The 230,686-nt window shown below is 46.0% G+C and carries 177 protein-coding genes and 2 tRNA genes; 92 read left to right on the top strand and 87 right to left on the bottom strand.

Annotated elements, in window-relative coordinates:
- Nucleotides 1-88 precede the first annotated feature (88 nt).
- The gene (locus AC1DFM_RS22485) at nucleotides 89-1,066 is read left to right on the top strand and encodes a DUF6268 family outer membrane beta-barrel protein (RefSeq protein WP_477079007.1); all 978 of its coding nucleotides are present in this window, start codon (nucleotides 89-91) and stop codon (nucleotides 1,064-1,066) included.
- Between the two features lie 63 nt (nucleotides 1,067-1,129).
- Here AC1DFM_RS22485 and AC1DFM_RS22480 read toward each other — a convergent pair whose 3' ends face one another.
- On the bottom strand, nucleotides 1,130-4,408 hold the full coding sequence (locus AC1DFM_RS22480) for a S41 family peptidase (protein WP_477079006.1): 3,279 nt from the start codon (nucleotides 4,406-4,408) through the stop codon (nucleotides 1,130-1,132).
- A 291-nt stretch (nucleotides 4,409-4,699) separates the two neighbouring features.
- Between AC1DFM_RS22480 and AC1DFM_RS22475 the strand changes: the two genes are divergently transcribed.
- Together AC1DFM_RS22475 and AC1DFM_RS22470 are read left to right on the top strand one after the other, a co-directional pair.
- On the top strand, nucleotides 4,700-5,161 hold the full coding sequence (locus AC1DFM_RS22475; RefSeq protein ID WP_477079005.1) for a cold-shock protein: 462 nt from the start codon (nucleotides 4,700-4,702) through the stop codon (nucleotides 5,159-5,161).
- A 118-nt stretch (nucleotides 5,162-5,279) separates the two neighbouring features.
- A complete protein-coding gene (locus AC1DFM_RS22470; RefSeq protein WP_477079004.1) occupies nucleotides 5,280-6,377 on the top strand; it encodes a metallophosphoesterase family protein in 1,098 nt (365 codons plus the stop codon).
- On the opposite strand, the gene AC1DFM_RS22465 is transcribed toward AC1DFM_RS22470, so the two are convergent.
- From AC1DFM_RS22465 to AC1DFM_RS22415, 11 genes are all read right to left on the bottom strand, one after another.
- A complete protein-coding gene (locus AC1DFM_RS22465) occupies nucleotides 6,365-7,393 on the bottom strand; it encodes a sterol desaturase family protein (protein WP_477079003.1) in 1,029 nt (342 codons plus the stop codon). The two genes, AC1DFM_RS22470 and AC1DFM_RS22465, sit on opposite strands and share 13 nt — an antisense overlap.
- Before the next feature lie 227 nt (nucleotides 7,394-7,620).
- Nucleotides 7,621-8,394: a class I SAM-dependent methyltransferase gene (locus tag AC1DFM_RS22460; RefSeq protein ID WP_477079002.1), complete on the bottom strand. Its 774-nt coding sequence runs from the start codon at nucleotides 8,392-8,394 to the stop codon at nucleotides 7,621-7,623.
- Between the two features lie 66 nt (nucleotides 8,395-8,460).
- Complete coding sequence (locus AC1DFM_RS22455; RefSeq protein ID WP_477079001.1) at nucleotides 8,461-10,227, bottom strand: hypothetical protein; 1,767 nt, start codon at nucleotides 10,225-10,227, stop codon at nucleotides 8,461-8,463.
- Entirely contained in the window at nucleotides 10,169-11,167 is a 999-nt protein-coding gene (locus tag AC1DFM_RS22450) for a FecR family protein (protein WP_477079000.1), read from the bottom strand. Before AC1DFM_RS22450 ends, AC1DFM_RS22455 begins: the two co-directional genes overlap by 59 nt.
- Nucleotides 11,168-11,192: 25 nt before the next feature.
- On the bottom strand, nucleotides 11,193-11,720 hold the full coding sequence (locus AC1DFM_RS22445; protein WP_477078999.1) for an RNA polymerase sigma-70 factor: 528 nt from the start codon (nucleotides 11,718-11,720) through the stop codon (nucleotides 11,193-11,195).
- A 51-nt stretch (nucleotides 11,721-11,771) separates the two neighbouring features.
- Nucleotides 11,772-12,092: a sigma factor gene (locus AC1DFM_RS22440; protein ID WP_477078998.1), complete on the bottom strand. Its 321-nt coding sequence runs from the start codon at nucleotides 12,090-12,092 to the stop codon at nucleotides 11,772-11,774.
- A gap of 77 nt (nucleotides 12,093-12,169) precedes the next feature.
- A complete protein-coding gene (locus AC1DFM_RS22435) occupies nucleotides 12,170-13,426 on the bottom strand; it encodes an alpha/beta fold hydrolase (RefSeq protein ID WP_477078997.1) in 1,257 nt (418 codons plus the stop codon).
- A gap of 4 nt (nucleotides 13,427-13,430) precedes the next feature.
- Complete coding sequence (locus AC1DFM_RS22430) at nucleotides 13,431-14,306, bottom strand: SdpI family protein (protein ID WP_477078996.1); 876 nt, start codon at nucleotides 14,304-14,306, stop codon at nucleotides 13,431-13,433.
- A complete protein-coding gene (locus AC1DFM_RS22425; protein WP_477078995.1) occupies nucleotides 14,293-14,595 on the bottom strand; it encodes an autorepressor SdpR family transcription factor in 303 nt (100 codons plus the stop codon). Before AC1DFM_RS22425 ends, AC1DFM_RS22430 begins: the two co-directional genes overlap by 14 nt.
- Nucleotides 14,596-14,821: 226 nt before the next feature.
- The gene (locus tag AC1DFM_RS22420) at nucleotides 14,822-19,345 is read right to left on the bottom strand and encodes a TonB-dependent receptor plug domain-containing protein (protein WP_477078994.1); all 4,524 of its coding nucleotides are present in this window, start codon (nucleotides 19,343-19,345) and stop codon (nucleotides 14,822-14,824) included.
- Nucleotides 19,346-19,349: 4 nt separating this feature from the next.
- Complete coding sequence (locus tag AC1DFM_RS22415; RefSeq protein ID WP_477078993.1) at nucleotides 19,350-21,959, bottom strand: SusC/RagA family TonB-linked outer membrane protein; 2,610 nt, start codon at nucleotides 21,957-21,959, stop codon at nucleotides 19,350-19,352.
- Between the two features lie 304 nt (nucleotides 21,960-22,263).
- Here AC1DFM_RS22415 and AC1DFM_RS22410 point away from each other — a divergent pair, with 304 nt between their 5' ends.
- The 3 genes from AC1DFM_RS22410 (at nucleotide 22,264) to AC1DFM_RS22400 (ending at nucleotide 23,838) form a co-directional block, all read left to right on the top strand.
- Nucleotides 22,264-22,812, top strand: coding sequence for a hypothetical protein (locus tag AC1DFM_RS22410; RefSeq protein WP_477078992.1), 549 nt, complete (start codon nucleotides 22,264-22,266; stop codon nucleotides 22,810-22,812).
- A gap of 84 nt (nucleotides 22,813-22,896) precedes the next feature.
- Entirely contained in the window at nucleotides 22,897-23,388 is a 492-nt protein-coding gene (locus tag AC1DFM_RS22405) for a BON domain-containing protein (RefSeq protein WP_477078991.1), read from the top strand.
- 27 nt (nucleotides 23,389-23,415) lie between these two features.
- Nucleotides 23,416-23,838: an SH3 domain-containing protein gene (locus tag AC1DFM_RS22400; protein WP_477078990.1), complete on the top strand. Its 423-nt coding sequence runs from the start codon at nucleotides 23,416-23,418 to the stop codon at nucleotides 23,836-23,838.
- A gap of 113 nt (nucleotides 23,839-23,951) precedes the next feature.
- Here the strand turns inward: AC1DFM_RS22400 and AC1DFM_RS22395 are convergent, their stop codons facing one another.
- Nucleotides 23,952-24,386, bottom strand: a complete 435-nt coding sequence (locus tag AC1DFM_RS22395; protein WP_477078989.1) for a hypothetical protein — start codon at nucleotides 24,384-24,386, stop codon at nucleotides 23,952-23,954.
- Between the two features lie 246 nt (nucleotides 24,387-24,632).
- On the opposite strand from AC1DFM_RS22395, the gene AC1DFM_RS22390 reads away from it, so the two are divergent.
- Entirely contained in the window at nucleotides 24,633-25,559 is a 927-nt protein-coding gene (locus AC1DFM_RS22390) for a nuclear transport factor 2 family protein (protein ID WP_477078988.1), read from the top strand.
- A gap of 88 nt (nucleotides 25,560-25,647) precedes the next feature.
- Here AC1DFM_RS22390 and AC1DFM_RS22385 read toward each other — a convergent pair whose 3' ends face one another.
- The 4 genes from AC1DFM_RS22385 to AC1DFM_RS22370 all read right to left on the bottom strand — a co-directional run bounded on the left by AC1DFM_RS22385 (nucleotide 25,648) and on the right by AC1DFM_RS22370 (nucleotide 29,252).
- Complete coding sequence (locus AC1DFM_RS22385; protein ID WP_477078987.1) at nucleotides 25,648-26,322, bottom strand: helix-turn-helix transcriptional regulator; 675 nt, start codon at nucleotides 26,320-26,322, stop codon at nucleotides 25,648-25,650.
- Nucleotides 26,323-26,431: 109 nt separating this feature from the next.
- Complete coding sequence (locus AC1DFM_RS22380; RefSeq protein WP_477078986.1) at nucleotides 26,432-27,619, bottom strand: DUF4932 domain-containing protein; 1,188 nt, start codon at nucleotides 27,617-27,619, stop codon at nucleotides 26,432-26,434.
- A 131-nt stretch (nucleotides 27,620-27,750) separates the two neighbouring features.
- Nucleotides 27,751-28,572: a hypothetical protein gene (locus AC1DFM_RS22375; RefSeq protein ID WP_477078985.1), complete on the bottom strand. Its 822-nt coding sequence runs from the start codon at nucleotides 28,570-28,572 to the stop codon at nucleotides 27,751-27,753.
- Nucleotides 28,573-28,736: 164 nt separating this feature from the next.
- Nucleotides 28,737-29,252 (bottom strand): hypothetical protein, encoded by a 516-nt coding sequence (locus AC1DFM_RS22370; protein WP_477078984.1) that lies wholly within the window; start codon nucleotides 29,250-29,252, stop codon nucleotides 28,737-28,739.
- Nucleotides 29,253-29,361: 109 nt separating this feature from the next.
- Between AC1DFM_RS22370 and AC1DFM_RS22365 the strand changes: the two genes are divergently transcribed.
- Together AC1DFM_RS22365 and AC1DFM_RS22360 are read left to right on the top strand one after the other, a co-directional pair.
- Nucleotides 29,362-30,099 (top strand): MarR family winged helix-turn-helix transcriptional regulator, encoded by a 738-nt coding sequence (locus tag AC1DFM_RS22365; protein ID WP_477078983.1) that lies wholly within the window; start codon nucleotides 29,362-29,364, stop codon nucleotides 30,097-30,099.
- 132 nt (nucleotides 30,100-30,231) lie between these two features.
- A complete protein-coding gene (locus AC1DFM_RS22360) occupies nucleotides 30,232-30,534 on the top strand; it encodes a hypothetical protein (RefSeq protein ID WP_477078982.1) in 303 nt (100 codons plus the stop codon).
- A 49-nt stretch (nucleotides 30,535-30,583) separates the two neighbouring features.
- On the opposite strand, the gene AC1DFM_RS22355 is transcribed toward AC1DFM_RS22360, so the two are convergent.
- The gene (locus tag AC1DFM_RS22355) at nucleotides 30,584-31,375 is read right to left on the bottom strand and encodes a DoxX family protein (RefSeq protein WP_477078981.1); all 792 of its coding nucleotides are present in this window, start codon (nucleotides 31,373-31,375) and stop codon (nucleotides 30,584-30,586) included.
- A 177-nt stretch (nucleotides 31,376-31,552) separates the two neighbouring features.
- Between AC1DFM_RS22355 and AC1DFM_RS22350 the strand changes: the two genes are divergently transcribed.
- Nucleotides 31,553-31,927 (top strand): hypothetical protein, encoded by a 375-nt coding sequence (locus AC1DFM_RS22350; RefSeq protein ID WP_477078980.1) that lies wholly within the window; start codon nucleotides 31,553-31,555, stop codon nucleotides 31,925-31,927.
- 68 nt (nucleotides 31,928-31,995) lie between these two features.
- Here AC1DFM_RS22350 and AC1DFM_RS22345 read toward each other — a convergent pair whose 3' ends face one another.
- Both AC1DFM_RS22345 and AC1DFM_RS22340 read right to left on the bottom strand, forming a co-directional pair.
- Nucleotides 31,996-34,863 carry a DUF6493 family protein gene (locus AC1DFM_RS22345; RefSeq protein WP_477078979.1) on the bottom strand — a complete coding sequence of 956 codons (2,868 nt, stop codon included), beginning with the start codon at nucleotides 34,861-34,863 and terminating at the stop codon, nucleotides 31,996-31,998.
- Nucleotides 34,864-34,882: 19 nt separating this feature from the next.
- Nucleotides 34,883-36,232, bottom strand: coding sequence for an SWIM zinc finger family protein (locus AC1DFM_RS22340; protein ID WP_477078978.1), 1,350 nt, complete (start codon nucleotides 36,230-36,232; stop codon nucleotides 34,883-34,885).
- Between the two features lie 124 nt (nucleotides 36,233-36,356).
- Between AC1DFM_RS22340 and AC1DFM_RS22335 the strand changes: the two genes are divergently transcribed.
- Nucleotides 36,357-36,890 carry a hypothetical protein gene (locus AC1DFM_RS22335; RefSeq protein WP_477078977.1) on the top strand — a complete coding sequence of 178 codons (534 nt, stop codon included), beginning with the start codon at nucleotides 36,357-36,359 and terminating at the stop codon, nucleotides 36,888-36,890.
- A gap of 122 nt (nucleotides 36,891-37,012) precedes the next feature.
- On the opposite strand, the gene AC1DFM_RS22330 is transcribed toward AC1DFM_RS22335, so the two are convergent.
- The 3 genes from AC1DFM_RS22330 to AC1DFM_RS22320 form a co-directional block, all read right to left on the bottom strand.
- A complete protein-coding gene (locus AC1DFM_RS22330) occupies nucleotides 37,013-37,789 on the bottom strand; it encodes an alpha/beta hydrolase (RefSeq protein ID WP_477078976.1) in 777 nt (258 codons plus the stop codon).
- 96 nt (nucleotides 37,790-37,885) lie between these two features.
- Nucleotides 37,886-38,749 carry a helix-turn-helix domain-containing protein gene (locus AC1DFM_RS22325; RefSeq protein WP_477078975.1) on the bottom strand — a complete coding sequence of 288 codons (864 nt, stop codon included), beginning with the start codon at nucleotides 38,747-38,749 and terminating at the stop codon, nucleotides 37,886-37,888.
- 133 nt (nucleotides 38,750-38,882) lie between these two features.
- A complete protein-coding gene (locus tag AC1DFM_RS22320; protein ID WP_477078974.1) occupies nucleotides 38,883-39,596 on the bottom strand; it encodes an alpha/beta hydrolase in 714 nt (237 codons plus the stop codon).
- 321 nt (nucleotides 39,597-39,917) lie between these two features.
- Between AC1DFM_RS22320 and AC1DFM_RS22315 the strand changes: the two genes are divergently transcribed.
- Genes AC1DFM_RS22315 through AC1DFM_RS22305 form a run of 3 tightly spaced genes read left to right on the top strand, consistent with a single transcriptional unit; the run spans nucleotide 39,918 to nucleotide 43,497 of the window.
- Nucleotides 39,918-41,324 carry a TolC family protein gene (locus AC1DFM_RS22315; protein WP_477078973.1) on the top strand — a complete coding sequence of 469 codons (1,407 nt, stop codon included), beginning with the start codon at nucleotides 39,918-39,920 and terminating at the stop codon, nucleotides 41,322-41,324.
- Between the two features lie 43 nt (nucleotides 41,325-41,367).
- Entirely contained in the window at nucleotides 41,368-42,324 is a 957-nt protein-coding gene (locus tag AC1DFM_RS22310) for an HlyD family secretion protein (protein ID WP_477078972.1), read from the top strand.
- A 6-nt stretch (nucleotides 42,325-42,330) separates the two neighbouring features.
- A complete protein-coding gene (locus AC1DFM_RS22305; protein ID WP_477078971.1) occupies nucleotides 42,331-43,497 on the top strand; it encodes an ABC transporter permease in 1,167 nt (388 codons plus the stop codon).
- 62 nt (nucleotides 43,498-43,559) lie between these two features.
- Here AC1DFM_RS22305 and AC1DFM_RS22300 read toward each other — a convergent pair whose 3' ends face one another.
- The 3 genes from AC1DFM_RS22300 to AC1DFM_RS22290 form a co-directional block, all read right to left on the bottom strand.
- Nucleotides 43,560-43,925 carry a VOC family protein gene (locus AC1DFM_RS22300; protein ID WP_477078970.1) on the bottom strand — a complete coding sequence of 122 codons (366 nt, stop codon included), beginning with the start codon at nucleotides 43,923-43,925 and terminating at the stop codon, nucleotides 43,560-43,562.
- 138 nt (nucleotides 43,926-44,063) lie between these two features.
- Nucleotides 44,064-44,378 carry a hypothetical protein gene (locus AC1DFM_RS22295; protein ID WP_477078969.1) on the bottom strand — a complete coding sequence of 105 codons (315 nt, stop codon included), beginning with the start codon at nucleotides 44,376-44,378 and terminating at the stop codon, nucleotides 44,064-44,066.
- Entirely contained in the window at nucleotides 44,375-44,941 is a 567-nt protein-coding gene (locus AC1DFM_RS22290) for an RNA polymerase sigma factor (protein ID WP_477078968.1), read from the bottom strand. The genes AC1DFM_RS22295 and AC1DFM_RS22290 overlap by 4 nt, the downstream gene beginning before the upstream one ends.
- A gap of 123 nt (nucleotides 44,942-45,064) precedes the next feature.
- Here AC1DFM_RS22290 and AC1DFM_RS22285 point away from each other — a divergent pair, with 123 nt between their 5' ends.
- The 4 genes from AC1DFM_RS22285 to AC1DFM_RS22270 all read left to right on the top strand — a co-directional run bounded on the left by AC1DFM_RS22285 (nucleotide 45,065) and on the right by AC1DFM_RS22270 (nucleotide 48,256).
- Nucleotides 45,065-45,418: a DUF6249 domain-containing protein gene (locus AC1DFM_RS22285; RefSeq protein WP_477078967.1), complete on the top strand. Its 354-nt coding sequence runs from the start codon at nucleotides 45,065-45,067 to the stop codon at nucleotides 45,416-45,418.
- A 38-nt stretch (nucleotides 45,419-45,456) separates the two neighbouring features.
- Complete coding sequence (locus AC1DFM_RS22280; protein ID WP_477078966.1) at nucleotides 45,457-47,109, top strand: serine hydrolase; 1,653 nt, start codon at nucleotides 45,457-45,459, stop codon at nucleotides 47,107-47,109.
- Between the two features lie 89 nt (nucleotides 47,110-47,198).
- Nucleotides 47,199-47,663, top strand: a complete 465-nt coding sequence (locus AC1DFM_RS22275; RefSeq protein ID WP_477078965.1) for a hypothetical protein — start codon at nucleotides 47,199-47,201, stop codon at nucleotides 47,661-47,663.
- 152 nt (nucleotides 47,664-47,815) lie between these two features.
- A complete protein-coding gene (locus tag AC1DFM_RS22270; RefSeq protein WP_477078964.1) occupies nucleotides 47,816-48,256 on the top strand; it encodes a hypothetical protein in 441 nt (146 codons plus the stop codon).
- 167 nt (nucleotides 48,257-48,423) lie between these two features.
- On the opposite strand, the gene AC1DFM_RS22265 is transcribed toward AC1DFM_RS22270, so the two are convergent.
- The gene (locus tag AC1DFM_RS22265; RefSeq protein ID WP_477078963.1) at nucleotides 48,424-48,738 is read right to left on the bottom strand and encodes a hypothetical protein; all 315 of its coding nucleotides are present in this window, start codon (nucleotides 48,736-48,738) and stop codon (nucleotides 48,424-48,426) included.
- A 235-nt stretch (nucleotides 48,739-48,973) separates the two neighbouring features.
- Between AC1DFM_RS22265 and AC1DFM_RS22260 the strand changes: the two genes are divergently transcribed.
- On the top strand, nucleotides 48,974-50,350 hold the full coding sequence (locus AC1DFM_RS22260) for an aspartate kinase (RefSeq protein WP_477078962.1): 1,377 nt from the start codon (nucleotides 48,974-48,976) through the stop codon (nucleotides 50,348-50,350).
- A 110-nt stretch (nucleotides 50,351-50,460) separates the two neighbouring features.
- Here AC1DFM_RS22260 and AC1DFM_RS22255 read toward each other — a convergent pair whose 3' ends face one another.
- Complete coding sequence (locus tag AC1DFM_RS22255) at nucleotides 50,461-50,883, bottom strand: hypothetical protein (RefSeq protein WP_477078961.1); 423 nt, start codon at nucleotides 50,881-50,883, stop codon at nucleotides 50,461-50,463.
- 369 nt (nucleotides 50,884-51,252) lie between these two features.
- Between AC1DFM_RS22255 and AC1DFM_RS22250 the strand changes: the two genes are divergently transcribed.
- Nucleotides 51,253-52,584: a hypothetical protein gene (locus AC1DFM_RS22250; protein WP_477078960.1), complete on the top strand. Its 1,332-nt coding sequence runs from the start codon at nucleotides 51,253-51,255 to the stop codon at nucleotides 52,582-52,584.
- 106 nt (nucleotides 52,585-52,690) lie between these two features.
- On the top strand, nucleotides 52,691-53,101 hold the full coding sequence (locus tag AC1DFM_RS22245; protein WP_477078959.1) for a peptidase associated/transthyretin-like domain-containing protein: 411 nt from the start codon (nucleotides 52,691-52,693) through the stop codon (nucleotides 53,099-53,101).
- Between the two features lie 85 nt (nucleotides 53,102-53,186).
- Here the strand turns inward: AC1DFM_RS22245 and AC1DFM_RS22240 are convergent, their stop codons facing one another.
- A complete protein-coding gene (locus AC1DFM_RS22240) occupies nucleotides 53,187-56,642 on the bottom strand; it encodes a T9SS type B sorting domain-containing protein (protein WP_477078958.1) in 3,456 nt (1,151 codons plus the stop codon).
- Between the two features lie 362 nt (nucleotides 56,643-57,004).
- Here AC1DFM_RS22240 and AC1DFM_RS22235 point away from each other — a divergent pair, with 362 nt between their 5' ends.
- The 6 genes from AC1DFM_RS22235 to AC1DFM_RS22210 all read left to right on the top strand — a co-directional run bounded on the left by AC1DFM_RS22235 (nucleotide 57,005) and on the right by AC1DFM_RS22210 (nucleotide 64,809).
- Nucleotides 57,005-58,102 (top strand): helix-turn-helix domain-containing protein, encoded by a 1,098-nt coding sequence (locus tag AC1DFM_RS22235; protein WP_477078957.1) that lies wholly within the window; start codon nucleotides 57,005-57,007, stop codon nucleotides 58,100-58,102.
- 162 nt (nucleotides 58,103-58,264) lie between these two features.
- Nucleotides 58,265-61,576: a SusC/RagA family TonB-linked outer membrane protein gene (locus AC1DFM_RS22230; RefSeq protein ID WP_477078956.1), complete on the top strand. Its 3,312-nt coding sequence runs from the start codon at nucleotides 58,265-58,267 to the stop codon at nucleotides 61,574-61,576.
- Between the two features lie 18 nt (nucleotides 61,577-61,594).
- Nucleotides 61,595-63,181, top strand: coding sequence for a SusD/RagB family nutrient-binding outer membrane lipoprotein (locus AC1DFM_RS22225; RefSeq protein ID WP_477078955.1), 1,587 nt, complete (start codon nucleotides 61,595-61,597; stop codon nucleotides 63,179-63,181).
- A gap of 73 nt (nucleotides 63,182-63,254) precedes the next feature.
- Nucleotides 63,255-63,776: a DUF6886 family protein gene (locus AC1DFM_RS22220; RefSeq protein ID WP_477078954.1), complete on the top strand. Its 522-nt coding sequence runs from the start codon at nucleotides 63,255-63,257 to the stop codon at nucleotides 63,774-63,776.
- A gap of 77 nt (nucleotides 63,777-63,853) precedes the next feature.
- Nucleotides 63,854-64,543 (top strand): hypothetical protein, encoded by a 690-nt coding sequence (locus AC1DFM_RS22215; RefSeq protein ID WP_477078953.1) that lies wholly within the window; start codon nucleotides 63,854-63,856, stop codon nucleotides 64,541-64,543.
- 68 nt (nucleotides 64,544-64,611) lie between these two features.
- Nucleotides 64,612-64,809: a hypothetical protein gene (locus tag AC1DFM_RS22210; RefSeq protein ID WP_477078952.1), complete on the top strand. Its 198-nt coding sequence runs from the start codon at nucleotides 64,612-64,614 to the stop codon at nucleotides 64,807-64,809.
- 66 nt (nucleotides 64,810-64,875) lie between these two features.
- On the opposite strand, the gene AC1DFM_RS22205 is transcribed toward AC1DFM_RS22210, so the two are convergent.
- A complete protein-coding gene (locus AC1DFM_RS22205) occupies nucleotides 64,876-65,118 on the bottom strand; it encodes a hypothetical protein (protein WP_477078951.1) in 243 nt (80 codons plus the stop codon).
- Nucleotides 65,119-65,774: 656 nt separating this feature from the next.
- Here AC1DFM_RS22205 and AC1DFM_RS22200 point away from each other — a divergent pair.
- On the top strand, nucleotides 65,775-65,948 hold the full coding sequence (locus AC1DFM_RS22200; protein WP_477078950.1) for a hypothetical protein: 174 nt from the start codon (nucleotides 65,775-65,777) through the stop codon (nucleotides 65,946-65,948).
- 147 nt (nucleotides 65,949-66,095) lie between these two features.
- On the opposite strand, the gene AC1DFM_RS22195 is transcribed toward AC1DFM_RS22200, so the two are convergent.
- Nucleotides 66,096-66,308 carry a DUF1016 N-terminal domain-containing protein gene (locus AC1DFM_RS22195; RefSeq protein WP_477078949.1) on the bottom strand — a complete coding sequence of 71 codons (213 nt, stop codon included), beginning with the start codon at nucleotides 66,306-66,308 and terminating at the stop codon, nucleotides 66,096-66,098.
- Between the two features lie 786 nt (nucleotides 66,309-67,094).
- Here AC1DFM_RS22195 and AC1DFM_RS22190 point away from each other — a divergent pair.
- On the top strand, nucleotides 67,095-67,766 hold the full coding sequence (locus tag AC1DFM_RS22190; protein ID WP_477078948.1) for a DUF998 domain-containing protein: 672 nt from the start codon (nucleotides 67,095-67,097) through the stop codon (nucleotides 67,764-67,766).
- Between the two features lie 11 nt (nucleotides 67,767-67,777).
- On the top strand, nucleotides 67,778-68,143 hold the full coding sequence (locus AC1DFM_RS22185; RefSeq protein WP_168740113.1) for an iron chaperone: 366 nt from the start codon (nucleotides 67,778-67,780) through the stop codon (nucleotides 68,141-68,143).
- A 189-nt stretch (nucleotides 68,144-68,332) separates the two neighbouring features.
- Here AC1DFM_RS22185 and AC1DFM_RS22180 read toward each other — a convergent pair.
- Nucleotides 68,333-68,416 (bottom strand) — tRNA-Leu (locus AC1DFM_RS22180).
- A gap of 138 nt (nucleotides 68,417-68,554) precedes the next feature.
- On the opposite strand from AC1DFM_RS22180, the gene AC1DFM_RS22175 reads away from it, so the two are divergent.
- Nucleotides 68,555-69,832 carry a hemolysin family protein gene (locus AC1DFM_RS22175; RefSeq protein ID WP_477078947.1) on the top strand — a complete coding sequence of 426 codons (1,278 nt, stop codon included), beginning with the start codon at nucleotides 68,555-68,557 and terminating at the stop codon, nucleotides 69,830-69,832.
- Nucleotides 69,833-69,895: 63 nt separating this feature from the next.
- A complete protein-coding gene (locus AC1DFM_RS22170) occupies nucleotides 69,896-71,404 on the top strand; it encodes an arylsulfatase (protein WP_477078946.1) in 1,509 nt (502 codons plus the stop codon).
- Between the two features lie 56 nt (nucleotides 71,405-71,460).
- Here AC1DFM_RS22170 and AC1DFM_RS22165 read toward each other — a convergent pair whose 3' ends face one another.
- The gene (locus AC1DFM_RS22165) at nucleotides 71,461-72,210 is read right to left on the bottom strand and encodes an ABC transporter permease (protein WP_477078945.1); all 750 of its coding nucleotides are present in this window, start codon (nucleotides 72,208-72,210) and stop codon (nucleotides 71,461-71,463) included.
- Nucleotides 72,211-72,223: 13 nt separating this feature from the next.
- Nucleotides 72,224-73,012, bottom strand: coding sequence for an ABC transporter ATP-binding protein (locus AC1DFM_RS22160; protein WP_477078944.1), 789 nt, complete (start codon nucleotides 73,010-73,012; stop codon nucleotides 72,224-72,226).
- A 262-nt stretch (nucleotides 73,013-73,274) separates the two neighbouring features.
- Between AC1DFM_RS22160 and AC1DFM_RS22155 the strand changes: the two genes are divergently transcribed.
- The gene (locus AC1DFM_RS22155; RefSeq protein ID WP_477078943.1) at nucleotides 73,275-75,698 is read left to right on the top strand and encodes an ABC transporter permease; all 2,424 of its coding nucleotides are present in this window, start codon (nucleotides 73,275-73,277) and stop codon (nucleotides 75,696-75,698) included.
- An 8-nt stretch (nucleotides 75,699-75,706) separates the two neighbouring features.
- On the opposite strand, the gene AC1DFM_RS22150 is transcribed toward AC1DFM_RS22155, so the two are convergent.
- The 5 genes from AC1DFM_RS22150 to AC1DFM_RS22130 form a co-directional block, all read right to left on the bottom strand.
- Nucleotides 75,707-76,342 carry a response regulator gene (locus tag AC1DFM_RS22150; protein ID WP_477078942.1) on the bottom strand — a complete coding sequence of 212 codons (636 nt, stop codon included), beginning with the start codon at nucleotides 76,340-76,342 and terminating at the stop codon, nucleotides 75,707-75,709.
- A 5-nt stretch (nucleotides 76,343-76,347) separates the two neighbouring features.
- Nucleotides 76,348-77,127 carry a sensor histidine kinase gene (locus AC1DFM_RS22145; RefSeq protein ID WP_477078941.1) on the bottom strand — a complete coding sequence of 260 codons (780 nt, stop codon included), beginning with the start codon at nucleotides 77,125-77,127 and terminating at the stop codon, nucleotides 76,348-76,350.
- Nucleotides 77,097-77,735 (bottom strand): hypothetical protein, encoded by a 639-nt coding sequence (locus tag AC1DFM_RS22140; RefSeq protein WP_477078940.1) that lies wholly within the window; start codon nucleotides 77,733-77,735, stop codon nucleotides 77,097-77,099. Before AC1DFM_RS22140 ends, AC1DFM_RS22145 begins: the two co-directional genes overlap by 31 nt.
- Nucleotides 77,736-77,763: 28 nt before the next feature.
- Complete coding sequence (locus AC1DFM_RS22135) at nucleotides 77,764-78,306, bottom strand: hypothetical protein (RefSeq protein ID WP_477078939.1); 543 nt, start codon at nucleotides 78,304-78,306, stop codon at nucleotides 77,764-77,766.
- A gap of 175 nt (nucleotides 78,307-78,481) precedes the next feature.
- Nucleotides 78,482-80,683: a B12-binding domain-containing radical SAM protein gene (locus tag AC1DFM_RS22130; RefSeq protein ID WP_477078938.1), complete on the bottom strand. Its 2,202-nt coding sequence runs from the start codon at nucleotides 80,681-80,683 to the stop codon at nucleotides 78,482-78,484.
- A 352-nt stretch (nucleotides 80,684-81,035) separates the two neighbouring features.
- Here AC1DFM_RS22130 and AC1DFM_RS22125 point away from each other — a divergent pair, with 352 nt between their 5' ends.
- From AC1DFM_RS22125 to AC1DFM_RS22105, 5 genes are all read left to right on the top strand, one after another.
- Nucleotides 81,036-82,292, top strand: a complete 1,257-nt coding sequence (locus AC1DFM_RS22125) for a peroxiredoxin family protein (RefSeq protein ID WP_477078937.1) — start codon at nucleotides 81,036-81,038, stop codon at nucleotides 82,290-82,292.
- An 80-nt stretch (nucleotides 82,293-82,372) separates the two neighbouring features.
- Nucleotides 82,373-83,017, top strand: a complete 645-nt coding sequence (locus AC1DFM_RS22120) for a YceI family protein (protein WP_477078936.1) — start codon at nucleotides 82,373-82,375, stop codon at nucleotides 83,015-83,017.
- A gap of 190 nt (nucleotides 83,018-83,207) precedes the next feature.
- Nucleotides 83,208-84,173: a cytochrome-c peroxidase gene (locus AC1DFM_RS22115; RefSeq protein WP_477078935.1), complete on the top strand. Its 966-nt coding sequence runs from the start codon at nucleotides 83,208-83,210 to the stop codon at nucleotides 84,171-84,173.
- A gap of 20 nt (nucleotides 84,174-84,193) precedes the next feature.
- The gene (locus AC1DFM_RS22110; protein ID WP_477078934.1) at nucleotides 84,194-86,749 is read left to right on the top strand and encodes a TonB-dependent receptor plug domain-containing protein; all 2,556 of its coding nucleotides are present in this window, start codon (nucleotides 84,194-84,196) and stop codon (nucleotides 86,747-86,749) included.
- An 18-nt stretch (nucleotides 86,750-86,767) separates the two neighbouring features.
- Nucleotides 86,768-87,553 (top strand): DUF4397 domain-containing protein, encoded by a 786-nt coding sequence (locus tag AC1DFM_RS22105; protein WP_477078933.1) that lies wholly within the window; start codon nucleotides 86,768-86,770, stop codon nucleotides 87,551-87,553.
- Nucleotides 87,554-87,765: 212 nt separating this feature from the next.
- Here AC1DFM_RS22105 and AC1DFM_RS22100 read toward each other — a convergent pair whose 3' ends face one another.
- The 7 genes from AC1DFM_RS22100 to AC1DFM_RS22070 form a co-directional block, all read right to left on the bottom strand.
- A complete protein-coding gene (locus AC1DFM_RS22100) occupies nucleotides 87,766-89,670 on the bottom strand; it encodes a TonB-dependent receptor plug domain-containing protein (RefSeq protein ID WP_477078932.1) in 1,905 nt (634 codons plus the stop codon).
- Nucleotides 89,671-89,801: 131 nt separating this feature from the next.
- A complete protein-coding gene (locus tag AC1DFM_RS22095; protein WP_477078931.1) occupies nucleotides 89,802-91,040 on the bottom strand; it encodes an outer membrane protein assembly factor BamB family protein in 1,239 nt (412 codons plus the stop codon).
- A gap of 261 nt (nucleotides 91,041-91,301) precedes the next feature.
- Nucleotides 91,302-92,072 (bottom strand): isocitrate lyase/PEP mutase family protein, encoded by a 771-nt coding sequence (locus AC1DFM_RS22090; protein ID WP_477078930.1) that lies wholly within the window; start codon nucleotides 92,070-92,072, stop codon nucleotides 91,302-91,304.
- A 25-nt stretch (nucleotides 92,073-92,097) separates the two neighbouring features.
- Nucleotides 92,098-92,883 (bottom strand): PhzF family phenazine biosynthesis protein, encoded by a 786-nt coding sequence (locus AC1DFM_RS22085; RefSeq protein ID WP_477078929.1) that lies wholly within the window; start codon nucleotides 92,881-92,883, stop codon nucleotides 92,098-92,100.
- A gap of 207 nt (nucleotides 92,884-93,090) precedes the next feature.
- Nucleotides 93,091-93,309, bottom strand: coding sequence for a CDGSH iron-sulfur domain-containing protein (locus tag AC1DFM_RS22080; RefSeq protein WP_291920716.1), 219 nt, complete (start codon nucleotides 93,307-93,309; stop codon nucleotides 93,091-93,093).
- 41 nt (nucleotides 93,310-93,350) lie between these two features.
- Nucleotides 93,351-93,728 (bottom strand): VOC family protein, encoded by a 378-nt coding sequence (locus tag AC1DFM_RS22075; protein WP_477078928.1) that lies wholly within the window; start codon nucleotides 93,726-93,728, stop codon nucleotides 93,351-93,353.
- Nucleotides 93,729-93,871: 143 nt separating this feature from the next.
- Nucleotides 93,872-94,339, bottom strand: a complete 468-nt coding sequence (locus AC1DFM_RS22070; RefSeq protein ID WP_477078927.1) for a hypothetical protein — start codon at nucleotides 94,337-94,339, stop codon at nucleotides 93,872-93,874.
- A gap of 104 nt (nucleotides 94,340-94,443) precedes the next feature.
- Here AC1DFM_RS22070 and AC1DFM_RS22065 point away from each other — a divergent pair, with 104 nt between their 5' ends.
- Nucleotides 94,444-94,809: a winged helix-turn-helix transcriptional regulator gene (locus tag AC1DFM_RS22065; protein ID WP_477078926.1), complete on the top strand. Its 366-nt coding sequence runs from the start codon at nucleotides 94,444-94,446 to the stop codon at nucleotides 94,807-94,809.
- On the opposite strand, the gene AC1DFM_RS22060 is transcribed toward AC1DFM_RS22065, so the two are convergent.
- Together AC1DFM_RS22060 and AC1DFM_RS22055 are read right to left on the bottom strand one after the other, a co-directional pair.
- Nucleotides 94,806-96,146: an MBL fold metallo-hydrolase gene (locus AC1DFM_RS22060; RefSeq protein ID WP_477078925.1), complete on the bottom strand. Its 1,341-nt coding sequence runs from the start codon at nucleotides 96,144-96,146 to the stop codon at nucleotides 94,806-94,808. The two genes, AC1DFM_RS22065 and AC1DFM_RS22060, sit on opposite strands and share 4 nt — an antisense overlap.
- A gap of 132 nt (nucleotides 96,147-96,278) precedes the next feature.
- Nucleotides 96,279-97,082, bottom strand: coding sequence for a DUF3108 domain-containing protein (locus AC1DFM_RS22055; protein WP_477078924.1), 804 nt, complete (start codon nucleotides 97,080-97,082; stop codon nucleotides 96,279-96,281).
- A 246-nt stretch (nucleotides 97,083-97,328) separates the two neighbouring features.
- Between AC1DFM_RS22055 and AC1DFM_RS22050 the strand changes: the two genes are divergently transcribed.
- The 4 genes from AC1DFM_RS22050 to AC1DFM_RS22035 all read left to right on the top strand — a co-directional run bounded on the left by AC1DFM_RS22050 (nucleotide 97,329) and on the right by AC1DFM_RS22035 (nucleotide 101,457).
- The gene (locus AC1DFM_RS22050) at nucleotides 97,329-98,345 is read left to right on the top strand and encodes a sensor histidine kinase (protein ID WP_477078923.1); all 1,017 of its coding nucleotides are present in this window, start codon (nucleotides 97,329-97,331) and stop codon (nucleotides 98,343-98,345) included.
- Nucleotides 98,342-99,049, top strand: a complete 708-nt coding sequence (locus tag AC1DFM_RS22045) for a LytR/AlgR family response regulator transcription factor (protein ID WP_477078922.1) — start codon at nucleotides 98,342-98,344, stop codon at nucleotides 99,047-99,049. Before AC1DFM_RS22050 ends, AC1DFM_RS22045 begins: the two co-directional genes overlap by 4 nt.
- Before the next feature lie 618 nt (nucleotides 99,050-99,667).
- Complete coding sequence (locus tag AC1DFM_RS22040; RefSeq protein ID WP_477078921.1) at nucleotides 99,668-100,696, top strand: GlxA family transcriptional regulator; 1,029 nt, start codon at nucleotides 99,668-99,670, stop codon at nucleotides 100,694-100,696.
- Between the two features lie 95 nt (nucleotides 100,697-100,791).
- Nucleotides 100,792-101,457: an HD domain-containing protein gene (locus AC1DFM_RS22035; protein ID WP_477078920.1), complete on the top strand. Its 666-nt coding sequence runs from the start codon at nucleotides 100,792-100,794 to the stop codon at nucleotides 101,455-101,457.
- 8 nt (nucleotides 101,458-101,465) lie between these two features.
- Here AC1DFM_RS22035 and AC1DFM_RS22030 read toward each other — a convergent pair whose 3' ends face one another.
- Genes AC1DFM_RS22030 through AC1DFM_RS22020 form a run of 3 tightly spaced genes read right to left on the bottom strand, consistent with a single transcriptional unit; the run spans nucleotide 101,466 to nucleotide 104,920 of the window.
- Nucleotides 101,466-103,457, bottom strand: coding sequence for a M1 family aminopeptidase (locus AC1DFM_RS22030; protein ID WP_477078919.1), 1,992 nt, complete (start codon nucleotides 103,455-103,457; stop codon nucleotides 101,466-101,468).
- Nucleotides 103,458-103,503: 46 nt separating this feature from the next.
- Nucleotides 103,504-104,307 (bottom strand): helix-turn-helix transcriptional regulator, encoded by an 804-nt coding sequence (locus AC1DFM_RS22025; RefSeq protein WP_477078918.1) that lies wholly within the window; start codon nucleotides 104,305-104,307, stop codon nucleotides 103,504-103,506.
- A 46-nt stretch (nucleotides 104,308-104,353) separates the two neighbouring features.
- Nucleotides 104,354-104,920, bottom strand: coding sequence for an N-acetyltransferase family protein (locus tag AC1DFM_RS22020; protein ID WP_477078917.1), 567 nt, complete (start codon nucleotides 104,918-104,920; stop codon nucleotides 104,354-104,356).
- 146 nt (nucleotides 104,921-105,066) lie between these two features.
- On the opposite strand from AC1DFM_RS22020, the gene AC1DFM_RS22015 reads away from it, so the two are divergent.
- Entirely contained in the window at nucleotides 105,067-105,582 is a 516-nt protein-coding gene (locus AC1DFM_RS22015; protein WP_477078916.1) for a DinB family protein, read from the top strand.
- Nucleotides 105,583-105,660: 78 nt separating this feature from the next.
- Here AC1DFM_RS22015 and AC1DFM_RS22010 read toward each other — a convergent pair whose 3' ends face one another.
- The 8 genes from AC1DFM_RS22010 to AC1DFM_RS21975 form a co-directional block, all read right to left on the bottom strand.
- Nucleotides 105,661-106,281: a hypothetical protein gene (locus AC1DFM_RS22010; RefSeq protein WP_477078915.1), complete on the bottom strand. Its 621-nt coding sequence runs from the start codon at nucleotides 106,279-106,281 to the stop codon at nucleotides 105,661-105,663.
- A 128-nt stretch (nucleotides 106,282-106,409) separates the two neighbouring features.
- Nucleotides 106,410-108,692: an aminotransferase class III-fold pyridoxal phosphate-dependent enzyme gene (locus AC1DFM_RS22005; protein ID WP_477078914.1), complete on the bottom strand. Its 2,283-nt coding sequence runs from the start codon at nucleotides 108,690-108,692 to the stop codon at nucleotides 106,410-106,412.
- Nucleotides 108,693-108,702: 10 nt separating this feature from the next.
- Nucleotides 108,703-110,592 (bottom strand): MGH1-like glycoside hydrolase domain-containing protein, encoded by a 1,890-nt coding sequence (locus AC1DFM_RS22000; protein ID WP_477078913.1) that lies wholly within the window; start codon nucleotides 110,590-110,592, stop codon nucleotides 108,703-108,705.
- A 1-nt stretch (nucleotide 110,593) separates the two neighbouring features.
- Nucleotides 110,594-113,683, bottom strand: a complete 3,090-nt coding sequence (locus AC1DFM_RS21995) for a glycoside hydrolase family 2 TIM barrel-domain containing protein (RefSeq protein ID WP_477078912.1) — start codon at nucleotides 113,681-113,683, stop codon at nucleotides 110,594-110,596.
- A gap of 8 nt (nucleotides 113,684-113,691) precedes the next feature.
- The gene (locus AC1DFM_RS21990) at nucleotides 113,692-115,215 is read right to left on the bottom strand and encodes a RagB/SusD family nutrient uptake outer membrane protein (RefSeq protein ID WP_477078911.1); all 1,524 of its coding nucleotides are present in this window, start codon (nucleotides 115,213-115,215) and stop codon (nucleotides 113,692-113,694) included.
- A gap of 17 nt (nucleotides 115,216-115,232) precedes the next feature.
- Nucleotides 115,233-118,628 (bottom strand): SusC/RagA family TonB-linked outer membrane protein, encoded by a 3,396-nt coding sequence (locus AC1DFM_RS21985; protein ID WP_477078910.1) that lies wholly within the window; start codon nucleotides 118,626-118,628, stop codon nucleotides 115,233-115,235.
- A 51-nt stretch (nucleotides 118,629-118,679) separates the two neighbouring features.
- Entirely contained in the window at nucleotides 118,680-119,666 is a 987-nt protein-coding gene (locus AC1DFM_RS21980; RefSeq protein WP_477078909.1) for a FecR family protein, read from the bottom strand.
- 60 nt (nucleotides 119,667-119,726) lie between these two features.
- Nucleotides 119,727-120,368 carry an RNA polymerase sigma factor gene (locus AC1DFM_RS21975; protein ID WP_477078908.1) on the bottom strand — a complete coding sequence of 214 codons (642 nt, stop codon included), beginning with the start codon at nucleotides 120,366-120,368 and terminating at the stop codon, nucleotides 119,727-119,729.
- A gap of 504 nt (nucleotides 120,369-120,872) precedes the next feature.
- Here AC1DFM_RS21975 and AC1DFM_RS21970 point away from each other — a divergent pair.
- The 9 genes from AC1DFM_RS21970 to AC1DFM_RS21930 all read left to right on the top strand — a co-directional run bounded on the left by AC1DFM_RS21970 (nucleotide 120,873) and on the right by AC1DFM_RS21930 (nucleotide 150,256).
- Nucleotides 120,873-128,552 (top strand): SpvB/TcaC N-terminal domain-containing protein, encoded by a 7,680-nt coding sequence (locus AC1DFM_RS21970; protein ID WP_477078907.1) that lies wholly within the window; start codon nucleotides 120,873-120,875, stop codon nucleotides 128,550-128,552.
- A 36-nt stretch (nucleotides 128,553-128,588) separates the two neighbouring features.
- Nucleotides 128,589-138,011 carry a Tc toxin subunit A-related protein gene (locus AC1DFM_RS21965; protein ID WP_477078906.1) on the top strand — a complete coding sequence of 3,141 codons (9,423 nt, stop codon included), beginning with the start codon at nucleotides 128,589-128,591 and terminating at the stop codon, nucleotides 138,009-138,011.
- 218 nt (nucleotides 138,012-138,229) lie between these two features.
- Nucleotides 138,230-138,811: an RNA polymerase sigma factor gene (locus tag AC1DFM_RS21960; RefSeq protein ID WP_477078905.1), complete on the top strand. Its 582-nt coding sequence runs from the start codon at nucleotides 138,230-138,232 to the stop codon at nucleotides 138,809-138,811.
- 106 nt (nucleotides 138,812-138,917) lie between these two features.
- Nucleotides 138,918-140,105, top strand: a complete 1,188-nt coding sequence (locus AC1DFM_RS21955) for a FecR family protein (RefSeq protein ID WP_477078904.1) — start codon at nucleotides 138,918-138,920, stop codon at nucleotides 140,103-140,105.
- Nucleotides 140,106-140,346: 241 nt separating this feature from the next.
- Entirely contained in the window at nucleotides 140,347-143,829 is a 3,483-nt protein-coding gene (locus tag AC1DFM_RS21950; RefSeq protein ID WP_477078903.1) for a SusC/RagA family TonB-linked outer membrane protein, read from the top strand.
- A gap of 11 nt (nucleotides 143,830-143,840) precedes the next feature.
- On the top strand, nucleotides 143,841-145,274 hold the full coding sequence (locus AC1DFM_RS21945; RefSeq protein WP_477078902.1) for a RagB/SusD family nutrient uptake outer membrane protein: 1,434 nt from the start codon (nucleotides 143,841-143,843) through the stop codon (nucleotides 145,272-145,274).
- An 80-nt stretch (nucleotides 145,275-145,354) separates the two neighbouring features.
- Entirely contained in the window at nucleotides 145,355-146,299 is a 945-nt protein-coding gene (locus AC1DFM_RS21940; RefSeq protein WP_477078901.1) for an ABC transporter ATP-binding protein, read from the top strand.
- A complete protein-coding gene (locus tag AC1DFM_RS21935) occupies nucleotides 146,296-148,503 on the top strand; it encodes a Gldg family protein (protein WP_477078900.1) in 2,208 nt (735 codons plus the stop codon). Before AC1DFM_RS21940 ends, AC1DFM_RS21935 begins: the two co-directional genes overlap by 4 nt.
- Nucleotides 148,504-148,621: 118 nt before the next feature.
- Nucleotides 148,622-150,256 (top strand): acyl-CoA dehydrogenase family protein, encoded by a 1,635-nt coding sequence (locus AC1DFM_RS21930; RefSeq protein ID WP_477078899.1) that lies wholly within the window; start codon nucleotides 148,622-148,624, stop codon nucleotides 150,254-150,256.
- Between the two features lie 131 nt (nucleotides 150,257-150,387).
- Here AC1DFM_RS21930 and AC1DFM_RS21925 read toward each other — a convergent pair whose 3' ends face one another.
- The 3 genes from AC1DFM_RS21925 to AC1DFM_RS21915 form a co-directional block, all read right to left on the bottom strand.
- Complete coding sequence (locus AC1DFM_RS21925; RefSeq protein WP_477078898.1) at nucleotides 150,388-153,765, bottom strand: M43 family zinc metalloprotease; 3,378 nt, start codon at nucleotides 153,763-153,765, stop codon at nucleotides 150,388-150,390.
- A gap of 515 nt (nucleotides 153,766-154,280) precedes the next feature.
- Nucleotides 154,281-156,665 carry an ABC transporter permease gene (locus tag AC1DFM_RS21920; protein WP_477078897.1) on the bottom strand — a complete coding sequence of 795 codons (2,385 nt, stop codon included), beginning with the start codon at nucleotides 156,663-156,665 and terminating at the stop codon, nucleotides 154,281-154,283.
- 171 nt (nucleotides 156,666-156,836) lie between these two features.
- The gene (locus AC1DFM_RS21915) at nucleotides 156,837-157,304 is read right to left on the bottom strand and encodes a VOC family protein (RefSeq protein ID WP_477078896.1); all 468 of its coding nucleotides are present in this window, start codon (nucleotides 157,302-157,304) and stop codon (nucleotides 156,837-156,839) included.
- Between the two features lie 133 nt (nucleotides 157,305-157,437).
- On the opposite strand from AC1DFM_RS21915, the gene AC1DFM_RS21910 reads away from it, so the two are divergent.
- The 10 genes from AC1DFM_RS21910 to AC1DFM_RS21865 all read left to right on the top strand — a co-directional run bounded on the left by AC1DFM_RS21910 (nucleotide 157,438) and on the right by AC1DFM_RS21865 (nucleotide 167,934).
- Entirely contained in the window at nucleotides 157,438-158,649 is a 1,212-nt protein-coding gene (locus AC1DFM_RS21910; RefSeq protein ID WP_477078895.1) for a S41 family peptidase, read from the top strand.
- Nucleotides 158,650-158,724: 75 nt separating this feature from the next.
- Nucleotides 158,725-159,123, top strand: coding sequence for an HYC_CC_PP family protein (locus tag AC1DFM_RS21905; RefSeq protein ID WP_477078894.1), 399 nt, complete (start codon nucleotides 158,725-158,727; stop codon nucleotides 159,121-159,123).
- 177 nt (nucleotides 159,124-159,300) lie between these two features.
- Nucleotides 159,301-160,596, top strand: coding sequence for an efflux RND transporter permease subunit (locus tag AC1DFM_RS21900; protein WP_477078893.1), 1,296 nt, complete (start codon nucleotides 159,301-159,303; stop codon nucleotides 160,594-160,596).
- Nucleotides 160,593-162,527, top strand: coding sequence for an efflux RND transporter permease subunit (locus AC1DFM_RS21895; RefSeq protein ID WP_477078892.1), 1,935 nt, complete (start codon nucleotides 160,593-160,595; stop codon nucleotides 162,525-162,527). The genes AC1DFM_RS21900 and AC1DFM_RS21895 overlap by 4 nt, the downstream gene beginning before the upstream one ends.
- Entirely contained in the window at nucleotides 162,511-163,764 is a 1,254-nt protein-coding gene (locus AC1DFM_RS21890) for a TolC family protein (protein WP_477078891.1), read from the top strand. Before AC1DFM_RS21895 ends, AC1DFM_RS21890 begins: the two co-directional genes overlap by 17 nt.
- Nucleotides 163,742-164,947 carry a hypothetical protein gene (locus AC1DFM_RS21885; RefSeq protein ID WP_477078890.1) on the top strand — a complete coding sequence of 402 codons (1,206 nt, stop codon included), beginning with the start codon at nucleotides 163,742-163,744 and terminating at the stop codon, nucleotides 164,945-164,947. The genes AC1DFM_RS21890 and AC1DFM_RS21885 overlap by 23 nt, the downstream gene beginning before the upstream one ends.
- Before the next feature lie 4 nt (nucleotides 164,948-164,951).
- Nucleotides 164,952-166,160, top strand: coding sequence for an efflux RND transporter periplasmic adaptor subunit (locus AC1DFM_RS21880; protein ID WP_477078889.1), 1,209 nt, complete (start codon nucleotides 164,952-164,954; stop codon nucleotides 166,158-166,160).
- A 32-nt stretch (nucleotides 166,161-166,192) separates the two neighbouring features.
- Nucleotides 166,193-166,741, top strand: a complete 549-nt coding sequence (locus AC1DFM_RS21875; protein WP_477078888.1) for a DUF3347 domain-containing protein — start codon at nucleotides 166,193-166,195, stop codon at nucleotides 166,739-166,741.
- Between the two features lie 30 nt (nucleotides 166,742-166,771).
- Entirely contained in the window at nucleotides 166,772-167,404 is a 633-nt protein-coding gene (locus AC1DFM_RS21870; protein ID WP_477078887.1) for a DUF3347 domain-containing protein, read from the top strand.
- Between the two features lie 77 nt (nucleotides 167,405-167,481).
- On the top strand, nucleotides 167,482-167,934 hold the full coding sequence (locus AC1DFM_RS21865) for a heme-binding domain-containing protein (RefSeq protein WP_477078886.1): 453 nt from the start codon (nucleotides 167,482-167,484) through the stop codon (nucleotides 167,932-167,934).
- A gap of 1 nt (nucleotide 167,935) precedes the next feature.
- On the opposite strand, the gene AC1DFM_RS21860 is transcribed toward AC1DFM_RS21865, so the two are convergent.
- Both AC1DFM_RS21860 and AC1DFM_RS21855 read right to left on the bottom strand, forming a co-directional pair.
- A complete protein-coding gene (locus tag AC1DFM_RS21860; RefSeq protein ID WP_477078885.1) occupies nucleotides 167,936-169,045 on the bottom strand; it encodes an agmatine deiminase family protein in 1,110 nt (369 codons plus the stop codon).
- Nucleotides 169,046-169,136: 91 nt separating this feature from the next.
- The gene (locus AC1DFM_RS21855) at nucleotides 169,137-169,970 is read right to left on the bottom strand and encodes an AraC family transcriptional regulator (protein ID WP_477078884.1); all 834 of its coding nucleotides are present in this window, start codon (nucleotides 169,968-169,970) and stop codon (nucleotides 169,137-169,139) included.
- Between the two features lie 76 nt (nucleotides 169,971-170,046).
- Here AC1DFM_RS21855 and AC1DFM_RS21850 point away from each other — a divergent pair, with 76 nt between their 5' ends.
- Both AC1DFM_RS21850 and AC1DFM_RS21845 read left to right on the top strand, forming a co-directional pair.
- Nucleotides 170,047-170,508: a c-type cytochrome gene (locus AC1DFM_RS21850; protein WP_477078883.1), complete on the top strand. Its 462-nt coding sequence runs from the start codon at nucleotides 170,047-170,049 to the stop codon at nucleotides 170,506-170,508.
- A 33-nt stretch (nucleotides 170,509-170,541) separates the two neighbouring features.
- Complete coding sequence (locus tag AC1DFM_RS21845) at nucleotides 170,542-171,393, top strand: helix-turn-helix domain-containing protein (protein ID WP_477078882.1); 852 nt, start codon at nucleotides 170,542-170,544, stop codon at nucleotides 171,391-171,393.
- On the opposite strand, the gene AC1DFM_RS21840 is transcribed toward AC1DFM_RS21845, so the two are convergent.
- On the bottom strand, nucleotides 171,348-171,797 hold the full coding sequence (locus AC1DFM_RS21840; RefSeq protein ID WP_477078881.1) for a putative quinol monooxygenase: 450 nt from the start codon (nucleotides 171,795-171,797) through the stop codon (nucleotides 171,348-171,350). The two genes, AC1DFM_RS21845 and AC1DFM_RS21840, sit on opposite strands and share 46 nt — an antisense overlap.
- Nucleotides 171,798-172,134: 337 nt before the next feature.
- Between AC1DFM_RS21840 and asnA the strand changes: the two genes are divergently transcribed.
- The 4 genes from asnA (at nucleotide 172,135) to AC1DFM_RS21820 (ending at nucleotide 178,243) form a co-directional block, all read left to right on the top strand.
- Nucleotides 172,135-173,112, top strand: coding sequence for an aspartate--ammonia ligase (asnA, locus tag AC1DFM_RS21835; RefSeq protein WP_477078880.1), 978 nt, complete (start codon nucleotides 172,135-172,137; stop codon nucleotides 173,110-173,112).
- A 202-nt stretch (nucleotides 173,113-173,314) separates the two neighbouring features.
- Nucleotides 173,315-173,932, top strand: a complete 618-nt coding sequence (locus AC1DFM_RS21830) for a sigma-70 family RNA polymerase sigma factor (RefSeq protein WP_477078879.1) — start codon at nucleotides 173,315-173,317, stop codon at nucleotides 173,930-173,932.
- A gap of 386 nt (nucleotides 173,933-174,318) precedes the next feature.
- The gene (locus AC1DFM_RS21825) at nucleotides 174,319-176,928 is read left to right on the top strand and encodes a DUF7133 domain-containing protein (protein ID WP_477078878.1); all 2,610 of its coding nucleotides are present in this window, start codon (nucleotides 174,319-174,321) and stop codon (nucleotides 176,926-176,928) included.
- A gap of 85 nt (nucleotides 176,929-177,013) precedes the next feature.
- Complete coding sequence (locus AC1DFM_RS21820; protein WP_477078877.1) at nucleotides 177,014-178,243, top strand: glycoside hydrolase family 27 protein; 1,230 nt, start codon at nucleotides 177,014-177,016, stop codon at nucleotides 178,241-178,243.
- Between the two features lie 81 nt (nucleotides 178,244-178,324).
- On the opposite strand, the gene AC1DFM_RS21815 is transcribed toward AC1DFM_RS21820, so the two are convergent.
- The 5 genes from AC1DFM_RS21815 to AC1DFM_RS21795 all read right to left on the bottom strand — a co-directional run bounded on the left by AC1DFM_RS21815 (nucleotide 178,325) and on the right by AC1DFM_RS21795 (nucleotide 182,588).
- Nucleotides 178,325-178,969: a dihydrofolate reductase family protein gene (locus tag AC1DFM_RS21815; protein WP_477078876.1), complete on the bottom strand. Its 645-nt coding sequence runs from the start codon at nucleotides 178,967-178,969 to the stop codon at nucleotides 178,325-178,327.
- Nucleotides 178,970-179,072: 103 nt separating this feature from the next.
- Nucleotides 179,073-179,747, bottom strand: coding sequence for a hypothetical protein (locus tag AC1DFM_RS21810; protein WP_477078875.1), 675 nt, complete (start codon nucleotides 179,745-179,747; stop codon nucleotides 179,073-179,075).
- A gap of 119 nt (nucleotides 179,748-179,866) precedes the next feature.
- Nucleotides 179,867-180,604 (bottom strand): LytR/AlgR family response regulator transcription factor, encoded by a 738-nt coding sequence (locus AC1DFM_RS21805; RefSeq protein WP_477078874.1) that lies wholly within the window; start codon nucleotides 180,602-180,604, stop codon nucleotides 179,867-179,869.
- Between the two features lie 246 nt (nucleotides 180,605-180,850).
- Nucleotides 180,851-181,735, bottom strand: a complete 885-nt coding sequence (locus tag AC1DFM_RS21800) for an NmrA/HSCARG family protein (protein WP_477078873.1) — start codon at nucleotides 181,733-181,735, stop codon at nucleotides 180,851-180,853.
- 58 nt (nucleotides 181,736-181,793) lie between these two features.
- The gene (locus AC1DFM_RS21795) at nucleotides 181,794-182,588 is read right to left on the bottom strand and encodes a helix-turn-helix domain-containing protein (RefSeq protein ID WP_477078872.1); all 795 of its coding nucleotides are present in this window, start codon (nucleotides 182,586-182,588) and stop codon (nucleotides 181,794-181,796) included.
- A 332-nt stretch (nucleotides 182,589-182,920) separates the two neighbouring features.
- Between AC1DFM_RS21795 and AC1DFM_RS21790 the strand changes: the two genes are divergently transcribed.
- From AC1DFM_RS21790 to AC1DFM_RS21775, 4 genes are all read left to right on the top strand, one after another.
- Nucleotides 182,921-186,331 carry a SusC/RagA family TonB-linked outer membrane protein gene (locus tag AC1DFM_RS21790; protein ID WP_477078871.1) on the top strand — a complete coding sequence of 1,137 codons (3,411 nt, stop codon included), beginning with the start codon at nucleotides 182,921-182,923 and terminating at the stop codon, nucleotides 186,329-186,331.
- A 24-nt stretch (nucleotides 186,332-186,355) separates the two neighbouring features.
- The gene (locus AC1DFM_RS21785) at nucleotides 186,356-187,828 is read left to right on the top strand and encodes a RagB/SusD family nutrient uptake outer membrane protein (RefSeq protein WP_477078870.1); all 1,473 of its coding nucleotides are present in this window, start codon (nucleotides 186,356-186,358) and stop codon (nucleotides 187,826-187,828) included.
- A gap of 78 nt (nucleotides 187,829-187,906) precedes the next feature.
- Nucleotides 187,907-188,788, top strand: coding sequence for a substrate import-associated zinc metallohydrolase lipoprotein (locus AC1DFM_RS21780; RefSeq protein ID WP_477078869.1), 882 nt, complete (start codon nucleotides 187,907-187,909; stop codon nucleotides 188,786-188,788).
- Nucleotides 188,789-188,818: 30 nt separating this feature from the next.
- Nucleotides 188,819-189,727, top strand: coding sequence for a DUF4302 domain-containing protein (locus AC1DFM_RS21775; RefSeq protein WP_477078868.1), 909 nt, complete (start codon nucleotides 188,819-188,821; stop codon nucleotides 189,725-189,727).
- 91 nt (nucleotides 189,728-189,818) lie between these two features.
- Here the strand turns inward: AC1DFM_RS21775 and AC1DFM_RS21770 are convergent, their stop codons facing one another.
- From AC1DFM_RS21770 to AC1DFM_RS21755, 4 genes are all read right to left on the bottom strand, one after another.
- A complete protein-coding gene (locus tag AC1DFM_RS21770) occupies nucleotides 189,819-191,279 on the bottom strand; it encodes a RagB/SusD family nutrient uptake outer membrane protein (RefSeq protein ID WP_477078867.1) in 1,461 nt (486 codons plus the stop codon).
- 4 nt (nucleotides 191,280-191,283) lie between these two features.
- Nucleotides 191,284-194,871: a SusC/RagA family TonB-linked outer membrane protein gene (locus AC1DFM_RS21765; RefSeq protein ID WP_477078866.1), complete on the bottom strand. Its 3,588-nt coding sequence runs from the start codon at nucleotides 194,869-194,871 to the stop codon at nucleotides 191,284-191,286.
- 184 nt (nucleotides 194,872-195,055) lie between these two features.
- Nucleotides 195,056-196,069 carry a FecR family protein gene (locus tag AC1DFM_RS21760; protein ID WP_477078865.1) on the bottom strand — a complete coding sequence of 338 codons (1,014 nt, stop codon included), beginning with the start codon at nucleotides 196,067-196,069 and terminating at the stop codon, nucleotides 195,056-195,058.
- Nucleotides 196,069-196,653, bottom strand: coding sequence for an RNA polymerase sigma-70 factor (locus tag AC1DFM_RS21755; RefSeq protein ID WP_477078864.1), 585 nt, complete (start codon nucleotides 196,651-196,653; stop codon nucleotides 196,069-196,071). The genes AC1DFM_RS21760 and AC1DFM_RS21755 overlap by 1 nt, the downstream gene beginning before the upstream one ends.
- A 170-nt stretch (nucleotides 196,654-196,823) precedes the next feature.
- Between AC1DFM_RS21755 and AC1DFM_RS21750 the strand changes: the two genes are divergently transcribed.
- From AC1DFM_RS21750 to AC1DFM_RS21695, 12 genes are all read left to right on the top strand, one after another.
- Nucleotides 196,824-197,153 carry an ArsR/SmtB family transcription factor gene (locus AC1DFM_RS21750; protein ID WP_477078863.1) on the top strand — a complete coding sequence of 110 codons (330 nt, stop codon included), beginning with the start codon at nucleotides 196,824-196,826 and terminating at the stop codon, nucleotides 197,151-197,153.
- Between the two features lie 54 nt (nucleotides 197,154-197,207).
- A complete protein-coding gene (locus AC1DFM_RS21745; protein ID WP_477078862.1) occupies nucleotides 197,208-198,047 on the top strand; it encodes an arsenite methyltransferase in 840 nt (279 codons plus the stop codon).
- A 52-nt stretch (nucleotides 198,048-198,099) separates the two neighbouring features.
- Nucleotides 198,100-199,176, top strand: a complete 1,077-nt coding sequence (gene arsB / locus AC1DFM_RS21740; RefSeq protein ID WP_477078861.1) for an ACR3 family arsenite efflux transporter — start codon at nucleotides 198,100-198,102, stop codon at nucleotides 199,174-199,176.
- A gap of 19 nt (nucleotides 199,177-199,195) precedes the next feature.
- Nucleotides 199,196-199,609: an arsenate reductase ArsC gene (locus AC1DFM_RS21735; protein ID WP_477078860.1), complete on the top strand. Its 414-nt coding sequence runs from the start codon at nucleotides 199,196-199,198 to the stop codon at nucleotides 199,607-199,609.
- 411 nt (nucleotides 199,610-200,020) lie between these two features.
- Entirely contained in the window at nucleotides 200,021-200,614 is a 594-nt protein-coding gene (locus tag AC1DFM_RS21730) for an RNA polymerase sigma factor (protein WP_477078859.1), read from the top strand.
- 55 nt (nucleotides 200,615-200,669) lie between these two features.
- Nucleotides 200,670-201,812 (top strand): FecR family protein, encoded by a 1,143-nt coding sequence (locus AC1DFM_RS21725; RefSeq protein WP_477078858.1) that lies wholly within the window; start codon nucleotides 200,670-200,672, stop codon nucleotides 201,810-201,812.
- Between the two features lie 26 nt (nucleotides 201,813-201,838).
- A complete protein-coding gene (locus AC1DFM_RS21720) occupies nucleotides 201,839-205,150 on the top strand; it encodes a SusC/RagA family TonB-linked outer membrane protein (protein ID WP_477078857.1) in 3,312 nt (1,103 codons plus the stop codon).
- Nucleotides 205,151-205,160: 10 nt separating this feature from the next.
- Complete coding sequence (locus AC1DFM_RS21715) at nucleotides 205,161-206,594, top strand: RagB/SusD family nutrient uptake outer membrane protein (RefSeq protein ID WP_477078856.1); 1,434 nt, start codon at nucleotides 205,161-205,163, stop codon at nucleotides 206,592-206,594.
- 30 nt (nucleotides 206,595-206,624) lie between these two features.
- Complete coding sequence (locus AC1DFM_RS21710) at nucleotides 206,625-207,377, top strand: DUF4843 domain-containing protein (RefSeq protein ID WP_477078855.1); 753 nt, start codon at nucleotides 206,625-206,627, stop codon at nucleotides 207,375-207,377.
- Nucleotides 207,378-207,403: 26 nt separating this feature from the next.
- Entirely contained in the window at nucleotides 207,404-208,912 is a 1,509-nt protein-coding gene (locus AC1DFM_RS21705) for a PKD-like family lipoprotein (protein WP_477078854.1), read from the top strand.
- Nucleotides 208,913-209,064: 152 nt separating this feature from the next.
- Nucleotides 209,065-210,225 carry a FecR family protein gene (locus AC1DFM_RS21700; protein WP_477078853.1) on the top strand — a complete coding sequence of 387 codons (1,161 nt, stop codon included), beginning with the start codon at nucleotides 209,065-209,067 and terminating at the stop codon, nucleotides 210,223-210,225.
- A 596-nt stretch (nucleotides 210,226-210,821) separates the two neighbouring features.
- The gene (locus AC1DFM_RS21695; protein WP_477078852.1) at nucleotides 210,822-211,448 is read left to right on the top strand and encodes an HdeD family acid-resistance protein; all 627 of its coding nucleotides are present in this window, start codon (nucleotides 210,822-210,824) and stop codon (nucleotides 211,446-211,448) included.
- Nucleotides 211,449-211,519: 71 nt separating this feature from the next.
- Here AC1DFM_RS21695 and AC1DFM_RS21690 read toward each other — a convergent pair whose 3' ends face one another.
- Entirely contained in the window at nucleotides 211,520-211,888 is a 369-nt protein-coding gene (locus AC1DFM_RS21690) for a hypothetical protein (protein ID WP_477078851.1), read from the bottom strand.
- 123 nt (nucleotides 211,889-212,011) lie between these two features.
- Nucleotides 212,012-212,920 (bottom strand): alpha/beta fold hydrolase, encoded by a 909-nt coding sequence (locus AC1DFM_RS21685; RefSeq protein WP_477078850.1) that lies wholly within the window; start codon nucleotides 212,918-212,920, stop codon nucleotides 212,012-212,014.
- 60 nt (nucleotides 212,921-212,980) lie between these two features.
- Between AC1DFM_RS21685 and AC1DFM_RS21680 the strand changes: the two genes are divergently transcribed.
- On the top strand, nucleotides 212,981-213,574 hold the full coding sequence (locus tag AC1DFM_RS21680; RefSeq protein WP_477078849.1) for a TetR/AcrR family transcriptional regulator: 594 nt from the start codon (nucleotides 212,981-212,983) through the stop codon (nucleotides 213,572-213,574).
- Between the two features lie 130 nt (nucleotides 213,575-213,704).
- Here the strand turns inward: AC1DFM_RS21680 and AC1DFM_RS21675 are convergent.
- Nucleotides 213,705-213,777 (bottom strand) — tRNA-Thr (locus tag AC1DFM_RS21675).
- Complete coding sequence (locus AC1DFM_RS21670) at nucleotides 213,776-215,113, bottom strand: hypothetical protein (protein ID WP_477078848.1); 1,338 nt, start codon at nucleotides 215,111-215,113, stop codon at nucleotides 213,776-213,778. The genes AC1DFM_RS21675 and AC1DFM_RS21670 overlap by 2 nt, the downstream gene beginning before the upstream one ends.
- Before the next feature lie 293 nt (nucleotides 215,114-215,406).
- On the opposite strand from AC1DFM_RS21670, the gene AC1DFM_RS21665 reads away from it, so the two are divergent.
- Nucleotides 215,407-215,925 carry a hypothetical protein gene (locus tag AC1DFM_RS21665; protein WP_477078847.1) on the top strand — a complete coding sequence of 173 codons (519 nt, stop codon included), beginning with the start codon at nucleotides 215,407-215,409 and terminating at the stop codon, nucleotides 215,923-215,925.
- 354 nt (nucleotides 215,926-216,279) lie between these two features.
- Here the strand turns inward: AC1DFM_RS21665 and rsgA are convergent, their stop codons facing one another.
- The 3 genes from rsgA to AC1DFM_RS21650 form a co-directional block, all read right to left on the bottom strand.
- Nucleotides 216,280-217,341, bottom strand: coding sequence for a ribosome small subunit-dependent GTPase A (gene rsgA, locus AC1DFM_RS21660; protein WP_477078846.1), 1,062 nt, complete (start codon nucleotides 217,339-217,341; stop codon nucleotides 216,280-216,282).
- Between the two features lie 419 nt (nucleotides 217,342-217,760).
- Nucleotides 217,761-218,684, bottom strand: a complete 924-nt coding sequence (locus AC1DFM_RS21655) for a hypothetical protein (RefSeq protein WP_477078845.1) — start codon at nucleotides 218,682-218,684, stop codon at nucleotides 217,761-217,763.
- 179 nt (nucleotides 218,685-218,863) lie between these two features.
- Nucleotides 218,864-220,285, bottom strand: coding sequence for an aminotransferase-like domain-containing protein (locus AC1DFM_RS21650; RefSeq protein WP_477078844.1), 1,422 nt, complete (start codon nucleotides 220,283-220,285; stop codon nucleotides 218,864-218,866).
- An 89-nt stretch (nucleotides 220,286-220,374) separates the two neighbouring features.
- Between AC1DFM_RS21650 and AC1DFM_RS21645 the strand changes: the two genes are divergently transcribed.
- The 5 genes from AC1DFM_RS21645 to AC1DFM_RS21625 all read left to right on the top strand — a co-directional run bounded on the left by AC1DFM_RS21645 (nucleotide 220,375) and on the right by AC1DFM_RS21625 (nucleotide 225,502).
- Entirely contained in the window at nucleotides 220,375-220,884 is a 510-nt protein-coding gene (locus AC1DFM_RS21645; protein WP_477078843.1) for a GNAT family N-acetyltransferase, read from the top strand.
- A gap of 20 nt (nucleotides 220,885-220,904) precedes the next feature.
- A complete protein-coding gene (locus tag AC1DFM_RS21640; RefSeq protein WP_477078842.1) occupies nucleotides 220,905-222,254 on the top strand; it encodes an alpha/beta hydrolase family protein in 1,350 nt (449 codons plus the stop codon).
- Nucleotides 222,255-222,468: 214 nt separating this feature from the next.
- On the top strand, nucleotides 222,469-223,020 hold the full coding sequence (locus AC1DFM_RS21635; RefSeq protein WP_477078841.1) for a hypothetical protein: 552 nt from the start codon (nucleotides 222,469-222,471) through the stop codon (nucleotides 223,018-223,020).
- 654 nt (nucleotides 223,021-223,674) lie between these two features.
- A complete protein-coding gene (locus AC1DFM_RS21630; protein WP_477078840.1) occupies nucleotides 223,675-224,103 on the top strand; it encodes a vacuolar protein sorting family 37 protein in 429 nt (142 codons plus the stop codon).
- A 403-nt stretch (nucleotides 224,104-224,506) separates the two neighbouring features.
- Nucleotides 224,507-225,502, top strand: coding sequence for a toll/interleukin-1 receptor domain-containing protein (locus tag AC1DFM_RS21625; RefSeq protein ID WP_477078839.1), 996 nt, complete (start codon nucleotides 224,507-224,509; stop codon nucleotides 225,500-225,502).
- Nucleotides 225,503-225,817: 315 nt separating this feature from the next.
- Here the strand turns inward: AC1DFM_RS21625 and AC1DFM_RS21620 are convergent, their stop codons facing one another.
- The 6 genes from AC1DFM_RS21620 to AC1DFM_RS21595 form a co-directional block, all read right to left on the bottom strand.
- On the bottom strand, nucleotides 225,818-225,880 hold the full coding sequence (locus AC1DFM_RS21620; protein WP_477079067.1) for a hypothetical protein: 63 nt from the start codon (nucleotides 225,878-225,880) through the stop codon (nucleotides 225,818-225,820).
- Complete coding sequence (locus tag AC1DFM_RS21615; RefSeq protein ID WP_477078838.1) at nucleotides 225,865-226,263, bottom strand: DUF1016 N-terminal domain-containing protein; 399 nt, start codon at nucleotides 226,261-226,263, stop codon at nucleotides 225,865-225,867. The genes AC1DFM_RS21620 and AC1DFM_RS21615 overlap by 16 nt, the downstream gene beginning before the upstream one ends.
- 831 nt (nucleotides 226,264-227,094) lie before the next feature.
- Nucleotides 227,095-227,592 (bottom strand): hypothetical protein, encoded by a 498-nt coding sequence (locus AC1DFM_RS21610; protein ID WP_477078837.1) that lies wholly within the window; start codon nucleotides 227,590-227,592, stop codon nucleotides 227,095-227,097.
- 57 nt (nucleotides 227,593-227,649) lie between these two features.
- Complete coding sequence (locus AC1DFM_RS21605; protein ID WP_477078836.1) at nucleotides 227,650-229,017, bottom strand: hypothetical protein; 1,368 nt, start codon at nucleotides 229,015-229,017, stop codon at nucleotides 227,650-227,652.
- A 428-nt stretch (nucleotides 229,018-229,445) separates the two neighbouring features.
- Nucleotides 229,446-229,748, bottom strand: coding sequence for a site-specific integrase (locus tag AC1DFM_RS21600; protein WP_477079066.1), 303 nt, complete (start codon nucleotides 229,746-229,748; stop codon nucleotides 229,446-229,448).
- A 46-nt stretch (nucleotides 229,749-229,794) separates the two neighbouring features.
- Nucleotides 229,795-230,259: a hypothetical protein gene (locus AC1DFM_RS21595; RefSeq protein WP_477078835.1), complete on the bottom strand. Its 465-nt coding sequence runs from the start codon at nucleotides 230,257-230,259 to the stop codon at nucleotides 229,795-229,797.
- Between the last annotated feature and the right edge of the window lie 427 nt (nucleotides 230,260-230,686).

Raw genomic sequence — 230,686 nt, 5'->3', positions numbered from 1 at the left:
TAATTTTTTATCTCCGCGTAGGGGTAACAGGTAAGCATGCTGTCGTACTCTAAAGCAATAAAAATTCATTTTTAGAAAGTACATTATTATGAGCCGCAAGCCAACACACCTACAATCCTCGAATCAAAAGAAAGGTTACACCTGTTTATTATTCGCTTTACTCGCATTTACGCCAGCACAGCGCCTATGGGCACAGTTGGGCGCTACTTCACTCAATGCCCCCGGCATGGCAGTGAGTGTAGATTATCTGCCTTCTTCCCGCTACGTAAGGCCGGAAGACAGTGTGAAAACACATTCCACTACATCGCAGGTGCGGTATAATTTCGGTGCAATGTTTATGCTGAGCAGCCGCGTAGATACCATTACCGGTAAGGTAAGAAACTGGACCCTGGGGGCTTCTGCCAGTTACACCAAATTGTCCAACAGCAATTATGATCAAAAAATATTCCCGGAAGAATTACTTGGTACGCAACTGGCACTGCAACATTTCCGTAGTATCAACAAGAAATGGGGAATGGTAGGAATGGTGTCTGTTGGGCTTTTCACCGATATGGAAGAAATAGATCAGCACGATATTTTTGTCAACGGCGGTCTATTATTTGTGAAACAAAAAAATCGCCATTTCTCGTATGGCATAGGCGCCATGTTTACCAATACCTTTGGTACTCCCATGCTGGTACCCGCTTTCCTCGTGAGATGGCAATCCGATAATAAATACCGGCTGGATCTCAATTTCCCGGAGAAACTAAGTGTAAGTACCCGGTTGAATAAACGTACTGATTTGGCGTTGGCCTTCCGCATGCAGGGTGCGGCTTACGATGTAAAAAGAATGAACGACAAAAAACGCCTCATGGGACATTCGGAAATGAGTGTAGCGCTGGAGAATACCTGGCACCTGACGAAGCATATTGATTTCGTGGCATCAGGTGGTAGTATTTTGTTGAATGCCACCAGTTTTTCAGAGAAGACTTTGTCGGAGATGTTCAAGGACAGACCTAGTGGGCGCCTGGCTACCAACTACTTTTTCAGTGGTGGTCTGAGATRGAATTTCCAGCCCAAACGTTAGTAAACATTGCTTCCATAAATATAAGGGATGATAGTCGTTTTGTTGACTATCATCCCTCTTCATTTATCTTACTTCGTAAGGAGGTGGTGCAGGCGTTTTATATGGTTTTGTCTGCAACAGATTTTTGATTTCGATGATGGCTCTTTCAATTTGCGGATCTATTCCTTTGGCCATGTCGCCCAGGTTTTCGCCTACTGCGATGTCGGGGTCTACGCCGTGTCCTTCGCGGAACCAGGTGCTGTTGCTCTCGTACATGCGGAACGACGGAACGGTGATCATGCCACCATCAATCAGTGCGGGCGTATTGCCGATGCCTATGAGGCCGCCCCAGGTGCGGGTGCCAATAATAGGGCCCAATCCGGCTTTACGGAAGTAGTCGGGGAAGGCATCTCCGCCGGAACCACTCCATCCGTTGACGAGCATTACTTTAGGGCCGAAGTGAGCGAATGAAGGCCATGCAGAGGGTTTACCATCGCGAACCGCCCAGTAAGCCAGCGGCTTACGGTTCAGCATTTCAATGAAGCGATCGGGTACCTGGCCGCCATTATTGAAACGTTCATCAATCACCAATGCCGCTTTATCCCATTGTGCGTTAAACTGTCGGATCAGTTCATTTTGTCCGTCGAAGCCCGTGCTGGGTACAAAGATGTATCCTACCTGGTTGTTGGTGGCATCCGCAATGCGTTTGCGGTTGCTCTCTATCCAGGCCAGGTGGCGCAGGCGGTATTCACTACCCAACGTTTTCACGATGGCCGTTTTAGCACCGCTGAAAGATGGCTGGCTATTGTAGGTCAGCTCTATTACTTTGCCAGCCAGCGATTGAAAGCCGCTGAAAGGTTCCTGGGCTGTGGTCAGCGGTACGCCATTTACTGCCAGGATATAATCCCCTTCCTTGATGGTCAGACCGGGTTCGTCCAGCGGATTGCGGACTTCCGCATTCCAGGGAGCACCGCGGATAATTCTTTTAATTTTATAATAGTTGCCATCCGCCTGCCAATCTACTCCGAGGTAGCCTACATTTCCGGACTTTGCATTTTCTACGTCGCCGCCGAAATTATAGGCGTGGGATGAATTCATTTCTCCCAGCAATTCATTGATCACAAAACTTACTTCTTCGCGGGTGCGGGCGCCATCCAGCAGGTGGAGGTATTTATCTTTAATGGCATTCCAGTCTAGCCCATGCATATGCGGATCATAGAAAAAGTCTCTTTCCATGCGCCAGGTATCCATAAACAGCTGCTTCCACTCTTCTTTGGGATTCACGGTCATTTCCATTTCTTCCACGCGCATGGCGGTATCTATTTTCTGATTTTCAGCCGGCTCAATGATCCCATAGGGGCCGCTGTTGATCAGTATTTTGCTGCCATCAGCGGAGATATCGTAGTTGCCGGGATTTTTAATAACCGTTTTTACCTGTTTGGTCGCAATATCATAGTACTGCAAAGTAGCGTCGCCAACGCCTTCTTCCTCCTCAGGCGGGGCGCTGCTAACGAACAGAATTTTTCCTTTGGTGGCGCCAAGGTGGGAGTAAATACCACCGGGAATGGGCAATAGTTCCATCCGGGCCTCCATGTTATCCAGGTCGATAGCCGTACTTTTTGTTTCCGGCGCCGGCGTTTCTTTTTTATCTTTTGATGCTTTCTCTTTTTTGCCTTTTTCCTTCGCCTGAGGGGTGGCTTCTTTTTTCTCCTCTTTCACGGCTACTGCGTCGTTGCGGGTGGCCAGCAGGGAAGGCGTGGATTTTTCAAGTCCTATTACGCCCAACAGACCGGCATTGGCGTAGATGAAAGTATTATCAATGCCGCTGAAGGTAGGCTTAAAAGATTGATTGGTGAGTACATAGAGGTACTTGCCTTCTTCGTCAAATATGGGTCGGGCGCACTCATAGAATCCACTGGTGACCTGGTGGCGCTGATTGTTTTTGGTATCAAATAAAAACACGGCTTCGTGGAGATTGTCGAGGTCACGGCTATACGCAATCCAGCGGCTATCGGGGCTCCAGCTCAAGCGGAAGCCTTCCAGCGCCTCGGGGGAATAGCGGAGGGCCTGATCAATGGCGGTGGTTTTACCGGTGTTGACATCGAGCACCCATATTTTCATGGACTGGTCAATAAAAGCCAGTTGCCTGCTATCGGGCGACCAGTAGGGATGGTAGCGGTATCCGGCGCCGTAGTGGGTAATTTGCCGGGCTTCGTTTTCTTTGCCGGCGGGGGCCAGCCACAGTTCATATTCCCCGGATTGATCACTCCACCAGGCGATATGCTTTCCATTGGGCGACCAGGCGGGATAGCGTTCCGCAGCGCCACTGGTGCGGGTCAGGTCTTTCACATAGCCGTTGATAGCGGGTACAGAAAATACATCGCCTCGGGCGCTGATGAGGGCTCTTTGTCCGTCGGGGCTGATGGTGGCCGACTGGATATATTTTACAGCGCCTATCACATGTGGCTTCAGTGTCGCCATATCGGTGTTCACCGTGATCTTTACTTCGGTGGACTGCTGATTGGCGAGCGACATCAGGTATAATTTGCCATTGGCTTCATACACGATGTCTTCGGGGCCTAAGGATGGGAAGTGTACATCATAATCTTTGTAAGCAGTGATTTGTTCATATGCTTTGGTGTTGGTATCGTACCGCCAGAGGTTCATGCGTTTTTCGGCGCCACGGTCTGAGAGGAAGTAGATGTAGTTGTTGTACCACATCGGGAACTCGTCTCCTCCCTCGCTTTTCGCGGAAATGTTTTCATCTGTTTGTTTGGCGAAGTCGAACACGTGAATATCCGCTTTCATACCGCCGCGGTAGCGTTTCCAGTTACGGAAAGCCTGGGAGTGCGTGATGACGGCCATCTTGCTGCCATCGGGCGARTAGGAGCCGAATTCGGCGTAGGCCAATGGCAATTTGGTAGCGGCGCCTCCTTTATCGGAGATGGTATAAAACTGGTTGAAGCGTTCTTTGGTACTTTCCCTGCCGGAGGCAAAGAGCACCTGTTTGCCGTCGCGGGTCCAGCCTACTACGCGATCGGAACCACCGTACTGCGTGAGTCGCAGTGGTACTCCGCCGGTTACGGGTAATACGTATACGTCGGTGTTGCCGTCGTAGTTACCACTAAAGGCCAGCTGGCTGCCATCGGGCGAAAACCGCGGAAAGCTTTCCACGCCTGGGGGAGAAATGAGTTTAATGGCGGCACCTCCGGTTTTGGGAACGACCCAGATATCGTTTGCATAAGTGAATGCAATTTGGTTCCGGGATACATCAGGATAGCGAAACAGGCCAGCATCAACCTGTGCCATCCCCTGTTTGCCGAGCATAGCGGCCAACAGGATCAGGGCATGTGTTTTCATCATAAGCATTTTAGATGTTTGAACAGGCTTTTTTGCCTGGTCTGATTTTGTTGATAATCTCAAAAAGCAATCAGCTAATCTAAGGTAAATATGATATAAGATAATGTTAATGTGTGTGGGTGGTAGCAGCTCGTATAGAAATATAATCCAGGCACCGTTTAACGCGGAAATCCTCCTCCATGAAGGGATAGCGGGTTTCGCTGCTGGTAGGTAGCAGATGGTCAAAAGGATAATTCCGGGATACTAACTAAAAAAAACCGATCTTTGTGTTCCAACAAAACTTATCATCAAAATATGGCCAGATCCCAGGAAACGTTTGGTAAAAAAGAGCAGCAAAAGAAAAAGGCACAACAACGCCAGGAGAAGGCAGATAGAAAGGAAGAACGCAAAGCAAACAGCGGAAAAGGAAAAAGTCTGGAAGACATGATGGCGTACATCGACGAAAACGGTAACATTACCGATACGCCGCCGGACCCAAGCAGAAGAAAGGAAATCAATCTGGAAGACATTCAACTGGGTGCTACCCGCATTGAACCGACTAAACCGGAAGACCTGATCCGCAGAGGTGTCGTGAAATTTTTTAATGAATCCAAAGGATATGGATTTATTATTGATCAGCAAACACAGGATAGTGTGTTCGTTCACATTAACCAGTTGACAGAGCCGATCAAAGAAAGAGATAAGGTGACGTTTGAAGTAGAGCGTGGACAGAAAGGTCCAAGCGCGGTTAACGTAAAAAAAGAAGTAAAAGCTTAATTGCCTGCACCTGCAGGTGTAACTTTTAAATAAATGACAATTGAGCGGTTATCTATAGCCGCTCATTTTTGTGCGTGGTAAAGAGGAGCTGCCATTGCCTTATTTAAACTATCCGTACGTGCCAAATCCACTGAAACGCATCCTGCAACGCCCTATTATCTGGCTCTCTAACCAGTTTTCTTCCCAACCCAGCCGGCCACAGGTATTTGCCTCGCTATCGCGGCTGCAGGAAGATATACTGCAGGGTAAACGTCATTCCGGCGTGGTGATTCCCTTCAACTATGAGCAAGATCGTTTCATCATTTTCTCCGACCAGCATAAAGGCGGCAAAGATGGCGCAGATGATTTCATGGCTGCGGAACAAAATTATAACCACGCACTCCGCTATTACTACGGTCAGGGCTATACGTTTATAAATCTGGGTGATTGCGAAGAATTATGGGAATGTGCGCCAGCAAAAGTGATGGCTGCCAATCATGCTACACTGCAGGAAGAGGCCCGTTTTCAGCAGCAGAGGCGCTATTTAAGGGTATTTTGCAACCATGATCTGCAATGGCATTATAAAGTACCCCGGCTCCAGTTTCTAAAGCCTGTATTTGGAAAGAAGTTAAAAGTATACGAGGGCATTATACTGCAAACGCAATACGAGCAGGAGGAGTTTAACGTGTTCCTGACACACGGCCACCAGGGCGACCTGCGCAGTGATGGTAACGCATTCAGCAAATGGTTTGTAGCGGCAGTGTGGACACCTCTACAACGTATCTTCGAGATACATGCCGATACTCTGTCCGATTCTTTTGAGCTGGCGGACCGGCATAACATCATGATGTATGAGTGGAGTATGCAATATGCGCGTACTTTGCTGATTTCAGGACACACCCATAAACCTGTATTTGCTTCACTGGATCACATAGATCGCCTCACGAAACAACTGGAAAAAGCGCGCAGCAAAGGAGATGAGGCGGAGGTATCCATCTTACAAAAAGCCATAGCAAACAAACAGGCCGCCTATGCAGGCAAACAGTTTGTAAAAACCATGGCGCATCCCTCCTACTTCAATACTGGCTGCTGTTGCTTCAGCGATGGTGATATTACCGGCATTGAAATAGCCGAAGGATTTATCCGCCTGATTAAATGGCAGAAGGGCGACACCGGCCCAATACGCGTGGTACTGGAAGAGTCGCCCCTTTATTATCTGTTTGATCAGATGACCTGATCAGCCGCTTGTTTAAGATAAGCATCCTGATGGCTGGCCTGTTCCAGGTATTCACGTTTCACTACTTTCGCGGTTTTATGATCACCCGTATGGCTCCATCCCGGCGGCATGACGATGTACAGGAATTTATTTACGATACCCGGCGCTTTGTATACATCTTTACATAAGCAATACAGCTCCCCAAAGTATACGTCGAGGAAGTTATTGTAGTTGATGTCTCTCGAAATACCATACTCTATTTCCATGTCTTTCTTTTCGTTCTGGAATGTACCAAATACTTTATCCCAGATATTGAGCAGGTTACAGAAGTTAGTATCCATGTACAATGGGTTCTTCGCGTGATGTACACGGTGATGCGAAGGTGTCAGGATAATCTTGTTCAAAAACCCGAGGCGACCGTCTTTGATCATGTTCTCACCCACATGGATAAACGACCCCCAGGTACCATCAACAAACATAATCAGGAAAAGCAATGGCGGATTTACTCCCATCAAAATACAGATGCTGGTGCGAATCACATCTGCATACGGCGCTTCCAGGAAGAAATGCGCGTAGGTAACAGAAAGATTCATGCTTTCCGGCGCATGGTGAGTGGAATGCAAACACCAGAACAGGCGTACCTTATGGCCGAAATAGTGATAGATAAAATGTGAAAACTCCCACACGATATAGCCGTAAATAAACCAATACCATTTCATGGAAGTTTGGAGCAATGCATATTTTTCCAGTACGCCGATGCAGAATGCCACCGCGGCAATAGAGATAAACCGGGAGACAAAGCGGTTAGCTACAAAGATGAAGAAAGGCATTTTATAGTCTTCAATCTTAAAGCGTTTATAGAAGATAGCCCGGAAAATTTCCAGTAGTAACAGGAAAGGTATTAAGGGAGAAATGACCGAGAAGATACCGTCGAACGTGAGTAAGACACTGTAGTTACCGGTTTTGCATATTTCTATCAATTGAGAAATACCGAAAAAAGAGATGATTTCGTGGAATAAAGTCTGAAAGATGGCCATAACGCTGCTATTTAATAGATGGAACCCGTAAAAACATACTTTGTATGAACAATACAACCGATTGTCCGTACAAATTACAATACTTAGGCGAATTTTCAAAGCACCCGTCGTCATAAATAGCAAACACATGGGTATAGAGTATCTGTCCTGGCAGGGATATCCATAAACAAACGTGCCGTATTGTAAAGACAATACGGCTCATTTATAAGCAAGAATAGCTACAAGTGCTATTTGACCGCTGTTACAAAATAATCGAGACAGTCATCTCGCAGGGAATGCTGATAGAAATCATCATGTACAATGCCGGCGGTGACGTCTTCCATTTTTTTGAGCAAAAGGAATCGATTCAGATTGTTGAGTAATGAGTATGGTATCCGTAAGAGAAAAGCGGGGAGCCGGTATTGCAGGCGAAAAATATCTAACCGGGTAATTTTGTTAACGCTGGCTTTATTTTCTTCGTAGTAGGTCATGACGGTTTGGTTGCCATAGATACCTTCTACTGTTGCTTTAGGGAAATGAGCATTTGCCAGCGCATACATTTCCCTTGGTAAATATTCTCTGATATGAAAAGGATTTCTGCTGAGCGACATTACCCGGTTGGGGGTGGTTAAAAACAGGCGTCCACCTGGTTTCAGCACCCGTCTGATTTCATGCAGTAATGCGCTGTCGTCTTGAATATGTTCAATTACCTGGAAGCAGATCACGGTATCATAACTATTGTCTGCGATGCCTGTCAGTGTTGGCAGGTTGCAGGTTTGAAAAGCGGCGTTGGCAGGTAATTTACTAACGGGTTTCTTTTTATCTACTGCCAGATAATGCGCAACATGCGGCGCCAGCATTTCCATTCCATAGCCTTCTCCACAGCCTAGTTCCAGTACCTGCTTATTTTGCAGATGTTCCAGAGGTATAGCCCTGTAGGCAAATACATGCCGTTGAAAAACGTAATTATTAATGTAAGAAGAATTGTTCGCTCTTTCTGCCGTCTTTAATAATGCGATCATCGTAATGCCATCTTAATGTTAAAAAGAAATTGTGCACTACTACTACACGCAACTAATTAAAAACCCTTACTCCCTTTTATTAAAATTTATGTTATAAAATATACCGACCTGGATACCGATCCAGGCTTTGTTATTACGCTCACCACTAAACGAATTCGTGAGGGTATAAGGGGCATGAACAATATTCAGTTCCTTGTAAGCCATTTGTGCTTGCTGCACGGTTTTACCCGGCACAGAATATTGCAGTCGCTGGCTATTCCATACCAGGCCAAATTGTAAGCGGAAATGATCCCCCAACTGTTTTTCTCCCAGCAGGGAGACTTTCGTTAAGCGGGATTCCACAGTACCGGGTATGATCATGCCATTGGAATCGATATTGAATTGCTGGCTCTGTTTACCGGTAGTAGCCTGGAGATGCAACCGCCAATCCTCCGATACACGTGCAGACACGCCTGCCCCTAGCCTGAGGTGTGCCAGCCTGAAGTTGGTGCTACCTTGTACAATGCCGTACACGAACGGGAATCCCATTTGAATAGTCGGATTCAGGTAGTACGCTTCATCAGCAGAAACCCCCGTATTCAGTAAGAAAGAAAATGGTCCTTGTGCTGGTTTACCACCTGTTCCTTGTCTGGCAGGCCTTTGATAAGGGTTGTTAAAAATACTTTTCCAGGTAGACTTCACCCAGGAAGGATGATCCGACCCGGAAGAATGTTTGGTAGGTTTACTCGCAACTGCTGGTTGTGTGGTATTTGTATTCGCCGCTGTTTGTTGTGCTGTGTTGTTTTTTTGAGGTTGGGTATTTGTATTGGGAGATGTTTGCGCAGTGGTAGTTTCGTTCTGCTTCACATTGATGTTCGTGGCTCCCGGCTTTGCAGTCGTTTGATTTATTTTATMCGGCTGTTGTTTGTTACTGGAATCTCTTAAGGCAATGGTGAAAGGGTTATGATGGCTGGAATCTGTTCCGCCGCGTCCCCAGCTCAATTGTATAGAAGGCTGAAATTCCCAGCAGGGAAAGGCTATCCGGGGAATGTACCTGCTGGTACCGGCGCCCAAAAGCGACCCGTTCTGCATCACCTGATGGTACTGCACCAATCTTACTGAATCAATGATATTTCTGGCGTGGTATTGAATAGCAAAAACGGAATCCGTTTTATTGGCAGCATGATACTGCTTCACAAAAACGGAATCCGTTTGTAACAACGCGTTGGATTGCTTTACCAGTACGCTATCTGTTTTACGGAGTGAATCAGGATGTTGTCGGACCAGGTACATGGTATCCTTTGAAGGAGCGACGGGTACGTCAACAATACGAATCACTGATAGTGGCTCCAGGTCTTGCAACACCCGTGTGGGCGGTGATTTGGCGGAAGACAATTTATGATCTGTCAGTTTCTCCGCCGGGCGTTTCTCCGGTGGTGATTTCGCCGGCGCTGTTTTTTTTACCGGGACCGGATGCGGCGTATGCGGAGGATTATCAATGAAAATGATATGTCCACCTAAAACGGTATAATAAATACCTGCATCATTTTGAATGGTGGTGAGGAGTTCTCCCACGGGCATCACTTTCCTGCTTAAATGGATCAGGCGTGAAGGGGGAAATTTGCTGGTGTTCAGGGAAAACCGTGCGCCTGTTTGGCGGCCAACAATACTCAGCAGAGAATCGAAGCGTATCGCTGTTGCGGGTACGGCGATTTTTTGCTTTAAGTTGATCCGGTTTTGTTGTGCGCTACAGAGGGAAATAGTTATGACAGAAATAAAGAACGCTGCTACGTACTTAATTGCATCCGCTACCACTGAGATATACGGTATCTTTCCCGATACTATATTGGACATTCAATGTAATTGATATAACCTCTAAAATAAATAATAAGGATTTATTGTCGAAAGAGCTGCTCATGAAACAGCTTTCCAATTTTTTATTTTTAAACACGATCCGGACCCCGTATGCGAGTTCCAGTTGGGTGGCAATTTCTTTCAGACTTGCATTGGTAAAGTTGAAAGATTGCTTCATGGTGGTACTATCGGTACCGGATACACTGAATCCGCGTGTATTATTATGATACATACCTGTTTCCCCGGCTTTCAGGACAATGCTGCTATCGCCACGGTACATGCTCACAGCGCCAGATTTCACTGCCACTACTATCCCGGCGGTATCGGTTGCCACCAGGAAGGTGGTACCCAGTACTTTCACAGCGATATCACCCACGCTCACAATAAACGGTTTTTTGGGATCAGTTGTTACATCAAACGTTGCACTACCTTTTAGGTATACATGCCTGGTAGCCCCCTCAAAGTTGCTGACATAGCTGATAGAAGCGCCACTGTTGAGGGTTGCCACCGATCTATCCGGCAGTGTATCCTGTAATACCCTCGTATGTGCTTCCCGTATCACTAAAGGACTAACTACGGTAGCCGGAGATGTTGGACGCAGTAACCAATAAAGGCTGGCAGCGCCGATCAATACTATTACGGCGGCGGCTATACGCCAGCGGAACGTTTTAAGATGCACCACTTTGGCAGGGATGCTGTCTTTGGGCGGCGTCCATTCCTTCTTAATATCAGTCAATAAAGTTGACTGATCAGGCAATCGCCAGGTATCTCCTGTAGCGGTTTGTTCCCATACTGCGAGTGCCTGTTCAAATAAGGTACGGTTTTCAGCGGATGCGCGTACCCAGTCATCCACTGCAATCGCTTCTTCCGGGGAGGCTTCTCCGGAAAAGTATTTTGCCAGTAATTCGTCGTCTACATGTGTTGGACCGGGATTGTTCATTCTTTAAAAATTGTAACTTATTTTTTTACAACAGCAGTAATACAACAAGGCTAATCATAATATCAAACAGCTTTGCCCGTAGGATTTTCAGTGCTTTTCCCATCTGTGCCTCTACTGTTTTCACGGATAGCCCCATTTCTGCTGCAATGTCTGCATATTTCTTTCCTTCAAAGCGGCTTTTTGTAAATATCAGTTGGCATTGAGGCGAAAGTGCAGCAATGTKGTTCATAATCTGTTGGCTAATTTCTTTGCTCACTAACACATTTGCTCCTTCGTGCTGCATTACATTATTCTCGTGTACGTATCGCGCTTTAATTTTCTCATGCCTTTTAATATTCAGGCAATAGTTATACACCGCAGTATACAAGTAAGATTTGAGTGATTGCTCTTCGTCAATGGTCTCTTTTTTTTCCCATAACTTCAAAAATACCGCCTGCACGGCATCTTTGGCGTTATCGTTATCTTTTAGTATGGTAAAGGCATAACGGTGTAGTCCTTCATAATGATCATGAAAGCTTTGTTCAATTAATAAAACCTGTCTATCCTTATCCAATGCCCTTGTTACTATTATACGCTAGTAATACACCTAAAGAGAGGTAAACCCTTATGCCTGTATAAAAATATTTTTATTTCCCCAATTATATACCCCGATGGTTCCACCGGCCAGGTATTGAGTTTTGATTTTCTTTTGTATTTTAACATTCAGGCAGTGGTCGTATACTTCTGTATACAGGTGCGACTTTATAGATTGTTCGCCGTCAATGGCATCCCATTTTTCCCATAGCTTCAGCAGCGCGCTTTGCACGGCCTCTTTGGCCGCTTCATTATCTTTCAGGATGGTAAAGGCGTAATGATGCAATCCTTCGTAATGCACTAAAAAGTTTTGTTGTATCCATAGAAACTGTCGGTCGTGATGTTTCTCCATATCTATTATTCTTTTTGCTATTATATGCTACTAAGACTCCTGAACAGCCCTCTCCCCCTATTGGAGAAAGAAATTAATTACTGTCGGATAAAGTTTACCAATGCCGGCACTAGTTCGGGGGATAAAGGTAAGGGAGTCTTTTTATCCGGAGAAATTGCCGTGCTGTTTTTCAGGGCGTGTGTCATTCCTTCGATGAGTACCAGTTGGGTAGCGGGTTTACAGTCCTGCAGCATGGTCACCTGGGCGGGAGTTACCTGTACATCTGCTGCGCCGCCTACCACTAATACTGGTAGTTGTGTCAATGCTAACATAGCGCAGGGATCAAAACGAACCACATTTTTCCAGTAGGCAAAGGTGCTTTTATTAAAGAACATATTCAGATCGGCAGGTACGCGATCGGGCGTTTTATTTTCCCGCAGGCCGTCGAGGATACTAATGGATTGTTGATATAAGGAGTCTGCCAGCCGGGGTTTCAGTTGCTCCAGCAGTACTTTGTCGATAGTTTCCCCTGGGGTAGACACTGCGATCAGGCATTTCAATGATTGGCGGTCGGCCAGCGCCAGACCAATGACTCCGCCTTCGCTATGCCCGATCACGGATATGCTGGCAAACCGGCCACTTCTCTCCAAATGATCTGCGCAGGCCGCGGCATCAGCCACAAAATCGTCCAGTGTGAGGGAGGTCAGTGGTTTGTTGGAAGCGGTACTTTGTCCAGTGCCCCGTTTATCATACCGCAGCGACGCGATGCCATGCGCGGCCAGGCCGGCGGCCAGCTGCTGATAGGAAAACCCTTCTGGGGTAGGGAGGAATGGGCTGTTGCCGTTGCGATCCGTTGGGCCGGAACCGGCAATGATGAGTACTACCGGCGCATGCGGCTGTCCTTCCGGAAGTGTCAGTGTCCCATACAGGATAGTGCCATCGGTGGTATGGATGGTATCTGGTATTTCATTGGTATCCATCATTACCTGTTTGGGCCGGGAGCCGGTAATAAAGAAGCCTACCAGGCGGTTGGCACTATCGAGGGCCAGCCGGAATATGAGGGTGGTGCGTTCAAAATTATTTTCGGCGGTGACGATGAAGTGGTTGCCTTCGCGTACTACTTTCTGTGAGGTGAGGGCTTCCCACTTCCCACTGGTTTGTTCAATTTGTTTCCATAAACCGCTCAGCATATCTGCCGTTAATTTCTCCTTCATGACGGGAGCCATGTATTGCATGGCGCCCGTCCAGTTGCTGCGCCCCAGCTGCTCAAAAAAGCTGCTGACTACCTGTTGCTGTTGCGCACGAGCGGAATGCAGGCAGCCCAGCAACAGGATGAAAAAAAGGAATCGTTTCATATGATCAGGGTTGATGAGTAAGTTTACGGTAACGGATATACGAATATACGATTGGTACCAGTGAGGCGATGACCACTAAAGTAAACAAAACGATATGCTCTTGTTCCCGGTTGGTGAAGAAGGTGGCGATAAAACCTGTCACGCCCAATACAAACATCAATACGCCACCCAGTCGGTGCGTTTCCCGCCATACCGTCTCATTTTTCAGGGTCCAGGGCGTGCGGATGCCAAAAAAATGATTAGGTCGTACACTGTAGCATAGGTTACCACTGATGGCGAAAAAAAGTAGTATTACCTGTATTATCATCCTGTTGGTATTGATGTGGCCTGCCAGCAGCATACAAAGCGGCCCTATAGAGGTAACCACATGCGTGCTCACCCAAATAATGTTGTAAGAAGTCCGGCCCAGTGGCTTGGGATCGCTGCGTTTATACATCACATCATACATCCGGTAGATAAATACATTCAGCAACACCAACATCCCCATACCTCCGATATAGGCCCCTGTGGTGGCGGTAGCACCGTTTAATTTACCGGCACTTATCAGCATCTGGTAAACAGTGGTAGCGCTTATCAGGAGAACAACTCCCGCCTTTAGCCAATAAAAAAGCGGCTTTAACCAGGACTGCGATTGCTGATTGCGATAGGGTAATAAAGACAGAGAGATGATTCCGTAAACAATGAAGCTGATAATCACGGTGATAGTAACATCACTGGCGGGCGCCGTCCGCCTGTCTACCACCCATTCCCCATTGGCGCCAATGGTATAATGAGTAGGGATGAGTGCTGGCAACAATGGTTTTAACCAGTAATAAACAAGGACCGGGCATAACATAATGCCGATTAAAGGGATTTCTTTCCACCATTTACTTGCTTTCATATTTAGGCTGTGATTTATAGGTAAGGGGTAGTTTCTCGGCGGTAAACTGCAACATCCATTTCAACAGTTCATCCATCACGGTAGTATTCAGGGAATAAAAGATGAACTGCCCTTTTTTCACGCTGGTGAGTAGTTCCGCCTGTTTGAGCAGATCAAGATGATGCGATATAGTAGGCTTCGAAAAGGAAAAATGCGTAGCGATCTGACCCGCTGTGAGGTCTTCTTTTTTGAGCAGCTCCAGGATATCTCGCCGGGTTTTATCATTGAGCGCCTTAAATACATGGTTCATGTGATATATATTTAGACAACTATCTAAATACTAAATTAGGAGAAAGTGGTTGATCTGCAAAAATAAAAATGGACATGAGTAGTATAAAAAAATCCGCAGCGCTCCCTGACGGGATAACGCTGCGGAAGGCGGAAGGATAGGTATAGGGATAAGCTGAAAGCAAAAAGCTGAAAGCTGAAAGCGATTGTAGCGAATGATATAAGCAAATATCAAATAGCAGTCAGCACTATGGCCGGATGGTGATGGTTGTACCTCCGTTCCAGTGTTTGTGCTCAGGAGTGTAATACAGGTAACAGTTGCTGGCCTTGGCTTTATAGGCGCCTGGAATATCCGCTTTCAGGTCCAGCTCTATCGTTTTGGTTTCGGCGGTGCTGAAACCCAGCCAATACAGCACCAGGTAGTTATCGAATATTTCATAATAGGCTACTTTCTTGTTGGTGATAAGCTCCTTCAGCTGCCAGGGCTGCAAGGACAAGCCAGCAGGGATTCCTATTTTAGCGATAGCCATCGGCTGCAGTATGTTTTTCTTATTTTTTACTTCAATCTTCATGCGCACGGTTTCCCCTGTTTTAGTGATAGTATCGGCCAACCGGGTGGTCAACTGTAAATCGGCAGCCGGACTGTTAGGTGGCTGCAGCGTATTATATCGCAACTCCAGGTTATAAGGAATGCCGGATTTATCATTGCTATAGCTGACAATGAATTTGTTGGGTCCTTCTTTCACTGCGGCGCTGCCATCATTGCCGGTGATTTTTTGTCCATTTAACATAAACTCAATAGTAGCACTGCTTTCCATACGGCCTTTTATTTTCACATATTCAACAATGGCATTCAGGGCCAATACGGTAGCCTGCGTAGCGCCGTAACCGTAGTATGATTTTTCAGATAGTATTTTAGAAATTATAATACCCATAGCGGCAATATCTGGTTGCTGTTCGCGGGCCAGCGCCAGCGCATATAACGACAACGCCTCTACGCGTAACGAAATGTCGCGGGAATTTACCACGCTGGTTGTTGCGTTAATACCCTTCCGGTCATAGCTGTTTTTCAGCAACGTCAACAACCGTTTATAATCTGCTTCATTCTTCATATTGCTGGCTGCCAGTGCCATTAACCCCAGTTGATAGATGTCTTCAGAGGCCACCGCCGTTTTTACGGCTGCTTCATATTCCGGCTGTATTTCACTGCCAACACCGGCCTGCGTTAACGCATATACAATGTATAGATTGGCGATGGCATTAGGTACAGATGCAAACTTGTCGTAGCCACCGGAGGCCAGCCGGAAGCCACCTTTGCCGTCTCTCCGGTTTAACAGGAACTTTTTAGTTCGCGCCAGCATGTCGTTGTCTACGCTGATGAATTGCTGCATGTCCATAAACTCCAACAGGCCATAAGCGGTGAGTGCTTCGTGAGCTGGTGCATGGCCAAACCATTCGAATCCATTTTCACTGGTTTCGTAACTAATCAAACGTTTGTAGCCTTTTTCGATATAGTCCATGGCCTTCGCCACCACCTCTGGATTGGATTTACCGGATTCCCGCAGGTATTTGAGGATGAAAATATTGGGATAGGTAGTGGATGATGTTTGTTCAAAACATCCGGAAGGTTCTCTTAGCATGGATTCGATGCCATTCAGCAGTTGTCCTTCGATACTGGTGAAGACACGCAGGTCCGTTTTCAGGCTGCCGTTTACCGGCTTGCCCATGTCAAAGGTCCATTCCGCGGATTTATCACCAGCGATGGTTTTAGATATGGGGAAGCCTTTGTCTGCCGCCTCTATGGGCAGCGACAATGTTTCTGTACCCACCTCTCCACTTACGGTGAATTTAATAACGGCTTTACCGGCCGCCACTACCTCCATTGGAATCAACACCTGCCGGGAAGTATTAGCAGGTAATGTTACATTGTCTTCGTAGCCGTCTTTTCCTGGTTGTATCATCTGGAGGGGCAGGTATGCACGGATATCCAATGCTACCTCTTTTGCGCTGTTATTTTTGAGCACCAACGGAATTTGCGGACGATCTCCCACACTCAGGTAAGGTGGAATTTTAGCATCTATCTGCAGTGCGCTCTGGCACGACCAGGTGGCTTCTGTTCTGCCGGGTTTTCCATTCCAGGCAATACCTTCTGCGATGGCTCTAAAGGTGGTTGCCGCATCCGAGTTATAAAATTCCAGTGTAGCCGTACCCGTTTTATCAGTTTGCACCACCGGGTTCCAGTAAATGGTTTCCCGGAAGTCGTTGCGCTCTTTGGTTTCCGTAGTGGTATATTTTGGTGCATAAAACTTCCTCGCTACGGAGTACAGGGTGCTGCTGKCAGGCACATAGGTCGTATTATAATAGTCTTTGCTTAATCTTATTCTCATGGCTGCGCCATTCCCTTTTTTGGTGGTGATCACAATCACACCATTGGCAGCACGGGTGCCCCATATCGCAGTGGCTGCAACATCTTTGAATACTTCTATTGATGCAACATTTTCCGGATTAATGTCGGCTATCATCCCATCATAAGCTACCCCATCAATGATAAACAATGGCTGGTTGTTTCCGGTGAGAGAGGCATTGCCCCTGATACGAATGTTTTCACCGGCGCCAGGATTGGCCCACCTGTCTACCTGTAAGCCGGCTATTCTCCCCTCCAATAGCTGGTCTATTGGTTGTGGTGGCGCCATAAAATCATAGGCTTTTACACTTGTTACAGCACCAGCTATTACTTTTTTTCTTTGTAAACCATATCCCACCACCACTACTTCTTCCAGTCGTTTCTCGTCTTCCTCCATCCGTTGCTGTGCGGCATTCTCATTTTTAATTTCCTTGATCGCCTCCGTATATGCCTGTTTACGTGCTTCCGGTTTCATGCCGGGGTATTGTTTGAAGCGGACACTATCCTCCAATATTTTCTTTACGCGGATATTATTATGATCAAGACCATTTTGTTCAATCCGGATACTCGTCTTTTCCTTTCTGGCAGCTGATTTGCCAATAAGATAATAATGCGCCCGGGTATCCAGGTCTGCAAAAAAGAACTGCCCATCATCACCGGTATTCATTTGCACCGCTTTATTTTTTTCATCCATATTAATCAGAAAGACGGTGCCTTTCACCGGCTGCTGCTGATTGTTCAAAATGGTGCCACTCAACACGTAACCATTGTCTGGCAGGTATTTCAGGGCATTCCCACCTTCTACTTCCGGCAGATAACTAAAGTATCGGTAACCATGGGTGAGCATGACCAGATCGAGCGCAGGCCCTGCCTTAGGTTCGTCTTGCTTAAAATAAAATTGTGGCTCTTCTACCTTTCCGCTTAATTCAGAACTCATGAGCAACCAGGATAAAATGTGATCCTGCTTGTCATCTGCAAAAGACCAGAGCTTGTCGTCCATCACGGCCAGCGACAGATTAGATGGTAATGGAACTCCTTTGTCGTCCGTCGTTTTGAGGGTAAGCGTTACTTTTTCCCTGGGCAGATAAGTGGTTTTATCGGGTGTAATTTTCACCTGCAGCGTATGCTGTTTATTCAGAAATATCAGTCGTTCCGACAGGGGAACCTGATTTTCATCCGTGAGTGTAAAACGCGCAATACCAGCGGGGAACGCAGCCTGATCTATTTCAAACATTTGCGAACCTCTTTGCAGGGATAAACGGGTAGTAGCATAAACCGCATCTTTCGTACGGCCGGTCAGCGTTACCTGCTGTGGGCGACTGGCAAACACGTTCAGCAGCAGTTGCTCTTTCTTCCTCACTACATTCATCATTACACCATCTGCTGTAAATCCCGGAAACGCATACTGCTGCGTGATATACAACGGGGATGTAATTTTCACGGTATACTTTTCGCCTGCCTGCGGTGTGAACGTAAATTGTCCCATGCCGGCATGGTAAGCCTGAAAATCGGCCACCTTCTCTCCTGCCCTGTTCAGTACTTCTCCTTTCACATCCACTGGCTTTCCATGTTCATTGACCGCCCTGAAAGCAATATTACCTGCAAAACCCGCCAGCAGCGCACCTCCCTCAGGCAACAACTGCAAGTCTACTTTATTCAGCACAATAGGTATACTCCTGGAAATAGCTTCCACGTAAGATTCATAATTGATCGTCACATTCAATAAGCCATCAGTCGTATTCAGTTCCCGAGGCAGTTTAAACCGCAATTGCACTTTCCCTTCTTCGTTGGTGGTAGCCTGTTTCGTAGCCACCACTTTACCATCGAGCGATACCTTATAGTCCACTTTATAAGAACTGATGGGCTTATCAGACAGGTTACGTATGGAGTAGTCGGCTACTACTTCATCACCGGGACCATATCCTTTTTTGGGGAAGTCGAGTTTCATCAATACCCGTGGCGCTACCACCTTTTGGAGGGTGAGTTCCTTTACAAAAAAGGTGGTATCACTTTCGTTGCGCATCCAGGTAGTATAGGCTTTGAGCTTGTAGATACCTCCGGGTGCGTTGCTGTCGAACGTAAAAGAACCTTCTGCAAAACCATCTGTTACCTTATAATTTAATTTTCCGAGCTGGTTTCCGGAAGGGTCGAGTACTTCCACAAACACAATTTTGCTATAGGCTGTAGGCAGCTGGTTCTGGGCATTTACCAGGTATAGTTTAAAAAACAGGTTTTGTCCCGGTTGAAAAAACACATGACTGGTATGGATATAGATTTTCTCTTTGTATTTCGCATAATTGAACGACTGTCCCCAACAGGTACATGTCATCATGAGGTATATGCTGATGAAACTGATCATATTTTTCATAGTCTCAGAATTGAAGGGTTACATTAAAGCCATATGTTTTACTAGCAGGCAGATTGAAAAAATCCAATCCGGTGCTATTGGTCTGATCGAACAGTAGTTGCTCCGGATCTACGCCACTGTAGGGCGTCCACAGCATAATATTATTGACGTACGCGCTCAGGATTAATTTTTTCCGTTGGCGGTTAATCAGCCAGTCGTATGATAGCGTCAGTGTTTTCAGGCGGAGCCAGTCGGCCCGCTCCACGTAGTCTGCCGCTACTCCGGTGTAGCCGTATCTCACCCAACGATTTTGTTCCGTAGGTAATGCCGGGTTATAGAAATCTACAGGTGTGGTATTGGGCTTGTCGTTGATGGTTACACCGGGAAAAACATAGTTTTTCATTTTTCTGCCTTCGGCAGATGATGATGATCTGCCAAAATAATCGAGTACGGCTTGTGTACCGTTCCATCTTTCGCCTCCTTTTTTCCACTCGACAACGGTGAGCAGTGCCCATTTTTTCCAGCGCACGGCATTATTCAACTTCATCACAAAATCGGGGGTAGGATTGGCGATGATAGCAGGTGTACTGGCTACCAGCGGAAATCCATCGGGGCCAATTACACGATTACCGTTTGCATCTTTTTGCCAGGTGCTGCCGGTGATGACACCAATGGGCTCTCCTTCAATCAGCGCGGTGTGCACATCGCTAAAACCTGCGAGGGGCGTATAATTGGCGCCTTCACGCACCGCGGTTACCTTATTCCGGTAGGCATAAAACCCTACTACCTGTGTCGTTTTAATTTTCGCGTTTCTCTGTTGTAATTCCGGCACCTTCAATTCCAGGTCAATGCCCTGGGTCCGGTAGTCGCCCATGTTTTTCAGTACCCATGTTCCGTGGTCATAGATAGGGAACAGATCGTCTGTTACATTTTTTGTAAAGACGGAAGCGGTGAATTGCAGTAGCCATCTACTGATGATAATTGTGTTGCTCCAGCTACGGTTGCGTATTGGCTTCACGTGATCAAAGCTGCTGACCTCCTGCACTGGGAAATAACGGCCGGCACTGGCGGTATTGTATTGCAGCAGGTTGATGTAAGCCAATGACTGGCTAATGGGCAATTCTCTGTTAAACTCGCCGAAAGACGATTTAAAAGCCAGTACCCATCGCGGATAATCGAGGTTATAAACCAGGGATAGGTCGGCAGATGGCTGAAAATAATCCATGACAGCGGCGGTGTTGGATACGTAGGCTTTATTGCCCAATACCAGGTCTGCGTTCCAATTGTTTCGCCGGTACGTTTGCCGGTAGGTAGCTATCATTTCCTGCACGGTACGTTGATATTGGTAGTTCGTTGCGAGGGGTTGGTAATGAATAGCGGTATGAGCATCCGTAAAAATATATTGTGCGAGGAAGCCGCCGCTCCAGGCAGCGTTGCTATAAGGCAGGTTGGTGGAGGCTTCCAGTTGCAGCTGATAGCGCTGATCTGTTTTGTACCGGTTCAGGGGCTGGCCATCGGGAAAGTTGGCGGAGCCGGGTTGGTAGCCTTCGCGKTTGTTTTCTTTTTTATCGTCGTACGATTGTGTGATGACGTATTTTATATGCCCGTAGCTATTTCTTTCTATCAGCAGGCTGGCCTGTTGCCTGGTAGAGCGGAACAGGTGATGATTATTGTTCAGCAGGAAGTCGGGGTTATCGGCCATTTGGCTGTAGCTGCGTTGACGGTTACCCAACGTATATCCCTGTCCGTTATCAAAGCTGTTGGGGGTAAGCAGGGCCTGTTGATAGGTGTAGTTCAGGAATCCGTTTCTGTTGCTGTTGGAGAACTGGTCCTGGCTGTAGCTATATTTACCGAGCAGGTGCAGCCATTTAATTCTTGCGCCCAGGGAGGCATCCATACTTTTTCCGTAGTTATTATTTTCCCGGATAACGGTTTGTTCGCTGGTGTTGCCCAGGTTCATTCCGAATTCCAGGATGTTGACCTGGTTTTCGCGTAGGGTGGCTTTGAGATTAAAGGCCTGGGAAAACAGGGTGCCTGTTCTGAAGATATTATTCATATAGGCGATAGGGTTATGACCATTGCCGCTGTGGGCGGGGACCAATTTACAGTGGCTATCGTATAAATAAGGCAGCCCATCGTATTCCAGTGTTTGCCGGGAGGGGCCGTAGCTAAAAAGTTCATCGGTTTCGGGGCCTTGCCAGGCAAGGCTTCCCTGAATGGAGCGTCCCTGTACATATTCCGATTGGAGTGCGGGTTGCCGGCTTACTGTTTTCAGCGCAACAGTGGCGGAGTAGCTACCGGAGAGCACCAGGTCCGTTTTATAATCCGGGTACAGGCGTAATTCGTTGTTATGGATGTTTATTTTGCGAAGACGGGTATCTCTGCCAAACATTCTTTTCAGCAGCAGTACCTGATGCAACGGGGATGGCGGCAGTTTCACGCTGGTATCGGCAGTAATCAGTTGTTGGTAATCTTTTGAATAAACCGGTTGTACTTCCACCTGCTGGCCATTGCCAACAGGTGCCGGTTCGATAACCAACTTTGGATTATCACCTGGGTGCACCGGTTTTAACACCCATTTTTTTTGCGCAAAAATTGAAGCAGGAAAGAGCAACAGTATCAGTAAACATCTCACAGGGATATATTTTAATATTTATCAATATAGGATATAATTATAAGGTGAATAATGATTACCCGGAATCGGGATCGATGGTCCTATATCTTATATAATGGCTTTGTAAAATTCTAATAATCATAGCAATAGTTAATTTTGGTTACGTATCACGGGTAGATCTCCGGCGGCATGATGCACGGTGGGGAAAAATTCCATAAAGGATTAGAAAAAAAAATTTGTTTCTTTTCAAGCGGGAAAAAAAACGGAGATTTAGAAAGAATAACTCTAAAATTGTATCCCAGATAAAACCTATAAAAGTAAGGTTATGATAAAAAAATTATCCCTATTCGCTGTTGTGGTAGCATTTGCGGTATCCTGTAAAAAGGACAATAATAAGGCAGAAGACGGATCATTAGTGGGTTCCTGGCAATCCACGATACAATTTCAACATGGCAATGAATGGCCTGCCATTCCTACAGATAGCGTGCGTAAGGCTGGTAATTTCAGTTATGAATTGAGGAGCAATCATACCGGTACTTACAAGCGGGTGGTAATGCCCACTAATTTTCCTATTTCTACAGATCTGTTGTCCAGGTGGCAACCGGGAATGCCTATCGGTAGCGTATATACTCCGCAAGTACCTACTGTGCCAATAACGCTTTCTACTGAAACGGTAGCTATTATCTGGGAATTCAATAAAAAGGCGAATCAGCTGCTCATTATGAATAGTCAACGGCAGAAGCTGGAAACATGGAATCTGGCCACTGTTGGAGATCATCATCTTATCACGATTACCATGGAGCTCAACCTACCTCCTATCGTCAGCAGCGTACCGATTAAGCGACATGCCCGGTTGGTATTCATTAAAAAATAAACAACATACTGCGGTATTATTGCCAGATGAAAAAAGATACTTAACTTAAACGGTATTATTTCATCATTAAACCTCGGTATTACTATGAAACTGAAACAACTGACAGCAGTAGTCCTTTCTATGGGACTGTTATTTATGATTTCCTGTAAAGGGAAGCCGAAAGATGCAGACATCAAAGCCACGGTAGTTGCTGCACTGCAATCCACTCCCGGCATTACTGCTGACGTTAAAGATGGCGTAGTGACCCTTACTGGTACTGTTGCCTCTGAAGCCGACAAAGATGCCGCAGAAAATACGGCGAAAGTTGCGCAAGGTGTAAAGAGCGTTGTAAACAATGTTACGGTAACCCCTCCTGCTCCACCTACTCCGGCTCCTGTTGCCAATAACGCAGATGCAACGATGAAAACAGCGGTAGACGGTATTGTAAAAGATTTCCCTGGTATCACTGCTGATGTTAAAGACGGTGTGATTACTATTACCGGTGAGTCTAAAGCAGATCGTTGGAAAAAACTGAAAATGGCATTAGACGGATTGAAACCAAAGAAAGTTGACGCTTCCGGTTTGAAAATTAAATAATCTTCTTCCACTCTAAATACAACAATCATGGCATTACAGGACAAATACAAGGAGCTGATTGACGCGGCGAATGCTGCTGGTGTCAGTGGCCTGCAGGTAAATGAACAGGATGGTGTACTGCATATAGATGGGGAAGCTCCCAGCGGTGATGTAAAAGACAAGTTATGGGATATCTACGGAAAGATTGACCCTAACTTTCTCACCGGTGATGTAGTGATGAATATCAATGTAGCGACTGCGGTAGCAGGTGCTAAACTGAAGGTGACTACGGATGCTACCAACCTTAATATCCGTAAGGGTCCGGGCACAGATCAACCTATTGTCGGCAAAGCAGCACATAACGAAATTGTATCCCTGATGAGCAAGCAAAGCGATCAGTGGTGGCTTATCCGCACAGATGGCGGTGTAGAAGGATATGCTTCTACCACTTATCTGGCTCCGGTGGAGTAAGCATAAGGCTAAAAGCGTAAAGCACAAAGCTATTGTAGCGAATGATATAAGCGGAAGATAATTTAATACCCGCGCTAATCATTCGCTACAATAGCTTTGTGCTTTACGCTCTTTTACGGCAGCTCGTAAGTAAGTCCTACGGGGAGCATCACATCTCCTCTGTTATGAATATCGATGAAGAGTGTGATGGTGTCATTGGTGTTGGCTGTTAGAAAAACATATTTATCCAGCAGTCCTGAACGGGTGCTGAAGTGGTCTTTTAACAACGGCGGTTCGTAACCGGGGCTTAAAACAGTGCTGCGTTTTACGAGCATCAAATGCTCCTTACCTGCAGTGGTGAGGCCTGACAAATAATTCATTTCTTCGAGGATGCTTCTTTCTACATTCCCATTTTTAAGTTTGATTGGATTCGTACTAGCGTAACCGTAAGTACTGTCGGTTGCGGCAGACAGCTTCAGGAAAGCTTTCTGAGCATAGGATTGACGGACGATAGCCGTCGTCAGTAATACAGTAACAATAGTCACTGAACATCTAAGATGGCGCTTCATAGCAACGGTTTGATGAGGGTTTTAAAAACGTCTGTAATGCATACAACAAATACAACTAATAGCTCCAKGGTTCATCGTAAGGTTATTAAAGATAACGCAAAAAGCAGGAATTATTATCAGGATGATATAAATGATGTCAATTTTTCAAGTTAAAAAAAATAAGTAATATGCATTGCATACTACTATTAAAAACATATATCTTTGCAATACACAAAACGCATATTCACATTGCAAACTCCGACCATCATGAAAAGTTGTCGCCTTCTATTTCTGTTCATTTTATGGCTGGTGGCGGGTATGCCGGCACGTGCCCAAAGCGTCAAGAGCACAGACAAATTGTACCGGGAACTGGCAGCGAAAGATAGTCTCCTGTTTGACATTGCCTTTAACACTTGCAAGGTGGCCGACCTGCAGCAAGTCCTGTCAGCTGATTTCACCTTTTTCCATGACAATGGCTATGATGGGTTCACCACGGACCAAAGCGGCAGTAAATTCATTGGGAACGTAGAGCGATTTTGCGCCAATCGGGAAAACCGGATGCGCCGGGAGATTGAAAAAGGCAGTTTACAAACCTTTGCCATAGGAGAAAACGACGCCGTGCAAACAGGCGTACAGCGTTTATACCTGACGCTTAAAAATCAGCCGGAGCATTTAGTAGAGATTTCCAAATTCACGCGCAACTGGAAGAAAACCAAGAGCGGCTGGAAAATGACTCAGGAAACCGATTTCCTGGTGAAAACGCATTTTGATGATCCGGGACAGCGCTATGTACCGGCGCCCTATATTCCCTCAAGGGAGCCCTTGTACGCTACTATTGTGCAGATGGACAGCCTTTATTTCGACACCTACAATACCTGCAACCTTCAACGCATGGCAACGATGCTGGCAGATACCATTGAGTTTTACCACGACCGGACGGGGCTTTGTAGTTCCAAAGCAGAAGTCATTGCCAATACGAGAAAGAACATCTGCGGTAGAGTGACCCGGGAGCTGGTACCAGGCAGCGTTGAAGTATATGCTATTCCAAATTATGGCGCGCTGGAAATCGGCTATCACCGCTTTCATAATAAGTGGGAGCCAGTAGGCACGCCTTCCAGGGCCAGTAAATTTATTACGCTGTGGAAGCAGGAAGGCGATCAGTGGAAGATGTCGAGGGTGATTAGTTTGCACTAGCTTTTAGCCACTAGCTTTTAGCAGTTAGCAAAATGCAGCGAAGACCAACATAACATTATCTCCGCTGCATTTTGCTAACTGCTAAAAGCTAAAACAACTTTATATAATCTTCTATTTTGAATTGATGCTGTTTGGTAAAAGGCGTACTGGTATTGGCGAGGGAGTTAATCATCGGTACTTTAAAATTGCGATAACCCAGGCGCAGATCACACCAGGCTACCAGGTGCCATTGATTGGTATAGAATATGAGCCCTACTGGTTCAATTTCCCGATCCGTATAATTCCCTTTTGTATCCGTATAGCCGATTTTAAGGCAGCATTTGCGGGCGATTCCCTGTTGGATGGCAATGAGCCAGGCATGTTCAGATTGTTCGCGGGATACGGCAGCAGCGGCGATTGTTGGGGCCGTTATCGTCGCCGGATGATCGTAAGTAGCTAACACCGTTTTGATTTTTTGGAGGGCGCCTGTGCTGCTTTTGGCGGCCCGGCGGTCTGTGATGCGACTGGCCAGGGTTTGCAGTAGTAACAGCGCATTGGCTTCTTCACTACTGAACGACAGCGGTGGCAGTGCGTATTCTGCCGGCATACTATATCCCTGATTATTTGCGGTGTTAATGGGAATGCCTACTTTCTGAAGGGTGTTGACATCTCTGTAAATGGTGCGCAGGCTGATATCAAATTTTCCGGCCAATTTTCCGGCTGACATAACTTTCCCGGATTGCAATACGGTGAGTAGGCCCGTGAGTCGGTCTATTCTGTTCATGAGGTTAACATTTATCTATCAAAAGTAGCTTTTATCACTGCTATTGTGGAGCACTGAACAGCCTCCAGGCGCTCGACCGCACTGGTGCAATGAATTAATTTGAATATAGTTATTGTGGCTTATAACCTGCTTTTAAGGCTTCATCTACCTGTGCAGGAGTAAACGTTTCAAAGACGCTGAGCAGTTCGGGCAGGAAGGCGCTGAAGTTAGGGTAACGCTGACGGTTATGTTCGTATACTTTTATTTTTTCTTCGAGGGCAGGCATAAAAACAAAGTGGTAGGCGCCGATATGTAGTTGTCGCAGGGCATTCGCTTTCCTGGTATCTTTCATATACTCCGCAATGCGGATTTCCCCGAGCCTCACCAGGTGTTCAATTACGCAGGTTTCCCAGCTATAGATGTCCTGTAGATGCATTACGTTTTGCAGCGAGTCTGTAAACAGATGACTGTATTTCGCGATGGTACTTAGGTAAGGTGTGACATGGGGATTCACGAAAGAATGACCGAATTCATGCACAGCTAAAAATCTGGTGTGTTCAGGATTATCGAAGCCAAAGTGCTGGTAGTCTTCCAGCCGGGATTGTACTGGCAGCATAACGCTTGTACTCATGACCATGAAAGCCAGCTTTCCTTTAGGGGTCCCCACGCTGGGACCTACACCCCGGAAATMGCCTTCCACTGGTGCGATGGGCATAGTTGGATTCACCAGTACCGTGAAAGAAGGAACGATTTCACCATAGTACCGTTCCATGTATCCATCAATGCCGGGGGGAATATCCTTCTTAACTTCTTTCACAGCACCTTCATAAAAGCGRCGGTGGCGTTGCAAAAATTCACCTACATGTGCCTTTACATAAAACTGCTGCATATCGTGCAGAAAGGGTTTCAGGAGTGATAAAAGCGTATCATTTTCCGGGCTTTGTTTCATACCGCTGAGCGAATAGCGAAAGCCTGTATCCGGGAAAGGCCGGGTATACATCAGCACCTCCAGTATATAATCGTTGAACCTGTGCCGCTTGCGTAAGGTATCAAGTAATGCGGCGGCTTTAATACCGATGGCGGAATCTTTATAGGATTTAAATACCTCGAATGCGGCCTTCACCATGGGCTGATGTGCATTGCTGGTTTCGCGGTTGATGTATCCGTAATTTCCCAGTCGCTCTACTGCTATTCTTTCCAGAATATAGTAAGTTTCCACATTGGGGCTCCAGGTAACCGTTAGCCGGGGCTTTTGCTGAGAGAGCGCCGGCAGTGACAACAGCAGCAGACACGCGTATAACCAAATTCGCAACACCATGTTGATTACTTTTCACTGAAAATAATATCAAACGGGCGTTTTTCAGCATAATATTTTTGACTCGCTAACTTTGACGGCCCTACGAAAAGTGATAAAAAAAGCGGCTCATTTGAGCCGCTTTCTTATTTATTTTAGAGCATTTTATGCGTGTAACGCTGAATATAGGTAATCTTATTATTTTTCCTCAGGGTATCTGTAAGTGTGAGTTTGTTCTCGCTAACAGACCGGCTCCAGGTGTAGGTATCCATTACACTGCCATCAGGCATTGTTACAGTACGGCTCACCACTTCATTGGCTGAAAATGTCAGCACATTGGGAGCGTCTCCGCCCATCAGCCCATAATTAGACAATGGTTTCAGCAGATTAGGTGCGTTGTTGTAAGCATATTTTCTGACAAAGCTTAACTTGAATTCGCCGGTAGTTTGATCCGGGCGATATTCCTTTTCTTCCGTAACGTTATTATTTGTCCAGGTATATTCGAACTGCCGGTTGCTACGCTTGTCAGCTTCTACATGTACCACCTTTACCAGTTTATTGTTGTCGTATACCAAGGAATCATATTGTACATCGGCTTTACCAGGCTCGAATATGCGTACGATGTTATCGCCTGCATAACGAACCTCATACCTGGTTTTAGCGTCTCCTGCTTTGGAACTTTGCGAGGTTACTTTACTTACTTTCAGTTGGTCATATACCAGTTTGATCAATTGGTAATATGTTCCTTCTATTTCTTCCAAACTGCTAAAAGTTTTATCAGCATTGTAGGAGATCACCATACTATCTTTCACCACAGAGATGGCGCCGCTATTGCCATCCACCTCAGTGCCTATCACGCCGGTAATATACCATGCAGACATCGGCGGATCAACAATAATGGGATCAGATTTATCATTTTTTGTACAGCTACTCATAAAAATAGCGAGGGCGGTCATACCCAGGAGAATCTTTTTCATAGGTTTCAGGTTCGTATATAGGTAACGGTTAGAATTATGGCACGCAAGTTACGGTGAACAGGTTTGGTTTTACAGCGTAATTTTATCATGAAAAGTTCCTGCCATAGGCACATTCATGCTTTGGAAGATATTTCCTTTTTAATTTTTTTCCTTGCGCCCCTCTACTACTCCGTAAGGCCATAGAACTTTTTGTAGTACGCAAACTTCGCTGCCATTACTTTCCTGGTTTCCGGCAAGCCTTCAGCTTTGAGCTTTCTAAACAGGGGAAGTACGCGGTCTCCAAATTCTTCAAACGAGCCGCTGTGAGTGATCACATCTGTGAGATAACAGGTGGTTTCATCACATTGTTGCCAGTAGGCATCAATAGCCCGACAGGCGCCTTCCAACATCGTTTTATCATAACATTTTACCAGGCATCTGGCAGCGGCGGCAGATCTGTCGGGGTAGTTCATCAGCAGGTAAAAGAGGAAATACTTAATGTTGGTGAGGTCCTGTGGCGTTAGCAGCAGCGGCAATAGTGCCGGCCGGCCGGTAAATAACTCATCGTAGGCTGAGGCTTCCAGACGTTTGGTGGTGTGTTTTTCGATCAGCAGTTCCAGATAACTAATGGCTTCCCGTCCTGCTGCAAGGTCTGTTGCTGTAGTGTCGTTAAATAATTCTTCCAGTACAAGATGATTCATGGAGCAAATTTTATTGAACGGTTTCGTTGTTTATATTTGCAAATAAAGAACATTTTCGTCAAACAAACAACKAAACCGATATTAAAATACAACGAAACCGTTTTATATAATGAAGCCATTAGTCGCCTTAATTACCGCCTGGGACCAATACACAGCGCAAACCACCGCCCCCACTGTGGCGGATTTCTGCCAGCAATACCTCCAAAAAAATCCGACGGAGGCTCCTGCGGCAGCTATTCCGGGGCACCATGCCAATGGCGTACTGGCCGGCCTGGTGGGGCAAGCCAGCCAGCTGCATACCACTTACGCCCGGATGGCGATTAAAGAGATCCCGGACATAGAACTGGAATGGTTTTATTTATTAAACGTGATCCATATGAAAAAGGCGCCTAAAAAATCAGATGCGATCAGTCTGAGTCATATGGAGCAATCTACCGGCATCGATATCCTCAATCGCATGAAAAAGAAAGGACTGATTGCAGAAAAGGAAGACCCGGCAGATAAACGCGCCAGGTTAGTAAGTCTTACGGAGAAGGGCAAAGCCCTGATGGTACAAATAGGTTATTATCTCTATAAAGTTTCCTACCTGCTGTACCACGATATACAAGAGGAAGAAAAAAAGCAGCTCATCCAAATATTGGCGGCTACCGCAGCTAAACACGAACAAATTCGTCTGGCAAAAAAACACCAGCATATTGATGACATGATACAATCACTTTATGGGGAGCACGCGCTGAAATCGGTGCTCAGCGCGTTTAAAAAGGAAGTCAGGCAACAGGAAAAAGTACTTCGCAACACACCGGACCAGGACATTGATGCGCTGATTACTTCCTTTCATAAAGACTAATACTGATTTTTTCTGACCGCATAGGGGAAGTGGTAAATGACGTGCGTCCTATTAGAAAGTGACTCCCAAAAGCACTTTGATGATTGTATGAGGCACAACGATTTATTCAAACGCCCGCTACTAACGGGTTTAATGATCATATTAAGCATGACTGCAGCCGGACTGGTTTCTGCCCAAAGCAAGCCATATCCGCTGGTAAAGAAAGATACTTTGTCGCGCTCCGCTCCGCTTATTAATAAAGCACCACTCCATTTTATGGGTAATGGATCATCTTCCAACATTCGCCCGGCGCAGCAACATGATTATACCTATCATGATTATGCCCGTGAATATAGTACCGGCATCCGCTCTTCCGCCCGCAACAACCATTTCCGGTGGAACGATATCACGGCCGTTACAGAGATGGCATTAAGCGTGTATATTCTCTTCAGATAAATAAAAATACCCGACCGTAAGGCCGGGTATTACAGTGGTTACTTATTTTTTATGCCAACTCCCGGCGGGAAGCGGGACGCAACGCCCAGGACACCAACGCGATGGCCGCAAAAATCAAAGGCACGATGAATTTGGCAGCAGGATCGCTGGTGAATCCGTGAGAGGCGGCCGCACCTGTTAAGTCAAAGAAAGCGCCTGCATATGCCCATTCTTTCAGTCGCGGATAACGGGGAACCACGATCGCAATAGCCCCAGCTACTTTCCAGATACCCAGTATTACGCAGAAATAAACCGGATAGCCGAGGTGAGTCATGCCCTCTACCAGGGTAGCAGGACGAAGAATATCTCCGATACCACCTGTACCCAGTTGGAATACGATTAATGCGGTGGCAATCCAATACAGTGTGGTAGTGCGCCAGGAACTGTTAAAGTTGCTAAATACCGGTGCAAAATCGCGGCGGCTGGCTGGACGCAGCGCCCAGGACGCCAAGGTAATGCCCGCGAAAATAAAAGGCCCTATTGCAGCGGATGGATCACCTACTACCAGGTGGGAAGCAAAGGCAGTGGTGTATACAAAAAACAGCCCGGCATATACCCATTCTTTCAGCCGGGGAAAGCCTGGTATTAACAGGAGCAATACCCCTAACAATTTCCAGATACCCATGATAGTCAGCACGTATTCCGGAAAACCCAATTGTACAAATACAGTACGGACAAAAGTTATTTTTTGCAGGTCCCAGATAGCGCCTACGCCGGTTTCAAGTGCAATGATACCGGTGGTGAGCCAGAAAGCGGCCATACGGATACGGGAAGTGTTTACTGAAGTGGTAATGGTATTCATGGTGTTATGTTTTTATCTGATGTTGAATGACTGATTACACTACAATAAGTATCGACTTAATCCGAATTGGACACGTTTGGAGATTTTTTTTAAAAAAAAGTTTGCTTGGTTATTTTTTGGGTGATAACTGGTATTTCTCCGCATTAGATATTAGCTTAGCGCATAAAGACCCTATACATGAAAATTAAGCTGATCAGAAAATTCCTGGAATACGTATACAGTAACTATGTAGGCAACTTTTTAGGCTTTGTGGTGGCCATGATGTCCAGCCGGCTGGTATCTCATTACTTCACTACCCGCAGTATCAAAAACTTATGGGGACTGACCGCCCGTAAAACCGTTATCGATAAACATACCTATAGCAACCTGGAATGGGCGATTACCATTGTAATTGGGTTCATTGTGTTTGAAATTGTGTCCAAATGGTTCAGCAAAAAATTGCAACAGCTGCTGCCGAAGTATAAATTGACTAAGTGGCTGGTAGAAAAGGAGGAGAAAGAGAAGGAAGCTGCAAAGGCGGCTGTGGCGCCGGTTACAGTGGTGCAGGAGTAAAAGCAAAATCAAAATAAGTAGCTCCACCAACCAGCTGCTTGTTGAAGCTACTCTCCTTGTCAGTTTTATCACACTTTCACCATTCCCTCTAACCGGATCGCGATCTTTTTCAGTGTACTATTCCCCTTCCACTCCCCTAACATCTGAATAATATGCGGATGCTGAATACTGCTGTTATTCACTGACAACACCTCGCTATACATCTCCAGTAATTTCTTCAGGTCCTTTACCGGCGTTGGTCCGAAGCAGGCCAGAACAGCCGTCAGCATGGACTCCAGCGCTTCATTGTGTTGAGCACTTATCTGTAGCATGCTGCCCGCCATCAGGTCGCAGAAGCGTTTTACCGGCGCCCATTCAATGCTTTCCAGCTGCCCGATGATGTGCCCCAGTTGTGTGCTGTTGATCCGATGCGGCACCCGGCTGCTCCAATACGCGGCTGCAAATGCTCTGACAGTTTTCTCGGCATGCAACATACAGCAGGCCACAAACAGGCTGGTGATTTCATTGGGAGGCGTTTCCAGTTCATGTATGGCTTGTATGGCGCCCAATACCATCGATGTTTCTGCCACTTCATATCGCAGGGAATAAGTATGACAGGTTTTCGCTACTCTGGCCAGCAATACGGCGGAATTATTGGGCGTGAGCAGTAGGAGTCGTTGTATATCTGGTGTAGACATATAGAAATGCTGGCCTACTGCATTAAGATACTCCTGTATCAGTGGCGCGGGGCCTTTCAGCAGTTGTCCATTTGTATCCGGGAAACTGATTTCCATCACCGTTTCTTCCGACCAGTAGCGGTCATATGTGTGCGTTTCCCGGTTATACGCTCCGTAGGCTTCATAAGGACGGCGTCGCGCTTGCCAGGGGTATTGGCCCGTCAAAAGTACCAACGGTAAGCGGTTATACGAAAAGCCAGCGAAGGCCTCGTAGGCTGTTAACGGTGCTTTTGTAATGCCGGCTTGCATCCAGGCGGAAGGTGTCGCAAAGGGGCCCTGGGGTAATGCATCGGCATACAACAGAAACTCCAACAACCGCTGATACTCTCCTGCCGGCATAGTGGCCACCAGAGATTTAGCCACACTGGCATCTTCCAGGGCACAACGGGCAATAGCTACCTGCAGATCTAATTCATGAGGCGTTGCTCCCGCTGCTACGTATAGCTGTAAGCGTTGTATCAGCACCACCGGGTCCAGCCACGCAGGAGTATGGGTAAGCGTAGATAACAACGGTAGTGTATCCTTCTCCGTTAGCTTCTCTCCTGCCAGTATTAGTAGCTTTTTGTAAAGATGGAAAATTCCAGCCTCCTCAGCATGAGATTTCCAATTGCTCAATACGGGAATGTCTGCACGATTTCTCCACCAGTGTTTGGCGTGTTTAATAATATTCAGTTGTTCCGCATAGTCAGGACGGGTGTCGGCCATACTTTTGCCGTAGTTCAAAAAGAAGACAGCCAGCATCTGATCGAAGAAACCGGCCGTGGAAGGCAGCTGTTTCAAGATAGCGAAGGCACGTTGAAAAGCAGGATCAAGTTGTAACAAGACGTCGGTGGTGATGACATCCTGCAAGGCAATTAATACGGCAGGCAGCTGATCAATATGATAGCTTTCATGGCCCTCAAAAGCCTGGCTGGCGAGGAATACCAGTTCTTCGGGCCCGGATATTTCCGGGATCTGGTTATGCGGGCCTATCAACGGCAACAAGGAAATTTCTTCCGTTGCGGGCATGACGGCTATTGTTGCTGTTGCATCTAAAAATGGCTGCAGCAATTTCTGCGTTCCGGACAGCATGCTGTCTTTAAACAGCCCTAACTGCTCTTTTAGCGCCGTGTCGATATCTGCAGCATATTCAACAATCAGCTTCGCGGCTTTCGTTTGTACTTCTTCGTCTTTTACAACAAAGACCTGGCATAAGCCCTGACATATCGGGGAAACAGCTGCCGGATGCTTTTTACAAAGTTTATCCATCATCTGAATGGTTCCCACCAGAATAACTTTTTTGCCGGTGCCCGCCAATTGCGGCAGGTAGCCGACCAGGGCATTATAGTCGAAGGTGGGCTCCGATAGCAATGTTTTAAGCAAATTCAATGCAGTTCCTACGGCCTTGCTTTGCGGGGAGTCCAGTACCTGAAATAATATTGGCTGCAATGTCAGCAGCTCCGATTTAGTTGGCTGCAGGCTTATCAATAAATCCATCATCCAGCCTACGAGCAGCTTATTAAAATTGCGGTTAGCCGCCTTTAAGCAGGATTCCAGCAGCCGCATCCTATCGAGGGCGCCTTCTGCTGCGAGGCGCTTAAACACGCCGCGCCAGTTGGGTTCCTCTTCCCCATTCACGGTTTCTGTGACGTTGATCCAACGATCACTGAAATGAATATTAGAAGGGTATTCAAATAAATACCAGATGTGCTCAGATAATGTGATGGGATATTTAGACAGGATAGTGGTATCCAGACGGATATTCTTTTCTCCGGGGAAAATAGCCCGCAGAAGGCGGGTMACGATCATGGGTACGGTGAGGGTGAGCCATTTTTGCGTAGCCATCTCCATCATTCTTTCATAAGACAGCTGATAAGGCAACCGCTCTTTCTCCGCCAGTTCTGCCATCAATGAATCAAACCAGGGCGGCATGTACCAGACGGCTATTTTATCCAACATTCCGTTCCCTATAATAGGGGCAACAAAAGAGTTGGACTCCATCACGGCTTTGTCGCAACACGCAAAGGCAGCTGCCGCCAGTATATTCCACTGCGTCACCGTCGTCCTGCTGCTATATACATCTTGTCTTATTTGAATCACTTCTCCATAGTAGCTGGCCAGTTGCTTAATGGTGGGGGCCAGTGCTTTTCTTTCTGTTGCAGAAAGCTGTTGCAGGAACGGAATAATTTCCTGTTCCTGTTCTTTCTCAAGCATTTGCTGCAGTACTTCCGAATGGGTCATTACAGATGGATTAAAATAATTAAAAATGTTGGTCTGCTTTCTTTTTCACTGCCAGTATATGTTTACATGATCCCCGCTGGCCCTGGTTTTTAGCATACCAGGTGCAGGTACAACGTGCGTGATCATCTTCCAGTATAACCGTGTGCGTGATACCGGTACCGGCTACACGTGCTTCCACTTTGTTTGCTGTGGCGGATACAATGACTACTTTATCATCTTCCAGCAGTTGCAGCGCGTCTTTCATGCGGGGATTAAGGCTTAGGATGCGGCTGAGTTTAAAGGGTAACCGCCGGTAGAAGTAGCTGTATTCATCCAGGTCGTATCCCAACAGCCCCATGGCGGCGAGGCGGCCGGTGAGCTGGTCGATCTGCTCAAAATTAATTTGTTCTTTTACCGCCAGCAGGGTGGCGTTAAATTCCTGGTTCACATACCCATATTTATCAAGTGCCGTTACCAGTTCATCCGGTACGGTTGCTATCAGCGATTCCAATGCGGCGCCTTCACCAGAAAAGCCTCTCCAGGCTTCGCGGGACAGGGTAAGACTGAATCGCACACTTCCAAAATATAGCTGCCAGGTAGTACTTTGCATATCGGGATGCGCAAATACCTGCAGTTCATCTGCCAGTGGCAGCAAGGGTTCCAGCAATTTAAGCCGGTGTATACCGCCTATACAAATGGCATTTACGGCTTTTGCGGGGCTAAACAGGGGCCTGTTGCCCTGCTGCACCAGGTAATAATCTGCCTTCACATTTCCACCGGGAATGCTTTGGAATAATTGCAACAACTGTACTTTATTGAACCGGTGGGTAGCGTTGGCGGCCGACAGGAACAGTTGTACCGTTGTCAATCCCTTGATCCACTTTACCGGCAGCGGCACCTTCCGCTCCACGATTTTTGCTGCCGGCGTACTTTGCACACTGATTTCTTTCGCACCTACCGATAGCTGTAAGCGGTCGCTTCTTCCAATACCTCCCAGGGCATTGATCATGGGCTGGTTAAAGTCTACGTTTACAGTGCCGCTGGCAGGAAATGACCCACTATGGCCACCAGGTAACACATCCACCCGGGCGTATACACCAGCACAATGTGAAAACCCTTCAAAGCGTAGTTTGTCCGCACCAGCGGTGACGATCGGGTCTTTCAATAAAGATGCCTGCGCCGGCGTCAGCGTAAAATTGGCCTTCACCACATTGGACAAAGTAATCAGGCAACGGGCAGTAATATAGGATTGCTCCAGACTTCCGTGAAAAAACTCCGGCGACTGTAACTTCTCTATTTCATTGTAGCCTGCCAGCTGTAATTGGGGAGCAGGCCCTATGCGATGAAGTACAGAAGCTGTGGGATAACAATAAGTAATATTATCAGACATGATGATTGCTGCTTATCTGAAAAAAGCGAAGCTACGTTTTTTACTTCAGGCATGATAAATAGCGTGGGGTATTCTCACAAAAACTAAAAATTAAATATTATATTGGTTATAAAATATCCCTATCATGTTGTTGCCGAAACCTATATTGACTGCTTTCATGGTAGTACTGCTTGCTATCAGTATTTCGTCTGTAAAGGCCCAACAGCTGCCTCATCTTCCAGGTGACTCTGAACTGCGAGTAAAAGAAGACTACGCAAAATATGAACAGCTGGTCACAGAAGTGGCCGACTGGCTGGAAGAAACGGATCTTGACAAACAAAAAGAAGTACGACGCGAGGCCGGCCGGTTTATTTTCACGTGGGTATCTGGTTCTCCTACCGTGAATGTCCCCGTGTCCGATTATCTCTTTAAACTGGTAGACAACAATCCGCATCTTACCGTCATTTATATGGCGAGATATGCCAGTTATTGTATTGTCAACAAATCCTACCAGGATCACATTGCACCTATCAAAGCCGGGCTCATCGCCATTTCCAGAGTTTATCAGAAAGGCCTCGGTTTGACTAAAAATAAGGCAATGAATAAACTTCAGAAGGTTATTGATCAAAATAAACTGGATAATTATATCAAAGAAAATATATGGCCTGCTGTCTATTAATATATGTTACATGACCAATAGCTTTGTTGACGAAATGCCGGGGAAAACGCACCTCTTATAAACAAGAAAAAATCGGGATGGCTCCCGATTTTCTGCTGTATGCGCTTGAATAAATATCTCCCTTACTTACCCGCTACCTCTTTTGCAGCCTGCAGAATCACTGCTGCTACCTTTTGTGGTTGTGAGATATAAACAGCATGGCTGCCCTTGATCTCGGTAATTTTAGTATTAGCGCGTTTATACATCTTACGTTGAATATCGGGTTGAATACTTTTATCTTCTGTAGCTACGATACCATAGGTGGGTTTGTGTCTCCAGGCGGCATCTGTAATCGGGGTAACGAAACATTTGCCATAAAAAGAACCCTGGGAGGCATACATAAATGCTGCTTCTTCTTTACTCACATCCCCGCAAAAGCCTGCATGGAATTTAGCTTGATCATAATAAACGATTCCTTGATCATTAGCAGGCAATACACCGTTCTCAGGTGCTGGGGGCATCGTCTGGAACCATTGTAAAGCCGTTTCATTATTATCTGGCTGGAAGGCGGCGATATATACCAATCCGGCTACTTTTGGATGATTGCCGGCCTGGGTAATCACCGCACCGCCCCAGGAGTGGCCAGCCAGGATTACAGGACCATCCTGTGCATCCAATATCAGTTTGGTGGCAGCTACATCATCTTCCAGGGAAGTTAGCGGATTCTGAACAATTGTTACATGGTATCCTTGTTTGGTCAGCGCTTCATAAACGCCTTTGTAGCCTGAACCATCAGCGAAGGCGCCATGTACTAATACTACATTTTTTACAGTTTGCGCATGAGCAGTCATGCCAAAAAGAACAGCGATGATGGCGATGATGCCATTTCTTAATGCGGAGCGTAATGTTTGCTTTTTCATATTTATTGTTGTTGAGGTTTTTTGTTTGAATCAACAATACAAAGGTGCGATGAAAAGCAGGCTGCGGTAGTGAGCACATTACCCGGTTAATTGTAACTATTTCCCTTTTTTATTTTCTCCCGGCGTATTTCTGAAATCCGAAGGGGCTATTCCTGTATTTTTTTTGAAGAAGTTAGAGAAGTAGGATACATCTTCAAATCCAAGTTCAAATGTGATGTGCTTGATGGATTTATCTGTATAATATAAAAGTCGTTTAGCCTCCACCGTGATGCGGTCCTGGATAATCTGCGAAGGCGTTTTTTGATGATAGATAGCAAAAAGATTGGATAATGTTTTGGGCGATTTACAAAGCAGTCCGGCGTAAAAGCTAACGGAATGTTCTGACTTAAAGTTGGCTTCTACCAGCAGGTTAAATTTTCGAATGATGTGGAATCGTTCGTCCTGCTGCAGTTTTTTGGTGGGTACATAGCCTGCCTTTGCCAACTGGGTTACATAGATGATCAGTCGCTTCAACAACACCAACAGCATTTCATTCTGAATGTGATCGGATGTTCTGAACTCCTCTATAAAAATGTGCGATAGCAACTCCAGCTTCTGCTGCGACTGCTCATTCAGCTTTACGAACATGTGATCTGTACTGCTGAACAGGAATCCCACACAACTGACTTCGCTATCGTGGTCTATAATGCAATAGAATTCCCGGTTAAACTGCCAGGCGATGAGCTTCTCTGCATTTTCGAAACTGAAAGACTGGTTAAATAATAGTGTTAATAGTGAATTAGCTGGGAATTCATGGGCTGTTCCATCTATGGTGACCGTTTGACTTTCTCCGGGGTTCCATACAATCGTAAAATATTTGTTGAACCGGTCTTTGGAAAACACCATCCTGTCGAAACCTGCTTCACCTTTGAACAGTAACAATTCCCCACCTGTGCTTTCCGCCTTTAGTTTGAGATTCATAGGGTAGATTTAGTGCATGGTAATTTACAACATTGGTCGCACTATCTGATCTTTTACCATACAACAGGGGTAAACAGCCGAAGGCCCCATATACCATCACTGATAAATGGGGCCCTGACAAAGCGGACAATAATTATTTGTTAGACAGTTCGGTGGCTGCCCGCGCAATAACGGCGGCCACTTTCTCTGGCTGTGACACATATACCGCGTGGCTACCCTGTATTTCTGTTACCACGGTATCTGAGCGTTTGTACATGTTACGTTGAATATCGGGATGGATGCTTTTGTCTTCTGTAGCTACGATACCATAAGTAGGTTTGTTTCTCCAGGCAGCGGAGGTAATCGGGGTAACAAAGCATTCGCCATAAAATGCACCTTGGGAAGCATACATGAAAGCGGCATCTTCTTTCGTCAGATCCCCGCAAAAGCCTGCGTGGTATTTTGCTTCGTCATAATAAACAATGCCTTTTTCATTCGGAGGTAATACGCCATTTTCCGGTGCTGGTTGAGCCGTCTGGAACCATTGCAGCGCTGTTTCGCTATTATCCGGCTGGAAGGCGGCGATATATACGAGGCCTGCTACATTCGGATGGTTACCTGCTTCTGTGATTACAGCGCCGCCCCAGGAGTGTCCTGCCAGAATTGCCGGACCATCCTGTGCATCCAATGCCACCTGCGTAGCCGTTACATCGTCTTTCAGGGAAGTCAGCGGATTTTGAACAACGGTTACCTTATACCCTTGTTGGGTAAGGGTTTCATATACACCTTTGTAGCCTGAACCATCTGCGAAGGCGCCATGTACCAATACTATGTTTTTTACTGCGGGGGTATTTGATTGATTTTTCATTTTGTAAGATTTTAAAGTTTTGTTTAGGATTACGATACAAAGGTGCGCCGAATAACAGCGGCAGATAGTGAGGGGATTACCCGATAAGTTGAGATAATTTCCCTATCTTGAATTTTCACCATTCCGTTGTACCATGCACGTTACTGCACAAAAAAGCCTACATGTACTGCTGTTCCGCCCCCGCTTACGCTGTCATCGGTCTCCTTCATAAAATATAATTTCTATATATAAGAGGAAAAAATCAACCATTGGATTACTTTATGTGTTATACTTCGAAGTACCTGGTATATGGCCATCAACTGTGACTAAACGTATTTATCAATGAAAAGCAAACTGTTCTTCCTACTTCTTTCGCTGTTATTTTATCACTACGCCGATGCACAAACGGCGCCCGGTTTCAAAGAGTTGCTGGACAGCGCCATGGTGCGGGATGCAGATCTCAAAGCCCAGCTTACCAAAAACAAACTCACTGTATTGGATCAGCACAAGCTGAAAGATGCCTATCTGCCTACGCTGGAAGTTGGTGGCATGGCGGGTTACCTCAATGCCACTGCACGCGTTATTTCTCCGGAACTGAACCTGCAACCGTTTCTGACCATCCCGGAGGGGAAATACAACAACAATATCAATGTATCCGGGTTTTCCGGTATTGCCAAGGCCGATGCCAAAATGCTGTTGTACGCTGGTGGAAAAATTAAGCAACTCAATAAAGCGCTGGAAGAAAAGAGGCAGTCGGAAAATATCCTGCTGGAAAAAACATCCGATGAGGTAGCTGCCGTTATTTCCAGGGCATATGACCAACTGGCCCTGGTGCACCAGTCTAAAAAAGTGCTGGATGAGGCCAAAAGGCGGCTGGACGCCAATCGTAAAACGGCTGACAAAGCATTGGGATATGGGCTGATCACTCCATATGACCATAAAAAAATAGAACTGGCACAGGCAACGCTTGATGCCAAAGTAGCCGAATATGAAGGGAAAAAAGAATTGCTGCTTACCCAGCTGGAAGTGCTGACGGATATCTCCAAGGAGCGGCTACGCCTCATTGAGCCGGTATTAACTGCTGTAGTAATTCCTACTGCACAGAAAACCATCGAACAACGGGCTGAAATCCGGGCGCTGGAGCATGGCATTAGTGCCTCCGGATATAAAATAAAAGCCGAACAAACCTGGTGGATTCCTAAAGTGCAACTGCAGGCTTCTACTTATTATATCGGCTTGTATGGCACCAGGATTAAGTCGTCTGATAATATCATCCCTCCGATTCCTGCTATCGGCTATCCTGGCCGTAAGCTGGACTGGCGGCCTACTAATCTGAATATATTCCCATTGCTGACAGCGGGCGTAGGTTTTAAATGGGAAATCTTTGATGGCAGAGAGGGTAAACATGCCATTGAAACCGCCCGAATTGACCAGGAGCTGCTGCAAAATCAGAAATACGACGCGTTGCGGAAGCTTACCCTGAACCAGGCCAACAACCAGTCCAACTATGATATTGCCAATGCGCAGATTGCGCTCAAGCAGAAAGAGAAAGAGTTGGCCAGAAACGCGCTGGTACAAGCCGAAAAAGAGTTCAGGTATGGCGTGTCTAAATCTACTGAACTGATTGCTGCTGAGAACGATCTTGAATCGGCCGAGCTGGAATACCAGAATGCGATCTTTAACCAGCGCAGGGCTGCTATTGAAGTGATGCGATCTACCCAGGAGCTGGACATTAACAAACTGTATTGAGGCAGGGGTACCTGCACCCATTACTTAAATTAATTACAATAAGATGAAAGTAACTACCTGCATATTCATCAGCTGTTCACTGGCACTGGCCAGCTGTTCTTCCAAAAAACAAAAGGCCGACCGCTTTGAAGGAAAGGCAAAAAAAGACCTGGTATCTTTTGCCCCGAAGGTAACCGGCCGGATTTTGAATATCTACGCAAAAGAAGGCCAGACAGTAAAGAAAGGCGATACCCTTGCCCTACTGGATGTACCGGAGGTTTCCGCTAAAATAGCGCAAGCACAGGGGGCTGTAAGCGCTGCCACCGCGCAGGAACAGATGGCTCGCAATGGCGCCACCGCTGACCAGATGAAACAGTTGCAGGCCAAATACAAAGGCCTGAAAGAACAATATGATTTCGCACAAAAATCATTCACGCGGGCCAGTAATATGTTCAACGACAGCCTGATGTCGCCACAGGCATACGATGAAATTTACGCCAAACTGCAAGGCGCCAAAGCCCAGTACGATGCGGTAGTAGCCGAACTGGATGATGTAAAGAAAGGTACCCGCGTAGAGAAGGTGAACATGGCTGCCGGTCAGGCATCACAAGCCCGGGGCGCTTTACAGGAAGCCAATGTGGCTTACTCAGAACGATACGTGATTGCTACCAACGATATGGAAATAGAAACCATTAGCCTCAATCCCGGTGAACTGGCGACCGCCGGTTTTGCCTTGTTCAACGGTTACATTCCTGGCAGTACCTGGTTCCGGTTCACTATCCCGGAAAGTAAGATTGCCGCCTATAAAAAAGACCAGGACGTAAAGATGGAGGTGCTTTATAACCACGAAGTGCTGGATGGCAATATCATTTATATCAAACAACTGAATCGCTATGCCGATATCAGTACCGCCTTCCCTGATTACCAGCCACAGGATGCCATTTATGAGATCAAAGTACAACCCAAAGATCCTGGCAAGGTCAAAGATGTACTGGTAAACGMAAGTGTTATACTGAAATAATCAGGTATGAAAGAATTTTTCCGATTGTTGAAACGAGAGTTTAAAATGTTTCTGGGTAATTCCACCCTGCGTACCGTCTTTTTCCTGGCGCCGGTGCTATATGCCACGCTCATCGGATTTGTATATCAAAGCGGGAAAGTAGAAAATATACCCGTTATCGTTATAGACAAGGATAATACGCCACTATCGAACCAGCTGGTGGAAATGTTGGGCGACAATAAAAGTATTAAAATACTTAAAACACTGCAGGAGCCGGGTAATATCAATGATGAAGTGATTAGAAAAGAAGCGGCCGCTGTAGTGATGATTCCTTCCCGGTTTGAGGCCGAAGTATTCCAGAAAAGATACCCGGAAGTAAATGTATACGTCAACACCAGTAATGTATTGACCGCCAACTTTGCCTCCAAGGCCTTACAACTCACTATTGGTACTTTTTCTGCCGGTGTTTCGATTAAAGGATTACAGAAGATGGGAATGCCTGCTGTGAGAGCTGCCACGCAATATGAGCCGTTTAAAACGAATTACATCACGCTTTTCAATACCACCAGCAACTACCTGATATTTATGTGGCCGGCCATGCTGGCGGTAGTACTCCAGCAGGTAATACTGCTGGCCATGGCGATCAGCTTTGCGGCGGAGTTTCAGCGTGGGTCCTTCACTACTGAATATGTTGGTATGCGGCGTTGGGCATTTCCGATTATGCTGATTAAGGTCATTCCTATATGGCTCTTCTCTATTCTCATTGTATGTATTTATTATGGGATGCACATCTTTTTCAATGTGCCGCTGCCGCAGGGGATTTTGAACTTCATATGGCTGACAGCGGTTTTTGTGGGTTCCGTATCTTTTATGGGGGTATTTGTGAGCATCCTGCTGCCCGATGCGCTGAAGGCTACACAGGTACTGATGGTGATTGCCTCGCCGGCATTCATTATCAGTGGCTTTACATGGCCCCTCAGTGCGATGCCCGTTTTTGTGCAGTTCCTGGCGAACATTATTCCGCTGACTCCTTTCCTGCAGGCTTTTAAGATTTTGCTGATACAGAAAGGTTCTGTGGAACTAACGTACCCTTATCTCCGGCATCTGAGCATATTGCTGATTATTTATGCGGTACTAGGCTGGCTGGCGTTGAAGATAAAACTGTGGTATTTGTTCAGAAATGCAAAAGCTTAAGCGGTTATTATCTTTCAACATAAATAGCAAAGGTGTCACGCTTTACGTGACACCTTTGCTATTTATTCTTCTGTCCAAACGGCCAGTTCATAGCCGTCGGGGTCGGCGAATTGAAACCGTTTACCACCGGGGAAAGTGAAAACATCTTTCACAATAGTACCTCCTGCTGCTACTACCTTTTCTTTAGTAGCTTCCAGATCGTCGGAATAAAGCACCACTAAAATGGAGCCTTTCACTGGTTTTCCTTTCATGAAGCCACCATCTACATAGTCGCCTCCAAACGCCGTATAGTCGGGACCGTAGTCTACGAATTTCCAGCCAAAGCTATTGGTGTAAAATTCCTTTGCGCGGTTAATGTCTTCGGAAAGAAATTCAATGTACTGCACCTGGTGATGCTTGTACTTGCTGTTACCGGGGGTGTTTGCCATAAAAAGATATGATATTTTATCTGGAAGATAGGGAATAAGATTTGTATTCGGGTGGTGACTACAAAAGTTAACATCTCTCTAACGCCTCTAAATATCCGATGGTTGTTGCGACATCATTTTATAACCGCATCGCCTCCGTTATGGTATGTTTTTGTTGAACCTGACCAGGACTATTGCCGCAAGTGCAAAAGCCATGATGCCTGCTACCAGCAGTGGCGATACCGGAACAGGTGGCAGCATATATAGTATCCAGCCATTGAGCAATACCAATATGGCGAGGATGATTTTACCGGGCCATTCTTCCTTGCGGTATATGGTTTTATAATTTCGTTTATAGCTCCGTATAGTCATTTCCGTTAACCTGGCAGACAATCCCTCCGGACAGTTATCCAGTCCCTTTTCTGCCATCACCGGAGCCAACGGATCTGTGTTTACTTTTTTACGTATACTCATAGCAAATCATTCACTTCTTTAGGTAATAGTAATTCTAATGCCGTTTTCATACTTTTCCGGCCCCTTAGCAACCGCATCTTCACTGCCGATTTTTTCAACGCCAGTATCCCGGCAATTTCTGTAATATCTTTTTCTCCCAGATAGTAGAGTGTTATCACCACACGTTCTTCTTCTGTTAATTGGCGAAGCGCCAGTGTGATATAACGTTGACGATCTGCCTGCACCAAAGTTCCGGCACCTGCTGTTTCCGCTGGCACGTCTTCCAGCGGCAACGTACCTATTTTGCGGGTATGCACTTTTGTAACAGCGGTATTGTATACAATACGGTATAGCCAGGTAGAAAACTTTGCCGCTTTCCGGAAATCGCCCAATGCACTAAACGCCTTTACAAAGGCATCCTGTACCACTTCTTCCGCATCCTCGTTATTCATCACTATATTTCTGGCAATGGTGTATGCCAGGTCCTTATAGGTGCTCACGAGGTATTCAAACCCTTTCCGGTTACCCTGAATGGCCTGTTGTAAATAGTAGTCGTCCCCGTTGTGTTTGCGATTAAATAACATTTGCTGTTGGGCTTTGCCTGGCTGGTAATTCTAACTTAGACTATTTTTTCAGAAACCGGTCACAAAATGTGACCACATTCCTTTTTTGCAGGTCTTACTTCCGATTACAAAATATCAGACATCATGCAAGCCACCTCCGCAGCCTTCTTCATCGCCTTATCACTGGCCATTTTTGGCGTTAGTTATTATTACTTTACTACCCGTCATAAAGAAAGAATGGCCCTTATTGAAAAAGGCCTGCCGGCAGATTTTTTTAAAGGGAGTTCCAACTTTACGCCCCTGTTATTAACCCTGGGAATAGTAAGTATCTGTATTGCACTGGGCATGGTAGCAGGCATTATCATCAGACCTGATCCGTTGATCCCATTCATGCTGGGTAGCATCTTTTTTATATTTCTGTTCACCGGCCTGGGCTTACTGCTGTCGTATGCGCTGTTGAAACGTTCTTCTAACAAAGAAGAAGATGTAGCTGAATAACGTCTCCCCTGCTTTCATTTCACCCAAAAATCACATAAATGAAAATTTCATTTACGGGCTTCCTATGCCTGCTCCTAACGCTTTGCTTACCAGAAACAGCTGATGGACAAGATAACACCACATTATTTGACTCCTTACTCACTGCTGCTTTTCCGCCGAATGAGCCTGGCGCCGTGGTACTCATTGCCCGCGACCAGGAGGTTATTTACCGGAGAGCATTGGGCAAGGCCAACCTGGAGCTAAATGTGGACATGCAAATGGATCATGTGTTTCGTCTCGGTTCTGTTACCAAACAGTTTACGGCCTGCGCTATTCTCAGGCTTGCACAGGAAGGCAAATTATCGTTGCATGATCCCGTCAGCAAATTTATCCCGGACTATCCCCGCGGCGCCGACATCCATATTGAACAACTACTCGCACACACGGCAGGTGTAAAGAACTATACGGGTTTGAGCAGGTTCACAAGGGAACAGCAACGACAGGATCTATCGCCGCAGGAATTAGTGGGGCTTTTCAGGAACGAACCACTGGACTTTGAACCCGGTACTACCTTTCGTTACAGCAACTCAGGATATGTGCTGCTGGGCTATATCATAGCGCAGATCACCCGGAAATCCTATGCCGCCTATGTGAACGACACTTTCTTTCAACCCCTGGGCATGACCCACTCATTTTATGACAACACCGCCAGCATCATCTCCCAAAGAATACCCGGTTATAAATATACTGACCACCATTACGAAAATGTCGGCTTCCTCAGCATGACATTACCTTATGCCGCCGGAGCCCTGTTATCTGATGCAGATGACCTGCTAAAATGGTATCTGGCCCTGATGAACGGAAAGGTGGTGACTTCCCCTATCCTGGAAAAAGCATTTAGTTCCTGCAGGCTTCCCAATGGCACGTTAACCGGCTATGGCTATGGATGGGCCATCGGAAATGTACAGGGCAGCCACAGTATTAAACATACCGGCATCGTCAACGGATTTGTCACCTATGTGGTGTATCTGCCGGATGAAAAACTATTCGCCGCTATGCTGGTAAACCGGGAGAATGCCCCTGATCCCGACATCCTGACCTCCCGGATGCTGGCTATTTTGCTGCATAAACCGTACGACTATACGGAAATCCATCTCACGGAAAATGAGCGCTCCGCCTATCAGCACACCTATTTGCTGGAAGATGGAACAAAGAAAACAGTGGTCTGTCAGGATGAGGATTTAATGTACTATACGCCAGGCGCTTTAAAGGCCCGGCTGATCCCTCTGGGAAACGACTTATTCCGTATTGATGGGAGTCTTACCAATCTCCGTTTTAAACGGAACCCACAACAACAGGTGATCAGCTTTATAGAGGAAGGTACAGGCCTCCCGGTAGGCGGCACTGCTAACCATGACCGGGTACGGGCCTTCAGGAGGATGCCGGTATCTTCGAAACAGCTACGGGTTTATACAGGCAAGTATCAATTTAATCCTGGGCCTGTTTTTGAGGTAAAGCTGGAAGATGGTCGCCTCTATGGGCAGGTGGGGAACGATAAAAAGGAATTGGTGCCTTATGAAGCACATCGTTTTTTTGCGAAGGATTTGGATGCTGTTATTATTTTTAACCTTGATGCGCAACAACATGTTACGGGCCTCACCAAACTACAAAATGGCGAAATGAAGGCTGTGACTTTAAATAATGCTCATTAATACTATTCCCGCTTCACCCTTTTTGACCTTCTGTTTGTCTATAGTACAGCAATATTGTCATCAATCATCAGCCATTATCAAATAAGTGTATGAAAGTTCACCAATTTAAAATGTCTTGTCTCGCACTGGCTGCCGCCATAGCACTGCCATCCTGTACGTTTTTCAAAACCCCGGAAGCACGGTTGCCACGTAAGCTGCMTGTTAAACTCGTCAGCATTGCGCCTGAGAGACTGGGGCTGCGTGTAGAGGGAGTATACTACAATGCCAACGACTATGGTTTCACCTTTACCGGCGGAGAACTGGATCTGAAGGTAGACTCGTTCTATCTGGGGCATGTGAAAATAGATACTGTGATGACGGTACCTGCCCATGCCATGTTCACCGTGCCGGTTATAGTAGAACCTGATTTTGAGAAATTCAGTAACAGCAATGTGAATGTAAACGATTCTGTGATAGTGTCATTCTCGGGTACTATGAATGGTAAGGCCAAAGGCATCGCTAAAAAAATCAATATTAGCTATCAGGGCAAACATATGCTGGATATCACTATGTAACTCAAATCAGAAAGCTGACATACTTAAAAGACAAAGGACGTCGCAGATTTTGCGACGTCCTTTGTCTTTTATCTTATTTACTCCCGCCAGCGTAACGGCGGTTGATTAGAAATTCCTACATTCGCGCGAAACAGATTACAGCAATATTATCTATGAATATTTCTTTTGACCTGGATGACACGCTGATACCGGGTGTTAAACGATTTCCGGTAGAACAAAGAACCATATGGCAAAAACTCTTTAGCCGGGAATGCCTGAGACTCGGCACTGTTGGGCTGATGAAGAGACTGCGGCAGGAAAATCACCAGGTGCATATATACACCACGTCTTACCGATCCCCTTTTTATATCAGGAAGCTATTCTTCAGTTATGGTATTCACGTGCATAAAATCATCAACAAATCCGTTCATGATAAAACGCTGGGACAGCGCGCTGGCGCTATCTCCAAATACCCTCCGGCATTCGGTATCGACTGGCATATTGATGATTCGCCAGGTGTGGCCATAGAGGGCACACGCTATCATTTCCAGACAATTATAATTGCTGAAAATGATATGAAATGGACCGAAACAATTTTAACACACTTGCGGTAAAGAGCAGCACAGACATGGCTCCGCCGTGGCTGACACGGATCTGCCATGCCAGTCGCAGGACTCCCTGCATACAATACTTTATCAGTAAAGTGTATCAAAAAAACACCATACCAGTATCGTTATTGCCGTATCCGGCAAACGATCTGATTCCAGGCAGGAGCAGCGTATTATGCTTTTTTCTCCTGTCTTGCGTGCTTCTGCAGACTAACGTTCTCGCAAATCGCATATACTGCGTAGAAGAACATCAGTGTGAAGATGGTGTACTTGCTGGTATTTGCTCTGTTAACAACAGCATAGATGGTAATCCCTGCGAGGCAGAGCATCATTCTGCTGATCATTGCACCGTAGACGCGAAGCATAAAAATGCTATTGCTTTCAGCTGCTATACCTTTGCGGCTCATGTTGTAAGTAAACGCCGAAAGTGAAGCCAGTGCAAGGTTTCCGAAGAGTAGTACATTGTGATGTACTCCATTGTCCAACATCCAGTTCTTAAATAAAAATAATGCGCCAGTCAATAAAATAAATACGCTAATGGCTCTAAAGTAGAATCTATCCCACATTTCTGCTTCTATCGTTTGATAATGAGGGCGCAAAGGTAAGGCTCAAATTGATACTGGCAAAATGAATCGTTATAAAAATTGTATTTATCAGGATAATCGATTAGTTTGACGGCTGATCAATCTTTTATTAAATAAATAAATTATATAGTTTCGCAGCATGTTAACAGTAGAGAAAATTGGTGGCACATCTATGAGTGCCCTAAAAGATGTAATCGACAATATCATTTATTACGGGCGTACCGGCGATGAGTTATACAATCGTGTTTTCATTGTTTCTGCTTTTTCCGGCGTTACAAATCTGCTACTAGAGAATAAAAAAACGAAAGCCCCGGGCGCTTATCATCAATTTGCCACTGGAGGCGACTATCATCAGGCACTTGCCTCTGTAAGGATTCATCTGAAAGAACTGAATGCTTATTATGCACCGCTTGCACTCAATGTAGCTGCTGCTGATGAAGTAACAGATGGTATTATTGACCGGGTGCTGATATATCTTGACAGCGCCAACACCATGCTGGCCTCCGGATATCTGAATGAAGGTATTTTGCTGGCAGTAAGGGAGATCCTGGCGTCTGTAGGTGAAAGTCATTCTGCTTTTGTGTTGACCAACATCCTGCAAAACAAGGGACTTAACGTAGCACTGGCAGACCTCAGCGGTTTGGGTGATGGTCGCTCGCTGACAATTGATGAACGCATCAGAGAAGAATTTGAGCGCATCAATCTTAAAAACTGTTTGTGTATTGCTACAGGATATGTAAAAGGAACGGAAGGGATCATGCGGGAATTTGATCGCGGCTATTCCGAAGTAACTTTCAGCAGAATCGCGGAACTCCTCCGCCCGGAAGAAGCGATTATACATAAAGAATATCATTTGTCCACCGCCGATCCGGCGCTGGTAGGCATAGAAAATGTAAAGCCCGTTGGCTATACCAACTATGATATTGCAGATCAACTGGCGGATGTAGGGATGGAAGCTATTCACCCTAAAGCTGCGAAGCCGCTGGAGATTGCATTGATCAATCTTCGGATTAAAAATACTTTTGAACCGGAACATCCCGGCACATTGATTACTAAAAATTATGTTTCCGAACATAAACGAGTGGAAGTAATCACTGGTTCGAACCAGCAATTGCTCATCGACATTTACGATCCGCTTATGGTAGGCGCCGTGGGAAGCGATCTTGATATCATGCAGGTATTTGCCCGCTATGGTGTCAGCTATACCTTTAAGGCCACCAGCGCCAACAGTATCAGCATCGTTATCTGGGAAAATGATTTGAACCAGCAGCTGCTAAAAGATCTGAGAGAAAAATATGAACATGTAAGTGTAGTGCCTATTTCCATCGTTTGCCTGATTGGCTCCAACATGGATCAACCGGGATTATTAGCCAAGGCTACAGCGGCATTAGCACAAGCAGAAATTAATATTTTAAGTGTAGGCGTTGCATTAAGAAAAGTCAATTTCCAATTTGTTATTACACGGGAACAATTTAAAGACGCGATTATTGCGCTTAATAAAGCGGTGGGGCAATAAGATAAGCTATCAATTAATAATTAAAATGGACAAACCGATCTATATCCGGTTTGTCCATTTTAGTATTGGCAAGTCCTGCCGCTCCTACCATCAATCACTTCCACTAAATATTATAACTGCGCCTTCGCTGCCGCAAATGCCTGCAATAAGGTCATGAATTGTTCGCTGGAAAAGCCTTTCCGGCCATCTACATAAAATTTGTCTTTGCCACGCTCGATGATGTGCAGCCAATCATATTGATAAATGGGGCCAGTTGGCCATCTTCCGCTGGAACGTAATTCATCATATCTTCTTATCTCTAATACGGTATCTGCTATATTAAAATAAGCGGTACGCCTGCGAAAAGATTTCACATAGTCAATGACTAATTGATCTTCCTGAATCCGTAACGTACGCACAAACCGCCGGCCCATACCGAAAAACACCGCACAAAACAAAGCAGGAACAGCAAAAAAGATCCCTGCTTCCCCCATTCCACATAGCGTAAGAGGAATAAGCAGATAAACAGCATTGGATAGCAGATGGCGATTCATTGTTTGTGTAGTCGATATTTCCAACGGTTCTTTTTTTAAATCCTGAAAAAAGAGATTTACCCAAAAATCAAGTCTTCCCCTGCGATATCAACTCCTACTGGGCTATTGAATAGCGCAAGTTCTTTCCGGTAATAATAGTATCTCTGAAAAAATACTTTTTTATTTATTTTAACGGGACAATACTAAATTATTACATATATTTATATAACCTCTTAATTAACCTGAAAGCCCCTATTATAAGCATAGATCGGACCATAAGCGTAAATACAGATTCAAAAGGTTGTGAGAAAATGCGGAGGTTATTCTAGAGAAACAATATTTCACTTTATTTTAGTATCAGCATTTAGCGATGTTACCTCAAAAAAAATTATGAACCCTAAATCTTTATTACTCACTACACTATCTCTGCTGTACCTATTTTTTTCCTGCAATAAAAATAACGAACAGGCTGCACCAATGGACGCCAATACTGAGCTAATTCAAGATGCAAAAAATTATTTTGTGAAGGAAGTATTGCCTGGTAAGCTCACACAAAGCCCAATTGTAGAGAGCAATAACAGACTTCCTCTGGGAAAAATTGCAAATTGGAAAATGGCGGATGTCCAGAACCTAAGATGGGGAAAAACAGTAGTCGTACCACTTAATCTTCCCAATATATATATAACAACCGATATGAGCGGAACAAAGCGGTCCCTTAATGGCACGTCTTTTCTTGTAGTTTATAGTGATAAGAATAAGAGTAAGCAGGCAGATGTCGTTTTGCTGTTTCCCGATAAAAATTCAAAAAAGGGAGTATTCTCAGGTATGATAATAGTTGAAGATTGGGACGGAGAAATCAAATCGAGTTATAAATATGAGAATGGACTTGAGTATAACGTAGTTACTACGGTAACTGATAAAAGTAAAAGGAATGTAACAACGGAACAAATTTGCATTACAACCGATTGGTACAATTGTGCCAGGGTCGGTAGCTATCCAACGGACTGTCATTATAATTACTCTACAACCCAATGTACAAGTGGGGACGGTACTGGAGGAGGTGGCGGTGGTTGTCATTGCTGGCCTGCTCCCAGAGACCCTGAAGCGGGAGAGCTTTCAAAAGAAGAGTTACTACAAAGCTTTGATCAACGCACAAATGAACTCAGTTTGCCAGTGTGCGCAAGAAACATCTTTAATAAATTATTGGGGATCAGGACGGGTGAGTTTGCGACAATTATTAATAATTTTACAGGACAGATCTCAACATTCAGCTGGACATTGTTGATAGGAAATGCGAGAGGAAAGACAAACGCTAATACAAGTCCCATACCCAACCAGGAATCAATAATATCTACTTTTGATGAAGGATATCTGAAGACTGCAACGGACTTATCAATTGCAAGAACTATGCTGCATGAAGGCGTTCATGCCTGGCTAGTMAATGCCTTTAGGAGTGACCAACAGAAGGCAGCACTGGACTATCCAAAATTGTTTGAAGAATTCATGAACGGAAAAAATGATTTAAATGAGCTACACCATAATGAGATAGTACGGTCATTTATTAATGACATAGCTCACAATCTGGAATTATTTGGCCGGGCGTCAGGTTATGTACTTAATAGCCAATATTACGCTGATATGGCCTGGGGGGGGCTTACAGACTACCAAGTACTTCAGGAACTTACCACAGGCGGACAGAGACAGAATAAACGCAATTCTTGACGCGGAACAAACTGCATCATCTGTAGTACAAAGTGATGGTACCACGATATTGCCCAAAGGAAAAAGAGCCTGTAACTAAGTACAATAAAAACTAAAACCATTGAATATGAACAAACTATCGATAAGTCTATTCCTTCTTTTATTTTTGGGTTCTTGCAGGTCATGGTATAAATCAGGACTGGGTACTAAACAACATTCAGAAGAGAATGGAAATGAGTTTGAGGGTGTAAGACTGAAACGCGTAGGTGGAGGTCATGACAGTGCAATTGTAACAGGAAAGATCAGTATAAAAGGTCCTTATTCCGATAGCTTAATGACCAGAATAACCGCAAACGACAGGCATTATCAAGGGGATTCAACTGGAAGGTTCACATTTAAGTTAGCTGAAGGAGAATATAACTTTACGGGCGCGGCATATATGTACCATGAACTATCTATAAAGAAGATTACTCTTTCAAAAGGAGATAGCCTTGTGTTGAATTTTAAATTAACGCCGTCAACAAACCCTATAGAATAGAAAGCAAGGCAGCCAAAATTCCGTGTAGCCCTTCCGCTTTACAAAGACGGTGATATAAAGAAGGGGCTGGGATCAAAAGAAAGGCTTACAGCACCAGGGTTACCACGCCTGTTTTCTTTATCACATCCGGGAATTCGAAGCTCTCGTATTCTATTATCCACGCGTAGTTTCCTATTTCTGCATGGCTACCGCTTCTTACCATTCCATTCCATCCTTCAGCTGCGTTAGTGGTACTGAAGACTAATTGTCCCCATCTGTTGTACACCTGAAATCTGAATCTTTTGGGAACACAATATACAACGGGCTTGAACATATCATTTTTTCCGTCTCCATTTGGCGTGAATACTGTAGGTAAGTAAATATCACATCCACATAGTTTTTCCTGTAGCTGTATCTGGTCCCGGCTTTCACATCCCCATTGATTCCTCACCTTCACTTTATACTTTCCCGGTTCATTGGTAAGCAATCGCCGTTCGGAAAGGAAAGGCCCATCTTGCCAGCTGATCGTGTTTACATCTCCGCTATAAACAGGATTCAGTAGTAGTTTAACGCCACGACAAACGATCGTATCCTGGCCAAGATCTACTACAGGTAGTCGCCTTACTATTACTGGTTGTGATGCTTCTGCGTCCACCCGGCCACAGACTCCTTCAATAGAATATTTCACCGGAAATATCCCAGTTTTATGCCAGGCAACCACCACGCTACCCGCAGTTCCCTGTATATCCGGTTCACCCGCAATGTCCCATAAAAAGGCGCCCGCTGAATAGTTATTGACAGTTATCTTCAATGGTGCGCCCTGGCATACATCTCTTTCAAAACTAATCTCGCCGGATTTAGTGCTTTCCAATACTGCGATCTCATGGCTAACGGGTTGTTCTGATACGCAGTAGCCCGATGCCTTCAGTACAATGGTATGTTTACCAGGCACCTTCCAGGTAATGTCAGGGGTAGCTGTATTTTCATTGATAATAGTACTATTATCAGTAGTCCATTGATACTGGTCAATTTTAACAGCACTGCCGGCCCTTATTTGTACGGGGCTTCCTTCGCAGACCCTGGTAACCGGAAGCGTAAAATCAAACGGGCTTTTATCCGATACCGGAATATCATGACTAACGGGTTCCTTTGACAAGCAATAGCCAGTTGCTTTCAGCGTAATGGCATGCGCTCCGGCAGTATTCCAGGTAATTTGGGGGGATGCCGTATTTCCATTAATAATAGTCCCGTTATCAGCATTCCATTGGTAATTGTCGATGCCACCAGCATTGGTTATTTTGGCTAACGCGGGACTTCCCACACATACCCATGCGTTTGAAACCGTAAAGTCAAACGGCGTTCTTGCCGGAATTGTAATATCATGACTGACCGGTGCTTTTGACACACAATACCCCGATGCACTTAGTTTTACGGTATGCACGCCTGGTGTATTCCAGGTTATTTCAGGCGCCGCTGTATTGTTGTTGACGATAGTACTGTTATCAGTACTCCACAGGTATTTATCAATTTTAGCCGTACTGCTGGCTTTCATCTTCACCGGTTCCCCTGCACAGGTTGCATCCGCYAGGGTGAAGTCGAAGCTGCTCCCTTCCTTTAGCGTTACCTCTGTTTTTAAAGAAGCGATACATCCGTCTGCAAATTTAGCGGTGAGCTGGTACCCGCCTGCATGCTTTGCGGCGACGTCGTTCGTGATCAAAGCATTTAATCCTGCATAACTACTGCCGTCTGGGCCGGTCCATGTAACTTCTGCGGGTGCAACAGCTGTAGAAGCCTTCATTTTTAATGRCTCCCCTTCACAGAGTTTAATGGCAGTAGTACCTGTTACCACCGGTGGTTCTTTTACACCTACCTCCGCCACCACGGAAACAGCTTCGTTCACGCATGCACCGGTGGTATTGTCTTTTACCAATACACGGAAACGACCAACATCTGTCAATGCAAAGTTCTTCAGCACAAAGTTGGATGTATTGGAGTTAGGAATATCTACCCAACTGGCGGCTGCAGCATTATATCGTTGCCATAAAAAATGTGGATCTTTCATGGAGACCATACTAAGATCTGCCTTGAAAGAAACAGCAGCGCCCACGCAGGCCGTTGTCTTATTATTAATATTATTGACTTTAACCGGTAATACCGGCATACAGGTACTTAACACGATATTATCTATTGCCAGGTCATTTCCGCAGCCTCCAGGCGCATCATTAAGCAACACTATTTGTATGGTCCGAACATTTTCCGGCAAAGTAAAAATCAGTCCGTATTCCTTCCACTTGCCTGCTGGGTTTGGATCTACCGGGATATATCTTTCGGATAACTGTCCCAGGATGTTTCCATTTTCATCTTCGATACGAAAACGGATGCGGGAAGGTATAGGTGTAGTATTAGCACCACAGGACATATCAGGAGAAATAACCGAACAGGCGCTTGCCGAAAGTGCGTACTGCATACCGCCGCAAAGGTTATCGATTTTCTTTCTATACACTTCGCCCGGAAAATAAGACCCGTTGATGACCATCATGCGTCCGTCCGGCTTTCCACTCTGATCTCTCATCTGCTTCCATTGTGTGCTGCCCGCTGCAAGGCGGGCATTATTTACGATGGTATAGTGACCTTCCTTCAATGGTGCCGTATTGGAAAACTGGTAAGCGCCACTTCCCAGCCCTGGTAAAGGATTACCGAATCCCACACCTGTTCCAAAATCCTCCCTGAATATCTCTTTGCTGGCAGAACTACATGTTCCTCGTCTTAAACGGCAAGCCATGTCTTCATTGTCTGTAAGGCCATTGTGATCATCATCAATACCATTTCCACAAATTTCAATCTCCTTATCATTTTCTCCCTCTCCTACCATACCAATACCATACACCGAACCCATACGGCCTTTCACGGGATTGCTAATAATGTAGGTAGTAGCATCTTCCAGGTCAATCAGTGCCAACTCCCCATTTGTACTGATCAGGTAACAGATGCCATACTTATTTGTTCCAATGCTGAAAACGGCCCCTGCTACATTCAAGCGTCCCACATACCGTTTGGAAACAATACGCTTTCTATCTGCTGACAATGTAACTTCCAGTAAACCATTTCCGGCTGTTGCCAGGTACAATTTGCCGTTACTAAAACACAAATCACCACCTGATTCATAGGCTAAACCGTCTATAGGCCACACATTACCAGTTTTCATTTCAATTTTATACAGGATACCGGAACTCGCTACAAACAAATCCCCGTTCCGGTCACTCACCAGCGCATTACCGGAAAAAGACTGTTTTACGGTAACGTATCTGCAATCACCAGTAACAGGATTTATTTCATAGATACTCCCATAGCCCAATCCATAGAATTTCCCGTCCGGTGTAATAGCTAAATCTAAGAATGTTGTTGGTAAACCCACCACCTTTTTGTAGGTATAAGTAAGMATGTCTACATATCCCAACTCCTGTCCGTCAACTACATAAAGTTTGTCCTGGGCAGCACAACAAAAGGTTAGCAGCAAAAACAAGATAAACAGACTAAGGCGACGTGACAGCGTAGATTTCATTTAAATATAGGTATCCCCAAAATTACGTGAAAATATTGGTGCCTGTTAAGAGGAACAGGGGCATCTTTGCCGGACATGATAAGCATTTTGCTTTTTTCGCAAAATACGCAGCCCCAGGGATTGGCGTCGGACAGGATTTCCATATCCTGTCGTCGGACCTGTCGACCGTTAAAACGATTTCGCTGACTTTAGATATCATGAACTTTATTAACCTACTGAACTCCAGCGGGAGCAAATCCTATTTTTCTCCTAACACCTATTGACGTAATGTATTGATAATGACTAATCATAAAAAGGAATTATTGCCCTTAACATCCCACTAACATTAGCCTCTTATATTAGTATTATTAACTACCCCGGATATGATGAGCATAATATTACTGTCAGGTACTAACCTGTTGACCTGTGTCGCTATTTACTTGTTTAACCTATTGCGCCCGAATGACCGCTTTGAGAAAGCACTGAATGCCTTTCTGACCCTGTTGCTATTTCACCTGGGTATCAAATTATCCTTGCTGGTGGTATGGAAGAGCGCTTTTCTGTATAATAACAGTCCCAGTGGCTTTGGTTTTGCTTACGGACCATTGTTGTACCTGACCACTTTATTCTACCTGAAACGGGAGGTGAGCTTCCGCATGATGTTATTGCATATGTCGCCCCTTGGTTTTGGGGTATCCGTGTTCCTGGTGAATAGTGCGGGGTATATAGAAGGCGCTATTTCACCGCAGTTCATGCACACTTATGCCAACATATATGAAGTGGGCGCTTTCGCTTCCCTGCTTATCTATCCCCTGCTGGCGTGGCGGTTATTGCAACCCGGAAATGAAGCGGCTGCAAATCCCCAACGCAGACTGCTGGTAGCCATTGTTCGTACCATATTGACGGGTGTATTACTGGCATTGACAGGTATGGTCATATATATTATCTCTACCGGACGCTGGGATCTCAACGTATGGATATTACCTTATCTCTGTTTTGTGTGGCTGGTAGTGATGATTTTACGTTATAAGATAGAATCCGTATCTGTAGCGTCACCCGAGGTAAGTGTGGTGCAGACTACATTACGACAATATAAGAAATCCGGGGTAGATGAGGAGATGATGGCAGGCTATGAACGTACCTTGCGGCAATTTATGCATCAGAGCAGGATATACCTGGAGCCGGAATTATCACTGGAGGAGCTGTCTGACCGCTCACAAATACCCAGGCATCATATTACGCAGTTGTTGAATGAGCACATGAACAGGAATTTCTACACTTTTATCAATGAATACCGTATTGAGGTGGCCATAGAGCGATTAAAAGATCCTTCTCTTGATATTAACCTCTTATCCCTCGCATATGATTGTGGTTTTAATTCCAAATCATCTTTCAACAATTACTTTAAGAAGATCACTGGCATTACACCATCTGTTTACAGGAAAAATATCCAGCAAAACATTCCGGTAACAATTCCCTAAGAATTCCGTAACAATACCTATATCTGCTATGGTGGCAGATATACGTGTATTTGCCGCATGGCTTGTACGTTTCTCTGACCTGCCCATCGGGCGTTGTCGTATTAGTTTCACCACCTTTCCATTTTTGTGTTGGTACCTATTTAACTATTACCAAAACCCAACATGAAAATGAGATTATTTACGCTACGCAGTACATTTCTCTCTCTCTGGCTGGCCCTTTTGCTTATTACAGGCAATGCCATTGCACAGGAAAAGATGATCAAAGGGAAAGTGACAGCAGCAGATGGCGCTGTTATCCCAGGTGCCAGTGTACGGGAGAAAGGCAAGCCTGGTGGCGCCTTTACCGATTCCAAAGGCGAATTTGCCATCAAAGCCAGCGGCCCCGATGCGGTGCTGGTCTTTTCGTATGTAGGTTATTCATCACAGGAGGTAGCTACTGCTTCCAACAGTAGCTTTAATATTATTTTACAGGAAGACCGTAAACGTCTTGATGAAGTAGTAGTAACAGCCATGGGCATACGTAAAGAGGCTAAACGCCTGGGCTATGCCGTACAGGAAGTAAAAGGTGCCGACCTCGTAAAGGCCCGCGATGCCAATCCTATCAACTCCCTCGCCGGTAAAGTAGCGGGCCTGTCTGTAGGCGCCAATCCTGAAATGCTGGGTCGGCCGGACCTCGTACTACGCGGCAGTAAAGACCTGCTCTTTGTTGTGGACGGTGTTCCCATCAACTCTGATACCTGGAATATCAATGCGGATGACATCGAGTCCTACACCATCCTGAAAGGCGCCAACGCTGCCGCTCTCTACGGCTTCAGGGGTATCAATGGCGCCATCGTTATCACCACCAAACGTGGCACCCGGTCATCGAAAGGATGGCAGGTAGATGTCAATAGCAGCACCTTGTTTGAAAAAGGTTTCCTCGCGCTGCCGGAAATCCAGACAGAATATGGTCGTGGTACCAACTTCAAATATTCTTACGGCGATCAGCTCTATGATAACAGCCAGCGCCTTCCTGAGTGGGGGCCCCGCTTCGAAGAACAACCCATCAAACAATACGACAGTCCCTGGGACCCTGCTACCCGCATCAGGACCGCCACCCCATGGACAGCCCGCGGCAAAGACAACTTCCAGCACTTCATGGAAACAGGAGTGATCAATACTAACAATATCTCCCTGTCTACCGCCACCGACCGTTCAGATATCCGGATATCCGTATCCAATATGAACCAGAAAGGCATGAACCCCAACACTAAGCTGCATACCTATGCACTATCACTTAGTGCGGGTTACAAAATCACCGACAAGCTGAAGATAGAAGCCAGTGCGAATATCAACAAACAATACTCTCCTAATATCCCTGATGTTAACTACGGTCCCAATTCCTATATCTATATGTTCCAGGTATATGGTTCCGCAGATTATAACATCAATGACCTGAAAGATATCTACAAAGGACCACAGGGTGTAACTGACCTGATCCCGTATGCACAGGAATATGGCCGTGAAAACAGTGCCTGGTTCATTGCTAAGAAGTGGCTACGCTCACACGATAAAACCGATATCAATGGTTATATCAAAGCGAGCTACAAATTCAACGATGCACTCGACCTGAACCTCCGTACCCAGATTACTACCTGGAATCAGTTAAGAACGGAACAGGTGCCTGCCGGTACTAACCTCAACACCTATACGCCGTGGTATTACTTCGGCTGGTACGGCGACTACCGCGAAGACCGCAGAAATCTCTTTGAGAACAACACCGACCTGATCCTGAATTATAACAAGAAGATCAGCAAGTTCAATATCTCCGGTCTGGCAGGTACAAGCATGCGCTCCTTCAGTTATAACTCCCTTTGGGGTACTACCAAGGCCCTCGCGCTCCCGAACGTTTATGCACTTACGAATTCCAAAGAAGCCTTTGCCTCTTTCACCTGGAATTCCAAGATGCAGGTGTATAGCGGCTTCTATTCCATTGACTTCACGTACGACAAGTTTCTGACGCTGTCGCACACCGGCCGTGTTGATCATTTATCTACGCTCGCCGATGGCTACAATACGTTCTATTATCCCTCAGTATCATTAAGCTCTGTGATCAGCGACTACACCAACTTGCCGAAATTTATTTCACTGTTGAAAGTACGCGGTTCCTATGCCAATGTGAAGGGGGCACTCACCTCTCCTACTGTACCTTCTGCTTATACACAGGTAACAGGCAAGAGCACCAACAGCCTGCTGGGTTATGGCACCGACCTTTATACTTCCTATGATGGCCCTACCTATGCCAACCAGATGGCTTACAGTTACAATAGTTATTACAACAATACCCCTTCCGTTGATTTCTCCGGCATCATCGCCAATCCTACACTGAAACCTTTCAGCGTAACCTCCTATGAGGCGGGTGCCGACTTACGCCTGTTTAATAACAGACTTGGAGTGGACTTCACTTACTTCACCAGCTTAAACGGTCCACAGATCTTTCCGCTGGGTGTAGCCCCTTCGTCCAGTTTCGAAAAACATAACGTAAATGCCATCACTACCCGCAAGAAAGGGTATGAGATCTCGCTAACCGCTTCACCACTGAGGAACCCTGGTGGACTCAACTGGGATCTGGGTATTAACTATTCTACTTATAAGGAAACACTGGACAAAATCTATGGCGATGAACCCGGTGTACCGCTTAACAACCATACTTACCGTGTAGGAGAAAGAATGGATGCCATCTACGCCCCTGGTTTTGTACACGACCCTACCGGCAAAATCGTATACAGTGGTGGCCTTCCGCTACGTGCCCCTTCTGACATTGGCAACAACGTATTCCTCGGACATGCCAACCCGGATTTCACGTTCGGCTTTACGAACCGTTTTGCTTATAAGAATTTCACGTTCAGCTTCCAGATTGATGGTCGTATTGGTGGAAAAATTTATGACGAAGTATACCATGATGGCATGAATGGCGGCACGGCGCTCGCCAGCGCCAGTGGTGACTTTGGCGTATCCCGCCTGGCCGACTGGCAATCCACCAACGGTGGCACACAGGCGCCTACCGGTCACTATGTGGCTGATGGCGTAAAAATCGTTTCCGGTACGCCTGTCTACAAAGATGGCCAGATCACGAACTTTAAAGACTTGACTTTCGCGAAGAACGATGTGGCGACTACCACCCAGAACTTCATCTCTTCCGGTATTGGCGGCGTCAACGAATATTGGATGGTGGACCGCTCTTTTGCGAAGCTGCGCGAGGTGACCATTGGTTATAGCCTGCCTGCTAAACTCCTGTCAGGCAACCGTTTCATCAAGTCGGCCACCTTCTCTCTGGTTGGCCGCAACCTGCTGTACTGGGCTAAACGTAAAGACATTGACCTCGACCAGTTTGCCTCCGGTTATAATGATACAGACCGTTCGCTCAATAATGGTGGTATTCTCCAGAGCATGACCGCAAGAAGATATGGCTTTAACATCAACGTCAGTTTCTAATTCTTATAAATCATCCGTATGAAAATATCATTCAAATATATCACCGTCGTAATACTGGCCATAGCGTCTGTGATCAGTGGTTGCCAGAAAGGGGATTTACTCTCCAATCCGAACGTGGCCGCTGAAAACGCCACCGTGCCGGTATCGCTGATCCTCAACCACCTCACCTCGAATATGATGCGGGAAGAGGAACCGGTTATCTCTACAGTGTACCGCTATAATCAGAACATCGTTTCTAACTATTCTTACTATTTCGGCAGCAATGCATATAACTGGTCCAACACCAACCATACGTATGACATGATCCGTTATTGCAATCAGTTGGAGTTACAGGCTAAAAAACAATATGGCAATACCTCCAACGTTTACTTTGCGCTTAGTAAGTTCTTCAAAGCCTATGCTTATATCTGGTTGTCGCAGCGTGTGGGAGATATCCCGATGTCACAGGCAGGCGACGTCAATAACCTCACCCCGGTTTACGACAAACAACATGATGTATATAAGAACTGTCTTGCTATGCTCGACAGTGCCAACACCATGTTCGGCACACTCATGATCGCTCCTGGCATTTCCTCCAGCATGGTGGATGCAAACGGCGATATCTTCGGTCGTACTTACCTGCAATGGCGCAAGGTGATCAACACGTACCGCCTGCGGGTATTGATCAGTCTCAGCAAACGAGCAGACGATAATGCTGACCTGAACATCAAATCACAGTTTGCAGATATTGTGAACAACCCCGATAAATACCMGGTGATGGCTTCCAGCGATGATAACATCGCATACCGGTACACCACCGTTACATTATATCCGCCCAACCGTTCCGGTAATGCGCCTTATAACAACTGTGCCAATATCAGCCAGACTTTCTTCAACGTCACTGCAGCCTATAAAGATCCACGTATATTTACGCTCACCATACCAGCGCCGGCACAATTGGCCGGAGGAAAGCAAGCGAGTGATTTTACTGCCTATGTAGGAGAAGATAATGGTAAGTCACAGGGACTTATGTCCAGCTTTTCTGCTGATGGTAAATATTCTTCGTTGAGCTATAACCGTTATATGTCTTCTGCCAGCGGCGCGAATGCAGAGCCTTATATCGTACTCGGCTATACGGAACTATGCTTCAACATCGCGGAAGCAGCCTACCGTGGCTGGATATCAGCGGATGCTGCGTCCTGGTACCTGAAAGGCATCAATGCTTCTTTGAAATGGTATGGCTTGTCGCAGGGACAAACGCTGACCATTAACAGCGTAGATGGCAAAATCAATTATGGCACCGTTATAGCAGACGTCAATACCTTCCTGGCAGACCCTAATGTAGCCTATAACCCCGCCAATGGTCTTACCCAAATATTGACGCAGAAGTATGTTGGTTTTTTCATGAACTCCGGCTTTGAAGCCTATTACAACTGGCGTAGAACAGGTATTCCTGCATTCAGTCAGGGAGGTGCAGGTATTGGTACTGCCAATAACATGATTCCACTCCGCTGGGAATATCCACAGGATGAAATCACCTATAACAGCAGCAACTACCAGGCAGCCATCAGCAGCCAGTATAACGGCAACGATGATGTGAATGCGAAGATGTGGCTGATTAAATAATTGATGAATTTTCAATTTCCTGATTTATGGCAAACAAATCCGTAAATCAGGAAATTTTCTATTTAGTTTTACCATGGAGAAACTCTACCATATCTCGGAAGACCCGAAGATCAAGATTTTTGAACCGCGACCGGCAACCGCCTATCCGCACCGGATGTTGTCGGATGTAGTGTTTGCCATATCAGGTACCTTATTGCATAATTACCTCCTGCCGCGCGATTGCCCACGCGTTGCCTACTACTGTGGGCCACAAACATCAGCAGCCGATCAGGCACGGTTCCTGGGTCACACAACTGCCGCATACGTAATAGCAGTAGAATCAGCGTGGCTGAAACGTATTCAACAGGCGATCATTTATTGTTATGAATTTCCGGGAAATGATTTCGTGCTGTTTGATCAATGTGCGGGATACTATATTGCGCAAAAAACAATTACTCCATTGGGCGTAAAACCTATCTACAATGTGATGGACGAAATGTTAAAACGCAATGTAGAGCTGCGCTTCATGCCTTCGATTACAGGATTGGCGAATGCGGTGAAGTATTCTACGCTAAATTTTTCGCTTATCAGAATGCAGTATGCAAGGCATAGCTGAATTATCCGTTCCCTCCCACAATTCAATTTKGGATATTTAACCAGAAGGGATAGCTTTACTTTCTATATATTCTGATGATGAGCTGGAACAGATACTATCACTTTTATTTACTCTTTGGCGATACGGTGCAACAGCAGGAACCGTGGAAAAAAACAATCTGGCTGCAACAGATACAACCCGCAATGGACAAGGTATTGCGATATTCTCCACACTATAAAAAAACAGGACTGGGTACTATTCAATATATTCCCAAGCCGGATACTGCCTATTTTCAAACTGCTAAATTCGGAAAGCTGGCGTGGAATAGTGATTCACATGAAAAATGGACGATTACATCTGAAGAGCTGCATCGCCGGTTTCATCACCTGGATATCTGGACACCTTCACGTGGTGTTTGTGAAAAGCTGGGCGCATCTCCGGATATTTATTTMAGCATGTGCAACACGCCGGAAGCCTACCATCGCTCCATTACCGGATTCGATTTATTTGCCGTTATAGCAGTGGCAGAGGATTTACAAACAGACCCAACGCAAGAGATACTTGAATTATCCCGCGCTTTGCATGCGAAGAAAACCGTTTACAGCAAAAGAAGCTGGGATCAAAAAGCAGCTGGCGGGAACTGGCATTTTATCAATTCTATTCAGGATACTATGTCTGCCACTATTTATAAAACGCCTACCGGTGATCTGCATGATGCTGCATTTGAAGATATTGCTTTCACGCCGTTCTGGGAGATCGTGTATGAAACCCAAAATACATTCAAATAAAAAACACAGGGAAATGCCAGCGGGAGTCAATCAGGATACAAGCGTTACTCGCAGAAATAGGTGAAAGAATGAACATGAGAATATGGCTGCCACGGAGTGATAAACACCAGGTATTGGATATCTGGCATCCTCCCCCCCGTGTGCTGGATAGCCTGCCACTAAACTATGCGGAAGCCACGTTAAAGACGAACCTGTTCCCAGTGGCAATAAAAAGTTTATACAGCCTACAGTTTGAAAATTTAGGAATTGCAAATGCCGTTAAATAAATTTATGGCTTTGTTTGATTTACCAGCATCTTTATTGTAAGATACTGGCATTTTGCCAGTAAGTAACTATTCACCTGCATCTCCTGGTGAGAGGCTTACCTCATTATTCTCATTAAGACCTTTAATCTTGGCCAGGATATGTTTAGGTGATGCTTTACCAAATCTAACAATTACCTCAAGTGGTATTTCTGCTATATCATTACCATCATCCACAACTACAGCAAGTTCCCAATCGGTCTGCTGTAGCTCTTCATAACTAATCCCTAAAGAATTAGCCAGTGTTTTGTCTTGTTCTTTTGTTCTTGCCATAATGTGTGATTTTGAGGGTGTTTTTAAGATTACGAATTTAAGGAATTCTTTAATTCTCAGATGCTTAACATAAAATAAAAAAAACCGCCCCCATATAGATGGGTGACTTTGGCACTTGCCATGTGTAACAGTTCGGGACCTCCTGAGCATCTTTATTGGCATCGATAACATCAAATCCTGTAGTGCTTCCCGATCTGGATTACCCGAAGGTGTACATCCTGATACGGGTATTTGCCCAGTCCATATGTTCTTTCAGGAAATTGGGGATCACAATGACAGGTTAGAGAAAGAAGTGAGAAAAGGTGTTAAAAAAAATTTCGGAAGGATTTCTAATTAAAAAAAACAGTGACTGCAGATGAGTAATAATGTGAATGCAAGCTTGCAGCAGTTGCGTATAATATCTTTAAGGCGACAAATCAACAATCCTTGTTTACCCTAATGAGGAATATTCTTCACTCATTTTAACCTTCATTTGTATGAAAAAAGTATGTTGTTCTATCCTTCTTCTTTTTACAATCCTCCTTGTTCAAAATCCGGCTGCAGAAGCTACGAACGGAGCGAAAGTAAACAAAAGTACTTTCAGGGCGCGTACCCATCAGTCGGTAGGGCTCCAGCCACTTGCCACGACTTTTCCATTAAACACCAAAACATATAAGGTGATAAACAATAACACAGGTGCTGCCGGTGTAACTAAGAATATCTGGTATAAAGATGTAGAGGTGCAGGCAGGTGACGTGTTAACATTTACGCATGCGATTACAGGAGACGTTATTATTGTGTATAAAGTTGTTCCCGAAGATCTGGATGGAGCCTTCCTCGTAGTCTGGTAATATAAAATATTACCCGGAGAAAGGAGGCCGGCTCTTATTTCGAGCCGGCTTCTTTGTTAAAAAATTTCCATCTCAAACGATGGTAAGTTATCTAATGTGTTTTTCTGATCCCTGGGCCTGTGCCTTTCTTCCATACTGATTCTTTAATTATGTCGACAGTGTCGACACAATCTGTTTAGCATACCCGGCCCGCTTGTTTTGAAGGATTTCATCATTAATACGTTGGCCAATCCGCCAGAAAAGTACAGTAAGAGTACTGTTAGCATGCGAAAATACTTGCCGTTGACTTTGCTCGATCAGTTGCGAAAGCTCAATGAACAATGATTGTTCGATGAATGTTACGCTTTTCTGTTTTACCACTGTACTTATTCTTTATCCGCAGTCCAATATGGAGGAGTGCAGGTTTTTCAGGTTAAATGAATAACCTGAAAATAGATACCAAAAGAATAATATGCGTTAATTGACAGTTAATGCAGTGAGAGAATAATTCAATTATAGAAGAAAGCAAGTTCGATTTTCCCTGAAAAACTCACTTTTGACGGAATCCATTATCGAACCGCCGAACTCAACGAAGCCGTAAAGCTGATATACACGCAGGACGTGGGATTACCTCAAAATAAAAATGGACAAAACGAAGCAATTTTCGTTTTGTCCATTTTTGTGCCCAGAACTAGCATCTAACTTTATCTGGGTATCAATATGTTATAGACCTTGAGTGTCAATTGAGTGTCGTAATTTTTTGAAATTACGTGAGTATGTGCTTTTCACACGCTTTTAAAGGCTTTTCACCTATCAAGGACAAATATAATGTAAATAGTCATGTGTCCTCGAATGGGCCATTATTATTGTTTCCCCTTAACATGGGAGTAACTAAGCAAGGATGCACAACAGGAACTTCGAAAAAGGGTGATCGAATATTGGAAAGGCTTCACTGGATGAAGATAATAGGCGTCGGCCTGCCTGGCGGGAGCTGAACGACAAACAGGAAAAACGAATCATCCGGCTGATCACCGAAAAGAATCCGGATCAGTTAAAGCTCCGCCTCGGTTTGTGACAAAAATGTCTCAAAATACCCTATGTATGGCGTGTTTGCACAGCCTTCGATTTATCATACTTGTGCATCTTTACATCCTAAATTTCAAGAAAATGATAAATAAAGAAACCTCTATTGTTTTGGCAAAACTTTCTATAGCAGCATCAATGACTTATCATCTTTTAATAAGTGTATTAATTTTCATTAGACCGGACTTAGACCCATATTGGCATCCATTAAGTGAATACGCCATTGGTTCTTATGGATGGATGATGTCATTAGCATTTATTATTTCATCATTCAGTTATGGAATATTGCTATTTAATATTAAATCGTATGTAAAAGGATTTTTTGGAAAACTTGGATTGGTCATTTTATTTATCTGCTGTGCAGGAACTTTTTGTGTTGGAGTGTTTACCACGGACCCTTTAACGACTGCACCTGATAAAATATCAACAACAGGTTTAATTCACATGTTTTCAGGTATGGCAGGTTTGTTTCTTTTTCCAATTGCTGCGTTATTGATTAACATAAGCATTGCTTTAAAAAATAAATCATGGGCTGCGGCAAAGAAAGTTTTGATATGGACATCAGTTATACCATTACTTGGCTTAGTCGGTTTTATTATTCATCTCTCTATTTATGTAATACCAAAAGGCGACTACGCATATGGACCCGATGTCCCATTAGGCTATCCACCTCGTTTACTTTTTTTAACTTATTTGGTATGGCTAATAATCTTAAACGTACAACTTATTAGAATTCAAAAATCAAATCACAATTAAAGTTAGCAATCATGGCAACATCAAAATTTAAAACAGTTGCAGAGTATTTTGCAAAGCAACCTGAAGATACCCAAAAAACATTACTTGCTTTAAAGAAAATAATTTTAAAAACTGCTCCCAATGCGGAAGAGTTAATTAATTATGATATTCCAGCCTACGCTTTAGTAAAAGGCGGCAAACGAGACAAACAAATTATGATTGCCGGGTATAAAAAGTTTGCAGGATTTTATGTAGGAACAGGGATTTTGCAAAACTTTGCAAAAGAGTTATCGGAATATGTCGTAGGCAAAGCATCCGTACAGTTTCCCAACAATCAACCATTGCCAGAAAAATTAATCATTGAAATTATTCAATTTAAGAAAAAGCAAATTTCATAACCAGTAATAACAGCAACCATTAACATCAATATGGTTTCGGCTGCAGTAAGGAAGCACAAACAAAGTGAGTGTCATTGTGGGTGTCAATTGAGTGTCGTAAATAGTGGGAGAAAGCACTAAAAAGCGTGGTTTTTTGACACTCGTGGAAATAAAAAAGGTTGTAGATCAATCGTCTACAACCTTTTATCGTGCCCAGAACTGGATTCGAACCAGCACACCCTTGCGGGCGCTGCGACCTGAACACAGTGCGTCTACCAATTTCGCCATCTGGGCAACTGATATCGTGTCAGGGGTTGCAAAGATACACACCCATTTCATTTTTCCAAATTTTCACTGCAATATTTTTTCAGTATACCGTTCTATAAACAATCAACACTTCGGGTTGTTATCCTTCTGAAAAGCTTGCTCCTTATGACTTCTATTATCATCATACTCATACTCATTGCACTCAACTTTTACTTCTCTGTTGCGGAGATTGGATTGATATCGGTCGACAAAAATCTGCTGCAACAACAGGCGGATAACGGTAACAAGAAAGCACTGAGCGTATTACAACTGATCAAAGAACCGGATGAATTCCTCAGCGCGGTACAGGTAGGTATTACGCTGGTGGGCATACTGGAAGGGATATACGGAGGCGATCTGATGGCCGCCTGGCTTGAACCCGTTTTCATTCGTTGGGGCATGCATAGCTCCTGGGCGCACTTAACCGCCCTGCTCGCAGGCGTGGGCAGTATTACCTATCTGACCATCGTTATCGGCGAGCTGATTCCTAAAACGCTGGCACTCGTGAATCCGCTGAAAGTATCTATACTGATCACACCTTCCATGATGATCTTCTCCAAAATCACCTACCCTTTTATCAAACTGCTCACCGCCAGTACTAAGCTTATCCTCGGACTATTTTCCATTAATACCATCCGGGAAGAGAAACTAACGGAGAACGATATACGCAGTATGCTCACCACCGCTTACAAGCAAGGGTTGATTGACAAAGGAGAATTTACCCTGCACAAAAATCTCTTCTCTGCCTATGACCTCACCGCGGAAAATATTATGACACCCGCTACCATGATTACCTTTGTACAGGAAAAAATGAGCCGGGAAGAAATAACGGAAACGATTAAACGTAGTATACACCGCACCTTTCCTATAGCCAACGACAAACGGGAAATGCTGGGTGCACTGGGTGCGAAAGACTTTCTCCTGTACCCCGACAAAGCCATTACAGATATTATGTCGCCTATTTCCTTCCTGTCGGGCAACCAGGAAGTATATGATATTTTCCAGCAGCTGCGAAAGGAAAACACCAACATGGGTATTGTGGTGAATGAATACGGCGCCTGTGAGGGCGTAATCACTTACCACGACATTGTATCCGGATTACTCGGTGGCAGCCTGCCAGGATTCAATGCCACCGAACGTTTTCTGGTGCAACAGCCGGATAAAAGCTGGCTGACTTACGGCTATACGAAACTCAGCTATATCCGTGAAACCCTGAACTACGAATGGTTACGGGAATATGAAATGGAAGATGTTACCATAGCGGGGTTACTAATCGACAAACTTAAACATATTCCTGCGGCAGGTGAAAAAGTAATGCTGAATCAGGTAACTTTTGAAATCAGAAAAATGGATCATCACCGCATTGATGAAGTGATTATCTGTACGCAAACGCTTGCGCAATAAATGCCGCCCCTATCAACATTCTGCCATAACGTGTTTATCTTCCGCACAAATATTTTGATGGCTATGGCAAGAAGTATTCTCCTGCTAGCGCTGGCCGGCCTTACGGCCATGAACAGTGTGGCGCAGCAGCAAAAAAAGACAGTGAACCGGCAACAACCCAACATCATCTTCATCTATGCAGATGACCTGGGTTACGGAGAAACCGGCCCCTACGGGCAACAGAAAATAAAGACACCTAACCTGGACCGGCTGTCGGCAGAAGGTATTCACTTCAACCAGTTTTATACCAGCACCCCCGTATGCGCGCCCGCCCGCTGTATGCTGCTCACCGGGCGGCATGGCGGACATGCTTACATCCGCGGAAACTACGAAATGGGCGGCTTTGCGGATTCACTCGAAGGCGGACAAATGCCTTTACCGGAAGGCACCATCACCGTAGGAAAAATGCTGCAGCAAGCCGGATATACCACCGCAGCTGTCGGCAAATGGGGACTGGGCATGCAATACAGCACCGGCGATCCCAACAAACAGGGCTTCAACTATTTCTACGGCTACCTGGATCAAAAACAGGCGCATAACTACTACCCTACCCATCTCTGGGAAAATGGTAAAGCGGACAGCTTACGAAACACCTGGGTAAATGTACACCAGACCTTCTCGCCTGCCACTGCTACCGACAAAGACTTTGACCAGTTCAAAGGAAAGGATTATGCCGTAGATGAGATGACGAAGAAAGCGACCCAGTTTATCAAAAGCCATGGCGCGAAACCCTTCTTCCTATATCTCCCCTATACTATCCCACACATTTCTTTACAGGTACCCGACAGCGCCGTGCAACACTACCTGGGCCAGTTCAATGAACAGCCCTACTACGGCCAGCAAGGATATACGCCACATAAATATCCACGGTCTGCCTACGCCGCCATGATCACCTACCTCGATACACAGATTGGTATTATCATGAACCTTGTAGCCAGCATGGGACTGGACGACAATACCGTCATTATGTTTTCCAGCGATAACGGGCCTACTTTCAATGGCGGTGTGGACGCTACCTTCTTTAACAGCGCCGGGGGCCTCAGAGGGCTTAAAATGGACCTTTACGAAGGCGGTATCCGGGAACCACTCATTGCCAGATGGCCGGGTAAAATTCCTGCCGGAAAAACGTCGGAGCTTCCCGGCGTACAATATGATATGATGGCCACATTTGCGGATATCGCCGGCATTCGGCCACCTGCCAATGATGGCATTTCCCTGTTGCCGGAAATGATGGGCAAGCATCAGTTACAAGCCGATCGTAAATACCTGTATTTTGAATATCCGGAAAAAGGTGGCGCAGTAGCCATTCGCATGGGACAATGGAAAGCGATTAAAAACGGATTGAAGAAAAATCCGGATGCTGCGTGGGAATTATATGATTTGAGTACCGATCCCGCAGAAAATCATGATGTGGCAGCGGCACATACCGCCATGCTGCCCGCTTTTGACGCTATTGTAAAAAAAGAGCACCGTAATGCGCATCTCAACGAATGGGAGTTCATTGACTCAAAAATGAAAGTAACGAAGCCATAGATCTAATATTTCAGGGAGATGGAATAAGTATCCATCTCCCTAAAATACCTTTCTCACTACTTACTCTCCCATTTAAACCACTTCACACCCACTATCACAAAAAGGAGCGTATAGCCAATGGAAGCCAGCAATGCATAAGTAGTATCCAGCTGCCAGGTAGCCGGCTCCAGGCTTCCCGCCAGGATTTGCCGCACCACCCCGTATGGCGACCAGGTCACTAACTTTTTGATCACGTCTCCCAACACCCCAAATTCACCAAACATTCCTATCATTATAAAAACAAAGTATACCAGTCGCGTAGTAGAATTTACGGTATCCGGATTTTTGATCAGCGCTACAATGGCCTGTCCCAAACCCAGGTATACGGCACCACCCAGCATCGCCATCAGCAGTCCTGCGGCATAACCAGCCGGCGACATCTGTATGTGATCCACAAAATATCCTACTACAAAAATCAATACCGTCATCAGCATAATCATCGCGATTTGCACGGTAATCCGGCTAAGCATAATGGTCCATGTCGACACCGGGCCAACCCGCAACCGCTGAAACACGCCCTTGTCGCGGTCGCGCGCAACGCTGTTGGAATAACCCATCAGTCCAATGCTCGTGAGCCCAATGGTAATGCAGGACGACAACACAAATACGCCGCCCAGTTTATCAACGAGTCCTTTCCAGGAAATTAATATAATCAGTGGTACAATCAATACCAGCCGAAAAGACCGGCGATTGCGCCATAAGGTGGTAAAATCGGCCCGCAATAACGCAGACATCACTACGGAATTTTTAGGAATTCTTGTTTGCATGTTAAGCATTTTATCAGGGGCGAACAGCCGTACCAGTTAATCCAATGAATACATCTTCCAGGGTTACTTTTCCCTTGCGTACTACTTTTAGTACCTCTGGGTCCTGACGATGCTTATCTATCAATGCTTCCGGCGTATCTATCGCGATAACGCGGCCATGGTCGATGATGGCGATGCGATCGCAGATCGCCTCCGCTTCTTCCATAGAATGGGTGGTCAGCAGCACGGCATGTCCCTTGTTACGGAAGTGTTCAATCCGTTCCCATAGTTGTCGCCGCGACTGCGGGTCCAATCCGGTGGTGGGCTCATCGAGCAATATCAGCTGCGGATCGTGGATAGTAGAAATAGCCAGTGATACCCGTTGTTGCTGGCCGCCGGAGAGCTGCGCAATTTTCTTGTCTGCCGCTGCTTCCAGACCAATTTCCTCCAGCTTTTGCCGGACCTTTTCCTCGTTGAGATCTACGCCATAAATGCTGGCAAACAGGCGAATAATTTCTGAGATGGTGAGTTCGGGCTGGAAACTGGTGGCCTGCAATTGTACTCCCATATTGGCGCGGGCATGCAACGGTTTTTCCTGTGCATTAAATCCAGATACAGTAATCGTTCCTGATACCGGGCGAAGTAGTCCTTCTATTGCACTGAGTGTGCTCGTTTTGCCGGCGCCGTTAGGTCCGAGCAACCCGAATATTTCGCCTCCCTGTACCGCAAAGGAAACGTCTTTTACCGCCTGAAAAGCGCCATAGCGCACGTTTAGCTGATTCACCTCCAGGATGGTATCGGGCAACGGTGGTAGATTGTTCATCTCGGCAGATTTAGTTTTATATTGACCGTCCGAAAGTACTACATCAGGGACGACTGCCGGTATCCAAAAAGGCCAAGCGGGGAGAAAAAGCGGTAAAAGGCAGGGTTAAAGCGGTGAAACCGGTGGAATGGTTTAAACAAGTGTCCGGAATCGGTATCCATTGTCCGTAACCGGACGCCCAGCCCTCCTCATCACACCGTTTATAAATTGAATATGAATACATTATATTTTTGACCTGCTTTTTGTAAGCTATCTTTCCATTATGATAAACAGCTACCTGAAAACAGCTTTTCGCAGCATTACCCGGAAAAAAACCTTTGCCGTTCTGAATATAGCAGGACTAGCCACAGGCATTGCTGCGGCACTCGTTATTTTTTTGGTGATCCGGTATGAAAACAGTTATGACACTTATCATCGTAACGCCGGGAATATTTATCGTATAACCACTGACGTTATTAAGAAGAGTAATGGAGAGGTGTCTGACCGGCTGAGCAGCGTGCCTCCATTATTTGAGGATCGGATAAAAGCGGAGCTTCCCATACTGGAAAACACCGCTGCTATTTCCCAAACGGGCGATGCACAGATATACGTACCCGGCGCTGGTGGCGCGGCGGAGAAGCGAATCAAGCAATCTGGTATTTTCTTTACCACCCCCAGCCTATATAGCATTTTTGATTATACCTGGCTGGCTGGTAATGCAGATGCATTATCTGCACCAAACACCGTAGTCATTTCCGCCAGTATTGCCAAAGCGTATTTTGGCGACATTAATAAAGCAGTAGGCAGTACCATACAGATGTGGTCCTACCGGATACCGTTACAGGTAAGCGGCGTATTTAAAGATCTGCCAGCAAACACCGACATACCCATAAAACTGGGCATTTCCCTGGCTACCGTCAGGAAGTTAGTACCAGATGCATTTTCCGATCCTACCTTATGGGACCCTATACGCAGCTGGCACAAATGTTTTGTTCTCCTCAAAAACAAAGCGCAGGTAGCTGCCGTTACTGCAGCGCTGCCAGCTTTCGTGAATACGCATTATAAAGATCAGCCTACACAGCGGGTACAGCTTCGACTACAACCGGTGGCGGCGATGCACCTGGACAAGAACTACCCCAATTTTGTGTCGGCGCCACTTACCTCAAAAGAGCTATGGGCATTGGGATTGATTGGTATTTTCCTCTTGCTGGTGGCCTGTATCAACTTCATTAACCTGGCTACTGCGTTGTCTGTCAGTCGCGCGAAAGAAATAGGCGTTAGAAAAGTATTGGGTAGTAACCGGCTGCAACTGCTTTCTCAATTTCTGATGGAAACTGCGCTGATCACGGTGATAGCGGTAGTCATTGCAGTGACAGTGGTAGCAGTCACCATATCTAATATCAGTACCCTGATCAATATACCGTTACAACTGACATTCCTCGCGAAACCGGATGTTTGGATTACGCTGATACTTTGTACCATCGCGGTGACTTTTCTGGCGGGATTTTATCCGGGAACAGTCGTATCCGGCTTTAACCCGGTGTTGGCCATTAAAAGCAGGATCAGCACCCAATCAGCCGGAGGGGCTTCTCTACGCCGGGGATTGGTGGTATTTCAGTTTATGATTGCGCAGCTGCTGATCATCGGTACACTGGTGGTGGTAAAGCAAATGCGATATGTAAAGCAGCAGTCGATGGGATTCGCCAAAGATGCGGTGGTGTTGATTAATTTGCCGAGCGATAGCACCATGAAATTGAAATACGATTATATGCTGAATCGTTTGGCGGCAATACCTGGTGTGCTGGCGACCAGTCTTTGTGGGGAGGCCCCTTCTTCCGACAGGGACTTTCAACAGGATTTTTATTTTGATACCAACCCGGTAAAACAATCTTTCCGGATTTCGGCGAAAGCGGTGGATACCGGCTTCTATTCCACTTTTGACATTCGGATGATGGCAGGCAGAGCGCCTTATGCCAGTGACACTTTAAGGGAAATTGTTGTCAATGAAACGGCGGTAAAAAAACTGGGGCTTTCTTCTACGGAGGCCATCATTGGCAAAACCCTTACCCTCGGCGACACGAAGTATCCTGTTGTGGGCGTATTTCATGACTTCAACAATAAATCCCTGCATGAGGCCATTGTTCCTATGTTTATGGGACCGCAAAAAGATGGTTACGAATTTGTGGCCCTGCGATTGGAACCGGAGAAAATGATGGCCACGTTGAAAACGGTAGAGCAAACCTTCACCGGCATCTACCCTTCTTATATGTACGACCTTACCTTCCTGGATCAGCGGATCAGTGATTATTATCAGTCTGAAGTGATTACCTCCCGGTTGTTCCAACTGTTTGCGGGCATGGCGATATTTATTTCCTGCCTGGGTTTATATGGACTTATTTCCTTTATGGTAGTACATCGTACGCGGGAAGTGGGCATCCGTAAGGTATTGGGCGCTTCTGTAGGCAGCATCCTGTTACTATTTTCCCGTGAGTTTATGTTATTAATCGGTATCGCCTTTTTGTTGGCGGCGCCGCTGGGATATTATTGTATGCAGCTATGGTTGTCGGATTTCCATTATCATACGGCAATAGGCAGTGGCATTTTTATAGCGGCAGTAGGCTTATCGGTGCTGATGTCCTGGGCCACGGTAGGATATAAAACCTGGATAGCGGCCCGAATGAATCCTGTTAAGCAGCTGAAAGAATAAGCAGCTGGTTACAAGGTGACCAGCTGTCGGCGTAATGCTTCCAGCACCATCCCGGTGCGGCTTTGCACATTTAGCTTATTGAACAATATTTCCCGGTATCCATCCACGGTTCTCTCTGTTACATTCATTTTAGCGGCGATGGCTTTGTAGGTAAGGTCGCTGCAGGCGAGGCTGAGGAATTCCCGTTCCCGGTCGGTGAGTGTTTGTTTTTGTTCTGATTGTAACAGCAGCCGGCGATAATTAACGTTAGATGCATCGTTGTAATAAGTGCCGGTGGTATGTATTTCCCGTAATGCTTTTTCCAGTTCTGTGGGATGAATATCTTTCAGGAGATATGCACAGCAACCGGCTTTCAACATTTCGATAATGGTAGCGTCATTATCTTTCATGGACAATGCTACTATTTTAATGGTGGGATATAATTTCAGCACGGCTTCTGTTGTTCTGGCGCCGTCCATCACGGGCATGTTTACATCCAGCAGGAGAATGTCCGGCGGGTTGGGCTGGTGGCTTAATTTATCGATCATTTCTTTGCCGTTCATGGCTTCCGCTACAATGTGGAAGCCTTTAAAGCCGCTGATCAGTAAACTGAGTGATTTAAGAAATAGCTGGTGATCGTCTGCAATGCCTATGTTGATGTTCATAACGTTTATTCAAGGGGTAATGTGATCAATACTGCGGTGCCACCTGCCGTGGTTACTTCCCAGCGGATATCTCCGCCGAGCAGGTTGGTACGGTGCTGCATGTTACGGATACCCATGCCAACAGACGACATACCGGCTTTATCGAAACCGGCGCCATCATCGGCGATGAGTAAAATGAGTTGTTGAGCGGCGGCCCTGATACTGATATCAATGACCTGTGCGCGGGCATGTTTGATGCAGTTTTGCATCGCTTCCTGGATGATGCGAAACAGGATGATTTGTGGTTCCGCCTGTAATGGCAGCACTATCAGTTCATGGGTAAATTTTACTTTAATGGCTCTGCTGGAATTAATCCGGTCCACTTCTGCTTTCAGGTTATCGATGAGACTGAATTGATCGAGCCATTGACGGCTGAAAGATTTGGATAGTGCCCGTAGATGCTGAATGGCGGTGCTCAGGGTTTCTTCTGCGGTTTGCAGTGTATCAGGTATTTCCGCCATACTCCGCTGGGTAACATTGATCAGGAGTTTGGTGCTGCTTAACAGTTGGCCGATATCGTCATGCAGTTCCTGTCCCAGGTGGGCAAAGGCTTGTTCCTGCATTTCAATCTGGGACCACATAAGCTGTTTGTCGTAATCTTCCTTCATTAGTTTAAGCTGATGTAAATAAGCATCCTGCTTCTTTTTATAACTAAACACTGCAGATACAACCACCAGTCCCATGATGGTAACCAACAGTGAAATAAACATCACAGCTACAAAGAGATCCTGTTTAACCGGAAGCATACTACGCCTTTTATCAGCATAATATACAACAGGTAATTGGATATTGAGTTCAACACAGCGAAAAAATGCCTGGCCCTTGTGGTATCATTTTCCAATAGCAGGTTATAAAAGGCATTTACGCTGACAGAAGCCGCGAAATAAATAAAAAAAGCAAGGGTTATCCAAAAAATGGGGTGCCGGAATATAGACGCCTCACTCTCAGGGGTTATGGAAAAAAAGGATAAAAGGCACCAGCAGATGACCAGGAAGCTTTCTATGGTGATGTTGATGCCGGGAAAGGCACGCCATCCGCCTAATACAAAGCTGTAAAAAAGGGAAACTATTCCGAATACGAAGATGGAAACTCCCATGAGCAATCGCCATCGATAGTCCTTGATTCCTGATCGGAGTATTATAGTAATCAGACTATATTCCAGCACCACAAAAAAATGGTATACAATAAAAAAGCCTAAACCCTCTTTGCCGATCAACTCTACAATTACTTCCGTAACAATAGATACCCCCAGCAACGCGCTCAATATCTTCACCTCTCTATATTGTAAATGAAAGAGGCTTAAAATAAAGCAGGCTACCAACAGTACATAATAAGCATACACCCATCCGTTCATCGGCACAAAGATTTAAGCAGTATTAATATTATGGAAATACAACATCCAGGTCAGCGGTGGCCAACGGAGAACCCTGCGCTTTCAACAGATCAAACAATTGTCTGAATGGAGGTGTTGGCACTTTACCATTTCCTCTCTCTTCAATTTTAGGATCACCGCCAGCAGGCAACATGTTGCCGGTAGTAGCTTTATCCAGCAGTGCGGAATAGGCAACCTGGTCTTGATTTGCATCCAGTCCTTCTGCAACGAGCGTGATTTTTTCATTTGCACCAGGTACTGCATAGTGGAAACGGATGTATTCACAACCTTCCTGGCTGAGGATACGCAGCAATGATGCTTTACTGAAATCTACAAAGAAGTTCCCCTGGAAAGCCGCCAGCAATTCAGGATACTTCATTAACAACAGATAAAAGTTGTTCAGCATTCCGAAATAAGCTGCAACAGTAACAGGCATACCATAGGTTTGCGGTTCTCCCGTAAACGGCATGTTGTAGTCCAGTTGTTCGGGAATAGGATTCAGGTGGCCCTGGCTATTACAACCGTAGCCGGCAAGTGACATTTGATCGCTCATTGTTAGGTCAGTTTAGTGGAAACAAATATTTAACTTTTTCCGCATGTCTGATACCGGGAAAAAACCCGGTATAGCAAAAAGCTAAAAGCAGAAAGCAAAAAGCTATTTTCGCGAGTGCTTAAAGCGTATAACCATCCGCGACAATAGCTTTTTGCTTTCTGCTTTTAGCTTTTTGCTACAATTTCAACAGCCCTAGCTTATGCAAGGTATTCACCGGCTTGTTATCCCAGAAAAGTTCAAAGTCTTCCAGTCCGGCTGCCTCATAGCTATCTTTTACTTCCTGCAGGGTATACGTTTTGGGGTTGGCCACTGCCAATGTCTGCAACATGCTTGTCAGCCATACTCCCTGTGACGGCTGTACGCTGATATTCATTTTTTCTTTTTTACCCTGGAAGGTTAAGGAAGACATTTCCCAGGTAGMCCCCTTCTTGGATTTGGTAATTATTTCCATAGATGGCTGCTTGCCCAGGTATATCACTTTAGACGTTGGCTTCACGGTGCCTGCTTCCTCTTCCAGCAGTGCAGTAGTGATGAAATCCGGATTCACCGTGGTTTTCGGCACTTTGAATTCAAACCATTTCGATAATGGGTAATCAAAGCAGGCGCCGTGCATATAATTCAACAGCGACTTTTTCAATCCATAGCTGAAGGTTTCATGATCTGCGCCGGTGGGGTCGATATGCATAATATCGTTATTGGCAAAGGTGCCGGTATCGTTGGTTTCCTTTTGCACATTGAATTTTGCGGGGTCCAGTCCTACCGGGCTGTGAGCCGTCATGGTAAACTGATGCCAGAACGCCGATTGCAGGATGCCCGCCTGGAACATTTGCCGCACCATTTCCAGTGCGTCAATCGTTTCCTGCGCCGTTTGTGTTGGGAACCCATACATCAGGTATGCATGCACCATGATGCCGGCCTCTGTAAAATGGCGATTTACGCGCGCTACCTGGGCCACAGTGATACCTTTCTGTATAAGGGCCAGCAAACGATCCGAAGCGACCTCCAGGCCGCCGGAAACGGCAATACAGCCCGATGCTTTGAGCAACAGGCAGAGGTCACGCGTAAAGCTTTTTTCGAAACGGATATTGGTCCACCAGCTCACTGTCAACTTACGACGGATAATTTCCAGCGCCAGCGCGCGCATCAGCGCCGGCGGCGCGGCCTCGTCCACAAAGTGGAAACCATTTTGACCGGTTTGGGCGATGATGGCTTCCATCCGGTCGCATAACAATGATGCCGTAATGGGTTCGTAAATCTTTATATAATCCAGTGAAATATCACAGAACGTACATTTGCCCCAGTAGCAACCATGCGCCATGGTGAGCTTATTCCAGCGACCATCGCTCCACAGGCTGTGCATGGGGTTCACGACTTCGATAGCGGAAATATATTTATCGAGCAGCAGGTCGCTGTAATCGGGTGTACCCAGCTGCGACTGCTTGTAATCGTGTGTGGCTTTATCGTTGACGTACGTTACCTTTTCTTCGTTGAGCAGGAAAGTACGTTTCAGCTCTTCCGTTGTTTTCTTTCCTTCAAGGAACAGCAACAGGTTTTCGATAGGTGCTTCGCCATCATCGAGTGTGATGAAGTCCACGAATTCAAATACGCGGGCATCTGCCAGCGAGCGCAGCTCTGTATTAGGGAAACCGCCACCCATCGCTATTTTCACGTGAGGGTAGTGTTGTTTCACCCACTGGCCGCAGCGCAATGCTGCGTACAGGTTACCGGGGAATGGCACCGAAAGGGCTACCATAGCGGGTTGTACCTGCTCCATATGCGTAGCCAGGAGATCGGTTAAAATACGGTCGATATAGGTATACTCCGCCTGCAGGGCATCGTATAATTCGTCAAAGCTGTTGGCAGAGCGACTTAAGCGTTCTGCATACCGGCTGAAGCCAAAATGAGGGTCTACACAAGTCATGATCAGGTCCGACAAGTCTTCCAGGTACATGGTAGCCAGGTGTTTGGCTTTATCCTGTGTACCCATAGAGCCAAAGGCCCAGTTCAGGTCGTCCAGTTGTGCAAAGCGCGCTGCCTCCRGTAAATAATCGCGTTTACAGATGAGATGTGCCAGTGTGGGATTCTTACCCTGTAAGAATAAAATAACGGCATCAATGGTTTGTATATAGTCGTCCTGCAACACCAGTATGCGGGCGATATTCTCCGACGGCTCCACTGGCGGCGTGGCCGCAATATACGCGAACAGCTGTTCCAGTCCCTGTTTTGAAAATAAACGCAAGGTTACTTCAATACCCAGATCCGCCTGGAAGGAAGGAATCCCTTTGGTATTCAGGAACCCCTTCAGGTAAGCCGTAGCCGGATAAGGCGTATTCAATTGTGTGAATGGCGGCGTTATTAAGAAAACAGAATTGCTCAAAGCGCAAGGTTTAAACCGCAAATTTAGGACAATTTTTGTTGAGCAGAAAGCTGAAAGCAGAAAGCACAAAGCATTTTCGCGATTGATTAAAGCAAATAACATCTATTCAATTTGATCAATCGCGAAAATAGCTTTATGCTYTCCGCCTTATCCTTTCTGCCTCTCGGAATAGTCTACAAAATTTATAGACTTTTATTTGGTGATACCAAAACTGCCTATTATCTTTGTGCTACCACCGCTGATAAAAGCCACCACTCCATCAGTATTCACCACCAGTTTTAATAGTAACACCGCTTAGTCGCCCCACCAGGACCGGCCCCGACTTGCATTGTTCAACCAATAAAATACAACCATGAAAACGCATAAGCACTTCTTCCTTACCAGCCTGCTGGTGGCAGGATTATTTGGCCAGCATACATTTGCCGCCCCTAAAAAACCATTTGTAAAACAAGGTATCTGGCGCGGTGTGTTCACGCTCAGCGAATCACAAGTACCTTTTAATTTTGAATTGAAAGGAAAAGATCCGGAACATGCCGTGTTCACGCTGATCAATGGTACCCGTCGTGATAACTTCCATGTACAACGACTGGGCAACGATTCCTTATTTATTAAAATGAATACGTATGATGCCGCGCTGGTGGCTCATATAGAGTCTGATGGAAAAATTTCCGGTGAATACAGAAGCCTGGTTCCTAACTTCCGGGGCAACGCCTTACCATTTACAGCGGAACACGGACAAAGCTACCGCTTTGCTGAAGCGGGCACAGAAGCCGCGCCCACCTTCGATATCAGCGGTAAATGGGAGCTGAAAATAGCCGCTAAAGAGCCTACACCTAACCGTATTGGCCTCCTGAAGCAGGATGGCAATAAGCTCACCGGCGTGATTATGTCTGTAGTGGGCGATAGTCGCGAGCTGGAAGGCAGTGTACATGGGGATGAATTTGAATTATCCGGCTTCACCGGCCCCAGCCCCATCTACATAAAAGGAAAAATAAATGATGACAAATCTATTACCGGTGAAATCAGTCTGGGTATTTACAACAACATCCGCTTCGATGCCGATAAGAATGCAGCAGCGGAACTCCCCGATCCATACAAGCTCACTTACCTGAAAGAAGGGTATAAAAAACTGGACTTTACGCTCCCCGACCTCGCAGGCAAAAATGTATCGCTGAGTGACGAAAAGTATAAAGGGAAAGTGGTGATTGTAGAAATTATTGGTACCTGGTGCCCTAACTGTACAGATCAGACTTCTTTCCTCTCCCCCTGGTACAATCAAAACAAAGATCGTGGGGTAGAAGCCATTGCTATTGGGTTTGAGCAGAAGGATGACCTGGAATATGCCAAGTATACATTGGGTAAATTAAAAGAGAAATACAACATACAATATGATATTCTTTTTGGTGGCATTGCTGATAAGAAAGTGGCATCGGAGAAATTACCAGCGCTCAACCGTATGATGGCTTTCCCCACAACGATTATCATAGACCGTAAAGGGGAAGTCAGACAAATACATACCGGCTACACTGGCGAAATTACCGGCCAATACTACAAAGACTATGTAGCCAAATGGAATCACGACCTGGACGAGCTGATTGCGGAAAAATAACTTTAACATTTATTTCCCGATTTCGTAAACGTTCATCCGCTGGTCCGCCTTAAATTAGCACCAAATTTAAACACACTTATATGCAACGATTAGCATCTCTGTTCTTTATTGGAGGATCTATCTTTTTAATGTCTTTCACTACACCTGCGACTGTCAACAAAGGAGAAAAACCAGCCAAATCTGCTACTGCCCGCAAGGCTACTGTTTTCCAGGTAGATGCGAAAGAAAGTAAATTGAACTGGACCGGCAAAAAAGTCACCGGACAACATCAGGGCACCATCAATGTTTCTGACGGCAAACTGGAAGTAGACAATAACGTACTGAAAGGCGGCACCTTCTCCCTGGATACCCGCAGCATTCTGGTAACGGATATCAAAGATGAAGGCGGCAATGCCAAATTACTCGGCCACCTGAAAAGTGAAGATTTCTTTGCAGTAGAGAAGTTCCCTACCGCTTCTTTTGCTACTACCAGCGTTACTTCCAAAGGCGGCGGTAACTACGAAGTAACCGGCAATCTCACTATCAAAGGCATCACTAATCCTGTTACTTTCCCTGCTACCGTAACGGTTGCCGGCAATAAGCTCACTGCGAAAGCAGCTATTAAAGTGGATCGTACCAAATACAATATTAAATACGGTTCCAAGAGCTTCTTTGAAGGTATCGGCGACAAAGCCATCTATGATGACTTTGATCTGGATGTATTGCTGGTAGCAGCTTCCAAATAATCCATTCATTATTTTACTACCCCATTAATAATTCCTGGGGAACATGGGCAATCCGGCCCATGTTCCCGGGAATGCCAATCTACCTTTCTTTTTACAGCCTCCTTACAGCAACACGAACTTTTACCAACCAATTATTTGCAACCCCCATGTTGCTACCGGGTATCGTATGCCCTCCATAATTTTTACCACCATGAAGCGTAGAAAAATGATATTCATTTTACCGGGCATGTTATGCGCAGGCATTTTCATCGCGGGGTTCAGTATCAGCCCCCGCTCTGCCGATCCACTCAGTAAGGCCCAGTTGGGAGAAAAACTTTTTTTTGATCCGTTGTTGTCGAAAGACCGCAGCATCAGTTGTGCGTCCTGTCATATTCCGCAATTTGGATTTGCAGATACCCTGACCTTCAGCATCGGTATTCATCACACCGCTACTAAAAGGAATACACCGGGCATCACCAATCTCTCCGGACGCCCTAACTTCTTCTGGGATGGCCGGGCTGCCTMCCTGGAAGATCAGGCGCTGCAACCTATTGCCAATCCCGATGAAATGGGACTTCCCGTGGAAGAAGCCGTGCAGCGATTGAATGAACACGACAGCTACCGGCTGTATTTTCAGCAGGTATTTAACAGCGCGCCCACTGCTAAAAATTTATCACAGGCACTGGCGGCCTTTGAGCGTACCCTGGAAACGGCGAACAGTCCGTACGACCGGTACATCGCCGGAAACGACAGCGCGCTAACGCCTTCGGCTATACGTGGTCGTATGCTGTTTATAGGTAAAGCCAATTGTAATAATTGTCATTCGGGAGAAGATTTTACGGCGGATCGCTTCAAAAACATCGGTCTCTATAACGGTACTACCTTAAAAGATGCCGGTCGCTTCGATGCCACAAAAGACAGCGCCCATCTGGGTTTCTTCAAAGTACCCAGTTTGCGCAATGTGGCCGTCACCGCACCGTATATGCATAACGGTATGTTTAAAACACTGAAAGAAGTAATCACCTATTATAATTCACCCGACAGCGTTATACATGATGGCATCCACCGGGACTTATCACTTAACAAGCCGCTGCACCTGAGCCAGGACGAGATGACAGACCTTGAAAGTTTCCTGATCGCACTCACCGATGACCGCTTTAAAGTGGCGCGCCACTAACCATAAAAATCAACCAACGCATGAAAAAAAATATACTGCCCATACTATCCCCTCTGTTGCTACTTTCTGCCACCTTAGCGGCACAGCAAAAACATCTTGCAGATACTACCAAACAACTGGGAGAAATACAGATTGTAGGCTCCCGGAGTGCCAATCGCACCAAACTGAATTCGCCGGTACCAGTGGATATTATTGACATTAAATCGCTGCAGGAATCCGCGCCACAAACCAGTATCACGCAGTTGTTGCAATACATTTCTCCCTCCTTCCATTCCGTTAACGGCACCAATGCCGGTGATGCCGGCTCCGCCCTCAGTCTCGCACAGCTGAAAGGCTTAGGCGTAGATCAGCTGCTGGTGCTGGTGAATGGAAAGCGCCGCCATAAAAGCTCCAACGTCAACTGGGGCGGACTGGGCAACGGCGCCACCGGATATGATTTGAATGCTATTCCCGCCGGCGCCATCGAGCGCATTGAAATACTGCGGGATGGCGCCGCCGCACAATATGGCTCCGACGCCATTGCCGGTGTGATCAACATTGTATTGAAAAAACAATCGTCGAATGTAATTGTGGGTAGCACGGGCAGCATCCGCCGCAGAGGCGACGGCGCCGCTACACGCTCCAACATCAACTACGGCGTTAAAATAGGCTCACGCGGTGGCTACCTCAACGCTACCGCCGAATTTGCCACCCAGGCTATTTCCCTGCAGCCCGGCCGCGAAGATGCGGGATTATACAATGGGCCCATTTATGGTGGTGGCGCCAACACACGCGGCTACGATAATATCTACACGAAAGAAATAGATGACGCCATTCTGAAAAGCCGGGGCATTGACCGGCACTTCTTTGATCAACGCGGCGGAGGTTCCAACAAAGCTAAAGACGCCCTGCTATTTTTTAATACAGCCATTCCCGTTAGTGAACATGCAGAAGTATATGCCTTCGGCGGTATCAGTCACCGCAACTCGCAATTTACCGCCGTATACCGGCTCCCCGGCTGGACAGAGCGCAACAACACCTCCCTGTACCCCGATKGTTTTCTACCTGCCATGGATAACAGCATCACTGATAAATCTATTGCTATCGGATTAAAAGCTCATGCGGGCGACTGGAATCTGGATATCTCCAATGTATATGGCAAAAATGATTTCGGTAATGTGATCAGCAATTCACTGAATGCGAGTTTAGGCGCTAAAAGTCCCACTACCTTTGACGCCGGTAAATACAATGCCTCGCAGAACACCGCCAGCCTGGATGTGAGCCGCTACTTCACCACCGTGCTACAAGGCCTCAACGTAGCGTTTGGGGCACAGTACCGCACAGAAACCTACCAGATCATTGCCGGAGAGGAAGCCTCTTACAGCAAAGCAGATCTACGGCCGGTGTATAAAGTAGATACCAGTGTGAATGGCGTGACCTATTTAACAGACGGCGGACTCATTGCATTGAATGGGCTATCGCCCGGATCACAGATCCACGCGGGATTCCGGCCGTCGAATGAAGTGAATGTAAGTCGCGCTATTGTGGCGGCTTACCTGGACCTGGAACTCAACATCACCGAAAAGTGGCTGCTATCCGGCGCCTTGCGGGCGGAAAACTTTTCCGACTTCGGCAATGTTACCACCGGCAAAATAGCCACGCGATATAGCTTTGCGCCGTGGCTGAGTATTCGCGGTTCTGCAAATAGCGGCTTCCGTGCACCCGATCTGGCGCAGTTCTATTATACGGAAACGTCTACCAGTTTTCAGCAGGGCCGGGCTATTGACCAGGTAACAGCTTCCAATAAAAATGCAGCTACAAGAGCCCTCGGTATTCCTTCGCTGACTCCGGAAAGATCTACGGGATATACCGCCGGCATTACTTCACAACCTGCAAAAAACGTGGAGTTGAGCGTGGATGCGTATCTTATCGATATTAAAAACCGGGTGGGTAATACGGGCAACTTCTCTGCCACCGATCTTAATCTGCCGGCGGATGTAAGAACCTTACTACTCGCGACCGGTACCACACAAGCAAAATTTTTCTATAATGCTTTTAGTACCCGTACCCAGGGCATTGAATTCACGGGCAGTTACAAAATACCTTTGCAGCGCAGTACCCTGCAGCTATTGGCTGGCGGCAATTTCGTGAAAAATGAAGTAACGTCTGTAAATACGCCTAAAGGATTGGAGCAGTACAAAAATGTTATTTTCAGCGAGTCAGAAAAGGCGCGGGTCACTACCAACATTCCGCAGCAGAAGATAACGTTACAGGCTATACTAAATACCGGGCGATTTAACTTCCTGGCAAGAACGGTTTACTTCGGTGCTGTCACCACCGCGTCTGCGCAGAATGCGAACTTTCCCAAACCCGATTACTACTTCCAACAGCTACGCCCCATCTGGGTAACAGACTTCTCTGTGGGCTATCGTATCAGCAAAGCAGTGCAGGCAACCGTTGGCGTAAACAATGCCTTTAATGTACTCGGAGATTATACCGATGTGGCTATTTCTGGTCTGAGAAATCCTTCTATTGTAGGTATACAGAATGGTAGTGCAGGCATACAGCCTTTTGTACGGTTATACGCGCGTTTTTAATCAATCAAACTTTTTCCCATGAAAAATAAGCTTTCTTTTGTCCTGAGCAGCTTTACTATACTGGCTTTCAGCGCCTGCAGCAAAACAGATTACCTGGATGTAAATGCGGGCGACCGGCCACCTTTATCAGCGAACATACGTTTTGTGAATGCGCGTACCCAGCCGGCAGACATACAATTCTGGGCTTTCACGCAAAAGGTAACCACCACGGGTATCCTTCCTGGTGCGGCTTCCCCGTATGTGTCTACTACTTTCGGAAATGTACAGATAAACTTTACAGAAGGCAGCGGCACTGCCTACAAAGCCTCCCGGCAGTTTGGCAACAGTGTTAACTATAGCGCCAGCGGAGGTCCTAACGGTCCTATTGCCGGATACTACCATACTGTGTTCGCGGCACCTACACTAAATGATGCGAACAAAGATACCCTGATACTTTTTTATGATGACCTCTCCGCTCCTCCTGCCGGTAAAGCCAAACTACGCTTTGTACACCTGGCCGCCGGCATCGGTGCGGTGAGCCTGAGAATCCAACAGCAGGGAACGGAAACCACGCTTTATAACAACATCCCTTATGGTGCGGCAGGTGGCAGTAATCTGCAGGGATCGGCATACGACAGTGCGCCATTCACTAACGTAAACGCAGGTACGATTTCGTTATTGGTACGTACCGGAGAAGGTGCTTCCGCCGTAGCCATACAACAACAGGGGCTCAATAACCTTGCTGTGGAGGCAGGAAAAATTTATACGGTATTTATCAGAAGCGATAACAAAGCGCTGGTATATGCAGGACTGGTGGTGAACTGAGTAGTAAAGGGGATCAGTGCGATTTTTTGTCTTTGTACAGGATTAAACTGATTATACTGATTGCATTTTAAAGATTTTAAAAGAAGATGGGAGATTAAAGCAAATATACCTGCTTTAATCTCCCATCTTTCTTAATCAAAAAAATAAAATCAGTATAATCAGTTTAATCCTGTACAAAGACAAAAAATCGCACTGATTTCATCTATTTATACTTATAATTTAAAGCTCGCTCCTACAGTTACCCATCTGCCGGGCATCACTACTGCGCCTGTTTCCACATAAGTTACATCCAGCAGGTTGCTGGCGTCTGCATATATCTGATAACGGGATTGCTTATACGCAATACGTGCATCAATCAGCGTATAGTCTTTGTAGTTAATACGCATGCAATAGCGTGCAGCAGCGGAAATGCTGAAGTGTTGCAACAATTCTGTACGCACATTAGCCGTGAACTGATGACGCAGACTTTCGATGACATAGCGGGAAATCTTTGTTGTAATAGCATCTCCTTTGAAAGAAGGCGACAGGTAGTTATAGCCCGCGTTTACACCGATGCTATTGAACAGGTAATGTGGCTGTAAGGTGGTGTTATAGCCCGCGTTCAACCTAAAGCCGGTCATGTCTGCCCGTTGAAAATTCTGTGGCTGCCAGTTGATAGTTGCCGGATTCGCCACGCCTGCTGTATCTTTTACGTAGTCGATGAAGTTGCTGATCTGACGATAGAACATGGAGGCGCTGTAGGAGAAGTTCCCACTGAATTTACGGATACCTGCTTCTGCATAGCTGGCCTTTTCGGGCCCTAGTTTTTCGTTACCAATAATGCCTTGTCCTTTGTAATAGAGATCGGTGTAGGTTGGTAGTCGTTGTGCGGTACCGGCGTTGGCATAGAGTTTCAGGTCGGGAGTGATATTAAAGCCCACGTCGGCGCCCGGGAAGAATTGCCAGCCATAAAATGAATTATAATTCAGGTAGCCTCCAACGGTAAAACTAAAGCGACGATCAGCGATGGATTTATATTCACCGGAGAGTCCCAGATTGGTTCTTTCGTGATTACCGAGGCTGGTACTTTTGATATGCTCATAGCGGCCTTCCAGGCCGGCGCCAAAGGTACCGATAGCGGTGGTAAAGGTATTATTCAGTTCTGCGCCCAGCACGTTGGTATTGTGCAGGTTGCGGTATTTATTCGGTTTGATATAGATATAATCATCTTTGGTATAGCGGTAGCTGATACGAGGTGTCATCACCCAGTTGCGGGTAATGCGGGAAGTATTGCTCACAGCTGCCAGAAAAGTTTTTACCGTTTCCTCAGAGTTGAGATCACCTGGCGGCGCATAAAAACCATTGGCCCCATAGCCATTGTTGATGAAGCCCGCCATTACATTATACTGATGCAGGGAATCATTGTTAAACCCTGCCTGGTAAAGGGCGCGGTAGTTATCGTATGCGGTATTATAGCGATAACCATTACCCTGGTTGCGGCTTACCGACAGGGAATGACTATTACCACCTTTTACCAAAGCGCCGCTGGCGCCCAGGCTATAGGCATCATACAGCTTATTATTTTCGTTCTTTTTAAAGCTGCTACCGGCGCTGCCATTGACGGTCAGCCCACTTTCTGTGGCTTTACGGGTAACGATATTGATAGCGCCATTGAGGGCGTTAATGCCGTAAATGCGGGCGGCGGCTCCTCTCAGCACTTCAATATGATCGATATCTACCAATGATACCGGCAGGTTCATCATATTATGACCGGTTTGCGGGTCGGTGATTTTTACGCCATTGAGTAACACCAGGGTTTGATCGAAGGTACCGCCATCGATCCCAATATCCGCCTGGATACCTTCCGGGCCGCGCTGGCGTACATCCAGGCCGGGCACAAACGCCAATACTTCCGTCAGGGAAGATACCGGCATCGCTTCTATTTGTTTACGGGTAATGATGGTAATGTTGCGGTTAATGGCCTTTACAGGCGCCGCCAGTCTGTTTTCCTGCACAATCACCTCGTCGAGCTGACGGGTGGCCGGGATGCTATCGGTCCGTTTTTGCGCAGACGCGCTACCACAAAGGCCCAACAACAGGGAAAAGACTATTTTATTATTAGAAATTGCTCCACGCATCTTTAAAAAATCATTGCTAAAAGAGCGCAAAGGTAAGCATTACGAGTTAAGAATGACGGATTATGGATTTATAGGAAGATAATAGCGGGTCATTGCTATATCATCTCCCTATAAATCCCTATTCCTACTGGCTATTGCAGGGCATACACATAACCATCTGTGCTGCCAAAAAACAACACGCCATCTTCCAGCCAGGGAGTAGATAATATGCTGCCCATATCCAGGAAATCTGCATACATTTTAATGTAGTCATCTTTATACCTGGCCATCAGATCGGGGATTAATTTGTGAGACACCGGATCAAAGAAGCGGTGCTCTTCCTGCCTGCTGGCGGCTGTTTGAAATATGGTGGTGCTTTGACCGCTATCCAGTTTCATTTTTAATATTTTACCATCCAGGCTACCCATATAGCCATAGGCGTTAGTGCTGGCGATGCTGCCGAAAGCATTTATTTCTATCGGCGCCTGCCATTGAAAACGGCCACTGGCGGCACTAAAGGCCACAGCCCGATGGGAATCGGAGGTAGATACCAGGAGGTGTTTGCCAGCCAGACTGGGTACGCTGGTCCAACTGCCGGGTTCATGAAACACCCACAACCCTTTTCCCGTGCGGAGGTGCAGGGCATATACATTGTAATCGCGGGAGCAGAAATACACAGAACTATCGGCTACTACCGCATGGAACTGCACTTCTCCCTGTGGAAAATATTTTTCACCTATCGTATCAAATTTCCAGCGCAGGGTTCCATCGGTATTAATGGCGTAAAAGAAACCATCGAAGCTGCCGGCCAGCACAATATTTTCCGCCACTGTAGGCGCGGCGTGTACAGCGCCACCGGTTTTGTACTTCCATTTCAGCTTCCCGGTACGGGCGTTTAAGGCGTATATATGTCCGTCGGTACTGCCTACGTATACAATACCTTTATGTACGGTGGCGGAAGAAAGGAAATAATCCCATGGATCAACGGCGTGTTCCCCGCCGGTGCGGAACGTCCATAGCGGACGACCGGTGTGCATATCCAGCGCATAAAAGTTACCATCTTCACTCATAAAAAATACGGCCGTACTATCGCAGGCCACGGTAGCGTTTACAGCTCCTTTGGTTTTAAATTGCCATAAGGCTTTTCCATTGGTGCGATCCAGTGCATACATCGCCGAATCGGCAGCGCCAATAAAAAGATAATTTCCATTGATCACCGGAGAAGACATTATTTTACCACCGGTTTTAAATTGCCATTTGATGATGGGATGATCGGAGATATCCGTAGAAGGACTTTGATTAGCTCTGTTGGCGGAACGGCCCAGCTGTTGGGCATTGAGGGACTGGCACAGGGTAAGCAATCCTACCACCGGCCATAACAATAATTTCATAAGCGGCATATATATTCGCTTGTTAAGATACATTTATCTAATCATAAAAAGCCGTATTTTCGCTGCGTTATGACACTAGATAATAACAGGAAAGCACAAATCATTAAGTGGCTTAAAAAGATCGGCTTCTGGGGTTTCCTTTTCTTCCTCATTAAGGGCCTTTTGTGGCTGGCTTTGGGCTACTGGGTATTAAAGTAAAGCACGCCCCGGAAGGCGTGCGGTAAATCACTCAAAATAACTATTACTTCTTACCCAAGATATTTAAGGGAATACACTTGTAAATGACCCTGCTGATGTAATGTCGGCCAGTTGTTGGTGGAGTGCATTGTTGACGGCGCGGTAAACGCTTCCGCCCATGCTGATTCTCTTCACCCCTGCTGCTGCTAGTTCATCAAAAGCAGGCAATCCCGGCATGGACAATACATTCACGGGCAAGCTGCTGGCCGCGGTCACCTGCCGGATATCTGCTATTTCGCGGATGAAAGGCACAAAGATACTATCTGCCCCCGCTGCTTCAAAAGCTGCTATGCGGGTCAACGTTTCGTTCATTTTGTGGGGGATGTCCAGTAAAAAGGTATCTGTTCTGGCGTTGATGAACATTTGTATATTTTTCCGCGCCAATTCATTTTTGATGAAGTACAGCGTACGACTGAAAGCGTCCACCGACACCAGCTCCCGGGTGGCGCCTACGACGGAGTCTTCCAGGTTTACCCCTACCACCCCGATATCGTGTAATTGCTCCATGTGTTGTACTACCACTACAGGATCACCGCTATAACCCCGCTCAATATCGGCAGATAGTGGCACCCGGGTATGGCGGGCAATTTTCTCTATAATAAAAAACAGTTCATCGAAAGGGATTTGCTCGCCGTCTTCATAACCCAGTGTATCCGCAATAGCAGAGCTGGAGGTACCGATAGCAGCGATACCGCTATCCTGCAAAATACGCGCACTGACTACATTCCAGGCGTTACCCAACAGCAATGGTGTGGGCTGATGATGCAGACTTTTAAATAATTCGTAATTGCTCATGACCTATTTTTATGAGGGTAAAAAACTAGATATGGAAGGTACCATCAATCACGGTAATGGCTTGTCCTTTCAGCAGCACGCGATCGTCCTGCCAAATTACCTGCAACTCTCCACCACGCGGGGATGCCTGGTACGCAAAGAACGCTGTTTTATGTAACCGCTCTGCCCAATAAGGCGCAAGGCTGCAATGAGCGGAGCCCGTCACCGGGTCCTCGTCCACTCCAATAGGGCCAGCAAAAAAGCGGGAAACAAAATCATAGGGTGTGTTGGCAGCACCTTTGGCAGTGATGATACATTTATGTGCCAGCAATAGTTGGCGATCGGGTATGAAACTGGCCACGGCCTCCGCAGATGACAACTCCACTATATAACGGTCAACACTATACGCTACATTAATTATTTCCTGATCAAACATTGACTGCCACGCCTCCGGTAACACCGCCGGTGCGTGTTCTCTTGCGGGGAAATTGAGCGTAATCCAGCCATCCTGGTAAGTGGCGGTGAGGAGCCCGCTCAGGGTATAGAAATGAATGGTATCTGTGCGGGGAACCAGGCCGATTTCCCATAGTACGTGGGCACTGGCCAGGGTAGCGTGTCCGCAAAGTGATATTTCCACCAGGGGAGAAAACCAGCGCAGGCGGTATCCATCCTGTTCAGGTAGTAGAAAAGCGGTTTCTGCGAGATTGTTCTCGCCGGCAATAGCCGCGAGGGTCTTATCGTCCGGCATGCTGTTCAACAGACATACACCGGCAGGGTTGCCTTTAAAGGGCTGATTCGTAAATGCATCTACCTGGAAAAAGCGAATACTCATGGGCTACGGATTGTGATTATCTCACAAAATTGCTAATATTTCCCCGTTAAAAACAGATGCAAAAGTGGCGATTTCGACCATATCAGATGTGGAGGAGCAGAAGGCAGAAAGCAGAAGGCAAAAAGCTATTGTAGCGAGTAGAAGTGAATAAAAAAGCTCAGTAAAACAGCGATTGCAGCTTACTGAGCTTTTCTAATAGGTTATTATTTATTTTTTTGGCGGCAGCGCAAAAGCTACTGCTTCGTGTTCAAAATGTCCTTTGTGAGAGCCATCGCAGAAAGGTTTGTTAGCAGATAAGCCACAGCGGCAGATGCTCACCAGTTCCCGGCCGCCCAGGTCGTACTTGTTGCCGTCTTTATCTACGATTTCGAATTCACCTTCCACCCGGAGTGAACCATTGTTATTAACTGTAATCTTGGTAGCCATAAATTTTCCTTATTTAGCCGGCAAAAGTAGGGAAAACTCTGCTATTCACTCACAACAGATAATATATTTCCGGCAGGATCGGTGAACCAGGCGACTGTAGGCCCTTCTGGGCCACGATGAATACCTTTCTCATTGGTTTTAATAGCACCCCCGTATTGTAAGAACTCCACTCCTGCTGCGGTGAGCTGATCCACCGTATCTTCCACATTGCTTACCGGAAAATTAAGAATGGTGAAAGTTGCGGGAGTATGATCCGGTTTCAGGTAAACGATAATAGGATTCCCGGTGGCAATTTTCAGCCTAAACATATACTCACCATTGCTTTCTATGTCTATTCCCAGTTGCTTGCTGTAAAAATCCTTTGCTGCCTGCAGATCGTTGACAGAAAATCCGCTGTATGCTTTGGTGTTCTTAAACATAAGTAATGATTTTTTTCTGGTGAAGAATACAAGCCGCAGCGGCCTGCTCAATAAAGATATCACCTTAAATGTACAACCATTACGGCAATCGTCAGGGGTGCGAACAAGGCAAAATAGGGGTGCTATTGCGACAATAGTCGTTGTTACACCATTTGCCGCCGATAGTGGACAGCGGCCTTTATCATCTTACCAACACTAACCAGCAAGGGATAAAAGACAAAAGCCTGTAATATACCGGTGATTTCAAACCAGATATTATTGGGTACTTCGTACGTAGGCGGCGGAAATAACATCCTGAAAAAAGAATTGTTACCGGTTACTAAAAAAACAATATTTTTAGCCAGGTGATTGTATACACCCTCGTATAAACCGATGACCAGTAAAGGAAACAGCAGTACAGAAATAAGATAGCATACCAGCAACAGCCTGCTATGCGGATGCCGTTGCAACTGCCAGCCTAATCCATACACCAGTAACATGACTGGTATGGCTACAAACAAGACATGCAGCCGCCAGGGAGTGTGATAAATAACAGCGCCATAAGCGTGATGAATAGCAGTCAGCAATAGCAACGCGGCAGTAAAAAAAGTGGTTCTTTGTAATGTTTTCATTGCTTATTTTTTCACAAAGTTGTTGCTTGTTCGCAGAAGCGCCTATAGGTAACCAAAAACTCACTTAGCCACTTTTTTGGTTACCTACCCTTAAAAGAATAGATATGAAGAAAGAGATCACACCTGTTTTAATATATCCACCAGCGTTATGCCCAACTGCGCTGACGTTGAATCTCATCAGCGGCAAATGGAAGTTGCTGATCCTGCATTTGATTACGCAGCAAATGAATCGTTTTAGCTTGCTGGAGAAGCAATTGCCTGGCATCAGTCGTAAGATGCTGGCCACTCAGCTGCGGGAGATGGAAGGAGATGAATTAATTACGCGGGAAATATTTGCGGAAATCCCCCCTAAGGTAGCATATAGCCTTACTCCGAAGGGGGAATCGCTGGTGGCTGCGGTCATGCACCTGCATAATTGGGGAGTAGAACACCTTGCCCCCAAACAACCGCGGTACAGTCCTATTCCTTAAGGCACAAACTGTTTAACGGCTTTGCCGAGATCGTACGTTTTCACCTGATTTTCTAATGCTGCCGCAATAATACTACTGCCGGCAGCACTGCGGGTGCCGCCTGCACAATGTACTACCACCGGCTTATCCAACGGAACTTCGTTGATCCGTTCCCGTAACTGGTCCAGTGGAATGGAGAGCGCATTATCAAAAATTGGATAGTCTGCCGCTTCGTTGGACATGCGGACATCGATGATCGTATAGTTTTGCGGATGTGCGGCGAAATCGTCCAATGGCACCGCATCCATGTGGGCGCCACCTGTTGTATATACTGCTGCGCCTGCAATGAAAGGCTCGTAGCCAATTTTAGCGGCTTTGTTGATTACCTGTTGCAGTGCTTCATCGTCGGTGGCCAGTAAATAAAATGATTCTTCCGGACCAACGATACTGCCCAGCCAGGTTTCAAAGCGACCGCCGTTCAGCACGTTAATGGCCCCTTGGGGATGGCCCTGTTTGAATGCGTCGCCCGGGCGGGTATCTATGATGAGGGAACCTGCTTCAAAAGCCGGAGTACCCGACAATACCGGCACCTTCGCGAGGGAAGCGGCTAATGGTGCGGCTCCTGCCCTGTTGACATCTACATCATAAGGGAAATATTTAGGAATAAACGGCTGACTGGATAGCAGCTCTTGTACGAATTCCGTCTCTGTTAATTCGTCGAGGCTCCAGTTGCTGACTTTTTCGGCCGCGATGGTGCTGCTGTCTTCGTCGCTGAGCGACTTACCACAAAGCGTTCCGGCCCCATGTGCGGGATAGACTAATACGTCATCTGCCAGCACCATTAATTTTTCGCGCAGTGAATGATACATCATCCGCGCCAGGGCTTCTCTGCCAGCAGTAATATTACCGGCGTTTTCGCGCAGGTCGGGGCGGCCACAGTCGCCAATGAATAAAGTATCTCCGGTAAATACTACCCGGTCTTCTTCCTTATAACTCAGTACCACACAGATGCTATCGGGCGAATGTCCGGGCGTATTCAGCGCGCTGAGGGTGATATCTCCCAAAACAATGGTATTGCCTTCATCAAAACTGGTATGCGGATATGCCGCCCCTACCAGTTGGGAACAATAAATCACGGCGCCGGTAGTTTGATGTAATTCCAGGTGTCCGCTGATAAAATCTGCGTGGGGATGCGTTTCAATCACCCCGGTAATTTTTGCGTTTAATGATTCCGCGTAAGCGAGGTAAGGCGCCAGATCTCTGGAAGGATCAATTAATATTACTTCATTGGAAATTTCGCTGTAAATAGCGTAGCTGTAATGGGCCAGTCCTTTGTCTTCGAATTGTTGAATGTCCATGGATACGGTGCTGATTAATGGTGGTAAAATACGAGGCGCGCCTAAGCTGCTAAAATAGCTCGCTCAATATACTGCCTATAACGGTCCGGGAGAAAAAAAGTTTGACGCCTCCCCGTATTTACCATGCTACCATTACTTCGCGGCTGCAAACCGGCTTTCGAGATGAGTAGCCAGTCCGGGGAGTTTTACCTTGTAGCGGTACATGCCTCCGAAGCTATCTTCTTCTTTCAGTAGCTCATGACCAGCTTTGCTGATCCAGAAAGTCTGCGTATAACGTCCCCTTGGCGAATCTCCTTCTGTAAACAGTTTCCAGCAATCTACCGTCCGGTTATCGAGTGTTTGTAAAGCATCGCTGCCGCTTACTTTGTAGGTGACATAAGCCGGTGGTTCCAGGCCGGCATCATAAAACCGGATCACAAATGTTTTGCCTGCGGCCAGTGGCAGCATTTCAAAGGTTTCAATGTCGAGGTTCCAATTGTAATTGGGCTGATCAAATGCCAGTTTAAACGCAGCGGCTTTGTTATCCGGTGTGGCATCGCCTTCAATACCGGTGAGGGACCAGTTGTAGGCTTGCTTTTCATTCCCCCTCGTTTCTGCATGATGCAGCGGCGAAAAGTCGGCCGCACTATTCACGGAATGGAATACGCGATACCGGGCCGTATCTTCACTATACCAGTGTTGCGTGATTTTGAACACCGGCTTATTATCCTGGCTGGTCTTTTCTATTTCGCGTACCCACAGGCTCAGGCTCAGCATATCCGGACGATGGGGCAGCTGGAAATAAACCAGGTATTGCTTTACACCTGGTTTCAGCAGGCTGGTATTCAGCGGATGATGCCGTTGATCTACGGTGTCTGTTTGTGCGCCGGCACGCGCTACGGTTAACAACAAGATAAGTACAGGTAAAGTGAGTCGCTGACAAAACGTACGATACATATTTGCTTAAGATTAAGGTTAGTAAAACGGTAAGTATGCATAGGTTACTGGTATCAAAGTTTTCCCGTTTGCCGGAGGATAACAAATGAATTCAATCATTCGGGCCATATTTTAAATGAATGCCCCGGTCTACCTCAACATATACCGGTTAAAAATAGCGCAGCACCGGTTGAACCGATAGGCTATTTCATTGAATAACGGCGCCCGTGATATGGAATAAGTTTAAAACCTTCGTACATTGGGGGTATGCAATTTATCAGGGAAATGACCGCGAGTACCCGCTTACAATGGCTCCTATGGCTGATTGTATTTTTGATGATGTTTTTTTCCATGTTACCGGAAGATGGGTTTAATGAGGCGGCTCTTTTTTCCTCGCTCAACCTGGGCTTTTATGCGATTGTGGTCTATGGCAACATCAGCTGGTTGTATCCGGCCTTGTACCTGAAGGGCCGGATAGTGGCGTATATTCTGGCGGCTGTTTTATTCCTCGCCGTAACAGGGCTGATCCGGGCCTACCTGCTGGACTGGCTTTATATTACCTGGTTTGCACCCAGCTTCCGGCCTATTACTATTTCCATTGTACTGCGGTATATGGCGGGTATTCCGCTGCTGTTCTTACTCAGCTTTATTTTCCGGATTGCTATCATTTATTTTTCGCTGAAACAACAGGCAGCTGCTTTGGTACTACAAAATGCCAAAACGGAACTGAATCTGTTGAAATCGCAGGTACAGCCTCATTTCCTGTTTAATACCCTGAACAATATTTACTATGAGGCCTACCGGGAAGCTCCCCGTACCGCGGTATTGATAGAACGGCTATCGGAAATTATGCGGTATTTTGTAGATGAAAGTCCGAAAGACCTGGTACAGTTATCTGCCGAAATAAATTTCCTCGAAAATTATATTGCGCTGGAAAAGATCCGTATCCGCCATGAAATTACGCTTACCTTTAACTGTAAGGTAGCCGATGGCAGCAGCATTCCGCCCATGTTGCTGATGACATTTGTAGAGAACATTTTTAAACATGGCATCGACAAAACCAGTATGCATAATGTCATTGATATCACCTTATTACAGGAAAACCAACAGTTGTTGTTTACCACCCGGAATAGTTTACCGGAAGATGCCTCCGGCCAACGGCAAGGAGGTTCCGGCATCGACAATCTACGGAAGCGACTCACGCTGTTATACGGTGATGCCTATACGTTACAGACGGAAAAAAACGCCACTCATTTCACCGCCTTTTTATCTGTTCCCATATGAGCCTGAAATGTATTATTGTAGACGATGAGCCCAATGCAGTTAACCTGCTGGAGCTGCATATACAGCAAACCAGCGACTGGCAACTACTCGCCAAATGCTACAATGCGCTTGAAGCCCTGGCTTTTCTGAAAACCAATAAAGCAGATCTGATTTTTCTCGATATCAATATGCCGAAACTGGATGGCATGGAACTCGCCGCCCTGCTGCCTCCGGAGGTAAAAATTGTATTCACTACCGCCTATGCAGAATATGCCGCCGCCAGTTACAACTTCCAAACCATCGACTACCTGCTGAAACCTATTACCTTAAAGCGCTTTCTGGCTGCCCAGCAAAAAATAGTAACGGCGTTTAGTCATGCCCGTTTGCCGGATGCCAGCACCACTTCTACACCGGATTACTTCTTCGTAAAATCAGGGAAAACGCTGCAACAGATTCGTTTGCCGGAGCTACTTTATTTTGAAGGGGAGAAAGAATATGTACGCGTAGTGACGATCAAAGGAGAAACGCTGGTGTACAAGCGTTTGAAAGATATTGCGGAACAACTGGGGCCGCCATTTATCAGGGTACATAATTCGTATATTGTCAATACCGGCCGTATTGATAAAATTCAGGACAATCATATCTTTATTGGCGGAAAAAGTATTCCTTTGAGTGATAAGTTCAGAGCGGGTTTCATGGAATTGATCCAGCAACGGTTTTTGTAATTTAAGTATCTCTATGACCTTACGAAGAATACTTCCTTATGCTGTCATTGTAATTGGCTTTATGCTTATTTACCTGATAACAATGCTTATCCATAACAAAGATCTTTATGGTTTCCTCTGTCCTCAATGGGATGAAGTGATCCGGAATAATAAAATTCCGCTTCAAAGGGATCTGTTTACGTATGAACTAAGCTGCGCATTAGTAGTGATAAACATGCTGGAAATATGTACGGTGACAGATAATAGCTTTTTACACAGGCTTCTAAAATCCTTTCTCACTATTATACTTACTTTTATAGGTGGCTGGTGCGTATACCAATTAATGGGCGCCCCAAAAATATGGAACTTATATTATTTCCCCAGAGGCGCTCCTGACTGGATTTATTGTATAGCAAGCAGTTTCCTTACATGCTGTTGTCTAATAATACTTGAATTAATTCAGCTTATTTTCTTCGCATTATTTCCGAAGGAAAAAATTACCAGGCGTATTCCCGTGTGGCTACAAATGGCACCCAATCCTAACAACAGCGCACCACTTTAACCCATTACCCGGCCCATGTCCTAAATTGTATCATTTATGTCGTTTGAGACAACACTGCTTCGTTGTATTTTTGCTGTATGAAACGCCACAAGCCATCGGTTCGGGTTGTCCGCGAACGAAAGGTCACTGTCATTGTAATCATGTCAGGGAATATATTGCTGGATATAGCCGGACCGGTAGATGTATTTGCCACAGCAGCTAAAATGCTGGCCGCCAGGAGCCTGCCATCGGATTATGACATCGTGGTAGCGGCGCCAGGTCGCACGACAGCGATTCCCTGCAGTGGAGGCATGGAGTTACATTGTGCCACTTCTATACTTGATGTCGGTGCTATTGATACCTTACTGGTGGCAGGCTACGACAGCGACGCCGAAAACCAGCGATATTATGATGACTTTTATAACTGGCTATCAGTAGCAGCAACCGACATCCGAAGAATTGGCTCTGTTTGCGTAGGGGCATTTGCGTTAGCCAAAGCGGGTTTACTCAATGGCAAACAGGTGACTACGCACTGGGAATACTGTGAACAACTGCAATGCAGCTATCCGGCAGTACAGGTAAACCCGAATCCCTTTTTTATTAAAGACGGCAATGTATATACTTCTGGTGGCGTATCTTCCGGCATGGACCTGGCATTGGCGATGATAGAGGAAGACCATGGCAGAGATATCGCCATGCAGGTAGCGCGGAAACTGGTGCTCTATTTAAAACGTCCGGGCTCTCAGGCCTCGTTCAGCGGGTTGATACCGGCATATGCCATTGAGCATACCCTTGCGGGGCAGCTACGCAACTGGATGGTAAAACACGCACATCAACAAATTGGCGTACCGGAATTAGCGGAGCAGGTGAATATGAGCACACGCCATTTCAGCCGGGTGTTCACCAGTGAAACAGGATTATCACCGGCTAAATTTATGGAAAAACTACGGGTAGAACTGGCCAGAAAATACCTGGAAGACAGCTCGCTGAGCATAGCAGCCATTGCGGAGAAATGTGGATTTGGCAGTATCGTATCTATGCGACGGATTTTTCTGCGGCAATTGTTACTGTCGCCCAGCGACTACCGGAAAACATTCCATACCTCCCTGGCAAAGGACCATCATTAAGCGCCACACACAGGTATCCATCTTCCTAAACAACAACTGATATGAAATCATTTTCTTTTCATCATGGCATTGCTATGCCCTAAATAGTCACTATCATGCAACAACAACTTCCCTCCCATCTTACAGCGATGTTACAATTACCGGATGATCACATTTGCCGTGAAGCCCTGCAGTTTGTAAAAACACATGAGTCGCTACCGATCTATCATCACAGCATCCGCAGCTTTATTTTTGCCCGCTTATATGCCAGCCACAATGGATTACAGCAGGAACCTGATTACAAGGAAACCTTGCTGTTTTTGTCCTGCCTCTTTCATGATATGGGGCTTACGGACATAGGTAACGGTCCTCAGCGATTTGAAGTGGAAGGCGCTGACCAGGCCTTACAGTTTCTGGCTAACACCTCTTTCAGTGACCAGGAGGCCGATATTGTATGGCAGGCCATTGCATTACATACATCTTCTGGTATTGCAGAAAGAAGAGGAACGATTCCCCTGTTGACCCGTATGGGTATTGTGATGGATTTCGGCGGCCCACTCACGGCCTTTGTTACCGACGAAGCAGCCAATGCTATTTTTACGGCCTGGCCGCGGCTGGAGCTGGCTACCAGCTTAACAGACTGCATAGTAGGGCAATGCAGGGCAAATCCTGCTAAAGCGCACCGCTACGCCATTGCCGGGGAATTATTGAGAGAGCGATCTACCGGCAACGGCACTACGCAGTTGGAAGAAAATACCATCCATGGCAGATGGGGTAATTAAAACGTGACTCATGCAGGCTTCTGGCCTACCTTGGCCAACAGCAGCGCTACTTTAGCCGCCATACCATCTGCCCGGCGATTCCGCTTATCTGCTTCTATCGCCTGATCGCAAGCCCATTGCAACAACTTGTTGTCTTTTTTGTCTGCTGCCAGCTGCGCTACGCGATAGTAGATATAGGCCAGCAGCTCCGGTGCATGCGATTCACATTTAATGCTACGCATATAATACGTCAGCGCTTCTTCCGGTTTATTTTGCATGGCAGTTATACGTCCCAGGTGATAGAGCAGCGTAGAGGCGACGCCGGTAGTGTCATCTGGAATGCCTTCTTTCAGGTACGACTGTGCCAACTGCGCCGCTTCCTCATTTTTATTTACCATACGGAGATTGAGTACACGCACTACTTTCGCCTGGGATTGGGCCAATCGTGTGAGGGTTTCATCCCAGTGCAGTACGCGGAAATAAGGATCTATTTGTACGGCTTTCACAGTTCCGTTGACGGGGAGCATAAAAGTATGCAAACGATCGTGGATAGTAAGGTGATGCATAGTAGAGGTACCGTTGTCATAGGTTATGAGCACTTCTAACGGCAACTGATATACGCTGTCTGGTTGGGTGATGCTTAACTGTAATTCTTTTTGATGTTGTTGCCAGCTGCTTTGCCATGCGGGGGCGCCGGTTCTTTCGAACCATTGGTCAAAAAACCATTGCAGAGATTGGCCGTAGGCCTTTTCTATCTCCCGCTGAAAATCGCCCCAGCTAACACCTGTTTGCTGATACTTTTCACCGATGTTTCGCAGTGCGTTATTAAATAAGGGGCGGCCAACGGTAGCAGCCAACAGATCAAATGCCAGGAAGCCTTTGCTATCTGCCAGGATATGATCGTTGGCGCCGGTGAGCGCTACTAACGGTTCATCATTACCGGCAGCGGCATTTTTAAGATAGCCTAATCCGGATTGATCTCTCAGATAGCCTGGGTAGCCGGTTCGCCGATAATCTATGGCATGGGCGCTATCGAAATAAGTAACCGCCTGCAGCGAGCTGTATTGTGCCAGCGCTTCTGAAATCAAAGACTCCCCTTTTGTGCCCCTGGGCCTTACTTTATTACCCCACCACTGATGACCTATTTCATGGCCGAAGAGGGCATAGTTAAATTGTCGCAGTGCCGCAGTAGGCATTACTACACCGCCCAAAATACTGGCGCCGCCGATACCGGTTAACTCTGACACGGCATCCGGGAATTCKATAATAGAGAAATTAGGGATCGTCAGCGGGCCGAAACGCTCCGAGAGGAAGCTTAATACGGCAGCCGCTTTGGTGGATAAGTCGTTGCCATCAATCCCCGGGCTGAGGCTATAAGTATAAAAGGCATGGTTTCCTTTGTATTCCTGCCTGGAATAATTTCCGATGTATAGGGAGAAAATATCTGGTTGAGTATAGTGATAAGTAAAAGTTCGTTTATCCCTTTCCGTATTTACTTGGCAGGTGGCCGCCGCCATTACCGCCATCAGCTTTGCCGACGTTGTTACGGCAATACTACCCGTACCACGGACGCAACTACCGGTGCTATCGCCTTCCCGTGAAATCACCTGTGGATACCAGGCCGACCCGTATCCACCTGCCATACAGAAAGTGCTGTCGAGATAATATTGAAAAGTGGGCGCATTTCCCCGTTCATATGCATATCCTACCTGTATATGGGTACCGGGCTTCAACGCAGGACGAAAATACCAGCGGTAAACGATATCTCCACCGGCATTCACCGTGGTATCCATACGTCCTGTGGCGCCTTTCATCTGCCAGGTGGCGTTACCTATACCCCGGCTTACTACAATATCCAGCGAATCAGCACAAGCCGGTGTGGTTTCAAACGACAAACTCCCCTGTACGGTGAAAGTACGCTGCTGCAGGTCCACAGCGGCTTTTAGCTGGTAGTCCAGTTGATGCTGGGCAGCTAAAAAGGAAGGGAACAACAGGCATATAAAGGCTAGAACCCGGCACATATTTTTTTTATACAAAGTAAAGACATGGCCCTCCAAAAAAATGGTATCAGATTAACTTTTTCAGGAGACTACGAAACCGGTGAGGTGTGGCCATATAAAAGAAACGAAAAGAGCGAACCAGGTGAGAAGCATCTGAGAAACCGGCAGCATACGCGATATCTGCTACGGGTAGCGTAGTGGTAAAGATCAGCTCCATCGCTCTTCTTACCCGCATTTTAAGCTGGTATTCGCCGATGGTCATGCCTTCTCTTTCTTTAAACGCACGGGCCAGGTATATAGGATGTACAAATACGCTCGCCGCCAGCGACTTAATAGTGTGATGCGTATCAAATTCGTTTTCCAATATCGCTTTTACCTTCGGCAACCAGGCCAGGCGCAGCGGAACATGCACCGTGGAATATTCCGATAACCAGTTCAGGATGTATTCTTCCTGCAATGTAACATGGGGATCTGCGGAGAAAAAATATAACAGGCGATATAAATAATCAAAAGTACCGGTTTTATACACGGTCATTTTCGTGGGCAAGGTAATGCGTTGTTCCAGCTGTTGCAGGTCGGCCTGCTTGAATTCAATATTAAGGCAATGGCCGCCGGTATCACGGAAATGATTGGCATGGTGATATCCGGCGGGCCGGAACAGCACTTCGCCGGGCATGATGTAGCTGCTCGATTGTCTGTTTACTTCTTCATAACTACCATTGATCAACAAACTCAGATATGCATTTTCATGATAATGCTCATGAAGATGCACGGCCGGCTGGTAAGCCGTAATATTCAGCTTAAAGGCAGCATTTTCATTAGACTGCTGCTCCTCGCCGAAGTAATGACCGGGTGACAATATAATACCCATAAATGCGGCGGCGATGTAAATCGTAAAGATACTGCTTTAAAGGCTATTATGCCCGCCAGTCCCACGCTACTACATCCCATTGTGCCCCTTCATCCACATAACTATGTATTATCTGAAATCCAACCCTGGCGTGAGCGGCGTGGGAGCGGGTATTAGCGGCATTTATTTCGGTGATCAAACAATCGTGGCTCCCGGAAAAAAGCGCTTTGTGCGCCTGGTACAAGGCATCAAACAGTCCTTGTCCGCGCCAGCCTTCCCCTACGCAGATCTGCCCGATAAAGTAGTGTCGCAAATCGGATACGTTACTACCATTCAGCGTCAGCGTAGCCGCCAGATCCTTCGTAGGACGCATAATTTCTATGTCGGTGCAGGCACTTACAGAAGTGGCCAGCGCATATCCTGCCAGGGTATTTCCTGACATGATTACCGGCTGCGCCATATCGGCCATCATCCTTTCCACCATTGGCTTTGTGTACTCGAAAGTCAGGAAGCCCTGCGACTGCGCCGTTTCCGGTGAAATATGTTTTTTGAGATTGCTACGTAGCAGTTGTAATAGATCTTCAATACCGTGCGGAGATAATACGGTTGCTTCAAATGTATTGGCCGAATTCATATAGGTTAAAATTAAACAGGGTTTCTTTTACTGTAAGTTGCAGCTTTCCTTTTAAAAAAGCAAATACGCTTATTTTTTGGAAATGAGTTTAGGTTGGCTAAAAAACAAATAACTTACACCCACCTAAAATTAAAATGTAACCCATTATGAAACGAACTCCCTGGTTTGAAAGAGTGTTTCTCCCTATTGAAGACAACGGTATGATGCCCTCCATTATTGAACGTTTAAGTGGCACCCCTGCCAGAGCAGAAGAAATTGCGGCAAAACTGGCGCCGCCCCAGCTTACCCATAAATTACCCGACCGCTGGTCTGTAAAAGAAGAAATAGGCCATCTGGGAGATCTGGAACCTTTGTGGTCTGGCCGTTTGGACGATTTTACCCACGGGCTGGCCGAACTCAGAGTTGCTGATTTAACGAATCAGGCTACGCATAATGCCCATCACAATGCTACTGAAATCAGGGTATTATTGAAACGCTTCCGGGAAAGAAGGCGTTCTCTGGTAACGAAACTTTTGCAACTGAGCGATGCACAACTCATACATACTGCGCTGCATCCGCGATTAAAAACACCTATGCGTGCTATTGACCTGGCTTATTTTGTAGCAGAACATGATGATCATCACCTCGCGAGTATCCGGGAGATATTATCGGAGACCAATTAATGCGCTACACTAAAAATCATAAGCCCGGCAGCCGAAAAATTAGCTGCACGGGCTTTGACTCCTAACTATGATCCTCTCCTAGTCCTCCAGCTCTTTTAGTTTTGTTATTTCCGGGCAAAGGATACAGTAACAAAAACCATTTACACAAGCACAATCATATGCCGTTCCGTTACATTCCCTGGTGGTACAATCAGTGCAGGCCGCCGGGCGATTGGCGGAGCGCAGGATTTGTATAATGCGTTGCTCATCTCCCAAATACTTATATACTTTATGATCTTTTCTGAAAACCACCCGCATACCTGGTAGTTCGCTATCGGAGGTCACCTGCACAAATAAGGCGGGGTCTAATATTTTTTCCTTTCCATTGCTGGCAAAGAGGGTGTTTAAAAAAGCGGCATCTTCTACACGGGTACTGGCAACGCCTTTCTGGCTGATACTTTTCGCGGCTGACTGGTCTTCTGTTTTGCGACCACCGGTATAGGTGCGGTGATCGTCTGTATTTATCTCAACTATTTTATGCGGGCCGGAAACGCCTTTTTCACTGATGCTTTTCCCAGATGGCTTACCTGTATCTCCTACAGGGTTCTTACCTCCTTTTACAACGATGCCGCCAATAGGAGTTCCGGGCCTGTTATCCTGGGCTGCCAGATGTAAGCCATAGTACATGATGAACGCGAGGGTAATTGTTATTGCTTTCATAAAAGGACATTTTGTGGTTGTCTGCCTATATATCAACGGAACCTGAAAAATGTTACCCCCCTGAAACAACAACGGGCATAGCTGTATAGCTATGCCCGTTTCTTTAGCAAAGGTGTATGATTATATGATTATAACTCCCCTAATACTACATCCAAATGCTGCAGGAAGGTATCAGCATTTTCCTTGTTGAATACTAATGGTGGTTTTATTTTCAATACATTATGTAATGGTCCATCTGTGCTGATCAGGAATCCGCGGTCTTTCATCTTCTCTACCACTACATCTATTTCCGGTACTGCCGGTTCCAGTGTTTCGCGGCTGCGTACCAGTTCGGCACCGATGAACAGTCCATGACCCCGCACATCGCCAATGATCGGATACTTGGCCATCAGCTCCCGTAATCCTGCCATGAAATGCTCACCGGTTTCCAGGGCATGCTGTTGCATTTCTTCGTGCTGTATGGTTTGCAATACGGCTTTACCGCAGGCCATAGACACCGGGTTACCGCCGAAGGTATTGAAGTATTCCATGCCGTTATTGAAGGCATCTGCAATGGCTTGCGTGGTCACAACAGCCGCCAGCGGATGACCGTTGCCAATTGGTTTACCCAGTACCACGATGTCCGGTACTACTTCCTGTAATTGGAAGCCCCAGAATTCATTGCCTACACGGCCAAAGCCTACCTGTACTTCATCAGCGATACAAAGACCACCTGCAGCGCGCACATGCCTGTACACCTGATCCAGGTAGCCGGGAGGCAATGGTATTTGTCCGCCTACGCCGAGCAATGTTTCACAAATAAAGGCCGCAATGCCTTTTCCTTCTCCCGATAACCGGGTAATAATATCTGCCACATCCTGCGCATAAGCAGTGCCGGCATTAGGATCATTATACTTGTAAGGACCGCGGTACAGATCCGGATTCATGGCTTTATGCGTATGCGCCGGTTTCCCGAAGCCTCCTTTACCATCGAATTTGTACGGACTCAGTTCCATGGCAACGGTAGACGTACCATGATAGGCATGATCCAGTACAATCACATCTTTTTGTTTGGTATAATGGCGACTCATACGGATGGCCAGGTCGTTGGCTTCACTACCGGAATTGGTAAAGAAGCATACCTGTAAGGAATCCGGCAAAGTGGCGGTGAGCTGTCGTGCGAAGTCCACCAGCTCATCATGCAGGTAGCGGGTATTGGTATTGAGACGAGCTGCCTGTTGCTGAATCGCCTGTACTACGGTTGGATGGCAATGCCCTACATGACTCACGTTATTCACGCAATCCACGAAGGTGCGGCCTTTATCATCGTACAGGTATTGCAAAGCGCCCTTCCATATCTTCAGTGGTTGTTTGTAGCTGATGCTGAGATTGCGACCAATGCGTTGCTTTCTTTCCGCCAGCAGTGGTGCATAGTCGTTGTCGGGCTGAATCAGTGGCGCCATTCCGGCAGCGACGCGGAATGCGTCGGTAGCAGCCATGGGGTTGATTTTGATCAGCTGATACAATAATTTCCAGGCACCTGCTTCTGTGATAAAGTGGAATGGATTGTTACTGCCTTCTGCCGTGCGGAGCGCAGAGTTAGTAACGCTGATGCATAAACGCGCAGCTACCAGGTAATAGAGACAGGCAATTTCCTGTTCTGTTAACGGCCACTCCGACTGGTATCCTTTCACTACCTGTGCGGCGGCAGTTAACGGATCTTCCTGGTGTAACATGGCGTAGGTGCAGGCAATGGCCAGGTTGTTGACCAGCTGCGTGTATACCATATCACCGAAATCTATCAAACCGGTTACTGCTTCATTTTTCACCAGCAGGTTGTAGTCGTTGGCATCGTTATGAATCACGGCCATGCGCAGCTGTGGCAGCTGCGGCACTATTTCTGTTTCAAACTGCAACAGAAAATAGGCCACCATGCGGCGGCGTTCATGGTCTTTGATAGCAGGTAAATTAGTGCGGGCCGCAAGGGTATTGCGCAGGTCCCAGCTATAGATGCGGTAAGCGGCCGGATGTGCAAAGCTTTGCAGTGCGCGGTCCATCTGGCCCATAAAATGACCCAGGCTGAGTAGCAGCTGTGGGGTATGTGCTATTTCATCTGCCCATATCCTTCCTTCCAGGAAAGTAAGGATGCGCATGTATCCGGTGGGCAGTTTGGTGATTTCTTCTCCCTGTTGATTTAGCAACACTTGCTGAAACCCTTTAGCTACGGGTGTTTGCGCCAGGTGGCGCAGCATTTTCAACTGGGCATCCAGCAGGTGCAGATCACTGTTGATGTCCGCCACTTTGCAAATGTATTGCTGCCCGGCATTATCTGCCAGGAGGTAGTTACGATCTTCGTAGCCGTCCAGCGCCTGTACACTTACTTCTATTCCGTAGTGCTGCTGCACCAGTGCTTTCATTTCTGCTATATCCATGTTGTTTAATTTACTCGCGCAATAACAATAACGTATGTGCTGCCGACCAGCTAAAATTAGGTGCATTCAGTCCTTTGCCGGTCAAGGGATGATAATTTTCATACAATGGTAAGTTGTCACTCATACCGGTAGCGTTTTGCCATAGCTTATCGGACAGCTCTTTGGCCAGGTCCTGGTAGCCATATGCTTTCAGTCCAACGATACCAAAATAAAACTGATCCAGCCATACAGGTCCCCGCCAGTAGCCCTTGAGAGGGTCGAAGTTGGGATGATCTGCGGCCAGCACCGGCAACGGTACTTTGGTATTAAACTTCCCCGGCTGTGCCATGATGGCGGCTACACCTGCTGCCTGCTGTTGGCTGGAAATGCCTGCCCACAGCGGAATCCATCCTTCTGCGCCAGTTATTTTGATCAGCTCCTTCCGGCGATCATAGTAAAAACCGGTAGCGGTATCAAAATATTGCTGGTTGATTTTTTGCTTCAACGAGGCCGTCTGTGCGGTCCAGGTATCTTCCAAATGCAGCAGCGATGCCATTTTCGCAAGGTACTGCTTTTCTGCATAAAGATAGGTATTGAGATCTACGGATGATTGATCCAATGACCACGCCTGTGCATTATTTTTTTGCATACGGGCATGATCGAAGCGTACGGCGTTATCCATGCCACTTTCCCAGGCGGCGGCAATGCGGGTACCATCGGTAGAGCCGTATTCACAAAGACTATCCCCATCATGATCGCGGTTAGCATACCACCAGCGGTGATAGCGTACCAATGGGGCATACATTTCCTTTACAAAAGCGGTATCGTTTGTGTGGCGGAATACTTCCCATACGGCCCATGCGGCCAATGGTGGCTTCGTATCGCGGGCGTTGTTTTCTTTACTGTTAGTGTAGATGCAGTCGATCACCATGCCATCCGGCCATTGGTAGTCGAACATGGCGCGGATATTATTTTTGGCGAGTTCAGGATGGAAGATACTCACGGCAGCAGCCTGTTTCCAGCTATCCCAGGCCCAGAAGCCATAGAATCCCTGGTAGCTGGCAGACGGAAAAATGCCTTCGTGCTTCAGATCACCGGCAGCGGTGCGCCAGTTGGTGAGCAATGTCATAATACATTTCACCATCAGGCGACGTTGGCTGGTATCCGTCGTGAAAGCCGCTTTCAGATAACCATCCCAGCGCTGTTTGTTTTGCTTCAACGCGATATTAAAATCGACGCCGCCGGTAGCTGGCTGGCGGTAGCTCTGCAGCTGTGTTTCCTGCCAGCTACCTTTTGCGGGCAGCTGGATTTTTTTTGTAGACGTATAGCCTGCACCGTTAGCTGTAATCTTCCATTTGGCGGCTGACAGGTAATCGATATAAAACGTATGCCCATTACCGTTAATCTGCAGCTGTTGGTTATTTTGTTTCCAGTTAGGCTGACTCAACAGGCTGCTTCCCTCCCACTGCAACTCCAGCTGCCGGCGCTTATTGGCCTGGTTGGTAATTGTAGCCTTTATCATGGCGGTGGTAGCGCTGGTGAAAATCAGTTGCAGGCGCACCTTCATATCCGACAGTTGGTAGCTTTGTTCCAGCAGGCCGGGATAATAATGCTGGGTGCCGTTTTCGGGCAACAGCTCCTTTCCTCCTTCGAGTACATGTAACCGGGCAATGGCGTTACTCAGCCAGCGGCCATCCATATCCATCAGTAACGGGCCTACGAAACCGCCATAGTGGGCAGCGCGTACCGGCAATGAATAAGCGTGCCATGCGCCATTATCTGAGAAAAAACTTACCCCTACGCCGGAAGTATCTGTTACCTGATGTGTAATATCCAATAMGTCTGCAAATTGCTGCCTGTCGGCCTGCTGCGCGTTCACACTTAATGCACTGCAGCAGAGTAACCACCACCATTTCCTCATATTATTCGAATCTTTGTTTAGCTTGTTGTACCGGTTGTGCGCCGGCCATTAAAGGTCTTAACGTAAAAGTATACTGATATGCTTTGCAAGGCAGCTGGTATTGCGGATGCGGTTTGGCTCCCCAGCTGTTATCGCCGCCCAGGCCCGATTGCAGGTAGTCGATATTCCACCAGATCAGGTCTTCATTGAGCATAGAGTGACCATGTTTATTTTGTTTCCGATCAAAATCCAGGTTGGCCATATCAAAGTGCAATACGCCGGCGCTGAGTAACGTATCAGATACAAACATGAATCCGGCATGGTCTTTATCCTGCAGGGCCATCCAGCTGATTTCAGTACGGTGGCCGCTTTCCTGTGCGCGTGGATAAGGATGGAACAGTTCATCTGCTGCCAGATGATATACATCGATGTCGGCCGCGTATTTGCGATCCGCGTAGTTATCGAAAGGTCCTCTACCCAGCCAGCTGACCTGGTCGTAGCGGGACGGCAGGATCATGCGCATGCCCATGCGGGGAATTTCCGGCAAGGTGGTATCTGTAGGCATAAACTGCACCGCTACGGTGATATCGCCATTTACAGCAATGGTGTAAGTAGTAGCGTAGTTTACTTTTACCTTAGGGAGATAATGCAGGGTTTGTACCTGCGTACGCGTAGCGCTGATGGTCGTTACTTCAAACTTTTTCAGCTCTGCACCTTCCAGGGCATGTTGCCATACTTCGCAACGCATCTGCTGGCTGTTGCCGATGTCGTTATCGGTGGCGGCGCGCCAGAAATGTGGTTGTAAAGGACCTTGCATCAGGGCGTTGTTACCGGCAGTATACGTTTCCAGCCAGCCGGTTGTTTTATTAAAACCTGCGTGGAATAAAGCGTTGCCGATACTGCCATCGTTCTTCACTTCCAGTGCGGGACCGGTGAGCGTTTGTTTTACTACCGGTACATAATCCGGTAATGAAAACTGCTCGGTAGCCACCACATTATTCTTTTTATCTACTGCTTCGAAGTGAATATAGTAGCGTGTTCCTGCCGTAGGCGTAAAGTGAGGCAAGGCAATGGCAATCAGGGAATCTTTGCCGGGGGCAATGGAGAGCGCAGGACAGGTGCCACTTTCAATAGTAGCTCCGTCTCCCCTGATTCTCCACTTAATCGTGTATGCGTTTAAGTTAGTAAAATCAAAACGGTTAAATACGMGCCATTTATCGCCTTCTTGTTTTACCTGTACATTTTGATATACTTTTCTTACTTCAAACGCCTGCGGATGCGGGGAGCGGTCTGCTGCCAGCATACCGTCTGCACAGAAACTGGTGTCGCTGGTAGCGCCTACAGTGCCCATGTCGCCGCCATAAGCCCATATCTGGCGACCGTTGGCATCTTTTTTCAGGAAGGTCTGGTCTGCGAAATCCCAGATAAATCCGCCTTGCAGGCGGGGGTTCTGGTAGATCTGGTCCCAGTCTTCTTTCAGGTTACCGCCGCTGTTACCCATCATGTGCGCGTATTCGCACTGAATGATAGGGCGGTTATCGTTTACGTTCAGGAATTTTTTATCGAGGGTATAGATGGATTTATACATCGGGCAAATGATGTCTGTCCACTCATTGTGGCCGGCTGCTTCGTATTGTACCGGCCGGGTATTATCTTTTGCTTTGATGTATTTATACGTCGAAATAAAGTTTTGTCCGAAGCTGCTTTCGTTGCCGAGCGACCAGGTGATGATGCTGCAATAATTTTTATCGCGTTCCACCATGCGTCTGGTACGATGCAGGTAGGCCTGCTCCCAATCGGGCTTATCAGAGAGGGTTTGCCAGGGGTGGAACGACATGCCATCACATTCTATATTGGCTTCGTCCACCAGGTAAATACCGTATTCATCGCAGAGGTCGTACCACTCTTCCGTGTCAGGATAGTGGCTGTTACGCACAGCGTTGATGTTATATTGCTTCATCACTTCCAGGTCGTGTACCATGCCGGCATGAGATACCACGCGGGCGCGGTACATATCATGTTCATGACGGTTCACACCTTTGATGCGGATAGCCACGCCATTCAGTAAAAATTGTCCATTCTTAATTTCCACGGTACGGAAGCCGATGCGGTGCGCCATGCCTTCCAGTACTGCGCCATTTTTATCTACGTGGGTAATGACGAGTGTATATAATGCCGGATGCTCTGCATTCCAGGGTTGAATATCTTTGAAAAGGGCCTCCATCTGCCAGGTACTGTCTTTCCCTATCTTCCACTCTTTGGTGAGCATTACTTTGCCGTTATCGAGCAGTTGTACCTGCATACGTTGTCCGGCTTCAGCGGGAGTAGGCAGTCTGTTCAGGGTGAGCGCAAGATTCAGCTGGCCATCTTTGTACTGGTTTACCAGCAGTGGTTTAGCGAAGAAGTCATATAAACAGAGCTTAGGCCTGGCTACCAGGTATACGCTGCGTTCAATGCCACTGAGCTTCCACATGTCCTGGCCTTCCAGGTAAGAGCCATCGTTAAAGCGGAACACTTGTATGGCTACACTATTATTGCCTGCCTGCAGATAAGGTGTGATATCAAATTCAGAAGGGGTTTTGCTGTCTTTGCTCAACCCAATGTATTGTCCGTTTATCCAGAGATAGAAAAACGAGTTGACGCCGCCGAGGTGAATCCACACCTGTTTATCCTTCCAGTTGGCGGGCACCGTAAAATCACGGCGGTAAGAACCAACCGGGTTAAAGTCGGCCGGTACTCTTGGCGGATCGGGCGGGAAAGGATATTCTACATCGGTAAAAATGTAGCTATCAAATCCGGCTGTTTGCCAGTTTTCAGGTACCTGTATTTTTTTCCAGTGAGACACATCTGTTCCTTTCTTATAAAAGTCCAGCGGTCTTTCCGAAGGGTTGCGGGCAATATGAAACTGCCAGGTACCATCCAGCAGTTTAACAGCTGCACGCCCGGAGTCCCGGCGTACAGCTGCTGCTGCGTTGATATAGGGTATGAAATGGGCATGCGGTGCTAATACATGTTCTGCTACCTTATGTGGATTTTCCCAATCGTTCGTTTGTGCCTGACCGGTAGTAACTACGGGGAGCAACGCCAATAACAACAATAATCTATTATACATACATCTCCTTAATTAGCCATCGGATTATTCACGGTTTCTTTCAGTGGAAGCGGATAAAATGCTTTATCCAAAGAGAAAGTGCGGTTGGCTTCTTTCATTTCTTTTTCCAGCAGGCCCCATCTGCGCAAGTCGTAGTAGCGGCAGCTTTCCAGGGTCAGCTCCATTACTCTTTCGTGTACAATCTGGTTAAAGATGGCCGTTTTATCAGTGAGGTTCAGGGCCGGCATTTTAGCACGGTCACGTACGCTATTGATGAGTGCCATGGCGCCTGGTTTACCCAGTTCATTCAGGGCTTCCGCCTGCATCAGCATTACATCTGCGAGACGGATTAATGGTACGTTGATGGCATTATCATTTCCTAAACGGTCGAGCGAAGCAGGTACCCATTTACGGAAAGCAATGGTGCTGGCGGTTGCACCGAAGATGTCATTGTAGGTATAACCATATGCTTTTTTGGAAGCATCATTGAAGTAGGCGTCATTAAAAAGGATGGTGCCATATACGCGGTGATCATATAAGTGATCGCTGGCAGTTTTGCCTTCTTTCAGGAACTCGGTCAGGAAGCGTGGCGTACCATAAATTTCACCGTAACCACCCATGTCAGATGCAGCTACCCAGTCGCCCAGGTATGAACCATAAGCAGCGCCGTTGTTTACATCGGAAGACTGTTGCAGTTCGAAAATAGACTCGGGTGTATTCCTGGCAGCACCGTTGAACATAGACATATAGTCGCTGTTCAGTTGATACTGGTTAGAGGCAATTACTTTACCCAGCCAATCGGATGATTCTGTGAGCAATGCGGTAGCGTTACCTTTATCTTCTCCGGCGCGGTATAAATATACTTTACCTAACAGCGCCTGTGCAGCACCTTTGGTAGCGCGGCCCAGTTCATTATCCGGACGATCGGCGCGCAGCGGCAATCCTGCTTCTGCGGCTTTCAGCTCACTGCAGATGAAATCCCAGGCAGCTTTACGTTCTGATAAAGTGGCTGGCAGATCTGCTTCACCCTTTGGTACCTTATCGCGGATAATGATTTTTTCGAAATCAACGATCAGTTTATAATGATAATAAGCGCGGAGGAAATGGGCTTCCGCCAGGATCTGATTCTTGGAAGCGTCATCGATCATCTCCGGTTTCATGGCTGCTACAGCTTCCAACACCTGGTTGGTATAATAGATACCACGGTAGTTCTCGCGCCATAACAGGTCGATCGCATAATTGCCGGAGGTGAAGTTGAAATTATAGTGTTCCACCCACCATGAGTAGTTATAAGCATCATCACCTGGCTCTACATAGTCTTCGCGGTAGAAGCTGCGAACAGAACGTGCTTCCACATAGTTATCCCAGTATACGAAACCCTCAACCTGTGAATAGGCTGCAGCCAAACCAGATAACGCCCGATCCTTGGTAGTCCAGTAGAGTTCCACATCCAGTTTATCCGGAGAACGTTGATCCAACACATCTTTACTGCAACCTGGAGTAAGGGCAAGGAATGCAAGGACAACGGGTATATATAAATATGATTTTTTCATTTTAAATGATTTTATGCTTAGAAAGACAATTGCGCACCCACCATTACTTTTTTATTCTGCGGATACTGCATACGATCCAGACCAGTATCTAATACAGAAGCTCTGGAAATTTCAGGATCTAATCCGCTGTATTTAGTGAAGGTCAGCAGATTTTGACCAGCGGCATAAAAGCGAATTTTCTGAATTTTGTAGCGGCTCAGGAAGCTGCCTGGCAAGGTATAACCAAGCTGGATGGTTTTCAGACGCAGATAATCACCTTTTTCCAGGAAGCGGGTGGATTCACGCGCATTTCTGTTAGGGTCACCCAGAATAGCGCGGGGCATATCGGTATGGGTATTTTCCGGCGTCCAGGCATTTAAGGTAGTGGTCAGGAAATTACGGCCGGCATCCATTCCTTCCAGTTCGAAGCGGTTACCATTATAAATTTTGTTTCCACTTACTCCCTGTAGAAATAAGGTGAGGTCGAAATTTTTATAATTCAGGTTAATATTCAAACCATATTCAAATTTCGGGAAGCCAGAACCCTGATAGGTTTTATCATTATCATCGATCACACCATCACCATTAGTGTCCTTAAAGCGGATATCACCGGCTTTGGCGGAAGGTTGCAGCGGAACGCCGGCTTTATTTTTATAATTGGCGGCTTCTGCGTCGGTCTGGAAAATACCATCTGCCTCATACAGGTAGAAAGCACCTACTTCCTTACCTACACGGGTTTGGTTAGCAATATGATCCGAACCAAATTTAAGACCAGTACCATTTAAAGACTGACCATTGTTACCCAATTCCACTACTTCATTTTTAACACTGCTGATTGTACCAGTAATGTTGTACTGCAGACCGTGTACCTGGTTGCTGTAAGTAGCTTCCAGTTCCCATCCACGGTTGTTGAACTTACCAACGTTCAGGGTTGGATTGTTTACACCGGAAGAWGGTGGTACTTCTTTGGTTACCAGCAAACCAATGGTGTGATTATTAAAGTAGTTGAAGGAACCACTCAGGTGATTTTTAATCAGGGCGTAGTCAAAACCAATGTTGGCGGAGCGATTGGTTTCCCAATGCTGTTCACGGCCCAGCAGGTCCTGGCCAATGATACCTGGCCATGGTGTAGCGCCACTGCCCTGTACATAACCTCCAGCCCAGGTATTGTCTACATACATGAGGTTCAGGTGACCGTAAGGTGTTAATGCCTGTTCTATACCCAACTCACCATAACTGGCGCGTAATTTCAACATATCCACCCAGGTAACATTGCTCATAAAGGCCTCTTTCTGCAGATTCCAGCCCACGGCCACTGATGGGAATATACCATAGCGTTTGTCGAGGTCGAACTTGGAAGAACCATCTCTTCTGATGGCGAGTTGTAACATGTAGCGGTCATCATATGAATAGTTGACACGCGCCAGTTGAGATATACGCACATATTTTGTTCTGCTGCCACCAGCGCCAAATGTACCACCCAAAGCACCATCCATGGTTACGAAAGCCGGGTCCAGGAAACCACCAGGCACTGTTTTTTCTACCAGTACACCATCTTGTATGGTACGCACAACTGTTTTACCATCTGCGGTTACATTGAGCCATTGATTGGTAATTTCCTGTGCGGTGTAACCTGCCAGCAGGTTCACGCTATGCTTACCTTTAGACCAATCGTAATACAGGAGATTTTCCATCAGGCGATCCCGGTAATTGGAGCGCTGATTGTACAGATTAGCATAAGGTACCGCACCATCGTTCGGATTAATACGCACCGCAGGGCGGTAGCTGAAACTGAAATCATTTTCGTTGATCAGGTTCAGGTTGGTAGTAAACTTAAGTCCTTTCGCTAAAGCCAGGGTAAAACGGCCGTTGGCATTCAGGTACTGGGTAGTAACGCTATTTTGTAAATAGTGATCTGCCGCCATCGCGTTTTGGTACTTCGGCAGATTATCTACCTGCAGTCCATAACCATATTTTTCTTTGCTGTCAAATACAGGTAATAAAGGCGACTGGAAATAAGATTCGCGTGAAGAGAATTTCTGTACACTTGATTTTGTTTCAGAATAAGCCACATTCACTTCTGCAGTAACGATACCTTTTTTGTATTCATTACGGGAGCGCAGCGTTTTCTTCTTAAAATCAGATCCAATGAAAGTACCTTTCTCGTTAGTGATATCACCACTGAGCGCGTAGGTGATATAATCACCACCACCGCGGAGGTTAAGGTTATAGTTTTCAGCGGTACCAGGTTGGGTTACTTCTTTCTGCCAGTTGGTATYTACACCCGTATTTTTAGTTACATAGGCAGGGAGTGGACGGCCCGCATTCTGGTACATCATTTTCAGCACTGACTTATACCCTTCTGCGTCCAGCAATTTATATTGACCAGTAGGTTTTACACCAGCATAGTAAGCGGTGAAATCCACTACCGGCACCCCTTTCTTTCCTTTTTTAGTAGTGATGAGTACCACACCGTTAGCCGCGGAAGAACCATAGATAGATGCGGCAGCACCATCTTTTAATACCTCCATAGAGGCAATGTCATTATTGCTTAAGTAAGCAGGGTCGCCGGGAGATCCGTCGATAACAAACAGGGGTCTGTGTCCGCCCATGGTGCTTAATCCGCGTATACGTACATCTGCCGTTGCGCCAGGTTGGCCGCCGGTATTTACTACTGTTAAACCGGCTACTCTTCCCTGAAGTGCATCTACAGGATTATTGGTGGACATGGTAGAAATAGCTTCGCCTTTCACAGAGGAGATGGCGCTGGTTACGGTCCCTTTACGTTGGGTACCATAACCTACTACTACTACCTGGTCTAATACTTTTAACGAAGGATACAGGGTGATGCTCAGGTCTTTTTGGCCGTTAACTTTTACTTCCTGGTCTTCATATCCGATGAAGGATACCTGCAGGATGGCATTTTCAGGTACGCCAACCAGGCTAAAGGAACCATTTTCATTGGTTAAAGCTCCTTTGGAAGTACCCTTTACTTTTATGCTCACACCCGGCATCAGTTCACCGGTGGATGCTTTCACGGAGCCCTTCAGGTTGTCTTCCTTTTGCTGATCCACTTGGGAAATGGCGGGTGGAGCGGCTGGCTTTACGAGGATCATGTCCGCTGTTATTTTATATTCCAGGCCAGTAGCATTACAAATCTCTTTCAGTAATGCTTCTACAGTACGAACTTTTTTGTCGATCGAAAACCTGGCAGTACGTTCCAGGTCGTCCCGGTTGTAAGAAAATTTCAGTGCGGTGTTTTTCTCCAGATAGCGTAATGCGTTGATGACGCTGGATTGAGAAAACCCTACTTCTACTTTGTTTTTTAGTCCTTCGGTGATCTGTACCCATGACAGCAAACACACTGCCATCGCTATACATAGCACGCGTCGGGCCATACCCTTGTAGGTACAAGAGATACTTTTCTTTCTCATAACATTAGAAAGTTTATTGTTTAGAATGGAATTGCAGCACAGCTGCTATAATCAATGGTTGATAAATAACTCGTCCTTTTGAATAACCGTTTTAAGATTTGTGATGTAACTAATAGACGCCAGTACTTCCGGCAAAGATTTATTCATGAACTCACCGTTAAAATGAATGGCCGGATATTTACCCGGTGTAATATGGACTTTAATGCCGTACCAGTTTTCCAATTCCGCGGCCACTTCTATCAGGGAAGCATCTCTGAAAAATAATCTACCTCTGCGCCAGTCCTGTTCACGGGCCACATCAAAGTTGCCGGGAATCAGTCTGCCATCCTGCGCTTCCAGGGTTTCGCCGGGCAGCAACTCTTTGGATGCATCTGCGGCGGCTACTTTTACTTTCCCGGAAAGCAGGGATACTTTTACACTACTGTCGAATAAATAGGCGCGTACTTTAAAAACCGTTCCCAATACCTGTACCCTGGTGTTACCGGCACTCACGGTAAATGGACGCGTATCATCTTTTTGTACATCGCATAGGGCTTCTCCCGAAAGTATTAAATGGCGGTCCTGCTGGTTATAATTTTCCGGTACCTGCAATACGCTGTTCCGGTTTAAAATAACAGTAGTCCCATCTGCCAGTACAATTTGCTTACGGGCGCTGTCTGCGCGGTACGTTTTGTAAGCGATTGCCGGCAGTTTTACATCGGTAGACTGTTTCTTCCACATCCAGACAAAAGCCATACAGCCGGCTAATACAGCGGCGGCTACATAAGGAATATAATTCCTCCTGCGTGTGGCGACTTCGTGATCGATTTCAATCATGGCCCGCAGCTTGTTGAATTCCTCCAGCTTTTGTTCAGCATTCAGCTTTATGCCTAAACGTAACACCCATTCCCGCGCTTTGTCTGTTTCCGCCTGTTTATGAGGGTTGCGGGCTATCCAGTCGTTCCAGAATGCCACATCTTCCTCATTGCTCTGCAGGCAATAACGCACAAAAGAGTCATTCAGCATAAAGTCTTCCGCCATGAAGAATTGGAGGTTCATGTATCGCCTGTTTAAAGTAAAGAGGAATGGTTGCTTAAATTTTTACCAAAGAAAAATAACTTATTTTTCAAAATACCACATAAGTGTGAGAAAGAGGAAGGACATGATCTTCCGGAGTTGTACAATGGCAGTGTGCAGGGTATTATAAATGGTCCGTACAGAAGCAGCGGTTTGCTGGGAGATTTCTTCCATACTCATATTTTCATAAAAGCGTAGCCGTATAAATTCTTTTTGCCGGGCGGTTAACTGCGCCAACACATTTTCCATTTTATGCCGCAACTGTCCRTCGGATTCCAGGTTGATCAGCACGGCTTCATAAGATTGTTCCTCCGGCTCCTGGAATAATTCTCCTGCATATTTAGCAGAGCGTTTGGTTTCTTTCCCTAATAATTTACTGAGACGGCGCTTAAAGCAGATAAAAATATAATTCGGGATATGATCGGGCATTATCAACTGTTCCCGCTTCTTCCATAACTCCACAAATACATCATTGATGCCCTCTTTCACCATTTGGGTATCTGGTACAACAGATATCCCATAATGATATAAGCTATCATATAATGCATGATAGATTTTATACAACCCATGTTCGTTGTGTTGCTGTAATTCATTCCAAAAAACGGACAATCCTTCTCCGGTAGCACTGCTGCTACGTTGTACAGGAATTTGTGCGATGTTTTTATCGGAATTAGTTACTGCCACTGGAACCAGGTTATTGGACGCCAATTTATTTCATTTCTGAAGGGCAGAGTATATAAAAATTATCCCAATGTATACGGATTTTAACCTTTAATTGGTTAAAATATGAGCAGAACTCAAAAAATGAAACGCAAAAAGCTATTGTGGCGGATGATCTTAGTGGATTTTGTCTTTGTACAGGATTAAACTGATTATACTGATTTTCCTGAATTTTATTTTTAAGATTTTGGAAGATTGGTAAAAGTGTATGACTATATGATGCTACAAATCTTGCGAATCTTTTTTAATCAAAAAAAGTAATCAGCATAATCAGTTTAATCCTGTACAAAGACAAAATCCGCTAAGATCATCCGCCACAATAGCTTTTTGCTTTCCGCTTTATGCTTTCTGCTCAAATTAGTCCGGTTTTTCTTATATTTATCATGAATAGATGAAACACCTGCGAGGCATTTAGCTTTTGATCCCCCAAATAATCCAGACACCCCACCCCAAAAGTATTCGAACCTTATGAATCATTATGATATGGCCCGTGAGGAAATGAATAGCTCATTTTCTGCGTCCGGCCCGGCAGGGACTCCCTCTCCCGCACTGCAGATACCCCGGATATCACTACCTTCCGGCGGAGGTGCGTTGAAGGGTATCGATGAAAAATTTCAGGTCAATGCGGCAAATGGAACGGCTTCTTTTAGTATTCCACTCCCCTGCACACCCGCCAGAAATGGATTCCAACCACAGCTATCACTTTCCTATAACTCCGGCGCCGGTAACAACCTGTTTGGTATTGGTTGGGAAATAGCCTTGCCAGCCATTCAACGCAGTACCGACAAAAAAATTCCGCGTTACCTGGATACCAATGATACGGACGCCATGGCCACGGAAGATCTTTTTATGTTCACCGGTTTAGAAGAACTGGTACCACTGATGTATTGGAAAAATAATCAATGGCAGGTACAACAGGAAACCATCGGTAGCTTTACCATCCGGCAATACCGCCCCAGAATAGAAAGCGGATTTTCCAGGATAGAACGCATCTTTCATGCAGATAAAGGATATTACTGGCGCGTCACCACCGCGCAAAATATAGTCACTTTTTTTGGGTATAGCCCGGAATGCCGCGTCACGCACCCGGACAACGATTCCCTGACTTTTAAATGGCTGCCGGAGTGCAGCTTCGACGACAAAGGCTCCTGCATCTGGTATACGTATAAGGCAGAAGATCTTACCAGTGTAGCGCAAGACCTGCCGGAGCAAAACAGGTTTAATCACCTCCAGCCTTTTACCAACAAATACCTTAAAAGCATTCAATACGGTAACCAAACACCCTACTATCCCACTGCTACGTATGAAGTAACGCCACCGGCAGATCCCGCACATTTTTTTCAACTGCTGTTTGATTATGGAGAACATGATTTACTACGTCCCCAACCCGGCGATACCGGCAACTGGACTGTGCGCAAAGATCCATTCTCCAGCTATCGCGCCGGCTTTGAACTACGTACCTACCGGCTATGCCAGCGGGTGTTACTGTTTCATACTTTTGCGGCCTTAAACGGCGGCATGCCTACACTGGTGAAATCACTCGACTTTACTTATGTACCAGCCGATATGCAAAGTGATCAACCTACTTCACTTACCTATCTCGCCGCCATTACGCAGAAAGGATATATCTGGCAACAAAACAGCTATACCTCCCAGGCCTTGCCCCCACTTACATTCGACTATCAATGGCTTCGCTGGGATACCACGGTGAAAGCGGTACCTCCCGACAGCCTGGTACATGCGCCTACGGGCATTACTGGCAACTATCAATGGGTAGACTTATACAACGAAGGCATCAACGGCATACTCTCCGAGCAGGCCGGCGGATGGTTCTACAAATCAAATAATGGCACCGACGAAAATGGAGATCTGTGCTTTGAACATGCCCACCCCGTGATGCCCAAACCCAACTTCACAGGGCTGAGCAATGCCACGCTGCAACTACAGGACCTGGAGGCAAACGGACAAAAACAAATCGTTGTCAACTCCGCCGCCGTACAAGGCTATTTTGAATTAGGCGACGACGGCCACTGGCAACCCTTCCGTGCCTTCCTGCAAACCCTGCACCTCGACCTCCATGATCCTAATATACGCTTGCTCGATATCAACGGAGATGGGCAACCAGACATCCTGTTCTCGGACCTGGGCGCTTTCTGGTATTGGGAAAGTGAAGGTAAAACCGGCTATCGTAAAGGACAGCTGGCGCCCAAGCCCTATGAGGAGGAATCAGGCGCCGCTATTCTCTTCTCGGACCCCACACAACGCATTTTTCTCGCTGATATGTCGGGCGATGGACTCACCGACCTGGTACGCATCCGCAACGGGGAAATATGTTATTGGGCCAACATGGGATACGGCCGCTTTAGCGCCAAAATCACCATGGACAATGCCCCTTTGTTTGATACACCAGAACTCTTTAATCCTTCGTGGCTGGTATTGGCAGATATCAGTGGTACCGGCGCCACCGATCTTATTTATCTCGGCAAAAATGAGTTCAATGCTTACCTGAACCTTAGTGGCAACAGCTGGAGCGATGCCACCACCATTCAACCTTTCTTACCCACTGAACAACCCAATAAAATTACAGTTACCGATTTAACCGGCAACGGAACGGCCTGTCTTGTATGGTCTTCCGAACTACCCGCCTACCGCGACGCACCGATGCGTTACATTGATTTAATGGGGGGCATCAAACCTCATATCATGTGCCGGCATAGTAACGGTATGGGAAAAGAAACTACCCTGGTATATAAAAGTTCTACCTCCTATTATCTGGCGGATAAAAAAAATGGCACTCCCTGGATCACCAAGCTACCCTTCCCGGTACAGGTGATTGCACAAACCATCGTTACCGAAGCCGTTACCAATACGCGGTATACAACACAGTATACCTATCACCATGGATATTATGATCATGCAGAAAGAGAGTTTCGCGGATTTGGCCGGGTAGAACAAACTGATGCCGAAGACTTTGATGTATTTGACGCCATCGCAGTAGTACATCACCAGGCGCCTGTACTGACCAAAACCTGGTATCACACGGGCGCTTTCATCAACAGGGAACGCCTGCTCACGCAATTCAGTCAGGAATATTGGCCTGTGCTTTTTAATAACAATGGCTATCATACTACCGCCACAGAATATGCATTGCCCGATGCCGTGTTAATACCGAATCCCCAGCTCAGCGGATTTCCGATGGATCAACTCAACGCGGTAACGTGGCGGGAAGCCCTACGCGCCTGTAAAGGTATGGTGCTCCGCCAGGAAATATCCGGACTCGATGCCGCACAAAAAATTGCGGATGAAAAAGCCGCCAAAAACTATGCAGACAATGATCCCGATTTCCTCGCCTTCATTGCAGCAGCTCAGGAAACGGAACAAATTCCTTATTCCGTGGCCACACATAACTGCGCCATTGAATTGCTACAGGTAAATAATGACAACTTATACGCAGCATTCCTCGTCAGACAAAATGAATCGATTAACTACCTGTATGAACGCCAGGCCGCCGATCCTCGCATCGCCCATACCCTTACACTGGATACAGATGATTTGGGAAACGTGCTGGAATCTGTAGCAGTGGTATATTCCAGGCTACAACCCGAGCCGCTGTTACAGCCCGATGCCACAGATACACCCGCCACCACAGCAGCCAAGCTACAAGGAATTGCAGCACAGCAAAAACAATGGATCTCCTTTACGCGACAGGATTTTACGAAAGATATACTTGCTCCCGATAATTACTACCTGAGAAAAAACTGGCAAACGCAAACTTATGAATTCACTGGATTTACCCCGGCAGCAGGTAATACGATATACACGATCAGCGATTTTAAAGGTCTGTTTAATAGTATCCCGGAAATTGACTATCAACAAACGGCCAATAATTTGTCGCCGCAAAAGCGCCTGACAGCACACACCAAAACCAACTTCTACGATGCCAGTCTTACCCAATCACTCGCGGACGGTGATATGGAAGAACGCTGCATTCCTTATGAAAGCTATCAGCTTTCTTACACCCCTTCGCTGTTATCCGGTCTTTTTGTACCCAGCGCCTACTCGCAACCTTTTACAGTAGGCGCTGCCGACCTACAACAAAGTGGGTTTGCAGCCTTTGCCGGCAACTGGTGGATACCATCTGGTACCATACAATATGCGGCAACAGGCGAAACGATTGATGATATTAAACATCGGTTTTTTAGCCCCGTGAGTTATACCGATCCACTGCAAAGTATATCTACCGTATTTTATGATGCCGATTATTTATACCTGCAACGCCTCCGCGATGCACATGACAATGAAACCCGGGTGCTCGATTTCAGCTACCGCACCTTGTCCCCCTTGCGCATGCTGGACCCCAATCTAAATATTACTTCGGTGATCACTGATGAACTTGGGCTGGTAAAGGCAAGCGCCATTGAAGGGAAGGCAGGTAATGATCCCTTACAAGGAGTGGAAGCGGACAATTTAACCGGTATTACCGACTATACCGGAATAACGGAGCAGGCAAATATTACCGCATTTTTTACACTGGCCAATACGACAGCACCTAACGTTTGTGATTATACGCAATTGCGTGCCTCGGCACAGCCATTACTGCAAAATGCCAGTGTAAGAATTGTATATGATTTCAGTCGCCAGCCAGCCGTAGCGGCCTGTATAAAGCGGGAACAACATGCCGCTGTGAATCCCAATAGTCCTTTGCAGATTAGTTTTGAATATGCGGATGGATTTGGCCAGATAGCCATGAAGAAAGTACCCGCTGAAGCCGGCCCGGTAACACTCCCCGACAACAGTACCATCGACACCGGCAGCCAATTACGCTGGGTGGGCACCGGGCGCACCGTACGGAATAATAAAGGCAATCCGATCCATCAGTATGAACCTTATTTTTCCACCACCCCGGCTTATGAAAATGATCCCGCCTGGGTGATGAAAGGTGTATCCCCGACCCTTTACTATGATGCTCCCGGCAGAAATACATTGACTACGTTGCCCAATGGGACGTTTAATAAAGTGGCGTTTGATGCCTGGAAGCAATGCACTTATGATGTAAACGATACTGTAAAAGACAGCGACTGGTACGCCACGCGCATAGCACTTCCCAATGCCAATGATCCCGAAAAAATTGCTGCGGTAAAATCGGCCATCCATTACAACACCCCTTCCTGTGCCATCACAGATACCCTGGGCAGAACGATACTGACMATAGAGCATAATCGCTGGGAAGATCCTTCTCAACAAATAAAAGAGGAAAAATACTTCCGATATACCACCATGGATATTACCGGAAATACGCTGTCTGTAACAGATCCCCGCGGCAATACCGTGATGACCTGGCACTACAATATATCCGGGCAACGCATCCGGCAAATCAGCATAGACACTGGTCAGCGCTGGACGCTACCGGATGTTATGAATAAGCCGGTAAAAATATGGGATGAACGTTTTCACGAATTATCGTTTAGTTATGACGCGCTGCACCGTCCCATCGGTAAAACCGTACTGGGAGGCGACAACGTCGTGTACCCATCTACGTTATATGAACGGGTGATCTACGGAGATAGCCCCGGGATGAGCCCCGCGGCGCGGCAAGCGGCGCAGGCAATGAACCACATCGGGCAGCCGGAATATCTATACGACAACGCCGGGAAAGTCATCTCCGGCAGCTTCGATTGTAAAGGTAACCTGCTCGAAAGTACACGGATATTCACACTGGATTACAAAAGTATTCCCAATTGGAATATCGCCCAGCCGGATCAACTGCTCAACAATACGCCCGACTATACCTTCGTTACCTATACTGCTTATGATGCCCTCAACCGCATGATCCGGCAGACTACGCCGGACAACAACATCACTACTCCCGGATTTAATGCGGCCGGATTACTGACAACGGTTACCCTTACGGAAAATGGCCAGGATAGCCCGTTTGTAAAAAGTATTACCTATAATGAAAAAGGACAACGCAACAGTATTCGTTATGGTAATGATGTGGTCACCAAATACCAATATGATCCGCTTACATTTCGTTTAGCCGGTATTGTTAGCAGTAATGGCGGCGCCATGCCCCTGCAAAATTTACATTATGTATATGATCCTACTGGTAATGTATTACAGGTAGATGACCCCGCCCTACCGGATATCTTCTTCAAAAATATCCAAGTGCAGGCCGCCAGTGAATATACTTACGATGCGTTGTACCGTCTCATTTACGCCACCGGCAGGGAAGGCGATACGGTGGTCACATTTGGCCAAACGGACAACTGGAATGACGCGCCCTTCATTAACCGGCAGGCGGATACCAGCAACAACGCCCTGCGCAATTACAGTCAGCGTTACCAATACGACGCTGCCGGCAATATGCAGCAAATGCTCCACAGTGCCGGCGCCGGCTCATGGACCAGAAACTATCTTTATGAAGATCACAACAACCGGATAAAAAGCACGTCCATTGGCCAGCAAACCTGGGTATACCCCCACCATGCACAACATGGATTCATGACCAGTATGCCACACCTGCCCCTGATGCAATGGAACTTTAAAGAAGAAATACAAGCCACCTCGCAACAGGTGGTAAACAATGGCACTCCTGAAACCACGTACTATGTATATGACAGCTCCGGCCAAAGAATCCGGAAAGTAACCGAATATGCCGCTACTAACGGTAACGCACCGGTGAAAAAAGACGAGCGCCTGTACCTGGGCAGCTACGAAGTATACCAACATGACAACGGGCTGGTGAGGGAAACCCTTCACCTGATGGATGATAAAACCCGTATCGCCATGGTAGATACTGAAACTGCGCAAGCTGTTGTGGTAGGCGGAAGCCTGCAGCAGGCGCCGGCAGGCCGTACCGTCCGGTATCAGCTGGATAATCACCTCGACAGCGTTTCGCTGGAACTGGATGACCAGGCACGCATCATCAACTATGAAGAGTATCATCCTTTTGGTACCACGGCCTATCAGGCAAACAACGCAGCTATAACCGCAGCGGCTAAACGCTATCGTTATACCAGCCGTGAGCGCGATGAAGAAACCGGACTGGAATATCATACCGCCCGCTATTACATCCCCTGGCTGGGACGATGGTGCAATGCAGACCCTATCGGCACCGGCGCCGGCCTGAATGTATACCGGTATGCCCGTAACAATGCGGTGACCCGCTCAGATGTCAATGGCCGGGCCGATATTGCTATTCACCAATACCTCACTACCCTCATCGCCTCGCAATATGTAGGCGATGAAGAAGCCATTGATATTGGCCGCGCCTCCAATGTATCCGACCGGATCAACCGGCTGGATGCCACTGAAAACAGTTTTTCCACCGACTACAGTGAAGAGGTAAATGTAGAAAAACATGCTTTGTACAACGCCAGCAGAGAAGAGAAAGTCAAACACTTTTATAACAAATTCAAAAACGCTGAATCCCCCAGCCTGGAAGATGCCGGTGAAGATCTATTACACCCCATCCAGGATGCACACTATCATTCATCAGAAGTGTTGCTGGGCCCCAGACTGGGGCACCTCATGTATCCGGAAGCGGATCTGGCGGTACGCGGCAAAAGCTTCGAGGATTTTATGGCAGTAGTCAGAGACAACGAAAAAGCCATGGAACTGATGCAGGACAAAGGGGTAATTAGCAGAGGACACTCGAAAAAAGGAAAGCTCTCTGAAAAGGAATGGCGGAATGTGTATGACGGCTTACAAAAGGCGGAAAACAAATACGACGACATCTTCTTTGTCATCAACGTAGGCGGTATATTCCCGATCCTTGGCATGATAGGCGGCACCATAGGCACCATCGTAGGCGCTATCATCGGCGCTATTGTGGGCTTATTAGTGTCGTTGTTTACCAAATCGCCCTGGAAACGATATGACAACGGTATTTCCGGACCTAAAATGCTGGGAGACGCCATCTCTATAGGACAAACCCTTGGCGGTGCACTGCTTGGATTGCCAGGGCTCATCTCCAGTTTACTCAAGTCCAAAACGCCGCTTATGAAAACGGTCAATTCAGCAGAAGCCCAATTCATGAAAGGCGTGCTACAGGAAAGAGGTATCAACGTAAAAGGCCCTGATGCTTCCAAACCGAAAAAAGATTTTTGCTCAGAGGTACCCAGTCAACTCTACTACGTGTGTGAGTAACCGTTATAAACAACAAACACTAAAACTTTTTATTTTATGATAGCCCCAAAAAAAGTTTCGACGCCCCTTTTCCATGCTGATTTCAGCAATGACCCCGCATTGCTGGAACCATTTACCACCTTGCTGTCATCCCATGATGGAGACGCCGGCGCTGCCATTGCGGTCGCATCAGCTAACAAAGCCTTTTCACCCGCATTGGTGAGCAAACTCCAGTTCACTGCTGCACTGGCCCATTGGTCAGATAACAATGCCCAGGTAGTAGAACGTTTTCAAAAAGACACCACCACCAATGGCCTCCGGGATATTGCGTTGCAATTCAGTGGAGCCGCCCTCGCTCAAAACATACCAGACGACGCCGTACCCGCAGGAAGCACGAAAGCGGCTTATGCCCAAACACTACATACCCGGCTTTTTCAGGAAGAGCCTACCGCGGTAGTAGTGAATATGGTGAAAGATCCGCAGGTACCACTTTTAAATACGCCATCCGGCGCTGCTATAGCGAACCTGCTCACACAACACCCGGACTTTAACATTCGGCAACATCCTGTTTATGACCTGCTGAATAAGGAAAATGTGTTTAGCAACATCTCTCCCGAAACCCAGGACATGGTAAGCAAGGATTTAAAATCACTACAAAGAATAGTACGGGTAAGCCCTGCTCCCGAGGCCGTACCAGCATTGCTGTCGGCCAACTTTACCACCGGCCAGCGCATCAGTGATATGCCGAAACAACAGTTCACCAGTATGATGACCGCCAACGGCCTGGATGAAAATACCGCTGCACAGATTCATGAAACGGCCATGACACGACGTGTTACCAACGAGCAAGCCATGATGTCTGCCGTGGAAACCCTTCGTGGCACCGGCGTAGCCCTGATTGATCAATCTATACAAGGCGCCACCACCAAAACAGCGCCCGTAAGCCCCCTGGACTGGAACGCCCTTTTTGCCGATGCCGATTTCTGCGAATGTGGTGAATGCACCTCCGTATATAGCGCATCAGCCTACTTTGTAGAACTCCTGCAATACCTGCGGAATAATAATTTAAGCGAGAAAGAAGGCGGCGCCGATAACTCCATCAAAATAAAAAGTGACCCTACCGACATTTCCGGTACTCCCCTGCAAAAACTATTCAATCGCCGCCCGGATCTCGGCTGTCTGGAACTCACCTGCGCCAATACCAATACCATACTGCCTTACGTAGATCTTGTGAATGAGGTGATGGAACAATACGTGATATACAATGATCCCAAAAAACTAAAAGCATTCAACGTTAGTAACGAAACCAGCAGCGAATTGCTGGCCCAACCACAGCATACTAACTATAATGCCTACACGATTCTGTCAAAGGCTGTCTATCCTTTTATCCTTCCCTATCATCAACCCATTGATGTGATCCGGAAGTACCTGGAGTTTCTGCAAACAAGCCGCTATGAACTGATGGATACCTTCCGTTCGCCCCGGCAAATCAATGCCACCGCCACGCCCAATCCATTAAACAACGATGCAGACGTCACCAGCCCGGACCCTGATCCTGCAAGTCCCCGGAACATTCAACTGGACGGGTTCCACAACGAATACCTCCAACGCGCCACTGACGCAGAGTTTCTTCATATCACACAGGAAGAATATATTATACTGACCAAAGAAGCATTTGTCAGCAAAGCACAGTGGGACCTGCAATGCAATCATCCGAACTCCGTTACCGCCTATCAGGACGCCATCCAGGTAAAGCCTACCTGCGACTACTTTGGATATGATGATCCTTCCAAAACAACGGCCGCCAACACGGCGGATATGCTCAGCAACGACGCCTCCACCAAAATAGGGCTACAATTTGTTCAACGGCAGTTACTTCCCCGTACCGGCATTCAATACGCCGACCTGGTGACCTTACTGAAAACACAGTATCTGAACTTTTGTATGCCAACAGGCCGCGCCCTCACCATCATGGAAAGTCTCCCCTTCAGCTATCGTTACCTGATGACACTCACCCTTGCTGAACAGCTGACGGCTATTCAACATCCTGAAAAGTGGGCAGCAGCAAAAGGACTGCATTTCAGAAAACCAGTACCCAATCCCTGCGAACCATCCGTGACAATCAAACCCATTGAGGACCGGGAACTGGAACACTGGCTGATCTGCTCTTTCAAACAAGTGGGCAAAATCATTGTGCTGGACGATGGCTGCCATTGTATCGATGGCACCGTCGTTTTCCAACGATCCGACAACAATATCGCCAACGCCAACATGTCGGAGGACCTGCAATTTGAGATAAAAGATTGTGTGCTATACCGGGTCACGAGAAAACAGGATATCCGCATAGCCAGCATAGATTGTAAAACAGGTATCATTACGTTTGAAGGAGAATATCAATCTTATAATGACGCCTTTAAAAAGTTAACCGGGACGGTAGTCCTGAATAACAAGACCATCGGCTATTTCCGGAACAACCAATTTACCAGGACCGATTTTACAGATACCTGTGATATCTCTAAAACAGAGATCATCCATTTAGACGGCACTCCGCTTACCGCCGTGGAATACGATCGTTTTCACCGGTTTATCCGCCTGTGGCAAAAGCTGGGTTGGAGCATCGACGAAACAGATAAAGCCATTATGAGCTTGTCTGCCATGCCGGGAGTGATAGTGAAGACCCCTCCATGTCAGCCTAAAGCTGTTGGCGACTGCCACTGCGAAAACAAACAGCTGCAGGTACTCCTGCACTATAACATCAACCCATACCTTCTTCATCAACTGGTAGCCGTGAAAAAGCTGCTGGACCTGACCGGGCTGGAACTATTGAAGCTACTCACCTTCTGGACCGATATCAGTACCACCGGAGATCCCTCTCTCTATGCACGTTTATTACTTACACATAATATTACCGGAGAAGACACCGTTTTCCAGCCGGACAGCGACGGCAATTATCTCACCGCTACTACTGCTATTACCGCTCATTTACCGGTGCTGATGTCGGCCTTCAACCTGCTGGCGAACGATATCAATGCGTTGCTCGCGCAGCAACCCACTTTGGTGAATCTAACGCTGGATAGTGTATCGTTCATTTATCGCTATGCGTTGCTGACAAAAGTATTGGGCCTGCACATGCCTGATTTCCTTGCCGCACAGCCACTATTTGGTGATCCATTTACCAATGCAGATACCACCCTGAATTTCATACAATCCTGGACAAAAATGGACGACGCCGGATTTGACTACCGGCAACTCAACTATGTGTTGCAGGGAATAGATAATACTAAAAAGCCATTCACTCCTACACTGATCACCATCCTGCAACTAGCCAAGAGCATCTTTGATGGACTGAATGGCATTGACACCTCCAATCCGGATCTGGTCCCCGCAGATCCTACCGCCAGTCCGGATGATCAATTAGCGGATCTGCAAAACCAGGCATCCAATGACCTGGTAAAAGCCAAAACAAGTTTATTATACGATCAGGCCTCTGTAACGCTGATCATGGGCATACTCAATGGCGCCAACCTATTCACTACAAACGCGCCTATACAACTCAACCCGGTTAGAGATGGGCTGGATAGTAAAAATGATACCATCGCTAGCCCTCCTTCACCAGACCTGATATCACTACGTACCAAACTCATTTACGACTGGGTCAACGGTCGTATCCAGGTAACAGGTGTTTTCACAGCCGGAGAAATCACTGCATACAATGCACTGAGCAATGACGCAGGATGGGCGCCCGCACTGGATCGCATCGCTAAACAACAAGACAAACAATTTAAACTCCTGCTGGCAGGAGTATGCGATTCCATAAAAAATGTATTGCTGCAGGGAGATGTTGTTGTTACCGCCAATCAGATGACCCTTGGGCAGCCTGACCCCAACACCGCACCCGTGAAGCGTTTGGCCTTCCTGCAGGTATTCCTGCCTTACCTGCGCCAACAACTATATCATCCGTTTATCATCAGCCGTTTATCGGATCAAACGGGTATGGACCTGCCAGTAACAGACTTACTGGCATCTACTATTTTACAGGTACCTGCTATTCCAACACCATTGTCGGTATACAGCGTATTTGAAAGCATAAAAAACAGCAGTGCCCCGGCAGCTACCGGCTGGAATGGCTTTCTGATACCGGCTGCGGACACCGTGGTTACCTTTATTGTACAAAATGGCAGCACTGTTCAGTCGCCCGTTATTCAACTGGGTAACACCACCCTTCCTTTTATTCAACAGGCCGATCCTACCAATGAATGGTGGTCGGTACCCACACAATTGCTGGCCGGAAAAGTATATCCATTTCACGTAAATGACCTGGAAAGCTCATTAAAAGATTTAAGCTGGAAAACAGCTACTTCCCTGCCTACGGCTATCCCATCCGCTGTATTGCTACCGGATTTCGCCAGCAACAGTACCACCACTGCTTTTACACTACTGGTCAAAGCGGCCATGCTGGTCAACGGATTTAATCTTAGTGTCGACGAAGTGAACTATATCTTCCAACATCCCGCTGATTTCGGGGTGGACTTTAACGCACCGGATATGGCGCAATGGCTTCGGCTGGAAGCGTATACCCGGCTGCGCAACTCCCTTCCGCAAACCGGTACCAACATTACCGAATTCCTGCAATGGACCGGCAGCCCTAATATCGACAATACCCAGCTGGTACCCAAAATTGCGGCACTCACCAACTGGGATGCGACCACTATTACCGAATTAATAGCACCGGCACATTTTAATTGGAATGATTCTGCTTATTTCAAAAATGAAATCAATCTGCTCACACTACAACAAGCGGTGAGTGTAACCGGCAAAATAGGCATGGATGCGAACCTGTTATTTGACTGGGCGCAACCCGGCGCCGACTTCCCTACCTGTCATACCATTGCCGGCAGCATCGACAAAGCCATTCATGCGCGGTATAAACAAAGCGACTGGGAACAGGTGATTAAACCGGCCAACGATCAGCTCAGGAATGATCAAAGAGATGCACTCACCGGCTATCTGCTGGTAGATGAAAAAATACAAAACTGGGGAGTAACAGATGCCAACGGCCTCTTTGAATATTTTCTCATCGATGTGCAGATGGATGCCGTCATGGAAACCTCCCGCATTGTACAGGCCATTTCTTCTGTGCAGTTATTTATACAACGCTGTTTCCTTGGATTGGAAGCAGACAAATCAGGCATCGCCAATGACGTCCTGGACCGGGACCGCTGGGACTGGATGCAGCGCTACCGTTTATGGGAAGCCAACCGCAAAGTATTCTTGTATCCCGAAAACTGGATTGATAGTAACCTCCGTGATGATAAGAGCGCTTTCTTTTCAGAACTGGAAAGTGAACTGTTACAGAAAGATATCAATAAACAAAATGTCCTTGATGCCTTGAAATCCTACCTCTACAAAGTACATGAGATATCGAATATGGAAGTAGTAGGATTTTATATTGATGGCACTTCCAATGGTAACCAATGGAGCGCTGGCGCCAAACTACATGTATTCTCCCGCACGCGGAATACGCCTTTCTTCTTCTACTATCGTTATCTCGACCTGGTAGAGAGCAACTGGTATCCCTGGGAAAAAATGCAACTGGACGTGCCCAGTTATGATATTACAGACAAGGAAATTGTGATGATCATTTCAGGTACCCATAAGTTTGTGTCGCCCAGCACGCACATTTCCCTGACTGATTGCAGTATTAAAAATTACCTCCCCAATACGCCTGACTTTTTTGGCGGTAACTGGACCTGGAAAGGCCATTTGCAAAACATTACTGATCTGGGCAAAATCAGTATCTATGTTCCGGCACTCGACGGTGTGGCGGTAGGTATCATCGTGCAAACCACGTGGGACCAGAACAATTTCACGGGCATATTCGTAGGCCTGCTGACCCGCACCCATAATACCAATGGCTGCTACCTGGTGCCGGTGGTATGGAACAACCGGCTGTTGGTTTTCTTCCCTCAAATGGTAAGAAAAACCAAGCCCGCTGAAAATGGTAGCACTACTTTCAATGATCTCGCCAAAACTAGCTCCAACGACAACAAACCCGTTGACTACTACGAAATAAAAATGGGCTGGAGTGAATACCAGAATGGTAAGTGGACACAAAAACAAATAGGCGCAGACTTCTTTAACTCCGCTCCCATCAGCTTACTACAGGACATCGAATACTTCAAATTTGTGCCGGTGGTATACAGCGATCATGTACTCATCAATGTAGACGATAAATACGACAGTGACGGCACTTTCCGGGCAGCCTTCAGCTTTAATGGCAATGTGATCAGCAATGCCTCTCCGATTACCACAGAGCCGATTCCTATCGACTTTTTCAACCAGTCAAATGGGAATCTGTTTTCCTGGCAAATTGCCGCAGCCAATCAAAAGCGTATTAATACATCCATTTACTTTGATGCCCCGGATCAGCAGGAAACCTCCAGCGGCTTACCAGGCACCGATACTTTCAATTATCCCGACAGCAGCACGCTACTGGGACAAATCAACTTACCGGATATTGCCAGCTTTTTCCGGTATAACCTGACCAGCATTGCTAATAAAGGCGATGCCTTTGGTGCTTACTCGCAGCAACAGTCCATTACGTATCATGAGTTAAAACGGCCTTATTCACTGTACAACTGGGAATTATTTTTCCACGCACCCATGATGCTGGCCAATGCGCTGAGTGATGGACAACAATTTGAAGAAGCCATGAAATGGTATCATTATGTATTCAATCCGATGGCTACAGGTACCAATGATACCCGGTTCTGGCAGTTTGCACCTTTTAAGGAGATAGATACCAAAAATACGCTCGACAAAATATTCAATCAACTCCAGGCCAATACAGCAGCCGGAGAAGATATCACAGAATGGCGTAACAACCCCTTCATGCCACATGTGGTAGCCCGTAACAGGCCGGTAGCTTATATGAAGTGGGTGGTGATGAAATATATTGATAACCTGGTGGCCTGGGGAGATTATTTATTCCGGCAGGATAGTATTGAAAGTATTAACCAGGCTACACAGCTGTACATCCTGGCCTATCATATACTGGGCCAACGGCCCATGTTTATTCCTACACGCGGAAAAGTGGAACCGCAAACATATAAGTCGCTCCTGAACAAATGGGATGCCTTCGGCAACGCCATCGTGGAACTGGAACTGGTGGCACCATTCAGTAATCAGCTGATAGCTCCTGGCGTTGTCAATGCACAAAAAGAAATTGAATACGCCAATATTTTTGGGTTCGCCTCCACGCTTTATTTCTGTATCCCCAACAACCCAACACTCATGGGTTATTGGGATACCCTGGATGACCGCCTTTTTAAGATCCGGCATTCTGAAAATATTGAGGGCGTATTCCGCTTGCTGCCACTCTTCCAACCGCCCATAGATCCTGCATTGTTGGTAAATGCCGCTGCTCAGGGACTCAGCATAGATGCGGTGTTGAACGACCTGAATGCTGCGATGCCGAATTATCGGTTTTATTATCTGCTGCAAAAAGCGCTGGAGCTCTGTAATGAACTTAAATCAATGGGCGCCGCTATCTTGTCTGCTATAGAAAAAGACGATAATGAAGCCCTGGCACTGATTCGCGCGAAACACGAAAATGTGACGCAACAACTGCAGATGGAAATCAGGAAAAAGCAAGTAGAAGAAGCGCAATCGGCATTGGAAGGTTTACAGCAAAACCGTAAATCTCCCGTATACCGTATGCAATACTTCCTGCAGCTGATTGGGGAAGATGCCAGCAAGGTACCCGATATCGATACCGACTATTMAGAAATTGCCAATGCCATTGAAACACCCATTGACGACAGCGGATTAAAATTAATTGCATACGAACAGGAAGACATGAACCTGGCAGCGCTGGCAGCGGGCTTCCAGCTGGCAGCCGCCACACCGGAGGTGATCGCAGGGATACTGTTTGCCATTCCTATGATTACCGGTTCTGCAGAACCTTTCGGTGTAGGCGTAGGCACCAGCTTTGGTGGCACTAATCTGGGACAGGCGGCGCAAACCATGTCTAAAGCCCTGCTGATGACCGCCAACTACATGTCTTACCAATCTGCCAGTGCAGCCAAAAAAGGTGTATTTAAACGTGCCCTGGAAGACCGTGTAATGCAGGCCAATGCAGCAGGTTATGAGATTAAGCAAATAGACAAACAGATTGCCACGCAACAAATAAGAATAGCCATGGCTAACCAGGACCTGGTGAATCAACAGCAACAAATTGATAACGCACAGGAAGTAGAAGACTTCCTGAAAAATAAATATACCAACAGTGCACTATATACCTGGATGAGAGGAAAACTGAAAACCATGTACCGGCAGGTATACAATGTAGCCTATGACCTGGCGCAGAAAGCGGAAAAAACCTATCGCTTTGAACGAGGCCTTACGGCTACCAGCTTTATCCAGAGCGGCTGCTGGGATACCAGCCACGATGGTTTGCTGGCCGGCGAACAATTGTATGTCGGCCTGAAACAACTGGAGGCAGCCTATCAGGAAAACCGCGGATATGATTATGAGATCACCAAGCATGTCTCCATCCGGCAGTTGAATCCGTTGGCATTACTGGCGCTGAAAGAAACCGGCGCCTGTGAGTTTTCCATTCCTGAATATATTTTTGATATGGACTATCCCGGACATTACAAACGCAGGATCAAAACAGTGTCCCTATCCGTTCCGTGTATTGCCGGTCCTTACACCGGATTAAACGCTACCCTGCGCTTACTGGACCATACCTGCCGCAACTCCGCATTAGCAACAGCCAGTAACTATCCGGAAAAAACCGATGAAGATGATGACCGCTTTATCAAATTCCTGGCGCCCATAACAGCTATCACCGCCAGTTCCGGGCAGAACGACAGCGGTATGTTTGAGTTGAATTTTAAAGATGAACGTTACCTTCCTTTTGAAGGAGCCGGTGTCATCAGTAAATGGCGGTTTGAGTTACCAGCCTTCCGGCAATTTGATTATAACACCATCTCTGATATTATTATTGCGATCCGTTATACCGCCACCGATGGAGGCGATCGTCTTAAACTGGCCGCAGCAAAGAGTGTCAGCAACTTCATCAAAAAAACAGATGATCTGGCAAAAGAAGAAGGCTTATTTGTATTTGCAGACCTGAAACATGATCTCCCCACAGAATGGCATAAGGCCATGACCACCAAAGATGCGCAGGGTGATCATATCATGGACCTGGGAAAACTCATCAACTTTCTGCCCTACTATGCGGCCTATACGTCGCTGCAAATGAAAGTGACGGATGTATTCCTTGCCACCAGTGATCAAACTGCCCTGTTTTCTATTAATGGCACTTCATTGGTGGACAGTCCGCCTATTGGCTCTTTAAAAAGCGGCACGCTGGATGCGCCAACAGATGCGATCAAAAACTGGCAGCTGCGTATACAAAATATGGCGGCGCCTATTGACCAGGCATTTATCGTATTACGGTTTAGTTTGAAATAGTAGAAAACTATCATTGCAGGTGATCAGCGCGGATTTTGTCTGTGTACAAAATCCGCGCGCTGATCATTTGCTACAATTACATTGTTGACAGATGCTGTAGCACTTTTACTTTCCCCTTTATACATTCTGCTGATTATTTTATATCTTGTTTGCTTACATTGTCAGATGTGAATGCTATTTTTAACCGACACTTGCTGTTTTATAAAAACATCTTTTAATTGAGCGACGGTCCTTCTATTGATGCTGCCGACTTGTATTACCGTGTAGCCAACGGCGACGAAGCGGCCTTCAGACGCCTTCTGGAGGTACATACACCACAACTACTGGCGATGGCCACGCGGATAACGGGATCTGTGGCGGTGGCAGATGATCTGGTGCAGGACACTTTTTTAAAGGTATGGATTACACGTGATCAGCTGGCAGATGTGATGCATCCGGCGGCCTGGATTAAAAAAATCTGTTTTTTTCTGTCAGTGAATTATGTACGGCGGCAAACGGTGCGCGACAAAGTAATGGCCGTGGTAGCACCTGAACACGAGGGTGTGGAAGACCCTATCGATTTTCAACAGCTGCTGCAGCTGGTCAACAAAGCCGTAGCGCAGTTGCCGGAAAAACAGCAACAGATTTATCGCCTGAGCCGCGAACAAGGCCTCTCCATTTCCGAAATAGCCACCCATATGAATCTGGCGGTGAGCACCGTCAAAAATCTGCTGGTGATGGCATTAAAGAGTATCCGGCAGTTTCTTCAAAAGTCCGGATATCCCCTCCTACTGGCCCTTTTCATTGACGTCCTGTATTAATTTAAAAAAAGTTTATTTTTTTTCGGTACCATCTTTCCGCTCAATTGTCTGATAATAGAGAGGGGGAGATAAAGGACTTCGTTTACCTGTATTCACCACACATTAAATGGAACAACACACCCGACTACAATATTTACTGGAGCGGTTAGTCGCCCATACCGCCACGCCGGAAGAGCTCACCGAGCTTACCGCGCTGATGGAGCAGGACAATGGGACTACGATGGAGGAAGTAGCGCAGCTACTCGCCTCGGAAGCGACGACCGACTATCAGCACGACCACTGGATGTCGGTGGCAGACCGGATTTTGGCGGCCGACAAGCTGCCGGCTGATCCGGCAACAACACCGGTGCACCGGTTGCCTTTCCTCCACAGGTGGGGCTGGGCGGCGGCAGTAGTACTGCTGCTGGGAACAGCGGCCTACCTGCTGCAACACTATCAGCGGCCGCAGCCACCTGCATTGGTAACGGTTCCCCATCAGCCGGATGTGGCGCCCGGCAACAACGGGGCCATACTCACACTGGCAGACGGTTCCCAGGTGGTACTTGACAGCGCCGGCAAAGGTGTGATCACTACACAGGGCAACACCCGCGTAATGCTGAAAGATAACGGTCTCCAATATACGCCGGGAGGCGCCGCCAACAACGCGGTAGCCTACAATACCATTACTACGCCTAAAGRCAAACAGTTTCATGTGGTATTGCCGGATGGTACACAGGTATGGCTGAATGCGGGCAGTGTATTGCAGTTCCCGGTGGCCTTTACCGGTAAAGAAAGACAGGTAGACCTTAGCGGGGAAGCTTATTTCGAGGTGGCAGCAAAAGCTACACAGCCTTTTAAGGTGCTGGTACGCAAACAACTGGAGATAGCCGTATTAGGAACCGGATTTAACGTGAGCGCCTATACGAATGAAGAAAGCATTGCCACTACGTTGATCACAGGATCTGTCCGCGTATCCCTGCCGCATGCCATACTGCCCCCGGTAATATTAAAACCGGGGCAGCAGGCCCGCTGGGAAGATCAGCAGCTCACCATAGCACCTGATGCCAACATAGAACAAGCGATCGCATGGAAAAATGGGCTGTTTAATTTCGAGGGCGTAGGACTAAGAGAAATGATGCGACAGCTGGAACGCTGGTATAACCTGGAGGTAATATATGAAGGCCATGTGCCCGATGTACGCTTCTTCGGAGAAATGAGCAGGTCTTTAAAGCTGTCGGATGTGTTGTCGGGCCTGGAAAGCGCCGAAGTACATTTCCGGCTGGAAGAAGGCCGGCGACTGGTGGTAATGCCTTAATCCAACATATACTGTGAATTAAAAAAGATGAACACAACGGGTCAACCACAATAAAAAACCGGGAGTGCGACTAACACTTCCGGTTGCCTTTGATCACTCAAAGGATTGTTCGGCTGACTAGTAAACAGGGTTTCGCGACCACCATTTTTAAACAACCAAACGCTGCAAATCTATGCAAAAAATTGCTTCCTGGAGCGGTGGGGATATGCCATGCCGGCTCCCGACCAAAATCCTCCGGATTATGAAACTAACAACCATCCTTCTTCTTGCCATCTGTCTACATCTTTCAGCCAGTACCTATTCACAATCCATCACCTTTTCAGGGAAGGACGTGTCAATGGAAAAATTATTTGCCACCATTAAAAAGCAAACTGGTTTTGTAGTCTGGGGGAAATCAGATGTATTAAAACAGGCCAATGCCGTCAGTGTGAATGTTCGGGATTTGCCCTTATTAACCTTTCTCGACCTGCTGGTCAAAGACCAACCATTTAATTACAAAATAGCCGGCAACACCATTATGCTATCGGCTAAACGGGAGACCGATGCCATGAGTGAAGCGGTGTCAGAATCGCCGGTAACCGGCCATGTCACGGATAGTATCGGCATACCACTCCCAGGTGCTACGGTAACAGTGATCGGTACCTCTCAGGCGGTAGTCACTAATACTGAGGGCAACTTCACCATTACCGCCAATGCAGGTAATGTGATCCGTATCAGTTACATTGGGTTTAAGACCAAAGAACTGCACATCACCGCCGCCATGCTAAAAAATGGCACCACAGGCAATATCATACTGCAGGGCATGCCGGCTACCCTCTCCGAATTAAATGTTATCGCCAACACCGGCTATCAGTTGATTCCTAAGGAAAGGGCAACAGGCTCCTTTGGCGTTGTCACAGAAAAAGCACTGGGCGCCAGGATGGAAACCAGTATCCTCGACCGGCTGGAAGGCATGGTACCGGGTATGGTGATGCAAAACGGTACTGTGACGATCCGTGGTATATCCACACTCTACGGCAACCGGACACCCCTATACGTAGTAGATGGTTTTCCATACGAAGGCGACCTGAATCTCATTAATCCTGCCGATGTAACCAATGTAACGGTAATGAAAGATGCGGCCGCCGCTTCCATCTATGGTACCCGCGCGGCCAATGGTGTTATTTCTATTACTACCCGCTATGGTGGCAAGCGAAAACCAACAGTAGCTTTCTCCAGTACACTCTACCTGCAGCCTAAACCAAGCTTTGGCGCTATGCACCTGTTGAACTCTCCGCAAATGGTAGACCTGCAGCAGGAGCTGTTTAACAAGTGGCACCCTTCTATGGACGACCAAATGATGAGAAATGCACAACCTAAAGCAGTAGAAGCCTTATACCAATACGAACAGCAGGAAATCACCAAAGCACAACTGGATGCGACCCTCAACAGGTTAAGAGAATCTGATGGACAAAGCCAGTTGACGAACTTATACACCCGCAACTATTTCCAGCAGCGACATGCTTTTTCTGCCGGTGGCGGTAATGACCTGCACCAGTACCAGGTAACAATGAACTATACCGGCGACAAAGGTTATGGACTTAGAAATACCTCAGAGGCGGTTAACATCAGTTTAAAGGAAAAAGTAAAAGTGTTTAAATGGCTGGATGCGGAAGCTGGTGTGTTTACCAACACCTCCAATGCTGTAAATCAAATGCGACCTCCAGGCAACTTTTATAACAGCATGCCGTACGAACTGATGCGGAATCCCGATGGCAGCTCTTCTCCCTGGAATTACCTGAAATCACCCAGCGAAATAAACAGGCTCAAACAGGAAGGCCTGCTCGATGAAACCTACAATCCATTAGATGAGCTGGATAGATCAGATTCCCGCGGTAACTCCAGTTACTTCCGGTTGCAGGGAGGATTTACCGTGAAAATTATTAAAGGTCTTAGCCTCGATCTGAAATACCAGACCGAACGGGGTAGTACCTATACCAGGACCTATTACGGCCCCAACTCCTATGACGCCAAACATATGATTAATGACGCTACCCAAATTTTCGGCGACAGCATCGTTAAAAATATTCCTGATGGCGGTCAGATACAGGAATTCAGAGGGAATAACAGATCCTATACCGCCCGCGCCCAGCTTAACTTTGATCGCAACTTCAGTACCCGTCATCATATTTCCGCATTGGCCGGCGCCGAAAGAAGAGTGGTTACCTCAGACGGAACAGGGTTGTTCAGAGCGGGATACAACGACAACAACCTCCAGTTTCTCCCTATCAATGAGAACTTGCTGGGTAGCCTGAAAGGCACCGAAGCTGTGGGAAGTGTTTTCTATTATGATTACAATGGCAGAAATTATTTCACCAACCCGGAAGACCGGTATATTTCTGCCTATGGCAATGCGGGATATACCTACAATGAGAAATACAATCTGACAGGAAGCGTCCGCGTTGATAATTCCAATCTCTTTGGTACTGATCCACGCTACCGCTATCTGCCGCTCTGGTCTGTTGGCGCCAGCTGGAGAATATCAGAAGAAGCATTCATGAAATCCATTTCCTGGTTAAGCAGCCTGACCATCCGCTCCACCTACGGCTTAAGTGGTAACGTGGCCCGTAACGTAGGCCCTTACCTACAAGCGAAATCCACGTTTGTATCAGAAGCCCAAACCATGGGGGCAGAAATTATCTATCCTCCCAACAAATCGCTGAGATGGGAAAAAACAGCGATCACCAATATAGGTGTAGACTTCGGACTGTTCCAACAACGTATTTCCGGCTCCATCGATTATTATGTCCGCAAAAGCACTGACCTGTTGGGAGATAAGTCCACGGACCCTACCAATGCATTTCGTTCTGCGCTGATTAACTATGGCAGCCTCGTTAACAAAGGGATTGAAGTGGCGTTACACACGCAGAATATTCAGCATAAGCAGTTCAACTGGACCAGCCACCTGACATTCAGCCTGAATAAAAACAAGATGACGGAAATCAACACCAAAGATCCCACCATTATTGGTATGACCTCCGTTTATGGTGTAAACAGAATCGGTTATCCTTCAGATGCGATGTTTAGTTTCCGCTCTGCCGGTTTAGATCCAACCAATGGCTCCCTGCTGCTATATGATGCTGCCGGTAAAGTGGTAAAAAACTATGACCAGGGCGGCACCATTGTATCGAACATGACGGATATCAATGCGCTGGAATACAGTGGCACAGTACGTCCTAAATATACTGCCGGCTTTACCAACACCTTCTCCTGGAAACAACTCACACTGAATATCATGATTATCGCCAATGGTGGCCATGTGACACGTGATGCAGTACCCTTGATCACTTCCGGTATTTTCACTACCAATGTTGACAACCGGGTGAGGAACTTCTGGCGCAAACCGGGAGACGAAAAAATTCCCGGGATGGCGCCTGCACCTGACCTTAAAGGCAATGGAGGAATCTACTACCAACAAACCTGGTTTGCCGCTGATCAGAATGTAATAAAAGCAGACTATATCAAAGTAAGAGATATTTCCTTATCGTATGATTTTGCTTCCCTGCTGTCCTCCGCGAAAAAAATACAATCCGCGAAGTTCACACTACAGGTACAAAATCCTTTCCACTGGTTTAAGAACAGCCATGGTATTGATCCGGAAAGCTACTGGCCATCTTCTTATTATGCCAACAGAGGCACCCCCATCATGGCGGCTTATATGGCGGGATTAGATCTTACTTTTTAAAATGAAGCATCATGAGGAACATCCAATTTTCTATACTAATATGCGTGGTTCTATTATCCGGTTGTAACAAATTCCTGGATATTAAGCCAAAAGATAAATTCATTCCTATTACGGTAGCTGATTACGAAAGCCTCCTTAATTCTGGCTATAACGTCAACTACAACGATTACTTCTGGGACCTGTTGTCGGATGATGCTTTCCTGCCGGAAGGAGAACCCGGTAACCTGTTTAGCAAACAGCAGCTATGGGGCCGGAAAATATATACCTTCAATACGGTTCCCTTTGAAGCGGGTAGCAATGACTTTGAGTGGAGTGAAGGATATAGAAGAATCTTTTACTTTAATACGGTGATCAATAACATTGCAGACGCCACCGAGGGAACGGAAGCGGCTAAAAAGAGCTTAAAGGCAGAAGCCCTGCTCGGACGCGCCATGGAGCATTTGTTGCTGGTAAATATGTACGCGCAACATTACGATGCTGCTACTGCTGGTACCCAGCCGGGCATTCCCATCGCGCTGATTGCAGATATCAACGCTAAATTTAAAAGAAACACGGTTAAGGAAGTATATGACCAGGTAATCAGCGATCTGAATACGGCTATTCCAGATCTTCCGGTGAATCATAAACTGACTAAGTTCAGATCCTGTAAAGCCGGTGGTTATGCCGCTTTAAGCCGGGCATATCTATTCATGGGAGATTACGCCAATGCAAAAAAGAATGCAGACCAAACCTTATCCCTGCAATCTGAACTGGCTAACATGAACGACTACACGATTACCAAGCCGGGGCCTTTCCCTAATGTACCAGGCTCGCCACTCGGATGGACCGATATCCCCGATGCTCAGTTCAATAAAGAAACGATTGTGGCCCGCCACTTCCTCCGCCCGTTTGGTTTAGGCATGGATGTTTGCGCCTCGCCGGAATTGACGGCCCTTTTCAGCAATGACGACCGTCGCTGGGTATTATACTATGCAGATGGATGGCCTCCGGCGCCGCCCTTCAACTACATGAACCGCTACCACGTAAAAATATACCTGCGGGGCGATTACTACAGCAACTTCCTGAACGTTCCAGAGATGTATCTCAATCGTGCTGAATGTAATGCCCGCGCCAACAACCTGGGTGATGCACTCGCAGACATCAATAAGTTACGCGTAAACCGTATTACCCCAGCTGCTTACAAAGCCTTTACCCCGGCCGATTTCAACAACGATGCAGAAAAAGTACTGCGCTTTGTACTGGAAGAAAGAAGACGGGAACTGGCCTTTACCGGCATACGCGTGATTGACCTGAAACGCCTGAACAAAGACCCACGTTTCGCGAAAACAATCACGCACGTAGCAGAAGGTAAAACGTATGAACTGGCGCCTAACAGCAATCAATACCTGCGTCAGCTCTGGCCGGATGCCACGGTGTTTAACCCGGACTGGCCACTAAACCCATAACTGTTTTGTCCTTCCCTATTCTTTAGGGTGCCGGAAATACCGGCACCCTTACTTTCCTGTTGACTTTAACTTTTTCCGCCATGCAAGAAAACATCGTTAAAATTGAAGGACTTTCTCACCGCTACAGCAAAGACTGGGCGGTGCAGGATGTCAGCTTTGAAATCAATAAAAAGGGGATTGTAGGATTACTCGGCTCCAATGGCGCCGGCAAGTCCACCACCATGAACATTCTTTGTGGAGTACTCAGTCAAACACAAGGTACCGTGCTGATTGAAGGCATTGATATGCGCACCCACCCGGAAGATGCCAAGAAAAGAATTGGCTTCCTGCCACAGAATGCCCCTTTGTATTTAGAACAAACAGTAGATGAATACCTCACCTACTGCGCCCATCTGCGGTTTGTGGACAAACGCAGGATTAAAGCCGCCGTATCGGAAGTAAAGGAAAAATGCGGGGTGGCTCATTTCAGCAATCGCCTGATCGGCAATTTGTCCGGCGGCTACCGCCAGCGCGTTGGCATTGCACAAGCCCTCATACACCGGCCTATGTTAGTGGTACTGGACGAGCCTACCAATGGCCTCGATCCCAACCAGATCCTGGAAGTACGGCAACTCATCAAAGAAATTGCCATCGACCGTGCCGTCATTTTTTCTTCCCATATTCTCTCTGAAATACAGGCTACCTGCCAGGATATCATTATGATTGAAGGTGGCAAAATGGTATTCAAAGATACCATGGAATCGTTCAACAACTACATTGAACCAGACAGCCTGATTACCACCATGATGGCTCCTCCCACCCAGGCCGTACTGCAACAGATTCCGGGCATTAACGAAGTGACCTTTCTCAGCAACAATACCATCCGCATGCACTTTGACCCAACAGCAGATATCGCGGAAAGCATCGTAGAAATGAGTGTACGTAATGGATGGCGACTCAAAGAAATCACGCTTGAGAAAAGTTCACTGGACGCCATCTTCGCCCAATTATCCAATAAAAAAACTAAACCTGCTTTACCATCATGAAAATCATCATACGCATCGCCCGGCAGGAATTGAGCCTCCTCTTTCATTCACCGGTAGCATGGCTCATATTAATTGTGTTCCCGATACAAATCGGCATCGACTATATTTACTACATACAAATGATTGGCCGCGCACAACGCATGGGCAACCATTTCACCGACGTTACCGCCATGATTTTTGGCGGCAAAGAAGGTTTTTATCCCGGCGTCAAAAGCACATTATACTTTTATATTCCGTTGCTGACAATGGGATTAATCAGCCGCGAAACACACAGCGGATCTATTAAACTCCTGTTGTCATCTCCCATAAAAGTAAAAGATATTATTCTGGGGAAATACATGGCCATGATGGGTTATGGCGCTATCCTGCTGACGATCATTTGTCTGTATGCCATCTCCGGTTCGTATTTCATTCAACATATCGACTGGCAACTACTGGCTTCCGGCGCGCTGGGCCTATATCTGCTGATTTGCGCCTACGCTGCCATTGGTTTATTCATGTCTTCCCTGACTACCTACCAGGTAGTAGCCGCTATCAGTACGCTGGCGGTACTGGCAGTCCTGAACTTTATTGGCACCCTGTTTCAGGGTAATGATACCGTGCGACACATCACCTATTTCATGTCCATATCCGGCAGAACAGAACAGTTTATCGCCGGACTAATCAGCACGGAAGATCTGCTCTACTTCTTCCTGGTCATTGGCTTCTTCCTGACCATTACCTGTATGCGCTTACAGGATCAGCGCGAAGCCAAATCCGGTTATTTCCGTATAGCCAGATACGTTGGCCTCGTAGCGTTTTGTTTTCTCGTTGGCTATATCAGTTCCCGCCCAATGGCGACTGGCTACGTTGACATGACCGCTACCCGCAAACATACGCTGGGACCTCAAAGCAGGGAGCTCATCAAAAAAATGGATAAGCCATTAAAAATTACCACCTACATCAACATCTTCGATGATAACTTTTACCTGGGCGCCCCGGAAAAGAAAAGTGCAGATGAAAGGTTAATGACGCCTTATCGTCGTTTCCTGCCCAGCATGGAAATGAACTACGTGTACTATTACGACTTTGGTGATAATAAAACTTTGTATAAAAATTATCCGGGAGAAACGGATGTGGCCATTGCGAAAAAGGTAGCCGATATCCAGGAGCTTGATTTCAAAAAAATACTGCCGCCCGCCGCTATCCACAAAATTGTAGACCTTCGTCCGGAAGAAAACAAACTGGTAAGGCTACTCCAATACGGCGACGGACAAACGTTTCTGCGGTATTACAACGATATGATGATTTACCCCAGTGAAAAGGAATTCACTGCGGCATTGAAGCACCTGGTAACGCCTTCCCGTATGCCGTTGGTAACGTTCCTCAGCGGTCACGGCGAAAGAAGTATTTCCAAAGCAGGCGATGCTGCGCTGAAAATGTTTGTAAAAGAAGGTTCTTATCGCAGTGCACTGATCAACCAGGGCTTTGATGTAGATACGGTAAACCTGTCGCTACAGCCCATCTCTGCGCGGACCTCTATACTCGTCATTGCCGGACCACAAACACCTTTCTCCCCGGAAGAAGAAAAACAACTGCAACAATATATCGCCCAGGGCGGTAACCTGATGGTGATGGTAGAACCGGAATCCGCCACCGTATTATCCGGCTTGTTGCAATCTCTGCACATACAGGCAGGTAACACACCAGTACAGGAAGAAAGCCGCGACTATACGCCGGATTTTATCCTCTCACATTTCTCACCCGAAGCCGGCAAAGTTTCGCCTACGCTGGGTGCATGGCAGGCAGACAGCGGCATCGTGTCCATGTCTGGTGCGGTGAACCTCCAATATACGTCCGGCGCCGACTTCCAGACAACGCCACTCCTCGTATCAAAGAACAATCAACCGCTGGCGTTGGCATTGGAAAGGAAGCAATCTGAAAAAACACAGCGCATTATTGTTACCGGCGATGTTGATTTTATGAGCAGCATAGAAATTGCGCGACGCAAGCCTGCCGTCTGGAATCCCTACTTTACGACGGAATTATTCCGCTGGTTTACCAATGGAGAATTCCCCCTGAATACAGGCGTTAAACCCGCACAGGATGTGATTGACAGCGATGACAAAGGTATTCTCACCATGCGGATACTTTTCTTTGGTATACTGCCGGCGGCCTTGCTGATACTGGCCACTACCCTGCTGATTTATCGCAAAAGAAGATAACCTATAAGCCAACCAACCCGTAAGGTCGCTCCCCCGTGGAGCGGCCTTTTTTTATGCCGCTGCCGATGGGGCTTTGTGGCAAATAGTTTAAATTAGGGTACATCAAATATCGCGTGATATGCCGTTCGATGATTTTGATTTCGATACTTCGTTTAACCAGGCGCCCGTTCTTGAAAACTACAATGCGTATACCTCCCATCCGCTGTTACAGCAAGTCCTGCAGCAATATGGCGGCGGCTGGATACATGACCGGGCCACTACCTTTGGCGCATTAATGGGGAGCCATGCGATGCAGGAAGCCGGCGACCTGGCCAATAAAAATACGCCGGTACTGAAAACACATGATCGCTTTGGTAATCGTATCGACCTGGTAGAATACCACCCCGCCTATCATCAGATGATGGGGGCCGCCATCCGCGAAGGCGTGCCGTCTATTGCATGGACCGCCCATCAACACGGCGCCTACCTGGCACATAGTACGTTGTCTTATCTGAAACAGCAAATAGATGAAGGCAGCAGCTGTCCTTTAACCATGACTTTTGCGGTAGTGCCTTCCCTTCAAATAGACAGCCACATCGCCGCTGCGTGGTTACCCAAAGTACTTTCCACCGAATATGATCCCAGACCGGTTCCGTGGTTTGACAAAACCGGCGTCACCTTTGGCATGGCCATGACCGAACCACAAGGTGGCAGCGACGTCCGTGCCAACACGACGTTTGCGGTACCACAGGGCAATGGCATCTACCAGATTACCGGCAGAAAATGGTTCTGTAGTGCGCCCATGAGTGATGCCTTCCTGGTGTTAGCACAAACAGATAAAGGACTCAGTTGTTTTCTGGTGCCCAGGTTTACACCCACCGGTGCAAAAAACACGCTTTATTTCCAACGGCTGAAAGATAAGCTGGGCAACCGCTCCAACGCTTCGTCGGAAGTGGAGTTTCACGGCGCCTGGGGGCAACTGATCGGGGAATCCGGACGAGGCGTGCCCAATATCATGGAAATGGTACGGCATACGCGGCTCGACTGCGCCATAGGATCTGCCGCCAGCCTGCAACGCGCCCTGGCAGAAGCCATTCATCATTGCCGGCATAGAAATGCTTTTGGCAAAAAACTGATCGATCAACCACTCATGAAAAATGTATTGGCCGATCTCTGCCTGGAATCTGCCGCCGCTACTACCCTGGCCATGCGACTGGCAAAGGGTTTCGATGATGCCGGCACAGATGAAGCCGCCCTGCACTTTACCCGCATTGCTACCGCTATCGGCAAATACTGGAATACCAAAAGAGCCGTACTGGCAATGGGCGAAGTGCTGGAATGTCTTGGTGGCAATGGCTACGTGGAAACTTCCATTCTTCCCAGACTATACCGCGATATTCCTGTCAACGCCATCTGGGAAGGTTCCGGTAATATACAGGCGTTGGATGTTTTACGCGCCATGCACAAAGAACCCGCCAGCATTGCGGCATTGATGCAGTACTTCGATGCGGCAAAAGGCCTGGATCATCATCTGGACGCGCACCTGGAAAGTCTTCGTACTTCCATTGTACATCCGGCTGAACACTCCGCACGCATCCTCGTAGAAAAAATGGCGTTGGCTATTCAGGCTATTGAACTGATCGCCATATCCCCCACCCTGATGGCGCCGCTCTTTTGCGAAGCGCGGCTTTCCTCACAACGACATTTAAGCTGGGGCACCCTACCCCCGGCCACCAACCTGGATKAGGTCATTGATCTTGTATTTTCTGAATAGCAGAAAGCTGAAAGCAGAAAGCAAAAAGCTATTTTAGCGATTGCCCAAAGCGAATGTGTAGTTAAATACTCGCGTTTATCAATCGCTAAAATAGCTTTTTGCTTTCTGCTTTCAGCTTTCTGCTATCACAATTACTGCTTCACCGCTTTAGTAGTATGACGCAGCCCGTTGTGGTATATCTCAATGATGTATACACCCGCTGGTAAGGTCGACAAACTATTCAACTGCAATATATTGTCACCCTTCACTACATTTCCTTTCTCTTCTTTTATCATATATCCGTTGAAGTTATACATGCGTATCAACACTGGTGTAGTTACCACAGACTGGTAATTGACATTGATATGATCCGTAAATGGACTGGTGGCACTGAACCGCGGAGTAGCCGGGAGTTTTTTCTCCATCAGCGCCATGCCGCCGGTGACCTTAATAGTGTAATCTTCCACCTCTCCCTGATAACCATCAACACCGCAAGGTTTTACATCGCTGCCATATCCCATTCTCACCCGCATCAACGTAGCGCCGCTTTTAGCGTTGGCCGGTACTGTGATGGTTTGGGAGAATGGACCGCTGCCACGTTTCACGTATACTTTTTCGGTGGTATCATTGAGTTGTTTATCGCCGTTCCAATCGATCCATGCGGCCACTGAAATATCAGGCCAGTATTCCACGTTCAGATTTATCTGCAACTGGTAGCTGCCGCCTGCGGCTACGGTAGCCGATTGGGCGGTAAAGTCCTTGTACCCGTCCCATCCGGAACTGTTGTCCAGGTTGGCAAAGCGTACCCGCGTAATGGTGTTATAATTCAGTGCGGTGCTGGCGGTGCAATAATCGCTGACATGCACGCTGGAATCTGTTGACGGTGCTGAGGACATTTGTCCTGCTTTGATGCTGCCGCCTGGCAACGTATTATATGCATAGTCCATCAGCGTATAGCTGGTACCGTTAGCATTTACTTTAAACCTGAACCAGCCATAGAATGTTTCGCCACCTGTGGTAAAGTTAAACCCGGCATAGCCTGTTTGTCCTTTCCAGGCGCTATAGGTAGCAGTAGTCAGGTTATGMTCATCCGGGTAGGCGCCACCAGCCACAAAATGGGAGGTGTCGCTAATCACTGTATTGGCAGGTAACAGTGCAATGTTTTTGGTAGTTCCTACGCACACCATTGGTTTGCTATAGGTTTCAAACCGTAATCTGCCGCTGTCTGCCCACAGACCGTAGGCCGCATCCGAAATATTATCTACCAGGAAATAATACCAGTTGTTAGTAGTATTGATGGTATACACCGTATCATTCACGTCTACGTACTTAATTTTATACGGATCACGGAAGTTGATCTGTAATTGTTTCTGGCTGCTATCGGCGGCCTGCTGGGTGCTGAAAGCTGCCGGCAGTATATTAATGCTCACCGCGCCACTGTTGGCGGCGGCGTTGGCACTGGCATTACCAATGAACTTCAGACTGGCTGTAGTGCTGTTCAGTGCTTTCAGTTGTACGCTCAATCCTGCCGGCACGTTACTCACCGTATAGTGTACATTATTGGTAAAGTTGCCGGAGCTGATGGCAAAGGTATTACCCAGTATGCTTACTTCGGCGGTGTCGGCAATACTACCGTTGTTGGCCAATGCTTCCCTGAACTGGGTTTTAGACCAGGACAAAGTACGACTACCTGCATCACCGGCGCGGATACCTGTGTTGGGCGCCTGGTTCCAGGCGTAGTCTTTGATAACGTAGCTGCTGCCATCGGCGGCAACGCTGATCCGTATCCATCCGTACCGCGCCTTGCCATTCAAGGTGAATTTAACGCCAATATAGGCTGACTTACCGCCCCATTTGGCATAGGTGGTGCTGTAGATATTATGTTCATTCGGATAGGCGCCTCCTGCCACAAAAGAAGAGGTATCTGCAATCATGGTATTCGCAGGCACCGGCGAAATATTCAGCGACGTACCTTCACACACCACCGATTTCTGATAGGCCTCGAGGCGGAGTTTGCCGCCATCGAACCAGCCACCGAAGTCCGCATCTCCCGTATTAAAACTAAAAAAGGTCCAGTTGCTGGTACTATTCACCAGAATATCAGGGATATCATTATACACGATTTTATAAGGGTCCAGGAAATGAATACCCAGGTTAACATACGGGCGATACAGCGTAGCAGCGCCACCCTGGATGGCTGCATTCAGGAAGGTAATTTTAATGCTGTCCGTGCTATTGCTGACATTATGCTGGGTAGCTTGTCCGCTGAAAGATAATAGTGCCGTGGTATTGTTAATGACCTGAATAGCCACTGATAAACCGGCAGGCACATTTTGCACTGTAAAATGAGTGCCCTGGGTCATACTGCCGCTGCTGAAAGCAAATTGACCGCTGCCCATCATTTTTAGTGTATCCGTTAACGGTACTGACCCGTTGTTCACATCACTTTCATTGAACAGGGTGAAACCCGGCACTATTCTTTTAGTGGAATCCGGCAACAAGGTAGCTGCCAGATTAGCCGCCGACCATAAGTTGCTGCGTTGTGCCACTGTACCGGTGAGCGCTGCCATCATCCGGTCGCTCTGACCAGTGGTAAACATTTTGGTACAGGAAGAATAATCCATGTAGTTCTCCACGTTGGCCACGGGACCGCAGGAGTTGGCATTCAGGTTACAGCCGCCGTAGTTCGACAAAGTAGGTGGTGTATCATCTACCTCATCCCCGGGGGCGCTACAGCCATTTTCAAAGGTATGCTGTAAGTTCAGGAAGTGACCTACTTCATGGGTGAGCACTCTTTTCATATAGGCGTATCCATTTTCGGAACTACCTACTCCCGGCGCACCGAGATAGCGCCAGTTGTATACTACACCATCCAGGTGGTTGGCCGCTACCCAGTCGTCTGGCAGGTAAGTCCAGCCGGAGTTATTATACACGCCTTTCTGTTCTACCTCACTCACAATCCAGATGTTCAGGTATTTTTCTCCGGGCCAGTAAGAAACGCTTTTGACGGCACTTCCGGTACCATCAGGAGAACGGCCGTCGAGGTCGTTGTAATGATAAGTAACGCCGGTAGTGGGATTCCCTTGCGGATCTATATCAGCCAGTCGAAACGTGATATGCAGATTGGCGGCCAGCCCGATGAAACGGGAATCGATCTGGCTGTAGTCCGGATTCAACAAGTTGTAGTCCTGGTTCAATATATCGATGGCGGAACGGATTTGCGCCATCGTTACCTTATAAGGATTCACGGCATCATTGACGTGAAACACAACGGGTATCGTGTATTGCGTAGGGGCCAGCGTTGCCAGCCGCGCACTGCGCATCTGCGCTACGATACTTTTAATTCTATTCTCTTGGGCACGGGCGGCCTGCAGAGAAGCGGGATGCTTTTTATACAGCTCCTGCATGGCCTTTGAAGAGGAACAGTGGTCAGGCAACGGGGCCGGGGCATTTCGTTGTTGTGAGATGGCTCCCCCGCTAATGGCAAGGCATAGCAATCCCACTATTATCTGTCGTGATAATGGTAACATATAAGAGGTTTAAAGTGTGGACATTAGAGTAACAGGCGATAGCAGCTGCTATCTGCAAAAATCAAAAACGTGAAACAGACCAACAGGCCTGCGATACGGGTTGTAAGGGAATAAGTCTACTTCATAAGATTATTATTTGAGTGATAAATCAGCTGGTAGAATTGGAGATATTTATTGACCTGCAGGGTTTAAAAATTCAATTCAGTTGATTCAATATTGTTTTGGTTGCTTTGGTTGAAATACAGGAATGGCTTATACAAGCCCTCATAAACGGGATTGCTGACACACTTTGCTATTGCAATTGTCTCGACTCGATTTTGTATTACGAATGTAGTGGAATAACGGGTAGGGATATATGCTGAAATTGATCCTTTCTTTGCTAAAATTAACCAACATGATAAAAAGCTAAAAGCACAAAGCGTAAAGCAAAAAGCTATTGAAGCGATTGACAAAAGCGCGTTAATATCCGCCATGGTCAATCGTTTCAATAGCTTTCTAATTTAAGGTTCCTACTACTATTCCGACCGCAGTGATTTCACAGGATTCATCATCGCAGCCTTAATAGACTGATAGCTGACGGTCAGCAATGTAATGAGCAATGCGCCTACACCCGTGAGTATAATAATCCAGGCAGATATTTCTGTGCGGTAATCATAATTTTGCAGCCACTTATGCATGAAGTAGTAAGCGACTGGTATCGCCAATACGAGAGAAATAGATACCAGTATCACAAAATCTTTTGACATCAGTCCCCATAAATTGACTACGGATGCACCCAATACTTTGCGGACGCCAATTTCTTTTACCCGTTGCTCTGCCATAAAAGAAGCCATACCAAAGAGTCCCAGGCAGCTGATAAAAATGGCCAATACGGCGAAGAAACTGGATAGTTTAGCAACACGACGTTCCGCATCGAACTTTACGGCATAGTCATCATCTACGAAATCATAAAGGAAAGGAACCCCGGGATTATATTTTTTAAAGACGGCTTCTATCTGGGAAATTGCCGCCGGTACGCTCTTATTAGGACTGATTCTGGCATTAATGGTGAAGGCATCGTCAGTATCCATGGAGAAAACGGTGCGAAACACCGGGCTATATGGCGATCCCATGATCATATCTTTCACTACGCCTATAACATGGAATGGCTTATTGTCTACATTCACGATTTCTCCCACCGGGTTTTTAAAGCCCATAAACTTCACCGCGGCTTCATTGAGGATGATAGCCGAAGAATCGGTGGCAAAAGTTTTGGAAAAGTCGCGGCCCGCAATCACTTCCCATTCAATGGTTTTACCGTAATCAGGTGTAACCCGCACGGCGCCGAAATTCCCTTGTGTACCTGGCGCCATTCCTTTCCAGGTATAGCCATTATTAATAGCACGCAGATCCATGGTACCACCGGACGAACGGGCCATGTTCGCCACCACACCTGCATTCATCAATTCATCACGGATCACGTTGAAATTATTTTTTAATTTTTCTGTTGTAACCGGAATAGATAGGAGTCCTTCCCTATTATAGGCAACGGGCCTGTTTTGTGCATGTTTAATCTGCCGGAATACCACCAGCGTACCGATGATAAGAATAACGGATACGGTGAACTGTATCACCACCAAAGCTTTGCGGGGAATGGCAGCATAACGTCCGGCACGGAAAGTGCCTTTCAATACTTTGATTGGTTCGAAAGAGGAAAGGTATAATGCAGGATAACTACCGGCAATTAACCCGGTTAAGATCGTTACCCCGAAGCCCATCAGCCAGAATAAAGGACTGTATACCGGAATACTAACCTTCTTGCCTGCCACCGTATTAAATACCGGTAAAGCAAACTGCACCAGCAATAACGCCAGTACAAAACTGATCAGGGTTACCATCAGGGATTCGCTGAAAAACTGCATAATCAGCTGCCCCCGTACAGAACCAATCGCTTTCCTTATCCCTACTTCCTTTGCTCTTTTTTCAGAACGGGCGGTGCTCAGGTTCATGAAATTAATGCAAGCCAACAGCAACACGAAGATGCCGATAATGGAAAACAGCCATACAAACTGAATCCCCCCACCAACATTCTTCCCATTTTTCCAGTCGGAATACAAATGCCATTTGCTCATAGGATGCAGAAATACTTCGGGCTTAAAGGCGGCGTCTTCCGCCCGCACCTTACGAAGCTTTACATCTTTTATTTTAGCAGATACCTTTTCCAGGTCTGCATTATCTGCCAGCTGTGCATACGTTTGAGTAAAATTGGATCTCCAGGGATTCTCCATTTGCCTGATCCAGGATTCACTACTCAGATATAGCTCCCAGGGCGACATGAATCCCAGGTCCCTGAAATTGGAGTTATAAGGCAGATCTTCATATACACCCGTTACTTTCACATCCAGCCGGTTATCTATTTTCACCAACTGATCGATTGGGTCCACTGTGCCAAACAAAGCTTTCGCTGTACTGGCGGACAATAGAATGGAAGCCGGATCTTTTAAGCCGGCACGGGTACCTTTCAGCATTTTAAGTGTCAACATTTCCGGGAAGTCCGGTTCGAAAAAATTGCCAGTGCTGGAAACAGCGTCGTTATTATGGCCCAGGACATGCTTATCAGTCCAGGACGACATCACCACATATTTAAAATCACTGCCGTACTTATCCCGTATTTCATCTCCCAGCAAATAAGGATTGGCGGTTTGCGAACCCACCACTCCATTAAAAGTCTGGTGCTGCATTACCTGCACAATACGGTCATAATTTGCATGATTCTTATTGTAGGTCAGTTCATCGTACAGCCATAACCCAATCAATAAAGCTACTGCCATACCGGTAGATAACCCTACGATATTKATTATAGAGAAGGTCCTGTTTTTCAGGAGATTCCTCCAGGCCACCTTAGTATTACTCTTTAACATGAATTGGCAATTTTGGGAAGGACGACAAAAACGCTGCCATAGGCGCAACTCCCACAGTATAATGGCTTTACACATTTCATCCGCCCCCCGGACGTCCGGATATGAACACCGGACGTTTGAAAATGAACGGGGCGGTACAGCGAGGGCACAACAACTTATCTACTTTTGCACTTAATCTTTCGGCTCCCACAACTCAATTTTATTCCCCTCTACATCCAGGATATGCACAAACTTGCCATACTCCGAATCATCTATCTTATCTAAAATCGTTACTCCTTCTTTTTTTAATTCTTCTACCAGCTCCACCAGATTCTCTACCCGGTAATTAATCATAAACTCCTTTTCAAAGTATTTGGACTTGTCCGGAAAAGCGCTCCACAAGGTGTACCCCTGTTTGGTACTATCCGCTTCCTGCCGCCATCCGAATTTTGTGCCATAGGGGTCAGCGCCAAAGCCCAGATGTGTGTTATACCATTGCTTCATTTTTTCAGGGTCTTTACATTTGAAGAAAATGCCCCCGATACCGGTTACCCGTTTCATGTGAATTTGTTTAGTGGTGTGATTAAAAAAGGAATTGACGGCGAAGCCGGCGGTGAATGACAGGACCAATGCCAGGATACATAAAGTGGTTCTTTTCATTCTTGATTAATTTTAATATTAATAGCAACTTTTCATGTATCATCTCCCTATATAATAAAAACAACAGACAATACATTTTAAAGTATAAAATTTGTGTACCTTAAGTCTAAGGTAAATCTCCAGAACAGTATTCATGAAAAAAAACTTTTGCTTCATCGCCTTCCTGTCTTTTGTAATTACGAAAGATGCCATTGCACAGCAGCTCACAAAAGACGCACTGCGCCAGGATCTGATGTACTACAAAGATACCCTGCCCGCGAAACATGTTAAACTCTATAGCAAAATCACCAAGGCGCAATTTGATAACAGCATAGCGAGGATAGCGTCCCAACTGGATACGCTGAGTGAAGAAGGCTTCATGATTGAGCTCTTCAAACTAAACGCCGCTATCGGAGATGAACATACCAGGATAGAACCCAGGTTCAAGCTGTCCTTACCTATTAAATTTGAAATATTTGACGAAGGCATCTTTGTTACCGGTATCCTTCCACAAGACTCCGGTTATCTCGCCTGCAAACTGGTGGCCATTAATGGCTGGTCAGTAGAGGCCATGAACCGGAAATTTAAAGAAGTCATCAAAACCGATAACAAATCCTACTTCGAAATTTACCGGCAAAAGTTCCTGAACAATCCGGCATTCCTGAAAGGACTGGGCATCCTTACGTCGGATCAAAGCGGCACCTTTACTTTACAAAACGCCAGGCAGGAAACATTCAATATAACACTAACCTCCGTTCCTAAAGGTAGCACAAAATTAGCCACCTGCAGCCAATATCAAACCTTGTTACCCTACAAAAAAGGGAATAAAAAATACTGGTATGAATATGATACCATGGCTAAAACGCTCTACTTCAACTATGTCACCTGCGCAGAAGATCAACAGGAACCCTTTGAGGCCTTCAATACACAGCTATTTGCTACCATTAACAGCGTTCATCCTGATAAAATCATCGTAGACCTGCGCTTTAATGACGGCGGTAACTCCGGCGTATTGTATCCTTTCCTCGACAGCATTCAGCATAGCTACCTGAATAAAAAAGGGCATTTGTTTGTACTGATTGGAAAACTCACGTTCTCCTCCGCCGTGATGAATGCCGTATTCTTCAAACGGAATACCCACGCCATTTTAGCCGGACAAATGACCAGTGGTAATATCAATTGCTTTGGAGAAAACCGGGGATTCCGGCTACCCAATACCCAAATGATCATTGGCTATTCCACCAGATACTGGGAAGTCTGGAAAGGTAAGAAAGGCGCGCTGCAACCGGACCACCCCATCACCTATCATGCTAAAAACTTTATCAATAACCGGGATGAAGCCCTGGAATATGTGTACCAATATTAGCCGGGCAGAAATAATATAACATCTTCCCCAAATTATATAACACTTAATCCGGTAATTGATGTTTCCTTTGTTCATATGAAAAAGCTCCTCGCGCTCCTATTAGCTGTTTTATACATGGGCACCTCTACCGGCGCCACTTTCCACATGCACTATTGCATGGGAAAGCTGATAGATGCAGGGCTGAGAGGTAGCGAGGTAAAAAAATGCCCGCAATGCACGAAGCCCGCATTGAACAAATGCAACAAAAAATGCTGCAAAGATGAGCACAAAACGGTGAAGCTGGAGAAAGATCAAAAGCTGGTCGAAAATACGGTGCATGCCATGCAACTGGCAGTCACCATTACGCCAATATCCTTTATGGAAGCGGCGCCCGCATACAGCTTTTCCCTGGCCACCCTGCATCCGGTTACCCATGCGCCGCCACGAAGCAGCAAAGTACCTATGCACGTATTGAATTGCACCTATCGTATCTGAGCACCCTCCCCCGGTGTATATATTCCCTATCATGCCGTAGCCTTCTTACGCCGGTAACTCCTGCTACATTCCTTTAGAAAAATATAGATCATGACGCTGTGCCCATAGCACGATGGCCCTTGTCATGCCGCTACCTAAAAGTTACTGCCTATTCCGGCACCTGAGAAAAGAACAGTTATGGTACATCGTATTATTGAATGGTCATTGCGCAACCGGTTTATTGTACTGGTAATGGCCACCGCTTTATTCGCCTGGGGCGTGTTTGCGGTAAAAAAGAATCCCATCGACGCGATCCCCGATTTATCGGAAAATCAGGTCATCGTATTCACCGAATGGATGGGACGCGGTCCCCAGCTCATCGAAGACCAGATTACCTATCCCCTCGTCACCAATTTACAGGGATTGCCCAAAATCAAATATGTACGCGGCAGTTCCATGTTTGGGATGAGCTTCATTTATATCATCTTCAACGACAACGTAGATATTTACTGGGCCAGAGAACGGGTATTGGAAAGATTAAGTACCATCTCCCGCACCCTGCCCACCGGCGTTACGCCGCAACTGGGGCCTGACGGCACCGGTGTGGGACATGTACTCTGGTATACCCTGGACGCACCCGGCATGGACCTGGGAGAACAACGCGCCCTGCAGGACTGGTACGTAAAATTTGCCCTTCAAAATGTAGAAGGCGTCAGCGAAATAGCGTCCTTCGGCGGCTTCCAGAAGCAATACCAGATCACGGTAGATCCCAACAAACTCCTCTACTACCGGCTATCTGTAGCGGAAGTGATCAATGCCATACGCGCCAACAACAACGAATCCGGCGGACGCAAATTTGAACTGAGCGACATTGGTTATATCATCAAAACCTCCGGATACCTGAAGTCTATCGCCGAAATAGAAAACATTCCCGTAAAAACGCAGAATAGTATTCCCATCCGCGTAGCTGATGTAGCCGCCGTGCAAATGACCGGAGAAACCCGCCTGGGCATATTTGATCAGAACGGAGAAGGAGAACGTGTAGGCGGCATCGTAGTGATGCGATATGGAGAAAACGCCGCCGCTGTGATCGACAAAGTAAAAGCGAAGATGCAGGAAGTAGCCAAAGGCTTTCCACAGGGCGTGAAATTCGATATCGTGTACGACCGGGGCGAATTAATCCGCGAATCAGTAGACTCCATCAAACATACGCTGATGGAAGAAATGATAGTGGTATCCGTAGTCGTTATCATTTTCCTCTTCCACTGGCGCAGCGCGCTCAGCATCATTATACAGATTCCTATTACGCTGGCTGCCAGCTTCATCCTGCTGAATGCCTTTGGCATCTCCTCCAATATTATGTCGCTCACCGGCATTGCGCTGGCCATCGGGGTAATTGTAGACAATGGTATCATCATGAGTGAAAATGCCTACAAACACCTGTCGGAACGATATGCTAAATGGGAAGAACAGCAAAAAAATAACCAGATATGAATTGGCTGAAAAATATTTTTAAGAAATCACCTGACTGGATCACGGAAGAAGAAAGGCTAAAAATAATCGAACAATCCAGCAAACAGGTATCCCGTGGCGTGTTCTTCGCTACCATTATTATCATTACTTCGTTTCTGCCGGTGTTTATGCTCACCGGGCAGGAAGGCAAGCTATTTCACCCACTCGCCTATACGAAAACGTTCATTATGATCATGGATGCTTTCCTGGTGATTACGCTGGCGCCTGTACTGATCTCTTTCTTTATGAAGGGCAAGTTCAGACCCGATCACGCCAACCCTGTAAACCGGGTATTGGAAAGGATTTATGAGCCTGTCATCAAAGGTGTGCTGAAATGGCGTAAAACCACCATTGCCATCAACGTCATTGCGCTGGTGATCACCATTCCCCTGCTGAAAAGCCTGGGTAGTGAGTTTATGCCACCACTGGATGAGCAAAGCATCCTGTTCATGCCGGTGACGCTGCCGGATGTATCTAATGCAGAAGCAAAACGGATACTACAGGTACAGGACAAAATCATTAAATCGGTGCCGGAAGTAGATAAGGTACTGGGGAAAGCAGGACGCGCCAGCACGGCCACCGACAACTCCCCCATCAGCATGATTGAAACCATCATCATGCTGAAGCCCAAAGCCCAATGGCKGGAAGGGAAAACAAAAAAAGATATCATCAACGAACTGGATGCGAAGTTGCAGATTCCCGGCGTGGTGAATGGCTGGACACAGCCCATCATCAACCGTATCAACATGCTGGCTACGGGTATTCGTACAGACGTGGGCGTTAAAGTATACGGACAAAACCTGGATACCATTGCATCCGTATCTGAACGGGTGAGAAAGGAACTGGAAGGTACCCCGGGTATCGCAGACCTGTACGTAGAGCCGGTTACCGGTGGTAAATACCTGAACATTGATGTACGCCGGCAGGACCTTGCCCGCTACGGACTGAACGTAGATGATGTGAATCAAACCGTGGAAACCGCACTGGGCGGTGCGCCTATAGGTAACACCATTGAAGGCCGGCAACGCTTTTCTATCAGTGTACGCCTCGCACAGGATTATCGCAACAGTGTAGAGCATATTAAGCGTATCCCTATTATGTCTGCTGCTATGGGAGAAGTACCCCTGTCGTCTGTGGCTGATGTAAAATTTGAAGACGGTCCCCCTATGATCACTTCCGACAATGCCATGCTGCGTGGCGCTGTACTCTTCAACGTACGGGGCAGAGACCTCGGTGGCACGGTGAGTGAAGCCATCAGCAAAATGAGTCAGGCGAAAGGCATTTTACCGCAAGGCTACTACCTGGAATGGAGCGGTCAGTACGAAAACCTGATCCGTGGCCAGCAAACACTGATGTGGATTGCACCAGTAGTACTCGTAATCATTTTCTTCTCCCTGTATTTTGCTTTTCACTCCATCCGGGAAGCTTTCCTGAGCCTGATCACCGTGCCCTTTGCCCTCATCGGCGGTGCGTACATGATTTATTTCTGGGGCGTAAACCTTTCTGTTGCAGTGGCTGTAGGCTTCATCGCCTTGTTTGGTATTGCGGTGGAAACGGGTATTGTGATGATCATTTACCTGAATGATGCCATGCAACAGTTAGTGAAAGAGAAAGGAAATAGTGCGGAAACGCTGACCCCGGAAGACTTACGCAAGGCAGTTATATACGGCGCCGCCAAAAGGTTGCGGCCTAAACTGATGACTGTATGCGTATCGCTCTTTGGCCTGGTGCCGGTGTTATGGGCTACCGGCGTAGGTACAGATGTGATGAAGCCCATTGTATTACCCATGATTGGCGGCGTGTTAACGTCTTCCACGCATATTTTGCTGGTAACACCGCTGATTTTTTTAATGACGAAGGAATATGAATTACGCAAGCATGGAAAATTGGAAATTCATGAGGTACACCATTAAATACTTATCCCTGCTGCTATTGGCGCTGCCCTTCCGGGGAATGGCCCAGCAAATGCCGGTGCTGCCGTTGGACAGTATCCTGCAGCGGGTAGATCGCAACAACGTATTACTGCAATCCTACGCCCTGAAGGCGGAAGGTTATAAATACAGCGCAGATGCCGCCACCGCCTGGATGGCGCCTATGGTGGGCGTGGGCACCTTTATGACGCCCTATCCCGGACAAATGGTCATGGACGGCAGAGACAAAGGTAGCCTGATGCTGCAACTGGAACAGGACATTCCGAATCCGGCCAAACTCAGCGCCAAAAAGAAATATATCGCTTCGCAGGGCAATATAGAAAAAGCCACGCGTGACATTACGCTGAATGATCTGAAAGCACAGGCTAAGCGCCTTTACTTCAACTGGATCATTGCCAAACAACGTATTTCAGTGCTAAGGGAAAATGAAAAGATCATGGCCACCATGAAGAAAATTGAAGAAGTACGTTTTCCTTATAACCAGTCGCAGTTAAGTGGCGTATTCAAAGCCAACGCGAAGATCGAAGATAACCACAACATGATCCGCATGCAGGAAGGCAATATCGCCAAGGCAATGTCCTGGCTCAACAGCCTGATGAATGCGCCCGGCAACCAGGCATTCGATATCGATACCACTTACCAGCCACAATTTGAAATGGCGGCTTCTTATGATACCGCTGCTTTGGCTACTGTCAGAAAAGATGTCACTAAAATGAATGAGGGCATCCACTCCATGCAGCTGAACATAGAAAGTATGAAACGGGAGAAGAAGCCCGACTTCAGGCTTCGGTTTGATCACATGTATCCCCTGGACGCGGCCATGCCAAAGTCTTTCAGCGCCATGGGCATGATCAGCATCCCCATTGCACCCTGGTCTTCCAAAATGTATAAATCGGAAATAAAAGCCATGCAATACAATGTGCAGGCCATGGAAAAAGAAAAAGCCGCTATGCTGCAGGAAACGCAGGGCATGTTGTACGGCATGCAATACGAAATACAATCCATGGAAAAGCGCATTAAGGCCATGGAAGAAAAAATCATCCCTGCCCTGCATCAAACGCTGGACGCCAACTTCCTGAACTATCAGGAAAATAAACTGGCCCTTTCCAATGTGATAGATTCCTGGGAAGCGCTGACCATGATGCAGTCCAACGTACTGGATGAAAAATTGAAACTCTACGAAATGATAGTGGATTATGAGAAACAATTATATCGTTAAAATACTCGCAGGAAGCTTCCTCTTGCTGGGACTTGCCGCCTGCAACCGTAAAGCGGAACAGACTTCCCGTGCCGATGCACATCACGAACCGGCGATGGACAGCAGCGTGGCGAGTCTTACGCAACCCGTGAACGCCCAGGTGGTAGCCACTATTCCGGCTATCCGTCCTGAAAGTGGTACCCGCATCTATGCCTCCACGGTGAACGGTATTGTTACCTACGATACCCGCAATCAAACCAGTGTAGCCAGCAGAGTGGGCGGCCGTATAGAACGGCTGCTGATTAAATATAATTATCAGCCGGTGAGAAAAGGGCAACTGATCATGGAAATATATTCTCCGGATCTGGCAGCGGCACAACGGGAACTACTATACGTAGCCCGCAATGGAACGGAGATGCTAACCGCCGCCAAACAGCGTTTACAACTGCTGGGGATGCAGCCTGCGCAAATTGAACAGGTAATAAAGAGCGGAAATATTATCTACCGCGTACCAGTGTACAGTAACAGCGACGGCTACATCCTGGAAAAATCTGCCGCCGGACCAGCGCCAGCCGCCATGCCCGCAGCCGCTCCTGCCGGAGATGGCATGGGTGCCATGGGCGGCGGTGGTGGAGCGGCCGCGCCTACGCCCGCTCCTGCTGCCACCACCAATACACCGATACTACTGCGTGAAGGGCAGTATGTCAGCGCCGGCCAATCGCTTTTCACCATCTACCAGGCGCAAACACTGGTGGCGGAACTGGCCTTTCCTTCACCGCTGGCTGCCAGAATTAAAACAGGACAGAAAATATTGTTCTTTCCCAACAGCGATGAAAACGCCATGCAGTCCGGTACCATCAGCTTGATAGAACCCGTTTTCAAAGACGGCATCAACTTCACCCGCGCCCGCGTTTATCTGAAAGACCATGCACTACAGGTAGGTCAACTGCTGACAGCGAATATACCAGTGGTGTATACTTCCGGCTGGTGGCTACCTAAAAAAGCCGTGTGGCGACTAGGCAACAAGGCGGTGGTTTTCAGACAAACGAAAGGTGCCTATGTGCCAGTAGTCATTGAAACCGGCGTAACAACCGCAGATATGATACAGGTAACAACTAATATCAGCGACTGGCAAGTGGCATCGAATGCCTACTATCTGGTAGACAGTGAAAGCTTTATTAAAACCAACCCTTCAATACAATAGCGATATGGAAAGAACACATTTCTTAAAAACCGTTGCGTTGGTGTCGCTGGCACCCGCATTGTTCCTTGCCGCCTGTAAAGAAGCAGGGAAAAAAGATGCCGCCCACGCCAAACAGCAAACTTATACCTGCCCGATGCATCCACAGGTAGTGCAGGATAAACCCGGCACCTGCCCCATCTGCGGCATGGACCTGGTACCGTTTGATAAAAATAACAAAGATGCTTCGCTGACGCTGGGAGAAAACCAGGTAGCGCTGKCCAACATCACCACCATGGTAGTGGGCAGCGGCGCCTTATCCAACTTCAAACAGTTAAACGGCCGTCTCGCCACCGATCCGGAGAAAACCGCCGTGATCTCCAGCCGCGTTCCGGGACGTATAGAAATACTGTACGTAAAAGAAATTGGTGTGAAAGTAAATAAGGGACAGCCTTTATATAAAATTTATTCGGAGCAGCTGGCGTCCCTGCAACAGGAATATTTGCTGGCAGTGGCACAGGTGAAACAGTTTCCCGAAGATGCCCGGTTCCGGCAGATAGAGCAGGCAGCCCGTCAAAAGCTAACGTTGTATGATCAGCAGGATGCACAGATCAACCAGCTGGTGCAATCCGGGAAAGTAAATCCTTACGTGGTATATCCTGCCACTGTTAGCGGCGTAGTATCGGAGGTAAGCGTAACAGAAGGCCAGTACGTGGCGGAAGGTGGCGCCGTGATGCGCCTGGAAGGTTATCAGCAGCTTTGGGTAGAAGCGGATGTATATCCCGCGGAAGCCTCGGCCGTGCAGGTGGGACAATCCGTAAAGGTATTGGTGTCAGGCTGGGAGAACGAACCACAGATGATGACCATTCAGTTTATCAATCCTGCGTTGCAGACCGGTAGTCAGCTGATGCAGCTGCGCGGTACCATTCCCAATCCGGATAATCGCTGGCAGCCGGGCCAGCAAGCCAATATTTTATTACCGGTGAAAAGCAAAGGCGATGTCATGAGTTTACCTGTGGATGCCGTGATCCGCGATGGTAAAGGTGCGCATGTATGGATTGAAAAATCCCACGGAAAATTTGAGCCGCGCAAAATCAAAACCGGCATGGAAAATTTTGACGCCGTAGAAATTACAGACGGCCTGCAGGAAGGCGATACCGTTGTGGTGACCGGCGCTTACCTGTTGTATTCTGAGTACCTCCTAAAAAAAGGCGCCGACCCGATGGCAGGCATGTAAATATTTTTCTCATTTCAAAACCATCTACCACCATGAAGAAATTAGTAACAACAGTTGCATTACCCACCTTGGCGCTGGTACTGCTGGCCGCCTGTGGGGAAGTAGCGGATAAGAAGACAGCTGCTCCTGAAACTGCCGCCACCGCAGTTCCCACAGCTCCCCCCGCCACAACAGGCGTACAGTTGAAAGACGATCAACTAAATGCCTTATATCAACAGTACACGCTATTAACAACAGCTTTGGTAAAAGGCGATATAAAAGAAGCCCGGTTTGCCAGCAATGCGATAGAAGCCGGCGCAAAAGAAATGAAAAACGCCTCAGAGCTGGGCGCCAGCGCGGCTAAAATCACCGCTACCGCGGATCTTGAAATACAGCGCACTGCTTTTGCTTCGCTGAGCAACGACCTGCTGGCGTTGATCAAACAATCCGGACTACAAACCGGACAACTGTACGTCGACTTCTGTCCCATGGCCATGAACGACCAGGGCGCCGTATGGATCAGCACCAGCAAAACGATTCAGAATCCGTATTTCGGAGACAGTATGTTGACATGCGGAGCCGTAAAAGAAACCATTCAATAATTCCATCTTTCAAATATCAAACAAAAAAAAATGAAAAAAATCCTGATGGCCACTATGGCTATTGCCGCCGTTACCTTTGCCGCCTGCAACAACAGCCAGTCCTCCCATGAAGGCCACCACCACGACACTACCGCCGTTACCGGTGCCGCTGCCACTCCAGTAACAGCTGCTACCGATGAATCACTGACGGCGCTAACGCCTCAATTCACAAACGTAGATCCTGCCGTGGCCACCTCCCTGAAACTGGTAACCGACCATTATCTGCAGATTAAAAACGCTCTCGCCGGTGATAACTCCACTGAAGCAGCCAATGGCGGTAAAGCCATGGCCAGCGCCATGGAGCAGCTGAACAAAGCAGCATTAACACCTGAGCAACAACAGCTGTATAACCAAAATGAAGATGACCTGAAAGAACATGCGGAGCATATCGGTAAAAACGAAGGCAACGTAGAACATCAACGCGAACACTTTGCCCAGATGAGTGAAGATGTATTTTCGCTGGTAAAAGCCTTTGGTGGCGGACAATCGCTGTACCAGGACTACTGCCCTATGTACGACAATAACAAAGGCGCCTTGTGGTTAAGTGAAACCAAAGAAATCAAAAACCCTTATTTCGGCAGCAAAATGGCTACCTGTGGGTCCGTGAAAGCGATTATAAAATAACGATAACGCCTATATGTTTTCTGTAAACAGCTGTACATCTGTTTACAGAAAACATATAAACACTTTAAAATGGTTGTATGCGAAAACTCACTATGGCGTTGCTATTACCAGGGATTATTTTGGTGGCGGCTCAATTTATCCGGCCACCCAAAAATCAATCTGCCCATCCATCCCCTACCGCAATTAGTCAATATTATCCGATTCCTGCGGAAGTACAAAGCCTGTTACAAAACGCCTGCTACGACTGCCACAGCAACAACACCCGGTATCCGTGGTACACGAATATTCAGCCCATCGGTTGGTTGATGGCCCAACATGTCAGCGAGGGTAAAAAGGAATTAAACTTTGATGAGTATGGCACGTATTCCGCCAAACGGCAACGGAATAAATTAAAGCGAATGAAGGAGCAGGTAACAACGGGCAAAATGCCCCTCCAATCTTATACACTGATGCATGCAAATGCCCGGTTAAATGCAGATCAGCAACGGTTGTTAACCGGATGGATAGACAGTGTATTAACTATTCACTGAATTACCTCGGCTGCTGTTGCGTTACACAATGCACCATGCCTCCATTGGCAAACAGGTTCCGGCAATCAATGCCTACTACCTTCTTTCCGGGATACAGTTGCTGAATGATATTCAGCGCCACCGCATCATTGGGATCGCTATAAACGGGCACCAATACACTGTTATTGGCAATGTAATAGTTGATATAAGACGCTTTGCCGAGATTTTTACCATAAGTAGTCACCACCTCATTTTGTGTGAGCGGTACTTTTACAAATTGGTAAGGCTTTGACTCGCGGTTGGTAGCGGTGTACAATCTGCTGATATCTTCCTGCGGTACCTGCCAGTAATCCAGGTCATCATTGCTCATGGTGATGATGGTATTTGAATTGGCAAATCTGGCAAATCCATCAATATGCATATCCGTGATTTCCAGTCCGGCCACACCATCCAACCAAATGAATTTAGTGACACCGAGGTATTTGGTAAAAATAGCCTCTGCTTCCTGCTGCGTCATTCCCGGGTTACGGTTTTTATTTAAAACAGAGCTTTTGCATGCCATCAGCACTCCCCGCCCGTCAATTTCAACGCTGCCGCCTTCATTTACCATGACCTTGTTCAGATCTATCCGGGGTATTTGCTGCAACGCGGCGATCTTTGCAGGCACCACATCACAGTTACTATAGGCCGCTTTTCTTCCCCACGCATTAAATCCCCAGTCTTCTATAAACAGTTGCCCGTTCTTGTCTTTTACATAGATAGGACCGTTATCTCTTGCCCATACATCATCGGTGGGGCTAATGATAAAGTTCACATTTGCTAAAGGAACATTATCCTGTTCCAACAAACCGGTGATCCGTTCTTTTTCAAATTCGTCGTACGCAACGATATGTACCTTTTCTCCTTTTACCAGCTCTTTTGTCATGGCCACCCAGGTGGGGTCCAGACGGTTGCGGAAGGCTTTACCATATTGATATTCATGCGGCCATTGGAGCCAGGTACCTTCATGTGGGGAAGACTCTTCCGGCATGGTATATACAATCGCCGTATCGGGAGGCGCTGGTGTAGCCACCTCATCTTTTGCAGAGCAGGAGCCTAATAATGCAGGTAGAAGCAGGAGTAGATTTTCCATTTTTTGCATAATTTAAAAAGTATTGCTGTGTTGAATAATACAGCAAAACTRGGCCGGGCAACGGCGTCAATGTTGTCCGAAATTGACAATCTCATTTCAGGGGTAGTAATATACCGGTCAGCTGTTCTTCGATAGTATCTGTATTATCCGCATGTTTGATATACCTTTCTATCACCGGTGTATGTCCAAACTCCAGCTTTGATTCCAGCATCCAGCCTGCATATATATCCCTGTAAGTTTCTTCTATTGTATCATAAGCGCCTTTATGTATAAATTGCGCATAACGACCGCCCATTATCATCTTTGATGGCAATTCCGTTCGCAGGGCGGGCTGTGAAGCGCAGGCATCGTAGCGGCAATCCAGTGCCTCCTTTATTAGCGGTTCGTCTGCAATCACCCCGAAGTAATCAGTACCGGACCCGGGAAACTGATGTTGCAGAAAACGCTCCCATAGTAATTCTATCTCCCCGTTTTCATAAGATAAAGTAGCACTCTCATAATATACCTTTACCGGCGGGAAATAAATAATTTCAGGCGCTAATACTGTCCCGGATTCAAGGGGCACAATATCTGCCTCGCGGAATAATATCGTTTTACCAGATCGGGCTTCTTTGGGAGAACAATGAAAATGTTGTTTAAATGCTTTTGAAAAAGAGGCCAGATTGGCGAATCCCACATTTAATGCGATGGCGGTGATATTCTCTTTGGTATATAGCATCAGCTTATATGCATTCTCTACCCGCAACCTTTTCTGATAGGCGCCAATGGTTTCGCCGCAAGTATACCGGAAGATCCGTTGGATATTCCGGTAGGAATAATGAGACACCGCTTCCAGTTCTTTTACCGTAATAGCCTGATCATAGTGCTGTTCTATGAAATGGAGCACTCGGTACACGCAATTCAGATTCGGGCTATGTTCGTTCATTTGCCTGCTTTTAGCGATTACAAAGGTCCTGAAATAATGGGAGATAATTGTATCTTACTATTATATCTGTTACTTTATGCGTCCCTTCCTTTTTATCCTGTTAACATACCTTGGGGTCACCACCTTTAGCTCCTGCCATACTGCACCTCCTGCTCCGACAGCGGTTCCGGAAAGAAAAGACAGTATCCCTATCAAACTGGTAGTCGGCTTCAATAAGGGGAAAGCCTTGTTTCAGCAATACTGTAGTAGCTGTCACCGCATGCCGGTAAAACAGGGGCATGATAATGAGATGCTGGTGGGTATTTTTGACAGAATGCCGGCGCCATCCACGCAATATTTTATCCGGTACATCCAGGACAGCAGAGCGCTGGAAAAAGCGGGCGATGCCTATGCCCGGTTCCTTGCAGAAGAATGGAATTATACTGGCGCTCATCATTTCCGGGATAGTATGACCGTTGAGGCGATGAGAAACCTGATCGTGTATATTCGCATTGCTGGTGCCAGACAACCTACCGTCATGGCTGATATCCATCCGTAATGAATCAACAGAAATATGCTGTAATTTTAAACCATGGATGCCCTGTTTAAAAAAACATCTTACCTGCCACCACTTCCGCTTCGTCCTTATATCGATCGCTTCTGGACCGGCGAAGGCAATGCTGCCGCCTACGCAGCGCCTACCATGGCGGCTGGCACCGGAGCAGAGATGATATTCCAGCTTAAAGCGCCCATGACGCTTGTTACCAAAGAAAATACCGTATATACGCCCCCGTTACAGTCGATTTATTGTATTCGTCATCAGCCTTACCATGCCCGCATCAATCACGCACACTACTTTATGGCGGTGCGCTTTAAAGCGGGCGCCCTGCGGCATTTTTTTCCGACACCGGTGGCTGACAGCATTGAACAATTTCCCGATGTTTGCAAGTTGTATGGAGATGAAGGAAAAAAGTTGACGGAACGGTTGCAGGACAGCGCAAGCCTGTCGCAACAGCTGTCGCTTATCAGCGACTTCCTGCTCCTGTTACTACAGAAATATCACCGCCCGCATACCCTGGTAGACGAGGCGGTGAAGCAATTATATTACAACCTGGAGATACCGGACCTGGTGTCTTTCAGCGAACACCTGGGGAAAAGCTACCGGCAGTTTGAACGACTATTTACCAATAACGTGGGCACTACGCCGAAGTCGTTTCAGCAAACGGCGCGACTCAACAACACCCTGAAATATCTGTTGGCGCATCAGATCAAAGATTATCTGCCGGTGGCATTTGATTTTGGGTACTATGACCAATCACATTTTATCAGAGCCTGCAGGAGATTCTACGGTGCCCGGCCCGGAGTAATTCTATCTCCAGCAAAACTTGATCAACATTGCTATTTGGCGTCTTTTAGCGCATCTGGCTCCGACGATAAAAAGTAAACCTGCAGGTCCTTTGATTTCCACCCCTCCACTTTTTTTACAAACTCCGCCAGGTAAGGCTGCTGGAAGTGAAACTTCAGTCCTGCCACATCGCGGTAATGTTCAATCAGCGCAAACACGCCTGGTTGGCCCGGTTCCGGGTAATACGTGTAGTCCAGGCAACCGGGCTCTTTCCGGGTTTGTATGGCCAACTTTTCCAGCGCCTGCCGGAATTCAGCTACCGCTGCAGGCTGAATAAACAATTTTGCAATAACGAATTTCTCCATGGTGGTAAAGTTGGTTCGGGATGATGTTGTAAAACAGCTGTCTGCCGGCGTATACCGGTCTGCCATAGGAGTAGCTACAGCAGACAAGGCAGATATAATGCCTGCAAGCAGCCATAGTAATAGCTTTGCGCGATTCATAAGTAGTAGTTTTTTTTGATAACGCAAAACTAGGAAGGCCCATGAACGTAAAATTGTACAATTCTGCCATGTACAACACATCGTTATTACTATTAAAAAGTGCAGCAGGAGTGGCATTTCTGCACCGGGAAGGCCGAATATTTTTCAATAAGAGCCTGCTTTTTTAGTTTTTCCCAATTTTTTTCTGATTTTTTGAACAAAAACCKAATATTTTTAGTTTTCCTTAAAAATATTTTACCGTTTTGATTATTTTAATGACTTTTATATCACAAAACCACCTTTTTAATAAAATTTATTAAATCATCATCATCAAAACAAAAAATCAGTAAGAAAGTCTATGTCATCCGCTACACAAACAACCAGCTATACAACGCTGCTGGGAAAAGAAAAAGCCATCGCTTTTATTAAGGACTATTTCTCTATGCAGTTATGCAAGCAACTCTCCCTCACAAAAGTTGCCGCTCCATTATTTGTTAAATCAGGTACCGGTTTGAATGATGATCTCAATGGCATTGAAAGACCTGTTTCATTTAAATTAAAAGGCGTAGATAACGGTGTTGAAATTGTACAGTCACTCGCCAAATGGAAACGGAAACGTTTACATGAACTGGAAATCCCAGCCGGACAAGGTATCGTAACAGATATGCGTGCCATCAGACCTGATGAAGTAACCTCTCCTATTCACAGCTTTTTAGTGGATCAGTGGGATTGGGAAAAACATATTTCCGTTACCGATAGAAACATTCCTTACCTGAGAGAAACAGTGGAAGCGATCTATCAGGCTTTACGCGCTACCAACAGCCGTATACAGGAAGAAGGACTGCCCGGCCTTCAGCTGCCGGAAACGCTTCACTTTGTACACAGTGAAGACCTGCTGCAACAATATCCTGATCTGTCGCCCAAAGAAAGAGAAAACGCCTGTGCGAAAGAATTTGGCGCCATCTTTATCATTGGTATCGGCGCCCCGCTGAGTAACAGTCTGGTACACGACGACAGGGCTCCGGATTATGACGACTGGACCACACCTAACGACGACGGCTATACGGGTCTTAACGGTGATCTGATCATCTGGAACCCGGCACACCAGGCAGCACTGGAAATTTCTTCCATGGGTATTCGCGTTGATGCTACCGCCCTGCGCAGACAGCTCGACGCTAAAGACTGTGCACACCGTGCTGAAATGGAGTTCCACAGCCAGGTATTGAATAATACTTACCCCTTGTCGATGGGTGGCGGTATTGGTCAATCCAGACTTTGCATGCTCCTTTTACAACTGAAACATATCGCCGAAGTACAGGCCAGCATATGGCCGTAAGGCATACTGCTTTTATAAATGCGGAATAAAAAGACCCGCCGGGAGATATCCTGGTGGGTCTTTTTGCTGTTGCGCCTAACTGGAGCCGGCCAGGGATACCCGCCGATTTTTTATTGAAAAAATTTGTAACCTTTTTTCCTTCTGCTCATCTAACAGATAAAGAATTCTCAGCGATTGCTATATGAAGGAAAAGTCAACTACAATGACAACAACGGTTTCAGACACAGAAATCATCGAAAAAATATTAGCAGGAGAAAAGCAACTATTTGAGTTCCTCATTCGTAAACACCACCAGCGGTTGTATAGAATAGGCATGTCGGTGCTGAACAATGAAGCTGAAACGGCCGATGCTATTCAAACAACTTATATCAATGCATATCAACATTTGTCCGATTTTAATGACCGTTCCATGTTCAGTACCTGGCTGATACGTATTATGCTCAACCAGCGCCTGGAACAGAAAAGAAAGGCCCATCACCTTTCTACTGTGAATGAATCCTATAACTTTATTGACATGAAAACGCCAGCAAATAAATTGGCTAACAAAGAACTCAGTAATATACTGGAACGGGCAATCGGGGAATTACCGGAGAAATACCGGCTGGTATTCATGCTCCGGGAAATTGAAGAGATGTCCGTCCGCGATACCGCAGCCGTATTGAGCATTGAAGAAGTGAATGTAAAAGTTCGCCTGAACCGGGCTAAAACCATGCTCCGGGCAAACCTGCAGGGCTATATGAAAGATCATGTATACAGCTTCCACGCCTCCCGTTGCGACCGGGTGGTGAAATATGTGATGACGCACCTGGGCATTGCCTGACGCAAGGAAGTACCCCTTCTTTTTCTTATCTCCCGAAATCCAACTTATTTTTTACCAATATCCTCCTAAAAACCTACCACCTATCAAACACATTGACTAAAGAGCACCTGGCCCGTAAGTAAATCTTACGGGCTTTTCTATTTCCGTGTGTTTAACAAATGAGAAACTTTCACCAGAAAAGCATAAAAAAGGATAAAACTCTTTTGCTTTTTTACGGAAGATAATAACGCGGTATCCTCACCATTCAACCCACGAGCTCCGCCAAACAGCGCGTATTTATACCATTCCCAAAATAATTATCACATGGAAATTTATTTTTTCTATCTTGACCAGTGCTATAGAAAAAACATTGTTGGTAATACTATTTTATTAATTCAGCGAACAAAATGATGAAATTTTCACTCGGCCTGATCTATCCTCTTGCAGTATTTATTGGCGCGCAATCATTTCTTGGGGATAACCCCACTTCTACCCGACGTCCGAATCCACCGGAATTAAACATCACGCGATTTGTGGGGCCCGATGTAACGCCCAGCCCAGCCTGCCTTGCAGTGGCGCCTACCGGCGAAGTATTTGTTGGTGTGGACATGATCGGTTCATTAGGAAAAGACATGGGAAAAGGCCGCATCCTGAAACTCATTGATAAAGACAATGACGGCAAAATGGATGAGCACATTGAATTTGCGGTGGTAGATAATCCACGTGGCATCATTGTCCAGGGCAACAAGGTATATGTATTACATACCACCTTCTCCAAAGAAACCGGTAAAGCCACCGGCATGGCCCTCGTTGTTTTTGAAGATAAAGATGGAGATGGCAAGGCCGATGGCCCTGCGCAACCACTGGTTGAACATCTCAGCAATACTAAATATATCCAGGAACGTGGTACCGACCACGCCACCAATGGTATCAGAATGGGCATCGATGGCTGGATCTATATTGCCGTAGGCGATTTCGGATTCCATGACGCCACCGACCGCTCCGGTAAGAAGCTGACCATGCTGGGCGGTGGTATTGTGCGCGTACGTCCCGATGGTACAGAGATGGAAGTATTTACCCACGGTACCCGTAACGTATATGATGTAGCGATTGACCCCTACATGAATGTTTTCACCAGAGAAAACACCAATGACGGCGGTGGATGGAATGTGCGTTTTTCCCACCACATTCAGTCCGGCGAATATGGCTATCCCGTATTATTCCAGCATTTCACAGATGAAATCATCCCCGCCCTGGCCGACCTCGGCGGTGGTTCCGGTACCGGCGCCTTATTTATGGCAGAACCAGGCTGGCCGGAGAAATACAACAACGTTCCGATGATGGCGGATTGGGGTCGCAGCATGTTATACATTCACCGCGTAACTCCCGATGGTCCTACGTTCACACAGAAAGATGAAGACTTTATCGAGCTACCACAAATCACCGATCTGGATGTAGATGGCTCCGGCAGACTTTACCTCTCTGCATGGGATGGCGCTGGCTACTCCGGCAGCCCCGACAGAGGCTATGTGGTGCGCGTAGTACCAAACGACTGGACCTATAAAGCATTCCCGGATGTAGCTAAAGCAGCTATTGCTGATCTGGCCAACATGCTCAAATCAAACAGTGCAGTAGCCCGTATGAGCGCTTCCCAGGAATTACTTGCCCGTGGTGATAAATCAGTTGCATTAACCATCGCTTCCGATGCACAGCTGCCATTATATGCCCGCGTTGCTGGTTTATATACTTATGCGCAAGCAGCCGGTAAAGAAGGTATTGCTACCTTAACCAATCTGGCCAAAGATCCTGCCGTAAGAGAACACGCATTGCGTGCGCTGGCAGACAGAAAAGCCTTCCTGAACGACGTATCCTCAGAACCATTCCTGGCAGGATTGAAAGATCCTAATCCACGCGTACAGTCGGCCGCTATCGTAGGACTGGGACGTTTAAACCGTATTGAAACGGCGAACGCGTTGCTGGAAACGAAAGTACCTGCCTCATTTACCGCACCGGTAAAAGATGTGGAAGGCCCTCATGCTACGCCTAATGCCGCCATTGTGCTGCCTCACCTGGCCGTTCGCGCATTGGTAAGTATGCATGCGGTGGATGCTGCAGTAGCTRCTATCAACACAGAAAATGGTACGCTTGCATTATGGGCGTTGCGTTATATGCACGATCAGAAAGCCGTAAATGGCTTAATCAGCGCTTACGCTACTTCTAAAAATGAAAAAGTAAAAAAACAAATCGTCGTAACATTAGCGCGTCTTTATAAAAAAGAAGATACCTATGATGCATCCTGGTGGTGGGGTACCAGACCGGATTCACATGGCCCTTACTACAAAGATGTGACCTGGGAAGGATCTCCTGCGATCGAAAAATTCCTGAAGGCAACTTCTCTGAAAGCAGGTCCAACCGGACTGGCATTCTACAGAGATCTCGATGCCCGCAACAGAATGAATATTCCTGCTTTCGCAGCAGAGAAAAAGCCTGCAGCACCGGTAGCGAAAGAACCTAAGGTTGACCTGGAAAAAATCAAAAGTAAAAAAGGTCAGGTAGGTAAATCCTCTATCGAAGATGTGTTGTTAGCAGTAAATAAATTAAAGGGAGATCCTGCGAAAGGAAAAATCCTGTTTACGCAACAAGGCTGCGTGGCTTGTCATGCTATCAACAAAGGCGATGTGATGAAAGGACCTTTCATGGGACAAATCGGCTCTATCATGAACCGTGAGCAGATCGCTGAATCTATCCTCAAACCTAACGCATCTATCTCCCAGGGCTTTGCTACGGTGATGATCACTGCGAAAGGCAACAAATCCTATATGGGATTTGTGACGGAAGAAACATCTGCTAAAGTGGTGATGAGAAATATTGCCGGTGAAGTGACTACCATTAAAACTTCGGATATCCTTACCCGTAAGGAACTGAAAACGTCTATGATGCCAACCGGCCTGGCCAATGCCTTGTCGTATGAAGAGTTTGCATCACTGGTGACGTTCCTGTCGCAACAGAAAAAATAATACCACCTTCAACTTATGAATTACGGATTGATGGGAAAATAGTTTCCTGCTCAATCCGTAATTTTTTTTTACTAATTTACCTCACATGATAAATAAACAAATGAGATGGACGTTTATCGCCGCCTGCCTCCTGTGTTTCACGCAGCTGGCGATAGCGCAAAACGTGCCGGCCAAACCGAAAACACCTATCATGGGTTGGGCCAGCTGGAACAACTTCCGTGTGCATATCAATGAACAACTGATCAGGGAACAGGCCGATGCGATGGTGCAAAGCGGATTAAAGCAAGCCGGCTATCAATACCTCAACATCGATGATGGCTTCTTTGGTGGCCGGAATGAAAAGGGCGCACTGCTGCATAACACGCAACGCTTCCCCGGCGGCATGAAACGATTGTCTGATTACATCCATAGTAAAGGCCTGAAAGCCGGCATCTATGCCGAGGCTGGCGTGAATACCTGTGCATCTATCTGGGATCAGGATACCATCGGGTCTGGCTCAGGATTGTACGGACATGATGAACAAGACCTCACACTGTTGCTGAAAACATGGGGATACGATTTTCTGAAAGTAGATTGGTGTGGTGGAAAAGATCTGGGACTGGATGAGCAATTACGCTATACACAAATTTCCAACTGGATCAAAAGCATCAAGCCGGAAGTAGTATTCAATATTTGCCGCTGGCAGTTTCCCGGTAAATGGGCGCCGCTGGTAGCTGACTCCTGGCGGATTTCCGGCGATATCGACAATCACTTCGCTTCTATTCTCCGGATCATTGCACTCAACGCAGATCTGTGGCCGTATTGTTCTCCCGGGCACTTCAATGATATGGATATGTTGCAGGTAGGCCGTGGTATGACTTATGAAGAAGACAAAAGCCACTTTTCCATGTGGTGTATCATGAACTCTCCTCTCTTGCTGGGCAATGATCTCCGGAAGATATCTCCGCAAACATTATCTATCATTACCAATAAAGAAGTGATTGCATTGAATCAGGACCCACTTTGTTATCAGGCCAGAAAATTCCGCGATACACTGGGGGTGCAGCTTTGGGCGAAACCACTGATCAGTGTAACCAGCGGACAAGTAGCAGTAGCGCTGCTCAATACCACCAATGCACCGGCTGTTGCCGAACTGGATGCGGAAGCGGTTAGTCTACATCCTGATAAACCAGTGACTGCACGTGATCTCTGGAAACACGAAGACACAAAAGTTCCAAACGGGAAAAAGATGATTTATCACCTTCCGCCACACGGGGTAATAATATTGAAGCTAACGGGTAGCAGCATGCCGTTTAACGTCTTCACAAAAAATTAAAAATAACAGGCTGGGTATGCCAGCAGTTAGCTGCTAACAGCTAACTGCTTTTCTTTCCATCACGCGATCCTCCCTGGCAGCTTATGCCGGGTGATAAGTACGTGCAATGACTCCTTTCGGAAATACCTTCACATCTACCAGTTTCAGATAAAGCGGTGCAAGCAGATCGCTGAATATCGGCATTCCTGTTCCAATGGCTACCGGATGTGTGACCAAATAATATTCATCTATCAGGCCGGTGGCAATCAGGCTGCGCATAAATCCGGCGCCTCCGTGTGCAAGGATAGGGTTGCCTGATTCTGCTTTGAGTTCCCGGATACCTTTGGCAAGATCACCGGTAAAAATCCGCGGTGAAGCCCAGGAAGCAGCAGCAGGCGATAGTTCTACTGCAGGCTCCACACCAGCGGCAGCATCATATTGGCGGGCACTCTTTAAGGCGGTAGTGGTATCAGCCAGATCATAACCAGCCATTCCTTTCCGGGTAAATACCGCCTTGGGAACGGCATTCATCGGCTCCGCCACCGGCAGATTGGAAGTTGGCCAGTAAGCTGCCATATCATTAAAGCTTTTGCGACCCATCGCATGTACCCCCGCTGTACGGATAAGCTCACACACCCAGGCGGCCGATTCGGTATCGCCCGTTTTAAAAAGCCAGTCGGTTTCTCCATTGGGACCGGCAACAAATCCGTCGCTGGTCATGGACATTTTCATCATTAATTTTCGCATGATGTAAAGATTTATCCAAATGTACCTCACCCTTTCTTAGTAATGGAGGGTTCAATGTGACAATTTAAGGGGCGATTTGCGACAACTAATTGGAATCATGCGACTATATTGCTTCCTCCACTTTCTTCGGGGCAAACTGTTTCCGGTATTTACGGATGGTAATATTTACTACCACAAGTCCTACCATAGTGGGACCTGTCCAGACCATCAGTCCCGGTAAAAACTGGACATTCACCACCAGGAAGGCCGTCACAGTAGCAATATAAGCAGCGGACATCCCGGAAATATGCGTAAAGAACCAGTCTTGTTTGTCTTTGGGAGATACATAAAATTTGCGGACATCTCTTACTACGCTTTGCAGGCCGATGCCACCAAAAAGAATGGCCACATACCCCAACATAGCGTGTTGGCTGATCACGCCCATGATTCCCCACACCGTCAGCCAAAGATTGAAAGCGCCGCCGATGCCGTTAATCAAATAATCCGGCCAGCCCATACGCATCCCTTTATATAGTTTTTTCAGGTACAACGCCCGGTATCCCCGCAGCAACTGGTGATAACTAAAGAAGCCCACCATCAGCAAAAAGGTCAGTGATTTCATCAGCGACATTGCCACAGCGGTGACAAAAACAATGGTCATGCCCACGGTAAAAAGTTTTCCATTCAGGCGATGTGCGCGTCCTCCCTTTTTGGTGAGGGAAGCAAAGGAGCCAGTAATCAGTGCCAGGGTACCACCGATGATGTGCAGGATAAGAATTGTCTGGAACAGGTGTTGCATACAAAAATCGTTTCTGCAAAAATGCGCTGTTCCCATGGCTTTATTTTTCAAAAGGGGCTACCAGTAAGCTTCCGGGGTGGATGGAAAGGCATTCCGGGACCAAGGGGTGAATGGAAAAGCTACTGCAACCGATCCGACAATTCCCGGTGCAGATTTCTCGATACCGGCACCTCCATCGGTAACAGCTGCAGCCGTAATTTATAGCCGGCAGCATTTCCACTGATGCCCTCCACCCGGTCCAGGTTAACCAGGTAGGTGCGATGACAACGAAAAAAATGATCCTTTTTTTCGAGGCTTTCGGCCGCCCCTTTCAGCGTGCCCCGTATCAATACCTGCTTCAGGGTGGCCTCACTTTCATAAAACACCCGGATATAATTATCGGCCGCCTCTATACAGATCAACTGCGCTGCCTCCAGTGTAAGATCATCCTTAGACTGCTCAGCGGGTATGCGTATACTATTTGCTGGCAAGAGAAGTGGCGCCGGTACTTCCTGCTTCTTTTCCTGTACATGTGCATTCATCAACGCCGCCTCACCGGCATACTTCCGTTGCCACTTCAGCTGATTATATAATATTAACACCGTAACCGGAATGATGCTCACGGCAATCGTCATGCCGCCAAATAACAACATCGACTGCAGAGAGAACCCTGCATGCAGTTGAAAGCGGGAATACAGAAAATTGCCGATGGACACACAGAAGATCGTTATCAGCATCATCCCCATTTGCCGGCCCACTGTCCAGGCGGATTCATCGAATACCCGTGGCAATAACCGGGGAATGCCCCAGATACAGGTAAACATCACCACGAGGGTAACCACCCCATAACCAGCACAGACAAGCAGCAGCGGGMCCATTGAATAATCAGACAAACCAAAAGGCTGAAACAGGGAAAGGAAAATAAAAACGAACAAGCCGAAAGCTACAGATGATGCGCGCTTTCGGTTCGTATTCGGATAACCCGGGAATGGTAGTCGTAGAAAATTCACTGATATAAGATTGCTGATAGGCGAATATAAGCGATTTCGGGATTTTCATGCTGCCACCAGGTATATCATAGCAGCGCGTGTTTTATTGTTGTAAAACACCCGCTGCTATTTCCGCTATACCACACCGCCCGCCTGGGCTTTTATTTTAGCTGCTCCTTTTTTTCGTAGCCAGGATTCAAATGTCATCAGTCCCGGATGGATTTTTCGGAGGCTTGCTTCGTCGGCCCGGGTAGTTTTGTTGGCGTTCAAAATTTCATAGCCTTTGGCAAATCGAGGATTTAGCTGCCGCAGTTTTTCCATGGGCAACTGCTCATACTGCATATCGAGACCAGTGGTTTGGCGCATCGCTTCCGCCATTTGAACGGGTGTTAAGGTATCACCCGCCAGTTCAATGGTTTGATGATTAAACCTTTCTGGGTCCGCAAAGGCCAGTGCGGCCAGTTGCCCGATATCCTCCAGCGCAATTAATTGCATTTGCGTGGTGGGGTACGCGGCGGTAATAAAAGAAGACCCCTGTACCCCGAATCGGGGGTTGAGGAAATTTTCCATGAAAGATGACGGCCGCAAGATGGTATAGGAAATACCGAGTTGACGAATATACTTTTCTACGGCTGCCTTCTCCAGCTGTATCCCGGTTTCTTCCGCCTGGTCTACGCCAATTGCAGAACTATATACCAGGTGCGTCACCTGCTGCGCTTTTGCAGCATCGGCCACGTTTTTGCCGGCTTGTGTTTCGTCCTGGTGGTTGGCTAACGGTCCCGGATGTACGCTGAATACACCAAATACTCCTTCCATCGCTTCCGCAATGGAGACCTTGTCGGCCAGGTCTCCGGCCCTCATCTCCACTCCCATTGCAGTCAGCTCCTGTGCAGTGGCTCCGGCGGTATCACGGGTAAATCCGCGTACGGGCCATCCGGCGGATAACAAAGCACGGACTACTGCTCCGCCCTGCTGACCGGTAGCGCCAATAACTAAAATAATACGGTGGTTGTTTTGCATAAGATAACTTTGAATTTAGCTATTCAAAATTATCATCACGCCCGCTCTTAGAATTGTATCAGACCGACATTATCGAATGCTGCCGGTAACAGCAGTCCTGATAATTTTTAGGATTCACCCCGGTAAATTGCCTGAAGTCGGTAATAAAATGCGACTGATCATAATACCCGGCCAGGTGGGCCACGTCTGTCAGCCGCCGGGAAGGATGCAGCGCAATCAGTTGTTTGGCTTTTTCAAAACGGGAAATTTTCAGAAATCGGCTGATGCTAATCCCGATATACCGTTTGAAATTCCTTTCTATCTGCCGCTCACTTAGTGGCAGTTGCTTCAATTGTGCGAAGGGAGCGTCTTCCACGTTATTTTTGATACTATCGGCCAGGTTAAAAATAAGTTGGTGTGAGGCATGTGGTGCTACGAACCGGCTCAATAAAAAGGCTTCAAACAGTGCTACCCTTGCGGTAAAAGACAAAGGCTCCATCTGCTCATATAGCTGTTGCAATTTGTTCCCGAAAAGATCTTCTCCGCTGATGGCGCCATCACTTAATTCAGATAGGGGCTGTTTGGTAAAAACACTCAGGCCGTAAGGTGTAAAGCTGACAAAAAATTTATCTGCCGGAGCCGTCTGATTCAGCATAGGACTGAATCTGACGATTCTTTCCTTCACGCCCAGCAAACCTGTTTTCAGTGGTTGTCCATCATACAAAGTATGGCGGTCAAAATCCATGATAAAAGAAGTATTCAACCGGGAGTAGATGGATTTAAGCAAGGTACCTGCGCCGTCTAATTGAACAAAATATTCAACGTAAGGTGTCAATAGCTGGTGCTCTGGTTTGGCAAACTGATAGTTAAACATAGCCGGGTGATTTCGATAAGATGATTGGAGCCGGGAATATACTAACCTGAAGGTAACAAATGTATTTGAATACCAGTTTTACGACTGCCCCCGCACTTTTTCAGATTTTTTTTATTCCCGGTCACCCTTTTTTAGTTCTCACCTGTCGTATAGCAGTAATTCCATTTGAAGACAAATGAAATTACTATACAATCGACTAGAATCAAGTAGTGGGCCCACACTAAAAAGACAAGACTAAACCTGACCAGCTCCCGACTACAGGGGAGTGTAAACAATGCTATAACAATATGAATATGGATCTTTACAGAAAGTTCCTCAGGGGGAACCTATGCATGTCAACCAAAACAATTGCAGGGCAGGCTTGTATGACCAAACAGTTATCACTGGTCATCACCACCGCTTTCATATTAGTACTCACAGCAAGCGGCACCGCTACAGCACAACAGAAAACAGGCAGGGAGACAGCTCCGTCCCCTACCAGAGATTCTGCTATCATCGTTTCCGGCAAGGTGTCGGACGAAAAAGGAAACGCATTGCCTGGCGTGGTGGTAAGAGCTACTAACAGTAAAAAAGGCGCTGTAACCGGCAACCTGGGAGAGTTCAGCATCAGCGCCATATCCCACGACAAGCTGACCTTCACCTTTATTGGTTATTCCGACGTTGTAAAAACAGTAGATGGCAACAAATACCTGACTGTTGTGATGACCCAGGGGACAAAAGGATTGAATGAAGTGGTGGTAACCGGTTTCCAGGAAATTGATAAAAGAAAATTTGCCGGCGCGAGTACCAAATTAAAAGCGGAAGATGTCCGGATGGATGGAACTACGGATATCAGTCGTGCGCTGGAAGGAAAGGCGGCCGGCGTGAGTATTCAAAATGTGTCGTCCACGTTTGGATCTGCGCCTAAAGTGCGTATCAGGGGCGTTACTTCCCTAACAGGCGAAAACAAACCCTTGTGGGTAGTAGACGGTATTGCGTTGGAAGATGTGATTGATGTTTCAAATGACCAACTTTCCAGTGGCGACCCGTCTACCTTACTGGCCTCCTCTGTTGCCGGCCTGAACATGAATGACGTAGAAGATATTTACATCCTGAAAGATGCTGCCGCCACGTCCCTGTACGGGGCAAGAGCGATGAATGGTGTTGTTGTTATCACCACCAAGAAAGGGCGATCAGGAAAAATGATCACTAACTATACCGGTAACTTCAGCACGCAGTTAAAGCCCAGCTACAACAATTTCAATATTATGAATTCAGCAGAACAAATGTCTGTTGATGCCGAAATAGCACGTAAAGGATTATTCAACCTGGGTGATATTGGTAACAGCGCCGACAAGGGCGTATATGGTAAAATGTATGACCAGCTGCAAACCTATGATCGGGCTACTGGAAAGTTTTTGCTTGAAAATACCCAGGCAGGCAGGAGCGCTTACTTGCAACGTTATGCCCTGGCGAATACCAACTGGTTCAATATCCTGTTTCGCAATTCGTTGATACAGGAACATACCATCAGTCTTTCCGGTGGATCAGAAAAAATGCAGTCCTATTTTTCAGCCGGATTCTATAACGATAATGGCTGGACAGTAGCCGACAAAGTCAAACGCTTCACCTTTAATTCTCAAAACAACTATACTTTCTCTAACAAGCTTTCTGTCGGCTTTATTGCCACAGGATCTGTCAGACAACAGGAAGCGCCAGGTACGGTTGCACGGACCACAGATGCGTTCTCCGGAAAAATAAACAGGGACTTTGACATTAATCCCTACAACTACGCGTTAAACACCAGCCGTGCACTGACAGCATATGACCAAAATGGTGACCTGGAATATTTTACCAGAAGTTATGCGCCATTTAATATCCTCAATGAGTTGCGGAATAATACGTTAAAACTCTCGGTGATTGACGTGAAATTACAAGGTAGCTTATCTTACAAAATCACCAACCATCTCCGATACGACTTCCTGGGTGCTATCCGGTATGCCAAAACCAGCCAGGAAGACCTGATAAATGAAAGTTCCAATAAAGCGGGAGCCTACAGAGCTGCCTACAATTCTGTTATCGCCAATGCCAATCGTTTCCTGTATAAGGACCCGGATAACCCCAATGCTTTCCCACAGATTGTATTACCGGCCGGAGGATTCTATAACAGAAATGAAAATGCGCTTACCAATTACAACTTCAGAAATAGTTTGAATTATACCGAATCATTTGGTAAACATGACCTGAACGTGTTGGTAGGACAGGAAGTTAAATATGCCAACAGGCAGAATGCGTTAAATACGGGATATGGTTACCAATACGATTATGGTGGCAGTGTATTTCCTTACTACCTCGCCTTTAAACAGGCCGCTGAAGCAAACCTCCCTTACTTTGGCATGCAGCAAACCTATGATCGTTACGCCGCGTTTTATGCCACTGCAGGGTATACCTACAACAATCGTTACAACTTTACAGGCGCTGTACGTACAGACGGTTCTAACCGTATGGGGAAATCTCCTTCCGCCCGTTGGCTGCCTACCTGGAGTTTGAGCGGCGCCTGGAATATGGAGCAGGAAAATTTTCTGAAAGATGCCGGAAAGCTGAACATGCTTAAACTACGTGCCAGTTACGGCTTGACAGCAGATTTAGGATCTGCCACCAATTCAGCGGCGGTATTGAAAGCCCAGAATACCTACCGGCAATATGCGCGGGTAATTGAGTCAGGCATTCAGATTATTGATCTTGAAAATGCTGATCTCACCTGGGAAAAACAATACTCGTTGAATGTGGGAGTAGATGCGGCATTTTTTAACAACCGGCTCACCGCCACCGTTGATCTCTATCGTAAGAGTGGGTTTGACCTCATCGCAGGAATAAAAACTTCCGGCATAGGTGGACAGGATGTGCGATTCGCCAACTATGCGGACCTGCGCTCGAAAGGAGTAGAAGTAACCATTGGTGGTGATATTATCCGTAATAAGGATATAGGATGGAGAAGTAACGTCACCTTCGGCTACAACACCAATGAAGTTACCAATGCCAAAAATACCCCTATTATATTTGACCAGATAAAACCGGAAGGAGGCAACAAAGAAGGCTATCCTGTGAGCAGTCTTTTTTCCCTTGACTACAAAGGACTGGAAAGCAACACCGGGATACCTTTATTTGTAAACGAAGCCGGGCAAGTTTCCCGCAAAGTAAATCTGCAGGATATCACCACCAAATACCTGGTATATGAAGGTCCCGTGGACCCACCCGTTACCGGCGGCTTCTCCAATACGTTCCGGTATAAAAGTTTATCACTGAATATACTCCTTACGTATCAGGCAGGAAATAAAATCAGACTGAATCCTGTATTTAAATCAACTTATTCTGACCTGGACGCATTCCCAAGGGAATTCCTGGATCGCTGGACATTACAGGGTGACGAAAAGAAAACCAATGTACCATCCATATTAGATGCACTCACTAATTACAGGATGACTGATGCCTATCCTTACAACAACTATAACTATTCTTCCGCAAGAGTAGCGGATGGCGGATTTATCAGGGTAAAATATATCGCGCTGAGCTATCTGCTGCCTCCTCATCTGATTAAAAATATCGGTTTAAGCAACGTGTCATTTACTGCATCTGCCAGTAATCTGTGGTTATTATACTCCGATAGTAAATTAAAAGGACAGGATCCGGAATTTTTCAATGCAGGAGGCGTAGCGCAGCCGCTGCAACGCCAGATAGTGATGTCTTTAAAAGTTGGTTTGTAAGGATTTCTTAAACGAACAATTACCATGAAAAATATTATAAAAACAGGAATATGGATGTGTACCGGTATGTTGTTACTGACTGCCTGTAACAAATACCTGGAGGTAGATCCAGATAACAGAACCACACTGGATACACCGGATAAGGTGGCCCAGATGCTAACTTCAGCTTACCCGGATGCCGACTACATCTGCTTTAGTGAATCCATGTCTGACAATGCTGGCAACAGAGGTCATGCCACCGATCAATATAGTGGTGATCCCCTGGTAAATATTAATGCTTATAAATTTATTGACTATGCCAGCACCAATCAGGGATCACCGGATGTTTACTGGCAGTCATGTTATAAAGCTATTGCTGCTGCCAACCAGGCATTAGATGCTATTAATAAAGCCAGTAGCCAGACTGCATATAATCCTTACAAAGGAGAAGGTTTACTGGCAAGAGCATACGCTCATTTTATGCTCGTAACATTTTTCTCGAAGGCATATGATCCTGCCACTGCCGCCGCTGATCCCGGCATTCCTTATGTATTGGCGCCGGAAAAAACGATCAATCCACGCTATGACAGAAAAACAGTGAAGTATGTGTATGAGATGATTGAAAAGGATTTAACAGAAGGCTTACCGCTTATTGATAACAATGCCTACAAAGTACCTTCTTTCCATTTTAATAAAGCTGCTGCCAATGCCTTTGCTGCCCGCTTTTACCTGTTTAAGAAAGACTATGCAAAAGCATTAACCTATAGCAGTCAGGTTTTCCCCGGTAACAACTTTGTGGATTACCTGCGGCCGCTTAATACCACCTGGAACGTGGCTACCCGTGCGGAAAGAAGAGCCGGATTTACCAGCCCGGACACAAAAGCCAACCTCCTGCTGGCTACCACCGGCTCCGTATGGGCCAGGGCCTGGATAGGATACCAGTATGGGTTAAATGCCGCGCTCACTGGTGATATATACTATTCCGGAAGTATCACCAACGGTTCACTGGCCTACAATGTGTTCTATTATGGTTCTAATAATAATGATGATGGTATTGAAAAATGGCTGGAGAATTTTGTTGAAACCGGCCCTAACGTAGGTAACCCTTATATATATGTTCCATTGTTTACAGCAGAAGAAGTACTCTTTAACCATGCAGAAGCCAGTGCACGGACCGGTGACTTTAATACTGCCATTGCTGATCTGAATACCTATTATAGTACCAGGGTGATCAACTATAATCCTGCTTTGCACAACATCACTTTAGATAAAGTAACCACTTACTACAATAAAGCAACAGATCCACTAGGCGCCACCATCCAGGCCATTCTGGATGCCCGCAGAGCCGAGTTTATGCAGGAAGGATTACGATGGATGGATATCCTGAGAAACAAACTATCCTTTACTCATATAGATGACAAAGGTACTGCTATCAATATTGGTGCGGATGATCCGAGGAAAGTATTGCAAATCCCACAGGAAGCGCAAGCTAGCGGATTAGCCCCCAATCCAAGATAATCAGGTATGATTCATTTATGCCTGCATATGACAGTATCCATCTTGAAATAACATATACCACCGATAAAATTCTTACGAATGAAATATTTAAAATCGTTCCTGTTGCTGGCAATCACTGCATGTGTAGTAGTGGCCTGTAACAAGAAGGAAACACTGGACGCAAATATTAATGGTTTGGGAGGAGATGCCTGGGTACAGGGTCCCATTGACAAATGGCTCTACGACTCCATGGTAAAACCATATAATATAGAAATGAAATACAAATGGGATCAGTCAGAGTTTGATAAGAGTCTGATCCTTGTGCCACCTACGGAGGATAAAATAATCCCGGTAACACAGGATATTATCAGCATGTGGATTTACCCCTACAATAAAACGGCAGGTGACAGTACTTTCATGAAAATAAATACGCCGAAACAAATCATGCTATCCGGCAGCGTAGCATTACAGACGAACGGTAATGCGGTAGCCGGACTAGCAGAAGGCGGCCTTAAAATTCTGTTGTTTGGTATTAACTCATATAGCAGGCAAGATAGCTTTGGTGTTGCGGATATGGCACATTTGATCCATCATGAATACACGCATATCCTGAATCAGAAGAAAACATATCCAATAGCATTCAACCAGGTAACACCGGACGGTTATACCGGCAACTGGACAGTCGCCACAGAGAATCCGTGGACACTCGGATTTGTCACCAACTATGCCCGGAAAGAACCTGGTGAAGACATTGCAGAACTGGTATCTACTATGTTGGTAATGGGACGGGCGCGTTACGATTATACACTTTACCATCCTTTTCCTGATTATCCCGATAGTCTTAATACACCAACGGGCATCAGTTTACTGAGAGCGAAAGAAAAAATTGTGGTGGATTACTTTAAAGATGCCTATAACCTTGATTTCTATCGTTTACAAACTACCGTACAGCAACAGATCCACTATGTACTGCACCGGTAGGCGCTCTTTCACACTATAAATCTTACAGCAATGATCAGATACCTGGTATATATATTATTGGCGGCGATGATTTTTACTTCTTGTAAAAAAGATCTCCATTCTTCCGTTTTTGATAAATCTTCAGACCAACGGCTAAATGCCTTGTTGGCAAATTATCAGTCCATCCTGGTGGCAGCACCCTACGGATGGGTGGCAAAGGTATTGCCCAACCCGGATAATAATGACAACATTTATGCATTCTGGTTTAAGTTCAATGACAGCAACCGGGTAGTTTCCAGGTGGCAAAATCAACCGGCATTAACCAGCAGTTACCGGCTGAAAGCCATGCAACAACCGGAGCTTATATTTGATACTTACACTTACCTTCATCTGTTGGCAGATCCGGAAAGGAAGGTACCAGGCGCACAACTCGGTACCGGGCTGAGGTCCGATTTTGAACTGGAAATTATTAGCGGCACCGTTGATAGTTTCGTCTTAAAAGGGAAGTATAACGGATCTGATGTTGTTTTATCAAAGGCTACAGCTAAAGATGTTACCGGCCCTATTCTCCTTCCCGGATATCCATTGGCTGGCAATTATAATGACACCTCCGTTCGTACCCTTTACAGAACAACACAAGCTAATGGTACCATAGCCAGTATATCAAAAACCAATAGTGTTAAAGTGGCCAACCCGTTGAAATATGCGGGTACTGTGAGCGTCGACTATAGTGATCTTGGAGGTTCCGGCTGGCAATATAATATTGCGATAAAAGCTGGTACTACAAAAGACCTGATCGTTACCATCAATACTACCATGCAAAGTCAAATAAAGGCCGGTTCCTTTAAAATACTTGATCAATCTTATGACCCGGTAAGCGGGCGGATTTACCTGAAAACATTTTATACCAATTCTGCAGGCGCAGATCGTGTTAACGAGGAAGTACTTGTCAGGCAGTAACTACCGGAGAGGTATGGTCCTCAATAATAGCGATTTTGGTTATTAACACTGGCAGCAGCATTATTGCTGCTGCATTTTTTTATCTATTTACTTACTGAGGTAGCCGTGGCTTAAGGCCAAGCGGCCGCAACACAGGGTTGAGCTGCAAGGCTTTTGCAGGCACTTCCAATGTATATCCCTGATCATTTTTCTGAAGCATGAATTTCTGTCGGGCACGCGCCTGCTGATTAATAACCGGTGTAAAATAATGTACCAAACCCGGACGCGTGGTACGTTTGAGATCAAACCAATTATGCAGCTGAAAAGCCAGTTCTTTTCTCCGCTCAACCAGTATATCAGATAACAGGTCAGGATCATTGGCGATACTGGTTTTCACACGATGGCTTCTTAGCAATGCCAGGTCCGCCCTCGCTTTACTGAATGTTCCCAGGTGCGCATTGGCTTCAGCCCTGTTCAGATAAGCTTCTGCTGTACGAAACGAAAAACAATAGATATTGCCAAGTGTATTAAATGTTTTCGGAACTATCGTTGTACTATCATAACTGTAAAAATAACCGGCTAATCGTTGATCGGTAGTATCATACAGCTGCAGTAGCTCAGGGGCAGCGGTAAAACTGTAGTTATGCCCATTTCCAAAAATATTAAAGACATCAGGATTTAAATCGTTATAGAAGGTATAAATAACCTCGGGATTACTTACCCCTAAAAGACTGGAGTAAAAATCAGACCTGATGTTGTGTTGCTGTGTGATATCATTCAATGCTGGTTTGATTTCCAGACATTTTTCCGCAAATGTGGAAGCCAGCTCCCAATGTTGCAGATAAAGATGTATCCTTGACAGTAACAGGTAAACTGCCGCTGGAGAATAATGATAAATGCTCCCCCCTTTCCCGGACGCCTGTACATAGCTGAGGGCATTGTTAAGATCATCCAGGATCTGATTATAAACAACATGTACCGGACTTCTCGGCTGGGCGCTATTCATTAAAGCACTGCTTGTTTGTAGTGGCACACCCATGGAATCATTGCTATTTGCCGGATCATATGGTGTACCCCAGATATTTATAAGATAGTAGTAAGCCAGCGCACGGGAAAAATGAGCTTCCCCCAACAGAAATTGCCTGGACGCCACCTCTCCCTGGATCTTCTCTCCATCATCTGTTATAATATTGCAAACCCTGATAATTCTATACAACCCCAGCCAGGTATTATTCAGGATAGCGGAGGGAGTACGCCTTTCATCATATTGCGCATCGTATACATTTTGCCAGGTATAAAACGCTGCATAGGCTCCTCTTTCATCTATCGGAGGAGTAGGACCAATACTTTCCGTTACATCTGCTGTCATCATATCCAGAAAGTAAAGTGAAAGATCACTATTCACCGATAAAGCCTTGCTCCATCCTTCCMCATTCAGCATCTCTGTGTAATCGGCAACTGTTTTTGGGGTACGCGAGTTATCTGCGGGCGTATCCAGGTACTTCTTACAACCACTGAAGATACCAGGTAAGGAGAGCAAACAAAAAATATATTTTAAGGTGATATGCTTCATGGTGTTAGAAATTTACATCTATGCCAAATGTCAGAGAAGGTCGCCGTGGCATCGTTCCTGCCGGTAACTCCGGGTCCTGCCCTTTTAGCCTTTTATTTGCCAGTAACAATACATCATGTACCTGTGTATAACAGGAAATATCGCGAAACAACTGCTTTCCATTTTTACGAAAAAAAATGGTGTGTTGCAGGGAAAGCGTGGAAAGACTGACATGACTGGCGTCAACGATCCGGATATCGCTATTGTTATACATCTCTGAGGCAGCCGTTGACATCAGGTAAAGTGGAACAGTTGCATTAAAGTATTGCATGGTAGCAGGGTCGAAGCGATAATATTGTACAGGTGCCATTGTTATAGGATCTACCAGATAAATGCCGGATTGGGCGCCCATACGGGGTATGTTCGTCTTTTTCTCATCACCTGGCTGCTTCCAGCGCTGTTCAACGACAGCAGATGTATTTTCAGTCGGGTTCGGTATAAATCCACCACTCCCGTAGAGGTTCACCAATCGCTGTTTGTAAGCCAGTTTAACCCGGAAAATAGCCATCAGCGTCCAGTTACGATACCTGATATTTGTGGAGAAACTGCCATCTATCAAAGGAATACGACTTCCAACAGGTACAAAAACGTGCGCGTAGTATTCTGCTACAGTAGGCTGTACCTGGTAGTCTTTATCATAAATTCCCCGGAAAGTTGGATATCCGTCTTTGTCAAGTCCCGTAAACTTATAGGCGTACATCATATTGGGATCTGTACCCGACTTGATAATGCTTCCATCCAGATATTGTTGCTGATTCCCTATTACTCCGGGATCTGTGAAGTTAGTTTGTAAGATGCGGGTTTTATTGAAAGAGAGATTGGTACCTATGCTCCATTTCCAGTTATGCCGCTGAATAATCTGCCATTGAATCCCTGCTTCTATGCCGCGATTGACCATCGATGCACTATTATATCTTCCGGCATCAACGCCGTTTTCTTCCGCCAGATCGATATTGGCCAGCAAATCTTTGCTTTGTTTATGATAAGCTTCCACCGTTCCATATAACCGGTTGTTGAAAAATGAAAAATCAATGCCGGCATTAAACACATATGTTTTTTCCCAACGCAGCCCCGGATTAGCGAAACCGGTTACCGTGGCCTGATTTTCTCCGGATATAATGTTGGGTGATGAATTGGATATAGTGAGTTTGGAAGATTTTATTTCCGGAAGCCCAACATTATACCCGTACGACATCCGGAGTGCCAACAGATTATCTGAATGCCTGTTCTTCTTTATCAGGGGTTCATCCAGGATACTCCATTTTACAGCGGCAGCCCAGGTTCGTTGCCAGGTTTTACTGCCATATTGCGCAAAATAATTGGCACCATCCTGCCGGACATTAAAATTAAATGTATACCGGTCTTTGTAAGCATATACCAACATACCATACCAACTCATCTGTCTGTATTTATGGATGATGGTTTCCTTTGGCTGAATACCGGAATAAGAAAAAAAGGCTTTATACAAAGGATAATCATCTGCTGCGGGCGCATGTGCCACTTTCCCGCTATCCGGGTAATAGCCCAGTAAGAAAAGCTTATCGATATTATACTTTGATTGCCTTAATTCATTTCCCGCCAGCAATTGTATATAGTGAGCAGGTGCTTTGAAACTATATTCTATAGCATGACGAATGGTATAATCCTGTTGTGTGGTAGCTGTTTCCTGGTATTCACCTCCGTCAGGAAGAATAATATTCCGTTTTGCGGCATCACTATATATTAATCCCGGGGCCAGCCCCAGCCGGTATTTTGTTGCCATATAACTGGTTTGCGCTCCGGCATAGCTACTATTTTTTGCCACTGATGTACCAATACCATAAAGCCCATGCAATTTAAAAGAGCGGAGAAATGTCCAGTCGGCGTGGATGACTGTTTTATAAGTATTCACCAATGTATTGGTATGGCTGTTTTCCATTTCAGTAACGATATTGGATAATGCCACCTGGGAAGTATCCATTTCGTAATTAGCGAGTGACCATGCTGGGGCAAAGGGAGCCGCGCTGTAATACACCCGCTGCTGCCCTATTGTATAAGGCAAACTTCTGGAGGTATTGAATGCGTATTGATATGGATTGGTCTGATATGGATAGGTGCCTTCATTTCTGGCACCGGAGAACTTAATACCCGTTTCCAATGCAGGAACCGGATGCCAGGTGAAACCGGCCATGCCGGAATATTGTTTCGCCTGTGTGAAGATAGCAGGTCCTTTCTGATCAGCATAGCCCATAGACAAATAATAGGCGGTATTACGTCCTCCTCCGTCTACCGATAAATGATAGTTTTGCGTTACTCCATTGTTAAACAAAATATCGAACCAATCTGTATTCATGGAGGTATAAGCGGCCTGCTTTTCGGCCAGTGTTTCCTTACTCATAGCGCCTTTAAGGTAGCTGGTGTAGTCCTGCTCAAAACCTTGTGGCAGTATCCCATTTGCAAAGGGCAATTTCTCATCTATGATTTCTTTTGATAAAGCCATTCGCCGGGAGGCATTCATCAAATTCAGGGAATGATAGTTGGGTCGGAATGTGATATTAGTCATTTGCGAAAACCTGACATGAGGCGTTTTATGTTTGTTCCCCATGCGGGTAGTAATCAATATCACACCATTACCACTGTTCACCCCATATAATGCAGTTGCGGCTGCATCTTTTAATACATCTATTCGTTCAATATCTCCCGGATTCAGTCCTATAACAGGGCTGGTCATCAGGTTTACTTCGTCCAGCGAGTTTACATTTGCGGCATCCAACTTCATGGGCGGGTTACTGATGATGCCATCAATTACCCAAAGAGGTTCCCTGTTTCCCAGCAATGTAGCAGTACCCCGCAGCCTTATTTTCGACGCTGCACCGGGGTTGGTATTATTCATCGTGATGGCCAGCCCTGGTACTTTGCTCTCCAACATGTTATCTACAGAAAGCTGATCATGCCTGTCCAGACTACTGGAAGCAATGCTGGTCACAGACGCAGCGGAATACTTTTGTTTAACTCTCGAATATCCGTTTATCACCACTTCATTAATAGGCGTTAATACAGGTTGCAGCGGAATTGTCAGGAACGTAGTACTATTAATGGATAGCTTCTTCGTTTGCATACCCACATAAGATACCTGCAACGTGGCAGGAAGCGGGACCTCGATATGAAAGATACCTGCAGTATCCGTTTTGGTATAATTGTTACCTGCCCATTCAATGATAGTAGCTGCCGGTAGCGGGCGACCGCTTGCATCAACAACCCGGCCGCTTACTTCATTTATGAGCGATACATTGTTTTTATTATTGACCCGCGTAATGGCGATAATTCCATTTGTATGAACAGGCTGCAGTCCCTGGTCTTTCAACAGGAGCATCAACAGATGATCAACTGTTTCATTTTCTACCCGTAATGTTACCGGAGGAATCTTTTTAATTTCTTCAATGTTGTAAAAAAACGTGATACCGGTTTTTTCGGTAATACGCGTTAGCACCTGGATGACATTCTTATGCTTTACATGAATTGAAATGCGTGGGGACTGCGCATTTGCAGGCATTGTCCATAACCAAATGGGCAAACAAAATAACCATTTCAGGTAACTAAAAAAGGATAAATGTAACCTCTCTCTCAAAAAGCAATTGGCCAGGTGCATTAAATTTATGCGATAATGGTAGATAACAAAAAGAATGGGCTTACCTCCTACTGCTCATTATATCGTGCCGAACAAAAATTTCCTTCCAATGCTGAAAGATAAATAAATATTACTTTATTTCAATAATGTGATTAACAGTATCTACGCCAAAATTAACATGATTAGGCGTAGTAGCGTTTATCAGGTCCAATATTGGGTAAATAGTTGCTGGCCTGGGCATTAACGGAACATTGTAATGCAGCTGATTGAATTGCTTATTTGTAAAAATAATACGGTATCCATAACATCCTCCCAATTGATTCATCAGCTCATCAAATGCAATGTCACTATAGACTATTTGTCCTGATCTCCAGGCAAGCGCATTCCCGGCAGTAACATTACTTACCTGAATGGAGCCAGTGGAGGTATCGTATGCCGCCTGCTGCCCCGGCAAGAGGTACTGCAGTGTGGCAGATTGGTTGGCAGCACCCACAGCGATTTTACCTTGTGTCAGTGTGGTGATGATTTGTTTACCGTAAGCATTGATATTAAAAGAAGTTCCCAATACCTGCACTACCTGGGTATTGGTTTTCACGATAAAAGGTTGACGGACATTGGTGGCCACTTCAAAATAGGCTTCTCCATTCATTTCCACTATTCTTTCCTTACCGGTAAAGGCTGGCAGATAACGTAACCGGGAACCTGTGTTCATCCAGACTTTACTTCCATCAGGCAGTAAAATGGGTGCTGTATTATTTTTCGGAGTTTCCTGGGTAATATATTCAGCTGTATCACCGGCAGGAATGGCGGTGTGTTTAAAAAACAACCAGACGGTGGCAGCGATGGCCAATGGTATGAAAATAACCGCTGCATAACGTATTACTTTACGCCATAGCGGAGCCTCCCGGGATGCGGTGTATGGCAAGGATAGTCTGGCCTGGAGTTGTTTAAGATCTTCGGCGGTATTTACGCCTTCCCACCCTTTCAACTCACCGGCCTGCGTACGAATTGCCATTATTTCTTTAAACAGTTCCAATTCTTCATCATTCATCTGGCCTGTTGATAACGGTAATTCGCTTTGCTCACTCAGCAAATGATGGATCTTCTCCCAATCTATCTCCTTATTGTGTCTATGCTCCCTCATTATATTGTATTATGACAGTTGAAAAGAAAAAAAGAGTGACTCCCCAGGCAAGAAGTAGCTAAAATAAGGATGGATATAACTCCACGGTGCTGTCTCAGGAACAGATAGGCCTTTCTGATATGCGTTTTTACCGTATTGATAGAAATATTCATTTGTGCGGCTATTTCAAGATACTTCAGACCGTCTATAGCACTCATCGTAAAAACCTTGCGCCGTTGATCCGGTAATTGACTGATTGCCTTTAAAAGTTTGATGCTGTTATTTTCATGCTCCATATTGCCGGGTTGCAGCGCATCTTCGCTATACAATACCCTTTCAATGCCTGGTTGGTGGCGTAGCTTTACCTGTTCACTTTCAAGATAATTAAGACTCCTGTTTTTAATGGAAACGTAGGCGTAAGATTCAAAATTATCTGGTTGCCGCTCATATAAATATTTTTCCCAGTATTTTACAAAAAAATCCTGCACGATATCCTTTGCCGCGTCATTGTTCTTAACAATAGTATAAGCAAACTGACAGAATACTTCGTAATATTTATTGAATAAATACTCCAGCCGGACTTGACTAAGACTTGTATTGCTCATATTACCGCTAAAGACTAAATGGCTTTGGAACTATTGTAGTAATTATCATCCTTTTGTCAGTAAATATAAATGATATAATCATACAACAATGATGACTTTACAGCAGTATAGCGTAAAAAATTTTGAAACCTCCCACATCTATCGTAATATTGCAATAATACAATGATACAATGGGCGCAACAAAGACAGATCTATTCACCAAGCAGCAGAACGAAATAGCAGCCATGGCTAAGGCGCTGGCGCATCCGGCCCGTATTGCTATCCTGCAATACCTGGTTAAAAAGAACGCCTGTGTGTGCGGGGATCTGGTGGAAGAACTGGGTCTTGCCCAGGCAACCACGTCTCAGCACCTGAAAGAATTGAAAATTGCCGGGATCATACAGGGGTCTATTGAAGGCGCCAGTGTATGCTATTGCATCAATCCCAAAGTATGGAAACAATACAAGGAACTGTTCAACGCATTCTTTAAAGACGTAGATCTGCAGCAATCCTGCTGCTAATATTTTTTGCCTGAATTAATCGCAATATTGCAATAATACAATAATGTATCTATCATGACGACTGACGAACAAATGAAGGAACTGGTGAAACAGAAATACAGTGAAATCGCTTTACAGGATAAGGCTACGAACGAATCTTCCTGCTGCGGCTCCGGTTGTTGTTCTACCGAAGTATATCAGATTATGAGCGATGACTATTCGCAGCTGGACGGATACAATCCGGATGCTGATCTGGGGCTGGGCTGTGGCTTGCCAACACAGTTTGCGAAAATCAAAAAGGGAGATACCATCATTGATTTAGGTTCCGGCGCCGGCAACGATTGCTTCATTGCCAGACAGGAAACCGGCGAATCGGGAAAAGTAATAGGCATTGATTTTACACCAGCCATGGTTGAAAAGGCACGGGCCAACGCAGAGAAACTGCACTTCAATAATGTAGAGTTCCGTCAGGGTGATATTGAACAAATGCCGGTAACAGCTAACGTGGCGGACGTAGTGGTCAGCAATTGTGTGTTGAACCTGGTGCCCAACAAAAATGGCGTGATCAAAGAAATTTTCCGGGTGCTGAAGCCCGGTGGTCACTTCAGCATCTCCGATATTGTATTGCAGGGCACTTTACCTGCCAGCATCCAACAGGCCGCGGAAATGTACGCCGGTTGCGTATCCGGCGCCATTCAAAAACAGGCGTATCTGGACATGATCCACAACAACGGTTTCAAAAACGTCACCATTCAGAAAGAAAAAACCATCACCATTCCGGATGATATTCTTTCCAGCTACCTCAACGCCGAAGAGATAGCCGCCTTCCGCTCAGGGGATACTGGCATCTACAGCGTTACCGTTTATGCAGAAAAACCGTCTGATGCGGCGTGTTGCCCTCCTGGCTGTTGCTAACCAACCAGCCTGATATCATTTGAGACCTTTAAAAAACATATAGCGCAACATCATGCAAAACTGTAATCCGGCCCAACGTAAGCAATTAGGCTTCCTGGACCGTTATCTTACCTTGTGGATATTTCTGGCGATGGCCATCGGTGTTGGTATCGGCTATTTCTTTCCATCCTCATCCGGATTCATCAACTCCTTTTCATCGGGTACCACCAATATACCGCTGGCAATAGGTTTGATCCTGATGATGTACCCGCCACTGGCCAAAGTGAAATATGAAAACATGGGCGAAGTATTCCGGAACACCAAAGTATTATCCGCTTCTCTGATACTGAACTGGGTCGTTGGTCCTATGCTGATGTTCGTGTTGGCTGTACTGTTTCTGCATGGCTATCCGGAATACATGACGGGCCTTATCCTGATTGGGCTGGCGCGTTGCATTGCGATGGTCATTGTGTGGAATGAACTGGCAGATGGCAATCGTGAATACGCCGCCGGATTAGTCGCATTAAACAGCATCTTCCAGGTATTATTATATCCTGTTTATGCCTACCTCTTCATCACCTGGTTACCGACTATTTTTGGTATGAAAGGTCTTACCGTAGCTATCTCCATTGGTGAAATCGCTAAAAGCGTTGGTATCTATCTCGGTATTCCCTTTGCTGCCGGTATTATCAGCCGTTATGGCCTTATCGCGTGGAAAGGAGCACAATGGTATCAGGAAAAGTATGTATCCTTCATTTCCCCCATCACGCTGATCGCATTACTGTTTACTATTGTAGTAATGTTTAGCCTGAAAGGAGAACTGATAGTGCAGATACCTTTCGATGTTATCAAAATAGCGATCCCGCTGATGATCTATTTTGTCGTTATGTTTTTGGTAAGCTTTCTGCTGGGCAAAATATTGGGCGCCGATTATTCCCGGAATGCGGCGATTGCCTTTACCGCAGCAGGCAACAACTTTGAACTGGCCATTGCGGTAGCTATTGGCGTGTTTGGCATCAACTCCGGTCAGGCTTTCGTTGGCGTGATAGGACCACTGGTAGAAGTACCCGCACTCATCGCACTGGTAAACGTAGCCTTCCGGCTCCGAAAGAAATGGTACGATACTTCCGCCACCACTATAAAAGTATAAATCTTCAACATCATATCACATGAAAAAAATCCTGGTCCTTTGTACCGGCAACAGTTGCCGCAGTCAGATCGCAGAAGGCTATTTAAGATATTTCGCCGGAGATAAAGCCGAAGTATATAGTGCCGGTGTGGAAACGCACGGCGTGAACCCACGCGCCATTGCTACGATGGCAGAAGATGGTATCGATATTTCCGGGCATACTTCCAATAACATCACGGAGTACCAGGGTATCCCTTTCGACTACGTGATTACCGTTTGCGATAACGCTAAAGAAAGATGCCCGTTCTTTCCTACTACTGCACAGAAATTCCATGAAAACTTTCCTGACCCGGCGAAAGCCACCGGTAGTGAAGAAGATATTATGCAGCAGTTCAGAACGGTACGCCAGATCATTAAAGCGTATACCCAGTCTTTTGTAGCCGCCCACCTGTAAGGCGGCGCCTTAAGCCGGAACATCAGCCCGTAAGCAAGTATCATGCTTACGGGCTTTTTTATTTATTCAAGAAGTAATTGCTATCTCCCCAAAAGGAAAATTCATTTTCAGCCAACCTATTTGCATTTAAACTGTTTATCTAAATTATTCTTTCACTAAAAAAACTTTTATGCAAGTTGCTACCATCGTTGAATACATTGTGATGCTCCTTTTGATCATTGCAGTGGTGATCTCCTCTATTATTACTATTCCTAACAGTCACCTGTAATACTTTACCAGCAAGCTATTACTGCGCCTCCTGCTGACCATTAAGTTCCGGGGGACACCAGGTTTACATTAGATATATTTATCTATGATAAAAGATTCCCTTTTTAGTTATATTAGTTACAGTCTTTTAATCTTTTATCCACATTGCCTATTTCCAGATCATACGACGAAACATCCCTGCTGATCAGTACCGCGGCGGGTGACGAACGTGCATACCGCGCTATTTTTGACCATCACTGGAATCGCATTTACCAGGTAGCCCGCGCTATGCTTAGGGATACCGACGAAGCTAAAGAAGCCGTGCAACTGGTTTTTATCCGATTATGGGAAAAACGAACGCACCTGCCGCAGGTGGAAAATTTTGACGCCTGGCTATTTATAGTAGCTAGAAATACCATTTTAAGTCAGTTGAGAAAGAAAGCTACGGAAATGGTGATGCTCACAGACAATCTTCCGCTGGAAGATCAACTGACGCCTGAAACAGTCATGGAATATAAGCAAACCACCCTACTGATACAGGAAGCCCTTACCAGGCTGCCTCCGCAGCAATTACAGGTATATAAACTCAGCCGGGAAAAAGGACTCACGCATGCACAGATTGCCCAGCAAATGAATATCAGCCCCGCTACGGTAAAAAGTCATATGATTCGTGCGCTGCATACCTTGAAAGCTTATATCCGTGAACAAGGCGGACATATGCTGCTGGCTATTTGGCTCCTTTCCAGGATTATCGATTAAAAAAATACGACGCGACATCTTTTACCGGATACATGCCGTATATAACTAAGTAACTATGAATGAAACATCCCCATTGTTCCGCCAACTAACAGATAAATACCTCGCTGATACGATCACAGCTGCTGAAAAAGAAGTATTGTTTAGCATGATCAGCGAAGGTACTGACGCGCCTGAACTGGAGCAGATAGTAGCCAACATCTGGGAACAACCACTGACAGCCGAAGAAGATATTGACCTGAGGGAACAGATCTATGATAATATCACCACTCACCGGAAAAAAGTAAAACAACTAAATATCCGTAAATGGGTAGCGGCAGCCGCTGTGGTATTAGTACTAGGCACTGCCGGTGCTGTGTTCTTCTTTAACAAGCATCCACAACAAACACTGGCAACCTTATCACCAGGCAGTGCGCTGCTTATCCTGGGAGATCAGTCCAGGGTGCCACTGGATAGCGCAGGCAATAAAGCGATGAATGAGGGCGGAACCCAGGTAGTGCAACAGGGCACTCAACTCACCTATACCGCCAGCCAGCCAGCTTCCGGCACACTCACTTATAATACACTGCAAACAGCTGTTGGCAGTCAGTTTAAGCTGATACTCCCCGACGGCACTCACCTGTGGATCAATGCCGGTTCATCCGTGCGATATCCTGCTGCTTTTGCAGATAATGAAAGAAAAATTGAGGTTACCGGAGAAGTATACCTGGAAGTACAACCCGACAAAAGACCGTTCCTCGTAACTACCCCACTTGAAACAGTACAGGTGCTAGGTACGTCGTTTAATATCAATGCGTATAACGAAGAAGCCTATACGTTGACCACCTTACTTTCCGGTAAAATCAGTGTGATCAACCAAAATAAGGTGACCGTTACCTTACAGCCCGGCCAGCAATCCCTTGTAAAGGGTACCCCCACTACCAACATACCGGTGAAGGCTGCTGATGTAGAACAGGTAATGGCCTGGAAAAATGGATATTTCAACTTTGAAAACGAAAGACTGGAAGAGGTGTTTCGGTTGTTATCGAGATGGTATAATGTACAGTTCAAAGCGGAAGGCAATACAGCCAACCTGTTATTCAGCGCGGTGATTGCCCATTCTTCCCCACTGGACAAAGTACTGTCGGAGCTTTCAGCTACGGGGGCAGTCAGCTTCTCCCGTGAAGGAAACACGATCAAAGCAAGAGCAATCAGACAATAATCGTATCGATCATACCCGTTTTATTAATGAGAAGGATTCATGTGATATTGTTGCTGGCGTGTAGCCTGCTGACGTCCGTTTGTTATGCTCAGATCACGATATCTGAAAAAGGCGTAACCTTTTCCCGGCTGTTTAAGCAGATCAGGAAGCAAACAGGCTATCGGTTCGTTTACAACGACAACATGTTGCCGTCCAACCAACACTTTAACGTGAATGTAAAAGATGCTACGATCAATACCCTACTGGACAAATACCTGCGGCCAGTCATGCTCACCTATGAAATCCGTCCGGATAAAACGGTGATTATTCAACAACTGAAAGAAACCCAGACAACACCGCTAGCAGCCCTTACTCCTGCTTTACGGGGAAAGGTGACAGATGAAAACGGACAACCATTAGCCGGTACCAACATCATTATAAAAGGTACTCATCAAGGCGCCACGGCCGATTCCTCCGGGCATTTTACGCTGACCATCCCCGATGCAAACTGCACTATCGTGGTATCCTTCGTAGGCTATGTTCCGCAGGAATTATTACCCTGGAAAAGCTATAAAAACATCCGGCTCACCACCACCATTCAAACCATCCGGGATGTGACTATTAAAACCGGTATGTTCCTTCGGAATAAAAATATTTTTTCCGGCGCCACCGCCACTTATTCCGGAAAAGAACTACGACAGGTTGGTACGCTCAACATATTGGAAAGTCTGAAAACATTAGATCCATCCCTGCAGTTAATACCCAATAATATATTAGGCTCCAACCCCAACCAGATACCCAAAGTGGAGGTCAGGGGAAAAACAGGGCTATCTTCCAACACCGTCAGAGATCAGTTCTCCAATGATCCTAATCAACCGTTATTTATTCTCAACGGCATGGAAACAACGCTGCAGCAGATCATCGACCTGGACATGAACCGGGTGGCGTCTGTTACGTTGTTGAAAGACGCCAGTTCTACCGCCCTSTATGGCTCCAGGGCTGCCAATGGCGTAGTGGTGGTGGAAACCGTGAAACCTCAACCAGGAGAGCTACGCGTTTCTTACAGCGCCATATTACGCCTGGAGACGCCGATGCTCGGTGATTACAACATGATGACCGCAGCAGAGCTACTGGAATTCCAGCGGCAGGCAGGCATGTACAATCCCACTTTCTATAATGGTAACGTCAATAATGATAACCTGTATAACCAGCGCCTGGCGGAAGTGACGAGGGGCGTTAACAGCTACTGGCTTTCCACTCCGTTGAGAAATAGTTTCACCGGTGCGCACTCCATCAATGTCAGCGGCGGCAACAATGCGTGGCAATATAACGTTGGCTTAAACTACCGGGGATTGAACGGTGTCATGAAAGGCTCCGACCGAAAAACCGGGGGCGCCATGATCGACCTGTACTACCAGGAAGGAAAGGTAAAGGCGTCTAATTCTCTTTACATCAATGGCACCAAGGCGCAGGCTTCTCCCTATGGTGTTTTCAGTGATTATGTAAACCTCAGTCCCTATTACCGGAAGAAAAATGCAGATGGTAGTTTGAATACCGACCGGTACCTGGATATTTTCCAGGTGATGGTCGATAACTCCTCGTCCTTCGCCGACACTTTCCACATCACCAATCCTTTGTACAACACCAAATTGGGTGGCGAGAACCTCACCAAAAATTTATTGATACAGGACCAACTGAACCTGATTTACGATATCACGCCCGTGTGGCGGCTTTCCGGCGGTTTTCAGATCACTAAAAATAATGGCAGGGCTACACTCTTCCTGCCCACTGATKATACGCATTTTGAAGGAATGGATGCCAATCAGAAAGGACAATATGTTGAAACCCGCACGGATGCTTTCTCTTATCAGGGTAATGCCATGCTCACTTACCGGAAAGTGCTAAACGAAATACATAGTATCAATGGTAATCTGCGCTCAGAAATACAGGAGCAGGGACAAACCGTAACAGGCTTTTCTGCTGTTGGTTTCCCTTCCGGCGTAAGGCCAGGACCCAACACACCCGGTGTATACGCCCATATGCCTGTTTTCCAGAAAACAAAAGCCAGGAGAGTGAATGCATTGGCCAGTGTTAATTACGCCTACAAAAGCCGCTATTACATTGATGCCACCTATCGGCTGGATGGCTCTACTGCTTTTGGTTCCGAGAAGAAATATTCTCCTTTCTGGTCATTGGGTGCTGGATGGAATATCAGTAATGAAGCCCGTGTGGCCCATCTGACCTGGTTAAACAACCTGCGTATACGCGCCAATATCGGCACCACGGGTAACCAGTCGCTCGGTACTTATGTATCCACTTCCGTATATGGTTTTGAAAATAACACCAATGTATTTGGACCCGGCATTTATATGCGGCAACTGGGAAATCCGCTACTGCAATGGCAGCGTACCCGCACCGCCAACATCGGGCTGGATGCAGGGTTATGGCATAACCGGCTGATGGCTACCATCGACGTGTATGACAAATATTCCAATCCGCTGGTAGTGGTGGGTACCAAACCAGCATCCATTGGTGTAACCACCTACGCCTTCAATGTTGGTAGTCTTCGTAGCAAAGGCATTGAAGCCAATATCCACTTCTCTCCTTTTTATCTTCCTGAAAAAAATATCCAGTGGACCATCGGCATTATGGGCGCTTTTTATAAGAGCAGATACCGGGGATTTTCCAACCTGCTCAAAAACCTGAATGATTCAGCCTTGCAGGAAAATTCGTTGCTACGTTACATGGATAACAACAGTCCTGATGAACTGTGGGCTGTACGTTCCCTCGGTATTGATCCCTCTTCCGGAAAAGAATTGTTCCTGAAAAAAGATGGCACACAAACGTTTACCTATGATCCGGCAGACATTGTAGCTATTGGGGATGGAAGGCCAATGGTACAGGGTGTTGTCAGCTCCAACCTTACCTACAAAGGTTTCCGGCTGGGCCTTTATCTCCGTTACAGTATCCGGCAGCTGATCATGAATGAAGCGCTTTATTCCAAAGTGGAAAATATATCATTCAATGATCTGGTCAACAACCAAGATAAACGTGCTTTAACGCAGCGCTGGAAACAGTCCGGTGATCAGGCGGAATTCAAAGGTATCAGTATCACCGATAATACACCGATGTCTTCCCGCTTTATGCAGCGGGAAAGTTATATCTCCGGAGAATCTATCAGCGCAGGCTATGAAATGTACGCCAATAAGCATCCCTGGATGCAACGTACTCCATTGCATGGTATCCGGTTCGAAGCTATTATGAATGATATTTTCCGGCTGTCTACCATTAAATCTGAGAGAGGAATTGACTATCCGTTCAGCAGAGCGATATCTTTTAATCTCTATGCTTACTTTTAAATTGTCATGTATGCAACGTGTTATCAGTATATTTCTTCTGGTCCTGGCTATCACACAAGTATCCTGCAATAAATACCTGGATGTGCAGCCGGAAGACCAATTGCTGGAAGGCCCGGTGTTTAATAACCGAACTAATATCCGCAGTGCACTGAATGGCGTATATCTCAACCTCGCGAAACCTGGGCTATATGGTGGTAACTATTCCTGTACTTTTCTGGATGTGCTGGCGCAGTATTACAATGTATCGCGCCTGTACACTAATCATCCGTTCAGTGGCACCTCCCGATACTATTATGACGATCCCAATCTAATGGGTTATACTACCACCATCTGGGACAGTAGCTACACCGCCATATTAAACCTGAATACCTTCATCAGCCACGTGGAATCAGACAGCAGCATACTTACACCCGATGAAAGATTACTAATGTTGGGAGAAGCCTATGGCCTGCGCGGCTTTGTCGCATTCGACCTCTTGCGGTTATTTGGGCCTGTTTACAAAACCGATTCTTCGAAAACGGCCATCCCCTATCCAATGACGCCAAAATGGGATGTACAACCACTATTGCCCGCTTCAAAAGTGATCGCCCATATACTCGCGGATCTTTATCATGCCACTACTTTACTGGAGAAAGATCCGGTTCGTAGCCAGGGTGTACATGTAGCAGGGACCGGTGAGGATGTTTACTTCAGCCTCCGTAACCGCCGTATGAATTATTTTGCGGTGCGGGCACTCATTGCCAGGGTGCTGTTGTACCAGGGTAATACCGCCGCCGCCAAAGAAATGGCCACTACAGTAATCAATGACGCCGGGCACTGGTTTCCCTGGAGCCCGGAGGCTTTAACAGAACCGGGTATCGCTAATCCCGACAGGGTGTTTTCTGCTGAAGTAATATTTGGTTTGGAAAACAGTAACCTCTATGTTGTTCGTCAAACCTGGTTCTGGGCAGGAAGACCAGAGTGGCAAATACTCATTCCGGCAGCGGGACGGCTGGATAATATTTATGAACATAATGCAGACGACTACCGGTACCGGTCATGGTTTTTTATAGATCCCGGCACATCCAGGATTGAAAAAACTTTTGTAAAGTATGCAGATGTTACTGACCCCAACCAGCTCTTTCGGCATTTACAACCGGAAATAAAAATGTCGGAGATGTATTACATCGCGGCGGAAGGGGTTGCTGATGATAACAACGCCGGGACGCTGCTGAATACCGTACGCAGTAACCGCGGCCTGCCTCCGCTGACCATCAACAACGACCGGCAAGCGCAGATTACAAAGGAATATGAGAAGGAGTTTTGGGGAGAAGGACAATTATTTTTCTACTATAAACGCATCAATCAGCAGCGCATCCCTAGCGGAACGGGCAGTGGCAGTTTTAGCATGAGCAATGAGCAATACGTACTACCGTTACCGTTATCAGAAACTAATTTCCGGTAAATAAATGATGAGCTGATAAAACAATATCGCATGAAAAGAGTCTGTATAGGTATCTGTATGTTGTTATGTATCGCTGCCTGTAAAAAGGAGCGGCTGATGGGCTATGAAGGAGGCAGCAGCATCTACATGGATATAGATGTATTGGGAGGGTACTTTCAGTCAGATACCAGTGTTATTGATTTTTCTGCATATAAAGGGCGGCAGGATACCACGTTGGTACTTCATTTTTTCACCGTTGGGCAAATAGTACACAGCAAGCGGCCATTTAAGCTGGCCGTATCGGACAGCTCTACTGCCGTGGCTGGCCGGGATTACATATGGCCGCCGGCAGATAGTTTTTATATTCCGGCAGACAGCAATCAAACAACTATCCAGCTTGTTATGAAACGATCGCCTGATTTATATGATCAGTCACGTACACTGATCCTTAAACTGCAGCCGAACGATTACTTCGGCGCCAATGTAACTGAGATAACGCCCACGAATGATTATCCCCGTTCCGTTGTCCGTTTGAGGATTACCATCTCCAACACACTGGTAAAACCGGATATATGGAATGCTAACCAGCATGTATTGGGCACTTATAGCCGAAAGAAACTAACGTTGATGGTACAGGTACTTTCCCTGACGCTGGACCGTTTCTTTAATAACCCGTATTCATCTGTGCAACTGGAAACATTTGCCAGGGAATTTCAGGCCTATTTAAATCAACAGCGGGTTGCAGGTAATGTGGTAATGGATGAAAATGATACGCCCATGGTAATGGGACCGGATGTGCAATAATGTTTTCATTTTCCGAAACAAACAACATGCGTAAACAGCACTATATACTTTTATGGCTCATGATCTTTCTCCTGCAGGCGGCCTGTTTGAAGGATAAAGGCAATTATAAGTATACATCTCTCAACAGTATCAGCATTTCTGGTATAGACAGTGCCTATATACTGAACCTGGGTGATCGGCTGAAAATCACGCCTTTACTGTCTTTCACACAAGATCAACCCGAAGACACCGCCAACTACACCTACCAATGGGTGGCAGATCACACCATAGGGTTTAGCTGGACGCCCGTTACCATATCGGTGTCCAGAAACCTGGATACCACTATCCGGCTTCCCTATATTGGTACTTACTATATGTACTACCGTGTTACTGATAAGCGTACCAAGCTATTCCAGGATGCTTACTTCTATTTAACCATGAGTGTACCGAGCTTTGAAGGCTGGCTACTGCTGTCCGATACCGGAGATGGTAACAGTCGCCTGAGTATGGTATCTCATCAGGGGAATAAGGATACGGTATATCCGGATATTTTAAAGACGGTATCTTCTGCTTTTATTCCAACAGGGGCCCCGGTAATGGTGAAAACCGCCTTTTCCGGATTTCCCCCTCCAGGAGTAGCGGCGCTGACTATTTTTGTTGCCACCAGTAAGCAATTCGTATTTCTCGGGCAGGATACGCTGGAATACCGCCCTGCTTATGACCTGACAAAAGCAGTGCCTGCTGCCGTAACAGATTGGAGTGGTATGCAGCTGAATATGGACTTCGGGCAGGAAGGATTACTGTCGGTCAACGGCAACGTGTATGCCGCAAACGGTGACGTTTTCACCTCGCCGGTCAATAATACACCAGATGGTCAACTATTTCCAGCCTCCCCCTGGATTACATTGAACTCAACCTCCCAGAGCCTGAATGCCTGCGTGTTATTTGATACCCTCCACGGCGCCTTTTATCGGTACACCGGTAGCGGCACTACCGCTGTCCCCTATACGAACGGCACGCTCTTCAACTTCAGCACCGGTAAAGACCTGCTGTATATGCAATATGTACCATTCAACAACGGAGAAGTATTTGCTGTATTGCAGGACAGGAGCAATCATAAAAGATACCTTGCGCGATTTATGCTCAATGGTACCCAGCATTATTATGGAGAAATTACCGGCAATGATATTTCCAACACCACGCAGTTTGCTGCAAGTCCAAACCTGGGATATCTTTTCTACAGCACCGGAGGAAAGGTATATGAATACGATCCCGTGAGCAACCAAAGTATGCTAATGAAGGACTATGGCTCCAGGGCTATTTCGCTGATCAAGTTTCAGCAATTCAACTTTACCTACAGTAACGCAGGCAATGCGCAACGGTACCTGGTCCTCTCGCAAAAGCTGGTGGTGTGTACCTATAACCCTGGCGCTCCCGCTGGTTCCGGGATGATCGATATTTATCATGTACCGGCCGCCAATGCCCCCTTGCAACTGTATCAATCCTTCACGGGTGGCATGGGGAAGATCGTCAGCGTCTCCTACCGGGATCGGTAACGAATGCTATATCACCCAACAGGTATCTCCAGATTGATTCAGGAGGCTCGGATGACCCCTCTGGTGGCCGATAAAAAAAATTTTTTTCCGCACTGCACCTATCTCCTTTTTACAGCGTCTTTAATGTATAAGCCCTACATAATTGACTTGTAATGCAGCATACTTCTGAATTGTTACATCATCTGACAGCCCGCTATCTTGCTGACGACATCAGTGTCAGCGGCAAAAACACCCTGTTCAGTATCATCAGCAAAGGGACCTGTATACCCGAGCTGGAGCAAATAGTGGCCGGAATATGGAAGCAACCACTGGCAGATGAAGAAGATACCGCATTAGGTGAGCAAATTTTCGAGGGCATTACAGCACATCGGAAAAAAGTAAGGCAACTAAAAATCCGCCGATGGATGACCGCCGCAGCAGCCGTATTGCTGCCAGCCGCCATTAGTGCGATGTTCCTGTTTAGCGGGAATCAGAAAACACCTCCATCGTTGTTGCGGGGGCAAGCCATGCTCACCCTGGGAGATCAGTCGCAGATTTCCCTGAGCAGCAACGGGCATCAGGTGATCCACCAGGGCGGCACCACGATAGTACAGCAGGGAGGGCAGCTCACCTACACCGCCAACAACGCGGTTTCCGGGGCGCTCACGTATAACACCCTAAAGACTGCTGCTGGCGCCCAATTCAACCTGGTACTCCCTGATGGTACCCGCATATGGATCAATGCTGGCTCCTCCGTCACATACCCTGCCATTTTTCCTGACAATAAAAGACAGATTGAAGTAAAGGGCGAAGTGTATATGGAAGTACAGCCGGATAAAAGACCGTTTTGGGTATCAACGCAACACCAAACGGTACAGGTGCTTGGCACTGCTTTTAATCTACAGGCATATAGTGAGGAGCCCTTTACTTTCACCACCCTGGTTTCTGGCAAAATTAGAATAGTGAACAATTATCAAACAGCTGTTACACTCCGTCCCGGGCAGCAGGCCATTGTCAATCATCAATCAGCTGCCACTACTATTCCGGTAAACCACGCAGCAATAGAACAGGCAATAGCCTGGAAAAATGGGTATTTCGATTTTGAAAACAAAAAGCTGGAAGACATCTTCCGCCTGCTATCAAGATGGTATGATGTACAATTTGAAGCAGATCCGAATACCCGGAATTTACAATTCAGTGCCGTGATCGCCCGCTCCTCTTCACTGGAGGAAGTATTATCAGTGCTTGCTGCTACAGGAGCTGTAAATTTTTCAAGGAAAGGCAATACCATCAGGGTCACTGCATCTATCCAACACAATAAAATTGGGGTATGAATAAAATGATAGAGGCGGCGCTTAGCCAACGGGCGCTCCTTTATCTCCATTACCGAAATCAGTTATTCAATGACCCATGTGGTTTATGTGTAAACAGTCAGCATATCAATTTCTTTCTCGCAATAACGGATGCTCTTATTACGTAACCAGGGCGATATATCCCTATCGTAACAAGAGACAACACAGGCCTTTCATCCTGCGCAGTGACGAATTTATTCGTCGCCAGCACCATTAACCCTTATTCATTACCAACGGGATGGAACCACCCTGACATGAACAGGGTGGCGTCCATTACGCTACAAGAAAAAAATTTCAATCAACATTACAATAAAAGGGATAGGTAAATGATGGACCCTATTTTCCAGTAGAGGGTATACACAGGTAAAAACTACCCAACCTACCGGCAGAATTGTTTTAACGGTTACATACCATTTCGTCGGTATGAAGATATGTAAGGTTCCTTTCCAGGAGCCTTCTTTCATACTACAACGTGCACTGCCAGGTATTTTTCAATTGTTATTAAAAAACCACTACTGCCACTGCACCTCTCTTTCATTTTGATGGTCTTTATAGAAGAACCTTTAAACATATGCATTATGGAAAACCTGTTAGACCATTTCAAAAATTCAATCAGATATTGGTATGTGCCATTCATCTGCGGCGGTATCTTCCTATTGTGCGGAATATATCTTTTGTTCTCTATTGGTGAACCTTATCTCATGTTGACAATTGCGTTCAGTTTGTCTTTTATGATCTCAGGGCTCCTGGAAATTTTCTTCTTCCTAAAAAACTCAAAGACCATTCCCGGATGGCGCTGGTATGTTGTCAGCGGATTTATTTCATTGGCGGCAGGCCTCTTTCTGATGACCTACCCGGGAATATCTGCTATATTGTTACCATACATTGTTGGAGTTACCATGCTGTTCCGCGCCACCTTATTATTTGGTGTTTCCTGGTATATGAAAGAAGTGGACCTTGACAGTTGGGGGAACCTTACCATCGCCAGTATGCTCAACATATTGCTGTCAATTTTATTGATTATTCATCCAAATTTTACCGGCTTTTCTCAGTTAGCCATAACGGGTATCCTGTTTATTTCGGTTGGAATTGCCTTTGTGATCTATTCCTTCGACCTCCGGAGAATTATGAAAATAGCGACGATAGTTGGCTGCCAATTTAAAAAGAGATTACGTGAATACCATCAGGAAGCGATGCCCCATTAATTACTTCCTACGCAAAAAAAGGGCGTCTACCAGCCTTTACAGACATGGTAAACGCCTTTCAACTTTACGTTTTACAATTTATAATAGTTCCTTTGCGCGTTCATGACATCCATTTTCCGGTCGCGTTTAAATTCTTTCACCTGTTCCCGTCTTTCCTGGCGGGTAAGACTGTTATCCAGTCGCACAGATTTAATTTTATCTGCATAATCATTGTTAATATCCGCAATCTTCATATCGAGTTTAGTAGGCACTGCCGGAGTTGAATACCAAGGGTAACCATAATAGAATCCGAATGGATTGTAGTAGCCATAACCATAACCACCATTAATAATGATTGTACTGTGTCTGTAACCACCACCATAGTGTCCGCCCGGAACGTTTGCAAAAGCACTGGTAACTATTGCTGACAGTAGAAATACCAGTAAGAATATCCGTTTCATAACTTTATTGGTTTAAGTACACTTGTTAGACGGCGGATAAATGAAAAAAATTAATGGTATTTAGCKATTTAACAGATCTGTAACGCGGTGGATTATCTAATAGTCTGCCGACTTTTTTTAATGTTATCGGGTAGCTGTTCCTGTTAGTTCGTGCGCTGAATATTCGGGTAAAAAGAACTTCCGTAACGCAGCTGCAATCACCAACGGACTTTCACTATTATCTGACGCAACATGTCCAAGCTTTTCAAATATTATACGTGTTGCATGTGGTATGGCATTTTCCAGGTGATCGAGTGCGATGGACAGATAATGCTGGCTTTTAGTTCCACCCATTAGCAGCACTTCCGTTTTCAGGTTTTTAGCCCTTTCAATCAGTGGTAGTGATTCATTGGATACTTTACTGTCGTAGTGGAAAGTAGGCACCAGGTCAGCTAATAGCAATTCCGTTTCATCCTTCTTACTTTTCCCTTGCACCTTTATCATGATGTTGATCAAAGGAACCGTCATAAAAGCCGGTAGTATGTTAAAAATGGATTTGTCTCCCGGATCGCCGGTTCCTTTCAGGATCGTGATAAACGCTTTTCCCAGGTTTCCTTTACGCATAGCGTTGGCATAATCGGCCATTGTTTTCTTCAATAGTTTATTATCTACCGGTATCGGTGGCTCGTATAACGCTATTCTTTCCAATGTTTGCCCGACTAATGCAGCATGCAGCGTAATGACTGCGCCGCTGCTTAATCCAAAAATCTGTCGGGCGCCTGTCGCGTTTATTAATGTTAGCAAGTCTTCTGTCTCGGTTGCCAAATTGTCCTGTTTCTGATAAGGGCCACTTAAACCGCGTCCACGCCTGTCCGGAACATATACTTTAAAATCTGTTGAGAGTGCTTTGGCAAGCATTGTAAAATTCAATGAGGATTGAAGCCCACCATGCACTAATAGGAGTGCCGGGCCKCTGCCGATATAACGGTAACCTATTGTAGTCCCATCAGATGCTACTACAAAACCTGTTTGAAATTCTTTTATAATAGACATGAAATAAAGTTAATGAATATTCACTAACTTAGTTACGTTAAAATTAAATTGAACTATTTTATGACAAAAGCAGGTACCACGGAAGCAATGATTCGGGAACAGGCCATCAGTATTATTGCCCAGCATGGGTTTGACGGCTTCAGCATGAATAAGCTTGCAAAAGCCTGTCATCTTTCTGTAGCGGCGATCTACATTTACTATAAAAACAAAGAAGAGTTATTAAACAGACTTTTCAACTATGTACAAACAGATTTTTCAACCTATATGCTTACGGGTTTTTCTTCTGACGATTTATTTGAACCCGGCCTATGGACACTTTGGGAAAACTATGTAAAGTATGCTATTGCCAACCCAGCTCATTTTATGTTTTTCGATCTTTTCCGTAATTCACACCTGGTCAATAGCGCTGATATTGAAGTTTCGCCATTTAATCAGGCAGTTGAAAAATTTGCACGGAAAGCGATTAACAAAAAAGAGATAAAGGGAATGGAGCCGGAACTATTTTGGTCGCTTGCTTTCGGGCCATTGAATGCATTGATTAAGTTCCATTGGGAGAAGGAAAATGTTTATACGCATGAAATGTTTGCTATTACAAAAGAGAATTTAAGGAGTTTGTTCGAAATGATCGCGATTGGCTTCCAGAGAAAGAAGTGACGGGATATAGCAATTAAAGAAGTTTGGGAAAATCTCACATTAGCATTAAAAAAAAATTCCCAGACAAGCAGCCGATATTTCCAAAATTTGGAGATATCGGCTGCTTGTCTGGAAATGAAATATTATGTAAAAACGGAGGCAGGGCTCGAACCTGCGTCTATCCGGATAACGTGCCGGAAGTTCTACCACTGAACTACTCCGTTAATTTTGTTCGGGGAAAAATGGTTTTACATCTTTCCCGGAAAAGTACTTATGTTGTTTCAATACTTTCGCAAGATAAGGATTGGAAATGGCTACACCATGTACAAGCTCCGGTGTAGGCTGAAAAGGTACCACACCGTGTTCTCTTGGCGCTATCCAGCCGGACTTTTCCGGATGCAGCCCTTCCAGCTTACAGGCTGCCTCCACTCTTGAACGGGGACAAACTGCTTTTCCGGAAAATACTTCCCAGGGGAATGGAAGCCGGTTCCAGACGGCTATATTCGGATCTTTCTTGCTACCGTGGAGATAATGCATAGCTGCTACATCTGCCGCTATTAACCGCATCACTTTTCCCGGGCATAGGTCTTCCAACACAAACTCCATTCCCAGTGCATACAGCAAATTTATCCAGCTATCCCGTGCTTTGTTCCATGCGCCGGCCGTATTGTTCCACGTAGTAGAATCATTCCCTCGTTGCACTACCATCGTAGCACCGTTAAAATCATTCTGCGCCCACAGTGTTCCTAAATAGTTGGCTACCTGCTCCAGTAGCGATGTCCATTTACCAAGTAAAACGCCCTGTTGATCCAGTGTTAGCTTTTCCAATACAACAGGTTGGGTGTATACCTGCGAAATGGCCCACCAGTTGGCAACTTGTGATTCCGCCAGGCAACGCCTGAAAAGCATGTCCGCAATCTCATCATAGGGCCGCTGTTGACCTTCCACTGTAAATACACTCCGTAAATTACAGCGGGCAGTATAATAGGCGATAAAACAGGCACTGTTTATATCTGATAAAAAATCCTCCCGGGTGATATCCTCTGCGAAAGCATGTTTGCCCGTTCGTTGGAAAAAACTTTTCTGGTGCTCCCGTATCAGGATATCCAGCTTCTTTTCCAGCCTGCGCAAACAACGGAACAATTTATTATATCGCCGTTTGGAAATATCCAGCCCGGCAGCTTCCCGTTCTTCGCGGTTCAGCCGGTCCGTTTCATAGTTATTGTACCCCGGATTTTTATGAATCAGCGGACTAACCATCTCTATAAACGCCGTTACTGCTTCCGGATCATCATAAGTACCTGCTGCTCCTCTTCCATCTAATTTAAACAATTGAATCGCTTTTGTCACCTGCTTTTCCGCCCCTACTACTTTTGCAAACTGCTCCAGCATGGACGTATACTTCCAAAGCGCATTGCGCAGGACAGACGAGGCAGCCTTCTGCAATACTTTTATTTCCGCTCCGTTGAGCTGTCCGTCCAGGACGTCCTGTATGAGGACGACCACGTCTTCCGGCTTCTTCCGAAGGTGAATGGTTTCGTATAATGCTTCCAGTGACATGGGAGATGAATGTTTTAAAACTATATGCGTTTCCTTAAAATCAATAGCTGAACAAGCATAATGCAAATATGCAACATCAACTGCGCAGCTGAACTGCGTACTTTATTTTTTTTTAAAAAAATAGCTTCTTTGCCCCAACTCTCTCTGATCTGTTGTATATGCTATGTGTACGTCTAATTTTTATACAACAAAAAATTGTCTGGCTCGTATCAGGCAATTACTGATCCTCCGATTATTCTTTTATATTTATATCCAGCATGCCTTGCAGTGCCCGTCACCAAAAGAAAACGGAAATGAAACAGCGAATCTTTATTGTAATTATCATACTAATAAGTCTAAGCGCCTGTAAATCGAAGAAAGCTATTGAATTTAAAGCAGCCATTGATCAAAAAGAACAAAGTGCGCTTGATATCCTGGTTGGTAAGGGTGGCCCGGAAGAAACCAAATTACATTGCTTGATCAAAAGGGACCTCAAAGGAGCGCTCGCTGCAGTAGATAAAGAAGAACTGGCCTTTAATCAGCTCATAAAAGAAATAGCCTTACTATCGGCAGATGGTATTCCGCTGGGAGCTGAACTAAAAGAGGCAGCGATCGCTTTTTATACAGAACTGAGAGATTTGCACATGGCTGACCGGCAGGAAATCTTAGTGCAGGAAGCCACTTACGACAAGGATACTGAAAAATCGAAAAAAGCGATTGATCAAATATTGACATTAAACCAGGATCAACAAGCCCTGTTCGACCGGGTGAATAAAAAGAATGAAGTGCTTCATAATGCCCTTGAGCAATTCAACAAGGCCAATAATTTATAACCGTTGAGATCCTAGTGCTCTTCCGGATATTTGGCACAGAACAGATCAAAGAAAAATATTACTGCAACTTCGGACTCAATCCTGAATACCAGGATTTACTTAACAGTCGCGGCTTTAAGGTGACAGGCACAGATGCATCAAAAGAAGCGCGAATACTGGAACTCAATGAGCATTGCTTTTTATAGCCACACTTTTTGTTCCGCAGGATCATTCTACAACCGAGCATCCACATAAATTAGTAACTGCATTTTTGCAAAGTGTTGCTACTTTTTCAAGACAATATTTTAGCATTCAGGCAAGTTAAAACAGCTGCCTGTAAATATACAAGCAGCTGCTTTTTCATGATTACGGATATCAATACTTGCTGTCTTTGCGATGCTTGAATATCTGCCTGGCCATTTTAGTGAACTGCTTTTCATTTCGCCTCTTATCCACTTCGCTGGCCTGGAAATGGTATTGCTCACGCAATAGTTTCAGGTAACTGCGGTACACTAACTCAGGCAATGTGCCATTGCGGACAGCTGCTGTGATAGCGCACCCGGGCTCCTGTTGATGGGTACAATCTCCAAACCGGCAATTCGGCGCCAGCTCATCTATCAGCGGGTGATGTACACCTTCACTTCCACTCTCTCCGGTAACGCCGAACTCGCGCATTCCCGGCACGTCGATGATCATGCTGCCATTTGGAAGCAGTACCAGATGCCTGGCGGTGGTGGTATGCTTTCCCTTGTTATTGGAGGTACTGGTAGTCCCTTCTTCCTGTAGCCGGTAACCCAGCAGGCTATTGAGCAGTGTACTTTTGCCTACACCTGATGATCCCAGCAGTATGTAAGTATGCCGGGGCAGAAGATATTGACTCGTCCACTCCCCTTGCTGCGCCTGATTTAGCGCGCTGGTAAGCACCACCGGGCAGTTGTACCCCAGTTCCTGCACCGCTTGCCGGTACGTTTCCGGATCGGGTACGAGGTCTGCTTTATTGAGAATAATAACAGGCTGAATATTGCACTGCACTATCTGCTGCAGGTAACGTTGCAAGCGCATGAGGTTATAATCGCGGTCGAGCCCCTGGACAATAAAGGCCGCATCAATGTTCGCGGCAAGCACCTGCCTTGTATTTTGCGTACCAGGAGCTTTGCGACTGAGCTCATTGATGCGCGGCAGCGTATCAATGATGATGCCTTCTTCCTCATAACGTTTCACCAGCACCCAATCTCCTACTTTGGGATAAGCCTCCGGGTCGCGGCTGTTGATAAGCGCACCTGCGAGTTGCGCTTCCACATTACCTGTTCCAGTGATCAGCAGATGTTTAAATCCTTGTATTGACAGCACTCTCGCTGCTTCGAGGTCCTGAGATGTCTTTGTTTCGAAATGACGCATAAAATGCTCATTCCAACCGTACAACTGTAGTGTCGGCATGGTATAACAATTCTGTCTTGCGTATGCGGACAGGCATAGCAATCCGGTTTCAATAAATTAATTGAAGACATTCAACGCAGGTAGCCGGTGAGTATTAAAGCGAAAATGCTTTGTGGGCCTGCGTTAGGCGACAATGATCGACAGGAGGTGATATGTTGATTGGCGTGTCATAAAGTGCAAAGGTAGCAAAATATTGAATTATGCATGGAAAAAAAGTGGGCAAATCAGATAGATTTCCGGTTGTCCATTTTCGAGTTGATATACACTTGGGAGACGGGATTACCACAAAATTGGGGAAAGAAAACCTGGTTTTTTGATACCCGTAGAAAATAAAAACGGTTATAAATCAGAGATCTACAACCGTTTTTATTCACTGGAATATACTTTTCCCGGGTATTTTTATCTAGTGTTACTTTCTCTTATTGTTTAGGAAACTTCTTATAAGTAAATATTAAACCTTCGCTGGCGCCAGACCATGGATCTTCTGTTTTTGCCTCAATATACTCGTAAGCTCTCAATGTACCATCTCCGTTCATTACCGCCTGATTTGAATAAGGTATATTGTTGTTATGCGGGGTACCATATTCATCAATAAGTCCATCATTAAACACATTATCTTCTTTGTTCAATAAATGATGAATGTACAGGTTGAGGCTAGCTGGTCTGAAAATATGCTGATACACGAAAATGGCGCGTAAAAAAATATAAGCATCTGACACATTTTTCATTGCCTTATTAACAGGAGAAACTGTTGCAGACGGGCGGATATACCTGTAAATATCGACGTCGGTATATACACCCTGAAGCGTATCAAGTCTGCCACTGGAATCTCTGCTGTAGGTCCAATGGTAGAGACCCAGCAGCTTCCCGTTATACCACCTGTCTGTAACAACACCGGTCAGTTTCGATTGCGCATTGTAGGTCATCTTTGATCCAATCGTAAAAGGCTCATGTATGCTGTCAACGATCGTCATACTATCAATACGATTTCCCACATAGTGTATGTAATAATCTTGATTATGCGCAGAACCATCCACGGTAATGGACGCAATTTTCCCGTCATTGGTATAACCAAAGGAATAGGTGGTAAAATCAAGTCCAAGAATGTTATGCACCACTTTATCAAGTCGTCCGTTCACATATTTTAATGTATCAACACTGAACTGCTCTTTCCCTCCTATTGTATCCGATAGGAGTCTAAAGGCTTTAACCATCACAGGTAATTGGATACTATCTTTATTGGGGACAGGCGATGGAGTGTTATCACCGCTTTTCTCGCAGGCTACAAGAAAAGAAAAAGCGGATACAGTCAGTAGTATAACTATGTACTTAACAAATTGCATAGGTTGTAATTAAGGGTATCAAAGAGATCAAAGATATATGATCTTGTATGAAAAAGATATATGATCTTGTATKAACTAATAACAATATTAATGATCGTTTAAGCTGATATACATGCTGAACGAAGGATTGCTGTCAAAATAAAAATGGATAAACCAAGAATAATATCGATTTGTCTACTTTAGTGCCCCCCTGCCAGCTTACCCAGCTTACGAATTGCCTGTTCAACCTGCCGGCTCCATTCCTTATTACAGCTGATACGAATATAATTTCTATATCCGCCGGTACTGGAAAAAAGAGGCCCTGGTGCGATGTTAATATGCTGCTCCAACGCCAGCTTCTGTAGTTTCAGGGCATCAACCTGTTTGGGAAGTTCTACCCACAGTACTATACCACCATCAGGCTGACTGATCTTTGTTCCTGCAGGAAAATATTGTTCGATACACTGACTGGTCAGCACCACCTGTTTATGTAACAAGGGCCTCAGCTTCCGAAGGTGACGCTGATAAGTACCACTATTCAGCAGATCGGCGATCGATAGCTGCAGCACCGTTGCCGTTGCCACATTAGTAGTCGCTTTCAGCTGTGATACTTTTTCAAGAAATCTGCCTGGAGCACACCAACCAATTCTGTAGCCGCAAGCCACTGTTTTTGAAAATGACGAGCATTGCATTACCCAACCATGTTTATCATAGGTTTTGATGGTCGTTGGCCTTGTTGGACCGAAATACAGTTCCCCGTATACATCGTCTTCAATCACCGGAAGCTTGCGCCTCCCGGCCATTTCAGCGATCCATTTTTTCTTTTCATCGGATAACAGTACCCCGTTGGGATTGTTGAAATTGGAGATAAACAAGCAGGCGGCAATATCAAAGGAGTCCATGATTTCTTCCAATTGTGCGATATTGATGCCTTGTTCCGGATCACAGGACAACTCTATTACTTTTAGTTGCAGTTGCTCAAGGCATTGCAGTATTCCATAATAACAGGGAGACTCCACTACCACCGTATCTCCGGGCTGCGTCACCGCACGCAGACAAAAGCTAAGTGCTTCGAGCGTTCCATTAGTCACCAGTATATCGTTGGCCGACAAGCTGCCGTTCCAGTAGAAAGAGAGCCGGGCGATTTGTTCCCGCAGCTGCTGATTTCCCAATGTAGATTCGTATTGCAGATGTGCACCGGTCAGGTCGCGGGATGCTTTCTGCAAGCTGCGTCGTACTGCGTTAAAAGGGAGCATGTGCGTTTCCAGGGAAGCATTGAAGAAAGAGATGAAGCCAGGTGGATATGGTCCCGCATCTACCGGCATTTTGCTGATGATACGACTCACATTAATCTCCCTGATAGCCGGAGTGGCAGTAGTGCCCACTGGCTGTGCTGTATACCCCATGGATTTGCGCAGCGCTATATAGCCTGACTTTTCCCGGGCTGCGAGCAAGCCCTTGTCTATTAATAAACCGTAGGATTTCAATGAAGTCCCCACACTTACTCCAAAGTGTTCACTGATTACACGCAAGGAAGGCAGTTTTTCTCCCAGCGGATAGGTATCGTTGTTGATCATCGATTCTATCCGGTTTGCGATATCGATATATTGGAAGTCTTTCATCTGTTACACTAAAATATCTAAAATCTGTATCTGTTACAGTTCATGCAAAGTAGATATTTTTGGGGAGATAATCACATCAATCATTACACATGGAAATAATCAACAGCCAGGCAGCAGACATCGATGACATCTTTCGCCTTTATGACGAAGGCGCCAAATACCAGGTGCAGCAAGGTGTAAAAATTTACTGGAAAGGATTTGACCGATCAATGGTCGCACAGGAGATCTCAGAACAACGGCAATGGAAACTTGTTGCAGATGGAAAAATTGTTTGTGTATTTGTTACTACCTTCAACGATGCTTTGATATGGGGCAGCAAGGACAGAGAACCTTCGCTGTATCTTCACCGGATAGCCACTCATCCGGAATACAGAGGTCGCGGGTTTGTGAAAGAGATTATTGCCTGGGCTATGCAGTACGGACGGGAAAACCACAAGCATTACCTACGCCTCGATACTGGCGCCGGTAATGAGAAGCTAAACAACTATTATGTAAGCTGTGGCTTTACTTATCTCGGCGTGGCAGCAATTCCTGATCCCGCAGGATTACCGGCTCATTACCAGGATGGAAAGTTTGCGATCTTCCAGCTTCCTCTTTAATAATTATCAGTCACTACTATATGAAAACACGATTGCTAACACTTTTGACAACAGCACTTATTGCCGGGCAATCTTTCCAGACAGCCACTGCCCAGGACTACGAGTACTTTTCCAACTCCCGCAACGGCGCCTATACCCTCAGCGATGGCAGCAAGCTGGTGATCAGCCCTTCTCATGACGAGGACCTCCGTTATCGCCGCATGGACGGTACCACCGGTCGCCTCTATCTCCAGGCTGATAGCAGCTATCTGTCTGGTCCCGGATGGGCCAACTCCAAAAACCCGAATATATTTGCGCACTTTGGCGGGAGCGCTCCTGACGCATTGCTTTTCCAGCAAGACGGCAACACCCTCTCAGGAAAACGTATACACTTTCCTGTTATACCCATTCGTTTTAGCGGCAAAGATGCCAGCCTCTATGGAGAATTATTTCTTCCCATAAATAAAAAGCCTCAGGCCGTAGTGATACTACACTATGGCTCAGGACAGGAATCGGCCGTATACAATAATTATGTACAATACCTGTTGCCCTTGAATGACATTGCCGTATTTGTATATGATAAGCCAGGCACCGGTAGATCTACCGGAAAACAAACCGCCAACTTTGAACTGCTCGCAACGGATATGATTGCGGCAGTAAAGGCAGTGAGGGCCCAACCTGCCGTAAAAGGAGTTCCCATAGGACTAATGGGAGAAAGCCAGGGCGGATGGATAGTTCCGTTAACGGCCAGTCAAACACCCGTTGATTTTCTCATTGCCAGTTACAGCCTGCTGATTCCTCCCCGTGAAGAAAACCGGCAGGAAATACTACACGACCTTCAACAGGAAGGCTATAGCAATGAAGCTATTGAACAAGGCATGCAGGTAGTTGCCGCCACCGACCAGGTAGTACGCGAGCAATTCAACGGCGGCCTGGAAGCATTGGACTCACTGAAAGCACGCTACAACAAGGCGCCCTGGTTTAAATCTTTAGCCGGAGATTATACCGGTCCAATTCTCAACGCCAGCCGTGCTCAACTGGATACACTCAAACAAATATTCCCACTGGATATCAACCTTGACTATGATCCTTTGCCAGCCTTCCGCAGTGTTGATATCCCTATGCTATGGGTTATTGCAGGTAAAGACACAGAAGCGCCCAATGGAGCTACCATCGATATATTGAAAAAAGCCATCACCACCCGAAAAAACATCGACCTGGTCATCTTCCCAAATGCAGATCACGGAATTATTGAAATGGAAGATACCCCACGAGGCCCGGAACCTTTAGCACGGCAGTCACCAGGGTACTTTGATCTGTTACGCGACTGGGTAAAGATGCGGCAGGTAAAGAAGACTTATGGTAATGGAGAATATTTCGGCCATAAATAAACAATTACTATCATAGCTCCGCTATAATGAAAAAGAGAACTGCTCATTTATTTTTGAGACGTTCTCTTTTTTTTCAAATTCCCCAATCTATGAATCCGACAGACTATCCCGGATATTATTGAGATAGAGGTTATTTTATTTTCACAAAAAAGTGGGTCCGACAAACAAAAGAAACAGTAAGTTGCATGGAACAACAAATGCAAAATGTGTAACTATGAAAGGAAAGGAACTCCTCCAGTTTTTAGGCTATAGTGTTGATCACCTTGATTTTAAAGCCTATTTGGTGGCCCATCATATCGACCTGCAACACTTGCCTGATCCACTGCTACCAGAAAAGAAAGTCCGGAAGCAGCTGCATTCACGGTTTGTTCAGGGATTTGCGCTTTCATTTGACTTTGATAATCCCGCAAGCGCAGCTGCTCTCCGTAAATCAGACCCGGAAGGGCGTTCCATTTTCTCTCCCGCAGATTACCGGATCAAAAATCCGGTAGGTAATGGCCCCATTTATTTAACAAGAATAGATTTCTTTCAGCCAGCAGCCGATGCCACCAATCCTATACAGTTACCTTTCGGTCTTCAACTACTAAGCAATGGTCGCACTGTGGCCGGAAAACTGGGAACAGAAAACCTGCATGGCCCTGCCAACAGCCATTACTATGAGGCAGATGAAAAGGATTTCTATTACGAACGTTATCACGTGTATGTATATTTTGACCGGGGCGATCCGGAAGAACGGCTACAGCAATTGACGGTTATGCTGCGATAGTAATACATAGTCCGGTTTATATTCAATACAGTTTGCCGCCGTTCTTTCGGGGTAGTACTAGAAATAAATATATTCAAAATAATACACTGTCAAGGTATTAACATGCTCGAAAAAGTATGTATTTCCATCAACCATATGTTTTTGAAATATTTGTTCGTGGTCTAATTTATTCAATAATAGATCGATTTTGAAATCTCGATCTTATTATTTATAATAGTTATGTTTTATAGGAATAATAGCGTTCGCAATTCACAATTCTATAGCCGAATAAATTAAAGTATGCTGATGGAACCGGCATATCTTAACTTAGGCATTACAATCAATCTATCAAGTCTGGATTAGCTGTCAAGAACCATGTCATGTGCCCTGTCAGCAGGCGTTGAGAATAAAATACTTTTCACAGCTTACGCTTCTTTCCTGCTCACATTCATACTTAAATAGTTTTTTAAAAAAATTTCAGTATTCACTGAAATCATAATGGAGGTCAACGTTTTCCAGCTAATCATAATCTCAAAAACGTTCAGTATTACGTAATAGTCATAGGCTGCTGGCACATTACAATAGTTGGTCCCAATCAATTTATTAAAAAAAATATTTGATTGGAATAACCCGTGGCCAGTATTTTACTGTTTCTATCTTGAAAAAAGTTCGGTTATGAAAAAAAGAATTATCACAGGCGACAATGTATTAAAACTGGATACAACAGCCCCAGTAATGCGAGTCGAGGGATTAGCAATGAAAGCAAATTATCCTAATTATACAACACCTGGAGATATTTATATTTGCCTATGGCTTAATCAAGGAGGAGGTCATAGAAAAGAATATCATGAAAGTGAATTAGTTCATGCTGAAGTTAATGAAATAACTATCATGCTTGCAGAAAACCGGAAGCTATTAGATGACAAGCTAGAGCAGGAACCTCCAACAAATAAGGCCTCTGTTCTCCAAAATAAGATGAAAGAGCTAAATAGAATACAGGATTTATATAACGACAGGGAAAGAAGCTATATTTATCAATATGAAATTACGAAAAATTTCAAAGCCGATATTTTAAGACTAAATAAGGAGATCATAGCACTATAGTTTTGCATAGTAATTGGTCGTTAGTCTTGTATAATTTAAAAAACATTCGTTCCTGGTAGCAGCTGCAGCAGATCTCTTAGTATCAGGCCCTAATCTCAAAAAATCGGTCAGCAGCTGGTAATGACTACAAATGAATGTAATGTGCAATGATCTCTATTTGATTATACTAACCTGGGCAAGAGGTAATCTTACACTTGTCTGGAAATGATAGATTGATCTGTTTCAAAACTCATTTCACAAATCAGTGTATCCTTAACCTTATTTTATATGTTTTTTAATAGACTTTATTCCGATATAATATCTGTCGATCTATTTAATTATTGTTTATGTTTAGCACCATTCCTGTATATTCCAGGTCGTAATCCTCTATTTCAAAAAATGTTCAGTATAAATTAATGACATTATGCCGCTACCACTAATGATGATGGCTAAACTTCAATGGGGAGAATATGCTACTAGTATATATGCCTCAAATTTTAAGAGAACAGATATGAGTCACATTTTAGTACCACCCTCTAGGTTTTTATTAAAAAGGATTAAAATTCTTATAAATGAAGGTGAAGGTTTTAATAAGTGCAATTATGCTATTTATATCGATGGCCTTCCTCAAGTTGAAACTGCTGCGTATATGGGCTGGCAAGCCAAAGTGACAACACTTTTAATGGATCATTATGGGAAGAAAAGTTATTCTTGGAAAAAAGGGATAGAGGCTAAAAAGTTTGATATAATTGCTAGTTCTTCAAATTTTGATCCTTATCACGAATGTAAACTATCAGCATTACATATTGCCCTGGAAGAAGCCACTATGAAACAGGGAGTTCCTCTGAAAGAAACTCCCAAAAACCGTAATACATCCTCCTTACCCAATCCAACGCAAATAAAGCGGGCAATTAAAGATCATAGCAAAAGAACTTCAAAGAATATTATACCTGTTTTATTTCCACCCCCCAATTTTTCGAGTAGAAGTCAGAATGAAAATTATGCATATGATGTAACGCTGTCATTTGCAGGAGAGGATAGAACTTACGTTGATCAAATCACGAAGTATTTAAAGGAATATAATCTAAAATATTTCTATGATAAGGACGAAGAGGTTACCCTATGGGGAAAGGATCTATACGTATATTTAGATGATATATATCGCAATAAATCCCAATTCTGTGTAGTCTTTATTTCCAAGCATTATAAAGAAAAGCGATGGACAAATCATGAAATTAAAAGCGCACAGGCTAGGGCATTTGATGAAAGGAAGGAATATATTCTACCTGTTCGCCTTGATGATACAGAAATATCAGGAATTCTACCGACAGTCGGTTACTTAGATGGTAGAAAATATGACCCACTGGATATTGCCAAATTAATTTTGGAAAAAATATTACATAGTAAGAATTTAGACTAAATATACTATCACAGAACGTTCAATTCATGATAAAATCGATCAAATTTCATGTGAAAAAAGTGGGTATTTAATCCCAATGTACAAATCTTGCACCCCAAAACGGATTGCCCATTAGAAACACTTTCTTTACGATCACATAATAACCCAAAGGTGATAGCAGGATTGGGGGATGGTAAACAATTTATCACCTTCTCAACATCTTTGGGGCTGTGGCGCTTATAGGAAACTTCAGTTCGATAGCAACATAACAGTGTAGCTTTAAATGATACAGCAATAAATCGATGTACTACTTTTCCCCCCTGCATTTATCAATGTTTACTTACCTACGAATGAGAATCCCCTGCCCATTTCGAGCATAAATTTCATAGTATGATCCACCAGGGCATTTTCCAGGTCTCTTTCTCTAGCCTCATTCGTAAGATTAAAAAGTCAAACATATAGGGATCTTTAAAGAGCTCTCCTGCCAGTTCGCTTTGAATGGCAGGCAAAGTATTTGCAAAGTTATTCTGAATTTTGCCTTGCCTGTTAAATAATCCTAATTCAACCTGATCTACCAGAATATTTCTACTCCAGCCATTTTCCACAGCCTTTTCGGCGTAAAAATCCCGTTCTAGTTGATCTTTTACTTTATAGAGAAGGGTATATATATGAAACCATGGAAATTTTGCAGCAGGCTGCTGCAAAATTGAACTCATATCCCGGGCCAAGTCGTGGTCTCTCAACATCGATAGTCCTGACCAGGCTATCGCAAAATTTCTCATTTAGCGAAGGTTCCTCGGAGAAAGGCCCTCAAAGTCGGGGAATGCTATGCACAAATCTCTGGCTAATTGTTCTACCACTATTGATCCCAATCCCTGACTCTGCTCTTGCTCTGAGATAGCATTTATAGATAAGTGTTTAAAACACGAATATATAACCACGCAAAATGCAGGATTTCCGATTATGCACAAACGCGTCTAATTATGTACAAAATGGGGCAATTTCTATTAGAATTATACATTTCGCCACGAATAGCTCGTAATTCCAACTGAGCATAGTAACTATTTACAAAGCCCTATCCTTTTTCAGAGAATAACTGACGCGGTCTGTAAGTTGGTAATTCCGGGCCACTTAGGTTTTCATTATTCACCATTAATATCAAAAAATATGATAAAGTCTGATGAACTAGTTGTTATGAGAGCAGTTGCTATTTGTCACAAGCCATTCTTGAAGGTAGAGGAATCATTAATATACACCAACCTGGGAAGAACACAATTTGCTAAGAAATCTACTGAATATGGGTTGTATAAGAACTATAACGGGTAGTTTAAGAAAGAGGATATAGACAAAATGTTATCTAGGGTAATAGCTTCCTCTCTGAGAGTCGTAAGAGAGCGTCAAAAAGAGCTTCGTAAGGAGCTGTGAGTAGCCAAGTGCGAGACCATTCATTCTTGTTAAAATGTCATTTCAGCATTGTACCTACTTTGCAACTCAATTTGACTTAATACTGATACCAGTATTTTTAAATAGGGAATACTGGTATCAGTAAAAACACTAACTGATAAGCGTCTGTAACGCTGCTCATTAAGCTATAAGGTTAATATTTATTGATCTCAATTAGGATTAATGAGATCTATTTTTTCAAACAATTTAGGGACGCCGATTTCACGAGGAAAATCTTCTACCGTTAAAGAATATTCACGATCGAGTAGGTTAATACAAGTTTCCCTCTGAATTTCTGGTTCAACCGGCTCATCGTCAACATAAGTCTGATCAAAGGTTATTACACCATAAGAGATTCTTATATCCGGTCGTTCAAAAAAATGTTGCCCAATAAAGGAACCTTTAATGTATTGCCAGTCTTTCAAAAGGTCTTTAAGTTTAGGCTGTACCCAACGTATTCCTTGAAAATAAGTAAATATACCTTTAACAGAACTTGGCAATAACCTCTCTATTATGATGCGGAGTGATTCCCCTTGAACTGCATTGTATGGAATCAGAATAACATCCTGAGGCACGTCATCGTTGTCTGGATAAATAATAAGCCCTGAAATAGGTATGAGCTTTTTATTAAATCGGGTGCCGTAATCTAAAAAATCTTCAATACTCATAAAAACATTATATACTTCCATTCAAGTATCTATATAGTGCAATTTAGGAAATTAAACTCAATCACATCCAGTGTATGGCCTGGGAACAACTACTTGAGCGGGATTAAATGATCCTGTTGTGGTACATTTACCAAGGTTTTTGCTAAGTTTTTTCATGTAATAATCAGCTTGTTCAATCCATATTTGTTGTAATTGGGCAGATGTATAATGCAATGGATCTGCGCCAAAGGCTTTCCTGACACGGAACTCTGCCGAATTTAATGCATCGGCAGAAATGGCGGCAGCGTCTTTTCGAGTTAGAAGTAGCTTTCCATTGACGTCAAAATAACACAACCCGAAATAGAGAATTGGTATGGTTACAGTCATGTGCTTTATAATTGGAGGTGTCGCACCCATATCTATGTATTCCAAATTTACTGTTGCATTAGTGATTGCTGCTTCCTGCCAAAGGTCATGTTCAGTAACTGAAATAAATGTAAAATTTGAAGGACATGTATATCGATAAAGATCATTGAGGTTTGGTAATTTAGGGAAGTCAATAGAAGGCTTCACTGCGCTTGTATATGTTCCTCCGGTAGTTGGCCAATGTGTTGGATCGGGGTCAAACGTTCCCGAATTTGGAGGTGGGCCTGTAATGCATCGTTGTTCTGTATGGCCTAAATCCCATACGGGAATTTGCATAAAAACGCCTCCTGAATAAGAGGGACCAGTTAACGTGCAAGCTGCATCCGGAGAAGGATAGTTGCAAAAATACTGATCACTCACTGTCACGGTGACATGATATCCTGTTGATGGACAATAATATCCCCAAGTGCATACCTGATAGCAAATCTGGTTACTAGGAGCCAGTAGCGCCTCTGAACGCCCCACAGTACTAGTCTTTCCCACATGTTCATACTTGTTGGCTAATTTTTGATATTTGTTGAGATAATTACCAGTCCTCCCTTCAATTAAAATGCTGAAAACGGTATCTGTGCTTGTGCTACTAAATTTTGTTCTTGGAGTTCCGTTGGATTGCCCCGTATTAAAGGAGTAAATAGCGATATTGAAATCATAATTGCTTCCATCGCGATTTATGATCATTTGCTTCGCACCGACTTGCTGTACATTAAAAAAATTTCCCGAACTTATTGATTTTAGACGAGGAACTAATGGAACAAAGTATGTAGTCCTATTAATATTAGCATCTCCCTTTTCTGAGATATTATCCCAATCGGGGTTATATACAAGATTAAGAGAATCATCAAATGGACTAACCAACCTACTGGTAATGTTTTGCTTGGAGAATTCTTGTTTAATTACCAATAAATTAGCAATTGTGTTCTTGGCCGAAGATTGCTCTTTTAGGTCTTTTTTACAGGAATTCGAAAAGAAAATAGCAATGGTAATTGCTAAAAGGCATGTGAGTTGGATTAACCTTTTCATGGGATGTTGGGGTTTAGGGTTAAAGATTACTGTATGATAAGAAATATAATCTAGAGCCAAATTAATCTAAATACGGAATTTCAAAAGTTATTTTTTTGAGTTAGGTAGCTGTATTTTTCAAATACCTATCTAGATAGTTAAGTGCTTTTATTTAGAACACATATTGCTATTAAATAGAACGTAATCCTAATTATTATTTTATGATTAATTATTAGATTGAATTGAAGATATCGATCCATTTCATTTTGTTCAAAATGGGGCTATTTTGAATAAGAGTAGCCCCGCTTGATACTATATAAGTCCGTTTACTCTATAGGATGGAAGGCAGTTAATCACCTCTTCTTGATCTTTGCGTCGATGGCGCTTGTAGGTCATCTGGACTTGTTTCGTAGGCGTATGGCCTAATAGATAAGCTATTGTAGGATCATCTACTTTTGATCCTTTAACAAAATGGAGAAACTAAGCCTAGCATAGGACCACGTAATATATTTCTTAATCCCGGCATCCTTTACCCACTGTTTTACAATTTTATTGGCTCCATTAGCAGTAGGTAAATCAAATACTTTTCGTGTGGATTGTGATAGACTTCTAACCTGCTCTAATATGGACAAAGCTATAGGGTGAAGTGTTAGAACAATAAGCCGTCCAGTCTTTTTCTGTATTAACCTCGTGGTTAGCTTAGATTTCAGAATATCCTTCCATTCCATAGCTTTTACATCTACCCAACGCAAGCCAGTGTAACAGCTAAAGAGAAAAGCTAATTTTACCTGTTGATTCTTACAGGCTCTCGGTAATCTCAACTTGTGGAATAAAGTCCTTTCCTAGGAAAGCCTTAAAATGTGCGAAKGAATTAGGTAGGTGACGGTTACCTTCTCTTTTATTCTGCTTCACATACTCACCGTAGTAGTCAAAAAAGTTCTCTTTAAACTTAAATGAGGGGATATAAGGTGTACCAATAGCTTGCTGTTCGACGATTCGCAGGTTTTTCTTTGTTTCAAGAATCTTTAATACCTCCCTATTGAAGTTTTTCTGCTCCAGAGTCTTTGGATTAACATAGGTGAAAACTCCGGTGGAGGGGCGTTGCCCTGGCTTCCTCGCATAGTCATAAAAATAGCAAACTTTGTCACCTTTCCTATTTAGCATTTCTCCAATATCATAGGCTACCAATTTTAAGGTTAGAAAAAGAAAAGCCCAATAGATGTACCATGCCAGAAAAAAGGAAGCCCCTATCAGTAATGCCATTAGCAATCGACCAAAGCTGTGAAAATGCGAACAGAAGAATTTTTCAAAAAAACTTCTTTGAAAACTTTGTCAGACAGGACATTTTGGCCTTTCTGTAACTGACAATATTAATTGAAGAGGTGAAGCCTGTAAATAGTTGTTGGGGAATAATGTTGCTTCCGGGGTAGCAGCGAAGCGTAAACAAACTGAGTGTCATTGTGGGTGTCAATTGAGTCTAGTAAATAGTGGGAAGAAGCACTAAAAAGCGTGAACTTTTGACACTCGTAGAAATAAAAAAGGACACTATCTCATAAACTGTGTAAATTCTAAAAATCGGGGTGTTTCACCTCGATTTTTTAATTTTAAAGCATATATAGTTTTATGAAGACAGAAGATTTTTTATCAGACGACTTTCTGAAGCAGTTTAAAACGGCCGATCAACTAAACA

It is taken from the genome of Chitinophaga sp. 05T412 (assembly GCF_056396465.1).
The sequence above is the reverse complement of the archived record's forward strand: the minus strand, read 5'-3'. Positions and strand labels throughout refer to the sequence as shown.

Coding starts and splice junctions, on each gene's coding strand:
- AC1DFM_RS22075 (WP_477078928.1), bottom strand. CDS start 93,728: ATGTTTAAGAACACCAAAGCATACAGCGGATTTTCTGTCAACGATCTG.
- AC1DFM_RS22205 (WP_477078951.1), bottom strand. CDS start 65,118: ATGGCAAGAACAAAAGAACAAGACAAAACACTGGCTAATTCTTTAGGG.
- AC1DFM_RS21850 (WP_477078883.1), top strand. CDS start 170,047: ATGCGTCCCTTCCTTTTTATCCTGTTAACATACCTTGGGGTCACCACC.
- AC1DFM_RS22210 (WP_477078952.1), top strand. CDS start 64,612: ATGAACATGAGAATATGGCTGCCACGGAGTGATAAACACCAGGTATTG.
- AC1DFM_RS22160 (WP_477078944.1), bottom strand. CDS start 73,012: ATGAACAATCTACCACCGTTGCCCGATACCATCCTGGAGGTGAATCAG.
- AC1DFM_RS22090 (WP_477078930.1), bottom strand. CDS start 92,072: ATGAGCAATTACGAATTATTTAAAAGTCTGCATCATCAGCCCACACCA.
- AC1DFM_RS22100 (WP_477078932.1), bottom strand. CDS start 89,670: ATGCGTGGAGCAATTTCTAATAATAAAATAGTCTTTTCCCTGTTGTTG.
- AC1DFM_RS21945 (WP_477078902.1), top strand. CDS start 143,841: ATGAGGAACATCCAATTTTCTATACTAATATGCGTGGTTCTATTATCC.
- AC1DFM_RS22400 (WP_477078990.1), top strand. CDS start 23,416: ATGGCATTACAGGACAAATACAAGGAGCTGATTGACGCGGCGAATGCT.
- rsgA (WP_477078846.1), bottom strand. CDS start 217,341: ATGCCGACACTACAGTTGTACGGTTGGAATGAGCATTTTATGCGTCAT.
- asnA (WP_477078880.1), top strand. CDS start 172,135: ATGTCATCCGCTACACAAACAACCAGCTATACAACGCTGCTGGGAAAA.
- AC1DFM_RS21715 (WP_477078856.1), top strand. CDS start 205,161: ATGCAACGTGTTATCAGTATATTTCTTCTGGTCCTGGCTATCACACAA.
- AC1DFM_RS22010 (WP_477078915.1), bottom strand. CDS start 106,281: ATGAAAGCAATAACAATTACCCTCGCGTTCATCATGTACTATGGCTTA.
- AC1DFM_RS21910 (WP_477078895.1), top strand. CDS start 157,438: ATGAAAAAAAACTTTTGCTTCATCGCCTTCCTGTCTTTTGTAATTACG.
- AC1DFM_RS22270 (WP_477078964.1), top strand. CDS start 47,816: ATGAATATTTCTTTTGACCTGGATGACACGCTGATACCGGGTGTTAAA.
- AC1DFM_RS21990 (WP_477078911.1), bottom strand. CDS start 115,215: ATGAAAAAATCATATTTATATATACCCGTTGTCCTTGCATTCCTTGCC.
- AC1DFM_RS22370 (WP_477078984.1), bottom strand. CDS start 29,252: ATGAATCATCTTGTACTGGAAGAATTATTTAACGACACTACAGCAACA.
- AC1DFM_RS21795 (WP_477078872.1), bottom strand. CDS start 182,588: ATGTTTAACTATCAGTTTGCCAAACCAGAGCACCAGCTATTGACACCT.
- AC1DFM_RS22070 (WP_477078927.1), bottom strand. CDS start 94,339: ATGAAAACATTACAAAGAACCACTTTTTTTACTGCCGCGTTGCTATTG.
- AC1DFM_RS21780 (WP_477078869.1), top strand. CDS start 187,907: ATGAAATATTTAAAATCGTTCCTGTTGCTGGCAATCACTGCATGTGTA.
- AC1DFM_RS22145 (WP_477078941.1), bottom strand. CDS start 77,127: ATGCTTCCGGTTAAACAGGATCTCTTTGTAGCTGTGATGTTTATTTCA.
- AC1DFM_RS22365 (WP_477078983.1), top strand. CDS start 29,362: ATGAAGCCATTAGTCGCCTTAATTACCGCCTGGGACCAATACACAGCG.
- AC1DFM_RS22290 (WP_477078968.1), bottom strand. CDS start 44,941: ATGTTATTTAATCGCAAACACAACGGGGACGACTACTATTTACAACAG.
- AC1DFM_RS22375 (WP_477078985.1), bottom strand. CDS start 28,572: ATGAAAAAGATTCTCCTGGGTATGACCGCCCTCGCTATTTTTATGAGT.
- AC1DFM_RS21875 (WP_477078888.1), top strand. CDS start 166,193: ATGAAGAAATTAGTAACAACAGTTGCATTACCCACCTTGGCGCTGGTA.
- AC1DFM_RS22335 (WP_477078977.1), top strand. CDS start 36,357: ATGTTGTTGCCGAAACCTATATTGACTGCTTTCATGGTAGTACTGCTT.
- AC1DFM_RS22135 (WP_477078939.1), bottom strand. CDS start 78,306: ATGAGCGATCAAATGTCACTTGCCGGCTACGGTTGTAATAGCCAGGGC.
- AC1DFM_RS22025 (WP_477078918.1), bottom strand. CDS start 104,307: ATGGGTATTATATTGTCACCCGGTCATTACTTCGGCGAGGAGCAGCAG.
- AC1DFM_RS22405 (WP_477078991.1), top strand. CDS start 22,897: ATGAAACTGAAACAACTGACAGCAGTAGTCCTTTCTATGGGACTGTTA.
- AC1DFM_RS21855 (WP_477078884.1), bottom strand. CDS start 169,970: ATGAACGAACATAGCCCGAATCTGAATTGCGTGTACCGAGTGCTCCAT.
- AC1DFM_RS22360 (WP_477078982.1), top strand. CDS start 30,232: ATGATCATATTAAGCATGACTGCAGCCGGACTGGTTTCTGCCCAAAGC.
- AC1DFM_RS21650 (WP_477078844.1), bottom strand. CDS start 220,285: ATGAAAGACTTCCAATATATCGATATCGCAAACCGGATAGAATCGATG.
- AC1DFM_RS22305 (WP_477078971.1), top strand. CDS start 42,331: ATGAAAGAATTTTTCCGATTGTTGAAACGAGAGTTTAAAATGTTTCTG.
- AC1DFM_RS22285 (WP_477078967.1), top strand. CDS start 45,065: ATGCAAGCCACCTCCGCAGCCTTCTTCATCGCCTTATCACTGGCCATT.
- AC1DFM_RS21645 (WP_477078843.1), top strand. CDS start 220,375: ATGGAAATAATCAACAGCCAGGCAGCAGACATCGATGACATCTTTCGC.
- AC1DFM_RS22410 (WP_477078992.1), top strand. CDS start 22,264: ATGATAAAAAAATTATCCCTATTCGCTGTTGTGGTAGCATTTGCGGTA.
- AC1DFM_RS22390 (WP_477078988.1), top strand. CDS start 24,633: ATGAAAAGTTGTCGCCTTCTATTTCTGTTCATTTTATGGCTGGTGGCG.
- AC1DFM_RS21905 (WP_477078894.1), top strand. CDS start 158,725: ATGAAAAAGCTCCTCGCGCTCCTATTAGCTGTTTTATACATGGGCACC.
- AC1DFM_RS21950 (WP_477078903.1), top strand. CDS start 140,347: ATGAAACTAACAACCATCCTTCTTCTTGCCATCTGTCTACATCTTTCA.
- AC1DFM_RS21680 (WP_477078849.1), top strand. CDS start 212,981: ATGACAAAAGCAGGTACCACGGAAGCAATGATTCGGGAACAGGCCATC.
- AC1DFM_RS22095 (WP_477078931.1), bottom strand. CDS start 91,040: ATGAAATTATTGTTATGGCCGGTGGTAGGATTGCTTACCCTGTGCCAG.
- arsB (WP_477078861.1), top strand. CDS start 198,100: ATGCAAAACTGTAATCCGGCCCAACGTAAGCAATTAGGCTTCCTGGAC.
- AC1DFM_RS21890 (WP_477078891.1), top strand. CDS start 162,511: ATGAGGTACACCATTAAATACTTATCCCTGCTGCTATTGGCGCTGCCC.
- AC1DFM_RS22080 (WP_291920716.1), bottom strand. CDS start 93,309: ATGGCTACCAAGATTACAGTTAATAACAATGGTTCACTCCGGGTGGAA.
- AC1DFM_RS22045 (WP_477078922.1), top strand. CDS start 98,342: ATGAGCCTGAAATGTATTATTGTAGACGATGAGCCCAATGCAGTTAAC.
- AC1DFM_RS22325 (WP_477078975.1), bottom strand. CDS start 38,749: ATGAATCTCAAACTAAAGGCGGAAAGCACAGGTGGGGAATTGTTACTG.
- AC1DFM_RS21885 (WP_477078890.1), top strand. CDS start 163,742: ATGAGAAACAATTATATCGTTAAAATACTCGCAGGAAGCTTCCTCTTG.
- AC1DFM_RS22235 (WP_477078957.1), top strand. CDS start 57,005: ATGATGAGCATAATATTACTGTCAGGTACTAACCTGTTGACCTGTGTC.
- AC1DFM_RS21915 (WP_477078896.1), bottom strand. CDS start 157,304: ATGAAAAGAACCACTTTATGTATCCTGGCATTGGTCCTGTCATTCACC.
- AC1DFM_RS21845 (WP_477078882.1), top strand. CDS start 170,542: ATGGATGCCCTGTTTAAAAAAACATCTTACCTGCCACCACTTCCGCTT.
- AC1DFM_RS22175 (WP_477078947.1), top strand. CDS start 68,555: ATGACTTCTATTATCATCATACTCATACTCATTGCACTCAACTTTTAC.
- AC1DFM_RS21755 (WP_477078864.1), bottom strand. CDS start 196,653: ATGAGCAATACAAGTCTTAGTCAAGTCCGGCTGGAGTATTTATTCAAT.
- AC1DFM_RS22425 (WP_477078995.1), bottom strand. CDS start 14,595: ATGAACCATGTATTTAAGGCGCTCAATGATAAAACCCGGCGAGATATC.
- AC1DFM_RS22050 (WP_477078923.1), top strand. CDS start 97,329: ATGCAATTTATCAGGGAAATGACCGCGAGTACCCGCTTACAATGGCTC.
- AC1DFM_RS22105 (WP_477078933.1), top strand. CDS start 86,768: ATGAAAAATAAGCTTTCTTTTGTCCTGAGCAGCTTTACTATACTGGCT.
- AC1DFM_RS21630 (WP_477078840.1), top strand. CDS start 223,675: ATGAAAAAAAGAATTATCACAGGCGACAATGTATTAAAACTGGATACA.
- AC1DFM_RS22015 (WP_477078916.1), top strand. CDS start 105,067: ATGAAACGAACTCCCTGGTTTGAAAGAGTGTTTCTCCCTATTGAAGAC.
- AC1DFM_RS21625 (WP_477078839.1), top strand. CDS start 224,507: ATGCCGCTACCACTAATGATGATGGCTAAACTTCAATGGGGAGAATAT.
- AC1DFM_RS21800 (WP_477078873.1), bottom strand. CDS start 181,735: ATGCAAAACAACCACCGTATTATTTTAGTTATTGGCGCTACCGGTCAG.
- AC1DFM_RS21670 (WP_477078848.1), bottom strand. CDS start 215,113: ATGTCACTGGAAGCATTATACGAAACCATTCACCTTCGGAAGAAGCCG.
- AC1DFM_RS21640 (WP_477078842.1), top strand. CDS start 220,905: ATGAAAACACGATTGCTAACACTTTTGACAACAGCACTTATTGCCGGG.
- AC1DFM_RS21655 (WP_477078845.1), bottom strand. CDS start 218,684: ATGCAATTTGTTAAGTACATAGTTATACTACTGACTGTATCCGCTTTT.
- AC1DFM_RS22340 (WP_477078978.1), bottom strand. CDS start 36,232: ATGTCTGATAATATTACTTATTGTTATCCCACAGCTTCTGTACTTCAT.
- AC1DFM_RS22150 (WP_477078942.1), bottom strand. CDS start 76,342: ATGAACATCAACATAGGCATTGCAGACGATCACCAGCTATTTCTTAAA.
- AC1DFM_RS22230 (WP_477078956.1), top strand. CDS start 58,265: ATGAAAATGAGATTATTTACGCTACGCAGTACATTTCTCTCTCTCTGG.
- AC1DFM_RS21865 (WP_477078886.1), top strand. CDS start 167,482: ATGCGAAAACTCACTATGGCGTTGCTATTACCAGGGATTATTTTGGTG.
- AC1DFM_RS22465 (WP_477079003.1), bottom strand. CDS start 7,393: ATGGCCATCTTTCAGACTTTATTCCACGAAATCATCTCTTTTTTCGGT.
- AC1DFM_RS22120 (WP_477078936.1), top strand. CDS start 82,373: ATGCAACGATTAGCATCTCTGTTCTTTATTGGAGGATCTATCTTTTTA.
- AC1DFM_RS22035 (WP_477078920.1), top strand. CDS start 100,792: ATGCAACAACAACTTCCCTCCCATCTTACAGCGATGTTACAATTACCG.
- AC1DFM_RS21750 (WP_477078863.1), top strand. CDS start 196,824: ATGGGCGCAACAAAGACAGATCTATTCACCAAGCAGCAGAACGAAATA.
- AC1DFM_RS21940 (WP_477078901.1), top strand. CDS start 145,355: ATGCAAGAAAACATCGTTAAAATTGAAGGACTTTCTCACCGCTACAGC.
- AC1DFM_RS21790 (WP_477078871.1), top strand. CDS start 182,921: ATGTCAACCAAAACAATTGCAGGGCAGGCTTGTATGACCAAACAGTTA.
- AC1DFM_RS22255 (WP_477078961.1), bottom strand. CDS start 50,883: ATGAATCGCCATCTGCTATCCAATGCTGTTTATCTGCTTATTCCTCTT.
- AC1DFM_RS21840 (WP_477078881.1), bottom strand. CDS start 171,797: ATGAATCGCGCAAAGCTATTACTATGGCTGCTTGCAGGCATTATATCT.
- AC1DFM_RS22125 (WP_477078937.1), top strand. CDS start 81,036: ATGAAAACGCATAAGCACTTCTTCCTTACCAGCCTGCTGGTGGCAGGA.
- AC1DFM_RS22385 (WP_477078987.1), bottom strand. CDS start 26,322: ATGAACAGAATAGACCGACTCACGGGCCTACTCACCGTATTGCAATCC.
- AC1DFM_RS21690 (WP_477078851.1), bottom strand. CDS start 211,888: ATGAAACGGATATTCTTACTGGTATTTCTACTGTCAGCAATAGTTACC.
- AC1DFM_RS21935 (WP_477078900.1), top strand. CDS start 146,296: ATGAAAATCATCATACGCATCGCCCGGCAGGAATTGAGCCTCCTCTTT.
- AC1DFM_RS22060 (WP_477078925.1), bottom strand. CDS start 96,146: ATGGACATTCAACAATTCGAAGACAAAGGACTGGCCCATTACAGCTAC.
- AC1DFM_RS22185 (WP_168740113.1), top strand. CDS start 67,778: ATGGCAACATCAAAATTTAAAACAGTTGCAGAGTATTTTGCAAAGCAA.
- AC1DFM_RS21815 (WP_477078876.1), bottom strand. CDS start 178,969: ATGCGAAAATTAATGATGAAAATGTCCATGACCAGCGACGGATTTGTT.
- AC1DFM_RS22265 (WP_477078963.1), bottom strand. CDS start 48,738: ATGTTGGACAATGGAGTACATCACAATGTACTACTCTTCGGAAACCTT.
- AC1DFM_RS22065 (WP_477078926.1), top strand. CDS start 94,444: ATGAAGAAAGAGATCACACCTGTTTTAATATATCCACCAGCGTTATGC.
- AC1DFM_RS21605 (WP_477078836.1), bottom strand. CDS start 229,017: ATGAAAAGGTTAATCCAACTCACATGCCTTTTAGCAATTACCATTGCT.
- AC1DFM_RS22315 (WP_477078973.1), top strand. CDS start 39,918: ATGAAAAGCAAACTGTTCTTCCTACTTCTTTCGCTGTTATTTTATCAC.
- AC1DFM_RS22005 (WP_477078914.1), bottom strand. CDS start 108,692: ATGGATATAGCAGAAATGAAAGCACTGGTGCAGCAGCACTACGGAATA.
- AC1DFM_RS22245 (WP_477078959.1), top strand. CDS start 52,691: ATGAACAAACTATCGATAAGTCTATTCCTTCTTTTATTTTTGGGTTCT.
- AC1DFM_RS22155 (WP_477078943.1), top strand. CDS start 73,275: ATGATAAACAGCTACCTGAAAACAGCTTTTCGCAGCATTACCCGGAAA.
- AC1DFM_RS22350 (WP_477078980.1), top strand. CDS start 31,553: ATGAAAATTAAGCTGATCAGAAAATTCCTGGAATACGTATACAGTAAC.
- AC1DFM_RS21615 (WP_477078838.1), bottom strand. CDS start 226,263: ATGAGAAATTTTGCGATAGCCTGGTCAGGACTATCGATGTTGAGAGAC.
- AC1DFM_RS22140 (WP_477078940.1), bottom strand. CDS start 77,735: ATGAACGGATGGGTGTATGCTTATTATGTACTGTTGGTAGCCTGCTTT.
- AC1DFM_RS22220 (WP_477078954.1), top strand. CDS start 63,255: ATGGAGAAACTCTACCATATCTCGGAAGACCCGAAGATCAAGATTTTT.
- AC1DFM_RS21785 (WP_477078870.1), top strand. CDS start 186,356: ATGAAAAATATTATAAAAACAGGAATATGGATGTGTACCGGTATGTTG.
- AC1DFM_RS22040 (WP_477078921.1), top strand. CDS start 99,668: ATGAAACGCCACAAGCCATCGGTTCGGGTTGTCCGCGAACGAAAGGTC.
- AC1DFM_RS22165 (WP_477078945.1), bottom strand. CDS start 72,210: ATGCAAACAAGAATTCCTAAAAATTCCGTAGTGATGTCTGCGTTATTG.
- AC1DFM_RS22085 (WP_477078929.1), bottom strand. CDS start 92,883: ATGAGTATTCGCTTTTTCCAGGTAGATGCATTTACGAATCAGCCCTTT.
- AC1DFM_RS21820 (WP_477078877.1), top strand. CDS start 177,014: ATGATAAATAAACAAATGAGATGGACGTTTATCGCCGCCTGCCTCCTG.
- AC1DFM_RS22430 (WP_477078996.1), bottom strand. CDS start 14,306: ATGAAAGCAAGTAAATGGTGGAAAGAAATCCCTTTAATCGGCATTATG.
- AC1DFM_RS21700 (WP_477078853.1), top strand. CDS start 209,065: ATGCAGCATACTTCTGAATTGTTACATCATCTGACAGCCCGCTATCTT.
- AC1DFM_RS21735 (WP_477078860.1), top strand. CDS start 199,196: ATGAAAAAAATCCTGGTCCTTTGTACCGGCAACAGTTGCCGCAGTCAG.
- AC1DFM_RS22440 (WP_477078998.1), bottom strand. CDS start 12,092: ATGGAGAAACATCACGACCGACAGTTTCTATGGATACAACAAAACTTT.
- AC1DFM_RS22295 (WP_477078969.1), bottom strand. CDS start 44,378: ATGAGTATACGTAAAAAAGTAAACACAGATCCGTTGGCTCCGGTGATG.
- AC1DFM_RS21635 (WP_477078841.1), top strand. CDS start 222,469: ATGAAAGGAAAGGAACTCCTCCAGTTTTTAGGCTATAGTGTTGATCAC.
- AC1DFM_RS21830 (WP_477078879.1), top strand. CDS start 173,315: ATGACAACAACGGTTTCAGACACAGAAATCATCGAAAAAATATTAGCA.
- AC1DFM_RS22460 (WP_477079002.1), bottom strand. CDS start 8,394: ATGATCGCATTATTAAAGACGGCAGAAAGAGCGAACAATTCTTCTTAC.
- AC1DFM_RS22330 (WP_477078976.1), bottom strand. CDS start 37,789: ATGAAAAAGCAAACATTACGCTCCGCATTAAGAAATGGCATCATCGCC.
- AC1DFM_RS22055 (WP_477078924.1), bottom strand. CDS start 97,082: ATGTATCGTACGTTTTGTCAGCGACTCACTTTACCTGTACTTATCTTG.
- AC1DFM_RS21760 (WP_477078865.1), bottom strand. CDS start 196,069: ATGAGGGAGCATAGACACAATAAGGAGATAGATTGGGAGAAGATCCAT.
- AC1DFM_RS22450 (WP_477079000.1), bottom strand. CDS start 11,167: ATGAACAATCCCGGTCCAACACATGTAGACGACGAATTACTGGCAAAA.
- AC1DFM_RS22320 (WP_477078974.1), bottom strand. CDS start 39,596: ATGAAAAATCAATCAAATACCCCCGCAGTAAAAAACATAGTATTGGTA.
- AC1DFM_RS22280 (WP_477078966.1), top strand. CDS start 45,457: ATGAAAATTTCATTTACGGGCTTCCTATGCCTGCTCCTAACGCTTTGC.
- AC1DFM_RS21745 (WP_477078862.1), top strand. CDS start 197,208: ATGACGACTGACGAACAAATGAAGGAACTGGTGAAACAGAAATACAGT.
- AC1DFM_RS21870 (WP_477078887.1), top strand. CDS start 166,772: ATGAAAAAAATCCTGATGGCCACTATGGCTATTGCCGCCGTTACCTTT.
- AC1DFM_RS22475 (WP_477079005.1), top strand. CDS start 4,700: ATGGCCAGATCCCAGGAAACGTTTGGTAAAAAAGAGCAGCAAAAGAAA.
- AC1DFM_RS22190 (WP_477078948.1), top strand. CDS start 67,095: ATGATAAATAAAGAAACCTCTATTGTTTTGGCAAAACTTTCTATAGCA.
- AC1DFM_RS21900 (WP_477078893.1), top strand. CDS start 159,301: ATGGTACATCGTATTATTGAATGGTCATTGCGCAACCGGTTTATTGTA.
- AC1DFM_RS21810 (WP_477078875.1), bottom strand. CDS start 179,747: ATGCAACACCTGTTCCAGACAATTCTTATCCTGCACATCATCGGTGGT.
- AC1DFM_RS21665 (WP_477078847.1), top strand. CDS start 215,407: ATGAAACAGCGAATCTTTATTGTAATTATCATACTAATAAGTCTAAGC.
- AC1DFM_RS21710 (WP_477078855.1), top strand. CDS start 206,625: ATGAAAAGAGTCTGTATAGGTATCTGTATGTTGTTATGTATCGCTGCC.
- AC1DFM_RS22260 (WP_477078962.1), top strand. CDS start 48,974: ATGTTAACAGTAGAGAAAATTGGTGGCACATCTATGAGTGCCCTAAAA.
- AC1DFM_RS21610 (WP_477078837.1), bottom strand. CDS start 227,592: ATGAGTATTGAAGATTTTTTAGATTACGGCACCCGATTTAATAAAAAG.
- AC1DFM_RS21775 (WP_477078868.1), top strand. CDS start 188,819: ATGATCAGATACCTGGTATATATATTATTGGCGGCGATGATTTTTACT.
- AC1DFM_RS22020 (WP_477078917.1), bottom strand. CDS start 104,920: ATGAATTCGGCCAATACATTTGAAGCAACCGTATTATCTCCGCACGGT.
- AC1DFM_RS22300 (WP_477078970.1), bottom strand. CDS start 43,925: ATGGCAAACACCCCCGGTAACAGCAAGTACAAGCATCACCAGGTGCAG.
- AC1DFM_RS22435 (WP_477078997.1), bottom strand. CDS start 13,426: ATGAAACGATTCCTTTTTTTCATCCTGTTGCTGGGCTGCCTGCATTCC.
- AC1DFM_RS21725 (WP_477078858.1), top strand. CDS start 200,670: ATGAATGAAACATCCCCATTGTTCCGCCAACTAACAGATAAATACCTC.
- AC1DFM_RS22355 (WP_477078981.1), bottom strand. CDS start 31,375: ATGAATACCATTACCACTTCAGTAAACACTTCCCGTATCCGTATGGCC.
- AC1DFM_RS21860 (WP_477078885.1), bottom strand. CDS start 169,045: ATGGAAAATCTACTCCTGCTTCTACCTGCATTATTAGGCTCCTGCTCT.
- AC1DFM_RS21980 (WP_477078909.1), bottom strand. CDS start 119,666: ATGAACCTCCAATTCTTCATGGCGGAAGACTTTATGCTGAATGACTCT.
- AC1DFM_RS21705 (WP_477078854.1), top strand. CDS start 207,404: ATGCGTAAACAGCACTATATACTTTTATGGCTCATGATCTTTCTCCTG.
- AC1DFM_RS22170 (WP_477078946.1), top strand. CDS start 69,896: ATGGCAAGAAGTATTCTCCTGCTAGCGCTGGCCGGCCTTACGGCCATG.
- AC1DFM_RS22395 (WP_477078989.1), bottom strand. CDS start 24,386: ATGAAGCGCCATCTTAGATGTTCAGTGACTATTGTTACTGTATTACTG.
- AC1DFM_RS21695 (WP_477078852.1), top strand. CDS start 210,822: ATGGAAAACCTGTTAGACCATTTCAAAAATTCAATCAGATATTGGTAT.